The 223,213-nt window shown below is 70.0% G+C and carries 204 protein-coding genes, 1 tRNA gene, 3 pseudogenes and 1 riboswitch (2 of these 209 cut by a window edge); of the genes and pseudogenes, 92 read left to right on the forward strand and 116 right to left on the reverse strand.

The window, feature by feature from the left end; all coding sequences use genetic code 11:
• On the forward strand, positions 1-99 hold the end of the coding sequence (locus ACIPQB_RS08800; RefSeq protein WP_446484843.1) for a pseudouridine synthase. The gene continues 639 nt to the left of window position 1, outside the view; the window shows 99 of its 738 coding nt (coding positions 640-738); the start codon falls outside the window, past its left edge; it ends in the stop codon at positions 97-99.
• A complete protein-coding gene (locus tag ACIPQB_RS08805; protein WP_446484844.1) occupies positions 92-325 on the forward strand; it encodes a sulfurtransferase TusA family protein in 234 nt (77 codons plus the stop codon). The genes ACIPQB_RS08800 and ACIPQB_RS08805 overlap by 8 nt, the downstream gene beginning before the upstream one ends.
• Here ACIPQB_RS08805 and ACIPQB_RS08810 read toward each other — a convergent pair.
• Positions 297-1,247, reverse strand: a complete 951-nt coding sequence (locus tag ACIPQB_RS08810; protein ID WP_446484845.1) for a YihY/virulence factor BrkB family protein — start codon at positions 1,245-1,247, stop codon at positions 297-299. The genes ACIPQB_RS08805 and ACIPQB_RS08810 overlap by 29 nt on opposite strands.
• Before the next feature lie 234 nt (positions 1,248-1,481).
• Positions 1,482-2,609: a CaiB/BaiF CoA transferase family protein gene (locus ACIPQB_RS08815; RefSeq protein WP_446484846.1), complete on the reverse strand. Its 1,128-nt coding sequence runs from the start codon at positions 2,607-2,609 to the stop codon at positions 1,482-1,484.
• A gap of 219 nt (positions 2,610-2,828) precedes the next feature.
• On the opposite strand from ACIPQB_RS08815, the gene ACIPQB_RS08820 reads away from it, so the two are divergent.
• The gene (locus ACIPQB_RS08820; RefSeq protein WP_446484847.1) at positions 2,829-4,154 is read left to right on the forward strand and encodes a diguanylate cyclase domain-containing protein; all 1,326 of its coding nucleotides are present in this window, start codon (positions 2,829-2,831) and stop codon (positions 4,152-4,154) included.
• 89 nt (positions 4,155-4,243) lie between these two features.
• A complete protein-coding gene (locus tag ACIPQB_RS08825; RefSeq protein WP_446484848.1) occupies positions 4,244-4,888 on the forward strand; it encodes a DsbA family oxidoreductase in 645 nt (214 codons plus the stop codon).
• 30 nt (positions 4,889-4,918) lie between these two features.
• On the opposite strand, the gene hrpB is transcribed toward ACIPQB_RS08825, so the two are convergent.
• Complete coding sequence (hrpB, locus tag ACIPQB_RS08830; protein ID WP_446484849.1) at positions 4,919-7,360, reverse strand: ATP-dependent helicase HrpB; 2,442 nt, start codon at positions 7,358-7,360, stop codon at positions 4,919-4,921.
• A gap of 259 nt (positions 7,361-7,619) precedes the next feature.
• Here hrpB and ACIPQB_RS08835 point away from each other — a divergent pair, with 259 nt between their 5' ends.
• Together ACIPQB_RS08835 and ACIPQB_RS08840 are read left to right on the forward strand one after the other, a co-directional pair.
• Entirely contained in the window at positions 7,620-9,173 is a 1,554-nt protein-coding gene (locus tag ACIPQB_RS08835) for an amino acid permease (protein ID WP_446484850.1), read from the forward strand.
• A gap of 95 nt (positions 9,174-9,268) precedes the next feature.
• Positions 9,269-9,985, forward strand: a complete 717-nt coding sequence (locus ACIPQB_RS08840; protein ID WP_446484851.1) for an MBL fold metallo-hydrolase — start codon at positions 9,269-9,271, stop codon at positions 9,983-9,985.
• On the opposite strand, the gene ACIPQB_RS08845 is transcribed toward ACIPQB_RS08840, so the two are convergent.
• Positions 9,982-10,428, reverse strand: a complete 447-nt coding sequence (locus ACIPQB_RS08845) for an EF-hand domain-containing protein (RefSeq protein WP_446484852.1) — start codon at positions 10,426-10,428, stop codon at positions 9,982-9,984. The two genes, ACIPQB_RS08840 and ACIPQB_RS08845, sit on opposite strands and share 4 nt — an antisense overlap.
• A 128-nt stretch (positions 10,429-10,556) precedes the next feature.
• Here ACIPQB_RS08845 and ACIPQB_RS08850 point away from each other — a divergent pair, with 128 nt between their 5' ends.
• From ACIPQB_RS08850 to ACIPQB_RS08860, 3 genes are all read left to right on the forward strand, one after another.
• The gene (locus ACIPQB_RS08850; RefSeq protein WP_446485109.1) at positions 10,557-11,315 is read left to right on the forward strand and encodes a response regulator; all 759 of its coding nucleotides are present in this window, start codon (positions 10,557-10,559) and stop codon (positions 11,313-11,315) included.
• Positions 11,312-12,844, forward strand: coding sequence for an ATP-binding protein (locus ACIPQB_RS08855; RefSeq protein ID WP_446484853.1), 1,533 nt, complete (start codon positions 11,312-11,314; stop codon positions 12,842-12,844). The genes ACIPQB_RS08850 and ACIPQB_RS08855 overlap by 4 nt, the downstream gene beginning before the upstream one ends.
• A gap of 65 nt (positions 12,845-12,909) precedes the next feature.
• Positions 12,910-13,677: a hypothetical protein gene (locus ACIPQB_RS08860; RefSeq protein WP_446484854.1), complete on the forward strand. Its 768-nt coding sequence runs from the start codon at positions 12,910-12,912 to the stop codon at positions 13,675-13,677.
• Here ACIPQB_RS08860 and ACIPQB_RS08865 read toward each other — a convergent pair.
• Complete coding sequence (locus ACIPQB_RS08865; RefSeq protein ID WP_446484855.1) at positions 13,652-14,326, reverse strand: DUF1345 domain-containing protein; 675 nt, start codon at positions 14,324-14,326, stop codon at positions 13,652-13,654. The genes ACIPQB_RS08860 and ACIPQB_RS08865 overlap by 26 nt on opposite strands.
• A gap of 118 nt (positions 14,327-14,444) precedes the next feature.
• Here ACIPQB_RS08865 and ACIPQB_RS08870 point away from each other — a divergent pair, with 118 nt between their 5' ends.
• Both ACIPQB_RS08870 and ACIPQB_RS08875 read left to right on the forward strand, forming a co-directional pair.
• Positions 14,445-14,615: a hypothetical protein gene (locus ACIPQB_RS08870; protein ID WP_446484856.1), complete on the forward strand. Its 171-nt coding sequence runs from the start codon at positions 14,445-14,447 to the stop codon at positions 14,613-14,615.
• A gap of 9 nt (positions 14,616-14,624) precedes the next feature.
• A complete protein-coding gene (locus tag ACIPQB_RS08875) occupies positions 14,625-14,834 on the forward strand; it encodes a KGG domain-containing protein (protein ID WP_007675496.1) in 210 nt (69 codons plus the stop codon).
• Between the two features lie 66 nt (positions 14,835-14,900).
• Here the strand turns inward: ACIPQB_RS08875 and egtB are convergent, their stop codons facing one another.
• The 8 genes from egtB to ACIPQB_RS08915 all read right to left on the reverse strand — a co-directional run bounded on the left by egtB (position 14,901) and on the right by ACIPQB_RS08915 (position 22,059).
• On the reverse strand, positions 14,901-17,072 hold the full coding sequence (gene egtB, locus ACIPQB_RS08880; protein WP_446484857.1) for an ergothioneine biosynthesis protein EgtB: 2,172 nt from the start codon (positions 17,070-17,072) through the stop codon (positions 14,901-14,903).
• A gap of 149 nt (positions 17,073-17,221) precedes the next feature.
• Complete coding sequence (locus tag ACIPQB_RS08885; protein ID WP_446484858.1) at positions 17,222-17,926, reverse strand: glutathione S-transferase N-terminal domain-containing protein; 705 nt, start codon at positions 17,924-17,926, stop codon at positions 17,222-17,224.
• Positions 17,927-17,933: 7 nt separating this feature from the next.
• A complete protein-coding gene (locus ACIPQB_RS08890; protein ID WP_446484859.1) occupies positions 17,934-18,389 on the reverse strand; it encodes a hypothetical protein in 456 nt (151 codons plus the stop codon).
• Positions 18,390-18,394: 5 nt separating this feature from the next.
• Positions 18,395-19,162: an ABC transporter ATP-binding protein gene (locus tag ACIPQB_RS08895; protein ID WP_446484860.1), complete on the reverse strand. Its 768-nt coding sequence runs from the start codon at positions 19,160-19,162 to the stop codon at positions 18,395-18,397.
• Positions 19,159-19,965, reverse strand: coding sequence for an MlaE family ABC transporter permease (locus ACIPQB_RS08900; RefSeq protein ID WP_446484861.1), 807 nt, complete (start codon positions 19,963-19,965; stop codon positions 19,159-19,161). The genes ACIPQB_RS08895 and ACIPQB_RS08900 overlap by 4 nt, the downstream gene beginning before the upstream one ends.
• A gap of 1 nt (position 19,966) precedes the next feature.
• Positions 19,967-20,485 (reverse strand): outer membrane lipid asymmetry maintenance protein MlaD, encoded by a 519-nt coding sequence (mlaD, locus tag ACIPQB_RS08905; RefSeq protein WP_446484862.1) that lies wholly within the window; start codon positions 20,483-20,485, stop codon positions 19,967-19,969.
• Positions 20,486-20,530: 45 nt separating this feature from the next.
• Positions 20,531-21,184: an MlaC/ttg2D family ABC transporter substrate-binding protein gene (locus tag ACIPQB_RS08910; RefSeq protein ID WP_446484863.1), complete on the reverse strand. Its 654-nt coding sequence runs from the start codon at positions 21,182-21,184 to the stop codon at positions 20,531-20,533.
• Between the two features lie 20 nt (positions 21,185-21,204).
• Positions 21,205-22,059 carry an MlaA family lipoprotein gene (locus ACIPQB_RS08915; protein WP_446484864.1) on the reverse strand — a complete coding sequence of 285 codons (855 nt, stop codon included), beginning with the start codon at positions 22,057-22,059 and terminating at the stop codon, positions 21,205-21,207.
• A 467-nt stretch (positions 22,060-22,526) separates the two neighbouring features.
• Here ACIPQB_RS08915 and ACIPQB_RS08920 point away from each other — a divergent pair, with 467 nt between their 5' ends.
• Positions 22,527-23,987, forward strand: a complete 1,461-nt coding sequence (locus ACIPQB_RS08920; protein ID WP_446484865.1) for a mannitol dehydrogenase family protein — start codon at positions 22,527-22,529, stop codon at positions 23,985-23,987.
• Positions 23,988-24,201: 214 nt separating this feature from the next.
• On the opposite strand, the gene ACIPQB_RS08925 is transcribed toward ACIPQB_RS08920, so the two are convergent.
• From ACIPQB_RS08925 to ACIPQB_RS08955, 7 genes are all read right to left on the reverse strand, one after another.
• Positions 24,202-24,762 (reverse strand): sugar transferase, encoded by a 561-nt coding sequence (locus ACIPQB_RS08925; protein ID WP_446484866.1) that lies wholly within the window; start codon positions 24,760-24,762, stop codon positions 24,202-24,204.
• A gap of 30 nt (positions 24,763-24,792) precedes the next feature.
• Entirely contained in the window at positions 24,793-27,654 is a 2,862-nt protein-coding gene (locus ACIPQB_RS08930) for a polar localization protein TipN (RefSeq protein WP_446484867.1), read from the reverse strand.
• A 161-nt stretch (positions 27,655-27,815) separates the two neighbouring features.
• Positions 27,816-28,016 carry a hypothetical protein gene (locus ACIPQB_RS08935; RefSeq protein WP_446484868.1) on the reverse strand — a complete coding sequence of 67 codons (201 nt, stop codon included), beginning with the start codon at positions 28,014-28,016 and terminating at the stop codon, positions 27,816-27,818.
• Positions 28,017-28,106: 90 nt separating this feature from the next.
• Complete coding sequence (locus ACIPQB_RS08940; protein ID WP_446484869.1) at positions 28,107-29,273, reverse strand: MFS transporter; 1,167 nt, start codon at positions 29,271-29,273, stop codon at positions 28,107-28,109.
• A gap of 171 nt (positions 29,274-29,444) precedes the next feature.
• Complete coding sequence (gene metG / locus ACIPQB_RS08945; RefSeq protein WP_446484870.1) at positions 29,445-31,154, reverse strand: methionine--tRNA ligase; 1,710 nt, start codon at positions 31,152-31,154, stop codon at positions 29,445-29,447.
• 190 nt (positions 31,155-31,344) lie between these two features.
• Positions 31,345-31,908: a hypothetical protein gene (locus ACIPQB_RS08950; protein WP_446484871.1), complete on the reverse strand. Its 564-nt coding sequence runs from the start codon at positions 31,906-31,908 to the stop codon at positions 31,345-31,347.
• 843 nt (positions 31,909-32,751) lie between these two features.
• Positions 32,752-33,606: an NAD(P)-dependent oxidoreductase gene (locus ACIPQB_RS08955; RefSeq protein WP_446484872.1), complete on the reverse strand. Its 855-nt coding sequence runs from the start codon at positions 33,604-33,606 to the stop codon at positions 32,752-32,754.
• A gap of 128 nt (positions 33,607-33,734) precedes the next feature.
• Here ACIPQB_RS08955 and ACIPQB_RS08960 point away from each other — a divergent pair, with 128 nt between their 5' ends.
• Both ACIPQB_RS08960 and ACIPQB_RS08965 read left to right on the forward strand, forming a co-directional pair.
• Positions 33,735-34,634, forward strand: a complete 900-nt coding sequence (locus ACIPQB_RS08960) for a flagellar motor protein MotB (RefSeq protein ID WP_446484873.1) — start codon at positions 33,735-33,737, stop codon at positions 34,632-34,634.
• Positions 34,635-34,756: 122 nt separating this feature from the next.
• Entirely contained in the window at positions 34,757-35,614 is an 858-nt protein-coding gene (locus ACIPQB_RS08965) for an arginyltransferase (protein WP_446484874.1), read from the forward strand.
• A gap of 8 nt (positions 35,615-35,622) precedes the next feature.
• Here ACIPQB_RS08965 and ACIPQB_RS08970 read toward each other — a convergent pair whose 3' ends face one another.
• Positions 35,623-36,390, reverse strand: coding sequence for an SDR family oxidoreductase (locus tag ACIPQB_RS08970; RefSeq protein WP_446484875.1), 768 nt, complete (start codon positions 36,388-36,390; stop codon positions 35,623-35,625).
• Between the two features lie 30 nt (positions 36,391-36,420).
• Positions 36,421-37,737, reverse strand: coding sequence for a serine hydrolase domain-containing protein (locus tag ACIPQB_RS08975; protein WP_446484876.1), 1,317 nt, complete (start codon positions 37,735-37,737; stop codon positions 36,421-36,423).
• Positions 37,738-37,879: 142 nt separating this feature from the next.
• Between ACIPQB_RS08975 and ACIPQB_RS08980 the strand changes: the two genes are divergently transcribed.
• Positions 37,880-37,955, forward strand: a tRNA-Thr gene (locus ACIPQB_RS08980).
• A 60-nt stretch (positions 37,956-38,015) separates the two neighbouring features.
• Here the strand turns inward: ACIPQB_RS08980 and ACIPQB_RS08985 are convergent.
• The 5 genes from ACIPQB_RS08985 to ACIPQB_RS09005 form a co-directional block, all read right to left on the reverse strand.
• Positions 38,016-38,798 carry an ATP-binding cassette domain-containing protein gene (locus ACIPQB_RS08985; protein WP_446484877.1) on the reverse strand — a complete coding sequence of 261 codons (783 nt, stop codon included), beginning with the start codon at positions 38,796-38,798 and terminating at the stop codon, positions 38,016-38,018.
• 1 nt (position 38,799) lies between these two features.
• The gene (locus ACIPQB_RS08990; RefSeq protein WP_446484878.1) at positions 38,800-39,618 is read right to left on the reverse strand and encodes an ABC transporter permease; all 819 of its coding nucleotides are present in this window, start codon (positions 39,616-39,618) and stop codon (positions 38,800-38,802) included.
• 21 nt (positions 39,619-39,639) lie between these two features.
• Complete coding sequence (locus tag ACIPQB_RS08995; protein ID WP_446484879.1) at positions 39,640-40,755, reverse strand: putative urea ABC transporter substrate-binding protein; 1,116 nt, start codon at positions 40,753-40,755, stop codon at positions 39,640-39,642.
• 171 nt (positions 40,756-40,926) lie between these two features.
• Positions 40,927-41,328: a nuclear transport factor 2 family protein gene (locus ACIPQB_RS09000; protein ID WP_446484880.1), complete on the reverse strand. Its 402-nt coding sequence runs from the start codon at positions 41,326-41,328 to the stop codon at positions 40,927-40,929.
• 3 nt (positions 41,329-41,331) lie between these two features.
• Positions 41,332-42,204, reverse strand: a complete 873-nt coding sequence (locus tag ACIPQB_RS09005; RefSeq protein ID WP_446484881.1) for an MBL fold metallo-hydrolase — start codon at positions 42,202-42,204, stop codon at positions 41,332-41,334.
• Between the two features lie 97 nt (positions 42,205-42,301).
• Between ACIPQB_RS09005 and ACIPQB_RS09010 the strand changes: the two genes are divergently transcribed.
• A complete protein-coding gene (locus ACIPQB_RS09010; protein WP_446484882.1) occupies positions 42,302-43,246 on the forward strand; it encodes a LysR family transcriptional regulator in 945 nt (314 codons plus the stop codon).
• 22 nt (positions 43,247-43,268) lie between these two features.
• On the opposite strand, the gene ACIPQB_RS09015 is transcribed toward ACIPQB_RS09010, so the two are convergent.
• Both ACIPQB_RS09015 and ACIPQB_RS09020 read right to left on the reverse strand, forming a co-directional pair.
• Positions 43,269-45,317, reverse strand: coding sequence for a response regulator (locus ACIPQB_RS09015; RefSeq protein ID WP_446484883.1), 2,049 nt, complete (start codon positions 45,315-45,317; stop codon positions 43,269-43,271).
• Positions 45,314-51,142 carry a HAMP domain-containing protein gene (locus ACIPQB_RS09020; RefSeq protein WP_446484884.1) on the reverse strand — a complete coding sequence of 1,943 codons (5,829 nt, stop codon included), beginning with the start codon at positions 51,140-51,142 and terminating at the stop codon, positions 45,314-45,316. The genes ACIPQB_RS09015 and ACIPQB_RS09020 overlap by 4 nt, the downstream gene beginning before the upstream one ends.
• Positions 51,143-51,425: 283 nt before the next feature.
• On the opposite strand from ACIPQB_RS09020, the gene ACIPQB_RS09025 reads away from it, so the two are divergent.
• Both ACIPQB_RS09025 and ACIPQB_RS09030 read left to right on the forward strand, forming a co-directional pair.
• Entirely contained in the window at positions 51,426-51,734 is a 309-nt protein-coding gene (locus tag ACIPQB_RS09025) for a hypothetical protein (protein WP_446484885.1), read from the forward strand.
• A gap of 79 nt (positions 51,735-51,813) precedes the next feature.
• Positions 51,814-51,957 carry a hypothetical protein gene (locus tag ACIPQB_RS09030; RefSeq protein WP_446484886.1) on the forward strand — a complete coding sequence of 48 codons (144 nt, stop codon included), beginning with the start codon at positions 51,814-51,816 and terminating at the stop codon, positions 51,955-51,957.
• Positions 51,958-51,974: 17 nt separating this feature from the next.
• Here the strand turns inward: ACIPQB_RS09030 and ACIPQB_RS09035 are convergent, their stop codons facing one another.
• Positions 51,975-52,256, reverse strand: a complete 282-nt coding sequence (locus ACIPQB_RS09035; protein ID WP_446484887.1) for a hypothetical protein — start codon at positions 52,254-52,256, stop codon at positions 51,975-51,977.
• Between the two features lie 162 nt (positions 52,257-52,418).
• On the opposite strand from ACIPQB_RS09035, the gene ACIPQB_RS09040 reads away from it, so the two are divergent.
• Positions 52,419-53,018, forward strand: a complete 600-nt coding sequence (locus ACIPQB_RS09040) for a cation transporter (RefSeq protein WP_446484888.1) — start codon at positions 52,419-52,421, stop codon at positions 53,016-53,018.
• Positions 53,019-53,041: 23 nt separating this feature from the next.
• Here the strand turns inward: ACIPQB_RS09040 and ACIPQB_RS09045 are convergent, their stop codons facing one another.
• Positions 53,042-53,902, reverse strand: coding sequence for an SDR family oxidoreductase (locus tag ACIPQB_RS09045; RefSeq protein WP_446484889.1), 861 nt, complete (start codon positions 53,900-53,902; stop codon positions 53,042-53,044).
• 490 nt (positions 53,903-54,392) lie between these two features.
• Between ACIPQB_RS09045 and ACIPQB_RS09050 the strand changes: the two genes are divergently transcribed.
• Positions 54,393-54,794, forward strand: coding sequence for a GreA/GreB family elongation factor (locus tag ACIPQB_RS09050; protein WP_446484890.1), 402 nt, complete (start codon positions 54,393-54,395; stop codon positions 54,792-54,794).
• Between the two features lie 3 nt (positions 54,795-54,797).
• Here ACIPQB_RS09050 and ACIPQB_RS09055 read toward each other — a convergent pair whose 3' ends face one another.
• Both ACIPQB_RS09055 and ACIPQB_RS09060 read right to left on the reverse strand, forming a co-directional pair.
• The gene (locus tag ACIPQB_RS09055) at positions 54,798-55,892 is read right to left on the reverse strand and encodes a VOC family protein (RefSeq protein WP_446484891.1); all 1,095 of its coding nucleotides are present in this window, start codon (positions 55,890-55,892) and stop codon (positions 54,798-54,800) included.
• An 11-nt stretch (positions 55,893-55,903) separates the two neighbouring features.
• The gene (locus ACIPQB_RS09060; RefSeq protein ID WP_446484892.1) at positions 55,904-56,737 is read right to left on the reverse strand and encodes a helix-turn-helix domain-containing protein; all 834 of its coding nucleotides are present in this window, start codon (positions 56,735-56,737) and stop codon (positions 55,904-55,906) included.
• Between the two features lie 180 nt (positions 56,738-56,917).
• Between ACIPQB_RS09060 and ACIPQB_RS09065 the strand changes: the two genes are divergently transcribed.
• Both ACIPQB_RS09065 and ACIPQB_RS09070 read left to right on the forward strand, forming a co-directional pair.
• The gene (locus ACIPQB_RS09065) at positions 56,918-57,106 is read left to right on the forward strand and encodes a DUF3008 family protein (protein WP_446484893.1); all 189 of its coding nucleotides are present in this window, start codon (positions 56,918-56,920) and stop codon (positions 57,104-57,106) included.
• 1 nt (position 57,107) lies between these two features.
• Positions 57,108-59,513, forward strand: coding sequence for a glucose/quinate/shikimate family membrane-bound PQQ-dependent dehydrogenase (locus tag ACIPQB_RS09070; RefSeq protein WP_446484894.1), 2,406 nt, complete (start codon positions 57,108-57,110; stop codon positions 59,511-59,513).
• On the opposite strand, the gene ACIPQB_RS09075 is transcribed toward ACIPQB_RS09070, so the two are convergent.
• Genes ACIPQB_RS09075 through ACIPQB_RS09085 form a run of 3 tightly spaced genes read right to left on the reverse strand, consistent with a single transcriptional unit; the run spans position 59,510 to position 61,888 of the window.
• Positions 59,510-59,770 carry a hypothetical protein gene (locus ACIPQB_RS09075; protein WP_446484895.1) on the reverse strand — a complete coding sequence of 87 codons (261 nt, stop codon included), beginning with the start codon at positions 59,768-59,770 and terminating at the stop codon, positions 59,510-59,512. The two genes, ACIPQB_RS09070 and ACIPQB_RS09075, sit on opposite strands and share 4 nt — an antisense overlap.
• Positions 59,767-61,173, reverse strand: a complete 1,407-nt coding sequence (locus ACIPQB_RS09080; RefSeq protein ID WP_446484896.1) for a radical SAM protein — start codon at positions 61,171-61,173, stop codon at positions 59,767-59,769. Before ACIPQB_RS09080 ends, ACIPQB_RS09075 begins: the two co-directional genes overlap by 4 nt.
• Positions 61,118-61,888 carry a prolipoprotein diacylglyceryl transferase gene (locus ACIPQB_RS09085; protein WP_446484897.1) on the reverse strand — a complete coding sequence of 257 codons (771 nt, stop codon included), beginning with the start codon at positions 61,886-61,888 and terminating at the stop codon, positions 61,118-61,120. Before ACIPQB_RS09085 ends, ACIPQB_RS09080 begins: the two co-directional genes overlap by 56 nt.
• 237 nt (positions 61,889-62,125) lie before the next feature.
• Here ACIPQB_RS09085 and ACIPQB_RS09090 point away from each other — a divergent pair, with 237 nt between their 5' ends.
• Positions 62,126-65,251: a PAS domain S-box protein gene (locus ACIPQB_RS09090; protein ID WP_446484898.1), complete on the forward strand. Its 3,126-nt coding sequence runs from the start codon at positions 62,126-62,128 to the stop codon at positions 65,249-65,251.
• Positions 65,252-65,264: 13 nt separating this feature from the next.
• Here the strand turns inward: ACIPQB_RS09090 and ACIPQB_RS09095 are convergent, their stop codons facing one another.
• Together ACIPQB_RS09095 and ACIPQB_RS09100 are read right to left on the reverse strand one after the other, a co-directional pair.
• The gene (locus tag ACIPQB_RS09095) at positions 65,265-68,570 is read right to left on the reverse strand and encodes an ATP-binding protein (protein WP_446484899.1); all 3,306 of its coding nucleotides are present in this window, start codon (positions 68,568-68,570) and stop codon (positions 65,265-65,267) included.
• Positions 68,571-68,727: 157 nt separating this feature from the next.
• Positions 68,728-69,213: an Hsp20/alpha crystallin family protein gene (locus ACIPQB_RS09100; RefSeq protein ID WP_446484900.1), complete on the reverse strand. Its 486-nt coding sequence runs from the start codon at positions 69,211-69,213 to the stop codon at positions 68,728-68,730.
• A 169-nt stretch (positions 69,214-69,382) separates the two neighbouring features.
• Between ACIPQB_RS09100 and ACIPQB_RS09105 the strand changes: the two genes are divergently transcribed.
• Entirely contained in the window at positions 69,383-69,604 is a 222-nt protein-coding gene (locus tag ACIPQB_RS09105) for a hypothetical protein (RefSeq protein ID WP_446484901.1), read from the forward strand.
• 13 nt (positions 69,605-69,617) lie between these two features.
• Here ACIPQB_RS09105 and ACIPQB_RS09110 read toward each other — a convergent pair whose 3' ends face one another.
• From ACIPQB_RS09110 to ACIPQB_RS09120, 3 genes are all read right to left on the reverse strand, one after another.
• On the reverse strand, positions 69,618-69,827 hold the full coding sequence (locus ACIPQB_RS09110; RefSeq protein WP_446484902.1) for a hypothetical protein: 210 nt from the start codon (positions 69,825-69,827) through the stop codon (positions 69,618-69,620).
• A 63-nt stretch (positions 69,828-69,890) separates the two neighbouring features.
• Positions 69,891-70,280 (reverse strand): response regulator, encoded by a 390-nt coding sequence (locus ACIPQB_RS09115; RefSeq protein WP_446484903.1) that lies wholly within the window; start codon positions 70,278-70,280, stop codon positions 69,891-69,893.
• The gene (locus tag ACIPQB_RS09120) at positions 70,277-71,377 is read right to left on the reverse strand and encodes a sensor histidine kinase (RefSeq protein ID WP_446484904.1); all 1,101 of its coding nucleotides are present in this window, start codon (positions 71,375-71,377) and stop codon (positions 70,277-70,279) included. Before ACIPQB_RS09120 ends, ACIPQB_RS09115 begins: the two co-directional genes overlap by 4 nt.
• A gap of 237 nt (positions 71,378-71,614) precedes the next feature.
• Here ACIPQB_RS09120 and ACIPQB_RS09125 point away from each other — a divergent pair, with 237 nt between their 5' ends.
• Positions 71,615-72,346: a Crp/Fnr family transcriptional regulator gene (locus ACIPQB_RS09125; RefSeq protein ID WP_446484905.1), complete on the forward strand. Its 732-nt coding sequence runs from the start codon at positions 71,615-71,617 to the stop codon at positions 72,344-72,346.
• Between the two features lie 2 nt (positions 72,347-72,348).
• On the opposite strand, the gene ACIPQB_RS09130 is transcribed toward ACIPQB_RS09125, so the two are convergent.
• From ACIPQB_RS09130 to ACIPQB_RS09170, 9 genes are read right to left on the reverse strand one after another with little or no spacing between them, the layout of a single operon-like run.
• On the reverse strand, positions 72,349-72,864 hold the full coding sequence (locus ACIPQB_RS09130; RefSeq protein WP_446484906.1) for a DUF1003 domain-containing protein: 516 nt from the start codon (positions 72,862-72,864) through the stop codon (positions 72,349-72,351).
• Between the two features lie 42 nt (positions 72,865-72,906).
• Positions 72,907-73,932: a Gfo/Idh/MocA family protein gene (locus tag ACIPQB_RS09135; protein ID WP_446484907.1), complete on the reverse strand. Its 1,026-nt coding sequence runs from the start codon at positions 73,930-73,932 to the stop codon at positions 72,907-72,909.
• Between the two features lie 8 nt (positions 73,933-73,940).
• Positions 73,941-74,945, reverse strand: a complete 1,005-nt coding sequence (locus tag ACIPQB_RS09140; RefSeq protein ID WP_446484908.1) for an MDR/zinc-dependent alcohol dehydrogenase-like family protein — start codon at positions 74,943-74,945, stop codon at positions 73,941-73,943.
• Positions 74,926-76,743, reverse strand: coding sequence for a hypothetical protein (locus ACIPQB_RS09145; protein WP_446484909.1), 1,818 nt, complete (start codon positions 76,741-76,743; stop codon positions 74,926-74,928). Before ACIPQB_RS09145 ends, ACIPQB_RS09140 begins: the two co-directional genes overlap by 20 nt.
• Entirely contained in the window at positions 76,743-77,267 is a 525-nt protein-coding gene (locus ACIPQB_RS09150; protein ID WP_446484910.1) for a protein-tyrosine phosphatase family protein, read from the reverse strand. Before ACIPQB_RS09150 ends, ACIPQB_RS09145 begins: the two co-directional genes overlap by 1 nt.
• A gap of 3 nt (positions 77,268-77,270) precedes the next feature.
• On the reverse strand, positions 77,271-78,203 hold the full coding sequence (locus tag ACIPQB_RS09155) for a beta-xylosidase (RefSeq protein WP_446484911.1): 933 nt from the start codon (positions 78,201-78,203) through the stop codon (positions 77,271-77,273).
• Entirely contained in the window at positions 78,200-79,006 is an 807-nt protein-coding gene (locus ACIPQB_RS09160) for a TIGR04290 family methyltransferase (RefSeq protein WP_446484912.1), read from the reverse strand. The genes ACIPQB_RS09155 and ACIPQB_RS09160 overlap by 4 nt, the downstream gene beginning before the upstream one ends.
• Positions 79,003-79,587, reverse strand: coding sequence for a histidine phosphatase family protein (locus ACIPQB_RS09165; RefSeq protein ID WP_446484913.1), 585 nt, complete (start codon positions 79,585-79,587; stop codon positions 79,003-79,005). The genes ACIPQB_RS09160 and ACIPQB_RS09165 overlap by 4 nt, the downstream gene beginning before the upstream one ends.
• Before the next feature lie 8 nt (positions 79,588-79,595).
• On the reverse strand, positions 79,596-80,726 hold the full coding sequence (locus ACIPQB_RS09170) for an inositol-3-phosphate synthase (protein WP_446484914.1): 1,131 nt from the start codon (positions 80,724-80,726) through the stop codon (positions 79,596-79,598).
• 276 nt (positions 80,727-81,002) lie between these two features.
• Between ACIPQB_RS09170 and ACIPQB_RS09175 the strand changes: the two genes are divergently transcribed.
• From ACIPQB_RS09175 to ACIPQB_RS09225, 11 genes are all read left to right on the forward strand, one after another.
• A complete protein-coding gene (locus ACIPQB_RS09175; protein WP_446484915.1) occupies positions 81,003-81,272 on the forward strand; it encodes a hypothetical protein in 270 nt (89 codons plus the stop codon).
• Between the two features lie 9 nt (positions 81,273-81,281).
• The gene (locus ACIPQB_RS09180; protein ID WP_446484916.1) at positions 81,282-82,394 is read left to right on the forward strand and encodes an NAD-dependent epimerase/dehydratase family protein; all 1,113 of its coding nucleotides are present in this window, start codon (positions 81,282-81,284) and stop codon (positions 82,392-82,394) included.
• Entirely contained in the window at positions 82,391-83,461 is a 1,071-nt protein-coding gene (locus ACIPQB_RS09185) for an SDR family NAD(P)-dependent oxidoreductase (protein ID WP_446484917.1), read from the forward strand. Before ACIPQB_RS09180 ends, ACIPQB_RS09185 begins: the two co-directional genes overlap by 4 nt.
• Positions 83,458-84,588, forward strand: a complete 1,131-nt coding sequence (locus ACIPQB_RS09190; protein WP_446484918.1) for a glycosyltransferase family 4 protein — start codon at positions 83,458-83,460, stop codon at positions 84,586-84,588. Before ACIPQB_RS09185 ends, ACIPQB_RS09190 begins: the two co-directional genes overlap by 4 nt.
• Positions 84,585-85,709, forward strand: coding sequence for a CgeB family protein (locus ACIPQB_RS09195; RefSeq protein ID WP_446484919.1), 1,125 nt, complete (start codon positions 84,585-84,587; stop codon positions 85,707-85,709). The genes ACIPQB_RS09190 and ACIPQB_RS09195 overlap by 4 nt, the downstream gene beginning before the upstream one ends.
• Positions 85,706-86,800: a CgeB family protein gene (locus tag ACIPQB_RS09200; protein WP_446484920.1), complete on the forward strand. Its 1,095-nt coding sequence runs from the start codon at positions 85,706-85,708 to the stop codon at positions 86,798-86,800. The genes ACIPQB_RS09195 and ACIPQB_RS09200 overlap by 4 nt, the downstream gene beginning before the upstream one ends.
• Positions 86,797-87,915, forward strand: a complete 1,119-nt coding sequence (locus ACIPQB_RS09205; RefSeq protein WP_446484921.1) for a CgeB family protein — start codon at positions 86,797-86,799, stop codon at positions 87,913-87,915. Before ACIPQB_RS09200 ends, ACIPQB_RS09205 begins: the two co-directional genes overlap by 4 nt.
• 1 nt (position 87,916) lies before the next feature.
• Positions 87,917-88,924, forward strand: coding sequence for a UDP-glucuronic acid decarboxylase family protein (locus tag ACIPQB_RS09210; protein WP_446484922.1), 1,008 nt, complete (start codon positions 87,917-87,919; stop codon positions 88,922-88,924).
• A gap of 38 nt (positions 88,925-88,962) precedes the next feature.
• The gene (locus tag ACIPQB_RS09215) at positions 88,963-90,027 is read left to right on the forward strand and encodes a polysaccharide pyruvyl transferase family protein (RefSeq protein WP_446484923.1); all 1,065 of its coding nucleotides are present in this window, start codon (positions 88,963-88,965) and stop codon (positions 90,025-90,027) included.
• A 5-nt stretch (positions 90,028-90,032) separates the two neighbouring features.
• Positions 90,033-91,217 (forward strand): Coenzyme F420 hydrogenase/dehydrogenase, beta subunit C-terminal domain, encoded by a 1,185-nt coding sequence (locus tag ACIPQB_RS09220; RefSeq protein ID WP_446484924.1) that lies wholly within the window; start codon positions 90,033-90,035, stop codon positions 91,215-91,217.
• Between the two features lie 250 nt (positions 91,218-91,467).
• Complete coding sequence (locus ACIPQB_RS09225; protein WP_446484925.1) at positions 91,468-93,684, forward strand: CheR family methyltransferase; 2,217 nt, start codon at positions 91,468-91,470, stop codon at positions 93,682-93,684.
• On the opposite strand, the gene ACIPQB_RS09230 is transcribed toward ACIPQB_RS09225, so the two are convergent.
• Positions 93,681-94,688, reverse strand: a complete 1,008-nt coding sequence (locus tag ACIPQB_RS09230; protein ID WP_446484926.1) for a chemotaxis protein CheB — start codon at positions 94,686-94,688, stop codon at positions 93,681-93,683. The genes ACIPQB_RS09225 and ACIPQB_RS09230 overlap by 4 nt on opposite strands.
• A gap of 107 nt (positions 94,689-94,795) precedes the next feature.
• Here ACIPQB_RS09230 and ACIPQB_RS09235 point away from each other — a divergent pair, with 107 nt between their 5' ends.
• Together ACIPQB_RS09235 and ACIPQB_RS09240 are read left to right on the forward strand one after the other, a co-directional pair.
• Complete coding sequence (locus tag ACIPQB_RS09235) at positions 94,796-96,235, forward strand: sensor histidine kinase (RefSeq protein WP_446484927.1); 1,440 nt, start codon at positions 94,796-94,798, stop codon at positions 96,233-96,235.
• Complete coding sequence (locus ACIPQB_RS09240; RefSeq protein ID WP_446484928.1) at positions 96,228-96,611, forward strand: response regulator; 384 nt, start codon at positions 96,228-96,230, stop codon at positions 96,609-96,611. The genes ACIPQB_RS09235 and ACIPQB_RS09240 overlap by 8 nt, the downstream gene beginning before the upstream one ends.
• Positions 96,612-96,623: 12 nt before the next feature.
• Here the strand turns inward: ACIPQB_RS09240 and ACIPQB_RS09245 are convergent, their stop codons facing one another.
• The 8 genes from ACIPQB_RS09245 to ACIPQB_RS09280 are packed head-to-tail and all read right to left on the reverse strand — an operon-like array spanning position 96,624 to position 104,220.
• Positions 96,624-98,474, reverse strand: coding sequence for a PQQ-dependent dehydrogenase, methanol/ethanol family (locus ACIPQB_RS09245; RefSeq protein ID WP_446484929.1), 1,851 nt, complete (start codon positions 98,472-98,474; stop codon positions 96,624-96,626).
• Between the two features lie 5 nt (positions 98,475-98,479).
• Positions 98,480-98,887: a c-type cytochrome gene (locus tag ACIPQB_RS09250; protein ID WP_446484930.1), complete on the reverse strand. Its 408-nt coding sequence runs from the start codon at positions 98,885-98,887 to the stop codon at positions 98,480-98,482.
• Positions 98,874-99,770, reverse strand: a complete 897-nt coding sequence (locus ACIPQB_RS09255; protein ID WP_446484931.1) for a cytochrome c oxidase assembly protein — start codon at positions 99,768-99,770, stop codon at positions 98,874-98,876. The genes ACIPQB_RS09250 and ACIPQB_RS09255 overlap by 14 nt, the downstream gene beginning before the upstream one ends.
• Positions 99,767-100,126 carry a hypothetical protein gene (locus tag ACIPQB_RS09260; protein ID WP_446484932.1) on the reverse strand — a complete coding sequence of 120 codons (360 nt, stop codon included), beginning with the start codon at positions 100,124-100,126 and terminating at the stop codon, positions 99,767-99,769. Before ACIPQB_RS09260 ends, ACIPQB_RS09255 begins: the two co-directional genes overlap by 4 nt.
• Positions 100,123-100,728 carry a hypothetical protein gene (locus tag ACIPQB_RS09265; protein WP_446484933.1) on the reverse strand — a complete coding sequence of 202 codons (606 nt, stop codon included), beginning with the start codon at positions 100,726-100,728 and terminating at the stop codon, positions 100,123-100,125. Before ACIPQB_RS09265 ends, ACIPQB_RS09260 begins: the two co-directional genes overlap by 4 nt.
• The gene (gene ctaD, locus ACIPQB_RS09270) at positions 100,725-102,653 is read right to left on the reverse strand and encodes a cytochrome c oxidase subunit I (protein ID WP_446484934.1); all 1,929 of its coding nucleotides are present in this window, start codon (positions 102,651-102,653) and stop codon (positions 100,725-100,727) included. Before ctaD ends, ACIPQB_RS09265 begins: the two co-directional genes overlap by 4 nt.
• A complete protein-coding gene (gene coxB, locus ACIPQB_RS09275; RefSeq protein WP_446484935.1) occupies positions 102,650-103,666 on the reverse strand; it encodes a cytochrome c oxidase subunit II in 1,017 nt (338 codons plus the stop codon). The genes ctaD and coxB overlap by 4 nt, the downstream gene beginning before the upstream one ends.
• Positions 103,663-104,220, reverse strand: a complete 558-nt coding sequence (locus ACIPQB_RS09280) for a c-type cytochrome (RefSeq protein WP_446484936.1) — start codon at positions 104,218-104,220, stop codon at positions 103,663-103,665. The genes coxB and ACIPQB_RS09280 overlap by 4 nt, the downstream gene beginning before the upstream one ends.
• Positions 104,221-104,413: 193 nt before the next feature.
• Between ACIPQB_RS09280 and ACIPQB_RS09285 the strand changes: the two genes are divergently transcribed.
• Positions 104,414-105,982, forward strand: a complete 1,569-nt coding sequence (locus tag ACIPQB_RS09285) for a c-type cytochrome (protein ID WP_446484937.1) — start codon at positions 104,414-104,416, stop codon at positions 105,980-105,982.
• A gap of 10 nt (positions 105,983-105,992) precedes the next feature.
• On the opposite strand, the gene ACIPQB_RS09290 is transcribed toward ACIPQB_RS09285, so the two are convergent.
• A complete protein-coding gene (locus ACIPQB_RS09290) occupies positions 105,993-106,568 on the reverse strand; it encodes a YbhB/YbcL family Raf kinase inhibitor-like protein (RefSeq protein ID WP_446484938.1) in 576 nt (191 codons plus the stop codon).
• 98 nt (positions 106,569-106,666) lie between these two features.
• Positions 106,667-106,933, reverse strand: coding sequence for an usg protein (locus tag ACIPQB_RS09295; protein ID WP_446484939.1), 267 nt, complete (start codon positions 106,931-106,933; stop codon positions 106,667-106,669).
• A 323-nt stretch (positions 106,934-107,256) separates the two neighbouring features.
• Here ACIPQB_RS09295 and groES point away from each other — a divergent pair, with 323 nt between their 5' ends.
• Both groES and groL read left to right on the forward strand, forming a co-directional pair.
• Positions 107,257-107,571, forward strand: a complete 315-nt coding sequence (gene groES, locus ACIPQB_RS09300) for a co-chaperone GroES (protein WP_446484940.1) — start codon at positions 107,257-107,259, stop codon at positions 107,569-107,571.
• Positions 107,572-107,623: 52 nt separating this feature from the next.
• Positions 107,624-109,243 carry a chaperonin GroEL gene (groL, locus tag ACIPQB_RS09305; RefSeq protein WP_446484941.1) on the forward strand — a complete coding sequence of 540 codons (1,620 nt, stop codon included), beginning with the start codon at positions 107,624-107,626 and terminating at the stop codon, positions 109,241-109,243.
• 33 nt (positions 109,244-109,276) lie between these two features.
• Here groL and ACIPQB_RS09310 read toward each other — a convergent pair whose 3' ends face one another.
• The 4 genes from ACIPQB_RS09310 to ACIPQB_RS09325 form a co-directional block, all read right to left on the reverse strand.
• Positions 109,277-109,477 carry a hypothetical protein gene (locus ACIPQB_RS09310; RefSeq protein ID WP_446484942.1) on the reverse strand — a complete coding sequence of 67 codons (201 nt, stop codon included), beginning with the start codon at positions 109,475-109,477 and terminating at the stop codon, positions 109,277-109,279.
• Between the two features lie 20 nt (positions 109,478-109,497).
• Complete coding sequence (locus ACIPQB_RS09315; protein ID WP_446484943.1) at positions 109,498-109,869, reverse strand: PRC-barrel domain-containing protein; 372 nt, start codon at positions 109,867-109,869, stop codon at positions 109,498-109,500.
• 1 nt (position 109,870) lies between these two features.
• Complete coding sequence (locus ACIPQB_RS09320; protein ID WP_446484944.1) at positions 109,871-110,299, reverse strand: four-helix bundle copper-binding protein; 429 nt, start codon at positions 110,297-110,299, stop codon at positions 109,871-109,873.
• Positions 110,300-110,389: 90 nt separating this feature from the next.
• On the reverse strand, positions 110,390-110,611 hold the full coding sequence (locus ACIPQB_RS09325; RefSeq protein WP_446484945.1) for a hypothetical protein: 222 nt from the start codon (positions 110,609-110,611) through the stop codon (positions 110,390-110,392).
• Positions 110,612-111,169: 558 nt separating this feature from the next.
• Here ACIPQB_RS09325 and ACIPQB_RS09330 point away from each other — a divergent pair.
• The 3 genes from ACIPQB_RS09330 to arfB are packed head-to-tail and all read left to right on the forward strand — an operon-like array spanning position 111,170 to position 112,886.
• Entirely contained in the window at positions 111,170-111,997 is an 828-nt protein-coding gene (locus tag ACIPQB_RS09330) for an alpha/beta hydrolase (protein ID WP_446485110.1), read from the forward strand.
• Complete coding sequence (locus ACIPQB_RS09335; RefSeq protein WP_446484946.1) at positions 111,994-112,467, forward strand: YaiI/YqxD family protein; 474 nt, start codon at positions 111,994-111,996, stop codon at positions 112,465-112,467. Before ACIPQB_RS09330 ends, ACIPQB_RS09335 begins: the two co-directional genes overlap by 4 nt.
• On the forward strand, positions 112,464-112,886 hold the full coding sequence (arfB, locus tag ACIPQB_RS09340; protein WP_446484947.1) for an alternative ribosome rescue aminoacyl-tRNA hydrolase ArfB: 423 nt from the start codon (positions 112,464-112,466) through the stop codon (positions 112,884-112,886). Before ACIPQB_RS09335 ends, arfB begins: the two co-directional genes overlap by 4 nt.
• A gap of 13 nt (positions 112,887-112,899) precedes the next feature.
• On the opposite strand, the gene ACIPQB_RS09345 is transcribed toward arfB, so the two are convergent.
• Entirely contained in the window at positions 112,900-113,367 is a 468-nt protein-coding gene (locus ACIPQB_RS09345) for a surface-adhesin E family protein (RefSeq protein WP_446484948.1), read from the reverse strand.
• Between the two features lie 64 nt (positions 113,368-113,431).
• Between ACIPQB_RS09345 and ACIPQB_RS09350 the strand changes: the two are divergent.
• Positions 113,432-113,512, forward strand: a pseudogene (locus ACIPQB_RS09350) (alternative ribosome rescue aminoacyl-tRNA hydrolase ArfB); the annotation flags it as partial.
• Between the two features lie 164 nt (positions 113,513-113,676).
• Here the strand turns inward: ACIPQB_RS09350 and ACIPQB_RS09355 are convergent.
• From ACIPQB_RS09355 to ACIPQB_RS09365, 3 genes are all read right to left on the reverse strand, one after another.
• Entirely contained in the window at positions 113,677-114,201 is a 525-nt protein-coding gene (locus tag ACIPQB_RS09355) for a MarR family winged helix-turn-helix transcriptional regulator (protein WP_446484949.1), read from the reverse strand.
• 296 nt (positions 114,202-114,497) lie between these two features.
• Complete coding sequence (locus ACIPQB_RS09360) at positions 114,498-114,710, reverse strand: hypothetical protein (RefSeq protein ID WP_446484950.1); 213 nt, start codon at positions 114,708-114,710, stop codon at positions 114,498-114,500.
• A gap of 30 nt (positions 114,711-114,740) precedes the next feature.
• Positions 114,741-115,247 carry a GcrA family cell cycle regulator gene (locus ACIPQB_RS09365; protein ID WP_446484951.1) on the reverse strand — a complete coding sequence of 169 codons (507 nt, stop codon included), beginning with the start codon at positions 115,245-115,247 and terminating at the stop codon, positions 114,741-114,743.
• A gap of 276 nt (positions 115,248-115,523) precedes the next feature.
• On the opposite strand from ACIPQB_RS09365, the gene ACIPQB_RS09370 reads away from it, so the two are divergent.
• Together ACIPQB_RS09370 and ACIPQB_RS09375 are read left to right on the forward strand one after the other, a co-directional pair.
• Positions 115,524-116,021: a c-type cytochrome gene (locus tag ACIPQB_RS09370; protein WP_446484952.1), complete on the forward strand. Its 498-nt coding sequence runs from the start codon at positions 115,524-115,526 to the stop codon at positions 116,019-116,021.
• 68 nt (positions 116,022-116,089) lie between these two features.
• Entirely contained in the window at positions 116,090-116,443 is a 354-nt protein-coding gene (locus ACIPQB_RS09375) for a nuclear transport factor 2 family protein (RefSeq protein ID WP_446484953.1), read from the forward strand.
• Between the two features lie 172 nt (positions 116,444-116,615).
• On the opposite strand, the gene ACIPQB_RS09380 is transcribed toward ACIPQB_RS09375, so the two are convergent.
• From ACIPQB_RS09380 to ACIPQB_RS09400, 5 genes are all read right to left on the reverse strand, one after another.
• Positions 116,616-118,973, reverse strand: a complete 2,358-nt coding sequence (locus ACIPQB_RS09380; protein ID WP_446484954.1) for a transketolase — start codon at positions 118,971-118,973, stop codon at positions 116,616-116,618.
• 15 nt (positions 118,974-118,988) lie between these two features.
• Entirely contained in the window at positions 118,989-122,132 is a 3,144-nt protein-coding gene (locus ACIPQB_RS09385) for an efflux RND transporter permease subunit (RefSeq protein ID WP_446484955.1), read from the reverse strand.
• A 9-nt stretch (positions 122,133-122,141) separates the two neighbouring features.
• A complete protein-coding gene (locus tag ACIPQB_RS09390) occupies positions 122,142-123,269 on the reverse strand; it encodes an efflux RND transporter periplasmic adaptor subunit (RefSeq protein WP_446484956.1) in 1,128 nt (375 codons plus the stop codon).
• 118 nt (positions 123,270-123,387) lie between these two features.
• The gene (locus tag ACIPQB_RS09395) at positions 123,388-124,077 is read right to left on the reverse strand and encodes a hypothetical protein (protein ID WP_446484957.1); all 690 of its coding nucleotides are present in this window, start codon (positions 124,075-124,077) and stop codon (positions 123,388-123,390) included.
• Positions 124,078-124,184: 107 nt separating this feature from the next.
• Positions 124,185-124,961, reverse strand: coding sequence for a class II aldolase/adducin family protein (locus ACIPQB_RS09400; RefSeq protein ID WP_446484958.1), 777 nt, complete (start codon positions 124,959-124,961; stop codon positions 124,185-124,187).
• Positions 124,962-125,051: 90 nt separating this feature from the next.
• Here ACIPQB_RS09400 and ACIPQB_RS09405 point away from each other — a divergent pair, with 90 nt between their 5' ends.
• Positions 125,052-125,723 (forward strand): spermidine synthase, encoded by a 672-nt coding sequence (locus tag ACIPQB_RS09405; protein ID WP_446484959.1) that lies wholly within the window; start codon positions 125,052-125,054, stop codon positions 125,721-125,723.
• An 11-nt stretch (positions 125,724-125,734) separates the two neighbouring features.
• Positions 125,735-126,199 carry a RidA family protein gene (locus ACIPQB_RS09410; protein WP_446484960.1) on the forward strand — a complete coding sequence of 155 codons (465 nt, stop codon included), beginning with the start codon at positions 125,735-125,737 and terminating at the stop codon, positions 126,197-126,199.
• A 30-nt stretch (positions 126,200-126,229) separates the two neighbouring features.
• Here the strand turns inward: ACIPQB_RS09410 and ACIPQB_RS09415 are convergent, their stop codons facing one another.
• Together ACIPQB_RS09415 and ACIPQB_RS09420 are read right to left on the reverse strand one after the other, a co-directional pair.
• Positions 126,230-126,640 carry a VOC family protein gene (locus tag ACIPQB_RS09415; RefSeq protein WP_446484961.1) on the reverse strand — a complete coding sequence of 137 codons (411 nt, stop codon included), beginning with the start codon at positions 126,638-126,640 and terminating at the stop codon, positions 126,230-126,232.
• Between the two features lie 67 nt (positions 126,641-126,707).
• Entirely contained in the window at positions 126,708-127,502 is a 795-nt protein-coding gene (locus tag ACIPQB_RS09420; RefSeq protein WP_446484962.1) for an SDR family oxidoreductase, read from the reverse strand.
• A gap of 122 nt (positions 127,503-127,624) precedes the next feature.
• Here ACIPQB_RS09420 and ACIPQB_RS09425 point away from each other — a divergent pair, with 122 nt between their 5' ends.
• Entirely contained in the window at positions 127,625-127,798 is a 174-nt protein-coding gene (locus ACIPQB_RS09425) for a hypothetical protein (protein ID WP_446484963.1), read from the forward strand.
• Positions 127,799-128,463: 665 nt separating this feature from the next.
• Positions 128,464-131,595 (forward strand): TonB-dependent receptor, encoded by a 3,132-nt coding sequence (locus ACIPQB_RS09430; protein ID WP_446484964.1) that lies wholly within the window; start codon positions 128,464-128,466, stop codon positions 131,593-131,595.
• Positions 131,596-131,760: 165 nt separating this feature from the next.
• Here the strand turns inward: ACIPQB_RS09430 and smpB are convergent, their stop codons facing one another.
• Together smpB and dapA are read right to left on the reverse strand one after the other, a co-directional pair.
• Positions 131,761-132,219 carry an SsrA-binding protein SmpB gene (gene smpB, locus ACIPQB_RS09435; RefSeq protein ID WP_446484965.1) on the reverse strand — a complete coding sequence of 153 codons (459 nt, stop codon included), beginning with the start codon at positions 132,217-132,219 and terminating at the stop codon, positions 131,761-131,763.
• A complete protein-coding gene (dapA, locus tag ACIPQB_RS09440) occupies positions 132,219-133,103 on the reverse strand; it encodes a 4-hydroxy-tetrahydrodipicolinate synthase (protein WP_446484966.1) in 885 nt (294 codons plus the stop codon). Before dapA ends, smpB begins: the two co-directional genes overlap by 1 nt.
• 253 nt (positions 133,104-133,356) lie before the next feature.
• On the opposite strand from dapA, the gene ACIPQB_RS09445 reads away from it, so the two are divergent.
• Positions 133,357-135,516 (forward strand): transglycosylase SLT domain-containing protein, encoded by a 2,160-nt coding sequence (locus ACIPQB_RS09445; RefSeq protein ID WP_446484967.1) that lies wholly within the window; start codon positions 133,357-133,359, stop codon positions 135,514-135,516.
• A gap of 35 nt (positions 135,517-135,551) precedes the next feature.
• Here the strand turns inward: ACIPQB_RS09445 and ACIPQB_RS09450 are convergent, their stop codons facing one another.
• The 4 genes from ACIPQB_RS09450 to ACIPQB_RS09465 are packed head-to-tail and all read right to left on the reverse strand — an operon-like array spanning position 135,552 to position 138,759.
• Positions 135,552-136,322, reverse strand: coding sequence for an ABC transporter ATP-binding protein (locus ACIPQB_RS09450; RefSeq protein WP_446484968.1), 771 nt, complete (start codon positions 136,320-136,322; stop codon positions 135,552-135,554).
• The gene (locus ACIPQB_RS09455) at positions 136,319-137,362 is read right to left on the reverse strand and encodes a FecCD family ABC transporter permease (RefSeq protein WP_446485111.1); all 1,044 of its coding nucleotides are present in this window, start codon (positions 137,360-137,362) and stop codon (positions 136,319-136,321) included. The genes ACIPQB_RS09450 and ACIPQB_RS09455 overlap by 4 nt, the downstream gene beginning before the upstream one ends.
• Positions 137,302-138,120: an ABC transporter substrate-binding protein gene (locus ACIPQB_RS09460; protein WP_446484969.1), complete on the reverse strand. Its 819-nt coding sequence runs from the start codon at positions 138,118-138,120 to the stop codon at positions 137,302-137,304. Before ACIPQB_RS09460 ends, ACIPQB_RS09455 begins: the two co-directional genes overlap by 61 nt.
• 3 nt (positions 138,121-138,123) lie before the next feature.
• Positions 138,124-138,759, reverse strand: coding sequence for a TetR/AcrR family transcriptional regulator (locus tag ACIPQB_RS09465; protein WP_446484970.1), 636 nt, complete (start codon positions 138,757-138,759; stop codon positions 138,124-138,126).
• A 165-nt stretch (positions 138,760-138,924) separates the two neighbouring features.
• Here ACIPQB_RS09465 and ACIPQB_RS09470 point away from each other — a divergent pair, with 165 nt between their 5' ends.
• The 4 genes from ACIPQB_RS09470 to ACIPQB_RS09485 all read left to right on the forward strand — a co-directional run bounded on the left by ACIPQB_RS09470 (position 138,925) and on the right by ACIPQB_RS09485 (position 142,521).
• Positions 138,925-140,343, forward strand: coding sequence for a glycosyltransferase (locus ACIPQB_RS09470; protein ID WP_446484971.1), 1,419 nt, complete (start codon positions 138,925-138,927; stop codon positions 140,341-140,343).
• Positions 140,340-141,242, forward strand: a complete 903-nt coding sequence (locus tag ACIPQB_RS09475; RefSeq protein WP_446484972.1) for a class I SAM-dependent methyltransferase — start codon at positions 140,340-140,342, stop codon at positions 141,240-141,242. Before ACIPQB_RS09470 ends, ACIPQB_RS09475 begins: the two co-directional genes overlap by 4 nt.
• A 5-nt stretch (positions 141,243-141,247) precedes the next feature.
• Positions 141,248-142,039 carry a TrmH family RNA methyltransferase gene (locus ACIPQB_RS09480; RefSeq protein WP_446484973.1) on the forward strand — a complete coding sequence of 264 codons (792 nt, stop codon included), beginning with the start codon at positions 141,248-141,250 and terminating at the stop codon, positions 142,037-142,039.
• Between the two features lie 176 nt (positions 142,040-142,215).
• Positions 142,216-142,521 carry a DUF3892 domain-containing protein gene (locus tag ACIPQB_RS09485; RefSeq protein WP_446484974.1) on the forward strand — a complete coding sequence of 102 codons (306 nt, stop codon included), beginning with the start codon at positions 142,216-142,218 and terminating at the stop codon, positions 142,519-142,521.
• Between the two features lie 71 nt (positions 142,522-142,592).
• On the opposite strand, the gene ACIPQB_RS09490 is transcribed toward ACIPQB_RS09485, so the two are convergent.
• The 4 genes from ACIPQB_RS09490 to gyrA all read right to left on the reverse strand — a co-directional run bounded on the left by ACIPQB_RS09490 (position 142,593) and on the right by gyrA (position 148,660).
• On the reverse strand, positions 142,593-143,222 hold the full coding sequence (locus tag ACIPQB_RS09490) for a hypothetical protein (RefSeq protein WP_446484975.1): 630 nt from the start codon (positions 143,220-143,222) through the stop codon (positions 142,593-142,595).
• A 15-nt stretch (positions 143,223-143,237) separates the two neighbouring features.
• A complete protein-coding gene (locus ACIPQB_RS09495; protein WP_446484976.1) occupies positions 143,238-144,491 on the reverse strand; it encodes a papain-like cysteine protease family protein in 1,254 nt (417 codons plus the stop codon).
• Between the two features lie 861 nt (positions 144,492-145,352).
• On the reverse strand, positions 145,353-145,841 hold the full coding sequence (gene coaD / locus ACIPQB_RS09500; protein WP_446484977.1) for a pantetheine-phosphate adenylyltransferase: 489 nt from the start codon (positions 145,839-145,841) through the stop codon (positions 145,353-145,355).
• 50 nt (positions 145,842-145,891) lie between these two features.
• Positions 145,892-148,660, reverse strand: a complete 2,769-nt coding sequence (gyrA, locus tag ACIPQB_RS09505) for a DNA gyrase subunit A (RefSeq protein ID WP_446484978.1) — start codon at positions 148,658-148,660, stop codon at positions 145,892-145,894.
• A 104-nt stretch (positions 148,661-148,764) separates the two neighbouring features.
• Between gyrA and sodC the strand changes: the two genes are divergently transcribed.
• Positions 148,765-149,283: a superoxide dismutase[Cu-Zn] gene (gene sodC / locus ACIPQB_RS09510; RefSeq protein WP_446484979.1), complete on the forward strand. Its 519-nt coding sequence runs from the start codon at positions 148,765-148,767 to the stop codon at positions 149,281-149,283.
• Between the two features lie 148 nt (positions 149,284-149,431).
• Here the strand turns inward: sodC and ACIPQB_RS09515 are convergent, their stop codons facing one another.
• Positions 149,432-150,352 (reverse strand): DMT family transporter, encoded by a 921-nt coding sequence (locus tag ACIPQB_RS09515; RefSeq protein ID WP_446484980.1) that lies wholly within the window; start codon positions 150,350-150,352, stop codon positions 149,432-149,434.
• Positions 150,353-150,365: 13 nt separating this feature from the next.
• Positions 150,366-151,658: an adenosylmethionine--8-amino-7-oxononanoate transaminase gene (locus tag ACIPQB_RS09520; RefSeq protein WP_446484981.1), complete on the reverse strand. Its 1,293-nt coding sequence runs from the start codon at positions 151,656-151,658 to the stop codon at positions 150,366-150,368.
• Between the two features lie 73 nt (positions 151,659-151,731).
• Here ACIPQB_RS09520 and bioF point away from each other — a divergent pair, with 73 nt between their 5' ends.
• Genes bioF through ACIPQB_RS09535 form a run of 3 tightly spaced genes read left to right on the forward strand, consistent with a single transcriptional unit; the run spans position 151,732 to position 154,459 of the window.
• Positions 151,732-152,883, forward strand: coding sequence for an 8-amino-7-oxononanoate synthase (bioF, locus tag ACIPQB_RS09525; RefSeq protein WP_446484982.1), 1,152 nt, complete (start codon positions 151,732-151,734; stop codon positions 152,881-152,883).
• Positions 152,883-153,569: a dethiobiotin synthase gene (gene bioD, locus ACIPQB_RS09530; RefSeq protein WP_446484983.1), complete on the forward strand. Its 687-nt coding sequence runs from the start codon at positions 152,883-152,885 to the stop codon at positions 153,567-153,569. The genes bioF and bioD overlap by 1 nt, the downstream gene beginning before the upstream one ends.
• Positions 153,566-154,459, forward strand: a complete 894-nt coding sequence (locus tag ACIPQB_RS09535; RefSeq protein ID WP_446484984.1) for a Gfo/Idh/MocA family protein — start codon at positions 153,566-153,568, stop codon at positions 154,457-154,459. The genes bioD and ACIPQB_RS09535 overlap by 4 nt, the downstream gene beginning before the upstream one ends.
• Here ACIPQB_RS09535 and ACIPQB_RS09540 read toward each other — a convergent pair.
• Positions 154,424-155,497 (reverse strand): fatty acid desaturase family protein, encoded by a 1,074-nt coding sequence (locus tag ACIPQB_RS09540; protein ID WP_446484985.1) that lies wholly within the window; start codon positions 155,495-155,497, stop codon positions 154,424-154,426. The two genes, ACIPQB_RS09535 and ACIPQB_RS09540, sit on opposite strands and share 36 nt — an antisense overlap.
• Positions 155,498-155,663: 166 nt before the next feature.
• Complete coding sequence (locus ACIPQB_RS09545) at positions 155,664-156,287, reverse strand: TetR/AcrR family transcriptional regulator C-terminal domain-containing protein (protein ID WP_446484986.1); 624 nt, start codon at positions 156,285-156,287, stop codon at positions 155,664-155,666.
• Between the two features lie 114 nt (positions 156,288-156,401).
• Here ACIPQB_RS09545 and ACIPQB_RS09550 point away from each other — a divergent pair, with 114 nt between their 5' ends.
• The 6 genes from ACIPQB_RS09550 to ACIPQB_RS09575 all read left to right on the forward strand — a co-directional run bounded on the left by ACIPQB_RS09550 (position 156,402) and on the right by ACIPQB_RS09575 (position 165,184).
• Complete coding sequence (locus ACIPQB_RS09550; RefSeq protein ID WP_446484987.1) at positions 156,402-157,829, forward strand: efflux transporter outer membrane subunit; 1,428 nt, start codon at positions 156,402-156,404, stop codon at positions 157,827-157,829.
• Positions 157,830-157,857: 28 nt separating this feature from the next.
• Positions 157,858-159,009 (forward strand): HlyD family efflux transporter periplasmic adaptor subunit, encoded by a 1,152-nt coding sequence (locus ACIPQB_RS09555; RefSeq protein ID WP_446484988.1) that lies wholly within the window; start codon positions 157,858-157,860, stop codon positions 159,007-159,009.
• Between the two features lie 39 nt (positions 159,010-159,048).
• Positions 159,049-160,593, forward strand: a complete 1,545-nt coding sequence (locus ACIPQB_RS09560; RefSeq protein ID WP_446484989.1) for a DHA2 family efflux MFS transporter permease subunit — start codon at positions 159,049-159,051, stop codon at positions 160,591-160,593.
• A 49-nt stretch (positions 160,594-160,642) separates the two neighbouring features.
• Positions 160,643-161,251, forward strand: a complete 609-nt coding sequence (locus tag ACIPQB_RS09565) for a TetR/AcrR family transcriptional regulator (protein ID WP_446484990.1) — start codon at positions 160,643-160,645, stop codon at positions 161,249-161,251.
• A 265-nt stretch (positions 161,252-161,516) separates the two neighbouring features.
• Positions 161,517-162,764: an MFS transporter gene (locus ACIPQB_RS09570; RefSeq protein WP_446484991.1), complete on the forward strand. Its 1,248-nt coding sequence runs from the start codon at positions 161,517-161,519 to the stop codon at positions 162,762-162,764.
• Between the two features lie 2 nt (positions 162,765-162,766).
• Entirely contained in the window at positions 162,767-165,184 is a 2,418-nt protein-coding gene (locus ACIPQB_RS09575; RefSeq protein ID WP_446484992.1) for a TIM-barrel domain-containing protein, read from the forward strand.
• Between the two features lie 58 nt (positions 165,185-165,242).
• Here the strand turns inward: ACIPQB_RS09575 and ACIPQB_RS09580 are convergent, their stop codons facing one another.
• The 4 genes from ACIPQB_RS09580 to ACIPQB_RS09595 all read right to left on the reverse strand — a co-directional run bounded on the left by ACIPQB_RS09580 (position 165,243) and on the right by ACIPQB_RS09595 (position 171,770).
• Positions 165,243-166,175 carry an alpha/beta hydrolase gene (locus tag ACIPQB_RS09580; protein WP_446484993.1) on the reverse strand — a complete coding sequence of 311 codons (933 nt, stop codon included), beginning with the start codon at positions 166,173-166,175 and terminating at the stop codon, positions 165,243-165,245.
• 93 nt (positions 166,176-166,268) lie between these two features.
• A complete protein-coding gene (locus ACIPQB_RS09585) occupies positions 166,269-168,614 on the reverse strand; it encodes a TonB-dependent receptor (RefSeq protein WP_446484994.1) in 2,346 nt (781 codons plus the stop codon).
• Between the two features lie 121 nt (positions 168,615-168,735).
• Complete coding sequence (gene glpK / locus ACIPQB_RS09590) at positions 168,736-170,256, reverse strand: glycerol kinase GlpK (protein WP_446484995.1); 1,521 nt, start codon at positions 170,254-170,256, stop codon at positions 168,736-168,738.
• The gene (locus ACIPQB_RS09595; RefSeq protein ID WP_446484996.1) at positions 170,253-171,770 is read right to left on the reverse strand and encodes a glycerol-3-phosphate dehydrogenase; all 1,518 of its coding nucleotides are present in this window, start codon (positions 171,768-171,770) and stop codon (positions 170,253-170,255) included. Before ACIPQB_RS09595 ends, glpK begins: the two co-directional genes overlap by 4 nt.
• Before the next feature lie 176 nt (positions 171,771-171,946).
• Between ACIPQB_RS09595 and ACIPQB_RS09600 the strand changes: the two genes are divergently transcribed.
• Positions 171,947-172,717 (forward strand): DeoR/GlpR family DNA-binding transcription regulator, encoded by a 771-nt coding sequence (locus ACIPQB_RS09600; protein WP_446484997.1) that lies wholly within the window; start codon positions 171,947-171,949, stop codon positions 172,715-172,717.
• Positions 172,718-172,789: 72 nt separating this feature from the next.
• Here the strand turns inward: ACIPQB_RS09600 and ssb are convergent, their stop codons facing one another.
• From ssb to ACIPQB_RS09615, 3 genes are all read right to left on the reverse strand, one after another.
• Complete coding sequence (gene ssb, locus ACIPQB_RS09605) at positions 172,790-173,296, reverse strand: single-stranded DNA-binding protein (protein WP_446484998.1); 507 nt, start codon at positions 173,294-173,296, stop codon at positions 172,790-172,792.
• A 141-nt stretch (positions 173,297-173,437) separates the two neighbouring features.
• Positions 173,438-173,824, reverse strand: coding sequence for a hypothetical protein (locus ACIPQB_RS09610; RefSeq protein WP_446484999.1), 387 nt, complete (start codon positions 173,822-173,824; stop codon positions 173,438-173,440).
• Between the two features lie 15 nt (positions 173,825-173,839).
• Positions 173,840-174,505 (reverse strand): hypothetical protein, encoded by a 666-nt coding sequence (locus tag ACIPQB_RS09615; RefSeq protein ID WP_446485000.1) that lies wholly within the window; start codon positions 174,503-174,505, stop codon positions 173,840-173,842.
• A 184-nt stretch (positions 174,506-174,689) separates the two neighbouring features.
• Here ACIPQB_RS09615 and ACIPQB_RS09620 point away from each other — a divergent pair, with 184 nt between their 5' ends.
• Entirely contained in the window at positions 174,690-175,154 is a 465-nt protein-coding gene (locus ACIPQB_RS09620; protein WP_446485001.1) for a tryptophan 7-halogenase, read from the forward strand.
• 241 nt (positions 175,155-175,395) lie between these two features.
• Positions 175,396-177,672, forward strand: a complete 2,277-nt coding sequence (locus ACIPQB_RS09625; protein ID WP_446485002.1) for a DEAD/DEAH box helicase — start codon at positions 175,396-175,398, stop codon at positions 177,670-177,672.
• A 58-nt stretch (positions 177,673-177,730) separates the two neighbouring features.
• Here ACIPQB_RS09625 and ACIPQB_RS09630 read toward each other — a convergent pair whose 3' ends face one another.
• Positions 177,731-178,834, reverse strand: coding sequence for an anhydro-N-acetylmuramic acid kinase (locus ACIPQB_RS09630; protein ID WP_446485003.1), 1,104 nt, complete (start codon positions 178,832-178,834; stop codon positions 177,731-177,733).
• 270 nt (positions 178,835-179,104) lie between these two features.
• On the opposite strand from ACIPQB_RS09630, the gene tyrS reads away from it, so the two are divergent.
• On the forward strand, positions 179,105-180,364 hold the full coding sequence (gene tyrS / locus ACIPQB_RS09635) for a tyrosine--tRNA ligase (protein WP_446485004.1): 1,260 nt from the start codon (positions 179,105-179,107) through the stop codon (positions 180,362-180,364).
• A 4-nt stretch (positions 180,365-180,368) separates the two neighbouring features.
• Here the strand turns inward: tyrS and ACIPQB_RS09640 are convergent.
• A pseudogene (locus ACIPQB_RS09640) lies at positions 180,369-180,466 on the reverse strand (hypothetical protein); the annotation flags it as partial.
• An 18-nt stretch (positions 180,467-180,484) separates the two neighbouring features.
• Between ACIPQB_RS09640 and ACIPQB_RS09645 the strand changes: the two are divergent.
• The 3 genes from ACIPQB_RS09645 (at position 180,485) to ACIPQB_RS09655 (ending at position 182,804) form a co-directional block, all read left to right on the forward strand.
• On the forward strand, positions 180,485-180,952 hold the full coding sequence (locus ACIPQB_RS09645) for a peroxiredoxin (RefSeq protein ID WP_446485005.1): 468 nt from the start codon (positions 180,485-180,487) through the stop codon (positions 180,950-180,952).
• Positions 180,953-181,165: 213 nt separating this feature from the next.
• The gene (locus tag ACIPQB_RS09650) at positions 181,166-182,320 is read left to right on the forward strand and encodes a peptidoglycan DD-metalloendopeptidase family protein (RefSeq protein ID WP_446485006.1); all 1,155 of its coding nucleotides are present in this window, start codon (positions 181,166-181,168) and stop codon (positions 182,318-182,320) included.
• Entirely contained in the window at positions 182,301-182,804 is a 504-nt protein-coding gene (locus ACIPQB_RS09655; protein WP_446485007.1) for a bactofilin family protein, read from the forward strand. Before ACIPQB_RS09650 ends, ACIPQB_RS09655 begins: the two co-directional genes overlap by 20 nt.
• Before the next feature lie 248 nt (positions 182,805-183,052).
• Here the strand turns inward: ACIPQB_RS09655 and prfB are convergent.
• The 3 genes from prfB to ACIPQB_RS09670 form a co-directional block, all read right to left on the reverse strand.
• Positions 183,053-184,166 (reverse strand): peptide chain release factor 2 gene (gene prfB / locus ACIPQB_RS09660; protein ID WP_446485008.1). Its coding sequence is split into 2 segments (ribosomal slippage): positions 183,053-184,096 and positions 184,098-184,166, totalling 1,113 coding nucleotides; the frame shifts between segments, so codons are not numbered across the junction.
• Between the two features lie 104 nt (positions 184,167-184,270).
• On the reverse strand, positions 184,271-186,643 hold the full coding sequence (locus tag ACIPQB_RS09665) for a penicillin-binding protein 1A (protein WP_446485009.1): 2,373 nt from the start codon (positions 186,641-186,643) through the stop codon (positions 184,271-184,273).
• Between the two features lie 117 nt (positions 186,644-186,760).
• The gene (locus ACIPQB_RS09670; protein ID WP_446485010.1) at positions 186,761-187,960 is read right to left on the reverse strand and encodes an N-acetylmuramoyl-L-alanine amidase family protein; all 1,200 of its coding nucleotides are present in this window, start codon (positions 187,958-187,960) and stop codon (positions 186,761-186,763) included.
• A 395-nt stretch (positions 187,961-188,355) separates the two neighbouring features.
• Between ACIPQB_RS09670 and ACIPQB_RS09675 the strand changes: the two genes are divergently transcribed.
• The 4 genes from ACIPQB_RS09675 to ACIPQB_RS09690 all read left to right on the forward strand — a co-directional run bounded on the left by ACIPQB_RS09675 (position 188,356) and on the right by ACIPQB_RS09690 (position 193,653).
• Positions 188,356-188,574 (forward strand): hypothetical protein, encoded by a 219-nt coding sequence (locus tag ACIPQB_RS09675; RefSeq protein WP_446485011.1) that lies wholly within the window; start codon positions 188,356-188,358, stop codon positions 188,572-188,574.
• Positions 188,498-191,254 carry an Rne/Rng family ribonuclease gene (locus tag ACIPQB_RS09680; RefSeq protein ID WP_446485012.1) on the forward strand — a complete coding sequence of 919 codons (2,757 nt, stop codon included), beginning with the start codon at positions 188,498-188,500 and terminating at the stop codon, positions 191,252-191,254. The genes ACIPQB_RS09675 and ACIPQB_RS09680 overlap by 77 nt, the downstream gene beginning before the upstream one ends.
• A gap of 146 nt (positions 191,255-191,400) precedes the next feature.
• Positions 191,401-192,831, forward strand: coding sequence for a M48 family metalloprotease (locus ACIPQB_RS09685; protein WP_446485013.1), 1,431 nt, complete (start codon positions 191,401-191,403; stop codon positions 192,829-192,831).
• Between the two features lie 84 nt (positions 192,832-192,915).
• Positions 192,916-193,653, forward strand: a complete 738-nt coding sequence (locus ACIPQB_RS09690; RefSeq protein WP_446485014.1) for a DsbA family protein — start codon at positions 192,916-192,918, stop codon at positions 193,651-193,653.
• 606 nt (positions 193,654-194,259) lie between these two features.
• Here ACIPQB_RS09690 and ACIPQB_RS09695 read toward each other — a convergent pair.
• From ACIPQB_RS09695 to ACIPQB_RS09710, 4 genes are read right to left on the reverse strand one after another with little or no spacing between them, the layout of a single operon-like run.
• The gene (locus ACIPQB_RS09695; RefSeq protein ID WP_446485015.1) at positions 194,260-194,469 is read right to left on the reverse strand and encodes a hypothetical protein; all 210 of its coding nucleotides are present in this window, start codon (positions 194,467-194,469) and stop codon (positions 194,260-194,262) included.
• Positions 194,470-194,529: 60 nt separating this feature from the next.
• Positions 194,530-194,922, reverse strand: coding sequence for a VOC family protein (locus tag ACIPQB_RS09700; protein WP_446485016.1), 393 nt, complete (start codon positions 194,920-194,922; stop codon positions 194,530-194,532).
• Positions 194,923-194,973: 51 nt separating this feature from the next.
• Positions 194,974-195,402, reverse strand: a complete 429-nt coding sequence (locus ACIPQB_RS09705) for an SRPBCC family protein (RefSeq protein WP_446485017.1) — start codon at positions 195,400-195,402, stop codon at positions 194,974-194,976.
• Positions 195,399-195,722 (reverse strand): ArsR/SmtB family transcription factor, encoded by a 324-nt coding sequence (locus tag ACIPQB_RS09710; protein WP_446485018.1) that lies wholly within the window; start codon positions 195,720-195,722, stop codon positions 195,399-195,401. The genes ACIPQB_RS09705 and ACIPQB_RS09710 overlap by 4 nt, the downstream gene beginning before the upstream one ends.
• A gap of 224 nt (positions 195,723-195,946) precedes the next feature.
• Between ACIPQB_RS09710 and ACIPQB_RS09715 the strand changes: the two genes are divergently transcribed.
• A complete protein-coding gene (locus ACIPQB_RS09715) occupies positions 195,947-198,004 on the forward strand; it encodes a phosphocholine-specific phospholipase C (protein ID WP_446485019.1) in 2,058 nt (685 codons plus the stop codon).
• Positions 198,005-198,208: 204 nt separating this feature from the next.
• On the opposite strand, the gene ACIPQB_RS09720 is transcribed toward ACIPQB_RS09715, so the two are convergent.
• The 7 genes from ACIPQB_RS09720 to ACIPQB_RS09750 form a co-directional block, all read right to left on the reverse strand.
• A complete protein-coding gene (locus tag ACIPQB_RS09720) occupies positions 198,209-198,460 on the reverse strand; it encodes a hypothetical protein (protein WP_446485020.1) in 252 nt (83 codons plus the stop codon).
• A 126-nt stretch (positions 198,461-198,586) separates the two neighbouring features.
• Positions 198,587-199,336, reverse strand: coding sequence for a polysaccharide deacetylase family protein (locus ACIPQB_RS09725; protein ID WP_446485021.1), 750 nt, complete (start codon positions 199,334-199,336; stop codon positions 198,587-198,589).
• A gap of 11 nt (positions 199,337-199,347) precedes the next feature.
• Positions 199,348-200,193, reverse strand: a complete 846-nt coding sequence (locus ACIPQB_RS09730; protein ID WP_446485022.1) for a glycosyltransferase family 2 protein — start codon at positions 200,191-200,193, stop codon at positions 199,348-199,350.
• Positions 200,194-200,325: 132 nt separating this feature from the next.
• A complete protein-coding gene (locus ACIPQB_RS09735; RefSeq protein ID WP_446485023.1) occupies positions 200,326-202,815 on the reverse strand; it encodes a TonB-dependent receptor in 2,490 nt (829 codons plus the stop codon).
• A gap of 83 nt (positions 202,816-202,898) precedes the next feature.
• Positions 202,899-203,879, reverse strand: coding sequence for a FecR family protein (locus tag ACIPQB_RS09740; protein WP_446485024.1), 981 nt, complete (start codon positions 203,877-203,879; stop codon positions 202,899-202,901).
• 97 nt (positions 203,880-203,976) lie between these two features.
• Complete coding sequence (locus ACIPQB_RS09745) at positions 203,977-204,474, reverse strand: RNA polymerase sigma factor (RefSeq protein WP_446485025.1); 498 nt, start codon at positions 204,472-204,474, stop codon at positions 203,977-203,979.
• Positions 204,475-204,675: 201 nt separating this feature from the next.
• Complete coding sequence (locus ACIPQB_RS09750) at positions 204,676-205,461, reverse strand: TOBE domain-containing protein (RefSeq protein ID WP_446485026.1); 786 nt, start codon at positions 205,459-205,461, stop codon at positions 204,676-204,678.
• Positions 205,462-205,560: 99 nt separating this feature from the next.
• Between ACIPQB_RS09750 and modA the strand changes: the two genes are divergently transcribed.
• Both modA and modB read left to right on the forward strand, forming a co-directional pair.
• Positions 205,561-206,319 (forward strand): molybdate ABC transporter substrate-binding protein, encoded by a 759-nt coding sequence (gene modA, locus ACIPQB_RS09755; protein ID WP_446485027.1) that lies wholly within the window; start codon positions 205,561-205,563, stop codon positions 206,317-206,319.
• A gap of 3 nt (positions 206,320-206,322) precedes the next feature.
• Positions 206,323-206,991 carry a molybdate ABC transporter permease subunit gene (gene modB / locus ACIPQB_RS09760; protein WP_446485028.1) on the forward strand — a complete coding sequence of 223 codons (669 nt, stop codon included), beginning with the start codon at positions 206,323-206,325 and terminating at the stop codon, positions 206,989-206,991.
• A 15-nt stretch (positions 206,992-207,006) separates the two neighbouring features.
• Here the strand turns inward: modB and cobU are convergent, their stop codons facing one another.
• Entirely contained in the window at positions 207,007-207,522 is a 516-nt protein-coding gene (gene cobU / locus ACIPQB_RS09765; RefSeq protein ID WP_446485029.1) for a bifunctional adenosylcobinamide kinase/adenosylcobinamide-phosphate guanylyltransferase, read from the reverse strand.
• 37 nt (positions 207,523-207,559) lie between these two features.
• Positions 207,560-207,759: riboswitch (cobalamin riboswitch) on the forward strand.
• A gap of 109 nt (positions 207,760-207,868) precedes the next feature.
• Here cobU and ACIPQB_RS09770 point away from each other — a divergent pair.
• The 10 genes from ACIPQB_RS09770 to ACIPQB_RS09815 are packed head-to-tail and all read left to right on the forward strand — an operon-like array spanning position 207,869 to position 217,301.
• The gene (locus ACIPQB_RS09770) at positions 207,869-209,785 is read left to right on the forward strand and encodes a TonB-dependent receptor plug domain-containing protein (RefSeq protein ID WP_446485030.1); all 1,917 of its coding nucleotides are present in this window, start codon (positions 207,869-207,871) and stop codon (positions 209,783-209,785) included.
• A 2-nt stretch (positions 209,786-209,787) separates the two neighbouring features.
• Entirely contained in the window at positions 209,788-210,774 is a 987-nt protein-coding gene (gene cobD / locus ACIPQB_RS09775) for a threonine-phosphate decarboxylase CobD (RefSeq protein WP_446485031.1), read from the forward strand.
• Complete coding sequence (cobO, locus tag ACIPQB_RS09780) at positions 210,771-211,376, forward strand: cob(I)yrinic acid a,c-diamide adenosyltransferase (RefSeq protein ID WP_446485032.1); 606 nt, start codon at positions 210,771-210,773, stop codon at positions 211,374-211,376. The genes cobD and cobO overlap by 4 nt, the downstream gene beginning before the upstream one ends.
• On the forward strand, positions 211,373-212,227 hold the full coding sequence (locus ACIPQB_RS09785) for an ABC transporter substrate-binding protein (RefSeq protein WP_446485033.1): 855 nt from the start codon (positions 211,373-211,375) through the stop codon (positions 212,225-212,227). The genes cobO and ACIPQB_RS09785 overlap by 4 nt, the downstream gene beginning before the upstream one ends.
• On the forward strand, positions 212,224-213,204 hold the full coding sequence (locus tag ACIPQB_RS09790) for a FecCD family ABC transporter permease (RefSeq protein ID WP_446485034.1): 981 nt from the start codon (positions 212,224-212,226) through the stop codon (positions 213,202-213,204). The genes ACIPQB_RS09785 and ACIPQB_RS09790 overlap by 4 nt, the downstream gene beginning before the upstream one ends.
• On the forward strand, positions 213,201-213,995 hold the full coding sequence (locus tag ACIPQB_RS09795; protein WP_446485035.1) for an ABC transporter ATP-binding protein: 795 nt from the start codon (positions 213,201-213,203) through the stop codon (positions 213,993-213,995). Before ACIPQB_RS09790 ends, ACIPQB_RS09795 begins: the two co-directional genes overlap by 4 nt.
• Positions 213,988-214,959: an adenosylcobinamide-phosphate synthase CbiB gene (gene cbiB / locus ACIPQB_RS09800; protein ID WP_446485036.1), complete on the forward strand. Its 972-nt coding sequence runs from the start codon at positions 213,988-213,990 to the stop codon at positions 214,957-214,959. Before ACIPQB_RS09795 ends, cbiB begins: the two co-directional genes overlap by 8 nt.
• 28 nt (positions 214,960-214,987) lie before the next feature.
• Positions 214,988-216,034: a nicotinate-nucleotide--dimethylbenzimidazole phosphoribosyltransferase gene (gene cobT, locus ACIPQB_RS09805; protein WP_446485037.1), complete on the forward strand. Its 1,047-nt coding sequence runs from the start codon at positions 214,988-214,990 to the stop codon at positions 216,032-216,034.
• Positions 216,034-216,792, forward strand: a complete 759-nt coding sequence (cobS, locus tag ACIPQB_RS09810; RefSeq protein WP_446485038.1) for an adenosylcobinamide-GDP ribazoletransferase — start codon at positions 216,034-216,036, stop codon at positions 216,790-216,792. The genes cobT and cobS overlap by 1 nt, the downstream gene beginning before the upstream one ends.
• Positions 216,789-217,301 (forward strand): tyrosine phosphatase family protein, encoded by a 513-nt coding sequence (locus tag ACIPQB_RS09815; RefSeq protein ID WP_446485039.1) that lies wholly within the window; start codon positions 216,789-216,791, stop codon positions 217,299-217,301. The genes cobS and ACIPQB_RS09815 overlap by 4 nt, the downstream gene beginning before the upstream one ends.
• A 49-nt stretch (positions 217,302-217,350) precedes the next feature.
• Here ACIPQB_RS09815 and ACIPQB_RS09820 read toward each other — a convergent pair whose 3' ends face one another.
• Both ACIPQB_RS09820 and ACIPQB_RS09825 read right to left on the reverse strand, forming a co-directional pair.
• Entirely contained in the window at positions 217,351-219,693 is a 2,343-nt protein-coding gene (locus ACIPQB_RS09820; protein ID WP_446485040.1) for a glucan 1,4-alpha-glucosidase, read from the reverse strand.
• A 42-nt stretch (positions 219,694-219,735) separates the two neighbouring features.
• Entirely contained in the window at positions 219,736-221,277 is a 1,542-nt protein-coding gene (locus tag ACIPQB_RS09825; RefSeq protein ID WP_446485041.1) for an MFS transporter, read from the reverse strand.
• A gap of 348 nt (positions 221,278-221,625) precedes the next feature.
• On the opposite strand from ACIPQB_RS09825, the pseudogene ACIPQB_RS09830 reads away from it, so the two are divergent.
• Both ACIPQB_RS09830 and ACIPQB_RS09835 read left to right on the forward strand, forming a co-directional pair.
• Positions 221,626-222,674: pseudogene (locus ACIPQB_RS09830) on the forward strand (LacI family DNA-binding transcriptional regulator).
• A gap of 89 nt (positions 222,675-222,763) precedes the next feature.
• Positions 222,764-223,213: the 5' portion of a hypothetical protein gene (locus ACIPQB_RS09835; protein ID WP_446485042.1), read on the forward strand. It continues 15 nt past the right edge of the window; the window shows 450 of its 465 coding nt (coding positions 1-450); the start codon lies at positions 222,764-222,766; its stop codon lies beyond the right edge, outside the window.

The following is a 223,213-nucleotide window of genomic DNA, read 5'->3' on the forward strand; positions in this document are numbered from 1 at the left end:
CGCGAGCGGATCGGCGGTCTGGTTCTGCCCGAGGACCTGGGCCCCGGCGAGCACCGGATCCTGTCGGCGGCCCAGGCCGAGGCGGTGTTCGATGGCTGAAGACCGTCTCGTCGACGCCCGCGGCCACCGCTGCCCGGTGCCGACCCTGCGCCTGCGCCGGGCCCTGGAGGAGGCCGCGCCGGGCGCCCGCATCCGCCTGCTGGCCGACGATCCCTTGGCCCGCATCGACGTGCCGCACTTCGCCGCGGGCGTCGGGGCTTCGGTGGTCGAGATCGTCGACGCCCCGGACGGGGCGATCAGCTTCCTGGTGGCGAAGGCGCCTTGAGGGGAATGGCCCGGGGGCCTTCGAGCAGGGCCCGGGGCCGCTCGTCCAGGGCGATCTCCATCTCGGTGGCCAGGGCCCCGCCGAAGAACACGGCGTTGACGCTCCACGACAGCCAGATCAGGAAGATGATCACCGCCGAGATCGAGCCGTAGGTCGCGCCCAGATGGGCCACCTGCTCGACATAGAAGGCGCTGGCCCAGGACATGAAGACGCAGAGGATGGCCGCCGCCAGGCCGCCAGCCATCGCCGCGCGCCAGCCGACGGGGGCCCGCGACATGGCGTAGCGATAGACCAGGGTCATGCCGACCAGCAGGCCCAGGCTGGCCCAGGTCCATTCGCTCTGGATCCAAGACACCCCGGCCAGGGGCCGCAGGTCCAGGGTGCTGGACAGCAGGCGGAAGGTCAGGAACACCCCCGACATCACGAACAGCAGGCCAAACGCGCAGACCAGCACCACCAGGGCCATCAGGTTGAAACCGAAGAAGCCGCGCTGGTCCTCCTCGTCATGGATGAAGGACAGCCCCGCCAGCAGGGCCTTGAAGCCGCGGTGGGCGGCGTAGACGCCGATGACCAGGACCACGGCGCTCTGGGCCGAGATGGCCTGTTCGGGGGCGTGGGCCAGCCGCGCCATCTCGCTCTGGAAGATCGGCCGGGCGCCGGACGGCATCAGATAGGCCAGCTTGTCGGCCTGGCTCACCGCCTGTTCGGGGGTCAGCATCAGGCTGTAGAGGCCGATCAGGATCGCCAGGCCGGGAAACACCGCCAGCAGGATGAAGAACGAGACGCCGCCGACATAGAGCATGACGTCGCGGCCCCACAGCCGCTGCAGGGCCAGGCCCAGGACCCGGAGGATCTCCCGCACCCAATGGATCGGATCGAGATCCAGGTCTCGAAAGCGAATACGGTCCTGGGGCGAGGTCATGCGGCGGAAACTGCCCGCGTCGCCCCTCTGACGCAAGCCAAGGCTGGAATATCAGGGTTCCAGAGTCAAAGACGCGCCGCTTCAGGGAAAGCGGCGCGTCTCCGCAGGACGAACCTGAACCGGACGCCGCATCGAGGGACGGGTGGCGCGACGGCCGGTTACGGATCTGGTCTAGGCCTGCGCGGCTGAATGGCGGCTGAATGGAAATGGAAGCGATCCGTCAGCAATGGGACCTCAAAGCGCCCCCTCCGCCCGCAGGACCGCGATCGCCTCGGCCGAAAAGCCCCAGTCGGCTAGGGCCTGGTCGTTGTCGGCCCCGATCTTCGGCGGCGGGCCCTGGATCGCCCCGGGGGTGGCCGAAAAGCGCGGGGCCGGGGCCGGCTGGGTGAGGCCGGCCGCCTTGACGAAGGTCCCGCGGGCGAGATTGTGCGGATGGGCCGGGGCCTCGTCCATGTCCAGCACCGGGGCGAAGCAGACGTCCGTGCCGCCCAGCAGGGCGCACCAGTCGTCGCGGGTCTTCAGGGCGAACCGGGCCGCCAGCTTGTCGCGCAGCTGCGGCCAGGCGACGGGATCCATCTGGCGCTGGAACTGCGGATCGGTGATTCCTGTCTTCTCCAGCAGCAGCTGGTAGAACCGCGGCTCGATCGCGCCGATCGAGATCCACCGGCCGTCGGCGCAGCGGTAGGTGTCGTAGAAATGGGCCCCGCCGTCGAGCAGGTTGGCCGCCCGTCCCTCGCCCCACAGGCCGGCGGCCTTGAAGCCGTAGAACATCGCCATCAGCGAAGCGGCGCCGTCGCTCATCGCGCAGTCGATCACCTGACCCTGCCCGGTCGCCCGGGCGTGGATCACCCCGGCCAGCAGGCCGAACGCCAGGTACAGCGCCCCGCCGCCGAAATCGCCGACCAGGTTCAGCGGCGGCGTCGGCTTGTCGGCCGTCCCGATCGCCGCCAGGGCCCCGGTGATGGCGATATAGTTGATGTCGTGGCCGGCGGCCTGGGCGTAGGGACCGGTCTGGCCCCAGCCGGTCATGCGGCCGTAGACCAGGCGGGGATTGCGGGCCAGGGCCAGGTCCGGACCCAGGCCCAGCCGCTCCATGACCCCCGGCCGGAAGCCCTCGATCAGGCCGTCGGCGCCTTCCATCAGTTTCAGGCAGGCCTCGACCGCAGCCGGCGACTTCAGGTCCAGCGCCACCGAGCGCCGCCCGCGACCGGTGACCAGGTCCGACGCGCCGTCGTCGCCGCCCTTGCGGTCGATGCGCACCACCTCGGCCCCCAGGTCCGACAGCAGCATGCCGCAGAACGGCGCGGGGCCGAGCCCGGCGAACTCCAGCACCTTCAGGCCGGACAGCGGTCCCTGGGCCATAAGCTCCTCCCGGCCGACTCCGCGGCGCTGACCCTGAGTAGAACCGCCCTGCCCCTCGGTCACGCAAGCCGGAATTCGCCTCACGCCGACAAGCGCGGCTGTTTGCGACCTGCGGCGATGCGCACCTATGAGCGCCCCCGGCCTCTGCTATGTTGCCCTGTCGAATCTCGACGGCGCCGCGTCGTCGGGCGACGGCTGGTACGGGGCGGAGGCTTTGAGTTGGCGGTGAACGCCCGAATCCTGATCGTGGCGCGCGACGATTCCCGCGCTGGACCGCTGTCCGAAGGGCTCGACAAGCTCGGCTGGCGGACCATCACCGCGCGCGGTCCCTACGCCGCCCTCGCCGCCCTGGGCGATCTCAATATCGAGGCGGTGATCGTCGACCTGGAGAGCGCCGGTCCCGACGCCCAGTCCCTGGCCCGCCGCCTGAAGGCGGCGGTGGCCCCGCGCCGCCTGCCGGTGATCGCCATCGGCGAGCCGGGCGGCGAGCCCGACACCCAGGCCTTCGACCTGACCCTGTCGCCGCCGCTGCATCCGTCCCAGGCGGTGCTGCGGCTGGAATCCCTGGTCCGCACCGCCATCGCCGAGGAGGAGTTCGAGCTTCGCCTGGCCACCTTCGGCGATCGCGGCCGGCGCCTGGACCTGCCCGCGCCGCACGCCGAACCGTTCCGCGTCCTGGCCATCGGCGAGCCCGCCCCGCAGTTCCTGGCCCTGTCCAACGCCCTGACCCGCAGCGGCGCCGACGTGGTCGGGGCCTTCACCGCCTATACCGCCTTCGACTATCTGCACGAGCGGGCCTTCGACGCCGTGGTGCTGTGGGCCGGCGACAACCAGCAGGAGGCGCTGTCGATCGCCGCCGGCATGCGGCGCAACACTCGCCTGTTCCACATCCCGGCCCTGCTCTATCTGAAGGCCGAGAGCTATGTGACCATGTCGGAGGCCTTCCATCGCGGGGTGTCCGACGTCGCTTCCCCGGAAACCGCCGAGATCGAGACCGCCAAGCGGGTCATCGAGCTGGCCCGCAACTACCGCCGCGGCGAGTCGATCCGCGGGGCCCTGGAAAAGGCCCGCAGCTCGGGCCTGATGGACGCCGCCACCGGCCTGTTCACCCGCGACCTGTTCGCGGCCCACCTGGTGCGGCTGGCCGGCGCCGCCCGCGAGCGGGCCCGGCCGCTGTCGATCTGCGTGCTGCGGGTCGCCGACAAGCCCGACACCGTCTGGGCCCGCCAGAACGGCTGGCTGGACCGGGCCATCCCGCAGATCGGCTCGATGGTCGGCCGCCTGGTGCGGGTCGAGGACACCGCCGCCCGCCTGGCCCCCGAGGTCTTCGCCCTGGCCCTGCCGGCCACCAACCAGACCGCTGGCCGCGCCGCCGCCGAGCGCATCGCCGCGGTGATCGGCTGCACGGCCTTCGACGCCGGCGAGGACCGGGCGCCCTTCGTCTGCGAGTTCGACATCGGCGTGGCCCAGATCGAGGCCGGCGAGAGCGCCGTCCACGCCCTGGAACGGGCCGCCGCCCGGGCCCTGCAACGCGACAGCGCCTGACGGCGGCGCGGCTTTCGGCCAGGGCCACGCTTGTCCAAAAGCCCTGGTGGTTCTAAGTGCGCCTGGAACTTTCAGCTTAGGACTTCGCCATGGGCCAGCCCCTGCTCATCGATCTCGTCGCCGACGTGGTCTGCCCCTGGTGCTATCTGGGTTGGCGACGGGTGAAGTCGGCCGTGGCCCTTCGACCCGACCTCGAACCGCTGATCGTCTGGCGGCCCTACCAGCTGGACCCGAACCTTCCCGAGCAAGGCGTTGACCGCAAAGCCTATATGGCCGGCAAGTTCAAGGACCCGGCCAGGCTGAAGGCCGTGCATACGGCCCTGGTCGAGGCCGGGGCCGAGGAAGGCATCGTCTTCGATTTCGACGCCATCGCCCTGGCCCCCAACACCAGCGCCGCCCACCGGCTGATCCGCTGGGCCCACGGCCAGGGCCGGCAGGACGCGGTGATCGAGGGCCTGTTCGCCGCCTATTTCACCGACGGCCGCGACATCGGCGATCCTGAGGTGCTGGCCGAGATCGGAGCGGCGGCGGGCCTGGACCCATCGATGATCCGGCGGCGGCTGGCCGAGGGCCTGGACCGGGAGACCATCGCCCGCGAGCACGCCATGGCCGTCCAGGGCGGGATCACCGGCGTGCCGTTCGCGATCTTCGGCGGCAAGCTGGCGGTGGTCGGGGCCGAGAGCCGCGAAAACATCGTCCAGGCCATCGACCAGGCCCTGGCGGCGGCGGCCTGATCCCGGACGCGACCTTTCCGCCGCCCCGGATCAGGTCCCCCGCGGCTTGGCCCGGGTCGTCGGGGCGGCCGCAGCGGGATCGTCGGGCCAGACGTGGCGCGGATAGCGGCCCTTCATCTCCGACTTCACCTCGCGCCATGACCCGCGCCAGAAGCCCGGCAGGTCGCGGGTGATCTGGATCGGCTTGTGGCCCGGCGACAGCAGGGCCAGGACCAGCGGGACGCCGGCCACGGCCGGGTGGGCGGTGAGGCCGAACAGCTCCTGCACCCGCACGTCGACCCGCGGACCGCCGTCGGCGCCGTAGTCGATGGCGAAGCTGGAGCCGGTCGGGGCGGTGAACCGGGCCGGGGCCAGGGCGTCGAGGCGGCGGTGCAGGTCCCAGGGCAGCAGGGCGCGGATCGCCTCGGTCAGGGCCCCGTCGGCCAGCTGGCTGAGGGCCGAGCGGCCGGCCAGCAGCGGCTCCAGCCACTCGGGCAGTCGCGCCAGCAGGGCCGCGTCCGACAGGTCGGGCCAGGTCTCGGGGCCGAGACCGCGCAGGAAGGCCACGCGGCGGCGCAGGGCCTGAGCCCCCTCTCCGAGCGGCACGGCGGACAGGCCCTCGCGGCCGACCTGGTCGAGCAGCGCCCGGGTCACCAAGCCCGGATCGACGTGGTCGAGCAGCCGCTCCTCGACCACCAGCTTGCCCAGGCGCAGCAGCCGCCGGGCTCGAACCTTGCCGCGGGCGTCGGGCTCCAGCCGGTCCTCGGCGACCAGCCGATCGGCGAACGCCTCGCGCAGGCCGGCCTCGTCCAGCGGCGCGGCCAGCAGGATGCGGTCGCGGGCCTCGCCGCCGCCCAGCTCGCCGACCGCCAGCCAGATCTCGCGGGCCAGGGCGTCGGTCGGCTCCAGATAGACGCCGCGGCCGCTGGCCAGCTGGTACTCGCCCGGCTTGCCGCGGGCCCGGGCCACCCGCTCGGGATAGGCCTCGGCCAGCAGCAGGGCGTCGTCGAGCGGCGCGGCCCCGGACGGGCGGCCAGCGCTACGGGCCCAGCGCTCGGCCAGGGTGCGGGCGTCGCGGGCCCGGGGCGAGCGGTCTCGGCCGAAGCTCTCCAGCCGGTGGCGCAGATCGACGTCGCGGCCGCCCAGGCCCTGCTCACTGAGCACGGCGGCGATCTCGGCCCCGCGTCGGCCCTGGCCGGCGGCGGCGGCGCGGACCACCATGTGGGCCAGGCGCGGGGCCAGGGGCATGTCGGCCAGGGCCCGGCCGTGGGCGGTCAGGCCGCCCTGGCCGTCCAGGGCCTGCAGACGATTGAGCAGGGTCCGGGCCTCGGCGAAGGCGGCGGCCGGCGGCGCGTCGAGGAAGGCCAGGTTGGCCGCGTCCCGCGCCCCCCAGCGGGCCAGGTCCAGGGCCAGGCGCGACAGGTCGGCCTCGAGGATCTCAGGCCGGGCGAAGGCCGGCAGGGCCCGGGTCTCCGGCTCGTCCCACAGGCGGTAGCAGACGCCGGGCCCGGTGCGGCCGGCCCGGCCGCGGCGCTGGTCGGCGGCGGCGCGGCTGACGCGCACCGTCTCCAGCCGGGTCAGGCCGCTGGACGGGTCGAAGCGCGGCACGCGGGAGAGTCCGCCGTCGATCACCACCCGCACCCCCTCGATGGTCAGACTGGTCTCGGCGATCGAAGTGGCCAGGACCACCTTGCGCCGGCCCGGCGCGGCGGGGGCGACGGCCCGGTCCTGCTCGGCCGGCTCCAGCGCACCATAGAGCGGCGCGACGTCGACCTCGGGCCGCCGCAGCCGTTCGCGCAGCAGGGTCTCGACCCGACGGATCTCGCCCTGGCCGGGCAGGAAGACCAGCAGGCCGCCGTCCTCCTCGGCCAGGCCGCGCTCGATCGCGCGGACCACCCGCTCCTCGAAGCGCTGCCGGTCGTCGCGGCCCAGATAGCGGGTGTCGACCTCGAACATCCGCCCCTGGCTCTCGACCACCGGCGCGTCGCCCAGCAGGGCCGAGATCCGGGCGCCGTCGAGCGTGGCCGACATCACCAGGATCTTCAGGTCCTCGCGCACCAGCCCCTGGGCGTCCCGGGCCAGGGCCAGACCGAGGTCGGCGTCGAGGCTGCGCTCGTGGAACTCGTCGAAGATCACCGCCGCCACGCCGTCCAGGCCCGGATCGTCGAGAATCATCCGGGTGAAGACGCCCTCGGTCACCACCTCGATCCGGGTCCGGGCCGAGACCTTGGACTGCAATCTGACCCGGAAGCCGACCGTGTCGCCGACGGATTCGCCCAGGCTCTGGGCCATCCGCCCCGCCGCCGCTCGCGCCGCCAGCCGCCGGGGCTCGAGCATGACGATCTTGCCGCCGCCGACCCAGGGCTGGTCCAGCAGGGCCAGGGGCACGACCGTGGTCTTGCCCGCCCCGGGCGGGGCGACCAGCACCGCGGCCTCGCGCCCAGACAGGGCGGACCTCAAGGCCGGCAAGGCGTCGTGGATGGGCAGCTGCACGCGGTGGGTTTAGCGGCGACCGGCCCAATCGCCAAGCGGCGGCCCCATCCTCGGTCCGCTCAACTCCAGGGCGCCGACGCTCAGAGAGCGTGCTGCGACGCAACATCCGCCCGGCAGGTCATGGCGCGTATTGCGCACAGAGGGGCGAACAATTACGCACGCCCTCCGCTTTACCTTGACCGCGTCCCGATAACCGGGTCACGGTCCGCAAAATTTATCTACGCGGCCCCCGGGGGAGCCGCGGGTCTCTGGAGGAAATATGTGGCGCGTTAAGTCACTGGATGCGATTCTCGCCACGGCCGAGAAGAAGTCGCTGCACCGGTCGCTCGGCCCGGTCCAGCTCACCCTGCTGGGCATCGGCGGCATCATCGGCACCGGGATCTTCGTCCTGACGGCGGAAGCCGCCCAGAAGGCCGGTCCGAGCATGATGCTGTCGTTCGTCATCGCCGGCGCGGTCTGCGCCGTGGCCGCCCTGTGCTATGCCGAACTGGCCTCGATGGTGCCGGTCGCCGGTTCGGCCTACACCTATTCCTACGCCGTGCTGGGCGAGTTCTTCGCCTGGCTGGTCGGCTGGGCCCTGATCCTCGAATACGCCGTGGCGGCCAGCGCCGTGGCCGTCGGCTGGTCCGGCTACGTGGTCGGGCTGATCGAGCACCTGCTGCACATCAACATCCCCGACGCCCTGGTGGCCGGTCCCTATGCCGGCGGGATCATCAACCTGCCGGCAGTGCTGATCTCGCTGCTGGTCACCTGGCTGCTGGTGCTGGGCACCAAGGAAAGCGCCACCGTCAACGGCGTGTTGGTGGCCATCAAGATCACCGCCCTCAGCGCCTTCGTGATCCTGGCCCTTCCGGTCATGAAGATGGAGAACTTCCATCCCTTCGCGCCCCTGGCGACCACCGGGATCATCGGGGCGGGGGCCTCGATCTTCTTCGCCTATGTCGGCTTCGACGCGGTGTCGACGGCGGCCGAAGAGACCCGCAATCCCCAGGTCAACGTGCCGATCGGCCTGATCGGTTCGCTGGTCATCTGCACCATCTTCTACCTGCTGGTGGCCGGCGGCGCGGTCGGCGCCTATGGCGCCCAGCCGGTGTTCGGCCTGCACGGCGAAGTCCTGAGCCCCGGCTCGCTGGAACTCACCGCCCGCTGCAAGGACATCACCGCCGCCGGCCCGATGCCCCTGGTCTGCTCGCGCGAAGCCCTGGCCCATGTGCTGCGCCAGATCGGCCACCCGGCCGTCGGCAACCTGCTCGGCCTGGCCGCCGGCCTGGCCCTGCCCTCGGTCATCCTGATGATGATCTACGGCCAGACCCGGATCTTCTTCGTGATGTCGCGCGACGGCCTGCTGCCCGGCGTGCTCAGCAAGGTCCACCCCAAGTTCAAGACCCCGCACATCGTGACCATGGTCACCGGCGGCCTGGTGCTGGTGGCCGCGGCCTTCTTCCCGGTCGGCCAGCTGGCCGACATCTCCAACTCCGGCACCCTGTTCGCCTTCCTGATGGTGGCCGTGGCGGTGATGATGCTGCGGATCAAGGATCCGGACCGCCGTCGCCCGTTCAGGACCCCGCTGGTGTGGATCATCGCCCCGCTGGCCATCGCCGGCTGCCTGGTGCTGTTCTTCTACCTGCCGATGAAAGCCAAGCTGCTGCTGCCGATCTGGGCCGCCATCGGCCTGGTGTTCTACTTCGCCTACGGCTACCGCAAGAGCCACGTCGGCCGCGGCCTGCGCGGCGAGGTCCACGAGCTGGACGAGGACGCGCCGCTGATCGCCGCGCCGCCGACTCCGACCGGCAAGCTGCCGGGCGAGGACTAAATCCCTTGATCCTGAGCCGATAACGCTTAGGTCGGACGGGCGGGAACCTCGGTTCCCGCCCGTCTTCGTTAGAGCCGTCCGTCGAGGTCCTGGGCATGAGCGCCGAAACGCCGATCCGCGCCGTCATCGCGCCGGTCACTCCGCTGCAGCAGAACTGCACGATCGTCTGGTGCGCCAAGACCCTGAAGGCGGCGGTGATCGATCCGGGCGGCGAGGTCCCTCGCCTGCTCAAGGCCGTCGCCGACCAGGGCCTGACCCTGGAGAAGATCTGGATCACCCACGGCCACATGGACCACGCCGGCGGCGCGGCCGAGCTCAAGCGCCTGACCGGGGTCCCGATCGAGGGTCCGCACCAGGACGACCAGTTCTGGATCGACCGCATCCAGCAGAGCGGCGAGATGTACGGCGTGCCCGAGGCCCGGGCCTTCGTCACCGACCGCTGGCTGGACGACGGCGACGTGGTCACCCTGGGCGAAACGGAGTTCGAGGTGCTGCACTGCCCCGGCCACACCCCGGGCCACGTGGTCTTCTTCCACCGCCAGGCGCGGTTCGCCCAGGTCGGGGACGTGCTGTTCCAGGGCTCGATCGGCCGCACCGACTTCCCGCGCGGCAACCACCAGGACCTGCTGGACGCCATCACCGGCAAGCTGTGGCCGCTGGGCGACGACGTGCGCTTCGTGCCCGGCCACGGCCCGATGTCGAGCTTCGGGGCCGAGCGCCGCTCCAACCCCTTCGTCGGCGACCGGGCGATCGCGGCGATGCAGGCCGCAGGCGCGGACTACGCGGCGCCGGTCAATCGGTCGCCCGGTTAGTTCCCCCCGCCCGGGCGGCCCGTCCACAGGCCCTGCTGCTCGGTCGCGTCGAGCTTGCCGTCATGATTGGCGTCGAGCTTGGCGAAGCGGGCCCGGCTGGCGGTCAGGGCCTCGGCCTCGGTGATCCGGCCGTCCTTGTCGGCGTCCATCTCGGCCAGCCTGTCGGCGCGTCCGCCAGGACGGTCGCCGCCGCGCGCCTCCATCCGGGCCTTGAGCGCGGCCAGCTCGCCGGCGTCGACCACGCCGTCGTGGTTGGCGTCCATGCGCTGGAAGCGCTGCAGGGCCGAGGCGTCGAATTCCGAGGCGCTGACCGCGCCGTCGCCGTCGGCGTCGAGATTGGGCCGCATGCCGCCGCCCGGACCGGGGCTGGTCTGGGCGTGGGCGAGACCGGTGGAGGCGGCGGCGAGAAGGGCGACAAGGGTCGCGGGGAGGACGCGGGACATGCTGGGCTCCAGCTGAAGACTGTGGCGATAATTCGCATGGCCGGGTTGCGCCCCTGTTTCAGCCGTGAAATCTGCTGGAGACGGGGGCATGGAAAGAGCCAGTCATGGAAAGTTCGCAAGATCCGGCGATGTCGCCCGCGCCCGCCGCCGTCGCCCAGTCCGGTTCCGACCCGGCGCGCGGCGCCCGCATCCTGATCGTCGACGACGATCCGGGCATCCGCGACGTGGTGGCCGACTTCCTGGGCCGGCACGGCTACGCCATCGACACCGCCTCGGACTCCCGGACCATGGAGCAGGCCCTGGCCCGCGGTCCCGTCGACCTGATCGTGCTCGACGTCATGCTGCCGGGCGAGGACGGCCTGGCCATCTGCCGGCGGCTGTCGGCCCAGGAGGGCCCGGCGATCATCATGCTGTCGGCCATGGGCGAGGAGACCGACCGCATCGTCGGCCTGGAGCTGGGCGCCGACGACTATCTGCCCAAGCCCTGCAACCCGCGCGAGCTGCTGGCCCGGGTCCGGGCCGTGCTGCGCCGCCGCACCGAGCCGCGGGCCGCCGACGACGGCATGGGCGCGGCCTGCGAGTTCGCCGGCTGGCGGCTGGACCTAGTCCGCCGCGAACTGCGCTCGCCGCAGTCGGTGGTGGTCAACCTGTCGAGCGGCGAGTTCTCGCTGCTGCGGGCCTTCGTCGAGCGCCCCCAGCGGGTGCTGACCCGCGACCAACTGCTGGACATGGCCCGCGGCCGCGAAAGCGACGCCTATGACCGGGCCATCGACGTCCAGATCAGCCGCCTGCGCCGCAAGCTCGACGACGGCGGCGGCGGCGAGCTGATCCGCACGATCCGCAGCGAAGGCTACATGTTCACGTCCAAGGTCACCCGCACCCCATGACTCCAGAGCCAAGGCCCCCGGCCTTCCGGTTCTGGAGCCCGGGCAGCGCGTCGCTGTTCGCGCAGGCCCTGGCCCTGGTCATCGTGACCCTGGTGGCCGCCCAGCTGATCGCCATCGCCGTGGTCTTCACCCTGCCGCCGCCGCCGCCCGAATTCTACCGGCTGAGCGAGATCACCCGGGCCCTGAAGACCGGCCAGAACGTGCAGCCCCGCGACGGCCGCCAGCTGATCGTCCGGTCCAACGTCAGGGCGTTCCGGGGCCTGGTCGACAATCGCCGGCGGGCCGAGTTCAAGACCGCGGTCGGACGGGTCCTGGGCGTCGATCCCCAGCGGATCGAGATCATCACCGACAATGGTCCGCGCTTCTTCGTCCGGACCCAGAGGCTGAACCACGTCCGGGTCGGGCCGGGTCCGGATGGTCCAGGCGGTCCGGACGGACCGGGCGCTCCCGGCGGACCCGACCGGTTCGGCGGTCCCGACGGACCTGGCGGCCCTGGGGGGCCCGACGGCCCCGGTCGCCGCATCGTCGGAGTCGACGGCCTGCCGCCGAGCTTCGCGCCGCGGATGCACCTGCCCTTTCCGAGCGAGGAACCCTTCCTGTTCGGCGATTTCAAGCTTGGCGTCGAGCAGAGCGACGGCCGCTGGACGATGGTCGAGCCCAAGCCGGCCCTGCGCTTCGACAGCTGGCAGCAGCGCATCCTGCTGATCCTGGGCCTGTCGGTGCTGTGCGTCGCGCCCCTGGCCTGGCTGTTCGCACGGCGGCTGTCGGGGCCGATCAGCGCCTTCGCCGGGGCGGCCGAGCGACTGGGCCGCGACCCGCGCGCGGCGCCGCTGGCCCTGTCCGGCTCGGCCGAGGTGGTCGCCGCCTCCAACGCCTTCAACATGATGCAGGAGCGCCTGCGCCGCTATGTCGAGGACCGCACCGCCATGATCGGCGCGGTGGCCCACGACCTGCGCACGCCCCTGACCCGCCTGCGCTTCCGCATCGAGGCCACGCCCGACGACATCCGCCCCAAGCTGGCTTCGGACATCGACCAGATGGAGGCGATGATCGCCGCCACCATGGCCTTCGTCCGCGACACCACCCGCCCGGCCGAGCGCACCAAGCTGGAGCTGGCCTCGCTGCTGGAGAGCGTCATCGACGAGGCGGCCGAGACCGGCGGTCAGGCGGCGGTCGAGCGCGGCGAGAAGATCATCATCGACGGCGACCCGATCGCCCTGCGCCGCCTGCTGACCAACCTGGTCGAGAACGGGCTCAAATACGGCGGCTCGGTGCAGGGTCGGGTCCATGCCGAGGGCCGCCTGGCGGTGATCGAGATCGACGACGACGGACCCGGCATTCCGCCCTCCGAGCTGGACAGGGTGTTCGAGCCGTTCTTCCGCGGCGAGCCGTCGCGCAACCGCGAGACCGGGGGGATCGGCCTGGGCCTGGCCGTGGTGCGCTCGGTGGCCCGGGCTCACGGCGGCGACGCCACCCTGCACAACCGCCCCGAAGGCGGCCTGCGCGCCCGGGTCGAGCTGCCGTTCTGATGATTATTACGAGCCCGCAAAAGCTGCGCCATACGCCGGACATCTGGACGCGGTTGATCGGGAGCATGGAAATCCTGCCCCGCCTTCGCGCCGCCTGCGTCCTGATGTTCGCCGCCCTCTGCGTGGCCGCCTGCGCCTCCGGCCCGCCCGAGGACGGTCCGAGGGGCGACTGGGGCAAGGCGCCGCGCCGGCCGCCGAGCGACGATGAGGGCCCCCGCGGGCCGCACCGCCAGCTGTTCATCAGCCCGGCCGGCGAGCCGTTCCGCGCCGACGCCGGCGCGCCCTACCCCGTCGCCGCCTGGTTCGCCGGGGCCGACGCCGACCACGACGGCGCCCTGACCCGCGACGAGTTCGTCGCCGACGCCCTGCGGTTCTTCGCGGTGATCGACAGCGACCACGACGGCGTCGTCGACGGTTTCGAGGTCTCGAACTACGAGACCCACATCGCGCCCGAGATCCTGCAAGGCTTCCAGGCGCCGCGCGGCGCCGAAACCCGTCGCAGCGCCCCGGGCGACGGTCCCGACGGCGACGGCCCGCCCGGCGGCGGCCGTAGGCGCGGCGGCGGCCTGATGGGCGGCATGCTGCAAGGCGCCACCCCCTACAGCCTGCTGGCCGAGCCCGAGCCGGTGATGGGCGCCGATTCCGACTTCAACCGCCGCATCACCCGCGACGAGGCCGCCAAGGCCGCCAGGGCCCGCTTCGCCTTGCTCGACACCGACGGCGACGGCCGCCTTCGCCTGGCCGACCTGCCCCATACGCCCGCCCAGCGGCGCTTCGAGGCGCGGCCGGACGGCGGCGGCCCGCCGCCTAGGACCCGACCAGACCGGCGATGATGTTGATTCCCAGGGCCAGGATGGCGGTGTTGTAGAAATAGGCGCTGACCGCCTGGGCGGTGACTAGGTTGCGCAGCCTGGCGGTCAGGACATTGTTGTCCGAGACCTGGAACGTCGCCCCGATGCTGAAGGCCAGGTAGACGAAGTCGCGATAGGTGCGGGCCGGCTCGCCCGGAAACAGGAAGCCGGGCTTGCCCGTCCCGTCCCCGAAGTGGCGGTGGGCGTAGTGCAGCACGAACACCGAGTGCAGCACGATCCAGGACAGCACCAGCGTCACCCCGGCGCAGGCGGCGGTGATCGTCCGGGCGTCGAAGCCGGCCCCGCGGGCGTGGACCATGGCCGACACCACCGCGGCCAGGCTGGCCAGGATCGCGACCAGCACGATGGCGAGGATCAGCGGCGGCCCTTCGTCCTCCAGGGCGGCGCGGCGGCGCACCTCGGCCTCGTCCGCGGTCAGGAACAAGCGCCAGGTCAGCACGATATAGGTCAGGGCGCAGGCGTCCCAGCCGATCAGCAGGTGGGTGCTGACCGGCGCGTTGAGCCGGCGGGCGAGCAACCACCCCAGGAGACCGACCGCCGCCGCCGCCCACAGTCGCCAATGCCGTGTCATTTGATAGCGGCTCGCCTCGCTCATCTTGGCCTTGCGCATCGCATATCCTTGTTCTTCGAGCAGGTTAACACCGGCTTCTCCACAATTGTCTTGGCCGTGGCGTGAAACCGAACGCGACTTCACTGGTTACTTCACTGGAAGACCCGGAAGGCAAGTGATGACCGACCCCGACGCCCCGCCACCGACGGAGCCTGCGCAACCCGACTATGAGCCGGGCGCTGTGCCCGACGAAGAGCCGATGCGACAGCCGCCGGTGCAACCGGGCGACGACCGGCCCTATGACGCGCCCGCCGCGCCGTTTTCTCCTCCCCTGACCAGTCCCGATTAGGAGCAAATTATGGACCTCGACAGCGAACGGCCCCGGGGCCGCCGAGGCTTCGCCGCCATGGACCCAGAACGTCGCCGTGAAATCGCGCGCAAGGGCGGGGCCAGCGTGCCCAGCGAAAAGCGCAGTTTCGCCAAGGATCGCGATCTGGCGGCGAACGCCGGCCGCAAGGGCGGTTCCTCGTCGCGCGGCGGCGGGCGTCTTTCCGGCCGCGACGCCTAGCGTCAACGCCAGCGCGCCGCGGCCCGAAGGCCGCGGCCGCCCCTTGCTCGCGTAAAACCGCCCGCCTCAGCCGGCCAGGGCGAAGACGCCGAAGCTTGGGCTGTCGCTGATCCAGCGCGCCGCCACCGTCCAGCCTGCCCGACGGGCCAGGTCCACGAACGCGTCCGGCGCGTACTTGTATGAGTTCTCGGTGTGGATGGTCTCGCCCGCCGTGAACCGGATTTCCCGTCCCGCCAGATGGGCCACCTGGTCGAGCTTGCTGACCAGGTGCATTTCCATGCGGCTTTCGTCGGCGTTCCATACCGCGCGGTGATCGAAGGCGGCGAGGTTGAAGTCGCCGCCGAGTTCGGCGTTTATCCGCGCCAGGACGTTCTTGTTGAAGGCGGCGGTCACGCCCTGTGCGTCGTCATAGGCCGGGACCAACACCGACGGGCTCTTGGCGATGTCGACGCCGATCACGAACATCGCCCCCTCGCCCAGTAGGCCGTGGGCGCCGCGCAGGAAGACCTCGGCCTCGTCCGGCGCGAAATTGCCGATCGTCGAACCGGGGAAGAAACCCGTCACCGGCCGGCCCCGCGCCGAGGCGGGCAGCCGCAGGGCGCGGGTGAAGTCCTCGGCCAGCGGGGCGACGGTCAGGTTGGGATAGTCCCGGCGGATCGCCGCGCTGGCCTCGTCCAGGGCGCTCTGGCTGATGTCGATCGGGGCGTAGACCGCCAGCTGCGGCATGGCGTCGAGCAGGATCCGGGTCTTGGTGCTGGCCCCGCTGCCGAACTCGACCAGGGCCGCGCCCTCGCAGATTCGGGCGGCGATCTCCGGCGCGATCCGCCGCAGCAGCGCCGTCTCGGTGCGGGTGGGATAATATTCCGGCAGTTCGCAGATCGCCTCGAACAGGCGCGAGCCTTCTGCGTCATAGAAGTACTTGGCCGGCAGGGTCTTGCGGGCGGCCGACAGGCCCGCCAGGGCGTCGTCCAGGAAGGTCGAGGGGGCGATTGTCGCCTCGCGCTCGACCGGGCTCACGTCGTCGGCCAGGCGGACGCCGGTGAACGCCCAGCGCTGCCGGGGATGAAAGAAGTTGCGATAGGACGCCCGCGCATGGCCGGCCGGCGTCTCCGCCGCCCCGCCGCGCAGCACCATCTGGTTGATCATGAACTTGCCATTGTACTCGCCCAGCGCCCCCGCCCCCGGCTTGAAGCCGGGATAGGCGACATAGGGGCTGGCGGTCCATTGCCAGGCCTCGTCGGCTGTCTGGCGCAGCGCCCGTCCCTCCGGGGCGCGGACGGCGGCCTCCCATTCGGCCTCGGTCGGCAGGCGGCGTCCGGCCCAGGCGGCGAAGGCGGCGGCCTCATAATAGCTGACATGGCCGACCGGGGCGGCGGGATCGACCGGGCGGCGGCCGTGCAGGGTCATCACCGACCAGCTTCCGCCCTCCTCCCGCCGCCAGTAAAGCGGCGCGTCCCAGCCTTCCTCGGCCACGGTCGCCCAGCCGTCGGACAGCCACAGCTCGGCCCGGCGATAGCCGCCGTCCTCGATGAAGGCCAGCCACTCGCCGTTGGTGACCAAGCGATCGGCCAGGCGGTACGGCGGCAGAAAGACCCGATGGCGGGGCCGCTCGTTGTCGAAGGCGAAGCCGGGGCCGTCGTCGCCGATCTCGACCAGCCCGCCCTCGAAGGCCACGAACGCCGCCTCTGCGGCGGGCGGGCGCTCGGCCGGCGGATCCCGGCGATAGGCCGGCTGCAGCGGCGACTGGGCGAAGAGATGCAGCAGGTCCATCAGGATCAGCTCCTGGTGCTGCTCCTCATGGGCCAGGCCCAGGTCGAGCCGGGCCAGGACCTCGGCGGTCGGCGAAGCGGTCAAAAGCCGGGCCATGGCCGCGTCGACATGGGCGCGATAGACGCCCACCTCGCCGGCCGACGGCCGGGTGAGCAGGCCGCGCTGGGGGCGAGGCTGCCGGGGCCCGACCGCCTCGTAATAGGAATTGAACAGGTAGGCGAAGCTGGGGTCGAACACCCGGTAGCCGGGCAGGAACGGCGTCAGCAGGAAGGTCTCGAAGAACCACGAGGTGTGGGCGCGGTGCCATTTGACCGGGCTGGCGTCCGGCATCGACTGGACGACCTGGTCCTCGGGCGACAGCGGCTCGGCGAGCGCTTCAGTGCGCCGCCGCACCGCCAGATAGCGGTCGACCAGGGCGATGGCGCGGGCGTCGGAGACGTCCCTGGCGGGGGTGTCGTCGGGACTCATGCGCTCTCCTGGCGGCCTCGCTCGGGGCGTTCGACACCCTTATGAGCTCAACGAACCAGGAACTTGAGTGTTCCTGCTCCCCCATTCAAGCGGGGCCGCGGAATAAAAAGTGAACAGCTAAGGTCGACGCCCTCGCGGGACGCTCCCTGCTAAGGCCGCTTGGGGATTTCCAGCCCGCGCTGGACGGCCGGGCGGGCCAGGCCGCGCTCCAGCCAGGCCGGCACGTGCCTGAGGCTGGCATAGTCGACCAGGTCGCCCGCGCCATAGAATCCGACCAGGTTGCGCACCCAGCCCAGGCAGGCGATGTCGGCGATGGTGTAGTCCTGGCCCATGATCCAGTCGCGGCCCGCCAGCCGCGTCTCCAGCACGCCCAGCAGGCGCTTGGATTCGGCGACATAGCGCTCGAGCGGCCGTTTGTCCTCGTACTCGCGGCCGGCGAACTTGTGGAAGAAGCCGACTTGGCCGAACATCGGCCCGATCGACGCCATCTGGAAGAACACCCATTCCAGCGTCTCGTAGCGGGCCGCCGGGGCCGTCGGCAGCAGCTTGCCGGTCTTTTCGGCCAGATAGACCAGGATCGCGCCGGATTCGAACAGGCCCAGCGGCCGCCCGCCCGGGCCGTCCGGATCGATGATGGCGGGGATCTTGCCGTTGGGGTTCAGCGACAGGAATTCCGGCGTCCAGGTCTCGTTCTGGCCGATGTCGATGGCGTGCGGCTCGTACGGCAGGCCGATCTCCTCCAGCATGATCGACACCTTCACCCCGTTCGGCGTCGGCAGCGAATAGAGCTGCAGCCGGTCAGGATGGTGGGCGGGCCAGCGCTTGGTGATCGGAAAGGCGGAGAGATCGGTCATGATAAGCCTACCTTGCTAGCTTGGTCCGGGCCGAGGCCTCGACCTGTTCGACGCCGCGCAGGGCGTCGCCGGACTTTTCGAGCACGCCCTTGAAGGCGTGCAGGTCGGCGGTGTCGATGCGCCGAACTTTCTTGTCGCGCGACCATTCCAGGCCGATCAGCTGGCCCAGGCGACAGGCCTTGGGCAGCAGGACCGCCGTTTCGGTCGGACCGCCGCGCTTGACCAGCTTGTCGACGATGTCGTTCCAGTTAGGCGAGCCGGGCAGGCAGAACGGCAGGTGGTCGCAATCGCCCGTCCAGAAGCGCTTGTACCAGCGCACATGTTCCGGAGTGTCGAAGCGCAGGGCCGCCGGCGTCACCTGGCCGCGGCAGTCGGCGCGCACATAGTCCTGGGCCTGGGCCGCGCCGGCCAGGCCGGCGACCAGGGCCGCCAGGAGCGCGGCTTTACGCAGAGCTTGCGCCATCCAGACTAGACCGCGCTCGTCATCGGTCCCTCGGACCGGGCGTCGACGAACTGGCGCACATAGGGATTGTCGGTGCTGTCGAGTTCGCTGGGCGCGCCGCGCCAGACGATCTTGCCGTTGTGCAGCATGGCGATCTCGTCGCCGATCGTCCGGGCCGAGGCCAGGTCGTGGGTGATCGACACCGCCGTGCAGCCCAGGCCGCGCACCTGGTCGACGATCAGCTCGTTGATCGCCGCCGAGGTGATCGGGTCCAGGCCCGTGGTCGGCTCGTCGAAGAACAGGATCTCGGGATTGGCGACCACGGCGCGCGCCAGGCCGACCCGCTTCTGCATGCCGCCGGACAGCTCGGAGGGATGGGAGTCGGCGACGCTGGGCGGCAGCCGGACCCGGCCGAGCGCCTCGATCGCCCGGGCCTTGCCCTCCTTGCGCGACACGCCGTCGGCGTTGATCAGGCGGAAGGCGACGTTCTCCCAGACAGTCAGGCTGTCGAACAGGGCCGCGCCCTGGAACAGCACGCCCATGCGCGAGAACAGCGCCCGCCGCGAACGCCCCCCCACCCCGATCAGGTTCTCGCCGTCGATCAGCACCTGGCCGGCGTCGGGACGCACCAGGCCCATCGCCACCTTGATGGTCACCGACTTGCCCTGGCCGGAGCCGCCGATGATCACCAGCGACCGGCCGGCGGCGACGCTGAGGTCCAGCCCGTCCAGCACCGCGCCCTTGTCGAAGCGCTTGCGGACGGCTTTCCACTCGAGTTTGGCGGTGTCGGTCATGCGCGCGTGAACAGCGTTGTGAGGAAATAGTCGGACGCGAAGATCAGGATCGCCGACGACACCACCGCATGGGTGGTCGCCCGGCCGACTCCGCGGGCCCCGCCCTTGGCGTTGTAGCCGTGGTAGCAGCCCATCAGGGCGACGATGAAGCCGAAGACCGCCGCCTTGATCAGGCCCGAGCCGACGTCCCAGGCCTGGACGAAGCTGGCGGTGTTGCGGATGTAGACGGTCGAATTGAAGTCCAGGATCCGCACCGCCACCAGCCAGCCGCCGGCCACGCCGATGATGTCGGCGATCAGGGTCAGCAGCGGCAGCACCAGCACGGCCGCCAGCAGCCGCGGCGCGACCAGGTAGCGGAAGGGATCGGTCGACAGCGTGCGCATGGCGTCGATCTGCTCGGTCGCCCGCATGGCCCCGATCTCGGCGGCGATGGCGGCGGACACCCGTCCGGCCAGCATCAGGGCCGCCAGCACCGGCCCCAGTTCGCGGGTGATGCCCAGGGCGACGATCTGCGGCATCACCTGCTCGGCGTTGAAGCGCCCGCCACCGGTGTAGATGTTCAGGCCCAGGGCCGCGCCGGTGAAGATCGCCGTCAGCCCGACCACCGGCAGCGAGAAGAAGCCGATGGCGCTCAGCTGGCGCAGCAGCTGGGCCGGGAACCACGGCGGGGTGAACACCGAGGCCACGCCGCGCGCGGCGAAGACGCCGACCGAGCCCACCATGCGCAGCGCGCCGAGCGTCGAGCGTCCGATGACGCGCAGGGGTTTGAAGACGGCGGGGAGCGCCGCGTCGGCCGCGGCCATGTCAGTAGCTTTCCGGGGCCGTGGCGGCGGGGTTGGCGGACGGCGCCGGGGTCGTCGCCGCGGCCCCGGCGTCGCCCTGGGGCCGCATCACCGAGCCGATCAGGCCGAACAGATCGACCGCGCCCTGGGTGTTCTCGATCTCGCCGCCCGGCTTGATGTCGTCGGTCGCCCCGCCCGGGGCGATGGCCACATGGACCCCGCCCAGCAGGCTGTCGCTGGTGATCTTGGCCGTGGAGTCCGAGGGCAGCTTGACGGTCGGATCGAGGCTCAGCTTGGTCACCGCCAGATAGGTCTTGGGATCCAGGGTGATCTGCGAGACCGTGCCGACCTTGACGCCGGCCACGCTGACGCTGGCGCCGGGCGCCAGGGAGCCGACCTGGCCGAACTTGGCCGTGAGCTCATAGCCGCCGGCCTTGCCGCCGACATCGCCGACGCTCAGCGAGTAGACCAGAAACCCCGCCGCGAGGACGAGGACGAGGAGACCCATCAGGGTCTCGGCCCATTGTTCGCGCAACCCCATATCCTTTCGAACGGCCGGGGACGATCGCCCCCGGCTCTCCTTGCGTTATTGACGCGCCACGACGGGACGCTGGGCGTCGCGCTGCAGCTGCGAGATCAGCACGTTGACGTTGCCGCCGGCGTTGTCGATCGTCGAGACGAAGTCCTGCTGCTGGGTGATCGCCAGCCAGACCCCCTTGAACTGCACATCGACCACCTTCCATGAGGCCCCGCCGCCGAGCACGCGCCAGGACACCGCCACCGGCTGGCCGACCTGGCCGCCGGAGATCACCGTGTTGACGATCACGTCGCCCGGCTTGCGGACGGTCGAGCCGGTCACCTTCAGCGTTTCGCCGTGATAGTCGTCGATGCGATTCTGGTACACGTTTTCCGCATAGACCCGGAACGCCGAGGCGAAGCGCTGGCGTTGTTCCGGAGTGATCGTCCGGGCGTACTTGCCCAGCACGAAATTGGTGATCCTGGGCACGTCGGCCAGTTCGTCGATCGCCTGGTGGAAGGTGGCCTTCTTCTGGGCGATGCTCTGGTTGCGGTCGGCCAGGACGGCGATGACCCGCTGGGCCTTGGTCTGCACGAACTGCTCGGCCTGCGGGTCGCGGGCGGCCTGGGCCAGGGCGGGACGGGCCTGCGACAGGGCGCCGAGGCCGAGGGCGGCGACCAGCGCCAGTTGCACCAGGCGGCGAGTGGGTTGGGCGTTCATCATGGTTCAGTCCTGGGTCGTCATCATTGGGTGGCGCTGGGCGTCGTCGTGGCCGACGTCGGCGCCGGATCGAGGGAGGTCGGGTCGTCGAAGTCCGGCAGGTCCTGGGTCTTGCCGGTCGCCTCGCGCACCAGGGCCGCCCGGTGCTGGCCATAGGCCGAGCGGACGGTCACATAGGGATCGGTGGCGTCGTCCAGAGCGCGGAAGGCGCCGTCGGCGTTGGCGCGGGTGTCGACCGTGCCGACCGCCAGGCGCGTGGCCCCGAAGGTCGTCGTATAGCCGCCGCCGGCGATGCCGACCGGGTCGGTGGCGAAGTCCAGCGCCCGGCCGAGGCCGTCGCGGAAGTTCAGCGGCCCGATGACCGGCACATAGAGATAGGGCCCGGGCTTGACGCCGTAGCGCCCGAAGGTCTGGCCGAAGTCGCCGTCGTGCGAGGGCAGGCCCCACTTGGCGGCGACGTCGAACAGGCCCAGCAGGCCGACCGTCGAATTGATCAGGAAGCGCGAGGTGGTCACCCCCGCCCGCTTGGGCCGGCCCTGCAGCACGTCGTTCAGCGCCGTGCTCGGCTCGCCGAGATTGTAGACCACCGAACTGACCCGATGGCGGACCGGGGTCGGGGTCACCTTCATGTAGCCATGGGCGATCGGACCGATCAGCACGCGGTCCAGCCCCATGCTGAACCCGTAGCTGGCCCGATTGAACCCGTGCAGGGGGTCCTGGACGGTCCCGTCCTGGTCGGTCGGCGTCGCCGTGCTGGGCGGCGCGGCCACCGTGGGGACCGGTTCGGCGACCTGGGCGCTGGCGATCGAGGCGATCGACGCCGCGCCGCCAACCGTGATCAGGCCCAGTGCGATCGCCGCCAGCCGGGGTCGACGCACGCGCCGGGCTTGGGACGAGAACACTTGCGAATTTTGCTCTGGCGACACGCCGACCATTCCAGCCTCCTGCCGGGACCCGGCAGGAGGCATGTAGGCGCCGAACCTAGCTAAGCAAGTGCACCACCCCGTCGCAAACGTCATCAGGGTACGGAAAGCGACACCGCGATCCCAATCGAGGCGCCTCGCGCGGCGCCTCAACGTCCGCGCGAACACTTGGGCCGGCGGCGGATGTTCGGCGGCGGCGGCGTCCCGCGCGGCCGGTTGTCTTCGCGGCGCCGAAGCGATAGCGGTAGCGCTGCGATCGACGTCGCGGACGCTGGCGGCGAGGAATTGCCACCGGTGTCGAAGTCGACGATCAAGGGCCCGCCCCCTGGCGGCGGCCGCCTGATTTCGCATCGGGCGCGACATGTTTTTTGATGGTTACGGCGCATGATGATCGACACGTCCCTAGTCCAAGGCCCCGCCCTGTGAGCGCCGAGACCCTTTCGCGGCCGCTGCGCCTCAACGCCGTCAGCCTTGCCGCCGCCCTCCCCGGCGTCGCCCTGCCCGCCTATGACCGCGACCGGATCACGGTCGGCGTGGTGCATTTCGGCCCCGGCGCCTTTCACCGCGCCCACCAGGCCTTCTATTTCGACCGGCTGCTGGCCCAGGACCCGCGCTGGGGGATCTGCGCCGTCTCGCTGAAGAGTCCCGGCGTGCGCGACGCCCTGCTGCCGCAGGACGGCCTCTACACCCTGGCCCAGCTCGACGCCGAGACCCGCTTCCAGGTCGTCGGCTCGATCGTGGAGGTGCTGGTCGCCCCGGAGGACCCTCCCGCCGTCTTCGCCCGCCTGGCCGCGCCGATGACCCGGATGGTCACGCTGACGGTCACCGAGAAAGGCTACTGCCTGACCGGCGACGGCCAGCTCGACGTCGCCCATCCCGACATTGTCCATGACCTGGCCAACCCGCGCGAGCCGGTCAGCGCGGTCGGCTACATCGTCGAGGGCCTGCGCCGGCGGTTCATGGCCGGCCTCGCCCCCTACGCCGTCGTCGCCTGCGACAACCTCGCGGACAACGGCTGGCGGCTGAAGGCGGCGGTCACGGCCTTCGCCCAGTCCGTCGACCCGGCCCTGGCGGCCTGGATCGAGGCGCAGGCCCGCTTCCCCCGCACCATGGTCGACAGCATCACCCCGGCCACCGACGACGCCCTGCGCGCCCGGGTCGAGGCCGCCACCGGCCTGGCCGACGCCTGGCCGATCCAGCGCGAGGCCTTCACCCAGTGGGTGGTCGAGGACGTGCTGGGCCCTCCTTCAGCAAATGGCGACGCCCCGGACCTGGCCAGCGTCGGCGTCACCCTGACCGACGACGTGCGCGGCTTCGAGCGGGCCAAGCTGCGGCTGCTCAACGGCGTCCACTCGACCATCGCCTATGCCGGCCTGCTCAAGGGCCACGAGACGGTGTTCGAGGCGATCAGCGACCCGGACCTGGCGCGTCTGGCCGAGGACCTGATGGTCCAAGACATCATCCCCACCCTGACCGCGCCGCGCGGCCTGGACCTGGCCGCCTACGGCCAGGCGATCCTGGGCCGGTTCCGCAATCCCGAGATCCGCCACCTGCTGGCCCAGATCGCCTGGGACGGCTCGCAGAAGCTGCCGTTCCGCATCCTGGGCACGGTCGCCGACGCATTGGCCGCCGGCCGGCCCGTCGACCGCCTGGCCCTGCCCCTGGCCGCCTGGATGCATTTCGTCCGCCGCCGCGCCGCCGAGGGCGTGACCATCGTCGACCCCCTGGCCGAACGCCTGGTCGCCACGGCCGCCGCCTGCACCGGCGACGCCGCCGCCGACGTCGCCCAGTTCCTGAAGCTGGAGCCGGTGTTCAGCCGCGAGCTGGCGGGCGATGCGGTGTTGGTGGCGGCGCTGGTGAAGGCGTACGGCGAGCTGGGCTGACACCAGAGCCTCGAGTTCGGCTCCTCGCTTTCCCCTTCTCTCGTCATCCCGGGCCTTGTGCCCGGGACCCATCTGTCCGCCGCAGATGCAGGAGGGTGGCGCGCTGGCGCGCCAGTTCGCTTCACCGTCAGCTGAACCATGGGTCCCGGGCACAAGGCCCGGGATGACGAGCTTTGAGGGTCGGAATGACCAGATCAAAGATCGCTAAAAACCCCTACCGCCTCACGCCCCGCCCCGTGGCCACCGGGGCCACGGTGGCCAACAGGATCTGCAGGTCGAACAGCAGGCCCTGCCGCCGCAGGTATTCGGCGTCGAGCGCCACCTTCTGGGCGATGGCGATCTCGTCGCGACCGTTGATCTGGGCCCAGCCGGTGACGCCGGGCCGCAGGGCGTCGACCCCGGCCTCGGTGCGCAGGGCCACTAGGTCGTGCTGGTTGAACAGGGCCGGCCGCGGCCCCACCAGGCTCATGTCGCCGACCAGCACGCTCCACAGCTGCGGCAGCTCGTCGAGGCTGGTCTTGCGCAGGAAGGCGCCCGGCGGGGTCAGCCAGCGGTCCGGATCGTCGAGCAGGTGGGTGGCGACCTCGGGCGCGTCGGTGCGCATGGTGCGGAACTTGGGCATGGCGAACAGCCGGTTGCCCCGCCCCACCCGCTGCGACCAGTAGAGGGCCGGGCCTGGCGAGGTCAGCCGCACCACGGCGGCCACCGCTAGCAGCGGAACGGCCAGCAGCAGCAGGGCCGCGCCGGAGGCCACCACGTCGAAAAGCCGCTTCACGCCCGACGCATCGCTCTACGACGCATCGCTCTAGGCCAGGTCGCCGGAGGCCGCGTCGAGCAGCAGATAGGCCCGGCCGGCTTCCGACGACAGCAGGGCCGCCAGCAGGAAGCCCTCGCGGTCCTGTTCCGAGGCCTGCTCGATCATTCCCGAATAGCGGCGCAGAAACCGCTCGGCGTCGGCACGCAGCGGCGCGTCGGAGAACAGGCGGCGGACCAGGCGACGGATGGCGGCCGGGGCCAGGGTCTTGACCACCTCGCGGGCGCCCGCGCCGTCGCGGGTCTGGATGACCGCGGCGATCTCGTCGATGCGGCTGCGCGGCAGCAGGGCCGTGGCGTCGATGCCCATGGCCAGGATCTCGGCGGCCATCTTCTCGCCGAGGGCGGCGTCGCCCGGCGAGGCGTTTTCCAGGCCCGACAGAAGGTTGCGCCACGACCAGCCGCCCAGCGGCTCGGCCCGCTCGCTCGGCGGGGCCGCCGCGGGCGTCGGCGCGGTCGGCGGCGCGTGGCGACCGCCGGCGGCGTCGAACATGGTGCGGAACTCGTCGTCGGTGGCCGTGGGGGTCAGCCGCAGGCGCGGGCGCAGGCCGATCTCCTCGGCGCTGGGGGCGTTGGCGGCCGGGGCCGGCGGCGGGGCGACCGGGGCGGGAGCGACGGGCGGCGGGCTCTGCGGCGGCCGGGGCGCGGGGGTCGGGGCGGCGCGCGGCGCTGCCTGAGCCGGGGCGGCGGCGCCGAGCGCGCCCATCCGGCTGACCGCCTCGCTGAGCATGTCGTAGTTGCGGCGCACCCGCTCCTGGAACGCCTGGTCGATGGCCGCCGTCTCCTCGGCGGTGCGGCGGGCCGAGAGCCGCAGGTCCTCGATGCCCTTGTCGATCTGGGACCGGACCTCGTTGGCCTGGGCTAGGGCCTCGGCCGGCAGGTCGGCGGTGCGGCGGCCGACATCGGCCAGCATCGCCTCCATCTCGGCAATGGTGGCGCGGGCGGTCTCGACGCTTTCGGCCAGCTTCTGGGCCGTCCGGGCCCCGGCCTGCTCGACCACCTGGGCCGACTGCTCGATCAGGTCGCGCGCCTCGTCCATCCGCGATTCGAACACCGTGTCGGCCTTCTGGCCGGCGGCGAAGGCGATCTCGTTGAGCTGGTCGACCCGGCCGCGCGCGGTCTCGACCCGGCGCTCTACCCCTTCGCTGGCCCGGTGGGCGGCGGCGGCCATGGCGTCCAGGGCCTGGGCCAGGGCGGTCTCCAGATCGCTGCGCTGGCCGTGGGCGGCGCTGGCCAGGGCGGCGATGGCGCTGGAGGTCTCGGCCGCCAGGGCCTCGCGCTCGGCCCGGGCCGCCTCGGCGACCTCGCGCAGCTGCTGGGCCGCCGCGCCGATCAGGCCGCGCAGCACCTCGGCCCCCATGGCCGCCATGTCGCCCATCTCGGTGGCGCCGGCCCGGGTATGGCCGATGAACTCGGTCAGCTGGGCGGTGCGGGTCTCGGTCTCGGCGGCGAAGTCCTCCTGGTCGGCGCGCAGCGACTGGCTGGCGGCGACCAGGGCGGCGCGCTGCTGGGCCAGGGTGCGCTCGACCGCGCCCATCTGGTCGCCGACCCCCTGGCCGGCGGTCTCCAGCCGGGCGACCTGCCGCGACAGGTCCTCGGCCCCGATCCGGGCGGCGTCGGAGGCCTCGGCGGCGGCCGCGGCCAGGTCGGCGGCGCGGGCGGCCAGGGCGGCCTCGGCCTCGCGCAGCTGGGTCTCGGCCAGGTCAGAGGCCTCGGCCACCATCCGGGCCTGACTGCCGATGGCGTCGACCACGGCGGTGGACTGGGCGTCCAGGGTGGTGGCCAGGGCGTGCATGGCCTGGCGCTCGTGGCCCAGGCCCTCCGACAGCTGCTGGGCCATGCGGGCGGACTCGCCGGTGGCCTGGGCCAGGGCCAGGGTCTCCTCGGCCAGGGCCTCGCGCAGCGCCAGGATGCGGGCGCGCGCCTCGTCGGCGGCGGCGTTGGCCGCCTCGATCTCGGCCCGGATGCCGTCCACTGCGCCGGTGACCCCGGCCGCGGCCAGGGTCGCGGGGGTCAGCAGCCGGTCGGTCATCACCCGGTTGCGCTTGAGCTCGGCCGACACGCCCATGGCCTGGCGCAGCATGTAGGCGCCCAGCAGGGTGAAGACGGCGGGACCCACGGCCATGGCGGCGAACACCGCCAAGGCGAAGCGGTCGACCTTCAGCGACGGCACGCCGGCCCCATAGCCCAGGGCGAAGGCGATCGGCGCCAGGGTCCAGAGCGCGGCGGCGGCGAGGGCCAGGCTCCAGAACAGCGGGGCCGGCATGGGTTTCTTGTCTTCGTAGGTCGACAATGGCGTGGCCGGCGAGGTGTCACGCGGCGGGGACACCGCGGCTTCGGAACGCCTGGACGGGGCCGGCGGTTCGGGTTCGGCCGCCGGGGCCGGCGGCTGGGCGGCGGGCGCGGTCAGGAACGACGGCAGCGGCGCCAGGGATTCGGCCTCGACCGGCGCGGCCCGCTTGCTCCGCGGCGTGTAGGGAACGAAGGGCTCGGGAGTCTTGACCTCGGGCGCGGGCGGCGGCTCGGCCTCCGCCTCGGCCGCGGGGGGCGGCGGCTCCACGGGTTCGGGCTCGGGGACCGGTTCCGGCTTGGGGGTCGCGGCGAAAAAGCCCCGCCGGACGCTGGCGCGAGCGGGCTCCGCGACGGGTTCCGGGGCGGGATCGGCGCCGAGCGCCAGCGGACCCCGGTCGAGAGTCGGCGGCGGCGCCTCGGGCACGGCGGCGATGTCGAGATCCGTGTCCGGTTCGCTGACAGGCGCGTCCGCATCAGGCTCGGCCCGACGGCCGACGTCCTCGACCGGCGGCTCCACGGGAATGCCGGAGAAATCAAGCGGTTGGCGCTTCTTAGGCTTCATACGCAGCCATAGTCCCAGGGCGAACGGCTTGGGGCCGGATGAACATCGCCGCGCGGACGCCCCACCCTCGCGCAACGAACAAACCTAACGGCGAAAAGCCCGCGCGCATAGCGGGTTCCGCCGGTTTTCGGCTGGCGGCAAGCGGTTGACGCGTTAAGGGCCTAGGCGCTGACCGCCACGGTCTGCCGATGCGGGCAGGTGGAGGTGCTTTCGACGGCTTCCTGGCGGGGCGAACGGGCGACGGTGCGCTCGACCTTGTGCGGCGCCTTGACTTGGCACTCGAAGGCCACGCCGAACTGGCACAGGGCCATGGCCGAGAGCCAGAGCATGATCGCAGCGAAGAATTCAGCCAGGGCGGACATCGGCGAACCCATATTCCGATAGCGACGTTATGCGATAGTTCGCGGCCGAGCTCGAATGAACTTTTGGTCATGAAAGGCCGACGAGGGCCGCTAGGCCGCCGAGGCCGGCGGCCGACGCGCCAGCTTCAACGCCCCAGCGAGACCCAGCCCGGCCATCGCCGCCATGGCCAGGTAGCCGCGCGTCCCCAGGGCGTCGAACAGCGGCCCCGAGGCCAGGGTGCCCACGCCCAGCATGAAGCCGGCCGACAGGGCCGAGTTGATCGCCTGGGCGGCCGAGGCGCTGGCGGGCGGGGCCAGGCGCTCGATCAGCCGCAGCGAGGCCATGAAACTGGCCGCGAAGGTTAGGGCATGCAGAGCCTGCAGCGGAAACAGCAGCCATAGCGGCGGGGCGAAGGCGTAGGCGGTCCAGCGCAGCAGGGCGGCCGCTCCGCCCAGCACCAGCAGCTTCTCGGGCCCGACCTTGCGCCGCCAGGGCTCGGCGAACCACATGAAGCCGACCTCGACGGCGACCCCGACGCCCCACAGCACCCCGATCATCGGGGCCGGAATCCCTTGCTGTCGCCACAGCAGGGCCGAGAAACCGTAATAGAAGGCGTGGGCGCCCTGGATCAGGCCGGTGGCGGCCACGGCCAGCAGGAAGGTCCGGTCGCGCAGCAGGCCGCCCAGGCCCGCCCAGCGCGCCTGGCGGTCGGGCTTGGCCCCGGCCGCATGCACCCGCTCGGGCGGCAGGACCGCGACCGAGACCACGGCCACGCCGACCAGGGCGGCGGTGATCCAGGCGACGATGACGCTGGGCGCGGCCACGGTCAGCACCGCCCCCATGGCCAGGTTGGCGACGATGAAGGCCGCCGAGCCGGCCCCGCGCGGCAGGCCGTAGTTGAAGCCGTCCAGCCGCGCCCGGCGCAGGGTCAGGACGTCGATCAGCGGCGTCAGGGTGGTCATGAAGGTCATGCCGACCAGCCAGCAGGCCAGCAGCCCCCAGAAGCCCGGCGCGGCCAGCATGGCGGCGTAGCCGGCCGCCCCGCCGACCGCCAGCAGGGCCAGGGGCGTGCGCCGCAGCGCAAAACCGTCGGCCCACACCGCCAGCACCGGTCCGGTCAGCGGCCGGATCAGCAGCGGCGCGGCCAGGATCAGGCCGATCTGCGCGCCGCTCAGGCCGCGGGCGTGGAAATAGGTGGCGATGAACGGCAGGCTGACGCCGGTCCCCAGATAGGAGACCACATAGAACAGGCCCAGCCGGACAGGCGCGGACGACATGGCTGAACCCTCCTGATCCCTTCTCCCCTTGCGGGAGAAGGTGGCGGCCGAAGGCCGACGGATGAGGGGTCGCGCCGCCCTACCCGCCGCACGCAGCGGAAACCGCCATCGACCCCTCATCCGACCTCGCTCCGCGAGGCCACCCTCTCCCGCAAGGGGAGAAGGAAAGTGCTACTCCGCCCCGCCGAACCGGGCCGTCCATTCGGCGATCTGTTCGTCCTCGATCTTCTTGAACAGCACCTCGGGCGCGCGGACCGGCAGGCCGATCGGCAGGCTCGACAGTTCGGCGGCGGCGTCGGTGGTCGGCCAGGCCGGCGGCCAGGCCAGTTGGAAAGCCTCGCCGATCGTCTCGGCCGCGAACGGGATGAACGGGGCGGAGACGCGGGCGTAGAGCGCCGCCAGGTTCAGGGCCGTGCGGACGATGACCGCGGCGCGGTCGCGGTCGGTCTTGATCGCCGTCCACGGGGCGGCTTCCTGCAGATATTCGTTGCCGACCACCCACAGGGCCCGCAGGGCCTGGGCGCTCTTGCGCACCTCGATGGCCTCCATCTGCTCGGCGAGATCCGCCAGGCGGGCGGCGACGTCGGCGTAGAGCTTCTCCTCCAGCGGCCCCGGCGCGCCGCCGTCCGGGATCACCCCGTCGAACTTGCTCTCGGTGAACTTCAGGATGCGGTTGACGAAATTGCCCAGCACGTCGGCCAGGTCGCGGTTCACGGCGCTGGCGAACTGCTCCCAGGTGAAGGCGGTGTCGCTGCTCTCGGGCGAATTGGAGGTCAGGTACCAGCGCCACAGGTCCGGCGGCAGCAGCTCCAGCGCCGCGTCCATGAACACCCCGCGCCGGCCGCTGGTCGAGAACTTGCCGCCGTACCAGTTGAGCCAGTTGAAGGCCTTGAGCATGTCGACGCTCTTCCACGGCTCTTCCGAGCCGAGGATGGTGGCGGGGAAGCTGACGGTGTGGAAGGCGACGTTGTCCTTGCCCATGAACTGCACGTAGCGGACGTCGGCCGCGCCCTCGTCGGTGCGCCACCACGACTTCCAGTCGCGGCCGGGCCCGGCCTCGGCCCACTCCTGGGTGGCGGCGATGTACTCGATGGGCGCATCGAACCAGACGTAGAACACCTTGTCCTCGAAGCCCGGGCGCGGGAACTCGCCCTTGGTCACCGGGATGCCCCAGGAAAGGTCGCGGGTGATGCCGCGGTCGATCAGGCCCTCGTCCAGGTGCTTGTAGGCGATCGACTTGGCCAGCAGCTGCCAGTCGGGATGGCTGTCGATCCAGGCCCGGATGCGTTCGGCCATCTTGGTCTGCAACAAATAGAGGTGGCGGGTGTCGCGCACCTCCAGGTTCCGCGATCCGGAGATCACCGAATAGGGATCCTTCAGGTCGATGGGGTCCAGCAGGTTGCCGCAGTTGTCGCACTGGTCGCCGCGCGCCTTCTCGAAGCCGCAGTGCGGGCAGGTGCCCTCGATGTAGCGGTCGGGCAGGAAGCGCTTGTCGTCGATGGAATAGACCATCTGGTCGACGCGTTCCTCGATCAGGCCGCGGTCCTCCAGCACCTGGGCGAAATGCTGGGTCAGGCGATGGTTCTGCGGCGAGGACGAGCGGCCGAAGTGGTCCCAGGACAGGCCGAAGGCGCGGCCGACGTCGTGCTGCAGCACGTGCTGCTCGGCGCAATAGCTGGCCACGTCCTGGCCGGCGGCGGCGGCGGCCAGCTCGGCCGGGGTGCCGTGCTCGTCGGTGGCGCAGATATAGAGGGTGTCATGCCCCCTCGCCCGCTGGAACCGCGCATAGACGTCGGCCGGCAGCATCGATCCCGCCAGATTGCCCAGGTGCTTGATCCCGTTGATGTACGGCAGGGCGGAGGTGATCAGGATGCGGGCCATGAGGCGATCGGTCTTTCGGGAGTCGCGGGGAGCGGTTGGATATAGAAGCTGGGGCGACGAAACGAAAGCTTCGGCGCGCGGGGCGGCGGTAACGATGGAAGATCGGTCGGTGCGCGGCGGAGGGGGTTCGGGCCGCCGGTTGATCGCCGCTTTCGACCGGCGCGGACATCGCCACACGCGAATTAGGTGCTCAGCGCCGGGTGTCGACGGCGATCCAGTTCACTTCCCAGCTGATCCCGCCGTCGTCGGAAAACGCCTGCTCGAAACGAGCGGAGTTGGCGGTCACCTCAGAGATGATGAAGCGCACCAGGATGGCCCGGCCGCCCAGCGTGTCCTGTCCGTAGAATACGCCGCGACCGTTCCTGAACTCGCCATATACCGGCCGGGACAGCACCCCGCCGCCGGCGAAGTTGAGGCTCCACTGCCGGGCGTCCGGATCGTACAGGCGCAAGGACAGGCCCTCGATCCGTCCGGCCGGTCCTTCGACCTTCAGTTCGACGAGATTGGCGCGGCCGTCCAGCACAGGACGCACGATCGTCACGCCCTCGTACTTGACCCAGGTGCTCGAGCCGCTCAGGGGGTGCTGGAGACGAGACAGGCGCGTCGTCCATTCGCCGATCTCCCAGTCAAAGTCCCGCTGACCGTCTCGACTCTCGGGGACGGCGGCGGGGGATGGCTGCGCAGCGGCGGCCAACGGCGGACCGCCGAGCAAAAGCGTCGCCGCAGCGATGGCTGCGCTCAAACCGCAGATCATGCCGCCCTCCAAACGTCCCGCTATGAACGGCAATAAAGCGCATCCGGGCGGCGGAGTCTCTGGGGAGAAGGCGCCCCCTTTCCTACCTTCCCTCCCCATTTCGGGGAGGGTGGGCCCGAAGGGGTCGGGTGGGGAGCGGTGCAGGGTGGTGGACGGGGGCGATCGGCCGACTCAGCAGGCCCCACCCGACCCTGGCTCCGCCAGGGCCACCCTCCCCGAAATGGGGAGGGAAGGGATTTCGCGGGGATCGACGCCGCTCCATCCCCGCCGCCCGCGCCAAGAACCCCAGCAACTTCAACGCCCTGAAAAATAACCAGCGTCCCCAACCCGCCAGGGCTCAAACCTCCCGCACAATCACGGCTGTCTCCGTCGCGGAGGAGGGCGCTTGGTACCGACCCGAAGCGGCGATGGAGATGGAACCGAGCGGGGCCGCCTGGGCCTGGCGATCGGATCGCGGCGGGCGGCGGGGCTCAGAAGGCTCCAAGGCCCTTCGCGGACGGTGGCGGGACAGGCGGGTCGACGGGGCCGGGAGGTTCAAACCGGCCTGTTCCAGGATCTGTCGGAGTCGCTGACGGCCCCTTCCGGGCGACTTTGATCCTGCCCGTCCGAGGGGGAACGTCGATCGGGATGAAACAGGCCCTCAGTCGCCGTCCCTCGAGAAAAACGGTTCCGCGGAGCGGTCTGTCCAAGCCGAAACGCAAACACACTACCCACGGTCTCCGGGCCTGGCCCGGCCGCTCCGCACCTCCTCACCCAACTCGTCGCGAAAGCCCGAGGCCGAAGAACCGTGTCCGCGCCGCACCGGCCGGCGGCGCGGCTCCAGGAGCGCCGATGCCCCCTGCCCTAGTTTTCCAGCCGCGCCACCAGGCTGGAGGTGTCCCAGCGGTTTCCGCCCATGGCCTGGACCTGCGCATAGAAGCCGTCGATCAGCGCCGTGGCCTCCAGCCGGGCCCCGTTGACGCCCGCCTCGGCCAGGGCGATGCCGAGGTCCTTACGCATCCAGTCGACCGCGAAGCCGAAGTCGAACCGTCCTTCGGCCATGGTCTTCCAGCGGTTCTCCATCTGCCAGGACTGGGCCGAGCCCTTGGAGATCGCCGCCAGCACGTCGTCGGTCGGCAGGCCGGCCCGCTTGGCGAAATGCAGGGCCTCGGCCACGCCCTGGACGACGCCGGCGATGGCGATCTGGTTGCACATCTTGGTCAGCTGGCCCGCGCCCGACGGCCCCATCCGGCGCAGGGCCTTGGCGTAGGCGTTCAGCGCCGGCTCGGCCCGGGCGTAGGCGGCTTCGTCGCCGCCGGCCATGATCGTCAGCTGGCCGGCCTCGGCCCCGGCCTGGCCGCCCGACACCGGGGCGTCGACGAAGGCCCGGCCCGCAGCCTGGGCGGCGGCGTCCATCTCGCGCGCCACCGTCGCCGAGGTCGTGGTGTGGTCGACGATCACCCCGCCCGCCGCCAGGGCCGGCAGGGCCTGCGCCACGACGTCGCGCACGTCGTCGTCATTGCCCACGCACAGCATCACCAGCTCGGCCCCGGCCGCCGCCTCGGCGATGGTCGGCTTGGCGACGCCGCCGTGCCTTTCGACCCAGCGGGCGGCCTTGCCCGGACTGCGGTTGAACACGGTCACGTCGTGACCGGCGGCCTTCAGGTGGCCGGCCATCGGAAAGCCCATCACGCCCAGGCCGATAAACGCCGTCTTCATCCCGCGAACTCCCGAAAGCCCAAGCTGTGGAAAGGGTCCGACATCGCCCGCCGCGGCGGCGATCGCAACGGCATTTTAACGTCCAGGCCTCAGCTTCCGAGAAACAGCGTTAAACGGGCTTAAGCACAATGGCCGTCAGCGGCGAACAGCCGATCGTCATCAAGAAGGTCAAGAAGGTCATCGGGGGCGGCCACCATGGCGGCGCCTGGAAGGTGGCCTATGCCGACTTCGTGACCGCGATGATGGCCTTCTTCCTGCTGATGTGGCTGCTGAACGTCACCAGCCCCGAGCAGAAACAGGGCATCGCCGACTATTTCGCCCCTGCCTCGGTCTCGTCGACCACCAGCGGCTCGGGCGGCATCCTGGGCGGCACCTCGCTGGGCGACGACGGCGCCAAGGCCGACGGCAAGATGTCGGTGATCCAGCAGATGGCGCCCGAGGCGCCGACCCAGACCGACAAGCAGGGCCAGAGCTCGACCACCGCCAGCCTCGACTCGGCCAGCGAGCAGGCCCTGCGCGACGCCTTGGCCAAGAAGGAGCAGGACAGCTTCGCCTCGGCCGCCCAGTCGCTGCGCCAGTCGCTGCAGGAGATGCCGGAACTGGCGGAGCTGTCCAAGCAGATCATGATCGACCAGACCCCCGAGGGCCTGCGCATCCAGCTGATCGACCAGGACGGCCGCTCGATGTTCAAGGAAAACTCGCGCGAGCCGAACGACCGGGCCCGCATCCTGCTGCGGGCGGTGGCCAAGATCATCAACCAGCTGCCCAACCGCATCACCATTTCGGGCCACACCAGCGCCAGCCCCGCCGGCAAGCGCTCCGACAGCGACTGGTCGCTGTCGGCCGAGCGCGCCGACGCCTCGCGCCAGGTGCTGAGCGGGGCCGGAGTCGACGAGGACCGCATCTACCAGGTGTCGGGCAAGGCCAATTCCGAGCCGCTCTACGCCGACGACCCGACCCTGGCCGGCAACCGCCGGATCTCGATCGTGCTGCTGCGCGAGAAGCCGGTGCTGCCCGATGGCCTCTGAGCGCGGCGCCTGTGACCCGATGCCGCTGTCCCCGCTAGCGCCGCTTGCGCAAGCCGCGCGGATACCGCCTAATCGCTCATCCGCCGCAGGTCGGCATCCCTAGAGGAAACAGGCGCTTTTCCGTGACGCAGCATTTCCCGACCCGACAGCTGCGGTTCTTCCTGACGGCGCCCACGCCTTGCCCCTACCTGCCCGGCCGCGAGGAACGCAAGGTCTTCGCCCACCTGCCGCTGTCCGACGGCCCGACCGTCAATGACAGCCTGACCCAGGTCGGCTTCCGCCGCTCGCAGAACATCGCCTACCGCCCCGCCTGCGAGACCTGCCGCGCCTGCCAGTCGGCCCGGGCCCCGGCCGCCGACTACGTGTTCTCGCGCTCGGAACGCAAGGTCCTGGCCCGCAACACCGACCTGGAGCGTCACCTGGTCGAGGCCGAGGCGACGCTGGAGCAGTTCGAGCTGCTGCGCCGCTACCTGCTGACCCGACACGCCGACGGCGGCATGGCCGAGATGACCTGGCCCGACTATGTGGCCATGGTCGAGGACACCGCGGTCCGCACCCACCTGATCGAGTACCGCCTGCGCTCGCTGGACCGCGGGCCCGGCGACCTGATCGCCTGCGTGCTGGTCGACGTCCTCGCCGACGGCCTGTCGCTGGTCTACAGCTTCTACGACCCGACCCTGGTCAAGCGCAGCCTGGGCTCGTTCATCATCCTCGACCACATCGTCCAGGCCCAGGCCAACAGCTTGCCCTATGTCTATCTGGGCTACTGGGTCCCGGGCAGCGAGAAAATGGCCTACAAGGCCCGCTACTCGCCGCTGGAGATTCTCAAGCCCGGCGGCTGGGCCCTGATGTCGGCCCGCGAGCGCGGGGCGCGGCCGCCCAAGCCGGTCGGCGGCGCCAGTCCGGACAACGCCGGCCTGGAGCTCAGCGACGCGGAACCCGCCGAGATCGGCGGCTTCCCCTCGCCGGGCAAGCCCTGAGCGGGCCCCTACCGCGCGAAGCTGACCCCGCCGTCCACGGTGACGGCCGAACCCACCACATAGTCGCCGGCCCGCGAGGCCAGGTAGATCGCCGCCCCGGCCATGTCCTCGATCGTGCCGATGCGGCCGGCCGGGATGCGGCCGGACACCTCGTCGGCATGGTCGCGGGCGACCTTGTTCATGTCAGAGGCGAAGGCCCCGGGGGCGATGCAGCTGACGGCGATGTTCTCCGGCGCCAGGCGCAGGGCCATGCGCTTGGTCATGTGCAGCAACCCAGCCTTGCTGGCCCCGTACGGATAGGTCTCGTCGGTGGTCACCGACTGGCCGTCGATCGAGGCGATGTTGATCACCTTGGCGACATGGTCCTTGGCCGCGGCCCGCAGGTGGCCGATCAGGGCCTGGGTCAGGAAGAACGGCGTCTTCATGTTGAGGTCGACGACCTTGTCCCAGCCGCTCTCGGGGAAGTCGTCGAAGGGCGCGCCCCAGGCGGCCCCGGCGTTGTTGACCAGGATGTCGAGCTTGTCCTCGCGCTCGGAGATCCGCGCCACCAGGCCCTGGACGCCTTCCAGGGTCGAGACGTCGGCCGGCAGCGATACGCACTCGCCCAGAGCCGACAGTTCCTCCGCGGTCGCGTCGCAGGCGGCGGCCTTGCGGGCCGAGACATAGACCCGGCGGGCGCCGTAGGTCAGGAAGCCCTCGGCGATCATCCTGCCGATGCCGCGCGAGCCGCCGGTGACCAGGGCGACGCGGCCCTTCAGGGAGAACAGATTCTGCATGGGTCGATCCTTCACGGGGGTTGCGGGCGGTTACTGCGCCGGGTCGACCAGGGCCTGGTAGACCAGGGTCGCGGCGGTTTCGTCGATATGGGCCAGGGCCGGGTCGGCCTCCTTGCCCAGGATGTGGATCATGCCCAGCATCAGCAGGTCGTTCTTGGGATCGACCCAGAACCAGGTGCCGGCCGCCCCGCCCCAACTGAAGGTCCCCTGCCCTTGCAGCGTGCCGGCCCGGGCCGGATCGGCGACCACCGCAAGGTCGAGGCCGAACCCTCGGCCCCTGGCCGGCGAGAACAGCGCGCCTGGGGCGGCCATCACGGCGTCGGACAGGTGGTTGGAGGCCATCAGCCTGACCGTCGCCGGGGCCAGGATTCGCGCGCCGTCGAGCTCGCCGCCGTTCAGCAGCATCTGGGCGAAGCGGGCGTAGTCGGCGGTGGTCGAGACCAGGCCGCCCCCGCCGGAGGCCACGGTCGGCGGCTTGCTGACGTCCAGCACCATGAAATTGTCGGCGACCACCCGCTTTCCCGACTTCGGGTCGATGGCGTAGAGCGTCGCCAGGCGGTCCTGCTTGGCCGGAGGGAGCCAGAAGCCGGTGTCGGTCATCTTCAGGGGGCCGAAGATCCGGGCCTGCATGAAGTCGGCCAGGCTCTGGCCCGACAGTTTCTCGACGATGTAGCCCTGCACGTCGACCGAGGCGCTGTAGCGCCATTCCACGCCCGGCTGGCTGGCCAGGGGCAGCTTGGCCAGGGTGTCGATGAAGGCCTGGGGCGTCTTGGAGGCGAGCAGGCCGCTGTCGCGATAGGCCTTCTCGACCGGCTGATCCGTGCGCAGGCCGTAGGCGAAGCCGCCGGCGTGGGTCATGATCTCGCGCATGGTCGGCGGGCGGGAAGCCGGCTCGGTGACGAAGGTCCCGTCCGGGTTCTGGCCCTTATAGACCCGCAGATTGGCGAACTCGGGGACGTACTTGCTGACCGGATCGTCCAGTCGCCAGCGGCCCTCCTCGAACAGGATCATCATCGCCACGCCGGTCACCGGCTTGGTCTGGGAATAGATCCGGAACACCGTGTCCCTGGTCATCGGCGGGCCGTCGAGGGCTTTTCGGCCATAGGCCTCGAACGCCACGATCTTGCCGTGGCGGGCCAGCAGGACGGTCGCGCCGGGCACATGGCCCTGGTCGACCAGCCCTCGCATATAGGCCTCCAGGCGTCTGAGCCGTTCGGGCGAGAAGCCGACGCTGTCGGGCGCGGCTGGAGCCAGGGCCGCGCTTTGCGTCCTGGACGCGCTCCAGGCCGGAGCGGCCGTCAAGCTCAAGGCGGCGAGCGCCGCCGCCATCACCCGCCGAATCCGCATCCTCCGCCCCGAACAGTTGTTTTAAGGCACCTTAGCTCGCTTTGACGAAGCGGCAATGACCCTTTGCTGCGATCGCCTAGGCCATTGCCCGCCCCCCGCTGTTGCGGCTAAGGAGAACCCCCCGCTCGGCGTAGCGGTCCTGGCCGGTTTAGCTCAGCTGGTAGAGCAGCGGTTTTGTAAACCGAAGGTCGCGGGTTCGAGTCCTGCAACCGGCACCATCATGACCGAGGCGCGACGGCCCACCGGTCTTCGCCGGCGAGACGGACTGGAAGAGGATTTCAGCCCTCAACCATCCCGCGCTCGCCGCCCAGTCGCGCCAGCGCCTCCGGCCCCGCCGCCCCGGGCTTGTCGAGCGGGAAATCGTAGACCGCCGTGGCGCCATAGCGGTGCGGGGCCTGGGGATCGCGGCGGCGCTTGTCGAAGGCCAGGACCCGGGTGCCCAGCTTAAAGGCCTCCTTGATGTCGTGGGTGACCATCATGATGGTCAGGCCGTGCTCCCGCCACAGGCCGGTGATCAGGGCGTGCATGTCCAGCCGCACGCCGGGGTCCAGCGCCCCGAACGGCTCGTCGAGCAGCAGGATGCGCGGCTTCTTGATCAGGGCCTGGGCGATGGCCAGGCGCTGCTGCATGCCGCCCGACAGCTGGGCCGGATGGACGTCGCCGCTGTCGCCCAGGCCAACGGCGGCCAACATCAGGTCGGCCTGTTCCAAGGCCGCGCGGCGCCGGCCCCCCGACAGCCGTCCGCGCAGGGGCGAGCCCTCGCAGTCCAGGCCGAACACCACGTTGTCGCGGGCGTTGAGGTGCGGGAACACCGAATATTTCTGGAACACCACGCCGCGGTCCGGCCCCGGCTCGGCCCGCAGCCGGCGGCCGTCGAGGTCGATGGCGCCGCGGCTGGGCGCCTCCTGGCCCAGGGCCAGGCGCAGGAAGGTGCTCTTGCCCGCCCCCGACGGCCCGACGATCGAGACGAAGCTGCCCTGGGTGATCCCCAGGTCGACGTTCTCGAGCACGACCTTGTCGCCGTACTCCACCCAGACGTTGCGGAAGGTCAGCAGGTCCATCTCAGCGCCCCCGTACGGGATGGGCCCAGGGATAGGCGCGGCGGCTGATCATCCGCAGGCCGGCGTCCATCAGCACCGCCAGCACCGAGATCCAGACGACATAGGGCAGGATGATGTCCATCGACAGGTAGCGGCGGACCAGGAAGATCCGGTAGCCCAGGCCGACATCGGCGGCGATCGCCTCGGCCGAGATCAGATAGACCCAGGCCGGGCACAGCGACAGCCGCAGGCTGTCGATCAACCGCGGCATGGCCTGGGGCAGCGCCACCCGCAGGGCCAGCTGCCAGGTGCTGGCCCCCAGGGTCTGGGCCTTGACCAGCTGCTCTTCGGGGATGGCGGCGACCTGGGCGGCCAGGTCGCGGACCATCACCGGGGTGATGCCGATGACGATCAGGGCGATCTTGGCGGTCTCGCCCAGGCCGAAGACGATGAACAGGATCGGCAGCACCGCGATCGGCGGCACCACGGCGATCACCGCCACCAGCGGTCCGAACTTGGCCCGCAGCAGCGGCAGCAGGCCCAGGCCCAGGCCCAGCACCAGGGCGGTCCCGGTCGCGATGACCAGGGCGATCCCGATCCGCCTGAGGCTGGCGGCCGTGTCGACCACCAGGGGCGCCGCGCCGGTCAGGGGATCGACCCGGGCCATCAGCTGCACCGCCTCGACCATGGCGGCCGGGGTCGGCAGCAGCTTGTCGCGCGGGTTTTCGGCGTGGCGGGCCTGGGAGGCCATCAGATAGACCAGCGCCACCGCCAGCAGCGGCAGCAGACCCAGCAGCACGCGAAGGCCGCCCCTGGGTCTGACGTTCAACAAGCGGCGCATGGGTTCGGGTCCTGCAGGGCGCTACAGCTTGCCCTCGGCCGCCTGCTGAACATAGCTCGGATCGAAGCGCAGCTTCACATTGGCCGGATCGCCCAGGGTCTTGCCGCCCGGGAAGCTGATGCCGATGTCGTCCACCGACTTCGCGCCCTGGCCGAACAGGCCCATGCTGAAGCTGAACTTGCGCACCCGGTCGTTGGCGGTGACCAGGTCGGGGCTGACCGTAGCGGCCAGGGCGGCCTTGGGATCGGCATAGAGATAGGTGGTCTTCAGCTGGCTCTCGAACCCGGCCAGGTCCGAGCCCGACAGCTTGGCCATCGCCTCGCGGGCCGCCTTGCCCTCGGGGGTCTGGGCGACGGTCAGGGCCAGGGTCTCGTACCAGATGCCGGTCAGGGCCTTGCCCAGATTGGGATTGGCCTTCAGGGCCTCGGTGCTGACCATCAGGCCGTCGAGGATCTCGCCGGGGATCTTGGAGCTGTCGAACACCTCGGTCGCGCCGGGCATCTTCTTCACTTCCGACAGCTGCGGGTTCCAGGTCACCAGGGCCTTGGTGTCGGCGGCGCTGTAGGCGGCGACGATGTCGGCGTCGGAGGTGTTGACCGTCTTGACGTCGGCCATCTTCAGCCCGGCCTTCTCGAGGGCGCGGGCCAGCAGGTAGTGCGACACCGACAGCTCGACCAGGTTGACCGGCCGGCCCTTGATCTCGGCCAGGCTCTTGCCGTTCTTCAGGATCACTCCGTCATTGCCGTTGGAATAGTCGCCGATCATCAGGACCGTGGTGTCCTTGCCGGCGGCGGCCGGCACGGTCAGGGCGTCCATATTGGTGGCGGTGACGCCGTCCAGCTTGCCGGCCGAGAACTGGTTGAGGGATTCGACATAGTCGTTGATCTGCACCAGCTCGATCTGCACGCCGTACTTGTCGGCCCACTTCTTCACGATGCCCGACTGCTGGGCGTAGGCCCAGGGCATCCAGCCGGCATAGATGGTCCAGCCGATCTTGTAGCTGCTCTTGGCCGCCGTCGCCGCCGGCGCGGCCGCGGTCGCCGCCTTGTCGGCGGGTTTGGGTCCGCACGAGGCCAGCGCCAGGCAGGACATGGCCATGGCCGCAATGAAACGCTTGCGGGTGAACAAGACACTCATGAGCGGGCTCCCTTGAAATCGCTGAGCCCAAGGTTTCGCATATTACGAGTTTGCGCAATCGTAATACTGAAGGCGGCGGATTCCGCGCTCCGTCACCGCGGAACCTGCATCAAAAACAAGCCGCCCGCCCTGGCGGCGCCGCTTCATGCGCCGTTCCGGCCCGCCGGAGGGTCAGACGGCCTCGTCCTCCAAGGCCCGGCGCACCAGGGCGCTGTCGACATATTGCTCCATGCTGACGATCTTGCCGTCCCTGAGCCGGTAGAGGTGAGCGAAGGTGGCGGTCATCGCCCTGCCCGTCGCCCGGTATGTCCCCGAATAGACGCCGAAGGCGGCGACGCGGTCACCGTCCTCCAGATAGGTGTGGGCCTCCGCCCGATAGTCGATCCATTCGGTCGCCAGACGATGAAAGACCCCGGCCAGGATCGCCTCGGGACCGACATAGGTCCCCGCATAGGGAAAGCCGGCGGCCTCGGTCCAGGCCGCGTCGGGCGCCAGGGCGGTCAGCAGGCGCTCGCCCTTCTCGGCGGGCGAGGCCTCATAGGTGGCGCGGATGATGTCCTTGTTCGAGGCCATGGCTCAGCCCCATTTCATTTCGCCGGTGGCGACCTTGGCGCCTATCTGCAGCGCCACCCCCATGCCGGCGTCCGGATAGCGGGCGGTCATGGCGGCGATCAGGGCGGCGCTGTCCTTGGCCTTGGCCAGTTCCTGCTCGAAGGCCAGCAGATAGTCGCGGGTATAGGCCAGCGCCGCCGGACCCGTCGTCGCCGCGGGCGTCATGTGCCCCGGGACGACCACGGCCGGCGCGCGGGCCAGCATGGCCTCAAGTTCCCGGACCCAGGCCGCGCGGGCCTCGGCGCCGGCGGTGTCGGCGGTCCAGACGTGGACGCCGGAAAACACCAGCACGCCGCCGAAGATCGCCGACAGCGACGGGGCCCACAGATAGCGGCGATTGGCCAGGCCCTGGGCGGGAACGATCTGGATCGCCTGGCCGTCGACGGTCAGGTGGTCGCCGTCGAACGGCTCGGGCATGACGATGTCAGCCAGCGTCTTGGGGCCGTTGTCGGCCAGTTGCGGCCCCCAGGTGGCGAGCTTCTTCTCGACGCTGGCCTGGATCGCCGCGATCGTATCGGAGGCGGCGATCACCCGCGCCTCGGGAAACGCGGCCTTGATCGGCCCCAGGCTGAAATAATAGTCGGGATCGCTCTGGCTGACATAGATCGTGGTCAGTCGGCGACCGGCGGCCTTGATCGCCTCGACCACGGCCCGGCCGTCGGGCAGCGTGAAGCCGCCGTCGATCAGCACGGCCTCGCTTGGGCCCCAGATCAGGACCGGGGCGCGGAAGAAGCCGTTCTCGCCGGCGGGAAAGGCCTTCCATTCGAGGGTTGCGGCGGCCTGGGCCCCGGTCTGGCCGGCCAGGGCGGCGACGCCGCCTGCGATCGTGGTCTTCATCATCCGTCTCCTGGTGGGCATGGCTGCGTTCCCCGTGTGCGAAGAACCCTACGCCTTCAGGATTGCCATTCGAAGATCGAGAAAATACACAGTCTGTATGTCACAAGCATACAATCCGCGCGAAAGCACGGCGCGCGACATCAACAATCTCAAGCGCCTGGCCTATTTCGCCGAGGTGGTGGAAGCCGGCTCGTTCACCGCCGCGGCGGCGCGGCTGGGCATCACCAAGGCCGTGGTCAGCCAGCAGGTCGCCAAGCTGGAGCGCGAGTTCGAGACCACGCTGCTGGTGCGCACCACCCGCAGCGTCCGGCCGACCGAGGCGGGCCGCGCCTTCTACGAACGCTGCGCCCGCATCCTCTCCGAGGCCCAGGAGGCGTTCGACGGCCTGGAGGGCGACCACGGGGCCCCGACCGGGATCCTGCGGCTGACGGCGCCGTTCGACTACGGGATCGCCGTCGTCGTTCCGGCGATCGCCGAGTTCCGCCGCCGCTTTCCGGCCTGCGGCGCCGATCTCGTCATCAGCGACCGGACCCTCGACCCGGTCGAGAAGGACATCGAACTGGCCATTCGGGTCGGCTGGCTGACCGACAGCGGCCTGCGGGCCCGGCGGATCGGGTCGTTCGAGCAGGTCCTGGTCGGCGATCCGGCCTTGGCCGCCGATCTGGGCGAGGCGGCCGGGCCCGACCGCATCGCCGGCCTGCCGTTCGTCGCCAACAGCATCCTGCGCGACCCGCTCGGCTGGACCTTTTCCCGCGGCGCCGCCGAGCAACAGGCCGTGAAGCTGTCGGCCGTGCTCCGCATCGACGCGACTTTGGGGGTCCTCGAGGCGGTGCGCGCCGGGGCTGGCGTATCGATCCTGCCCGACTTCGCGGTCCAGCAGGACCTGGCCGGCGGCCGGCTGGCCCGGCTGCTGCCCCACTGGAGCCTGGACGCTGGCGGGATCTATGCCGTCACCCCGGCGACGCGCTTTCGACCGGCCAGGGTCGCGGCCTTCCTGAACGTGCTTGTCGAATGGGAACGGCGCCGGACCCACGCGCCCTGACGCGGCGCGCTCCGGTTCGGCGTCAGGCCGCCCCGCCGCGCCGCGCCTTGGCCGCCGGCGCGGCCGACTCGTCCAGGTCGAGCACGGCGCGGATCTGGTCGATCAGGGCCTGGCGAGCATAGGGCTTGTCGATCATCGGAAAGGCGTTCGCCCAGGATAGGGCCTCGTCGCCGACATAGCCCGAGGTCAGCAGCACCTTGAGGTCCGGATGGGCGCCGCGGGCCTGGCGAGCCAGTTCGACGCCGTTCATGCCCCCCGGCATCACCACGTCGGAGAACAGCAGGTCGAACCGCTTGCGGCCCTTCAGCCGCTTGAGGGCGGCGGCGGCGGTGGTGGCGGTCGCCACCTGGTAGCCCTCGCTTTCCAGCGTCTCTACGGCCATGGCCAGCACAGCCGGATCGTCCTCGACCACGAGCACCCGTTCGCTGCCGCCGGTCGACTTCATCCGCACCTCGTCGACGGCGCGGATGACCGGGACCGCCGCGCTCAGCGGCAGCAGGATCTCGAACACCGCGCCCTGCCCCGGCGCGCTGCTGACCGACACCTCGCCGCCCGACTGCTGCACGAAGCCGTAGACCTGGGACAGGCCCAGGCCCGATCCCTTGCCCACCTCCTTGGTGGTGAAGAACGGCTCGAAGATCCGCGAGGCCACCTGCGGGTCCATGCCTTCGCCGGTGTCGCGCACGGCCACCAGGATCCTGGAATTGTCCGGACCGGTCAGGCGGGTTTCGATCGACAGGGCGCCGCCGCCCTGCATGGCGTCGCGGGCGTTGACCGCCAGGTTCAGCAGCGCGCTCTCGAACTGGGCGGCGTCGAGATAGGCCGGCAGAGGGGTCTTGCCGAGGTTGAGGGCGATGGTCACACCGTCGCCGACCGCTTGGCGCAGCAGCGGCGAGAAGTCTTCGATCAGGCGGTTGAGATCGACCGTCACCGGGTTCAGGTGCTGGCGGCGGGCGAAGGCCAGGAGCTGGCGGGTCAGGGCCCCGCCCCGCTCGGCGGCCTGCAGCACGGCGCCGATCTGCCGGGCCAGCTCATGGTCCTGGCCGGTGCGGCGGCGGATCAGCTCCATATTGCCCAGAATGACGGTCAGCAGATTGTTGAAGTCGTGGGCGACGCCGCCGGTCAGTTGGCCGACCGCCTCCATCTTGCGGGCGTGTCCCAGTTGCTCCTCCAGCACCCGGCGATCGGTGTTGTCGAGCAGGGTGCCGAACACCACCTGGCGGCCGCCGTCCTCGTCGGGGGCCAGGACCCCCTGGTCGATCAGCGAGCGATAGCTGCCGTCGGCGCAGCGCCAGCGGTACTCGCAGGTGTAGGACCCGGTCCGGCGCGCCTCGGCCTGGGCGCGCACGACGATCTCGACGTCGTCGGGATGGACCCGGCCGATGCCGAAATCGGCCTTGGCCAGGAATTCCTCGGCGGTGAAGCCGGTCAGGCCCAGCACGCTGTCGCTGACGAACAGCGGCTGAAAGGGCGGCTCGGCCGTGCGCGAATGGAAGACCACCGGCAGGGCGCGCAGGATCGCCTGCTGGCGTTCCTGGGTCTGGCGCAAGGCCCGCTCGGCGGCCAGCTTCTCGGCGTGGACGCGGGCGTTCTCCTCCAGCAGCAGGCGCCGGCTCTCCGACTGGCGCTCCAGCTCCAGGGTCTTGACGTGCAGGTCGACCAGGACCTGCACCTTGGAGCGCAGGATGAACGGATCGACCGGCTTGAACACCACGTCGACCGCCCCGGCCGAATAGGCTTTAAAGATATGGGCCTCGTCGCGGAACACCGCCGTCAGGAAGACGATGGGCACGTCGCGATTGCGGCGCCGCTGGCGGATCAGCTCCGCCGTCTCGTAGCCGTCCATGCCCGGCATGTGCAGGTCGAGCAGGATCACCGCATATTCGTCGGTGAGCAGCCGGCGCAGGGCCTCCTCGCCCGAGCGGGCGACCACCAGTTCCTGGCCCAGGGTCTCCAGCGCCTGGGTCGCGGCGAAGGCGTTGCGCTCGTCGTCGTCGACGATCAGGATCCGCGTCCGGGGCCGATCCGGAGCCGGCGGGATCGGCTGGCGCTGCACCGCAGGGAAGCTCATTGGGCGGCGCTATGCAGGGCGATGATGTTGTCCCCGGCCAGACGCTGGGCGTCGGTGCGCTGCACCGAAACCCGCAGGACCGAGATCAACTGGTCGATGTCGACCGGTTTGGAAACATAGTCGGAGGCGCCGGCCTGGATGCACTTCTGCCGGTCGCCCTTCATCGCCTTGGCGGTGACGGCGATCACCGGCAGGTCCGAGAACTGTGAGCGGGCGCGGATCTCACGCATGGTCTCGTAGCCGTCCATGTCGGGCATCATGATGTCGACCAGAACCATATCGACCGACGGCAGGCTGTCGAGCAGCTCCAGCCCGGCCCGGCCGCTTTCGGCGTAGCGCAGCTCGATTCCGTACTCTTCCAGGGCGCTGGCGAGGGAGAAGATGTTGCGGATGTCGTCATCGATGACCACGGCCGTCAGGCCGCTGAGCACGGCATCGGCGTGGCGGCTTTGGGCGATCATCGCCCGGGCCGGGCTCGACAAGCGATCCAGCGGCGCGTGCAGCAGCATGGTGACGTGGTCGATCAATTGCTCGGGCGAGCGCGCCAGCCGCGCCAGGCCGGAGAACACCGCCAGCCGCAGCCGACGCTCGTCCTCCAGTTCGAGCGTCTGCGGCGCATAGGCGACCACCACGCCTGACGGCGTGTCGCGGTGCTTCAAGGCGTCGACCAGCGGGCCGACCGGTCCCGCGCCGACGTCGATGACCAGGCAACCGCCGTCGGCGACGAACGCCTCGGCCGGCAGGTCCGACAGGGCGGACACGGTCTTCAGGCCGCCGAAGGCCGCGCGCAGGGTGTCGGCGGCCTCGCCCTCCCCGCCGACCAGAATCGGGGCGCGGCCGGTCTCGGCCACCAGGCGCTTGACCTTCTCCAGGGTCGAGGCCACCGCCTCGCGCTCCACCGGCTTGCTGGTGAAGCCGAAGGCCCCCATCGACAGGCCCAGCCCGCCGTGGTCGTCGGCCGAGATCACCTGCACCGGAATGTGGCGGGTGTCGGGGGTGCGCTTGAGCAGGTCCAGCAGGGCTAGGCCGTCCATGTCGGGCAGGCCGATGTCCAGCATGATCGCCTGGGGCGCAAAGCGCCGAGCCAGGGCCGGCACGGCCGATCCCTCGCCGGTGACCACGCCCTTGAAGCCGCTGTCACGGACCAAGGACAGCAGGATCGAGGCGAAGCGGGTGTCGTCCTCGACGATCAGCACCACGGAGTCGCCGGGATCGATCGACTCGCGGTCGTCGACCACCGTCTCGGCCGGCTCGGCCGAGCCGGCCTCGGCAGTCGACAGCCGGAAGGTCTGCACCGGCGCGGTGGCCGGCCGCGGCTGCAGCGACTGCGAGGGCTGGGCCGCCGGGCTGAAGTTGAGCGGCAGATAAAGGGTGAAGGTGCTGCCCTGCCCCGGCGTCGAGACGACCCGCAGCTCGCCGCCCAGCAGCCGGGTGATCTCGCGGCTGATCGACAGGCCCAGGCCGGTGCCGCCGTACTTGCGGCTGGTGGTGCCGTCGGCCTGCTGGAACGCCTCGAAGATGATCCGCTGCTTGTCCTCGGGGATGCCGATGCCGGTGTCCTCGACCGAGAAGGCCAGCACCTGGCCGGCCTTGTTGAGGTGGTCGTTGCCGCTGGCCCAGCCGTCGTCGGCCCGGGCGATGGTCAGGCGCACCGAACCGGCTTGGGTGAACTTGAAGGCGTTGGACAGCAGGTTCTTGATCACCTGCTGCAGGCGCTTGTCGTCGGTGTACATCGAGCGCGGCAGGGCCGGGTCGATGTTGATGAAGAAGTCCAGCTTCTTGTCCTGGGCCAGTTGGGCGAAGGTGCGGTCGGTCTGGTCGCGCAGGGACGCGAACGACATCTCGCCGATGTCCAGGGTGACGGTGCCGCTCTCGATCTTCGACAGGTCGAGGATGTCGTTGATCAGGCCCAGCAGGTCGGCGCCGGCGCTGTGGATGTTGCGGGCGAACTCGACCTGCTTTTCGCTCAGATTGCCCTGCGAGTTCTCGCTGAGCATCTTGGACAGGATCAGCAGGCTGTTGAGCGGCGTGCGCAGCTCGTGGCTCATATTGGCCAGGAACTCGGACTTGTACTTGGAGGTCAGGGCCAGCTGTTCGGCCTTTTCCTCCAGCGCCGCCTTGGCCTGCTCGACCTCGGTGTTCTTGGCCTCGACCTGCTTGTTCTGGGCCGACAGCAGGACGGCCTTGTCCTCCAGCTCGGCGTTGGTCTGCTGCAGTTCGTCCTGCTTGGAGCGCAGCAGTTCCTCGGACTGACGCAGCGACGCGGCCTGCAGTTCCAGGCGGTCGTTGGTCTTCTTCAGCTCCTCCTGCTGGGCCTGCAGCTCGGCGGTCAGCAGTTGCGACTGTTCGAGCAGCCCCTCGGTGCGCATGTTGGCGGCGATGGTCGACAGCACGATGCCGATGGATTCCATCAGCTGGTCGAGGAAGGCCTGCTGGGTCTCGTTGAACGTGCCGAAGGTGGCCAGCTCGATCACCGCCTTCAGCTCGCCTTCGAACAGGGCCGGCAGGACAATGATGTTCTGCGGGGCGGCCTCGCCCAGGCCCGAGCTGATCTTGACGTAGTCGGACGGCACGTTGGTCAGCAGGATGCGCTGGCGCTCGGCGGCGCACTGGCCGATCAGGCCCTCGCGCTGGCGCAGCCGGGCCGGCGGCCGGTCGCCGGGATTGGAGGCGTAGCTGGCCGCCAGGTTCAGAACCGGCTCGCCGTTGACGTCGTGGTCGGAGACGTAGAACACCCCGTGCTGGGCGTTGATCAGCGGGGCCAGCTCCGACAGCACCAGGTTCGACACCGTCGACAGGTCGCGCTCGCCCTGCAGCATGCGGCTGAACCGGGCCAGGTTGGTCTTCAGCCAGTCCTGCTCGGTGTTCTTCAACGTCTGATCCTTCAGGTTGCGGATCATCTCGTTGATGTTGTCCTTCAGGGCCGCGACCTCGCCCGAGGCCTCGACGGTGATCGAGCGGGTCAGGTCGCCCTTGGTCACGGCCGTCGACACCTCGGCGATGGCGCGAACCTGGGTGGTCAGGTTGGCGGCCAGTTCGTTGACGTTGTCGGTCAGGTCGCGCCACAGGCCCGCGGCGCCGGGCACCCGGGCCTGGCCGCCCAGCTTGCCTTCCGAACCCACCTCGCGGGCGACGTTGGTCACCTGGTCGGCGAAGGTGGCCAGGGTCTCGATCATGCCGTTGATGGTGTCGGCCAGCGAGGCGATCTCGCCCTTGGCGTCCAGGGTCAGCTTGCGCTTGAGATTGCCCTGGGCGACGGCGGTGACGACGTCGGCGATGTTGCGGACCTGGCCGGTCAGGTTGGCGGCCATCATGTTGACGTTGTCGGTGAGGTCTTTCCAGGTCCCGGCCACGCCCGGCACCTGGGCCTGACCACCCAGCTTGCCCTCGGTGCCAACTTCCCGCGCCACCCGGGTCACTTCCGAGGCGAAGCCGTTCAGCTGATCGACCATGACGTTGATCGTCGATTTCAACTCTAGGATCTCGCCCTTCACGTCGACAGTGATCTTCTTGCTGAGGTCGCCCTTGGCGACGGCGGTGGTGACGTCGGCGATGTTGCGGACCTGGCCGGTCAGGTTGGCGGCCATGAAGTTGACGTTGTCGGTCAGGTCCTTCCAGGTCCCGGCCACGCCCTTGACCTGCGCCTGGCCGCCGAGCTTGCCCTCGGTGCCGACTTCCCGCGCCACCCGGGTGACTTCCGACGAGAACGAATTGAGCTGGTCGACCATGACGTTGATGGTGTTCTTCAGCTCCAGCACCTCGCCCTTGACATCGACGGTGATCTTCTTGGAGAGGTCGCCCATGGCCACGGCGGTGGTGACCTCGGCGATGTTGCGCACCTGGCCGGTCAGGTTGCCGGCCATCAGGTTGACGTTGTCGGTCAGGTCCTTCCAGGTCCCGGCCACGCCTTCCACCCGCGCCTGGCCGCCCAGCTTGCCTTCGGTGCCGACTTCGCGGGCCACCCGCGTCACTTCCGAGGCGAAGCCGTTCAGCTGATCAACCATGACGTTGATGGTGTTCTTCAGCTCCAGGATCTCGCCGCGCACGTCGACGGTGATCTTCTTGGAAAGGTCGCCATTGGCGACGGCGGTGGTCACCTCGGCGATGTTGCGGACCTGGCCGGTCAGGTTGCCGGCCATGAAGTTGACGTTGTCGGTCAGGTCCTTCCAGGTCCCCGCCACGCCCTTGACCTGGGCCTGGCCGCCGAGCTTGCCCTCGGTGCCCACTTCCCGCGCCACCCGGGTCACTTCCGAGCTGAACGAGTTCAGCTGGTCGACCATGGTGTTGATGGTGTTCTTCAGCTCCAGGATCTCGCCGCGTACGTCGACGGTGATCTTCTTGGAGAGGTCGCCCATGGCCACGGCGGTGGTCACCTCGGCGATGTTCCGCACCTGACCGGTCAGGTTGCCGGCCATCAGGTTGACGTTGTCGGTCAGCTCCTTCCAGGTGCCGCCGACCCCGGTGACATTGGCCTGGCCGCCCAGCTTGCCCTCGGTGCCCACCTCCCGCGCCACCCGGGTGACTTCCGAGGCGAAGGCGTTGAGCTGGTCCACCATGACGTTGATGGTGTTCTTCAGCTCCAGCACCTCGCCCTTGACGTCGACGGTGATCTTCTTGCTGAGGTCGCCCATGGCCACGGCGGTGGTCACCTCGGCGATGTTCCGCACCTGGCCGGTCAGGTTGCCGGCCATCAGGTTGACGTTGTCGGTCAGCTCCTTCCAGGTGCCCGCCACCCCTTCCACCCGGGCCTGACCGCCCAGCTTGCCCTCGGTGCCGACTTCGCGCGCTACCCGGGTCACTTCCGAGGCGAAGCTGTTGAGCTGGTCCACCATGGTGTTGATGGTGTTCTTCAGCTCCAGCACCTCGCCCTTCACGTCGACGGTGATCTTGCGGCTCAGGTCGCCCCGGGCCACGGCGGTGGTGACCTCGGCGATGTTCCGCACCTGACCGGTCAGGTTGCCGGCCATCAGGTTGACGTTGTCGGTCAGGTCCTTCCAGGTGCCCGCCACGCCGCGGACGTTGGCCTGGCCGCCGAGCTTGCCTTCCGTACCCACTTCGCGCGCCACCCGCGTCACTTCCGAGGCGAAGCTGTTGAGCTGGTCCACCATGGTGTTGATGGTGTTCTTCAGCTCCAGCACCTCGCCCTTCACATCGACGGTGATCTTGCGCGACAGGTCGCCGTTGGCGACGGCGGTGGTCACCTCGGCGATGTTGCGGACCTGACCGGTCAGGTTGGCGGCCATCAGGTTGACGTTGTCGGTCAGGTCCTTCCAGGTGCCCGCCACGCCCTTGACCTGGGCCTGGCCGCCGAGCTTGCCCTCCGTACCCACCTCCCGCGCCACCCGGGTCACTTCCGAGGCGAACGAGCCCAGCTGCCCGACCATGGTGTTGACCACCTTGCCGATGCGCAGGAACTCGCCGCGCAGGGGCCGCTCCTCGTTCTCCAGGTCCATGGTCTGGCTGAGGTCGCCTTTGGCGGTGGCGCCGATCACCCGGGCCATTTCGGCGGTCGGGTGGACCATGTCGGTGATCAGGGTGTTGACCGCCTCGACGCTGTCGGCCCACGAGCCGGTGGCGCCCGGCAGCCGGGCCCGGTGGTTGATCTTGCCCTGCTTGCCGACCACGTCGCCGAGCCGCTCGAACTCCTTGGAGATCCGGTCGTTCAGATCGACGGCGTCGTTGAAGGCCTCGGCCAGTTCGCCATCCAGCCCCGACAGGTCGGTCGGCAGCCGGACGGAAAAGTCCCCGCGCCGGAACGCCCGCAGGGCGGCGAGCAGCTGGTGATTGTCCAGGCTGCGTTTGGCGATGGTCTGGGCGGCCGGCATACGCTTCTCCACGTCGACACGAATTGTCACGTGGGGGTCGGCCAGAGCGAAACCGCCGCCCAAAGCTCCGCTTCCCCCAACAGCCCACCAACGCGGCCCAAATTCATTGGTTCCCGCCGTTGCCGGACTTGGCTGTTCTTCGGCGACGCCGTCCAGCGCAGGCTCGTCATCCGGCCGGCCGGCAATGTCATTTGATCAAGAGACGATCGATCTGGAACTTCGCCTCGGATCTGGCGTCAATAGGGCGAGCAACCGAAGATCGCGGTCGAGCTTGAGCGTCGGAATGAACCAGATCGCCGTCATCAAGGACATGAGAAAGGCCCTCGCCCGCATCATTACTGCCCGCGCGCCGGTTCGCCTGCACACCGATCAGGACGGCGTCGCGGTCGAAACCTCCTGGGGTCTGACCCTGGGCCTTCGCCCCCTGCGGGCGGTCGTCACCTGGGAGGCGCTGGCCCAGACGCCCAAGCCGCTGATCAAGCCCCTGGTCGACGAACTGATCTATTTCATCGAGCGCGGCGGGCCGCCGCCGGCGAGCTTCCGCGGCTCGTCGGTCGTCTGGCCAGAGGCCGAAAGACGTCACCTCCATTGAGCGGCCGAGCTACGTCTGGTTCGGCTGAGGAACGACCGCCCGCGTCGGCCGCTTCTCACCCCATGAATGGGAGCCTCCGATGACCGAAGACGCCGCCAACCCGTCCCAGCCCGCCCCCAAGACCAACGAGCCCGCCCCGAGTCGCGACGACAAGGTCCCGCCCTCGCCGAACGAAGGCCGGCTGGGCCCCGCCGCCGATCCGGCCGAGGGCAAGCGCGACTAGATCGGACGTCGAAACCCTCACGACGCCGCCTGTCCATCCAGTCGCCAGAGGGCGTCTAGAATCTCATCGACCGGAACCGGCGCTTCTGTGCCCAGCAGCCAGCGCAGGGTCGGATGATCCTCGACCGCCGAGGCGTCGGAGGCCCAGGACGACAGGATCGCCCGCTTCTGCGCGGTGTCGAGCAGCGGGTCCTTGAGAACCTCGCGGGGATGTCGAAAGCCCACGGCGGGCCTCAGCAGTTTTTCCAGAACCGGACCCAGGCCCCGAACCGGGGCGGAATGCTCGATATTCGCCAGCATGGCTGTCTCCAGCAGATGTCCCATCCTCCAGGCGGCGATCCTCGCCGCGTTCCACGCCCTGAATTTTGAACCGGTTTTTGCCGCTTTCAAGCCCGTCGGCGCCGTCGCCAGAGGGGATCCAATCGTCTATCGAGCTGATGCGCAGCGACAGGAGCCCGCCTGATGACCGTCGATGAAGGCCCCCGCCGCGCCGTGCGCCTGGTTGCGCTGCTGAACCTGGCCTATTTCGGCGTCGAGTTCGCCGTGGCGCTGCACATCGGTTCGGTGTCGCTGCTGGCCGACAGCGTCGACTTCCTGGAGGACGCGGCGGTCAACTTCCTGATCTTCGCGGCGCTGGACTGGAGCCTGCGGCGGCGGGCCCAGGTGGGCATGGCGCTGGCGGGAATCCTGCTGCTGCCCGCGCTCGCCTTCCTCTGGGCGCTGTGGCGCAAATACGCCGACCCGACCCCGCCGGAAGCGGTCCCGCTGACCCTGACCGGCGGCGGGGCCCTGGTCGTCAACCTGTTCTGCGCCTTCACCCTGGCCCGGTTCCGGCATCACGCCGGCAGCCTGATGAAGGCCGCATTCCTGTCGGCGCGCAACGACGCCCTGGCCAATATCGCGATCATGGCCGCCGGCGGCGCCACCCTGCTGACGCGCTCGCCCTGGCCCGACGTTGTGGTCGGGCTCGGCATCGCCGCGATGAACATCGACGCCGCCAAGGAGGTGTGGGAGGCCGCCCGCGCCGAGCGGCACGCCGCGCGGAAGGCGCCGCACGCCTAGCCGCGACGTGCGCTCTGGCGGCCTCAGATGACGGGCTTGCCGCCGGTGACCGCCACCGTCGCGCCGGAGACGTAACTGGCCGTCGGCTCGGCCAGCATCACGTAGACCGGCGCCAGTTCCTTCGGCTGGCCGGGTCGCTTCATCGGAACCTGCTCGCCGAACGCCTTCACCTTCTCGGCCGGCAGGGTCGAGGGGATCAACGGCGTCCAGATCGGTCCCGGCGCCACGCAGTTGGCCCGGATGCCCTTCTCGGCCAGGAGCTGGGCCAAGCCGCCGGTGAAGTTCTGGATCGCGCCCTTGGTGGTCGCATAGGCCAACAGCTGAGGCCCGGGCGAGTCGGCGTTCACCGAGGTGGTGTTGATGATCGCCGAGCCCGGCGGCATGTGGGCCACCGCCGCCTTGGTCAGGTAGAACATCGCGTGGATGTTCACCGCGAAGGTCCGCTCCCATTCGGCGTCGGGGATCTTCTCGATGGCGTCGAAGCTGGCCTGGTGCGCGGCGTTGTTGACCAGGATGTCGATCCGGCCGAAGGCGCCGACCGCCTGGTCGACGATGGCCCGACAATGGGACGGGTCGGCGATGTCGCCGGCGACGACGACCGCGCGCCGGCCCGCCGCCTCGACCAGCCGCTGCGTCTCGGCCGCGTCGTCATGGGAGTCCAGATAGCTGATCAGCACATCCGCGCCCTCGCGGGCATAGGCCAGGGCCACGGCCCGGCCGATGCCGCTGTCGGCGCCGGTGATCACCGCCTTCAGGCCCTGGAGCCGTCCGGAGCCCCTGTAGCTGTCCTCGCCGTGATCGGGGCGCGGGTTCATCGCCTCGGTCTTGCCGGGCGGCTGTTGTTGGGGCGTGTCGAAGGGGGGGCGGGGCAGGTCGTCGGCCATGGTCTGATCTCCTCTGGCGGGGTCAAACCAGCGGCGGCCGTCTTCGTTTCAGCTTGAGCGGCGAACTTTATCAAAGGATAGGACTCGATGGCGGCTTCTCCGCAGACGACGCTTCCGACCAAATGATCGGCGGCGATTTGACATCGGCCGCCTGAACGCCCATATGCCGCCAAGCGTTGGTCCAAGACCGCGCTGAACGCCTGATTGCAGGCCTCTGCCGCCCGCCTCCGCGCCATCCTGGTTTCCGCCAGACGCGCAGCAGGGTTCGGGACGGTCCAGAAGTTCCACACGGCCCAGCCTTGGAGAGCGACCGCCCAGCGGTCGGCGTCGGTTCACGACCCGCGCCTCCATTCGCAAGGGCCGCGGCCCCTTCTTAGAGATCCGCGTCGGACCAGACGCTCGCGCCATTGCGGCGCGTTCCTTTTCGAGTCCCTCCGCCCCGCCCATCGAAGGCGCCGGGCCAGGCTCAAGCAAACTCCCGAAAGACACTATGACGACTTCTATCAACCCTACCCAGAACCTGGCCCCGATCTATGTGACCGAGGCCGATTTCGAGATCCTTTCCAACCTCGCGGAAGCCACCGCCCACCGCTCTCCCGGCGGCCGCGTCCTGGCCGAAGAGATGGCCCGCGCCCGGATCGTCGAGCCCGGCGAGGCCCCGCGCCCGTTCGCTCGGATCGGCTCGACCGTGGAATACGAAGACCTGACCAGCGGCCAGATTCGCCAGGTCCGCCTGACCCTGCCGCGCGACGCCAGCATCGACGACCACCGCATCTCGGTGGTCACCCCGGTCGGCGCCGCCCTGATCGGCATGATGGCCGGCGAAAGCTTCCAATGGACCGATCCCGAAGGCCGCGCCCGCGGCGTGCGGGTCCTGGACCTCCAGGCCTAGGAATCACAAACGATCGCCGCAGGCCGCCGGCGTTCCAGCTTCGACGTGGAACTCGATGAGCATGCCCAGATCGCTTCGCGTCGGGGCCAGGAACGATTTTCCCAGGACTCCTGCATAGCTCGTCAGCGATCGTTCGTAGCCGCGCTCCACCCGGCGACGGGCGGTCTCCAGGTCGGCGACGCCGAGGCTGACGCCCAGCACCTGCGAACCACCCTCGCGCAGGGCGTCGGCGGCGATCCCCGCCCCGTCGGGCTGCAACGCCAGCACGCCGCCGGAGCCGACCGGGATGCAGTAGCCGCGGGCGGCGACCTGCGGCAGGCGGACCGGCCGCGCGCCGCCAAAGCCCATTTTCTCCAGTTGCCGGCGATCGGCGTCGGCGTCGGCTGACAGCAGCCAGAACGCCGACAGCTCACGCGCCCCGTTGGGATGCTCGCGCGCCAGCCTGTCGTCCAGAACACTGGCTGGGTCGGTCTTGGCCGGCGCGTAGTCGATGAAAAACACCGTGCTCGACAGCGGCGGGCGCTCGAAGGCGAACAGGCGCCAGCGCGGCGGCCGGGTCGGCCCGCCGCCGTCGGGGTCGTTAGGCGAGGCGGTGAAGACCGGCGTCAGCCCGAACCCCTTGTCACGCAGCATGGCGTAGACCCGATCGAGCGCCCCGGCGCGGATGCCGACCGAGCGCGCGCCGGGGCCGCCCTTCAGCGAGGCCTGGTCGGCCAGCATGCCCGGATCCATGTCGGCGTCCGGCCGGGTGATCCCCAGCAGTTCGAGATAGCCGCGATCGGCCAGTCGCACATAGCGGTTGGCGACGCCGCCGGGATTGCGCCCTGGCCGGACCTGGAACCCCAGCTTCACCGCCATGATCGCGCTGACCTGGTCGATGTCGCGCCCCCAAAGCAGGACATGGTCGAGGCTGTCCTTCTGAGCCAAGGGTTCGGCGGCCAGCGCAGCGGGCTGGCTCGCACCCAGGCTGAGGACCAGCGCCGACAGCAGGACGAATGAACGCACGGTGTTGCCCTCCATGGGTCCGCGGACGAAAGCCCGCGGGTCGACGGCAATCTCGTCCGGCCACGGTTCGCTGGCCATGACCTCGGAGGTCATGGCGCGCGGCTTCAGACGGCGTCGGCTCTGGCCAGGCGCGCGCAGACCTTCGCGGTGTGGTCGTCGGCCGGAAAGGCGCACTCGATCCGCAGCTCGTCGAGCGTCACGTCGCGCGGCGTCGAAAAGGTGGTGATCGTCTCGAAGAAGCGCAGCTCGCCCTCATCGCTGCGGAACACCAGCGTCAGCACCGGCGAGGCCTCGACCTCGACGTCTCGGAACCGCCAGCGCGCCGGCACGCCGGGATAGCGCAGCACCTCGTCCAGCAGCTGTCGCGCGGTCTGGTCGGACGGCACCGCCGCCAGATCCTCGTGCAGATGACGGATGAACTTTTCCGCCACCTCCGGCCAGTTGACGATGACCGAGCGGAAGTCGTCCGGATCGAACACCTGGCGCAGCAGATTGGCATGCGGGCTCCGGCGGCCCTTCATCAGCAGGGCGTTGACGCGGACCGCCGCGTCATTGGCCATCAGCACGTCGAAGCGGCGATTGATCACGAAGGCCGGATAGGGCTCCTGATGACGGATGATCAGCTCGATCGCCTGGCGCATTCGCTCCAGGGCCGGGGTGACCAGCGTGTTCTCCGCATATCGCGGCGCGTAGCCGGCGGCGAGCAGCAGGGCGTTGCGCTCGCGCAGCGGCAGGTCCAGCGCCTCGGCCAGGCGAGCGATCGTCTCGCGGCTCGCCTGGGCCTTGCCCGTCTCGATGCAGCTGAGGTGGCGGGTCGACAACTCGGCGTCCAGCGCCAGATCCATCTGGCTCATCCGCCGGGCCGCCCGCCATTGGCGCAGCAACGCCCCGATCGGCGGGCGGCTCCCGCCGACCTCCGCCACGCTCGAAGAGCCCATGCTCGCACCCAGAATTGAAGACGTCGCAGCCTAGCTCAGGCGTCGAGATTCAAGTGTGTCTTTTGATTAATCCGTCCACGCCGGGGAACCCTTCGGGCCGCGGCTCGTCTTGCCAGACGCGGCCCGCCGGCGCGCCCGCGCAGGTCCGTGGAAGCCGGCCCCATCCGAAAGGAAGACGCCATGCCCGCCAAATCCAAAGCTCAGCAGAAGGCCGCGGGAGCCGCCTTGTCGGCCAAGCGCGGGGACGCCAAGGTCGGGGACCTGAAAGGCGCCTCCAAGTCGATGTATCGCTCGATGAGCGAGAAGGAACTCGACGAATTGGCGTCGACCAAGCGTACGGGCAAGCCTGAGCACGCTGTAAAGAGCTGACGTGACCGCCCCGCTCCGCGCCTGGGCGCCCTGCGCCACCGCCGGCGTCCTCCTCGCGATCGGCTTGGCTTGCATTGGCGCGGGCGGGTACCTGATCAGCCTGGGCGGCTCCTGGTACTACCTGCTCGCCGGGCTGGCCTTCGCCGCCAGCGGCGTCCTGCTGTGGCGGCGATCGCCCCTCGCCCTCTGGATCTATGCGGCCCTGGTCGTCGGCACCCTGGCCTGGGCCGTGGCCGAGGTGGGGCTGGACTGGTGGCGGCTGACACCGCGCGGCGGCGTGGTGTTCCTGCTGGGGGCCTTGCTGCTGACGCCTTGGATCGCCGGAGGGCTGGAGCGTGACAGGGCTTCGGCCGCCGCCCGGCGCGGCGGATGGGCGCTGGGCCTGTCGCTGGTCCTGGCCGCCCTGGTCGGGATCGCCTCGCTGTTCTGCGACTATCACACCGTGGACGGTCGGCTGCCGGGCCCGCGCGCGGCGGTCGGACGCGACTATGGCGGCGTGGCCGACGCCGACTGGACCGCCTATTCCCGGACCTGGCTGGGCGACAAGTGGTCGCCGCTGCGCCAGGTCACGCCGGACAATGTCGGCCAGTTGAAGGTGGCCTGGCGGATCCGCACCGGCGACCTCAAGCGCCCGGGTGATCCGCCCGAGACCACCTACGAGGTCACGCCGCTGAAGGTCGGCGACACGGTCTATCTGTGCACGCCGCACAATATCGTCCTGGCCCTCGACGCCGAGACCGGCGCCCAGAAATGGCGCTTTGATCCCCACATCGCCGTGTCGAAGAACCTGCAGCACCTGAGCTGCCGGGGGGTGTCCTACCATGACGCGCCGGGCGCGGCCGGGCCCTGCGCGCATCGCCTCTTCCTGGCCACCAACGACGCTCGCCTGTTCGCCCTCGACGCCGCGACCGGAACCCCCTGCCCCGCCTTCGGACGCGGCGGCCAGATCAATCTGTGGCCCGGCATGCCCGCCTATCAGGACGGCTGGTACCAGTTCACCTCCGCCCCGCTGGTGACCCGCGGCCTGGTCGTGCTCGGCGGGGCCATCTACGACAACGCCGCCACCCGCATGCCCTCGGGCGTGATCCGCGCCTTCGACGTCGACACCGGGCGCCTCGTCTGGAACTTCGATCCGGGAAACCCGGACGACACCGCGCCCCTGCCGACCGGCCGGCGCTATTCCTGGTCCTCGCCCAACAGCTGGAGCACCTCGGCCGCCGACGAGGCCCTGGGCCTGATCTATGTGCCGATGGGGATGGGCGCGATCGACCAGTGGGGCGGCAAGCGCCCGGCGACCACCGAGCGGTTCGCCACCTCGATCCTGGCGCTCGACGCCGCCACCGGCAAGCCGCGCTGGGTCTACCAGACCGTCCACCACGACCTCTGGGACATGGACGTGCCGGCCCAGCCGGCCCTGCTCGACCTGACCCTGGACGGCGGACGGCGCGTCCCGGCCCTGGTGCAATCGACCAAGACCGGCAACATCTTCGTGCTCGACCGCCGCACCGGCAAGCCGCTGCTGCCGACTGTGGAACGGCCGGTTCCCGGGGGCGCCGCGCCCGGCGACTGGACCGCCCCGACCCAGCCGTTCTCCAGCCTTTCCCTGATGGCCCAGCGCCGGATCCGCGAGTCGGACATGTGGGGCGCGACGATGTTCGACCAGTTGGCCTGTCGCATCCGCTTCCGCCGGCTGCGCTATGAGGGGCCGTTCACGCCGCCGTCGCTGCAGGGGTCGCTGGTGTTTCCAGGCAATTTCGGGGTGATGGACTGGGGCGGCATGGCCATCGATCCGACCCGCCAGATCGCCTTCGCCCATCCGAACTACATGGCCTTTGTCGACCGCCTGGTCCCGCGAAGCGGCAGCGGCCCGACCCCGTCCGCCTCCAACGGTTCAGGCCCGGCGGGCGGCTCGGACCGGCATGGCTCCGACGAGCGCGGCCTGAACCCCAACGCCGGCGCGCCCTTCGCCGTCGAACTCAACCCGTTCCTGTCGCCGCTGGGCCTGCCCTGCCAGGCGCCGCCGTGGGGCTATATCGCCGGCCTCGACCTGGTCAGCGGCAAGGTCGTCTACCAGCGCAAGAACGGCACCATCCGCGACGAGACCCCGCTGCCCCTGCCCTTCAAGATGGGCGTGCCCTCGCTGGGCGGACCGATGGTCACGGCCGGCGACCTGGCCTTCATGAGCTCGACGCTCGACTACTATCTGCGGGCCTACAACCTGACGACGGGCAAGGAGATCTGGCGCGCCCGCCTGCCGGCCGGCGCCCAGGCCACGCCGATGACCTATTGGTCCTCGGCCTCGAACCGGCAGTTCGTCATCGCCGTGGCCGGCGGGCACGGCTCGCTCGGCACCAAGCTCGGCGACCACGTGATCGCCTACGCCCTGCCGAGATCGGGTGGCGGTTAGCGTTCAGCGGCGGGAGGCGGCGGCTTTTTCGCGCGCAGTCGACGTCCTGCATAGAAGATCAGCAGCCCCAGGCCCATCGGAAGGCCGCCCAGGACCAGGGCCATGACGAGCGTGCTCGCCATCGCCTCCAAGCCGCCACCCGAAACCACCGCGCCCATGATGAAGGTGAGCGAACAGAGACCGCAGAGCGCCGCCATCAGCCCGCCGACCGCCATCAGAAACGCCCCGAACAGTCTTACGATGGGATCGGAACTCATAGCGCCATCCCCCGTCCTCGCTTGAGCGCCTGCGCGCCCGCCGCGCCAGGCCGGTAGAAGGTGTTGTAGGTGTCGAACGGAATGATCCCTCCATCCGGCTCGACGAAATGCACGCAAGAGCGCTTCACCGTGCCGAGGTCGAAATTGTACCGGTCCAGGAACTGCGAGATCACGACGCGGAAGGTGTGCTCATAGGCGAGGCTCTGGGGGACCACCGCCTCGGGCAGGCAGCACAGCAGAGCCGCCAGCTTGTCCGAGGTGTCGGCCTGGGCGGTGGAAAGCGACAGAAGATCGAAGACCTTCTGTTGCAGCTCGGGATAGGCCTCGAAGGTCACGGTGTTGGGCGCGGCGGCGACGAACAGCTCGCGCGGCAGCAGCGACGTCACCGGCGAGACGCCGGCGCTGGTGCGTAGCCCGTAACCGATGCAGATCTGGTCGGGATTGCATGGCAGCGGGATCAGATCCTCCAGCGCGAACACGCCGGCCTCGGCGATCCGTCGACGCACTTCGGTCAGGACCATGCGATGGTTCTTGGCCTCGAAGCCGTCATTGCGACCAGCGTCCTGGATCGGCTGGAACGTCACGCCGCGTACGCAGCGCCAGGTCAGGGCGAAGCGGACGATATCGGCGATCTCGTCGTCATTGACGCCCTTCTTCAGGGTCACCACCAGGGTGGTCGGAATGTTGTTGCGCTCCAACGCCTCCAGCGCCTGGAGGCGAACCTTGACCAGGTCGGCGCCGCGCAGTTGCATCAGTGCGTCGCGCCGGAGGCTGTCGAACTGCAGATAGACCTCGAACCTTGGCATGTAGCGCGCCAGGCGCTCGGCGAAACCGGCCTCTCGGGCGATGCGCAGGCCGTTGGTGTTGATCATCAGATGTCGGATGGGCCGGGCCCGGGCGGCGGACAGGATCTCGAAGAACTGCGGATGGAGCGTCGGCTCGCCGCCCGACAGCTGGACAAGGTCGGGCTCGCCCTCGGAGGCGACGACGGCGTCCAGCATGCGCTCCACCTCGGCGAGCGGCCGGTGGGCCTCATGGCTGGTCGACGAACCGGCGAAGCATACCGGACAGGTCAGGTTGCAGGCCTCATTGATCTCCAGGATGGCCAGGCACGAATGCTGCTCATGGTCGGGGCACAGGCCGCAGTCATAGGGACAGCCGTGCTCGGTGCGGGCCTGGACGGCCAACGGCCGGTCGCCCGGCTTGAGCCAGTCCTTCTGGGCCTTCCAATAGGCGAGGTCGTCGGAGATCAGGGTCTTCTGGATCCCGTGCTCCCGACAGCGCTTGAGGTAGAAGACCCGCTCGCCCTCGGCGATGATCTTGGCCGGAACCAGCGCCAGGCAGGTTTCACAGAGGCTGGTGGTCTGGCCGAGGAATAGATAGGGCGCGACCTTGCGCGACACGCTCGCGTCGCCGGTCAGCGCGGTAATAGACCCATCCATAGACCACCAGCCCCAGACACAGCAGATGGAAGACGTTAAACGGGCCGATCAACCGGGGATAGGGCTTTAGAAACTCCCAGCTAAATCGCTGCAGGCCGTACCATCCGCACATGACATAGAAGCCTCGGCGCATGGCCCAGGGCTGGCGACGCGCCAATCCGAGCAGGTAGACGGCCAGAAAGAGCGCCATGCTGGCGGACTCATAGAGCTGCACGGGGTGACGCCCGACGCCGTCGCCCAGATCGACCGCCCAGGGCAGCCGGGTGGGGGCGCCGAACGTGTCATCCGGCAGTCCGGCGAAGAAGCACCCAAGCCTGCCGATCACTACGCCAAGGCTGAACGACCCGACGAACACCCCGCCGGTCGAGCCCTTCACGCCGCGCAGCGCCTTGTAGATCTCGACGCCAAGGATAGCGCCGGCCAAGGCGCCGGCCACGCTGTGGGAAAGGACCGGCGCGTGTTCGCGCAGCGAGTTGAACGACCCGGCCAGCCAGGCTCCAGGAATCGCACCGAGCGCCAGGAACAGGAAATAGCCGCCATCGACCTTGGTCGCCACCGATCGGGCGACGTCGTGCAGACGCCAGCGATAGATCGCCACCGTCGAAGCGATCCCGGCGCCCCAGGCCAGCAGATCGAAAGGCAGGTGCGCGCTTGGGGCGGTTGCGACGTGGATCATGCGGCCGAACAGCCTCAACCGACCGCGTTTCGCAAGGCTTTGCCGGGCCAAAGTCACACCCTCCCAACCCGCCTGCGCCTGATTGTCGCAGTTATGATTAACCTCTCAAGCAAGCGCCGCAGTGCAAGATGGCGCAAACGGGGACGGTGGATCATGCGGGGAGCGGAGGCGCGGCGGCTTGAAGCGCTTCGAATCGTCAGGGCTCTGAACAGGCCGCTCGAGGAGCGGTTTGGCCTCGTGACGGCCCTGGCGGCTGACCTTTTCAAGACCCCGCTCGCCCTGGTGTCGCTGACGGAGGCGGGGCGTTCCGCGCCCAGATCCCAGTCCGCTCCTGCGGCCGACGCCCCACCGCAGGTCTGGACCTTCGCCGCCGCGGCCCTCGATATGGGTCCCCACGCCCTGATGGTGGTGGAAGACGCCACGACCGATCCGCGCTTCGCCGAAGATCCCCTGGTCACCGGCCCGGCTCACATCCGCTTCTATGCCGGGGTCGTACTGGCGGCGCGCGGCGGAGAGAAGCTCGGCACCCTGTGCATCATCGACACCAAGCCCCGCCGCCAGCCGACGGTCGCCAAGCTCGACCGCCTGAAGCTGCTGGCCAAGATCGTCGTCGACGAACTGGAGCTGGCGCGCGCCCATCGGCTGGCCAATGAAAAGCACCGGCTGCTGGAACTGACCGAAAGCGTGTCCGGAGTCGGTCACTGGCGGGCGGACTTCACCAACGGCCAGGTTCGCTGGTCGGACATGGTCTATGCGATCCATGGGGTGAGCCGCGAAGACTTTGAGCCCGACTTCCAGAACTTCCTGAACCTCTATCACGCCGATGACCGCGCCGAACTCTCGGCCTGTCTCAAGCAGGCCATCGCCAACAAGGGCGGCTTCGAATTCCAGCTTCGCGCCCATCGGCCCGATGGCGAGGTGCGCGAGGTGCTGTCGCGCGGCGTCTGCGAACTCGACGCCGACGGCGCCGTGACGGCGATCTTCGGCGTTTTCCAGGACATCACCGAACAGGCCCAGGCCCTGGACGCCGCCAGGCGCAGCGAGCGCCGCTACAGGCTGCTCGCCGACAACATGGGCGACGTCATCACCCGCATGCGCCTGGATGGCGGCAGCGGCTATATTTCGCCGGCGATCGAACGGCTGCTGGGTTACCGCCCCGAGGAGATGGCCGGTCGTCCGGCCCAGGCCTTCGTCCATGAGGATGACCAGCCGCTGGTGCTGGCGGTGTTCGGCCAGATGGCCAAGGGCCTGCAGCAGAAGACCCTGCAACACCGGGCGGTCCACAAGGACGGGCGGACCGTCTGGGTGGAGACCAGCTTCCGGCTGGTGCGGGACGACGAGGGTCGGCCGATCGAGATCGTGGCGGTGATCCGCGACGCGACCGATCGCAAGCGGTTGGAAGACGCCACCGTGGCCGCGGGTGACAAGGCGCGCGAACAGGCCCAGCGAGCCGGCATGGCCGAGCGCATGGCCGGGCTGGGGCACTGGCGGCTTGAGGTGGCGACACAGGCGTTGACCTGGTCCGAACAGATGTACCAGATCTACGGGCTCGATCCGGCCATGCCGTTGGACATGGCCGTCCTGATGGCCATGAGCCACCCGGATGATCAGAACGACGCCCGGCAACGACTGCGGACCGCCGTCGCCCGGGGCGAAGCGAACGAGGAAGTCATGTCCCGCATCGTCCGGGCGGACGGCCAGGTGCGGCACATCGTCAGCAACATCGCGGCGGAAAAGGATGCGCAAGGCGAGGTCGTGGCCGTCATCGGCACGATGATGGACGTCACGGAAAGGCGCCATTCGGAAGCCGCCCTGGCCGAAAGCGAAGCCCGCTACCGACTTCTGGCCGAAAACGCCAGCGACCTGATCATGCACAGCGATGTCGAGGGGCGGGTCACCTATATCTCGCCCTCGGTGCGGGCCGCCACCGGCTTTGCGCCCGAGGAGATCGTCGGCACCAATATCCTCGGCTGGGTCGATCCCGAAGACGTGTCCGATGTGCGGGCCGCCGTCACCCGGCAGTTTGAGTCGCGCGGCGCCGAGCCGCCGGTCGTCGTGGAATTCCGCGTCCGCCACAAGGACGGCCGCGATCTCTGGCTGGAGGGGCGGCCGACCTTGGCCTTCGATCCGCAGACCGGCGCCATCACCGGGATCACCGACGTGGTGCGCGACATTTCCGTGCGCCGGGCCCTGGACGCGGAACTGCGCGCCGCCCGCGCCGAGGCCGAGACCGCCGCTGCCGTGAAGTCGGAATTCCTGGCCAATATGAGCCACGAACTGCGGACGCCGCTGACCGCGGTGCTCGGGTTCACCCGCCTGGCCCAGGAGCAATCGGACCTGTCGGACGCTACCCGCAGCTATCTGTCCCGCGCGTCGAGCGCGGGGCAGGCCCTGCTGCTGACCGTCAACGACATCCTCGACTTCTCCCGGCTCGAAGCCGGCCAGGTCGACATCCGGCCCCGACCGATGTCGCCCGCCGATCTGGCGGCGGAAACCCTTGAACTGTTCGCGGCCCAGGCGGGCGAAAAAGGCATCGAGCTGCGCCTCGGCGACCTGGAGGACCTGCCGCCGAACGTGCAGGCCGATCCGGATCGCCTGCGCCAGGTCCTGCTCAACCTCCTCGGCAATGCGGTGAAATTCACGACGGCCGGCAGCGTCGGTCTCGACGTGGACTTCGAGCCGTCGACCGGCCTGCTGACCTTTGCGGTGTCGGACACCGGTCCGGGCATCGCCGACGCCCATGCCGATCGCCTGTTCCAGAGGTTCTCTCAAGTGGACGCCTCCTCCACCCGTCGCCACGGCGGCACGGGCCTGGGCCTGGCGATCTGCAAGGGCTTGGCCGAGGCGATGGGCGGCGCGGTGGGTCTGCGAAGCAAGCTAGGCGAAGGCTCCTGCTTCTGGGTCCAGATCCCCGCCCGCGAACTGGCGGTGATCGCGCCCGTCCCGGCCGAGCCTTGCGACCCTGTGACGCCGCCTACCGGCTGCCGCATCCTGCTGGCCGACGACAATCGGACCAATCGCGAACTCGTCCGGGCCATGCTGTCGCCGTTCGACATCGAACTCACCGAGGTCGCCGACGGACTTGGCGCGGTGGCGGCGGCCAGCGCCGCGTCGTTCGATATTATCCTAATGGACCTTCGCATGCCGGGCCTGGACGGGGCCGGAGCGGCCCGGCGCATCCGCACGGAGAACGGCCCCAACGCCGCCATTCCGATCTTCGCCTTCTCGGCGGACGTCGACAAAATCCAGATGAACGGCCTGTTCGACGGCCTGGTCAGCAAGCCGCTGGCCGGGGCCGGCCTGCTGGCGGCGATCAATAAGGCGCTGGCCTGGTCGGAAGAGTCGCTCGACGACGTGGCCTGAACCGGGTGATCCGCTACACCGCCAGCGCCACCTTGGACGACAGCGGCAGGCGTATCGTGCAGGTCGCGCCGCCCGGCGGATACTGAAGAACGGATTCCGCGCCGAGTTCGTGCGCCAGGCCCTGCTCGACCAACCGGGCGCCGAAGCCGCGATGTGACGGCGCCGCCACGCTTGGTCCATCGGATTCTCGCCAATCGATGTTGATGGCCCGCTCGCCCGCCTCCAACGTCCAGACCAGGTCCACCCGGCCCGAGGCTGTCGACAGGGCGCCGTACTTTGCGGCGTTGGCGACCAGCTCATGGATCGCCAGGTTGAGGGTCACGGCAGCGTTGGGACCCAGCCGAATCCCGGGCCCGGAGACCGCGACGCGATCCGCTTGGCCGGCGTCCAGGTCGGCGTCCAAGGTGCGATGAATCACATCGCCCAGCGACACGCCCTGCCAGGACGTCTCTGTCAGCAGCTCATGCGCCCGCCCCAGGGCGTGGATGCGGGCGATGAAGGTCTCGGCGAAGACAGCCGGATCCGCGCCGCGTTTCAAGGTCTGGGCGGCAATCGACTGCACGCCGGCGAGGGTGTTCTTGACCCGATGGCTGAGTTCGTCGAGCAGCAGCCGCTGTTGCGCTTCGGCCTGCTTGCGATCGGTGACATCGAGGCTGACGCCCGCAATGCGGACCGGGCGCCCATCTTCATAGAGCGCCCGCCCTCGAGCCAGCACCCAGCCGACCCCGCCCTCGGGCCGCAGAGTGCGGTACTCGACGTCGAGATCCTCGCCGGCGGCCACGGCGTGATCAACGGCCCGTTGGCGGCGCAGCAGATCCTCCGGATGAACCCGGGCCAGAAGATCGTCGTAGTGACTAAACCGATCTTCCGGGCCCAGGCCGAACAGCGTCCGGCAAAATTCCGACGTCGTGATCCGGCCCGAGGCCAGGTCCAGTTCCCAGCTGCCCAGCCGCCCGGCCTGCAGCGCAAATTCCAGCTGCTGTTGGCTCTGGCGCAGGGCCGCCCTGCCCTGCTCGGCCACGACCTCGGTCCGCAGGTCCTGTTCGCGTTGCGCGGCCTCCCGCCGCTGGCGCGACAGGCTGACGGCGCTGTCGACCCGGGCCCGCAGTTCCCGGGCCCCGAACGGCTTGACCAGGTAGTCGTCGGCGCCGGCGGCCAGGCCCTCGACCCGCGCCTCCTCGCCGGCCCGGGCCGAGAGCAGGATGACCACCAGGCCCTCCAGGCTGGGTTCGGCGCGCAGGGCGGCCAGCAGGCCAAAGCCATCCAGGTCGGGCATCATCACGTCGCTGAGCACCAGGTCGGGCGGCGATCCGCGCCGGGCGGCGGCCAGGGCGGCCCGGCCGCTGGCCACCGCCTCGACCCTGTAGCCGCCGGCCTCCAGCAATCGTCTGACGTAGTCGCGCATGTCGGCGTTGTCGTCGGCCAGGATCACCCGGGGGCGATCATCGCCGTCGAGGTCGCCCTCGTCCTCGTCCTCGCGCGGAGCGACCTCGTCATCGGCCAGCCACCGCAAAGCCTCGGCGACATAGGCGTCGGCCAGCGAGCCGGTCTCGGCCAAGGCCGGCCCGGCGGCCACATGATCGCGGGGGAGATGGGCCGTTCCCAGCGGGATCGTCACCCGGAAGGCCGTCCCCTCGCCCAGCTGGCTGCGCACCTCCACCCGGCCGCCGTGCAGCTTCGCCAGTTCCTCGACCAGGGCCAGGCCGATGCCCGTGCCCTCGTGGGTGCGTCCGCCCTGCCCCTCGATCCGGTGGAAGCGTTCGAAAACCCGGGGCAGCTCGGGCTCGGCGATCCCCAGGCCGGTGTCCTCCACGACCAGCTCGACCGCGCCGTCCACCTTGCGCAGCGACACGCTGATCCGCCCCTCCAGCGTGAACTTGAAGGCGTTGGAGACCAGGTTGAGGACGATCTTTTCCCACATCTCCCGATCGACATTGATCGGCTCTGGCAGCGGCGGGCAGTCGACGACCAGATCCAGCCCAGCCCGCTGGCAAGCCGACCGAAAATTGCTGGCCAGCTCGGCGGTGAGTCCGGCTAGGTCGGTGGGTTGGAACCGAGCCTGAACCCGGCTGGCCTCGACCCGGGAAAATTCGAGCAGGGAATTGACCAGTTTCAGCAGGCGAAGGGCGTTGCGGCGGGCCACCTCCAGGCGTTCCCGCTGGACCGGCGCCAGGCCGTCGGCCTCGTCCAGCGCGTCGGTGATCGGTCCCAGCATCAGGGTCAGCGGGGTGCGGAACTCGTGACTGACATTGGAAAAGAACGCCGTCTTGGCCTGGTCGAGGGCGGCCAGCGCCTCGGCCCGCTGCCGGGCCTCCTCATAGGTCTTGGCGCCGGCCAGTCCGGCGGAGAGCGCCGCCGCCAGCAGGCTGAGGAAACCTTGATAAGACTCGTCGAGCGGCAGGCGCGGACTGAGCCCGGCGATCAGCAGCGCGGCGGGGCGCACCGCGCCGAGGGCGCTGATCGGAAAGGCCATAGCCGTGTTCGGCGGCTCCTCATAAGGCCCGCGCGGTCGGTTGATTTGAGGTTCGGAAAGCAGCGCGACCTCAATCGGCTCGCGCGCCTCGCACAACCGCCCCACGGGCCAGGGCTGCGCCGCGTCGAGCGACAGAACCGCCGGCGCCGCCTGGTCGCCATCGGTCAAGCCGACCTTGCCGGCCAGGCGGTAACCGTCGGCTTCGGGCGCCAGTTCGTAGAGCAGGACGAACGGCAGATCGAATCCATGATCGCCCATCGTCCGCAGGGCGCGCTCGAACACCTCGCGGGTGGTGCGGACCTCGCCCAGCCCTGCATTCAGGTCGCGCAGCAGGCGCGTGCGCCGCTCGGCCAGCATGCTGGTCGTGGTCTCGGTGACCGGATGGAACAGGCCGCCGATTTCGCCGCTCTCGTCACGGATCGGGCTGAGCGAGAAGGTGAAGAAGGTCTCCTCCAGATAGCCGTTGCGGAACAGGAACATCCGCTGGTTCTCAAGGAACGAGGTCTCCCCGGCCAGGGCCCGGTGAAAGGGTTCGCCGATCGCCGGCCAAGCCGAAGCCCAGGTCTTGGTGTAAGGCTCGCCCAGGGCCTGGGGGTGGGCGGCCCCGCAGACCACGCGATAGCCGTCGTTATAGATCTGGCAGTGCTCGGGGCCCCAGATGATGTTGATCGGGAAGTTCGAGGCCAGGCACAGGCTGACCGTGGTGCGCAGGCTCTGCGGCCAGCCGCCGATCGGTCCCAGCGGCGTCCTGGACCAGTCGGTGCGGCCGATCAGCGCCGCCATCTCGCCGCCGTTCGACAGGAAGGCGGAACGGTCTGGAGCGGAGCGGTCGACCCGGCGGTTCATGAGGCGGTCCATCGCCGGCCGGTCGCCCGGAACAAGGGTTCAGCGACGGCCGGCCGCCGGAACGGTACGCAGAGTTGCGTTCGCGCGCAACACTCTCCCCAATGCTGTGGATGGGAGATCGCCAGCTCGATCCGGACCTCCTCGAAGCTCCGGAGCCCTACTGGGTCTGGATCTCGATGCGGCGGGTCTTGTCGCGCGCGCTCGGGTTCTTGAGGGCCTCGACAGTCAAGACGCCGTTCTTGAAGCTGGCCTTGACCTTGTCGCCGTCGACTTCCGCAGCCAGCGGAATGGTCCTTTCGAAGCGGCCGAAGGTTCGTTCGGTGTAGGTGCGGCCGGCGTCGGCCTCGGCCCGCTCCTCACGCTTCTCGCCGCTGATCGTCAGAGCGTTGTCGCTCAGCTTCACCTCGACGTCCTTCTGCTCGAGGCCCGGCAGCTCGGCGGTCACGCGATAGGCCTGGTCGGTCTCATGGACGTCGACGCTCGGCCACGGCGTGGTCGCGGCGGTCGCGAAGCTGCGGGTCTCGGGCGCGAAGAAATCGTCGAACAGCCGGTCCACCTGGCGGCGAAACGAGGCGAACGGATCGCGCTCGAACGGCGCCAGGCCTCGAGACCCGGTCCAGGGTGTAAGGTCGCGGTTTGGCATGATTTCCTCCTGTGAACGGGGCGCCGACCACCCGATCGACGCTGAGCAAATAACGATCATGGCCATCGGGGCGTTTCCGCGTCGGGCGTCAAAATCGCGGACTCCTCAGGGCGGAACGGGCCCGGTCGGCGCACGTTCGAAGCGGACCTGAAACCCTTCGGAGGCCGCCATGACGACGTCCAAGCACCGGCCCTCGGGCCACACGCCGACCACCCTTCCCCGCGACGACCTCAAGGACAATCCCGGCATCGGGGCGTCCAAGGGCACGACCATTTCCGGTGAGGACCCCCATAGTCTCGAAGGCGAGAACACCTATGAGGGCGACGTCGAGAACGACACCGACGCCACCGGCGCGGTCACACCGCAGGAGCGCCACCGCACCAACCGGTGACGCCTGTCGGGGATCAGCCGCTGTTGCCCGCGGGCGCGGGCCGAGTGCTCCCTTCCGGACCACTGAGATTGCCGCCCATGCCAGCGCCCGGCTTGTTGGCGTTGAACACCAGGAAGCCGATGATCACCGCGATCGCCACAGCCAGCAGGATCCAGCCCAGGCTGACCTTGCGCCGTTGCTCACGGGACGGCGGAGCGTTGGGTTCGTTGCTGGGGTCGGCCATGACGCATCTCGCAAAGACGATGAGCTAGGGAACGTCCCTGGCGACCGTCGGTTCGGGCGGCGTTCACCGTCGTGGCGCATCCGGTCGTCCGCAGGCGCGCGCGACAGCGCTGATCAGTCGGTGGGTTTCCACCGGCTTCTCGAGAACCTCGACCCCGACGAGATCGGCCGGAATGGCCTCCGGTCCGTAGCCGGTCAGGAACACGAACGGCACCTGCCGCCGCTTCAGCGCCCGCGCGGCGACGAAGGATGGTCCTTCGCCCAGGTTCACGTCTAGGACGCCGCAATCGATCGGCTCCTGGACCAACCGCGACAGGCCCTCCTCGAAACGGGCATAGGGGCCAGCCACCCGCGCGCCCGCCGCCGCAAGCGCCCGTTGGGCGTCATCGGCCTGGTAGTAGTCATCCTCCACGACCAGGATCGCCAGGCCTTGCAAGCGCGCCTTGGGGCTCATCGGCGATCCTCCTGTTTGTTCTTCGCTGGGGCGGCGTCCGAGGTCAGCGGAAAGGTCATTTCGCACACAAGGCCGCCCGGCCGAAAATCCATCCGGGCCTGTCCGCCCAGTTCATAGGGCAGCCGATAGTTCAGCAAGGCCGCGCCGAACCCCTCCCGCCGGGGCGCGCCGGCCGCGACCCGGACGCCGGTTTCGGCCCAGGTCAGTTCAAGCCAGTCGTGGCGCTCGCCCGGCCCCACGCGCCAGCTGATCTCAAGCTGTCCGTCCGGCTGGGACAGCGCGCCATATTTCATGGCGTTGGTCGCCAGTTCGTGGGCCGCCAGGGTCATGACCTCGGCGGCTTTCGGCGCCAGGCTCACTTCCGGCCCCTTGATGACCAGCCGCCGTTCGTCGGCGTTCTGGGCGAGCAGCTCTTCGCGGACCAACCCTTCCAGATCGACGCCCGCGCTGGGATTGCGGACCAGGATCGCCTGGACGCGCGCCAGGGCGGCGATCCTGCCGTCCAGGTGGGCGGCCAGGTCCTCGACCGTCTCGCTGGTTTCGGCGCTGCGGGCGATCAGCGACCTGACGACCGCCAGGATGTTGCGCACCCGATGCTGCAGCTCGCTGAGCAACGCGCGTCGGTCGTCGTCCGCCGACGCGGCCCGCTCGGTCGCCACCACGACCAGGGACATGCCGGCGACATCGCCCTGTTCGTCGCGGAACGGCGAGTAATAGAGACTGAAGCGCCCATCGGGGGCCCCGCCCCGCGGGAGGTGGACCTGGCCATGCAGCGCCAGGCTGCGGCCCGCGAACACTTCGGCGGCGGCGGCGGCCAACGGCCCCGCCGGGTCGAAGTCTCCGACCGATCGGCCCAGGTCCTGCGCCGCCTCGGCTGTATGGCCGTAGAGCCGGCCATAGGCTCGATTGTGCATCTGGGTCAGCTGGGGACCGACGAACAGGGCGCTCGGGAGACCACTGCCGAGCATCAGCTCCACAGCGGTGCGCAGGCTCTGCGGCCAGGTCTCGGATGCGCCGACGGGCGTGTCGTCCCAGGCGAAGTCGAGGACCTGCCGCATCGCGGTCCCGTCGCTGACGGCGGCATGGACGGCGCTCACCATGGCTCCTCGCGCGATCGTCTGGCGCCAGCATAGACCATTGTGCGTTGAGAAGAAAAACCCCCGATCATCGGCCTGCCGCATCTCGACGCCAGCGCGAGCTTGGTCAAAGATAGGCCTAGGGTTGGGGCTCGCCAATCTGGAGCGGGCGATGCGAAACGGCGCCTTTCGACCTGGCCTGGGCGGCGCCTGGCCAGGACTCTCTTTCGGAGCGACGGCGAGACCGGAGCGTCCGGCATGCTGACCACTGCGCTCAGGGCGACGCCGTCCGCGACGTCGAGCAAGAGCTTCGTGCGGCGGCTGGAGGCTTGCGGCGGCGTCGCGGCCGCCGAAATCGCGATCCTGGAAGCGGCCCTGCACGCGCCGGAGACCTATCGCGCCGGCGAACTGCTGCACCCGCCGCGTCCCGGCGCGCCGCCGTTCTTCATGGTTTCGGGCTGGGCCTGCCTGGCCCGTCTGCTCGACGACGGACGCCGGCAGGTGCTGGCGTTTCTGCTGCCGGGCGACGGCGTGGGTTTCGACCTCCTGACCCAGTCGCGGGAAAGCACCAGCGTGCTGGCCCTGACGCCGGTGAAGGTCCAGCGCGTTCGCCAATCGCTGCTGGGGGAAATCACCGGCTGCCCGGGGGTCAACCGCGCCCTGGCGGTGGCGTCGGACCAGCAGCAGACCCGCCTGATCGATCAGGTGGTGCGGCTGGGCCGGCAGACCGCCTATGAGCGCTGCGCCCACCTGCTGCTCGAACTGCATGGCCGGCTGGCCGAGATCGGCGAGACCCAGGGCGACGCCTTCCGCCTGCCGGTCAAGCAGGAGGTGCTGGCCGACGCCCTGGGCCTGAGCCTGGTCCACGTCAACCGCACCCTGCAGCAGCTGCGCCGCGACCAACTGGTCGAGGTGCACGGAGGCGCGGCGATCCTGAAGGACCGTCAGGCCCTGGCGGCGACCTGCGAGTATCGTTCCGGTTCCACCTGAACCTAGTCTGACTGGTCCTCGTCCAGTTCGTCGAGCACGGCTTCGGGCGCCACGTCGCGCCGGAGTTCGGCGAGTTCGGGATCATTGGCCTCGGTGACCTCGAGCTTGACCGCTATGGCCTGCAGCAGGCTGATCAGGCGGGTGATCTCGTGCTCGGACAGCAGCCCGATCTGCAGGTCCAGGTCGGCCCGGCCGGCGGCGATCCTGGCCGCGCGGTTCTGGCTGATCAGCACGAAGGTCGACAGGAAGATCGCCTCGACTGAGGCCCAGGTCGCCAGGATCACGAAGGTGCGGTCGAAGCGCGGGATCCCCGGTAGCCAGCCGAGATTGATCGCCACCCAGCCGGCGACCAGGACGAGGTGCAGATAGACGAAAGCCATGCTGCCCGAAAACCGGGTCACGGCGTCAGCGATGCGTTCCTCCGCGCTGGCGGCCTCGGCCTGGCGACGACGGCGTTCGCGCAGGGCCTGGATATTGCGCTCCAGCACCGAGGCCAGGTCCGGTCTCGAAGTCGTCACCGGAGGTTCGTGGGGCGGCTCAGACGACATGGCCGCGCCGCCTCAGCGCCCATAGATGCGGTCGAGCACGGCGGCGACCTCGACCAGGCGCTCGGCCTGGGGGTCGAACCCCGCGCCGGCCCCCAGGCGCCGCGCCCAATCGACGGCGGCCCGACCGCCCCAGTCGTCCGGCGGAACCGCCAACGGCCGCCGGGCGGGGCCCTCCAGCCGGTCGGCGGCGAAGTCATAGAACGAGCCGCCGACATTGCGCAGCACCGCACCGCCCTGCGGCCCATGGAATGCGGCCGAGATCACCGCCGGCTCGCCCGCCTGCAATCGCCAGGAACAGGCCAGCCGGACCACGGCGCCGGTGTCCAGGGTCAGGGTGGAGACGGCGTAGTCCTCCACTGCCCCGGCGTCCGCGGCCAGCGGCCGCCCTTGGGAGAACAGCGCGCTCGAAACCGTGCTCACCGACGGAAAGTCCAGGCCCCAGAGCGCCAGGTCGACCAGGTGGACGCCCAGGTCCATCACGCAGCCGCCGCCCGACAGCACCGGATCGTAGAACCACGGCTTGTCAGGTCCATAGGCGTTGTGAAACACTAGGTCGGCCGCGAAGATCGGGCCCAGCGTCCCGGAACGCAGTTGCTCGCGCACCTGCCGCATGCCCTCGGTGAACCGATAGGACAAGTCCACCGCCAGCAGCCGGTCGGCCCGGCGCGCCGCCGCGACCACCGCCGCCACCTCCGCCGCCGTCCGCCCCAGCGGCTTCTGGCAGAAGACGGCCACGCCGCGCTCCAGGGCCGCGATCGCCTGGTCGGCGTGCAGGGCGCTGGGGGTGGCGATGACCAGGCCGTCGAGGTCCAGGTCGAGCAAGGCCTCCAGGTCGTCGACGGCCGCCGCGTCCGGGGCCAGCCGCAGGGCCTCGGCGGTCATGGCGTCGGAGGGATCGGCCACCCCCACCGGCTCCACGACGCCGGCGGCCAGGATCGCCTCCATGCGGTGGCGGCCGATCCAGCCGACGCCGAGGAAGCCGATGCGCGGCCGGTCGGTCGCCCGTCGCGCTGCGGGCTTGGCGAGCAGGTCGGTCATCAAGCCGCTCATGGGAAGGTCACCAGCGCCTTGACGAAACCGTCCGGACGATCCCGCGTGGCGTTCAAGGCCTCGTCCAGCCGTTCCAGCGGATAGGCGTGGGTATAGAGCGGGGTCGGGTCCAGCCGCCCTGAACTCACCGCTTCGATCGCCGCCCGCAGCCCCTGGACATAGACCTTGGGATCGCGTTCGTGGGCGTTGATCACGTCGATCCCGCGCCAGTTCCACAGCTGCATATTGACCTGCCGGGGCCCGTCCTGGTGATAGCCGGCAACGATCAGCTTGCCGCGCTCGCCGGTCAGCTCGCCGGCCAGGTCCAGCGGCCAGGCCTTGCCGACCGCCTCGATCACCCGTTCGCAGAACCGGCCGCCGGTCAGCGCCTCGACCCTGGCGATGATCGCCTGGTGGTCGTCCATGGGGACGGTCTCGGCCGCGCCCATCCGGCGGGCCAGCTCCAGGGAGAACGGCCGCCGCGAAATGGCGATCACCCGTGCGCCGGCGTCGGTCGCCAGCCGGGTCAGGATCGCGCCCAGGAAGCCGACGCCGACGATGGCCACCGTCTGGCCGGCGTGGATGTCGGCGCGGGCGAAGATGTTCATCGCGCAGCCCAGCGGCTCGCCCGGGAAGGGTTTGCCCCCCAAGGCCGGCGGCAGCTTCGCGGCCGCCTCGGCCTCGACCAGGTCGTACTGGGCGTAGCTCCGGTACGACAGCGCCGCGACCCGATCGCCGATCGCCAGATCGTCCACCCCCTCCCCCACGGCGTCGACCACGCCCCAGCCCTCGTGGCCCAGGTCGCCGGGCGCGGTGGGAAATTTCATCCAGTCCGGCCCCGCCCAGGGCGTCAGGTTCGAGGCGCAGACGCCGCAGCCCTCCAGCCTGACCCGCACCTGGCCCGGCCCCGGCTGCGGCAAGGGCGCCGCCTCGATCCGGATCCGGCCCGGCCCGGGGATCACCGCCGCCCGCATGGTCGCGACGCTGGCGCGCGGCTCGGCCCTAAGCATGTCCAAGGTCATGTTGCTCTCCCGGATGGATGCGGGCCCGTGGCCCGGACGGATCGGCGCGCCCGGGCTCGTCCGGCTGGACGAACCGCAGCAGGGCGCGACGATAGCGAAGGGCGTGGGCGGAGATCTTTCCCTGCTCGGCCGGATCGAGCCCGTCGCCAAGGCTCCACAGGCCGATCTGGAAGGCGGCGTAGCAGGCGCGGTGCAGGGCCAGACGAGCCGGGGCGACGTGACCGCCGCCCAGCCGTTCGATGGCGCGCGCCAGCCAGGCGGCCTCGTCGTCGGACAGGTCCAGCTCGATCTGCGCACCCGCCACGTCCCAGCCGACGTCCTGGCAGCCGACCAGATCATGGCCCCGGGCGTGGTCGACGGCGTCGGTCTTCAGCAGGCGGCCTTGTGGCGTCACACGCCACTCCCAGGCGTGCAGCCGGCCGTCAATGGCGATCGGCGCGCCCGCCGGGGTTCTGGCCAGAACACGCAGGCGCTCGTGCAGGGCCTCGGCCGCGGGCTCGCCTAGCGCCTCTGCCGTATTCACACGGGCCATGTCGAGCAGTTCGCTCGTGCCGGCGCCATCCTGGACGGAGGCCGGAAAATGCCGGGCCCGGAAGGCGAGGTAGCGGGCCAGATGGTCCAGCAGCCGCCCCCGATCGTAGCGCCCTGGCTCCAGCGCCCGCGCATCCTCTAGCCAGGTTTCGACCAGGAAGCCGTGCCGCAGCCCGGCCGGCCGAGGAGTAAAGCCCGCGGCCGCCAACCCCCCGGCTTGCGCCGTCTTGCGGACCCCCTCCCCGCCCAGGCCCGCGAACTTGGCCAGCCAGGATCCCGAGGCGGCACGAAACAGGAACTTGCGCCGCTCCAGCGCCGGAAGCACCGGGGCGGCGACGTCGCTGACCTCCCGCCAGCGTCCCGCCGACAGGTCGCGCCGCGGTTCGGTCAGCGGACCAACGAGCTCCGACACCCAGTCGTCCAGCCGCCGGCTCGGCGTCACGCCGTCGCGGCCTGCGCCCTCGAAATCGCCGATCAGGCGACGAGCTCGGCGCCAACGCTCGCGGTGCGCCGGGCTGGCGTGGGGTCCCGGCTCACCGGCATGGCTGGGCAGATAGGTCACCCGCGGCGACGACACGCCCGCCTCCTCCAGGAGATCGCCGACCGCGCCGAACGAGCTGCCCGACAGGCCCGGGCCTTCATCGACGACGGCGTACGGCTCCTCGCCGTCGCCCAGGATGCTCGCGTACAGGGCCGGCGAAAGCCGCAGCCGCCGGGCGAAGGGCGGGCCGACCGGCCGCACCGTCACCGGCCGCCGTCGCGCGCCCGCCCCGACTGCGACCATCGCCGCCAGGCCCGTCCCGATGCTGCGCAGGCCCAGCACAACGGGCGGCGCGCTCCGCTCGGCGGCGGCGGCGGCCTCGAGATAGGCCTCGGGATAGAGCGCATAGTGGGCGTACCCCTCCGCCAGCTTGCAGGTGATCTCCGAAGGCGGGTCCAGGTCGCGCCAACGGGCCAGGGCCTGGCGCCATCCGGACGGGACTTCGGTCGTTCCATCGCGCCAGGACCGTGCGACGGCGCCGGCCAATCCGAGCAGCATGTCCATGCCCGCCGCCTGGACCGGCGTCTCCGCGTCGTGGCCGGCGAGCGCCATCTCCGCGTCGGCGACGCCCTGCAGCAGTTGCGCCGCTTCAATGAAGCCGCCCACCAGGGCCGCATGCCGCTCCAGGCCAGCCGGCCGGACCTCGACCGTTCCCAAGGTCTCCTCCAGGCGGCCGATCGCCTGTCCGACCGGTTCGCTCCAGGCTCTGTCGCCATAGACCCGCATCAGAGCGCCGGACCCGCGCCATAGGCGACGGCGGCGAAGGCGGCATAGGGCGGCGGGACCGCGCCCGGCAGGTCGGCACGATGGCCGAGCCACGCCACCCAACCCTCGTACTGCGCCGGACTGGGCGAGACCCGAGCCCGCCGCTGCTTGACCAGTCGCAGGGCCGCCATCGGCTCCAGGCCGCGCGCCGACAGGATGCACAGGGCCAGCATCGCCGAGCGGCCGACCCCGTGTTCGCAGTGCACCAGCAGGCGCCGTCCGGCCGCCTGGGCCTGGGCCGCGAACGCCACCCCGTCGTCCAGCATGGCCAGGCTGACGGCGGCATTGTCCTCGGTGGGCAGGTGCAGGAACAGCAGCCCGCAGCGGCTCCAGACGGCCGGATCGTCGCGTTTTTCGGACCGCAGGTCGACGACCGCGCCGATCCCGTGCTCGCGCGCCAGGACTTCGGCCCCGTCCATGCTGCAGCGGCCGCCGACCGCCAGATCGTCGGTGATCCAGTCGAAATCGCAGGCCGCGCAGCCCATGGCTCAGCCGACCGCCAGCGCCGCGGGACGGGTCACGACCGGCGCCGTCGCGGGGGCGTAGCGCCGCACCATCGCCGCGCAGAACTCGGCGAACTCCTCGACCGCCTGGGGCGGGCTGGTGTGGTGCGGCTCGATGCCGCGATGTTCCGGGGTGAAGCAGAAAGTGACGGTGACGTCGAAGTCCTCGAGCGCCTGCATCTGCCGGTCGAACCAGGCCAGGGCGTCGGGCCGGAAGCTGTCGGCCCAGGACAGGCCGGTGCGCAGGTGCCGCACGCCCAGCCGCTTGAGCCAGCCCACCGCCTCGTCCAGGCGGTGATCCTGATAGTGGAACCACTGGCAAAGCCCCATGCGATCAGCGTAGTCGGCATAGACCTCCAGGCCCGGCTTCGGGGTTCCGTCCTCGCGCAGCAGCCCCATGTGGAAGTGCCGGTAATAGGACGAGCCCTCGGCTTCCTTGTGACGGGTGGTGGCCTCCCAGGTCCGCGGCAGATCGTAGAGGCTGTACCAGTGGATCCGCGGGGCCTTGCCGACCAGCAGGTCGGCGGTGCGCCGGACGCCCCAGGCCTGCACCTCCTCCGAGCCGAAGCTGGAGACGCCGACCTCGGTCACCCAGACGGGCTTGTCGGTCACCGCCTGGATCTCGGCCAGCTTGGCGGGCCAGTCGTCGATCGACCACAGGTTCCAGTCCAGCGGGAAACCATGCACCGCCACCGCGTCGACGGCGTCGAGCACGCCCTTGGCCTCCAGGCGGCCCAGGAAGGCCGGATCGATCGGCGACATGCCGCCCAACACCCGCACCAGGGCGCCGTTCTCGGCGGCGATCGCCTGGCCGGCCAGGCGGGTCATGCTGGCGAAGATGTCCCATTCCGGATCGAGGTTGGGGTCCCAATGCGACTTGTTGTTGGGCTCGTTCCAGATCTTCACCGCCTCGATCATCCGTGCTCTCCCTCGTCGCGCCCGTTGGCGCCGTGTGACTTGCCGTTGGTCCGCGACCGGGCGGGATAGACGGCGCCCGCCTCGGTGGGCCGCTCGGTCCGGCGGCAGATGAAGACCTCGTCCTCGGGACGATCGAGGATCTCGAAACCGGCGCTGCGCAGCATGGCGGCCGAGCCGGCGGCGTTGGGCGTCCACCAGTTGGTCCAGTCGCCGGCGTAGCGATGCTCGATGAAGTGCATCTTCGGATAGGCCGGATCGTCGAAATGCTTGTCCTCGAAGAAGTCGTAGTCGGCGCGCACCGGGACGATGTCGTTGGAGCCGCGCTGCATCGACTGGAACACCATCAGGTCGTCGGCGACGTGGTCGTGGATCAGGTCCAGGGCCAGCAGCGGATGGCGCAGGTGGTAGAACACGCCCATGAACAGGACGATGTCGAAGCGCTCCCGCAGCTCGGCCACGTCGTAGACCGACAGCTTGCGGAACTCGATGTCGGCGCCCTTCACCTCGGCGGCGAAGCGGGCCTGCTCCAGGTAGCGGTCGTCGAAATCGACCCCCAGCACCCGGTCGGCGCCGCGCCGCTTCATCTCGATCGAGTAGAAGCCGGCGTTGCAGCCGATATCGAGCACGCTCTTGCCGCTCAGGTCCTCGGGAATGGCGTGCTGGAAGCGCCGCCATTTGACGTTGGGATAGTCGTTGAGGAAGTGGTTGGGCGCGGTCTGCACCCCGTCCAGGTCGATGTTGTGGAACCAGTCGCCCAGGGCGGCGGCGCGGGCGCGGATCTGTTCGCCGGTCAAAAGGCTCATGCGGGCGCCTCGTTGATGCTGTGGACTTTCAGCCCCCAGGCGGCGGCGACGACGGTGCTGATCGAGCCGGGCGCGACCTCGATGCGCCCGTGATGATCCAGGCACAGGCCCAGGGCGTGGCAGAGGGCGGCCTTGGTGACGTCGGCGTGCGACACCGCGACGATGGCCTGGTCGGCGTGGCGGCGGCGCGCGGCCTCCATCCAGTTGGCCACCCGAAGTTGCACTTCGAGCATGGACTCGCCGCCGGGCGCCCGGTGCTGGCCGCGCGAAGCGTTCCACCAGCCCCATTCGGGCGCGTGGTCGAGGTCCTCGAACACCGCCCCGGTCCAGACGCCCAGGTCGATCTCGTTCAGGGCCTCGTCGGTCCGGGGCTGCAGGCCATGCGCCGCGGCGATCGGGCGGGCGGTCTCGGCGGCGCGCGTCATCGGGCTGACATAGACGGCGGCGATTGGCTCATCGCGCAGCCGGCGGGCCGCGGCGTCGGCCTGGGCCAGCCCATGCTCGCTGACGCTCACCGCCTCCATGCGCCCGCACAGCACCCGGCCGAGCCGATCGTGAGCGCCATGTCGGACAAAGAACACCGTCGTGCTCATGAGGCCAGGCGCGCGCGCGGCCGCGCGTCGCGTCGATCGTCCCCCGCCTCGTCGAGGCCGGCGATGAACCGCTCGGTGCGGATCCGCGCCTCGTCGTCGGTGTACTGCTCGGGCGGCGACTTCATGAAGTAGCTCGACGGCGCCAGCAGCGGCCCGGCCAGCTTGCGGTCCAGGGCCAGCTTGGCGCAGCGCACGGCGTCGATGACCACTCCGGCCGAGTTGGGGCTGTCCCAGACCTCCAGCTTCAGCTCCAGGTTCAGCGGGACGCCGCCGAAGGTCGTGCCCTCCAGGCGGATGTGGGCCCATTTGCGGTCGCTCAGCCACGGCACGAAGTCGCTGGGTCCGACATGGACGTCGTCGGCGTCGAGCGGCACGTCGAACTGGCTGGTCACCGCCTGGGTCTTGGAGATCTTCTTCGAGGTCAGGCGCTCGCGTTCGAGCATGTTCTTGAAGTCGGTGTTGCCGCCGAAGTTCAGCTGGTAGGTGCGGTCGATCCGCACGCCGCGGTCGCGAAACAGGTTGGCCAGCACGCGGTGGACGATGGTGGCGCCGACCTGGCTCTTGATGTCGTCGCCGATGATCGGCAGGCCGCGCTGCTCGAACCGCCGGGCCCAGGACGGGTTGGAGGCGATGAACACCGGGATGCAATTGACGAAGGCGCAGCCCGCGGCCAGCGCCTGCTGGGCGTAGTATTCGGTCGCCGCCTGCGATCCGACCGGCAGGTAGGAGACCAGGATCTCAGCGCCGCTGCGGCGCAGCTCCTCGGCGACGTCGACGGGCGGCTCGGCCGATTCCTCGATGTCGCCGGTCAGGTACTGGCCGACGCCGTCCAGGGTCGGGCCCCGGCGCACCCGCACGCCGGTGGCGCCGGGGCGGGCGAACTGCACGGTGTTGTTGGGGGCGACGGTGATCGCCTCGCCCAGGTCGCGCCCGACCTTGCCGGCATGGATGTCGAAGGCCGCGGCCAGTTCGATGTCGCCGACGTGGTAGCCGCCCAGGTCGACATGCATCAGTCCCGGCGGCGGCGCATTGGCCGTGGCTTCGGCGTAATGCGTCAGTCCCTGGACGAAGGACGAGGCGCAATTGCCGACCCCGACCAGTCCTACACGAAGTTTCCTGCGAGCCATGGCGTCCCTTCAACATGGCGCTGGAGGCGGCCAGACCCGCGCCAGCTTTGTAGCTGGTCAAGCGATCGACCCCAGCTTTGTTCCTGCCGACACTGCTCCCTATCAAATGTTAAACGCGGCAATTCTTCGCTTTTGCCATTTGCCAAAATATAACTTCGCCAAATGAACTCCTGTTTCAGGATAACAATTGATAAAATCAGGCCAATACTCTCGATCCAGGGAACTTAGATCAAGATGATCGGTTAGCCTCGCCGTGCACCGAAGGGACGGACGGCGATGAGCAAAGCCAAAACGATCACCGACCATGACGAAATCCGGCGCTGGGCGGAAACGCGCGGCGGCAGACCTGCGCGGGTCAAGACCACCGCCGGCAAGGGCGGCGGCGGCGTTCTACGCTTCGATTTCGGCGACAAGGACGACGAACTCGAAGAGATCGGCTGGGACGAATTCTTCGAGATCTTCGAGGAAAACGGCCTGGCCTTGCTCGAACAGGAAGAGACCGCGAGCGGCGGGAAAAGCCGTTTCTCCAAGTTCATCAATCGCTGAGGCCCGCCGATGTCGAAGACTGTTCTGATCACCGGCGGCGCCGGCTTTATTGGTCGGCATCTTGCCCACGCCCTGCTCGCGGAGGGCAAGAAGGTCCGCGTTCTCGACAGCCTGATCGAGCAGGTGCACCCCACCCGCGAACGGCCGGGCGAGCTTGACGGCGAGGTCGAGTTGATCGTCGGCGACGTGCGCGACGAAGGCGCGGTGCTGCGCGCCCTCAGCGGGGTCGACCAGGTCGTGCACTTGGCGGCCGAGGTCGGCGTCGGCCAGAGCATGTACGCGGTCGACCGCTACACCTCGGTCAACGACTACGGCACGGCGGTGCTGTTCCAGCAACTGATCGACAATCCGGTCGAGCGGGTCGTGGTCGCCTCGTCGATGAGCGTCTATGGCGAGGGCCTCTACCGCACCCAGGACGGGGCCCTGGTCGAGGACGTCGACCGAACCGGCCGCAATCCGGATGGATCGTGGGACCCGCTGGACGACCAGGGCCGGCCGCTGCTGCCCGCCCCGACTCCCGAGACCAAGGCCAACGCGCTCAAGTCGGTCTACGCCATCGGCAAGTTCGTGCAGGAACGCCTGACCCTGACGCTGACGCGGCAATACGGCATGCAAGGCGCGGCCCTGCGGCTGTGGAACGTCTACGGACCGGGCCAGGCGCTCTCCAATCCCTATACCGGCGTGCTGGCGATCTTCGCCTCGCGGATCGCCAACGGCCAGGCCCCGATGATCTTCGAGGACGGCCGCCAGCGCCGCGACTTCGTCCATGTCCGCGACGTGGCCGGCGCCTTCGCCCTGGCCCTCGAGCACCCCGGGGCGGTCGGCGAAGTGTTCAACATCGCCAGCGGCGAGGACCGCACGATCGAGGCGGTGGCCCGACTGCAGGCCCAGTCCATGGGCCAGGCCGACCTGACGCCGGAGATCACCGGCAAGAGCCGGGCCGGCGACATCCGCCACTGCATCCCCGACCTGACCAAGGCCCAGGCCCGCCTGGGCTACGCCGCCCGGGAGGATTTCGCCCAGGGCCTGGCCGAGCTGGCCGAATGGGTCGCGCGCCAGGAGAGCGAGGACCGTGTCGTCGAGGCCCGAAAGGAACTAGAAATGCGCGGGCTGGTGGCATGAGCGGCGGATCCGGACCGGTGCTAGTGACCGGCGGGGCCGGCTTCATCGGCGCCAACCTGGCCGACCGGCTGGCCGCAGACGGCCATGACGTGGTGGTCTTCGACGCCCTGGCCCGCCCCGGGGTCGAGCGCAATCTCGCCTGGCTGGAGGCGCGGCATCCTCGACGCGTCAGCACCGTGATCGGCGACATCCGCGACGAAAAGGCCGTGGGCAAGGTCGTCCGCGACGCGACGGCGGTGTTCCACCTGGCGGCCCAGGTGGCGGTGACCACCAGCCTGGTCGATCCGGTCGGCGACTTCGAGGTCAATGTCCGCGGGACGGTCAACCTGCTCGAGGCCCTGCGCCGTCAGGGCCGCCGCACGCCGCTGGTCTTCGCCAGCACCAACAAGGTTTATGGCGACCTCGCCGACGTGCCGCTGGAGATCGTCGACGACTGCCACCTGCCCCGCGATCCGTCGATCCGGCTGAACGGCGTCGACGAGCGCCGGCCGCTCGACTTCCATACGCCCTATGGCTGCTCGAAGGGCGCGGCCGACCAGTATGTGCTCGACTACGCCCGCAGCTTCGACCTGCCGACCTGCGTGCTGCGGATGAGCTGCATCTATGGTCCGCGCCAGATGGGCACCGAGGACCAGGGCTGGGTTGCGCACTTCCTGATCCGCGCCCTGGCCGGCCAGCCGATCACTATCTATGGCGACGGCCGCCAGGTGCGCGACATCCTCTATGTGGCCGATGCGGTCGAGGCCTATGTCTCGGCCTGGCGGCGAATCGAGACGGTCAAGGGTCGGGCCTTCAACCTGGGCGGCGGCCGCGCCAACGCCGTCAGCCTGCGCCTGCTGCTGGGCCACATCGAACAGCTGATCGGCCGCGGCGTCGCCCTGAGGTTCGAGGACTGGCGACCGGGCGACCAGCGCTACTACGTCTCGGACGCCGGCGCCGCGCGGCGGGCCCTGCACCTGGATGAACCGGTGGCCTGGCGCGACGGCGTCGCGCGGCTGGCGGCCTGGCTGCGCGAGGAAGCCGCCGCGCCCCTGCCGGCCGCCGCCCTGGCGGAGGCGGTGTCTTGAGGGCGGCGATGATGGGCGGCCCGGCCCGCCATGTGCTGATGACCACCGACGCCGTGGGCGGCGTCTGGACCTACGCCGTGGACCTGGTCGAGGGCTTCGCCGAGCGCGGGATCTCCACCACCCTGGCGGTGCTGGGCCCCAGGCCAAGCGTCGACCAGCGCCAGCAGGTCGCCGCGATCCCGGGACTGACCCTGGTCGAGACCGACCTGCCCCTCGACTGGCTGGCGGACGCGCCCAACGCCCTGGCTCCGGCCGCCGACCGGTTGCGGGCCTTGGCCGAGGACAGCGGCGCCGACCTGATCCACCTCAACACGCCGACCCTGGCGGCGGGCCAGACCTTCGACCAGCCGGTGATCAGCGTCGCCCACTCCTGCCTGGCCACCTGGTGGAGCGCGGTCCGCGATCAGCCGATGCCCGACGATTTCCGCTGGCGCTGCCAACGCCACTGGCAGGGTCTGCTGGCTTCGGACGCCATCATCGCCCCGAGTTCGGCCTTCGCCGAGGACACCGCCAGGACCTACGAAACCCCGCGACCGTTTGTGGTCCACAACGGCCGGCGCGACGCCGCCCCCCAGGCGGCTCCGAAACAGCGGCTGGTCTGCACGGCCGGACGCCTGTGGGACGACGGCAAGAATGTCGCCGTGCTCGACGCCGCCGCCCGGTGGATCGATGCGCCGCTGCTGGCCGCCGGGCCCCTCGATGGCCCCACTGGCGAGCGCCGGCGGCTTGTCCACGCCCAAGCCCGGGGCCCGATGTCGACGGCGGCGATCCGCCGGACCTTCGCCGAGGCCCAGGTCTTCGCCTCGGCTGCCCTCTATGAGCCGTTCGGCCTGGCGGTCCTGGAGGCGGCCCAGGCGGGCTGCGCCCTGGTGCTGTCGGACATTCCGACCTTCCGGGAGCTTTGGGACGGCGCGGCGCTGTTCGCCCCCGCCCGCGATCCCAAGGCCCTCGCCCAGGCGATCCAACGGCTGCTGGACGATCCGGAGGCGCGCCAGCGCCTGGCCGGGGCCGCCACCGAACGGGCGCGCCGCTACAGCGTCGCGGCCATGGTCGAGGGGGTTCTAGGCGTCTACCGCGCCCTGTGGACCGGGACCGGCGCCATCGCCGACCAGGAGGCGGCGGCATGAGAATCCTCTATTTCACCCACTCTCTCGCCTCCTGCTGGAACCACGGCAACGCCCATTTCCTACGCGGGGTGCTGCGCGACCTGACCTGGCGTGGCCATGCGGTCACCGCCTTCGAACCGCAGGACGCCTGGAGCCTGGCCAGCCTGTTGGCCGACCATGGCCCCGCCGGCCTTTCGGCCTTTCGCGACGCCTATCCCGACCTGGACTCGCGGACCTACGCCCGCATCGGCCAGGCGCTCGAAGCCTGTCACGACGCCGACCTGGTGATCGTCCACGAATGGAGCGATCCGGCCCTGGTCGCCGCCTTGGGCCGAGCCCGTCGCAACGGCGGCCGCTTCCTGCTGCTGTTCCACGACACTCATCACCGCGCCGTCAGCGATCCCGACGCCATCCGGGCCTTCGATCTCGACGGCTATGACGGGGTGCTGGCGTTCGGCGAGACCCTGGCCGCCGTCTACCGGCGGTGGGGTTGGGGCGATCGGGTGTTCGTCTGGCATGAGGCCGCCGACATCACCCTGTTCCACCCGCCGAAGATCGAGGGCCAGCGCCAGGGACTGGTGTGGATCGGCAACTGGGGCGACGGCGAGCGGACGGCCCAGATCGAGGACTTCCTGCTGCGGCCGGCCGCTCAGGCGGGCCTGCCCCTCGACGTCCACGGCGTGCGCTATCCCGCCCCCGCCAAGACCCTGCTGGCCCGCTACGGCGCCCGTTACCGCGGCTGGCTAGCCAATCCCAAGGCGCCGGAGGTGTTCGCGCGACACCTGGCCACCATCCACGTGCCGCGTCGCTTCTATGTCGAGCGCCTGCCGGGAATTCCCACCATCCGGGTCTTCGAGGCCCTGGCCTGCGGCATACCTCTGGTCTGCGCGCCATGGCGGGACGTCGAGGGCCTGTTCCGGCCGGGCGTCGACTATCTGGTGGCGCCGGACGGCGCCGCCATGACCGTCCATCTGCGCGCCCTGAGCTGCGATCTCGAACTGCGCGCCAGCCTCGCCGCCGCCGGTCTGGAGACCATCCGCGCCCGCCACACCTGCGCCCACCGGGTCGACGAACTGCTCGCCATCGTCTCGGCCATGGCCGCGCCCGCCATGAAGTCCATCGCATGGGAGTCCGTCGCATGAAGATCGCCTTCTATGGCTCCAGCCTGCTGTCCACCTATTGGAACGGCGCGGCGACCTACTACCGCGGACTGCTGCGCGAGCTGGCCGGCCGGGGCCACCAGGTCGTGTTCTACGAACCCGACGCCTTCGACCGCCAGAAGCACCGCGACATCGACCCGCCCGACTGGGCCGAGGTGGTGGTCTACGACGCGACGCCGGACGCGCTGGCCTATGTCGTCGGCGAGGCGGCCTATGCCGACGTCGTGGTCAAGGCCAGCGGCGTGGGCGTGTTCGACGACCTGCTGCTGGCCGGAACCATGGCCGCGGCCGCGCCCCGGGCGGTGAAGATCTTCTGGGACGTCGACGCGCCGGCGACCCTGGCCGAGATCACCCCCGCGCCCGACCATCCGTTGCGCCGCGCCCTGCCCGACCTTGACCTCGTCCTGACCTATGGCGGCGGCCCGCCGGTGATCGCCGCCTATGAGGCCGTCGGCGCGCGGGTCTGCCGGCCGATCTACAACGGCCTGGACCCGACCACCCATCACCCGGTCGCCCCGGCGGCGCGCTACGCCTGCGACCTCAACTTCCTGGCCAACCGCCTGCCCGACCGCGAGCGGCGGGTGGAGCAGTTCTTCATCGAGGCCGCCGCCCGCCTGCCCGACCACCGCTTCCTGCTGGGCGGCTCCGGCTGGGACGACAAGCCGCTGCCGGCCAACATCGCCCGGCTCGGCCACATCGGGGCCGACCAGCACAACGCCTTCAACGGCTCGCCGCGGGCGGTGCTCAACGTGGCGCGAGACTCCATGGCCCAGGTCGGGTTCTCGCCCGCCACCCGGGTGTTCGAGGCGGCCGGCGCCGGCGGCTGCCTGATCACCGACGCCTGGGAGGGTCTGGAGCTGTTCCTGGCCCCAGGCGAGGAGGTGCTGGTCGCCCGCGACGGCCAGGACGTCGCCGAGCACCTGGCCAGCCTGTCCGTCGAAAGGGCCCACCAGATCGGGGAAGCGGCGCGCCGCCGCATCCTGGCCGAGCACACCTACGCCCGGCGCGGGGCCGAGGTCGACACGCTGCTGCGCCGCGCCTTCGATCTGAAACGCGAGAGGAGCCTGACATGAGCGCGCCGCTCAAGATCGTCGTCCTGGGCCTGAGCCTCTCCTCCTCCTGGGGCAACGGCCACGCCACCACCTATCGGGCCCTGCTGAGCGCCTTCGTCGCGCGGGGCCACGACGTCCTGTTTCTCGAACGCGACAGGCCCTGGTATGCGGCCCATCGCGACCTGGATCCGACCTTCTGCCGCTTCGCGCTCTACCAGCAGGTCGCCGACCTGGAGGCCTGGCGCGCGGACATCGTCGCCGCCGACGCGGTGATCGTCGGCTCCTTCGTGCCCGACGGGATCGCGGTCGGACGGTGGGTGCAGGAGATCGCCGGCGGCCTGGCGGTGTTCTACGACATCGACACGCCGGTCACCCTGGCGCGGCTGGAGGACGGCGACGCCGAGTACCTGTCGCCCGACCTGATCCCCGGCTACGAGCTCTATCTGTCGTTCACCGGCGGGCCGGCCCTGCGCCGCCTGGAGCAGGTCTATGGCTCGCCCGCGGCGCGGCCGCTGTTCTGTTCCGTGGACGCCGAGACCTATCGCCCGCTCGACCGGCCCAAGCGCTGGGATCTCAGCTATCTGGGCACCTATAGCGAGGATCGCCAGCCGACGCTGGAGACGCTGCTGCTGGAGACCGCCCGCCAGGCGCCGCACCTGCGGTTCTGCGTGGCGGGGCCGCAATATCCCGACAGCATCGCCTGGCCGGCCAATGTCGAGCGGCTGGACCACGTGCCGCCCGCCGAGCATCCGGCCTTCTACAGCGCTAGCCGCTTCACCCTGAACGTCACCCGCGCCGACATGATCGCCGCCGGCCACAGCCCCAGCGTCCGGCTGTTCGAGGCGGCCGCCTGCGGGACGCCGATCATCTCCGACGTCTGGCCCGGCCTGGACGAGTTGTTCATTCCCGGCGAGGAGATCGCCCTGGCGACGGACGCCCAGGCGGTGCTCGACCTGCTCAATGCGCCGCCCGAGGTCGGCGAACGCATCGGGACGGCCGGACGGGCCCGCATCCTTGGTCAGCACACCGCCCGCCATCGCGCGCTCAAGCTGGAAAGCTACCTTCGCCAGGCCCTGGCGACGAGCGCCGTCCCCCTGTCCGCGCCCAGCGAGGTTTCCGCCTATGCCGAGATCTGACATGCCCAAAGCCCGCCCCCTCTCGATCCTGGTCGCCGGCGGTTCGGGGTTCGTCGGCTCGCACCTGTGCGAACGCCTGATCGACGACGGCGCCGTCGTCTGCTGCGTCGACAACCTGCAGACCGGCTCGCGCGACAACCTGCGTCGCATCGAGACCCATTCGCGGTTCAGCTTCGTGCAGGCCGACATCGTCGCCCCCCTGCCCGCCAAGGTGACCAGGACCCGCTACGACCGCATCTACAACCTGGCCTGCGCCGCCTCGCCGCCGCTGTACCAGTCCGATCCCGAGCACACCCTGCTGACCAGCGTCGTCGGCACCGACCAGCTTCTGAAGCTGGCCGAACGCGACGGGGGCCGCCTGCTGCAGGCCTCGACCAGCGAAGTCTATGGCGACCCCGTCGCCCACCCGCAGCCGGAGTCCTACTGGGGCAATGTCAACTGCACCGGGCCGCGGGCCTGCTATGACGAAGGCAAGCGCGCGGCCGAGGCCCTGTGCTTCGACTTCGAGCGGTTGGGACGGGCCGAGGTCCGCGTGGCGCGGATCTTCAACACCTACGGACCAAGGCTTTCGGCCCATGACGGCCGGGTGGTGTCCAACCTGGTCAGCCAGGCCCTGGCCGGCGACGACATCACCGTGTTCGGCGACGGGTCTCAGACCCGGTCGTTCTGCTACGTGGCCGATCTGGTCGACGGCCTGGTCAAGCTGATGGAGCACGAGGGCTCGCCAGGCGGGCCGGTCAATCTTGGCAATCCGACCGAGCTGACGATCTGCGAATTGGTCGATCTCGTGCTGGACCTGACCGGATCCTCATCCCAGGTCAGCTATCGCCGGCTGCCGGTCGACGACCCCCGCCGGCGCAGGCCCGACATCACCCGCGCCGCCGCCCTGCTGGGCTGGTCGCCAACCACCTCGCTGGAGAACGGCCTGCGCAAGACCATCGCCTGGTTCGACGCCCAACGGCGGCTGGCCCCGCCTGGACCCGATGTCGAGGACCGCATCCGCGCCTGACGCGTTTCGCCGCCAGATCCAAGCTTGAAGTCCACGCCATGCCTGCACAGAAGATCGGCGTCCTGACCTTCCATCGCTGCATCAACTACGGCTCCTACTGGCAGGCGCGGCGGCTGGTCGAAGGCCTGCGCGAGGCCGGCCACGACGCGGTGCTGCTCGACCACGCCTCGCCGCGGGTCGACCGGGCCGAGTGGCGCTGCGCCCTGGCCCCGCACCTGCCGGCCCCGACCGCCAAGCCGGAGCGGCGGCTCTATCGCGCCAAGATCGACCGCTTCCGGGCCGCCTTCGACGCCCTGCCGCTTTCGCAGCCGTTCGACCTGGACGATCCGGCCGGCATGGAGGCCTATGACCTGGTCATCGTCGGCAGCGACGAGGTCTGGAACCTGCGCCATCCCTGGTACGGCCGCCATCGGCTGTTCTTCGGCGAGGGACTGAACGCCCGGCGGCTGGCCTCCTACGCCGCCAGCTTCGGCAACCACGACATCCGGGACGGCCTCGACGGCCAGCTGGCGCGGGACCTGGACGACTTCGCCCACATCTCGGTGCGCGACGCCAATTCCCGCGCGCTGGTCGAGCATTCCGTCGGCCGTGCGCCCGAACTGGTCCTGGATCCTTGCCTGCAGTTCCCGCCGCCCGCGCGGGCGGCGCCCGGCGAGGTCGACGACGCCGTGGTCGTCTACGGCCACAGCTTTCCGGCCTGGTTCCAGCGCGCCATCCAGCGCTGGGCAACCGAGCGCGGCCGGCGGCTGGTCAGCGTCGGCTATCACAACGCCTGGGCCGACGAGCAGCGGATCGACGTCGATCCCGACAGCTTCGCCGGACTGATGGCCGGCGCGGCCGCCGTCGCCACGACCTTCTTCCATGGCTGCGTGTTCGCCCTGGTCAACGCCAAGCCGTTCATCTGCGCCACCAGCCCCTATCGCGCCAACAAGATCACCGCCCTGGCCGCCACGCTCGGCGCCGAGCGCCACCTGGTCGACGAGGCCACGCCGCCGGCGACCTACCACACGCTGCTGGAGACGCCGCTCGAGACCGGCATCCATCAGCGCCTGACGCGCATGCGGACCCGCTCGCAACGCTATCTCGACGCCGTCCTGGCTTGAGCGGCGTGGACCGGCCAGACCAACTCAGCCCGCACGACATCGTCCGGTCGAACCTGTGCATCGGCTGCGGCGGGTGCGCGGCCGGCCTGACCGGGGCGCGGATGCAGCTCGATCGCTACGGCCAGTTCAAACCTGAAGGCCCGGCCGACTGGCGCCGCGCGCCTTCGGCCGCCTTCGCCGCGACCTGTCCGTTCTCGCCCGCCGCCGCCAACGAGGACCAGATCGCCGCCGAGCGCTTCGCCCAGGCCCCCGCGCGGGACGCCTATCTGGGCCGCTTTGAGGCAACCTATGTCGGGGCGGCGGCCGACGCCGAACTCCGGACCCACGGCAGTTCCGGCGGCATGGTCACCTGGACGGCCGCCGAGCTGCTGGACCGCGGCCTGGTCGACGCGGTCGCCCACGTGGTTCCGACGCCCGCGCCGGGTTTCGCCTACACCGTTTCCCGGTCGGTCGAGGCGGTCCGGGCCGGGGCGAAGTCGCGCTACTATCCCGTCGAGATGTCCGGGGTGATCGACACGATCCGCCGCACGCCCGGCCGCTACGCCGTCGTCGGCATACCCTGCTTCATCAAGGCGATCCACCTGCTGCGAGCCCGCGAGCCGCTGCTGCGCGAACGGATCGTCTTCACCCTGGGCCTGTTCTGCGGCCACATGAAGAGCGCCCGCATGGCCGAGAGCTTCGCCTGGCAGATGGGCGTGAGGCTCGACGCGGTCGCGGCCCTCGACTACCGCCTCAAGGACCCTGCTCGCCCCGCCAACTGGTACACCGCCCAGCTCGTCCTCAAGGACGGGTCACGGCGCAACCGGGACTGGTGGCATCTGGCCGACGGCGACTGGGGCGCGGGGTTCTTCCAGAACCCGGCCTGCGACGCCTGCGACGACGTGGCGGCCGAGACCGCCGACATCGCCTTCGGCGACGCCTGGGTCGAGCCCTACGCCAGCGACGGCCGCGGCACGAACGTGATCGTGGTCCGCTCGCCGGTCCTGCGCCAGTTGGTCGAGGCGGCGATCGGCGACGGCCGGCTGGACCTGCAACCGGTCGATCCGGCCGTGGTGGTCGAGACCCAGGCGGCCGGGTTCCGCCACCGCCGCGAGGGTCTGGCCTATCGCCTGACCTGGCCCCGCCGCGGCGTCCGTCCCCGCAAGCGGGTGACCCCGAGCGCCGGGGGCTGCCCCTGCGGCGCAGGCTGATCTATCGCCTGCGGACCCAGGTCAGGACCTGGAGCCATCGCATCTTCCTGCTGGCCAGGCTGCTGAAGCGCCCCGCGATCTACATTGTCTGGGCGCGGTTGACGCTGAGGACCTATCAGGCCCTGACCTATTCGCGCGGACCTCTGGGCCGAGCCTTCGACCGGCTGTTCCCGGGCGAGCGTCGGCCGGGTGGACATGGCTCACCGAAGGGTTAGGAAAGGACCAGCGTCAACGCGGAGTCGCCAGGGACATGGCCGAAAAAGCGCAGGTCGATCCCGAGTTCGAGGCCCTGTTACGCCACATCCAGGAGAGCCGCGGCCTGGATTTCCGCGGCTACAAGCGCACCAGCCTGCGGCGACGGATCACCCTGCGCATGGAGGCGCTCGGGGTCGAGGACTTCGCGGGCTACCAGGCCTATCTGGAGGTTCATCCCGGCGAGTTCGGCGACCTGCTCAACACCGTGCTGATCAACGTCACCTCGTTCTTTCGCGACGAGGAGGCCTGGGATGTCCTGCGCGCCCGGGTGATCCCGCAGGTGGTGGCCAACGCCAAGGACGACCGCCCGATCCGGGTGTGGAGCGTCGGCTGCGCCTCGGGCGAGGAACCCTATTCGCTGGCCATGCTGTTCGCCGAGGAAATGGGCGTGGCGGCGTTCTGTCGGCGGGTGAAGATCTACGCCACCGACCTGGACGAGGACGCTCTGAAGGCCGCCCGCCTGGCGACCTACCAGACCCGCAACGTCGAGAACATTCCCCCCGACTATCTCGATCGCTATTTCGAGCGGATCAACAACCACTACGTCTTCCAGCGCGACCTGCGCAAATGCGTGATCTTCGGTCGGCACAATGTCGTCACCGACGCGCCGATCTCGCGCATCGACCTGCTGGTCTGCCGCAACCTGCTGATCTACCTGGAAAGCGAGACCCAGGACCTGGTGCTGCCCCGCCTGCACTACGCCCTGGCGCGCGACGGCTACCTGTTCCTGGGCAAGGCCGAGACTCAGCTGGCCCGCTCGGCGCTGTTCAATCCGGTCGACATGAAGCATCGTCTCTTCACCAAGGTCCCGCAGGAGTGGCGTCGTCCGCTGAACGGGCCGTTCGGACCGAACATGGGCCACCCGGTGGAACCGTCGCCGACCCATCCGCGCCTCTTCGAAGCGGTGCTGAACGAGGCCTCCACCGCCTATCTGGTGGTCGACGACACCGGCATGGTGTCGCTGGTCAACGCCGCCGCCCACCGCCTGCTCGGGGTGGGCGAGCCCGACGTCGGCCGGCCCTTCCAGGACCTGCCGGTGTCCTACCGTCCCCTGGAACTGCGCGGTCCGATCGAGGAGGCGTTCCGCCAGCGCCGGTCGCAGCGCCTGGACGACCAGGAATATCGCCTCAGCGCGTCCGAAACGATCCGACTGACGATCGACGTGCGGCCGCTCTGCGCCCCCGACGGCTCGCCTTACGCCGTGCTGCTGGCCTTTACCGACACCACCCGCGGCCACGCCCTGCAGCGCGAACTGAAGACCACCCAGGAAAGCCTGGAAAACTCGATCGAAGAGCTGCAGTCGGCCAACGAGGAGCTGGAGACCACCAACGAGGAGCTCCAGTCGACCAACGAGGAGCTGGAGACCACCAACGAGGAGCTGCAGTCCACCAACGAGGAACTGGAGACGCTGAACGAGGAGGCCCGCTCCAGCAACGAGGAGATGGAGTCGGTCAACGAGGAGCTGCGCATCCAGGCCGAGCAGGCCTCCGCCTACCGCTCGCACCTGGAGTCGGTGCTGCGGGCGATGAACGGCGGCGTCATCGTCATCGATCAGAACCACCTGGTCCAGGGCTGGAACCGCTGGAGCGAGAACACCTGGGGCCTACGGACCGAGGAGGTGATGGGGACGAGCTTCGACGCGCTCGACATCGGCCTGCCCGTGCACCAGCTGCGCGAACGCCTGGCCAGCGTGCAGGGCGGCCGCGAGGAACAGACCGAGCAGGTGCTAGAAGGGGTCGACCGCCGCGGGCGGCCGATCATCTGCCGCGTGCGGATCTCGCCGCTGCTCGACGAGAGCGGCGCGCGCCTGGGACTGGTCATGGTGTTCCAGGACCTCACCGGCGAGCGGCGCAGCGAGGACTATCGCGGCTATCTGGGCCGGGTCATGGACGCGGCGCTGGGCGAGACCTATTTCGTCGACCCGGACACCCTGGCCTTCAAGCAGGCCAATGAGATCGGCCTGCGCGAACTAGGCTGCAGCCAGGCTCAGCTGGCCAAGATGACCCTGCTCGACCTGATCACCGAGACTAAGCCCGAGGCGATCCGGGCGAAGCTCGCGCCCCTGATCGACGGCCGGACCGACGAGGCCGTCCTGGCCGCCACACTGCGCTCGGCGGAGGGGGAGCGCTCGGTCGAGTTGCGGCTCAGGCGTTTCCCGCAGGAGGTCCCGCCGATCCTGATGGTCACCGTACGCAACCTGGCCGGAGTCTAACCTTCTCCGTCGCCGGGCGGCTTCTTGAGCTGGACGATTGCCTGTTCGAGCACCGAGACGAAACCCTCGGCTTCGACCGAGGCGAGTTCCCACCGGGCCTCGGCATGGGCCAGGCCGCGATCCCTGGCGTTGTCCTTCATCTGGCCGAACAGCCGGATGCGGTCGCGATGCGTGCGGGCGGCCACCGCCAGCGCCCGCTCCAGCTCGTCGGCCTGGGCGGCCGCCAGGCCCAGGGGCGAGAAGGCGTGACCGATCTGACAGCGGAACCGCACCTCCTTGTCGGCCTCGATCTGGTTCAGCACCCCGCCGCAGTCGGGACAGGCGATGGGACTGGCTCGGCCGGGCGGCGGCAGGTTCAGCTCCATGGCGGCGAAGTCCTGGGCGGCGATGCGGTCCTCGGCCATGTAGTCCTCCGATACGGGAAGGTTGGGTCCCGCCGGCTCGCGCGCCAGGCGCGACAGCAGGGATCCCAGGTCGCTCAGCGGCGCCGCGTGGTCGACATGGTCGCGGGCGAGCGCATTGCGCGGCATCGACGGCCACTCGGCGTCCTTGGGATCCTGCACCACCGAGGTGCCGCCCGCCGCCTTGATGGCGATCAGGCCATCGGTGCCGTCGTCCAGCAGCCCGGTCAGCACCACGCCGATCACCCGGCCGCCATAGGCCACGGCGGCGGACCGAAACAGCGCATTGACGGCCGGCCGGGTGCGGTTTTCATAGGGACCGCGGCGCATCAGGACATGTCCGGGACGCAACAGCAGATGGTGGTCAGGGCCGGCGACATAGATCCTTCCCATCGCCAGGCGCTCGCCGTCGGCCGGCGTGGCGGCCGGCAGGCGACCGGCCTTGGCCAGCAGCTGCGGCAGCACGCTGCGCCCCGAGGGCGACAGGTGCTGGACCACCAGCACCGCGGCCGGCAGGTCGCCGGGCAAGGTCGCGCAGAGCCGACGCAGCGCCTCCACGCCGCCGGCGGAAGCGCCGATGACGATGATGTCCTTGGTCGCCATCGCAGGCTCCTTCACCGATTTAACGCGACGAAGGCCGGAAAGTGCGCGCCGGGACCGTCGCAATGCGACTTTTTCGGCTTTGCCGCATTAGGTCGCTGGGAGCAGCGATGAACGGACACCCAAGCCTGGAGTCCCCGGCGGACGAAACCGCGCGGCTGCGCGACGAGATGGAACAGCTGCGCACCGCCCTGGAAGGGGCCGTCGAGGACAATATCCGGCTGGTCGAGGACCGGGACCGGCTGCGGGGCCGCGTCACGATGCTGGCGCGCGAACTGCAGGCGGCCAACGCCGCCTATGCCGCGGCGGCCGCCCCTGACGATGCGCATCCGCCCGAGGTTCTGGCCAGGTCCGAAGCGCTCAGCCAGAGCGAGGAAGAACTGCGCGTCGCCTTCGAGGAGCTGCAGGTCCTGACCGAGGAGCTGGAGGCGACCAACGCCACATTGCACAGCGCCAATCGCGACCTCGACGCCAAGGTCGCCGAACGCACCCGCGAAATCGCCAGCGCCAACGCCGCCCTGCGCGTCAGCGAGACCTCCTTCCGCGCCATCGCCGATGTCGTGCCCGACCTGTTGTGGCGCGCGGACAATGTCGGCCAGGTCACCTGGTGCAACAGCCGCTGGTATGACTACACCGGCCAGGATCTGCAGGCGGCGCTAGGCGCGGGGTGGATCGACGCCCTTCATCCGGACGACCGGGACCCGACCCGGGAGGCCTGGACGGCCGCCGTCAATTCCGGCGAGACCTTCCAGCGTCAGTATCGCGTCCGCCACCGCAGCGGCGACTATCGCTGGTTCCTGGCCCGGGCCGAGCCGCTGCATGACGGTCGGGGACGGGTCAGCCAGTGGTTCGGCGCGGTCACCGACGTTCACGAGCTCATCCAGTTGCAGGACCGCCAGGCGGTGCTGGTGGCCGAACTTCAACACCGCACCCGCAACCTGATGGCGGTGGTCGAGACGGTGATCCGCAAGACCCTGGCCAGCAGCAAGGACGTCGCCGAGGCCCGCGGCCGCATCGAGGAGCGGTTCGGATCGCTGGCCCGCGTCCAGGGCCTGCTGTCGCGCCGGCCGACGGGCGGGCGCGTCAGCTTCGATGCGCTGCTCTCTGACGAACTGGCCGCCCATGTTCCGCTGGCCGACGATCAGGCGACCTCCCAGGTCAGCCTTGAGGGTCCGACGGGGGTCGAGCTGCGCTCCACCCACGTCCAGACCCTGGCCCTGGCCCTGCACGAACTGACCACCAACGCCGTCAAGTACGGCGCCCTGGCCCATCCCGGGGGTCGGCTGACGGTGGGCTGGGCGGTTCGAGAGGTCTCGGCCGACGAGCGGCGCCTGGTGGTCGACTGGCGGGAGACCGGGGTGCCCGGCATGCCGCCTCCCAACCCCGACGCGGCCCGGGGCGGCGGTTATGGCCGCCAGCTGATCGAGCGCGCCCTGCCCTATCAGCTAGGCGCGACGACCGCCTTCGGCTTCGCCGACGACGGCGTCCATTGCACCATCGAACTGCCCCTGCCCACGCCCGATCGCACGGGAGGGTCGCCCCATGTCTGATCCCGCCCAGACCGCGCGAATCCTGATCGTCGAGGACGAGTACCTGCTGGCTGAGGACTTGGCCGAAACCCTGGCCGGGCTCGGGGTCTGCGTGCTCGGGCCGGTCGGCGCCCTGGACGAGGCCCTGGAGCTTCTCGACATGCTGCTGACCACCGACGGCGGGCTCGACGGGGCGGTGCTGGACGTCAACCTGCGCGGGGAAATGGTCTTTCCCCTGGCCGACGCCCTGGCGGCCCAGAAGGTTCCCTACGTCTTCGCCACCGGCTACGGCCCGGAGGTTCTGCCCGAGCGCTATCGCAGCGCGCCGCTGCTGCAGAAGCCGATCCAGCCGCGCCTTTTACTGTCGCTGCTGGTCGGCGACCATGTCCTCCAGTAGCCGGGAGCGCGATCAGGTCGGCGGCAGGGCGAAGACATAGAGCATGCCGCTCGGCTGGGTGATGGTCTTCAGCGCCCCGGTCATGTTGGCGAAGCCCTTCTGGGCGGTGGGGTCGCGGGGATCGAGATTGTTGGTGACGATCGAGCCGACCCAGCCGCCGACCCCGGACAGGATGGCGACATACTGGCGTCCGTCCGGACCGCGGAAGGTGGTCGGCTGGCCGATGATCCCCGAGCCGGTCTTGAACTTCCACAGCTCACGCCCGGTGTCGGCGTCGACCGCCTTGAACCAGCCCTCCAGGGTTCCGTAGAACACCACGCCGCCGGCCGTCGCCGCCGCGCCGCTCCACACCGGCCAGCGCTCCGCGATCGTCCAGACCTTGCGCCGGCCGACCGGATCCCAGGCCATGAACTCGCCGGCGTTGCCGCCCTGTCCCGGATGGAAGCGCGGATTGACGCCGATATAGGGCGTGCCGGGAATGTAGTTCACCGGCTTGGTCTCCCAGTCCATGCAGAGGTTGTTGTGCGGCACATAGATCAGCCCGGTGGCCTTGCTGAAGGCCGAAGGGCTCCAGTCCTTGGCGCCGGGGGAATTGGGGCAGACGCCGCGCAGCACCTTGCCCGCCTGGGGGATCATGTCGGGATTGAACTTCAGCCGGCCGGTCTTCAGGTCGACGCCCTGCGAGGCGGTGATGTGGATGAACGGGTCGGCGGCCAGCACCTCGCCGCTCGTGCGGTCGAGCACATAGATGTAGCCGTTGCGCTCGGGGCGGATGATCACCTTGCGGGTGCGGCCCTGCCAGGGCAGATCCAGGACGATGTTCTCGTTGACGCCCGAATGGTCCCACAGGTCATGCGGGCTGTAGGCGTAGAACCAGTGCGCCAGGCCGGTCTTGGGCTCGCGGGCGAAGACGCCGTTGGTCCAGTGGTTGTCGCCCGGCCTCTGAAGGTGGTTCCAGGGCGCGGGATTGGACGTGCCGTGGAAGATCAGGTCCTGCTCGGGGTCATAGGAGATCCAGCCCCACACCGTGCCGCCGCCGATCTTCCAGGCGTCGGCCGGCCACTGGCTGACCCCCAGGTCCTTGCCCCTGTACTGCGGATAGAAGGGCTTGAAGACCTTGGGGTCGATCTTCACGTCGACGTCGGGGCCGGTGGAATAGGCCCGCCAGGCAATCGAGCCGTCGGCGGCGTTCAGGGCGGCGATCCAACCGCGCGCGCCGAACTCCGCGCCCGAATTGCCGACGATGACTTTGTCGCCGACCACGAACGGGGCCATGGTCATGGTGTCGCCGCGCCGGTAGTCGCCCAGCCGGGTCTCCCACTTCAGCTTGCCGGTCGCGGCGTCGACGGCGACGGTGCGGGTGTCGGGGGTGTTCAGATAGACCACGCCGTTGGCATAGGTCGGGCCGCGGTTGACCGGCTCGCAGCACATCTCGCCCTGGACGGCGGCCGGCGGCTTGGTCTCGTAGCGCCATTTGACCGGTCCGCCGGGCTGGGCCAGGTCGATCGCATAGAGCGTCGTCGGGTAGTGCGAGACGAAATAGAGGGTGTTCTGGGCGACGATCGGGGCGGATTCCTGGCCGCCGGACGCGCCGACCGACACGGTGAAGGCCACCTGCAGCTTGCCGACCGTCTGCTTGTTGATCTGGTTCAGTTCGCTGTAGCGGGTGTTGGCGAAGTCCTTGGCCGGCATGATCCATTGGCCGTCGTCCCTAGGCGACGCGGCGGCGGGCGGCGCGGCGCGGCCGGCGGCCTGGGCGGCGGGCGCGGCCGGATCATTGGCCGCCGGCTTGCGGTCGCACCCGCCCAGCAGGGCCAGCAGCACGGAAAGAACCATCACGATCGGCGGACGAGCGAAGATCATGGGGATCACCTGAGCGTATAGAGATAGGCGGCGATGTCGCGGGCGTCGGCCGGCGTGACGCCGAGCTCCGGCATCGCCGTCTGCGGGTCGATCCGTCGCGGATGGCTGACCCAGGCCTCGACGTTGCCCGGACTGTTGCTGAGCCGTCCGGCGACATAGGTGCGGCCGGCGAAACCCTTCAGCGACGGTCCCACTTGCCCGGTCGCGCCGGCGACGCCGGGGATCTGGTGGCAGGCGCCGCAACCATAGGCGGCGACCTTGCCCTGGCCCAAGGCCGGGTCGCCGAGCGTCAAGGCCGCGGCGCGGGCGGCCTGCCGTTCCCGCAACTGGACGCCGTCGGCGACCAGCATGGCGCCGGTCGCCACGACCGCCAGGCTCGCCACTCCGAGAAAGGCGCGGCTAGGCCGGACCATGGACCGCCTCCGTCGACGGACGATCGCGCAGGGCCCGGGCGATCAGGGCCAGGGCCGCGGCCACATGCACCAGGCCGCCCGGCGCCCACATCAGCAGCCCGGCCAGCTGCTGGTCCTCGACCGCCGAAAGGCCGAACGGGGCCATGCCCATTTCGGCGTAGCGCGCGTACCAGGGGCTCTGCGAGAAGGCCATCAGCGCGCCCAGCGCGCCGGACACCACCGAGGTGGCGAACAGGCACAGCACCGGTCCGCCCAGGCGCCCGGCTCTGCGTCGCGGCGAGACCATCGCCGTCCAGAACAGCAGGGCCGAGACCAGGAAAGACAGGTGCTGGGCCACGTGCCAGCCGGCGCTGGCCAGGGCCCGGTCGAACAGCATCGGCAGGTGCCACAGCCACAGCGCCGCCGCCTGCAGCGCCGTGGCGGTCCAGGGTTCGACGAGCCCGCGCCACGGCCCGCGCATCGCGAGCGCCGCCCCGCCCAGGGCCCTGCGGCCGCCGGACGGCAGCGCCCAGATCATCGTCGACAGCGGCCGCGACAGCACCAGCAGCGGCGCAGCGATCAGCATCAGCAGCTCGTGCTCGACCATGTGGGCGGTGAACGAGCGCTCGCCCAACTCGTGCAACGGCGAGACCACCGCCAGGGCCAGGCACAGCCAGCCCCAACCGAACAGCCGCGCCAGCCGATCGCGGGTCGTCCTTCCCCGATCGCGGCTTCTTTGCCGCAGCCGCGCGAACCCTATCGCGTAGAGCGCCAGCGACAGCAGCAGCGGAACGACCACCGCCGGCTCGAAGGTCCAGGTCGGCGCGTGGTGCGGCGGGCCGACGCCGTGGGCGGCGGCCGGACCGGCGAAGGCCAGGGCCAGGATGAAAGCCAGCCGCCTCATCGCCAGCACGCCGGAACGATCAGGCCGGCGGCCATCTGGGTCAGGACCGCCAGCAGGAACAGGGCCGCGGCCATCATCGACACCGCAGGCAGGAAGCGGCCGTCGGGCTCGTGGCTGGCCGCGCCGGCTCCACCGCCACGCCGCCAGGCGGTCCAGGACAGCCAGCCGCTCGCTACGACGATGGCGCAGGCCAGCAGGCCCACGCCCAGGTCCAGCCAGCCATTGGCCGTCGGACAGCGCGCGAAATTGCTGGTCGAGCCGATCTGGTGATGCAGCGCCCAGCCGGCCGCTCCGCCGAACAGTCCGGCCCAGGCGCGCCACCGTGGCGAGGTGATGGGCGGCGACGGGCGGGTCATAGCAGCCGCGGCCCCAGATAGACCAGGGGGCCGATCGGCAGCCAGGTCAGCACCACGAAGCGCCAGTACAGGCAGTTGTCGGACACCCCGGAGAAGTGGTCGCCGTCGATCGGATGGGTGAACGACACCACGGTGATGAACAGGGTGTCGCCCAGGTCGGTGACGATGTGCACGGTGTGCAGGAACATCAGCGCCCAGATGATCGAACCGTAGGGATCGGCGTCCCAGCGGGTGTTCAGCCCCCCGAACTCGAACGCCCGGACCGCCAGCAGCATCAGGCCGACGATGCTCATCATGACCAGGCCAAGGCGGGTCGGGCCGTCGCGATACGCGCGGGCCTGGGCCTTGGTCCAGATGTTGGGGATCTCGCTGAGCAGCACCAGCACCGTAAAGGTCGCGCCCCAGGTCGGGCTGGGGGGAACCTGGCCCGGCGGCCAGGGCTGGACATGGCCAACCAGGAAGAAATAGGCCCCACCGGCCAGCAGGAAGCCCGTGCCCTCGATCAGCATGAAGCCGAGCACGCCCCACCACATCAGGCTGCGCGAACCGAAGGCGTGGTCGGGCAGGTCCGACAGGTCGCCGACGAGACGATGGCCGGTCATGCGACCTCCTCCCGAGCGGCGGCGCGGGCGACCTGGCCCCGGGTCGGGCCTGACGGCCAGAACCAGCCGACCAGGGCCGCGGCCAGCGGGATCGCCCCCCAGACCACCGCCCATTCATGGAAGATCGAGCCGATGAACAGCGCCGTGGTGGCGAGGGCGGCGAGCAGCGGCCAGATCGTCGGCCCCGCTGAAGTCTGGCGGATGTCCGGCTCGGCCTCAATGATCGTCGTGCACAGGGCCTCGCGTCGGTCGACACCGACCCCGCCCATCACCGGCAGGCTCCCTTCGGCCTCCCACAGCGGTTCGCGGCCGGTGACCACCGGCGTGTAGAGGAAGTTGTAGGTGGGCGGCGGCGACGTGGTCGCCCATTCCAGCCCCGAAGCCTCCCACGGATTGTCGCCGGCGATACGGCCACGCCGGAGGCTGACGACCACATTGACCAGGAAGATCACCATGCTGACGAAGATCACCACCGCACCCAGCGACGCGATCAGGTTCCACAGGTCCCAGCCCAGCCCGGCCTTGTAGGTGTAGATCCGCCGCGGCATGCCGATCAGCCCGAGCAGATGCATCGGGAAGAAGGTGACGTTGAAGCCGACGAAGAAGGTCCAGAAGTTCCAGACCCCGAGGCGCTCGTCGAGCATCCGGCCGGTGGCCTTGGGAAACCAGAAATAGAGCGCCCCGAACAACGGGAACACCGCCCCGCCGATCAGCACATAGTGGAAGTGGGCGACCACGAAATAGGTGTCGTGGACCTGCAGGTCGAGCGGCACCGAGGCCAGCATCACTCCGGTCAGGCCGCCGAGCACGAAGATGACGATGAAGCCGATCACGAACAGCAGCGGCGTCCGGAAGCGCGGCTTGCCGTCCCAGATCGTCGCGATCCAGGCGAAGATCTGCAGTCCCGACGGGATGGCGATCATCATGCTGGCCGAGGTGTAGAAGCTGTCGCCCAGCCGCGGCAGGCCGGTGGCGAACATGTGGTGGACCCACAGGCCGAAGGCGAGAAAGCCGTTGGCCAGCAAGGCCAGAACCATGGCCGGATAGGCCAGGATCGTCCGCCGGGAGAAGGTGGTGACGATGTGCGAGACCATGCCCAGGGCCGGCAGGAAGATGATGTAGACCTCGGGGTGGCCGAAGAACCAGAACAGGTGCTGCCACAGCAGCGGGTCGCCGCCTTCGGCCGGGTTGAAGAACTGGGTTCCGATCAGCCGGTCGGAGATCAGGAAGCTGGAGGCCAGCATCACCGCCGGCATGGCGAAGATCACCATGAAGCTGGTCACCAGCATCGCCCACAGGAACAGCGGCATCCGCGACAGGGTCATGCCCGGCGGCCGCTGCTTGAGGATCATCGTCACCAGCTGCACGGCCACCGCCAGGGCCGCCACCTCGGTGAAGGTGATCATCTGGGCCCAGAAGTCAGTACGCTTGCCCGGCGAGAACTCCGGCCCGGCCAGGGGCACATAGGAGAACCAGCCGGTCTCGGGCCCGACGTTCATCAAGAAGGCGATCCAGATCATCGCCCCGCCGAACAGATAGACCCAGTAGCCGTAGGCGTTCAGGCGCGGAAAGCTGATGTTGCGCGCCCCGCACATCAGCGGGACGAGATAGACCGCCATCGCCTCCATGATCGGCACGGCGAACAGGAACATCATCGTCGTGCCGTGCATCGAGAAGATCTGGTTGTAGCGGTCGGGGCCGATCAGGCCGTTCTCCGGCCGGGACAGCTGGGCGCGCATCAGCGCCGCCAGGATCCCGCCCAGGAAGAAGAACACCATGCCGGTGATCACGTAGCGGCGGCCGATGACCTTGTGGTCGACGGCGGTCAGCACGCCCCGCAGGCCGGGCGGATGGGCCCAGGTCGCCTCCAGCCGCGTCCGCAGCGCCGCCTCCTGCTCCGGCGTGGCGAGCTCTCCGGCCGTCACTTGAGGCTGTCCAGGTAGTCGACCAGCGCGTTCAGCTCGTCGGGGGTGGTGGCGACATAGGGCATGTGGTTGCCGGGCTTGAGGCTCTGGGGATCGGCGATCCAGCCGGCCAGCGCGCCGCGGCTGTAGGGACGGGCCCCGGCGGCGAGGCTCGGTCGGCTGGCCAAGTGGGTCAGGTTCGGCCCTGTCTCGCCGAAGGCGGCCTCGCCGCCGATCTGGTGGCAGTTGGCGCAGGTCGCACCGATGAAGACGTCGCGGCCGTGAACGAGGCGCGGATCCGTGGGCGGGGGGGCCGGTTGGCGCTGATGCTCGGCCCAGGCAGCGAAGGCCTGCGGGCTCTCGACGGTGACGTCCAGGGCCATGTTGGCGTGCTGCAGGCCGCAGAACTCGGCGCATTGGCCGCGAAACTGGCCGATGCGGCGCGGCGTCAGGGTCAGGCGGTTGGTGCGGCCGGGGATCAGGTCCTGCTTGCCGCCGAGATTGGGAACCCAGAACGAGTGAATGACATCGCCGGCCTCCAGCTCGATCCGCGCCGGCCGGTCGACCGGCAGGTGCAGCTCGTTGGCGGTGACGATGCTCCGGCTGGGCGTCGGGTCTTCGTATTCGACCTTCCACCACCACTGATTGGCGGTGATCCTGATCTTCAGCGCGTCGCCGGCCTCGGCCAGGGCCAGCTGGCGGTCGACGAAGAAGCTGCCGATCGTCAGCACCAGCAGCCCGGCCACGGTCAGTCCGACCCAGCCGTTCAGGGCCCGCAGCAGCGGTTGCTCGTAGTCGCTCTTCTGGCCCTGGGCCAGCGGCGGCCCGGCCAGGCGGCGGCGCGCCTTCCAGATCGCCGCGGCCAGGAACGCCAGGACCAGCAGGTACATGATCCCGCAGATCCACAGCATCAGCGTCCAGATCGTCTCGATGCGGGCGGCCTGGTCGGCGGCGGGATCGAGCGCCGACTGGACGCCGGCGCATCCGGTCAGCAGCAGCAACAGGGCTGGCGGACCCAGGACGCGACGGCTCACCGCCTGGCCCTCCGCGCGGCGGCGACATCGACCTGGTCGGGTCCCGGCTTGGCCTGGTTGCTGGGCGGCGTCGAGCGCATGTGGTCGTCGCGCGAAGAGGTCGCCAGCTTGTCGGCCCGGCCGCTCATCGACCGCACATAGGCGGCCAGCTGCCACAGCTGCTCGTCCGGAATCCTGCCGCTGAAGGCCGGCATGCCGTTGGGGCGGCCGTCGGCGATGCTGGCGCGGATCTGCTCGATCCCCCCGCCATAGCGCCACTCGTCGTCCATCAGGGCCGGGCCGGCGTCGCCGCCGCCATGGGCGTGGCAGCCCGAGCAGTTGAACCACTCGTAATAGCGCTGGCCTTCGCTGATCTGGTAGGCCGAGCCCTCGTACATCGCGCCGCGCGGATCGACCGGCGGCGGCCGCTCGCCGCCCGCCTGCAGCGGCGTGGTCGAGACTGGAACGGCGACGCTGTCGGCGGCGGTGGGCGATCGCACCGCCCGCGTCTCCCGGTCGCAACCGGCCGCGAGCAGGCCCAAAGCCACGGCGATGAAAGCAGCCACCTTCGACACGCTGTCCCTCCGGCAGTGCAATTCTTCCGAGACCCTGAGGTTCCGCAGGCTCGGTCACGGCGAATGCGCGCCTCGATGCTGGGGAACAGGGGAGCCGGCGGAGGTGTTTCGTGGCGGAACCGGAGACGGTGCGGCGCCGTCGAGCGGCGCGGCCCGACCGGACGCCGCCCTCTCCGCGTGAGACCTCTTCGCCATGTGCCGGCTGAAGCCAAAAACCCTGGTGCTCGGCGGGCTAGCGCTGGCGGCGATCGTCATCCTGGCCAGCGCCTGCGGGCGGCGCACGCCCGACCTGGCCCCGGCGACGGCCTCGCCTGAACAGGTCGCGCGCGGCCGCTATCTGGCCGTCGCCGGCGATTGCGCCGCCTGCCACACCCGTCCCGGCGGCGCGCCCTTCGCCGGCGGCCGCGCGGTCCTGACCCCGTTCGGCGCGGTGTTCTCCACCAACCTGACGCCCGATGCGACCGGCCTGCGCGACTGGACGGCGGGCCAGTTCCATCGCGCCCTCCACCAAGGCGTCGGCGCCCGAGGCCGTCCGCTCTATCCGGCGTTTCCCTATCTCTACTACACCCGGATCAGTCGCGCCGATTCCGACGCCCTGTTCGCCTATCTGCGCACGCTGTCGGCGGCCCCCGAACCGCCGATCCGCAACCAGCTGGCCTTTCCGTTCAACATCCGGCGGCTGCTGATCGTCTGGAATCGGCTGTTCCTGCGCCCCGGCCCCTTCCGGCCCGATCCGGCCCGGTCTCCGGCCTGGAATCGCGGCGCCTATCTGGTCGAAGGTCCCGGCCATTGCGGCGCCTGCCACACGCCCATCAACCTCTTCGGCGCCCCGAAGCGGGACCGGGCCCTGCAGGGCGGAAGCACCGGCCTGTGGACCGCACCTGACCTGACCCCCAATCCCCGCACCGGGCTCGGGGCCTGGCGGACCGACGAGATCGCCGCCTTCCTGAAGACCGGCCGCTCGCCCCACGGCGCGGCGTTCGGCGACATGAGGGACGTGGTTGCCTCCTCGACCGCGAAGATGGCCGACGCCGACCTCGCGGCGATCGCGGTCTATCTCAAGACCCTGCCGCCCGCGCCGGACCGGCCCGCCACGCCCAGGGCCGCGGTCCTCGACGAGGGCCGGACGGTGTGGCTGAACACCTGCGCCGCCTGCCACGGAGCCCAGGCCCAGGGCGCGCCGGGCCTGGCGCCGGCGTTGGGAGGGTCTTCGCTGATCGACCAGGACCAGGCGACCAGCCTGCTGCATGTGGTCCTGAACGGAACCCGGTCGGCCCCGGCCGACCTGCCGATGCCGGCCTTTCGTGACCGGCTCGACGACCGTCAGATCGCCGCCCTGGTCACCTATGTCCGCCAGGTCTGGGGCGGCCGCGCCTCAGCAGTCGGGGCCGGCGAGGTCGCCCGGCTGCGTCACCGGCTCCCGCCCGGCCAGAGAGCCGAGCTTGGCCGACCAAAGCCCACGCCGGGCCTGACGTCGGAGATCGACCGCGGCGAACGGCTCTACCAGCTGTTCAACTGCGACGGCTGCCATGCCCGCGGCGGCGGCGACATTGGCCCGGCCCTGATGGACGACGCCTGGCGCTATGGCGGCGACCCGACGTCGATCCGCGCCTCGATCGCCCGGGGACGTCCCAACGGAATGCCGGCCTTCGCCGGGATCATCCCCGAGCGCCAGATCGCGCAGATCGCCGCCTATGTCGGATCGCTCTCCGCCGCGACCTCCACGCCGGCGCCGGCGAAGCCAGGCCATGGTCCAGGATGACGGAACTGCTCTACGCCCGCTCGTAGGTCGCGATCAGCATGCCCTTGGCGAGCACATGGCCCTCGATCGCGTCGAGAAACGCGCCGCGAGCCGGATGGCCGTCGAACGCCAGCGGGGCGTCGAGCGCGAACAGCTGGAAGACATAGAGGTGCGGGCCATGGCCGGTCGGCGGATCGGGCGGCAGCCAGGCGGCCTTCAGATAGGAGTTGCGACCCAGCACCTCGTCGAGGCCGGCATGGCCCGGACTGGCGAACTGGCCCTCGGGCAGGGTGTTCAGGTGCGGCGGCAGGTCCCAGGCCAGCAGGTGGACCAGGGGCCTGGGCGTCGGGGCGTCGGGATCCTCGACCAGCAGCGCCAGGGCCTGGGTGCCGGGCGGGACCTCGGCCCAGGCCAGGGGCGGCGACAGGCCTTCACCGTCGGCGGTGTGGCGCGGCGGCAGCGACCCGCCGTCCTCGAAGGCCGGGCTTCGTAGGTCGATCACGTCGGGCACATCGACGAAGCTTCGCCGCTCGCTGGCGACCTTTTCAAAGCCGGCCCGCAGCCCCCTCAGGGCCTTGCCGACGCCATGGGGAATCTTCTCCAGCATCGCTTCGCCTCTGGTCCGGTCGATCGGCCGCCAGGACCGACGTTGCTGTCTTAACGCGCGAACCGGCGATGACGATCACGCCGTGGGGCTCGTCGCCCTCAATGAAGCGAGATGACGCCGTCGACGGCCCGCCATTCGGTCGGCCCGATCAGATGTTGATGCGCCACGCTGACCGAGTGCAGCGCCGCCTCGATCTCGCGCCGCCAATGGTCGAGAAAACCGTGCAGCGCCGGGAACCGCGGCGCCAGGTCATAGTCCTGCCAGACATAGAGCTGCAGCACCGTGGGATAGTCGAGCCGGTAATAGTGGATCTCAGCGGTGGTCAGGCCGTAGCCGTCCAGCTGCATCAGGAGGTCGCGGTTCATGGGGCGGCTCCTTCAGGGCCGCGCGGCGACGCCATGACGGCGACGGATCGCGGGATCGGGGAAACAGGCGCGGGACACGACGGCCTCCTTGCTGAAAACCTCTGATGGCCAACGGCCAGAGCCGCATTCGGCTCCGGAAAATTTTCGCCGATCCGCCCTCTCGGTCAAGGGGGTCCGGCGTAGTCCTCGGCCGGGTTCCCAAACCTGCAAAATTTTTTTGCGGGCCCCTCTTGAAGCGTCCCGGGCCCTGCCTAGCTTGGCGCTGTCTGCCGGTTCTGAGGCCGGCAGCCCATCACATCAAGTTCTGCATCTGGAGGTTATGCATGCATTTCCGCCCCTTGCACGACCGTGTGGTCGTCCGCCGCATCGAGGCCGAGGAAAAGACCTCGGGCGGCATCATCATCCCCGACACCGCCAAGGAAAAACCGCAGCAGGGCGAGGTCGTCGCCGTCGGTCCCGGCGCACGCGACGACAACGGCAAGCTGGTCGAGCTGTCGCTGAAGGCCGGCGACCGGATCCTGTTCGGCAAATGGTCCGGAACCGAGGTCAAGATCGACGGCGAGGAGCTGCTGATCATGAAGGAAAGCGACGTCCTGGGCGTGATCGAGACCGATGCGGCGCTGAAGAAGGCCGCCTGATCTCCCATCCAGAATCCACCCACTGACAGCCCAACCGAGAGGAGTAGGAACCATGGCTGCCAAGGAAGTGAAGTTCTCGTCCGACGCGCGCGACCGCATGCTGCGCGGCGTCGACATCCTGGCCGACGCGGTGAAGGTCACCCTCGGCCCCAAGGGCCGCAACGTCGTCATCGACAAGAGCTTCGGCGCGCCCCGCATCACCAAGGACGGCGTCACCGTCGCCAAGGAGATCGAACTGAAGGACAAGTTCGAGAACATGGGCGCGCAGATGCTGCGCGAAGTGGCCTCCAAGACCAACGACCTGGCCGGCGACGGCACCACCACCGCCACGGTCCTGGCCCAGGCCATCGTCCGCGAGGGCTCCAAGGCCGTGGCCGCGGGCATGAACCCGATGGACCTCAAGCGCGGCATCGACGAAGCCGTCCGCGCCGTGGTCGAGGATCTGAAGGGCCACGCCCGTAAGATCAGCGCCAACACCGAGATCGCCCAGGTCGGCACCATCTCGGCGAACGGCGACCAGGAGATCGGCCGCATCCTGGCCGAGGCCATGGAGAAGGTCGGCAACGAGGGGGTGATCACCGTCGAGGAGGCCAGGAGCCTGGCCACCGAGCTGGAGGTGGTCGAGGGCATGCAGTTCGACCGCGGCTATATCAGCCCCTATTTCGTCACCAACAACGACAAGCTCCGCGTCGAACTGGACGACCCCTACATCCTGATCCACGAAAAGAAGCTGTCGAACCTGCAGGCCCTGGTGCCGCTGCTGGAGAAGGTCATCCAGGCGGGCCGGCCGCTGCTGATCATCGCCGAGGACGTCGAGGGCGAAGCCCTGGCCACCCTGGTGGTCAACAAGCTGCGCGGCGGGCTGAAGGTGGCGGCGGTCAAGGCGCCGGGCTTCGGCGATCGCCGCAAGGCCATGCTCGAGGACATCGCGGTGCTGACTGGCGGCAACGTGGTGTCCGAAGACCTCGGGACCAAGCTGGAAAACATCACCGTCGAAATGCTCGGCCGCGCCAAGAAGGTGACGATCGACAAGGACAACACCACGATCGTCGACGGGGCAGGCCAGCGCAGCGAGATCGACAGCCGCGTCGCCCAGATCCGCCGCCAGATCGAGGACACCACCTCCGACTATGATCGCGAGAAGCTGCAGGAGCGGCTGGCCAAGCTGGCCGGCGGCGTGGCCGTGGTCCGGGTCGGCGGGGCGACCGAGGTCGAGGTCAAGGAAAAGAAGGACCGGGTCGACGACGCCCTGCACGCCACCCGCGCGGCGGTCGAGGAAGGCATACTGCCGGGCGGCGGCGTGGCCCTGCTGCGCGCGCTCAAGGCGCTGGAGGCCGTCAAGCCGGTCAATGACGACCAGAAGGCCGGGGTCGACATCGTGCGCCGGGCCCTGCAGGCCCCGGCCCGGCAGATCGTCGCCAACGCCGGCGAGGACGCCTCCTACGTGGTCGGCAAGCTGCTGGAGAAGGCCGACTACGGCTGGGGCTTCAACGCCGCCACCGGCGAATATCAGGACCTCGTCCAGGCGGGGGTGATCGACCCGGCCAAGGTGGTGCGCACCGCCCTGCAGGACGCCGCCTCCGTGGCCTCCCTGCTGATCACCACCGAGGCCCTGATCGCCGAGGCCCCGAAGGACGAGAAGGCCGCGCCGGTTCCGGCGATGGACTACTAGGGCCCTAAGGCGCCGACGGGCGCCGCAGCGGGCTTACGACGGCCGGACCTCCTTCTCCAGGTCCGGCCGTTTCCGGTCATAGGCTTCGGGATTGTCGTAGAACCGTTCGGCGGCCTTTTCGGTGACCCGGTCATTGGCGCGGTTGCGGCTCTTGTACTGGATCATGCCCCAGATCAGGACCGCCAGCAGCAGCGCCCCGCCCAGCCCGAAGAACACTTCCGGGGGGAAATTCATCACGGTCTCCTTCCGCGAGATCAGAACGGCGGCGCGCCGACCCCGCCGTAATAGTTGACGACGCTGTCGCGCCAGTCGGCCCCGGCGCCCAGGTCCTCGAGATCCTCGCGGGTCAGGGCCGGCGCGGCCTCCAACTGGTCCTTGCTGAGCGGCACGACATAGCCGCCCTTGGCCGGGTCGTATTCCAGCCGGTCCCAGGGCAGCGGGTGCAGCTTGTCGCCCACGCCCAGGAAGCCGCCGAACGACAGCAGGGCGTAGAGGACCTGGCCGGAGACCTTGTCGATCGACAGGTTGTCGATGCGGCCGATCTTCTCGCCGGCCCGGTTATAGACCGGCGTGTCGGTGACCCGGTCGGCCATGATCAGGTCGTGGGGGGAAATCGAAGCGTCCATTTCAAGCTCCTCCTCGATTGCGGGCGGCGTCGGCCGCCGAGGGATAGACGTCGCGGCAGGCCTGGGCGCAGACGCGGCAGCGCTTGGCGCAGGCCAGGCAGTGGGGATGCTGGCCGGCGTGGCGTTCGCATTCGTCGGCGCACAGCTCGCAGGCCTGGGCGCAGGCGGTCAGCAGTTCCGGCAGCGCCGTGGTTCCCATCTCGGTGAAGCGGGAGGCGACGCAGCCGGTGGCGAAGCAGACGTCGGCGCAGTCCTGGTTCAGCCGGATGCAGCGGCGCAGCAGGTCGACCATCGCCTCGCCCAGGCAGGCGTCGGCGCAGGCCGCGCAGGCCTGGGCGCAGTCGAAACAAGCCTGGGCGCAGCGCTCCAGCAGATCGGCCCCGTCGTCGGGCCGGGTCGGATGGTCGGACAGGATCGCGTTCAGGCCCATCGGGGTCGCGCCTTCGCTAGACCCCTAAATAACCGACGCGATCGTGCGAGGTTCAGAGCTCGGCCGCGACTTTGTGCGCGGCGCGCCGCCTCAGGCGCCGAGCAGCGCCTCGTAGCGGGCGACGTTCTCGGTCAGCCAGCGCTCCAACCGCTCCAGCTCGCTGATGTGGGTCGGGGTCTCGTCGCGCACCTCGTCACCCTGCTTGGCCGCGACCTGCAGGTCGCCGCTGCGCAGCGCGCCCAGGCGCTCGGCCAGGGCCTCGCGCTCCTGCCGGTGGCGCTCGACGATGCGCGCGAGTTCGGCCTTGTCCATGCTCGGTCTCCACTGCGGTCGCCGGGCCTGGGCGCGACGACCTGTCCTGCAAGACCCGAGTTTACGGCCGCCCGCGCCCCGCGTCGATCAAAGCCCGAGGTCGCCCCGGGTCGCGGCCAAAAAAAAGCCCGGCGCTGAGGCCGGGCAGTCATTAGGGAGGAAACGCCCAGGAAGGGCAGGAGCGCCAGAGGCGGCTCCACGGGTTGATATCTAATGACCGCTGTGGCCGGATCAAGGCGCAAGCTGGGCCTTTTTCGCGTTCATCGCCCGGGCGGTCGACTTCGCCGCCAAAGCCGGCAAGCTTTGCCATTGTGCTCAAATCCTGGGCACGGAAGCGCGTTGGGCGGCTTCAACTCACGTCCTTTGGTCCGGATCGGAGTTCGCTCGATTCCCAGGCCGGCTTGCAGAAGGCCGACGATCATGGACATTCGCAGCCTGTCGGTGTAAGCATTCACTCACAACCTCCAGATCGAGACCGATGAACGCCCCCTGAGCAGCGTTTTCGCCGAACGGGTGTCCAGCGCCCACCGCTTCGGCCTCGATCGCGCTCGCCGCGCCGTGCGCTTTGCGATCGCCCATCGCGACCGCAAACTTCCCCGCCTCGCCCAAATTCGCGATCTAGACTATCCGGCCGCCAGCGGGCCGCGCCCGGCAAGGCTTTATGTTCCGATCGGCGCGGCCGCGACGGGCCCCGCCGTGCTGTTCTTTCATGGCGGGGGCTTTGTCATCTCCGACATCGAGACCCATGACGCCCTGTGCCAGCGCCTGGCTCAGGCCTCGGGCGTGCGCGTAATCTCGGCGGGCTATGGCCTTGCGCCGGAGCATCCCTTTCCATCGCAGATCAGCGACGCCAAATGCGCCTTCGCCTGGCTGATCCGGGAGGCGGCCAAGCTGGGAATCGACCCCGAACGCCTGGCGGTGGCCGGCGATTCGGCCGGAGCCTATCTCGCCGCCACCGTAGCCGCCGATGCCAACACCGCTCGGCCGGGCGCCGTGCGGGTCCAGGCCTTCTTCTACCCGCTGCTGCACTTGGACGACGCCCTATGGGCCAAGACGCTGCTGCGCGACGCCCGCCTGATCGGCCGTCTGGCCGTGGCCTACATCAACGCCCAGTTGGCCGGCGCGGCGGCGCCGTCGCTGCTGGACGCGGTCGGCCCGGCCACGCCGCCGACCTTTCTGGTCTGCGGCACGGGGCTGGACCCCGTCCACCCTGACGCCGTCCTCTATGCGGAACGCCTGAAGGCGGCGGGAATCCCGGCCGATCTGACCACCTATCGCAATCAGGCGCACGGCTTCGTCAACTTCACCCACGTCTCGCCGATCGCCGTCGAAGCGGTCGCGGCGCTTGGCGAACGCCTGGGGAAGGCGCTACGAGACGGGGCATGACCGCCGCCTCGCCCAAGACCGTCCTCTATATCGACGCCGACGCCTGCCCGGTGAAGGACGAGGTCTACAAGGTCGCCGCCCGCTATGGGCTGAAGACCTTCGTGGTCTCCAACAGCTGGATCCGCACGCCCCTGACCTCGGCCATCGAGCAGGTCGTGGTCGACGCCGGGCCCGACATCGCCGACGACTGGATCGCCGAGCGGGCCGGGCCGGGCGACGTGGTGATCACCAACGACATCCCGCTGGCCGATCGGGTGCTGAAGGCCGGCGGCGCGGCCCTGGGGACCACCGGCCGGCTGTTCACCGTCGACACCATCGGCTCGGCCCTCGCATCAAGGGCGATAGGGGAGCACCTGCGGTCGATGGGCGAGGTCACCAGCGGCCCCAAGGCCTTCGGCCCGGCCGACCGCAGCAAGTTCCTGCAGGCGCTGGACACCGCCGTGGTCAAGGCCCAGCGGGTCCGACGATGATCGAGATCACCGCCTGGCTGCGGATCGACGACGACGAGATCGTCGAGAAGGCGGCCCGCGCCTCGGGTCCGGGCGGCCAGCACGTCAACAAGACCTCGACGGCGATCGAACTGCGCTTCGACGTGCGCGGCTCCCCCACCCTGCCCGAGGACGTCAAGACCCGGCTGGAGGCCCTGGCCGGCAGCCGCCTGACCCAGGACGGCGTCCTGGTGCTGTTCGCCCAAGGCAGCCGCTCGCAGGAAATGAACCGCCAGGAGGCGCGCGAACGGCTGGTCGAGCTGATCAAGCGGGCGACCGAGAAGCCCAAGCCCCGCCGGCCGACCAAGCCGACCTATTCCAGCAAGCTCAAGCGGTTGGAGACGAAGGGGAAAAGGGCGGGGATCAAGTCGTTGCGCGGAAAACCTCAAGGGGATGACTAGGCGGGAACGGGCCCTAGTTCTTTTGCAGAACCGCGTACCACTCAGCTTGCGCAACATTGATGTCGGTATAGTGGCCGACCGCTTGATCCGTGGGAACGCCGTCACAGGCAATCTTGACCATCTTGTCGCCGATGGTTCCGGATACGGCGTGGCTCCAATCAGTCTTCACGTCGTTCGGCGACAGCACCTCGCCGGTCCCGCTGACCAGATCAAACCCGACGTGCTGATAGCTCCGGGTCTGACAATCGATCATCCAGCGGATGTTCTGGCGCCGTATCATCCGACCGCCATAGAACGACTGCGGGGCGTTCAGGATGGTGACCGTAGTCAGGGACTTCAGTTCACCGACTGTCTTTATGCTGTCCGCGTCCGCCAACTCCGGCCCCTTCTTGCCGCCGCCAATCACCCAAAAGTCCCCGGCCAACGCCGAGATGGGTATGGCCGCGATCATGGCTGCGACTGCGATTGAAACGACCTTCATAACCCTTGCCCCAAGCTTCTAACTACACCGTTTGCGATAGCCGCCAGGCTTTAGCAACTGGTCACCGAAGCCGAAGGTGACCAAGCCGACGTACAGCAGCAAGCTCAAGCGGCTGGAGACCAAGGGTAAGTGGGCGGGCATCAAGATTTTGCGGGACGGCTGCGGGGGAGGATTGATCCTCTATTCTTCCGCTCATCCCGGCGAATGCCGGGACCCAGGTCAGAGAGCGCGGCGGCGCCAAAATTCTGAAAGCTGAAGCTGGATCTGGGTCCCGGCATTCGCCGGGATGAGCGGTTGTTAAAGAGACCCCTACTCCCGCTCCCAAGCCGCCCCGGTCGGGGCCGAGCCGTAGGACAGCACCTCGTGTTTCCAGTCCGGTTCGGGGATCAGGCCGCCGAGCATCTTGCGCAGGTAGCCGGCGAGGTTGACCTGTTCCTCCTCGGTGAGGCCGGCGCAGACCTCGCGGTGGATCGGCTGGATGTCGGCGCCGACCCGGGCCAGGAGTTCGTGGCCGGTCGGGGTCAGGCGGACCACCACCTTGCGGCGGTCCGAGGCCTGGGTTCCGCGCTCGACCAGGCCGTCGCGGATCAGGCCGTCGATCGAGCGGGTCAGGGTGGTGCGGTCGGCGGCCGACAGCTTGGCCAGGCGGGTCATCGAGCATTCGCCGAACCGGGCCAGCGAGGCCAGGGCGATCCACTTGCCGAAGTTCAGCCCGTGCTGGGCGATGCAGTCCGCCGCCCGGGCGCGGCGATGCTGCTCGGTCTGGTACATCAGATAGCTGACATAGGTCGGCAACGGCAAACCGCGCCCCCTCCCGTGGTCATGATCTGACATGGTTCCCCCCATGCCGCCGGGCGTCTTCATGTCACAGGCTCGGCCGCCGCACAATCAGGGCGCGCGCATCGCGGCGCTTTCACGCCCGAATGCTTCATTTGAACCCGCCTCATGCCGTTCCCCTGGCGCGCGCGCAGCCTCCGGGCGCCGCGCCGGGAAGGTTAACGGCGGGCGGACGGCGTGGGTTCCGGGGCGTGAAAAACCCCGCGAACCGGGTTCGCGGGGTGTTCGGGGCGGTCGCCCGCCGTCTTCGGCTGCCAGGGAACGCCGCAGAGCGCCCCGGGGAGAGCCGGTCGTCAGTTCTGGCCGACCGCCTTGCGGGCCCGGGCCCGGCTCAGCCAATCGTCGGGATAGGTCTCGCGCACCACGATCGATTTGAACTGGCCCACGGGGATGCGGGTGTTCTCGCCCGGATTGAGGTCGCGCGACACCGAGTGGCCGGCGAACTCCTCGATGATGGTGATCACCTGGCTGCTGCCGGCGGTGTTTTCGATCAGAACCATGTTCATTGTCGTCGTCCCGGAGCTTTGGTGCAGCGATCAGGCGGAGTGCAGTTCGATCCGGGCGGAGGCCGCGGGACGGGCCCAGGCCTTCGGCTCGGAGGGCGAGGCCAGCTTGCGGAAGGCGCCGCGGGCGTGGTCTTCGCAGTAGGATCCGCGGGCGGTCTTCTCACGGCCGCAGAAGCCGAAGTCGTGCGAGCCGGGGTGGCCGATCGGCCAGCGGCAGGAATGGGTGGAGAGGCCCAGGATGCTGGCGGTCGGGGCCAGCTCGGCCAGTTCGGCCAGGCGCAGGGCCGGACGCGGCGCGGCGGTCGCCTCGCGGGCCGGACGGCTGCGGGGCATGGCCCGGCTGGCGGTGCGCACGACATGCTGCCGGGCGGGGACGTCGCGGACGGTGATGCCCAGGCGGTGCACCTTGCCGATCACCGCGCTGCGGCTGATGCCGCCCAATTGCCGCGCGACCTGGCTCGCGCTCATGCCCTCAAGCCACAGCTTACGAAGCGTGGCGGTGCGCTCTTCGTTCCAGTCCATGATCTTGTCGTCCATCCCAGCCCCGAGGCAGCCCCCTCGGTGCTCTATGGGTATGATTATGGTTAATTACGGTCAATTTGATATGTGCATATCCACGGTTTGTGATCGCGCATTTCTTGTTTGCATTCTGTGAGATATCGCTCGTTGTCGCAGGGGCGGACTCGAACTGTGGCGAGACATGGGCAGGCGAACATCGTTATATATTGGCGGTCGGGCCCATAGACGGGCAAAAAAAGGAATGCGGCGGCGCGCCGCACAGCTTGCGACATAGTGTCGTTCGAGGACCTGTTGATGCGTCTGGAACACCTCGCCGCGACGGCGGCTTTTTGCGCCCTTCTGGCCGGCTGCTCGAAGGCACCGGAGAGCTCGGCCGGCAAGGACGCGGCGACGCCGGCTCCGGCCGCGGCGCCGAGCGACGCCGAAAAGCAGGCCCTGCTCGCCGCCCTGCCTGCCCCTTACAACACCGGCGACCTGCTGAATGGCCAGAGCAAGTTCGCCCTCTGCCGCTCGTGCCACACCATCGCCGAGGGCGGACCCAACATGACCGGGCCCAACCTCTATGGCGTGTTCGGCCGCAAGGCGGGCAGCAAGCCCGACTACAAGTACTCGCCCGCGATCGTCGCGGCCGGCTTCACCTGGGACGCCGAGCACCTGGACAAGTGGCTGACCGACCCGCGCGGCTACCTGCCCGGCACCAAGATGACCTTCGCCGGCCTGCACGACCCCAAGGACCGCATCGACCTGATCGCCTATCTGAAGGTCGAGTCCGGATACAAGCCCGGGAGCTGATCGGATGACCAAGCCGCCCCTTTCGTCCGCCGCGGCCCTGGGCGCCCAGGGCGGGACGGCCTAGTCCGATGCCCGACCGCCGCGCCCTGCTGGTCGAGGTCTATGACGCCTTCAACGGGCGGGACCTCGACGGCATGGGCCGGGCCTTCCACCCTGAGGTGGAATGGCCCGACCTGCTGGAGGGCGGCGCGCTGCACGGCCGCCAGGCCGTGGTCGACTATTTCCGCCGCCAGTTCGCCCTGATGCAGCCCGAGGCCGAGATCATCGACATCACCCTGGTGGGCGAGGACCAGGCGATCGTCCACGTGCAATATGCGGTCCGCGACGTCCAGGGCGGCCTGTGGTCCGACACCCGGGCCCGCCTGCGCTTCACCTTCGAGGACGGCCTGATCCGCCGCATGGCGGTCGTGCACGGGCTGTAGAGCGCGTTGATTTTAGATCGGCGCGCTCTCCCCTTCATCCGTCTTCCCGGCGAAGGCCGGGATCCAGATTCATCTGGAGCGGCTCGTGGGTTTCATCTGGGCCCCGGCCTTCGCCGGGGAGACGGGATTTTGAGATGCGCGATTCAGCTTAAAGAAAACGGGCTGTAGCCCGCTACATCAGCAGGTCGGCGCAAGCATCGAGAATCGCTTCGGAATCCAGGCGATATTTTGCATAGAGGTCCGGCAGGTCGCCCGACTGGCCGAAGGTCTCCAGGCCCAGGGCCCGCAGCCGCTGGCCGCGCACCGAGCCCAGCCACGACAGGGTCGAGGGCGCGCCGTCGATCACCGTCACCAGGCCGGCGTCGCGCGACAGCGGGGCCAGCAGCGCCTCGATGGTCGAGGTCCGCGCCGCGCCGCCCGTCCAGCGCGCGCGGCCGGCGGCGGTCCAGTCGCGGTGCAGCAGGTCGGCCGAGGTGACGGCCAGCAGGCCCGCGCCGGGCTCGTCCTCCAGCACCGCCTCGAAGGCGGCCAGGGCCTCGGGAGCCAGCGCCCCGGCATAGGCGATGGCCAGCCGCGCGCCGGGCGCCGGCGGCCGCAGCCAGTAGGCGCCCTCGACCACGCCCCTGCGCCAGGCGTCGTCGGTTCGCTCGGGCTGGGCGATCACCCGGGTCGACAGCCGCAGATAGGTCGAGGCCCCGTCGGCGGCCTGGATCTGCTCGAAGGCCCGGGCCATCAGCACCGCCGTCTCGTCGGCGAAGGCGGGCTCGTAGGCGTCCAGCCCCGGCTGGCTCATGCCGATCAGCGGCGAGCCGATCGACTGGTGCGCGCCCCCTTCAGGGGCCAGCGTCAGCCCTGAAGGCGTCGCCACCAGCAGGAAGCGCGCGTCCTGGTAGCAGGCGTAGTTCAGGGCGTCCAAGCCGCGGGCGATGAACGGGTCGTAGAGCGTGCCGACCGGAAACAGGCGCTCGCCGAACAGCGGCGCGGTCAGGCCCAGGGCGGCCAGGGCGATGAACAGGTTGTTCTCGGCGATGCCCAGCTCGACGTGCTGGCCGGTCTCGCCCTTGGACCAGACCTGGGCCGAGGGGATGCGCCGGCGCTTGAAGACGTCGTCATGGGCCCGGCGCTGGAACACGCCCCGGCGATTGACGAAGCCGCCGAGATTGGTCGAGACCGTGACGTCGGGCGAGGTGGTCACCACCCGGCCGGCGAACTCGTCGTCGCGGCGGGCGATCTCGAACATCACCTTGCCGAACGCCGCCTGGGTCGACTGCTCGCCGCCGCCGGCCACTGCGGCCAGCAGGGCGTCGGCGGTGGGGGTGGGCACGGCCGGGGCGACATGCCGGCGCTCGACCTGGGCGGCGAACGGGGCGCGGGCGATCAGGCCCTTGAGAGCGGCGTGCTCGGCGCTGGACAGGCCGGAGAAGGCGTCCCACTCCTCGCCCTCGGCCACGCCCAGCCGGCCGCGCAGCTCGGCCACCTGGGTCTCGGTCATCAAGCCGGCGTGGTTGTCCTTGTGGCCCTGGAACGGCAGGCGCAGGCCCTTGACGGTGTAGGCGATGAACAGTCGGGGCGCGTCGTCCTGGCCGGCCCGCTCGAAGGCCTCCAGGATGGTCTCCATGCAGTGGCCGCCCAGCTCGGTCATCAGCTCGCCGAGGTCGGCGTCGTCCTTGTAGGAGGCGACCAGGGCCAAGGCTTCCGGCTGGCCGGCGAGGTCGGCGGTCAGCCGCTCGCGCCAGGCCGCCCCGCCCTGGTAGCTGAGGGCGGCGTAGAGGTCGTTGGGGGCGGTCTCGATCCAGTGGCGCAGGGCGACGCCCCCCGGCCTGGCGAAGGCCTGCCGCTGGCGGCGCGACCATTTCAGGGTCTCGACGGTCCAGCCGGCGGCCTCGAAGATCTCGCCATAGCGGGTGAACATCCGGTCCTGGGTGGTGGCGTCCAGGCTCTGGCGATTGTAGTCGACGATCCACCAGGTGTTGCGGATGTCGTGCTTGCAGGCCTCGATCAGGGCCTCGTAGATGTTGCCCTCGTCCAGCTCGGCGTCGCCCAGCAGCGAGATCATCCGCCCCATCCGCTCGGGCTTCACCGCCCCGCGCGCGGCCAGATAGTCCTGGGTCAGGGAGGCGAAGGCGGTCATGGCCACGCCCAGCCCGACCGAACCGGTCGAGAAGTCGACGTCGTCGACGTCCTTGGTCCGCGACGGATAGGACTGCGCCCCGCCCAGGGCGCGGAAGGCCTTCAGCTTGTCGAGGCTCTGGCGGCCGAACAGGTGCTGGATGGCGTGGAACACCGGGCTGGCGTGCGGCTTGACGGCGACGCGGTCCTGCGGCCGCAACGCCTTCATGTAGAGCGCGGTCATCAGGGTGGTCATCGAGGCGCAGGAGGCCTGGTGGCCGCCGACCTTCAGCCCGTCGCGGCTTTCGCGCAGGTGGTTGGCGTTGTGGATGGTCCACGAGGCCAGCCAGAGGATGCGTTCCTCGATGCGCCGCAGAAGCGCAAGCTCCTGCCGCTTCGCCGCCAATACGGCTTCAGCCATGCTTCCTCACCCGGTTCAGACGGGTGAGGCATGCCCTTCCCCGCTCTTCTCGCGGGCTTCATAGTCCTCGATCTGCCGCGCCGTCCACTCCGGAGATTTCGTGAACCGGGCGAGCAGGTTGTAGAACACCGGCACCACGAACAGCGTCAGCAGGGTGGCGAAGATCGCGCCGGTGAAGATCACCGCCCCGATGGTCTTGCGGCTGCCCGCCCCGGCCCCGGCCCACAGCATCAGCGGCAGGGCCCCCATGGCGGCCGAGATCGAGGTCATGATGATCGGCCGCAGGCGCAGGGCGGCGGCCTCGATCACCGCCTCGCGCACCTTCAGCCCCTCGTCGCGCAGCTGGTTGGCGAACTCGACGATCAGGATGCCGTTCTTGGCGGCGATGCCGACCAGGATGATCAGGCCGATCTGGCTGTAGGTGTTGATGGTCGAGCCGGCGATCAGCAGGCCGAACAGCCCGCCCAGCGCCGCCAGGGGCACGGTCAGCATGATCACCGCCGGATGGATCCAGCTCTCGAACTGGGCCGCCAGCACCAGGAACACCAGCAGCAGGGCCAGGCCAAAGGCCAGGCCGACCGCGCCGGAGGCCTCCAGATAGTCCTTGGCCTGGCCGCCCCACTTGACGCTGACGCCGGGGGTCGGGTGCTGGCCGGCCTGGTCCTGGAAGAACTTCACCGCGTCGGCCACGGTGTAGCCGGGGTTCAGCTGGGTGGTCAGGGTCACGGCCCGCAGGCGGTCGACGCGGGGCCGGTCGGGGGTGTCGCCCCGCAGCGCCGTGGTCACCACCGTCGACAGCGGGGCCAGGGCGCCCGAGGCGGTGCGCACCTGCAGGCGGTTGAGGTCCTCGACGCTGCGGCGCTGGTCCAGGCCGGTCTGCAGGATGACGTCGTATTCCTGGCCGTTCTTGATGTAGGTGGTCACCTGGCGCGAGCCGAACATGGTCTCCAGGGCCCGGCCGATCGACTGGGCCGAGACGCCCAGGCTGGCGGCCTTGTCGCGGTCGATCTGCACCGACAGGCGCGGCGCCGTCGGCTCGTAGTCCAGGCGCGGGCGCGACAGGCCCGGATTGTCCTGCGACGCCTGCAGGATCGGCTTCATCCAGTCGGCCAGCTGCACATAGTCGTTGCCGACGGCGATCAGGTCGACATTGGTGCCGCCCCCGCCGCCCCCGCCGCCGCCGCGCTGGAAGGCGCCGCGCACCGAGGCCACGGCCCGTACGCTGGTGATCTTCGACAGGCTCTTGTTGAGCTCGGCCGCCACCTGGTCGGCGCTCTTGCTGCGCTCGCCCCAGGGCTTGAGGGCGATCACGGCGTTGCCGGTGTTGAACTGGTTCTGGCCAAAGCGCGGCACGGTCAGGATGGTCCGCTCGGCCACGCCGTCGGCGCGGTACTTCTCAAGGATCTTCTCGACCCGGTCGGCGACCTTGACGGTGGCGTCGAAGCCGCTCCCCTCGGGGCCGTTGATCGACACGTCGACGCGGCCGCGGTCCTCGGCGGGCACCAGCTCCTGCGGCAGCAGGGCGAACAGCCCGCCGGCGCACAGCGCCAGGAACAGCACCGTCAGGCCGGTGACCAAAGTGGCCGAGCCCTTGCCCAGCAGGCCTTCCAGCGAGTGGCGGTAGCTGTTCTTCAGGGCGTCCATGGCCCGGTCGACCCGGCTCGACAGCCAGTTGCTGCTGGCCGGCCGCAGCAGCCTGGAGGCCATCATCGGCGACAGGCTCAGCGCCAGCAGGGCCGAGAAGCCGACGGCGGCGGCGATGGCCACGGCCAGCTCGACGAACAGGCGGCCGATATAGCCGGGCAGGAACATCAGCGGCGCGAACACCGAGATCAGCACGATGGTGGTGGCCACCACCGCGAAGAACACCTGGCGGGTGCCGCGCAGGGCCGCCACCGGCGCCGGCTCGCCCTCGTCGACCCGGCGCTGGATGTTCTCGACCACGACGATGGCGTCGTCGACCACCAGCCCGACCGCCAGCACCAGGGCCAGCAGGGTCAGCAGGTTCAGTGAAAAGCCCAGCGGGGCCAGGACGATGAAGGTCGACAGGATGCAGATCGGCGCGACGATCGACGGGATCAGGGCCGAGCGCCAGCTGCCCAGGAACAGCAGATTGACCAGGGCCACCAGGGCGATCGAGATGCCCATGGTGATCCAGACCTCGTGGATCGCCTCGGCGGTGAACACCGAGTTGTCGATGGCCACGATCATCTTGGTGCCGGCCGGCAGGGTCTGGTTGATCGTCTCGACTTCCTGGCGCACCGCGGCGGAAATGGCGACGTCATTGGCCTGGGACTGGCGGGTCAGGGCGATGCCGACCTGCGGCACGCTGTTGCCGCGGAACAGCTTGCGGCGCTCGTCCGGCCCCTCCTCCACCCGCGCCACGTCGCCCAGCCGCAGGACGAAGCCGTTGGCGTCGGCCGAGCGCAGGGGGAGCTTCAGGAAGTCCTCGGGCTTGGAATAGGCCCGGCTGACGCGGATGGTGAAGTCCTTGGCGGTGCTCTCCAGGGCCCCGGCCGGCAGCTCGACGTTCTGGGCGTTGAGGGCGGTCTCGACGTCGTCGACCGTCACCCCGCGCGCGGCCATGGCGTCGGCGTCCAGCCAGATCCGCATGGCGTAGAGCGGCGCGCCGTAGAGATTGGCCTGGGCCACGCCGGGGATCGTCGACATCCGCTCGACCAGGTAGCGGTCGGCGTAGTCGGCCAGCTCCAGGGTGCTGAGGCTGGTCGAGGTCAGGTTCAGGACGATGATCGGCGAAGAGTCGGCGTTGGCCTTGGCGATCTGCGGCGGATCGGCCTGGTCGGGCAGGTTGGCGGCCACCCGGCTGACCGCGTCGCGCACGTCGTTGGCGGCCGCATCGAGGTCGCGGTCGAGGGTGAAGGTGATGGTGATCTGCGAGCGGCCGTCGCGCGAGCTGCTGTTGACGCGGTCGATGCCCTGGATGCCGGCGACCTGGCGCTCGATGATCTGGGTGATCCGCTCCTCGATGACCTCGGCCGAGGCGCCGCGATAGGCCGTCGAGATCGACACCACGGGCGGATCGACGCTGGGCAGTTCGCGGATCGGCAGGCTCTTGAACGCAGCCAGGCCGACGACGCAGAGGATGATGGCGGCGACCGCGGCGAAGACCGGTCGGCGGACGGAAAGGTCGGAAAGCATCGGCCGGCCCTAACCCTGCCGCCCGGGAGCCTTGCGGCCGGCCTTGTCGCCGCCGGCGCCCGGCTTGCCGCCGCCGCTGACCGGCGCGCCGTCCTGCACGCGGTTGAGGCCGTCGGCGACGATCCGGTCGCCGGGCTTCAGGCCGCCGGTGATTTCGACGAAGCCGCCGGCCGTGAGGCCGGTCTGCACCGCGGTGCGGCGGGCGACCAGACCTTTCGGGCCTTTGGCGATCAGGAACACCGAGGCCTGGCTGCCCTCGAACTGGATGGCGGCCTCGGGCACCGCGGGAGCCTGGCGCTGGGCCTGGTCGATGCCGACCTTGATCAGCATGCCGGGCTTGAGGCGGCCGTCGGGATTGGGGAACTCGGCCCGGGCCTTGAGGGCGCGGGTGGCCGGGTCGATGCGGGTGTCGATCTCGGCGACGCGGCCGACGAACGTCTCGCCCGGCAAGGCGTCCGGCGCGGCGGTGATCGCCAGGCCCTGGCGCAGGATCGGCAGGTAGCGGTCGGGCACCGGAAAGTCGACGCGGATCACCGAGACGTCGTCGAGGCTGACGATGGCCGTGCCGGGGCTGATCAGGGCGCCGGGGGCGATGTCGGAAATGCCCACCCGGCCGGAGAACGGCGCGCGGATCACCCGGTCCAGCTTCTGGGCCTGGGCGGAGTTGAGAGCGGCGCGGGCGGTGTCGCGGGCGGCCAGATACTGCTCGGCGGTGGCGCGCGGCGCGATCCCCCGGTCGGCCAGGGTCTTCCAGCGGGCGTATTCGCGGTCGGCCTGGGCCAACTGGGCCTGGGCCTCAGCGATGCCGGCGTTCTCCTGGTCGGCTTTCAGCTCGACCAGCACCTGGCCCTTGGACACCGTCTCGCCGTCGCGGAAATGCACGGCGGTGATCAGCTCGGCGGTGTTGGAGGTGATGGTCACCGACTGGCGGCCCTTGGCCACGCCCAGCACCTCGATCCGGTCGGTGAAGGCCCGCGGGGCCACCACGGTCTGCGACACCGCCGTCGCCCGCCCGCCGCCGCCCGGGCCGCCCTTGCTCTCGGCCTTGCCGCCGAACGCCAGCTTCAAACCGCCGACCACCAGCATCAGCAGGACCGCGACGACGGCCGCGAAGAGGAAGAAGTGTCTGCGGATCACGAAACGCTCCGGGCGCCGGCTAAACGTCGGTCAAGCTGTCCGACCTGCGGCTGATATGACGCCTGCTAACCCGCGTCCAGTGACACACGGATGACCAGATGTTTCAGTTTTGAAACAGTCAGAACCGCCGCCAGATCGCCAGCACGGCGCCGCGGTCGGCCGGAGTCTCGCGTCCGGCCGCGGCCTGGCGCCAGCCGGCCTGCAGACTCCACGGCCCCAGGTCGCGCACGACCGAGACCTCGGTCTTCAGCCAGCGCGATCGCACCGGCCGGGAATCGGCCTGGCCGGCATAGGCCTGGGCCATGAACAGCCACGGTTTGGCGGGGCGCAGGCCGATCGTGGCGTCCAGGCGGGTCTCGTCGGCCAGGCCGCTGCGCTTGAGCCGCGCGACCTGGATCTCGCCGAACAGCGGCCGCCCCCGCCAGGCCCGCGACGACCCCGCCAGCAGCCGCGCCTCCAGGTCGGCGTCGCCGGCCCCGGGGGCGGCGTAGCCCGCATTGCGCCCGACCCCGGCCTGGGCGGCGCCCAGATAAAGGCTGACGACTGATCGTTCCGTATGCAGGACGGCGTAGCGCAGCCCCAGCTCAAGCGGTCCGCGGCCGTCATAAGCGACGAAGCGGTCGTGGCCGCGAGTCACCCCGGCCTTGGCCTGCAGGGTCAGGCGGCCGGTCAGGCCGTATTCGCCATAGAGCGACAGCGACTGGTCGCGGCGCGGATCGATGGCCACCTGCACGCCGTCCGGATCGAAGCCCTGGTCGGCCTTCTGGTCCTCGTATTTCAAGATGGCCAGGCCTTCGCCGTCCGGCATCGGCCAGGCGCCGGCCCAGGCGGGCCGAGGCGAAACCGTCGCGGCGAAAAGCAGGGTCGCCGCGACCGCGAGGATCGCGACGGCCCTGGGTTTTCGCCGTCTCGGCGTCAATCGGCGTAACCGGGGGATTCCCGGTCGAGTTTGCGCAGGCAGCCGGGCCAGGCCAGGCCGCCGATCATGCCCATGCCCATGGCGGTCTGGCTGCGCACCTCGGCCTGGGCGGCCGGCGGGGCCTCCAGCACCTGGTCGCGACCGGCGCTGAGGGCCATCACCTGCTGGGCGCAGGCCCGCTCCAGGAAGAACATCCCCAGCCAGCACTCGGCCGCGCTCGCCCCGGCCGACAGGGTGCCGTGGTTGCGCAGCATCATCAGCTTTTTCTCGCCGAGGTCGGCCACCAGCCGGTCTCTTTCGTCAAGGTTGAGCGCAATGCCTTCATAGTCGTGATAGGCGAGCTGTGGCAAGACAATTAACGCGTGCTGCGACAGCGGCAGCAGGCCTTCGCGATTGGCCGACACCGCCACGCCCGCATCGGTGTGCAGGTGCATGACGAAATGGGCGTCCTCACGGGCGGCGTGGACCGCCGAATGGATCGTGAAGCCGGCCGGATTGATGAAGTACGGCCCCGGGTCGATCATATTGCCGTCCAGATCGACCTTGACCAGGCTGGAGGCGGTGATCTCGCCGAAGAACAGGCCGTAGGGATTGATCAGGAAATGGTGCTCGGGCCCGGGAATGCGGGCCGAAATGTGGGTGAAGATCATGTCGTCCCAGCCGTGCACGGCGACCAGGCGATAGAGCGCGGCCAGATCGACGCGGGCCTTCCACTCGGCCTCGCTGACCTTGCCCTTGAGCGACGTGGCGATGGTTGTCGAGCCGTCGGCCATCGGCGGATCCTCCCTAGGTTATCATTGTTCCGTTGAACGTCGCGCCGGCAGGGCCTTGCGTCAAGCGGGCGATGGGTGTGAGGAACGCCCATGATCCCCTGGCAACACCTGGACACCGCGCAGGTCCCCGGCGACGGCGGCGCGCTGAAGCTGATGCGGCGCGGCGACGAATATTCGATCATGGCCGGGCCGATCGAGCTGATGAACAGCCGGCTCAGCGGCTCGGAGGAGGCGATGGCCGCCCTCGCCTTCCAGCGCATCGGCGACCGTCCGGGCGCGCGGGTGCTGATCGGCGGCCTGGGCATGGGCTTCACCCTGCGCGCCGCCCTGGCCGCCTTCGGGCCCGACGCGCGGATCGTCGTCGCCGAACTGGTCCCCGCCGTGGTCGCCTGGGCCCGGGGGCCGCTCACCGGGCTGCACGGCGACAGCCTCGACGATCCCCGCGTCAGCCTGCACCTGGGCGACGTCGGCGAGGCGATCGGCGCCGGCGAGGCGGCCTTCGACGCCATCCTGCTCGACGTCGACAACGGCCCTGGCGGCCTCAGCCGCAAGGAGAACGACGGCCTGTACAGCCCTGCCGGCTTGGCGACCGCCCGGCGCGCCCTGCGCCCCGGCGGCGTGCTGGAGGTCTGGTCCTCGACCCGCGACCACGCCTTCACCAAGCGCCTGCAGCGGGCCGGCTATGCGGTCGAGGAGATCGGCGTCCGCGCCCACCGGGGCCGCGGAGCCCGGCATGTGATCTGGATGGCGGTGCGGCCTTGAGGGAGACGATGATGAAGACGATCCTGACGATCCTGGCCGGCGCGACGGCGCTGGCGAGCGGCCCGGCGATGGCCCAGACCGCCGTCGTCCGCGACAACCCGCCGGGCCTGTTCACCAGCCCGCGCTTCACCAATGTGGTCGAGGTCCCGGCCGGGACCCGCCTGGTCTTCGTCTCGGGCCTGACCGCCCAGGGGCCCGACGGCGCGGCGCCGAAGGAGCCTCAGGCCCAGGCCGACGCCGTGTTCGGCAACCTGCGCACCGCCCTGGCCGCGCGCGGCCTGACGCCGGCCGACGTGATCCAGGTCCGCGCCTTCCTGGTCGACATCGCCACCACCCTGCCTGCCTACCGCAAGGCGTATGGCGACTTCATCGGCAAGGCTCCGCCGCCGGCCAGCACCGCGGTCGGCGTCGCCGGCCTGGTGCGCCCCGACCTGCTGCTGGAAGTGGAACTGGTCGCGGCCAAGCCGGGGCGATAGGCGCGGCCGTCTCCCCTACCCGCCAGCCCCCTAGTCCCACCTGATCACCACGCTGTCGGCCGACCGCTCGGCGGGGCCGTGGAACACCGCCTCGATATTGTTGCCGTCGGGGTCGTAGGCGAAGGCGGCGTAGTAGCCGGGGTGGTAGGACCGCTCGCCCGGCCCGCCGTTGTCGCGGCCGCCGTTGGCCAGGGCCGCCGCGTGGAAGCGCCTGACCGTCTCCTGGTCGCGGGCCTGGAAGGCCAGGTGCACGTGGCTGGCCGGCTCGCCGCCATCGACCCACAGCTCGTCGGCGGAGAAATAGTCGCCGCCGGGGTGGCTGCCCTCGACGACGGGCACGCCGACAGCCTCGAGCACGGCCTTGTAGAACCGTTTCATGGCCGGCAGATCCTGAGTGCGCAGGTGGATGTGGTCGACCAGCCGACCGCGATGAAGTTCCATGGGAGGCTCCCGCCGTTGTTGCGGGATCAAACGTGGCGGGTCCCGTCCGGTTTCCGGCGGTGTCCCCTCAGAACAGGCTCTTGGTGTAGCCGCCGTCGATGCGGATCGTCTCGCCGGTCAGGAAGCCCGCCCGGGTCGAGCAGAGAAAGGCGACCAGGGCGCCCATCTCCTCGGGACGCCCCCAGCGGCCGACCGGCAGCATGGTCCTGTACCATTCGGCGGTCTTCACCCCCGTGCCCGAGGCGCGGTATTCCCGCGACAGCTCGCTGTCGAACGGGCCGGTGGCGATGGTGTTGGCGGTGATCCCGTCCGGCCCGAACTCCTGGGCCAGGCTCTTCATCAGGGCGGCGACGGCGACCCGGGTATTGACCGCCGGCATCGGGTCCTCCAGGTGCGGCGTCTTCATGGCGATCGAGCCGATATTGACCAGCCGCCCCCAGCCCGCGCCCCGCATGGCCGGGATCACCGCCCGGGCCAGCCAGACCTGGCTCATGACGAAATTGGTGTGGGTCTCGGCGAACACGTCGTCGGCGCAGTTGTCGAAGCCGCGGCCGCGCTGGGTGACGGGATCTGGAAACGGTCCTGGCGAATTGACCACCAGCACCTGGCAGTCGCCATAGGCCCTTTGCGCCGCCTCGACGATCGTCGCGCAGCCGGCCGCGTTGGTCATGTCCGCAGTCACGCCGGTCGCCTCGCCGCCGGCCGCGCGGATCGCCGCGACCGCCTCGTCGACCTTGGCGGCCAACCGGCCCGACAGCACCACGCGCGCGCCCTCGCGGGCCAGCTCCTCGGCCACGCCGCGCCCGCAGCCGCGACTGCCGCCGGCGACGATGGCGACCTTTCCGCTCAAGCCCAGGTCCATCACGCGCTCCGTTGACGAGCGCCCATTCTGTCGAAGCGCGGCGGGATGGCGACGCCCCGGCCTAACCGATCGCAAGCGCGATCCTCGTGGCTATCCCACTGAAACCACCCCAGACATCAAAGATGCACGCTCACTTCCCGACGCGTCTGGTGACTGAAAAAGCTGAAAAAGAGTGTGTGTCCCTCCTTCGTGTCCCTCCTTCGAAGACCGTTCGAAATGTCGACGCCAAGGCGTACTCGAAGAAGGCGCTGGTGATCCGCGAGGACGCCGCGTCGAAACGCGCCAGCGCCCGGTGAAGCGGCCGCTCGGCGTTGAGACTGACGGACGGCAGGTCGCCGATCCCGGCGCGGCGCCGGCTCGGCCTCACAGGGTCAACTTGATCCGCGGGGCGACCGTCCTCGGCGCGCCCGGCGTGATCCAGACGTTGCTGTAGGAGCTTTCTAGGTAATCGGCGTCCAGCAGGTTCTCGGCGTCCAGGCGTCTGGTAGCCCAGGTTCAGCCGGCCGCGACGAGCGCTTGGAACGTCCACGTTCAGGCGATCGGCCGGTTCGTCGGCCTGGTCGCGATCCGAACGGGGTTGACGGTCGGGCTTTCAGACACGCGCCGCGCGTTCGAGAGTCGCTGCGCGGATGCCCTGACCCGGGCGGTTCGAACAAGTCATCAGATGACCTCCTTCCTTTGGTAAGGCCAATATGGCGCGTCCTGGACGTCATTCAGGGTAAACTTTGTCATTTTGGGACGGGCGGCGCCTCTGACTCCAAGCCCCTCTCCCTCGACGTGCAAAACTTGGTACCGGTATCTTGACGGGTGGTCAGGCCGCGTGACAATGATATCAGACCATAGAGTCGACGAGGTCTGATCTCTGTCGTCCAGGGTTCCCAACCCCAAAGGGGTCGGGATGGTCGCAGGACCCAAGAAGCAAATTAGGCGCGCCGAAGCGTGCGCTTTGGGAGGGATCATCATGACGAACACGACGCCCGTAGTGGGTCGCAGGCGGACGCTGAAGGGCGCGCTGATCGGCGCCACGATCCTGGCGGGGCTGAACGCCTTGCCGGCGGGAGCTCGGGCGCAGGAGGCCGCCGCCAATCCGCCCCGGAAGGCCGCGGAGGAGTCTTCGGTCGTCGAGGCGGTCGTCGTCACCGGCTACCGCCAGTCGCTCGAGAATTCCGCCAACGCCAAGAAGAACACCACCAACTTCATCGACTCGATCTTCGCCGAGGACATCGGCAAGTTCCCCGACCTGAACCTGACGGAGTCGCTGCAACGCCTGCCTGGCGTCCAGATCGACCGCGACACCTCCGGCGAGGGAACCTACATCAACGTGCGCGGCCTGAGCGCGGGCTTCACCGTCCTGACGGTCAACGGTTTCGCCATCAGCACCTCGGCCAACGGCTTCAACGAGGGGCGCGGATCCAGCCTCGACATTCTGCCCTCGGAACTGTTCCGGCAGCTGACCCTCAGCAAGTCCCCGGTCGCCAGCACCGTCGAAGGCGGCACGGCGGGCTCGGTGGACATGCAGCCGGTCCACGCCTTCGATCGCAAGGGCTTCCACCTGAACCTGCAGGCCCAGGGCTCCTACCAGGACGTCAACAAGACGGCGACGCCCCGCGTCGCCGGCATCGTGAGCAACACCTGGGAAGGCACCCGGATCGGCGACTTCGGCATCCTGCTGGCGGGCGCCTACGCCCAGAAGGACTATCGCAGCGAGATCTTCAACACGGTCGGCTATACGACCATGAACCTGGGCGCGGCGTGCCGCAGCACCACGTTCGGCTGCAACTCGCTGATCCTGGACCCGTCGAGCGCGCCCGCGACGAACCGCACGGCCGGATACGGCGGCGGCGCGGGCGCGACCCTGACGACGATCCCCCGAAACGTCCCGCCCGAGCTGGGCCTGGGCGCGTTCGGCTCGCCCCTGGTCCAATGCGGCAATGGCGCGCCGGGCGGGACCTCGGGCCTGTCGTGCCAGGACCTCAGCTACGTGATCGTGCCGCGCCTGGTGCGGGCCGAGCAGGTGGTCGGCAGCCGCGACCGGACCACCGGCATGCTGAACCTGGAATGGCGACCGACCAAAAAGCTGCGGTTCAAGTTCGACTCGATCCTGTCGGAGTCCAACAACGACTTCCAGCAGCACGACGTGATGCTGACGGTCCGCAGCTACAACAACAACATCCCGATCAAGTTCGCGACCGACCAGAACCACGTCCTGACCTCGGGCACGTTCGGCAACGCCTATTTCCTGAACCAGAGCACCGACGCCCAGACCCACACCAAGCTGTTCTACCGCTCGCTGTCGGCCGAGTGGGACATCGCCAGGAACCTCAAATTCTCCATGGCGGGCATGATCAACACCGGCAAGTTCAGCAACTATTCGCTCCAGACGACCCTGCAGTCGGCGGCCGGGCAGGTCCAGCCGACCGTCTACGCGCCCGGCGTCACCGCGCCGGCGGGGGGCGGGCCGTCCTCGAATCTGACGCCGCTGAACACCGGGCAGTACGCCGTCTACAGCTACACGCCCGGCGACCTGACGCCGCGCCTGTCGTCCAGCATCGACCTGCCGACCTATACCGGCTGGAACTGGAACAGCATCCAGATCGCGCCGAACAAGCAGGACCTGGAGCAGAAGTCGTTCCGCGCCGACCTGGTCTGGGGCGACGCGCGCTGGGTCGCCGTCTCGGCCGGCGTCATGAGGTCGAAGTTCGACCGCCATATCGCCACCTGGAACACGTCCGAATGCGCGTTCCGCAACAACTGCACCTCGGCCTTCACCTCGACGGAGACCTCGTTGCTGGGCGCCGTGCCGAACACGGCGATCGCGCAGTACCTGACCGACCTGCCGTCCATGAACCTGTTCAAGGGCGCGCCGATCGACCCCGGCTTCAATAATGGCTGGAAGGTCATCGACTTCGACAAGCTGCGCAAGGCGGTCAATTTCGACTACTACATGAAACAGACCAACCCGGGCGATCAGCCGGCCAACTACCTGAACACCTATTCGCCGCGGATCCTCACCGAGGAGACCACGTCGGCCTATCTGATGGCGGAAGGCCGCCGCGAGATTTTCGGCCGCGACCTGCGCTTCAACACCGGCGTGCGCTATACCGAGACCGAGCAATCGGTGGCCGGCATTGTCAACGACTTCCTGGTCGGCGGCGGCAACCGCACCTCGCCGTCCACGAGAAGCGACAGCCACAACTGGCTGCCCAGCCTGAACCTGGCCTATTTCCTCACCGACACCCTGGTCGTGCGCGGCGCGGCGGCCCGCACCGTCACACGGCCCAATCCCCAGGACCTGGCGCCGAGCTTCGGCCTCAGCCTGGACGGCGACGTCTTCACCAAGGGCAATCCGGGGCTATCGCCGTTCTACGCCAACAACTACGACTTCGGCCTGGAATGGTATCCGCGGTCGCGCACGGTGGTGACCTTCAACATCTGGGGCAAGGAGATCTTCGACTATCCCGCCACCCTCGACGTCAGCACCCCCTTCGCCGAGACCGGACTGCAGTTCGACCGGCTCAGCGACCGCCAGAAGACCGGCATCACCAACCTCGGCGGCGGCGATCCCAACAACGCCCGGGTCACCGTGCGGCAGAAGCTGAACTCCGACGTCGTGGTCAAGCTGCTCGGCCAGGAGGTGCAGTGGAACCAGCCCCTGGACTTCATCCGCAAGGGGCTGGGCTTCAGCGCCAACCTCACCCACATCTCGCAGTCGCTATCGGGCCAGGTGCCCGCCAGCTTCAATCCCAAGTCGCTGATCTCGGGCCTGGCGCCCTGGACCTATAACGGCACGCTCTATTACGAGCTGAACAACGGCTTCTCGGCCCGCCTGTCCTACACCCACCGCGACGCCAACCTGCAGACGGTCTGCCCCTGCAACAACGTGCCGGGCGATCTCTACTCGACCGCCACCAACTACATGGACGCCCAGGTCAGCTTCCGCGTGCCGGGCTACAAGCAGGCCCAGGTTACGCTCCAGGCGCAGAACCTGCTCAAGCAGGTGCAGCTCAACCGGTACGAAAACCGCGACTCCATGCCCGACGGCGCGACCTATGCAGGCCGCACCTTCGTGGTGGGCGTGCGAGCCAACTTCTAGGGCGGCCCCCCGCTCGCCCAGGACCGCGATCGCCGCCGCCGCTTACTCCTCCGTAAAAAGGGGACACGCACTTTCCCTGCGGCTTGGGTCATGGTGCCTGAGCTGGAGGGATTAGCTCTGGAGAGGGACGCACACTCAATCCCCCCGCTGGAGACGCCCGCCCCCTCAGTCCCCCCGGTCGCCCTTCATCAGCCGGGCCTTGTCGCGCTGCCAGTCGCGGGCGGCTTCGGTTTCGCGCTTGTCGTGGTTCTTCTTGCCCTTGGCCAGGCCGATCTCCAGCTTGGCCAGGCCCTTCTCGTTCCAATAGAGCTTGAGCGGGATCAGGGTGCGGCCGTCGCGCTGCACCGCGCCGATCAGCTTGTCGATCTGCTTGCGGTGCAGCAGCAGCTTGCGGTGCCGGCGCGGCTCGTGGTTGAAGCGGTTGGCGTGGCCGTAAGGCGGGATGTCGGCGTTGATCAGCTTGATCTCACGCCCTTCCACCGAGGCGTAGGACTCGGCGATATTGGCCCGGCCGACGCGCAACGACTTCACCTCGGTGCCGGTCAGCATGATGCCGGCCTCCATGGTCTCCTCGATGAAATAGTCGTACCGCGCGCGGCGGTTCTCGGCGATCGGCTTGGTCATCAGACCAGACCCGCCTCGTGCATGGCCTCGAGGATGGCGGGCTTGACCGCGTCGTCGCAGGGCGCGATCGGCAGCCGCGTGTCGGGCTCGCACAGGCCAAGATGGGCCATGGCGAACTTGGTCGGCGACGGCGAGGCGTCGAGGAACAGGGCCTTGTGCAGCCGCACCAGCCGGTCCTGCCAGTAGAGCGCGGTCTCCCACTGGCCGCCCAGGCAGGCGTTGATGAAGGTGGCGCAGGCGTCGGGGGCGACGTTGGAGGTCACCGAGATCACCCCGTGGCCGCCATGGGCGATGTAGCCGAGCGCGGTCGGGTCGTCGCCGGTCAGCATCACCCAGTCGGGACCGCACATCAGCCGCTGCAGGCTGGCGCGGGCCAGGTCGCCGGTGGCGTCCTTGATCCCGATGATGTTGGGCAGCTGGGCCAGGCGGGCCAGGGTCTCGTTGCTGATGTCGGTCCCGGTGCGGCCGGGCACGTTGTAGACGAACACAGGCAGCTGGACGGCGTCGTTGATCGCCCGGAAGTGCGCATACAGGCCCTCCTGGCTGGGACGCACATAGTAGGGCGTCACCACCAGGGCCGCGTCGGCGCCGACCGCCTTGGCGTGGGCGACCAGCTCGATCGCCTCGGCGGTCGAGTTGGAGCCGGCCCCGGCGATCACCGGCAGCCGGCCGCGAGCGGTGTTGACGCACAGCTCGACCACGCGCCGGTGCTCGTCGTGCGACAGGGTGGCGGTCTCGCCGGTGGTGCCCACCGGCACTAGGCCATGCACGCCGCCGGCGATCTGGCGCTCGACCAGGGCCACGAACGCTTTCTCGTCCACCGCGCCGTCGCGGAAAGGCGTGACCAGCGCCGGGAGGACGCCCTTGAACGGAGAATGGACCATGACTTGCAATTTGCCGTGACAACGCGCCGCGACGATCGCGGCCTGAGGATGGGGGCGGACAATATGTCCCGCTCCCCCGGTCCCGCAACCGGTCCATCATGATGGAAGTGCGATTTGCGACCGTTCGGAGGGGGTCAAACGCCCGCGAAGCGGTCTATACCCGATCAAACGGCGCCGAGCCGCCGCAAATCGGCCGTTCCTGTCCCGCAAAGACAGGAAATAAGCGGCAGCATGAATCAAAGGAGGCCGCGTCTTGGCGTCAGGATTGCGTAAAGTCTTGCTCGGCGGCGCCGGCGTGGTCACGGCCTTCGGGGTCGCGGCCGCCCACCAGGCGCTGGGGCAGGACTCCGCCGACCTGCCCAGCGCGCCCCAGCCCTATACTGGCTCGGCCACGCCGCGCGGCCTGATCACCACCCCGCCGACCGCGGTCTACGCCACCCCGGCCGAGGCCGACGCGGCCAATCTGCGCCTGGCGGTGACCAGCCGCGACCCGGCGACCATCCGCGCGGCGATGAGCGGCATCCAGGATCCGCTGTCGCGCAAGATCGCCCTGTGGGCCCTGGTCGACGCCGGCGCCGAGACCCTGAGCTTCTTCGAGCTGGACCAGGCCCGGCGCGACCTTGCCGGCTGGCCGCGCGCCGCGCGCCGCGACATCGCCGCCGAGAAGGCCCTGGCCATGTCGGGCCTCGACGCCCAGCGGATGATCGCCTGGTTCGGCGGCCGCGATCCCAAGACCCCCGAAGGCGCCATGACCCTGGCGGCCGCCTACCAGGCCGCCAGCCAGACCTCGAACGCCTCCAACCTGATTCGGCGGTTCTGGCGCGAATCGGTGTTCGAGGCCGACGCCCAGCGGGCCATGCTGGCGCGGTTCGGCCCGCTGCTGACCGCCGACGACCACGCCCGCCGCGCCGATATCCTGCTCTACGGCGCCCAGGGCCCGGCCGCCCGCGACATGGTCGCCCTGCTGCCCTACGACCAGCAGGCCCCGGCCCTGGCCCGCATCGCCCTGCGTTCCAACGCCGCCAACGCCAGCGCCCTGTTCTCGGCCCTGACCCCGACCCAGCAGCAGTCGCCGGGCGTGGCGTTCGAGCGCGCCGCCTATCTGCGCCGTTCGGGCCTGGACACCCTGGCCCTGCCGCTCGTGGCCCTGTTCCCCGCCCCGCCGCCGACCGCCGACGCGGCCTCGGCCGTCTGGCGCGAGCGCCGCGCGCTGGTGGTTTCGGCCCTGAAGAACGGCGACAGCGCCGGCGCCTACGCCGCCGCCAACGCCCACCTGAAGGACGGAGCCGACGCGGCCGAGTCCGAGTTCTACGCCGGCTGGATCGCCCTGACCCGCCTGAAGAACGCCGACGCCGCCGCCGACCACTTCGGCCGCATCGCCGAGATCGGGGCCTCGCCGATCACCCGCGGCCGCGCCCTCTACTGGCAGGGCCGGGCCGCCGAGGCCCAGGGCGATCCCATCGCCGCCCAGGCCTTCTATGCCGAGGGCGCGCGCTACATCACCACCTTCTACGGCCAGCTGGCCGCCGAGAAGGCCGGGATCAAGGAGATCCGGCTGGACAAGGATCCGGTGATCACCACCGCCGACCGCACCCGCTTCGAGGGCCGCGAGCTGGTGCGCGCCGCCCGCACCCTGGCCACCGTCGGGGCCCGCGACGCCTTCCGGGCCTTCGTGCTCTATATCGACGACCAGCTGCCCTCGGCCGAGGAGGAGGCGCTGCTGGTCGACCTGGCCCGCGCCTATGGCGACCAGGACCTGGCCATGCGGGCGGTGCGCACCGCCGCCCAGCGCGGCTTCATCCTGGCCGAGCGCGGCTATCCGCTGCTGGACCAGCACTTCACCCCCGGGCCGGGCGCGGCCGAGACCGCCTTCGTCTATTCGATCTCGCGCCAGGAGAGCAATTTCGACCCCAACGCCCGCTCGGCGCCGGGGGCGCGCGGCATGATGCAGCTGATGCCGGCCACCGCCGCCATCGTCGCTCGCCAGCTGGGCGAGGCCCACAGCGTCGATCGCCTGTCCGACCCCGTCTACAACATGCGCCTGGGCTCGACCTATCTGGGCAGCATGGTCAACAATTTCAGCGGCTCCTACATCATGGCCGCCGCCGCCTACAACGCCGGCCCCGGCCGCCCGGCCCAGTGGGCGACGCTGTGCGGCGATCCGCGCGGCGCCGCCACCGACCCGCTCGACTTCATCGAGTGCATCCCGTTCTCCGAGACCCGCAACTACGTGATGCGCACCCTGGAGACGACCATGGTCTATCGGGCCCGCCTGAACGGCAATGTCGCGCCCCTGACCCTGTCGAGCGACCTCAAGCGCGGCGGCTACAGCTACGCGACCTCGGCCCCGATCGGCGGCTCGACCCCGTCGACCACGGCGATCCCGCAGGGCGGCTACGTGCCGGGGACTTAACCGCGTTCCTTCTCCCGCAAGGAGAGAAGGAAGGGTCAGGAAGGAGCCGGAGTCCGCCGCTTCGCCGCCACCACCAGCCCCGCCGGGGTCTCGACCAGCGCGCCATCGAGCTTGAACACCTTCGCCAGCACCACCGGCGACAGCGCTTCAAGCGGCGTCCCGCAGGCGGCGACCCGGCCGTGGTCGAGCACCAGCACCCGGTCGCAGGCTCGCGCCGCCAGGCCCAGGTCGTGCAGGGTGACGACCACCGCCGTCCCGGACTGGGCCTGGGCCCGCAGCAGGTCGAGGGTCAGCAGCTGGGCGTCGGGATCCAGACCCGCCACCGGCTCGTCGGCGACCAGCAGCGGCGCGCGGGTCGCCAGCAGCCGGGCCAGCAGCACCCGGGCCCGCTCGCCGCCCGACATGTCGAGCACGCCGCGCTCGGCCAGGTCGGCGATTCCGACCCGGCCCAGGCGCTCGCGGGCGACGGCGACGGCCTCGGCCGGCGGCAGGTCGGGCGCGCCCAGGGCGGCGACGTCGACGGCCGGCAGGTTCCAGGCCAGGCGGCGTTCCTGGGGCAGATAGCCGACCCGCCGGGCCCGCTCGACCGGGTTTAGTTCGCCGACCGGCCGGCCGGCCAGCAGGGCCCGGCCCGCCTCCAGCGGCATCAGGCCCAGGCCGGCCCGCAGCAGGCTGGTCTTGCCCGCGCCGTTGGGGCCGACCACGCCCAGCACCTGGCCGGGCGCGACCTCTAGGGACGCGCCGTCCAGCACCAGGGCGTTGCCGCGCCGGGCCCTGGCGGCCTCGATGGTCCAGGCGGCGGTCACGACCGCCAGCTCCGCGCCGCGCGCCAGGCCAGCAGGGCGAAGACCGGCGCGCCGAACAGGGCGGTGACCACGCCCAGCTTCAGCTCCTGCTCGGTGGGGATGACCCGGGCGGCCAGGTCGGCGGCGACCAGCAGCAGGGCCCCGGCCAGGGCGGCCGGCCGCAGGATCCGGCCCGGATCGTCGCGCGCCGCCGCCCGCACCAGGTGCGGCGCGGCCAGGCCGACGAAGCCGATCACCCCCGCCGCCGCCACCGCCGCCCCGGCCAGCAAGGCCGAGCCGGCCACCGCCGCCACCCGCAGCCGGGCCATCGGCAGGCCCGACATCTGGGCCGCCTCCTCGCCGAGGGTCAGCATCCGCAAGCCGCGGGCCGAATAGGCGCACAGCCCCGCCCCCACCGCCATCGGCGGCAGGGCGCGCAGGATGTCGGTCAGGTCGCGGTTCTCGACCGAGCCCATCAGCCAGGCCAGCACCTCGGCCACCGCCACCGGCGAGGGCGACAGGTTGAAGACCAGGGCGGTCAGGGCCCCGGCGAAGGCCGACAGCGCCACGCCGAACAGGATCAGCACCTCAGGCTCGCGGAACCGCGCCGCCAGTCCGACCACCACCGCCCCCGCCAGCAGGGCCCCGGCCAGGGCGCAGGCCTCGACCGCCCCCGGCAGGGCCGCCAGGCCGCCGGCGATGGCCAGGGACGCGCCCAGGCCGGCGGTGGCCGAGACCCCCAGCACCCCGGGCTCGGCCAACGGATTGCGCAGCAGGCCCTGCATCGCCGCCCCGGCCAGGCCCAGGCCCGCGCCGATCAGGGCGGCCATGGCCACGCGCGGCAGCCGGATGGTCCACAGCACCTCGCCCGGCGGCGAGCCGGGGTCGGTCAGGGCCTGGTGATACTGGGCCGCGCTCAGCGGGCTCTCGCCCAGGCTCACGGCCACCGCGGCGATCGTCAGCAGGGCCAGCAGCAGCAACAGTTCGAGATGCCTCACGCTCATCGCCGCGTCGCCTCCGCCAGGCGTTCGGCCCCGTCGGCGGCGAACCAGGCCGAGCAGCCCAGCATCGCCCCCGGCAGCGAGGCCACGACCCGGCCCTGGGTCGCCTTGCGCAAGGCCGCATGCCGTCCCGGCCCCCAGCGGTCGGCCCCGGCCCGGGTCAGGTCGAAGAAGCCCAGCACCACCGCCTGCGGTGGGGCCAGCACCAGCCGCTCCAGCGGCGCGGGGGCGAAATAGGGTCCAGTGGCGGCGTTGGCGAAGCCGGCGGCCTTGAACATCGCATCGATCATCGTGCCGGACCCCGCCGTATAGCCGCCCGGCGTCAGGTAGAAGGCCCGCCGTCCCCGCCCCGCCCCGGCCGCCCGGGCCAGCTTGCCGTCCATCCGCGCCAGCAGCGCCTCGCCGGCCGCCGGACGGTTCAGGGCCGCAGCCACGCGGCGGACATTGGCGCGGACGCCATCAAAGTCGGAAACGTCGTCGAGGCTGACGGTGCGGATCCCCCGCCGCGCCATCGCCGCCACCAGCCGCGGATCGCCGCCCCACTGGCGGACCACGATGTCGGGCTGCGCGCCCAGCACCGCCTCGATCGTCGTCCGCCGGCGCGGCAGGCCCCTGGCCTCGGCCCGCAGGAACGAGTCCGGAGCCTGGGCGCGGGGCGACAGGCCGACCACCGCCTCGCGCGGGGCCAAGGCCAGCACGTACTGGTCGGCGCAGGAATCCAGCGACATCACCCGCTGGGCGGCCGCGGGGCTGGCGCCCACGGCGCAGGCCAGGGCGATCGCGCCGCCGGCGAACAGGGCGGCCAGGGGCGCGCGCATGGCTCAGTCCGTGACCAGGCCGTACAGCAGTCCGTCGAGGGTGACCTTGATCAGCTCCTCGGGCGCGGCCCAGTGGCGGTCGGGCATGGTGATCAGCAGCGACACCATGCCGTGGCAGGCCGCCCACAGCACCTGGGCGGCGCTTTCGGCTGAACCCGTGCGCAGGCGGCCGGCGGCGGCGATCTCGCGGATCGGGCCGCTGAACTCCTCGAAGCAGCGGTCGCCCAACTCGGCGGTCGCGGCCTGCTTTTCCTTGGAGATCGCATCGCGCGAGCCGCAGAACACCAGCTGGTAGGTGTTGGGATTGTCCAGGGCGAAGCGCATATAGGCTTCCAGCATCAGCCGCACGCGCGCGACAGCGTCGATCGGCCGGTGGGCGATGTCGAGATTGACCGCCAGCAACTGGCCGATCGCCCCGTCGCCGATCTCCAGCAGGATCTGGTCCTTGTCGCGAAAGTGCATGTACAGCGCCGTCGACGACACCCCCACGGCGTCGGCAATCTTGCGGATCGTCGCCCCGGCATAGCCCTCGGCGATGAAGATCTTCTCGGCCGCGGCCAGGATCTCGCCGCGCCGCAGATGGCCGTCTCCCTTGGGCTTGCGCGCCGACTTGTGCGGCTTCTTCAACGCGATCGTCACGATCCGGCGTTCCCCATGATGTCCCCGGCCGATACTAAACGGGAATCACCCATTCGCCGCAACTCCGGCTGAAAATCCGCAAAACGCTAGTTTTTATATTTGACACGTTTGGGTTGAAGATTCGCAATCTGCTCGCTGGACCTGGACAGGCGCGGCGGGGGAGCGATGGCGCGGGAAGAACGAGACCAGCGGCCGGTGGCGGCGCGCGCGACGGTGGCCGCGGGAGCGGACAGGCCCGCCCCGCCCCTGCCGGACGGCGCCCACCGGCGGCTGTCGCCCGCCCAGGGCCTGCTGCTGATCGGCCTGGCCATCGCCGTGGCGATCCTGGCGGCGACCCGTCCCGCCCTGCTGGCCGGCCTGTTGCACGGGACCTTCCTGATCGGCTTCTCGCTCAGCGCCGTGGTCAAGCTGGTCGCAGCCTGCACGCCGCGCGCGACGCGGACGCCGCCGTCGCCGGACGAGGCCGCCCTGCCCATCTACACCGTGATCGTGCCGCTCTATCGCGAGGCCTCGGTGGCGGCCGAGCTGGTCGAGAACCTGTCGCGCCTGGACTATCCGCGCGACCGCCTGCAGGTGCTGGTCGCCCTGGAGGCCAAGGACCACGAGACCCAGGCCGCCTTCCGCGCCCTGCCCCTGCCGACCTTCATCCAGGTGCTGATCGTGCCGCCCGGCTCGCCCCAGACCAAGCCGCGAGCCTGCAACCACGCCCTGGAGCGGGCCCGCGGCGCCTTGGTGGTGATCTATGACGCCGAGGACGCGCCGCATCCGGGCCAGCTGCGCGAGGCCGCCGCCCGCTTCGCCGCCGAGGGCCCGGACCTGGCCTGCCTGCAGGCCCCGCTGCGCATCGAGGCCGACCGGCGGTTCATCGGCGACCAGTTCGCCCTCGAATACGCCGTGCAGTTCGAGGTGCTGCAGCCGGCCCTGGCCCGCTGGGGCCTGCCCTTCCCGCTGGGCGGCACCAGCAACCACTTCCGGGCCGAGGCCCTGCGCGCCATCGGCGGCTGGGATCCCTACAATGTCACCGAGGATGCCGACATCGGCTTTCGCCTGGCCGCCGCCGGCCTGCGGCTGGGGGTCATCGCCTCGCCGACCCACGAGACGCCGCCGACCCTGCGGCCCTGGTTCCCGCAGCGCGCCCGCTGGGTGAAGGGCCATATCCAGACCCTGGCCGTGCACCTGCGCGGCCCCGCCGCCCGCAGCCCGCGCGGTCTGGCCGCCCTGGCCCTGACCCTGGCGCTGTCGGTGGCCTCCTCGCACCTGCATGGGCCGCTGTTCTTCTGGCTGCTGGCCAAGCTGGTCGGGGCCGCGCTCGGCCTCCACGCCCACGTCGCCGGCCAGGACCTGGTCGTCCTGGCCTTCGGCTGGGCCTGCGCCTCGATCGCCGGGGTGCGCGGCCTGGAGCGGGCCGGGCTCAAGCCGCGCTTCCTGCCGCTGTTCGGGGCGGTGCTGTACTGGCCGCTGCAGAGCCTGGCGGCCGGCAAGGCCGCGGTGCAGTTCGTGGTCGCGCCGTTCCACTGGGACAAGACCCCGCATACGCCCCGGACTGGACGGGCCTTGCCCGGAGCGCGTATTGGCGGGGCATGACTCCGACCGTCGCCGCCGCTCCCATCGTCATGCGCACCACCGGCTGGGCCGACTACGCCCTGCTCGACAGCGGCCATGGCAGGAAGCTGGAGCGCTATGGCCGCTACACCGTGGTGCGCCCCGAGCCGCAATGCTTCTGGGCCCCGCGCCTGGCCGCCCAGGCCTGGGACGCCGCCGACGCCGTCTTCGACCCCAGCGACGAGGACGAGGCCGGCCGCTGGCGCTTCAAGGGCAAGCCGCTGGAGAAGTTCCCGCTCGCCTGGGGCGAGGCCAGATTCCACGGCCAGTTCACCCCGTTCCGCCACCTGGCCTTCTTCCCTGAACAGGCCGCCAACTGGGCCTGGCAGGACGCGCGGGTGCGGGCGATCAAGAACCGCCAGCCCAAGGTTCTGAACCTGTTCGGCTATACCGGCGTGGCCAGCCTGGTCTGCGCCGCCGCCGGCGCGGCCGTCACCCATGTCGACGCCAGCAAGAAGTCGGTCGGCTTCGCCCGCGACAACGCCGCCTTCGCGGGCCTGGCGGACAAGCCGATTCGCTGGATCGTCGAGGACGCCCGCCGCTTCGTGGCCCGCGAGGTGCGGCGGGGCTCGCACTATGACGGGATCATCCTGGACCCGCCGAAGTTCGGCCGCGGGGCCGACGGCGAGGTCTGGCGGCTGTTCGAGGACCTGGCCGAGCTGACCCATAACTGCGCCCAGATCCTCAGCCCCGACGCCTCGTTCCTGCTGATGAACGCCTATGCCGCCCGCGTCTCGGGCGCGGCGATGTCGGGCCTGCTGGCCCAGGAGCTGCAAGGGCGCGGCGGGGTGATCGACTGGGGCGAGCTGTCGCTGGTCGAGGAAAAGGGCGACCGTCAGATCGGCCTGTCGTTCTTCGCGCGCTGGGCTTCGGAAGGGTGACTGCGATGACCGCCAAGACCGTCACCTCGCTGAGCAACGCCACCGTCAAGGCCGTCCGCGCCCTGCACATGCGCAAGGAGCGCGAGGACAGCGGCCTGTTCCTGGCCGAGGGCCTGAAGATCGTGATCGAGGCGATCGACTGCGGCCACGCCCCCAAGATCCTGATGTACGGCCGCGACGCCGCCGACCATCCGATGCTGCAGAAGGCCTCGCAGGCCTGCTTGAAGTCTGGCGGAGAAGTCATTGAGGTCAATCGCGAAATCCTCGAGAAGGTCTCGCGCCGCGACAATCCCCAGGCCGTGGTCGGGGTGTTCCGCCAGGTCTATGCCCCGCTCAGCGCCATCGTCCCGGAAAGCGCGCCGTGCTGGGTGGCGATGCAGGCCGTGCGCGATCCCGGCAACCTCGGCACGGTGATCCGCACCGCCGACGCGGCCGGCTGCGGCGGGGTGATCCTGGTCGGCGACTGCGTCGATCCCTATTCGGTCGAGGCGGTGCGGGCGACCATGGGCTCGATCTTCGCGGTCAAGATCGCCAAGGCGACGATCAGCGAGTTCCTGGCCTGGCGCGAAACCTGGCCCGGCTCGGTGATCGGCACCCTGCTGACCGCCACCGTCGACCACAAGAGCGCCGACTATGTAAAGCCGTCGCTGATCCTGATGGGCAACGAACAGCAGGGCCTGCCGCCGGAACTGGCCGCCGCCTGCGACGTCAACGTCAAGATCCCAATGCGCGGCCGGGCCGACAGCCTCAACCTGTCGGTGGCGACCGGGATCATGATCTATACGGTGACGGGATAGGCCATCGTCCCGGCGGCGACCCGCCCCGATACATCGGCGCCAAAACCTGCTAGGGTGGCGGCGCGCTGACGTCAGCGCCATTCCCCCAGAGGAACAGCTCTCCCCTGCGTTCCCGGCCTGGCGCCTCGCCGAGCCGGGCCGCCGATGCGCACGTCGCGCGAACTGAAGAAGACACCATGGTCAAAGCCAAACGCGCCGAAATCACTTGCGCCGCCCAGAACGGACGGCACAGCCCCTATGACCGGATCACCCATGTCGGCGGCGGCGTCGCCAAGCCGTGGAAGCTGTCGATCAAGGCGGCGATCAAGCTGGTCGACAGCGGCGCCTGGCAGTTCTACGTGACCCGTGACGGCGGACCGGTGAAGGTCGAGGCCCAGACCAGCCGCACCGGCAGCCGCTACCTGAAGACCGCCAACGACCGCAATGAGCCTTTCGACCTGCTGGCGCTTCCGGACTGCCCGGTCGACGAGGTCGTTTCCTAGAGCTCGGTCGTGCGCCAGACAGAACGCGCACCGCCGCGCGTACGTCCCCGTCTGGCGCCGGACCGTTCCCCCTACCCGCCCTTGTCCGGATCGGTCTCCCGCAGCATGCGGTCGGCGGCCGGCCTCAGGGCGGCGTTGAATTCGTCGAGCGTATAGCGCTTGCCCGCGGTCAGCGGCGACATCGGGCTCTCCTCGGGGATGACGACGTCCGGTTCGCCGTCGCGGCCCTTGAGCCACAGGGCCGACAGGCTGAGCGCCGGCACCCGGATCATCGCCAGGTCGAAGTTCTTCGGCGAGGCCCGGCTTTCGGTCTCCACCGCCCGGATCCGCTTGCCCAGGGCGGCGATGTGGGCCCCCTCGGTGACGGCCGAGAAGGTCTGGCTGTGGGCGTCGATGTCGGCCAGCGCCACTGGCGCGTCGTCATCCTCGTCGTGCAGCATGTGGGTCCACAGCCGGACCGGCGTTTTCCGGATGTCGTGATGGGCGACGATCTGGTCCAGGCCCAGGACATGCACCGGGGCGGCGATCGGTTCGGGCGCGGCGGGCGGCGGCGCGCCCGGCCGTCGCCGCAGGTGCAGGTCGACCGCCGCGCTGATCCGCGAGGCGTGGGTGGCGACCGAGGCCCGGTTGGCGATCCGCGGCAGGGCCGCGTCGAGGGCCTGGGTCGAGGCGGGGGGCGGCTGAAGGAAATGGAGGGGCATGGGGCTCTCCCGCGCTCAAGGCTTGCTGAAGTAGGAGGTGGTCCAGCTGCCGGACCCGTTATAGCTGTTGACCAGCGTATTGTAGTCGACCAGCGAGGTCGTTCCCGAGCCGCAGTCGGACACCCAGACCAGGCTGTTGTCCTCGGTGCCGGTGGCGCAGATGAAGTGGGCGCCGCCGCCGCTCCAGGCGACCCGGATGCCCAGCGGCCGGCCCTGCAGCACCTGGGCCTCGATATTGGCGAAGCTGGTCGTGCCGCCGCTTGAACTGGCCAGGTGGCCGGTGCGCTGGAAGGCGTCCGACAGCGAGCCGTAGACGTTGCACGGCCCCGAAGCGCCCGCCCCGCAGCAGTCGGTGCGGCTGAGCTGGCCGTTGGCGATCAGGCACTGGGTCCAGGTGCTGGCCGGATTATAGAACTTGGCGACGCTGGCGCCGGTGGCGGCCCAGCACCAGTTGGCCTGGGTCTGCTTCTGCATCGAGAAGCGCAGCACCACGTCGACCGGGTCCTCGCCCGCCCAGCCGGTCACAAACCGCGGCTGGAAGCCCTGGCCGGTCAGCTGGTCGAACTTCAGCTGGTAGGTCGGGCCGGTCATGCCGTGATGGGCGATCGAGGCCACGGCCTGCTTCTGCCAGAGGCCGGCATAGATGTCCTTGCCGCCGACCGCCGCGGCGCCGCCGCAGACCAGGTCATAGCCCTGAGCGGCCAGGTCGTGGCTGGTGGCGCGGAAGGCCTGTTCGCTCTGGTGATGGCGCGCCACCCAGGGCGGCCCAGGCGACTTCTCCCAGATGGCGGCGTAGCGGTCCTGGCCGCCGGCCGCATAGATGCTGATCCAGGTCAGGCGGTAGCCCTGGCCGAAAAACTCGTCGAAGGCCTTCTGGTAGTCGGCCGAGCTCAGCCCGTGGCGGGCGATCCAGGCCGGGCCGTCGATCTTTTCCCAATAGGCGGCGTAGCGGTCCTGGCCGCCGACGCCGTAGCCGTTGACGAACCGCAGCCGATAACCCTTGTGCGAGAAATCGTCGAACGCGTGCTGGTAGTCGCCCGACGACAGGCCGTGCCGCGCCGCCCAGGGCCCGCCGTCGCGCTTGTCCCAGATCGCCGCATAACGGTCCTGTCCGCCGGACTCGTAGCCGCTGATCGACCGCAGGCGAAAACCCTGGGCGGTGAAGTCGTCGAAGGCGTGCTGGTAGTCGCCGGACGACAGTCCGTGGCGCGCCACCCACGGCGTCGCCGGCCCCTTGTCCCAAGAGGCTACGAAGAGATCCCTGGCCATTGTCGCGTTTCCTCACAATCCCTCTTGGCGTCAGGCGTGCAATCGCCCGCGCCCGTTTTGGGGCGCTTTTGTAAAGCTTGACTGTGGAAAGCTCATCGGAGCGCAAAGACGCCCCCGGTACGGGACGGGTCGCCGCGCTTCGGGAACAATAAACTGAACCGCCGGCGAATTTACCCATCGCGGTTGAAAAGTATACTGCTAATTCCCGCCATGGTAGTTAATGGCGGTGATTTGAACTTATCAGTGCGATGGGTGCGACGTCCCCCGCCGGGCCCCATCTCTCCTTCTCCCCTTGCGGGAGAAGGAAAAGGCGCTCCATCCCCGCGGTTTGCGGGGATCGACGCTGGTCGAGCCCAACAATTTCAACGCCCTGCGATTTTCTCGCTTTTTTCCATCCTCACCCTCTCAGGTCGGCCCGATAATGCTCGCACCCAAGAGCACGGGGAGGGCGCACGTACGGCGACCGATGCGGCTCCTGGGGGTGGTCGAGCGGGGCGTGTCCGTCGGCCGGTTGCGCGGAGCCCTTCGGGCCGGCGCGGGAGGGTGGAGGATCCGGATGGACCTTCAATTTCCCGGTCGGACGGCGGGAACACCTCCGCGGATCCGAAAGACGATCGCTACAGGCGCGGGCTGAAATCGCCCGCGCGGTCCGGAAGGTCAGCCAGCCTTCCGCCCGTCGGGGGCCTCCATCGGAGCGGGTTAAAAATCCGCGGCCCGAAGGCTTCCGGATAACGGTTCCACGCGAAGCGCCTGCACTTCGTCGAAACGGTAACAAACATCAAAGCTACTCCGGGCGGAGCCCGGGCGCTTCGCACCCTCCCCATCCCATCGCAGCTTCGGCGCGTGAGCGCAGAGCCGCGCCTATTTCCGCAACTTGACCAGCAGCTGGTCGGCCACGCCCGGCGGCACGAACTTGTGGACGTCGCCGCCCAGGGCCGCGATCTCCTTGACCAGGCGCGAGGCGATGGCCTGGTGGCGGGGGTCGGCCATCAGGAACACCGTCTCGATCTCGCGGTCGAGCTGCTGGTTCATCGCCGTCATCTGGAACTCGTATTCGAAGTCGGCCACGGCCCGCAGGCCGCGGACGATCATCTGAGCCTCGACCTCGCGGGCGAAATGCATCAGCAGGCTGTCGAACGGCCGCACCTCGATCTGGGCGATCCTGGTCAGGTGCGCCGTCTCGCGCTGCAGGATCTCGACCCGCTCGTCCAGCGTGAACAGCGGGCCCTTGCCGATGTTGACCGCCACCCCGATCACCAGCTTGTCGACCAGCTTGACCGCCCGACCGATGATGTCGAGGTGGCCGTTGGTGACCGGGTCGAAGGTCCCCGGATAGAGCCCGATCCGCATGCAATCCCCCTCACCCGGGCTTGCGCCCGCTGGCCCTTGCTCTGGGTCGCTTACGAGGTCTCGTCCGCCTCGTTTTCGTCGCCCGTGGTGTCGTCGCCGCCGGTTTCGGCGAGACGCTCGACGCTGACGACATGTTCGTCGGCGGCCGTGCGGAAGATGGTTACGCCCTGAGTATTCCGCGCCGCAACACGAATTTGCGAGACCGGCACCCGGATCAGCTGTCCGGCGTCGGTGACCAGCAGGATCTGGTCGCTGTCCTCGACCGGGAACGAGCCGACCAGCTTGCCGCCGCGCTTGCTGAGGTCCTGGGCGGTGAGGCCCTGGCCGCCGCGGCCGGTGCGGCGATAGTCATAGGCGCTGGTGCGCTTGCCGAAGCCCTCGGACGACACCGTCAGCAGGATTTCCTCGGCCGCGCCCAGTTCGGCGATCCGTTCGGGGGTCAGGCTGGCTTCGCCGCCGTCCTCCTCGCCCTCCTCCGGAGCCGCCGGCGCCTCGTCGCCCTCCTCGCCCATCGCCCGGGCCATGGCCCGCTGGTGCTTCAGATAGGCGGCGCGTTCGGCCGGGGTGGCGTCGACATTGCGCAGTACGCTCATCGAGATGACGCTGTCGCCCGGCGCCAGGCGCACGCCGCGCACGCCGGTGGAGTCGCGGCTAGCGAACACCCGCACCTCGTCGGTCGAGAAGCGGATGCAGCGGCCCGAGGCGGTGTTGAGCAGGATGTCCTTGCTGCTGTCGCAGACGGCGACGCCGACGATGCCGTCGCCTTCATCGAGCTTCATGGCGATCTTGCCGTTGCGGCGGACGTCGACGAAGTCCGACAGCTTGTTGCGGCGTACGCTCCCCGAGCGGGTGGCGAACATCACGTCCAGGCCGTCCCAGGTGGCCTCGTCCTCGGGCAGGGTCAGGATCGAGGTGATGGTCTCGCCCGGCTCGATCGGCAGCAGGTTAACGAAGGCCTTGCCGCGGCTGTTGGCGACGCCTTGCGGCAGGCGCCAGACCTTCATCTTGTAGACCTTGCCGCCCGAGGTGAAGAACAGCAGCGGCGCGTGGGTCGAGGCCGAGAACACCCGGGTGACGGCGTCCTCGGTCTTGGTGGCCATGCCCGACTTGCCCTTGCCGCCCCGGTGCTGGGTGCGGTAGGCGGCCAGCGGCGTGCGCTTGACGTAGCCGCCGAGGGTGACGGTGATGACCATGTCCTCGCGGACGATCAGGTCCTCGTCCTCGACGTCGGCGTCGCCGTCGACGATGGCGCAGCGGCGCGGGATGGCGAACCTGTCGCGCACCTCGACCAGCTCGGCGCGGACCACGGCCATGATGTGGGCGCGGTCCGACAGCAGGTCCAGATAGCCGCGGATGGCTTCCGACAGGGTGGCGGCCTCGTTGCCGATCTCGTCGCGGCCCAGGCCCGTCAAGCGCGACAGGGTCAGGGCCAGGATGGCGCGGGCCTGCTCGTCGGTCAGGCGGATCAGGCCGCCCTCTTCCTGCACGGTGCGCGGGTCGGCGATCAGCTCGACCAGCGGCAGCATGTCGCCGGCCGGCCACGACTTGGCCACCAGCCGCTCGCGGGCCTCGGTCGGGTCCTTGGACGAGCGGATGATGTGGATGAACTCGTCGATATTGGCCACGGCGATGGTCAGGCCGACCAGCACGTGGCCGCGGTCGCGGGCCTTGCCGAGCTCGAACTTGGTCCGCCGGACCACGACCTCTTCGCGGAACTTGACGAAGACCTCGATCAGTTGCTTGAGGCCCATCTGCTCGGGCCGCCCGCGGTTCAGGGCCAGCATGTTGACGCCGAACGAACTCTGCAGCGCCGTGAAGCGGTAGAGCTGGTTCAGGATCACCTCGCCCGAGGCGTCGCGCTTCAGCTCGACGACGATGCGCATGCCGTCGCGGTTGCTCTCGTCGCGGATGTCCGACACGCCCTCGATGCGTTTGTCGCGGACCATCTCGGCGATGTACTCGACCAGGTTGGCCTTGTTCACCTGGTAGGGGATGGCGGTGATGATGATGGCCTCGCGGCCGGTGCGGATCTCCTCCACCGTGGCCAGGCCGCGCATGATCACCGAGCCGCGGCCGGTCAGCAGCGCCTGGCGCGGGCCGGCCCGGCCGATGATCTCGCCGCCGGTCGGGAAGTCGGGGCCCGGCACCAGGTCCAGCAGCTGGTCGGCGGTGACGTCCGGCTGGTCGATCATCAGCAGGCAGGCGTCGATGATCTCGCCCAGGTTATGCGGCGGGATGTTGGTGGCCATGCCGACGGCGATGCCGCCGGCCCCGTTGACCAGCAGGTTGGGAATCCGCGACGGCAGGACGACCGGTTCCTGCTCCTTGCCGTCGTAATTGTCCTGGAAGTCGACCGTGTCCTTGTCGAGGTCGGCCAGCAGCGACATGGCCGGCGGGGCCATGCGGCACTCGGTGTAGCGCATGGCCGCGGGCATGTCGCCGTCGACCGAGCCGAAGTTCCCCTGCCCGTCGATCAGCACCAGGCCCATCGAGAACGACTGGGTCATCCGCACCAGGGTGAAGTAGATCGAGGCGTCGCCGTGCGGGTGGTACTTACCCATCACGTCGCCGACCACGCGGGCCGACTTGACGTAGGGCCGCTCGGGCGTCTGGCCCTGTTCGTGCATCGAGAACAGCACCCGGCGGTGCACCGGCTTGAGACCGTCGCGCGCATCGGGCAGAGCGCGGCTGACGATCACGCTCATCGCATAGTCGAGATAGGAGCGGCGCAGCTCGTCCTCGATATTGATGGGGGTGACGTCCCCGCGGGGCCCCGGTCCGGAGGGGGACCCAGGGATAGTGTTTTGATCGTCGTTCAAGGGGATTTTTCGCCGTCAGAATCGAACACGGAACCGTGGGAAACTGTTAGCATTCGCTTAGCGCCTGCGCCACCTTCGCCTCCCCAAACGCCGGAGTCCTTCCCATGCGCCTTTCTGTCCTTGTCCTGACCGTCGGCCTGCTCACGGCCGCCCATGCCTCGGCTGCGACCTCCTCGGCGACCGCCGAGCTCAAGGGCGCCGACGGCAAGGCCCTGGGGACCGCCGTCCTCACCGAGGCCCCGCACGGGGTGCTGCTGCGCATCGAGGCCAAGGGCCTGACCCCGGGCTGGCACGGCCTGCACTTCCACGAGAAGGGCGACTGCGGCGCTCCGGACTTCAAGTCGGCCGGGGCCCACGTCCACACCACCAGCGCCGTGGTCCACGGCCTGCTGAACCCGGACGGCAACGACAACGGCGACCTGCCCAACCTGTTCGTCGCCGCCGACGGCGCGGCCAGCGTCGAGCTGTTCTCGCCGCTGGTGTCGCTGGACGGGGCCGGCGGCCGCCCGGCCCTGCTCGACGCCGACGGCTCGGCCATCGTCGTCCACGCCAGCCCCGACGACTACAAGACCCAGCCGATCGGCGGCGCCGGGGCGCGGGTGGCGTGCGGGGTGGTGAAGTAGATGGGTATCCCTTCCCTCCCCATTTTGGGGAGGGTGGCCCCGAAGGAGTCGGGTGGGGTTCGGTGCAGAGCGCTTGTGGGGCGGTGAAGCCCTACCCACCAGCTTCGCTGGTCCCCCCTCCCCAAATTGGGGAGGGACAAGCAAAGAACTAAATCGCCTCCCCCGCCGCCGGCCCCGCCTTCTTCCCCGTCAGCGCCACCAGCGCCACGCCGGCCAGGGTGGCGCTGGCGCCGATCGCCAGCTGCGGCGACAGCACGTCGCCCATGAAGACCACCCCGATGGTGCAGGAGACCAGCGGCGTCAGCAGGAAATAGGGCGTCACCCGGCCCGCCTCGCGGCGCTGGACCAGCCAGAACAGCAGGGCGCTGGCCCCGATGGTCGAGACCACGCCGGCGAAGGCCACGCAGGCCCAGGCCAGGGGCGAGGCTGTGGCGACCCGCCGACCGATGTCGGGCTCGAAGCCGAACGACATCGCCAGCAGCGCCGGGGCGGCGACGACCGCGGTCATCGCCTGGACCTTCAGCGGCTTGACGCCGGGCGTGCGGCGCACCAGCACCGTGGCCAGGGCCCAGCAGGCCGAGGCGATCACCGCCAGCACAATGGCCGGCAGGTCGGCCGCCCCGTGCGGGTCCAGGCTCATCCAGGCCACGCCGGCGAAGGCTGTGACTAGGCCGGCGACCGCCAGGGGCTTCATGGTTTCGCCCAGCAGCCGCCAGGCCAGCAGGGCCGTGAATGGGATCCACAGCTGGCTGGCCACCACCAGCGGGCTCAGCGACCTGGCCATGCCGAAGGCGACATAGATGATCCCGAAATGGATCGGTCCCGACAGCAGGCAGATGGCCAGCATCCGCCCGCGCGACGGGAACGGCGGCTTCAGGAACGGGAACAGAAAGGCCAGGGCCAGGCCGAAACGCAGCGCCCCGACCAGCATCGGCGGTAGCTCCGCCGTTGCCACCTTGGCCGCGGCGTTGTTCAGGCCCCAGACCAGGATGACGGCGGCGATGGCCAGGCGCTCGAGGCCGGAGAGCGGCCCGCTCTGGGGGCCGCCTTGAAGGCTGGGGGTAGACATGGTCCCGCTTGGATCAGACCCCGCCCGATCCTTCAACCCCGCCGGCGCCGATCACTTTGCGAATGGCGGCGGTGAGGATCGCCAGGTCGGCGTCGGGGGTGGTGAAGGCCGGGGTCAGGTAGACGACCTTGCCCATCGGCCGGATCCAGGCCCCTTCGGCGGCGAAGGCCTCGCACAGGGCGCCGACCGCCACCGGCGCGGCGAACTCCACCACCCCGATCGCCCCCAGCACCCGCACGTCGATCACCCCCGGCGCTGACCGGCAGGGCTCCAGCCCCGCCGACAGGGCCGCCGAGACCCGCGCCACCTCGGCCCGCCAGGTCCCGTCCTCGAACAGGTCCAGCGAGGCGTTGGCGGCGGCGCAGGCCAGGGCGTTGCCCATATAGGTCGGGCCGTGCATCAGGGCCGCGCCGGCCTCGTCCGACCAGAAGGCCTCGAACACCCGGGTCGAGGCCACGGCGACCGACAGCGGCAGGGTTCCGCCGGTCAGGGCCTTGGACAGGGTGACGATGTCGGGCTCGACCCCCGCCGCCTGCATGGCGAAGAGCCGGCCGGTGCGGCCGAAGCCGGTGAAAATCTCGTCAAAGATCAGCAGCACCCCGTGCTGGTCGGCCAGGCGGCGCAAGGTTCTCAGAACTTCGGGACCATGGAACAGCATGCCGCCCGCCCCTTGGACCAGCGGCTCGACCATGATGGCGGCGATCTGTCCGCCCCGCTCCGCCAGCAGGGCGTCGAGGGCGGCTTCGGAGGCCGCGTCGACCGGCAGGTCGGCGATCACCTGGCTGGGCAGGACGCCAGCGAACAGGCTGTGCATGCCCTCCTCCGGGTCGCAGACCGTCATGGTCGCCAGGGTGTCGCCGTGATAGCCGCCGCGGAACGACAGGAACCGCGTACGCCCGATCCGGCGCTGGTTGATGTGGAACTGCAGCGCCATCTTCATGGCGATCTCGACCGACACCGAGCCGGACTCGGCGAAGAAGGCGTGGTTCAGGTCGCCGGGCAGCAGCTCGGCCAGCCGCCGGGCCAGCCGATAGGCCGGCTCGTGGGCCAGGCCGCCGAACATCACGTGCGGCAGGCGGTCCAGTTGGTCGCGTATCGCGTTGGCGATATGCGGATGGTTATAGCCGTGGCAGGCGGTCCACCACGAGGCCAGGCCGTCGACCAGCTCGCGTCCGTCGGCCAGGACCAGCCGCGCCCCTTGCGTGGCCACGACCGGCAGCGGCGGTCGGGCGGTCTTCATCTGGCAATAGGGCCGCCAGACATGGGGCGCGCCCTGCATCAGCCAGGCGGGGCTTTCAGCGGTCATCGGGCGATCCTTCATTGCGCCGGCGGGGCGCCTTGCCTATGCCCTCCGGCGTCGCGCCGCAAACGGAACCCTGATGAACAGTCTCGACGCCTTCGCCGGCGACAAGCTTTCGGCCCTGGAGGCCGCCAGCCTGCTGCGCCGCCTCAAGCCCACCCGCCGCCTGGCCGGGGCCTGGGTCGAGCGCGACGGCCGGCGGCTGCTGTCCTTCTCCTGCAACGACTATTTGGGTCTGTCGCACCATCCGGCGGTGATCGCCGCCGCCCAGGCCGCGGCGGCCGAGCACGGGGCCGGTTCGGGGGCCTCGCGGCTGATCACCGGCGACAATCCGCTGTTCTCGCAGCTGGAGGCTCGCCTCGCCGAGCTGAAGGGAACGCAGGCCGCCTGCCTGTTCGGGTCGGGCTACCTGGCCAACGCCGGGGTGATCCCCACCTTCGCCGGCCCCAGGGACATCGTCCTGGTCGACGAACTGGCCCATGCCTGCATCTGGGCCGGGGCCCAGCTGTCGGGCGCCCGGATCCTGACCTTCCGCCACAACGACGTCGACCACCTGCAAGCCCTGCTGACCGAGCACCGGGCGAGCGCCCGCCACGCCCTGGTCGCCACCGACGGGGTGTTCTCGATGGACGGCGACATCGCCCCGCTCGACGCCCTGTCGCAGGCCTGCAAGGCCCACGACGCCTGGCTGCTGTCGGACGACGCCCACGGCGTCGGGGTGCTCGCCCAAGGTAAAGGCTCGGCCGCCCTGTTCCCCGGCGTCGACATCCCGCTGCAGGTGGGCACCCTGTCCAAGGCCCTGGGCTCGTACGGCGGCTATGTCTGCGGCTCGCAGGCGGTGATCGACCTGCTGAAGACCCGGGCCCGGACGGTGATCTACACCACCGGCCTGCCGCCGGCCTCGGCCGCCGCCGCCCTGGCGGCCCTGGACGTCATCGCCGCCGATCCGGCCCTGACCGCCCTGCCCCTGGCCAAGGCCCGGGCCTTCACCGCCGCCGCCGGCCTGCCGCCGGCCGCCAGCCCGATCGTGCCGGTGATCATCGGCGAGGCCCAGGCCGCCCTGGACGCCTCGCGCGCCCTGGAGGCCGAAGGCTTCCTGGTCGTCGCCATCCGTCCGCCGACCGTGCCGGCCGGCGCGGCCCGGCTGCGCATCGCCTTCAGCGCCGAACATCCCGACGCCGAGATCGCCCGCCTGGCCGCCCTGGTCCGGCCCTACGTCCAGGCGCCCTGATGCCGGCCCTGTTCGTCACCGGCACCGGCACCGACATCGGCAAGACCTATGTCAGCTGCGCCCTGATCCGGGCGCTGAAGGCCCGCGGCGCGGCCGTGGACGCCTTCAAGCCGGTGGTCAGCGGCTTCGATCCGCGCGACGCGGCCGGCAGCGATCCGGCCCGGCTGGCGGCCGCCCTCGGCGACCCGGCCGGCCTGTTCCGCATCGCCCCCCGCCGCTACCGCGCGCCCCTGGCCCCCAATATCGCCGCCCGGCTGGAGGGCCAGACCCTGGTCCTCGACGATCTGGTGATCGACGCGGTGGCCCGCACCGCCGAGCTGCGCGACGGCCTGCTGCTGGTCGAGGGGGCGGGCGGGGTGATGTCGCCCCTGACCGACACGGCCACCAATCTCGACATGATCACCGCCCTGGGCGCGCCGGCCCTGCTGGTCGCCGGGTCGTATCTGGGCACGATCAGCCACGTCCTGACCGCCCTGGTCGCCCTGCGCGCCGCCCGGGTCCGGGTGGCGGCGGTGGTGCTCAGCGAGAGCCTGGACGCCCCCGACCTGGCCCAGACCGCCGGGGCCCTGGCCCCATTCCTGGGCGATGCAGCCTTGTTCACCGCCCCGCGCCGTGAAACCTGGGACGCCGGCCCCCTCGCCGACCACTTGGCCGACCACCTGCTCGCCCATCTCGGACAGCCATGACCCTGCGCGTCGCCATGATCGGCCTGGGCGACATCGCCCGCAAAGCCTACCTGCCCGTCCTGGGCCCCCGCCCGGACCTGGAGCTGGTCCTGGTCACTCGTGACGCCGCCACCCTGGCCGAGCTGGGCGCGGCCTGGCGGGTCGAACGCCTGCACGCCGAGCTCGACGCGGCCCTGGCCGAGGGCCTGGACGCGGCCTTCGTCCACGCCGCCACCGCCGCCCACCCGGCCCTGGTGCGGCGGCTGCTGGAGGCCGGGGTGCCGACCCTGGTCGACAAGCCGATTGCCGACAACGCCGCCGACTACGAGGCCCTGGTCGACCTGGCCGAGGCCCGCGGCGTCTCGCTGATGGCCGGCTTCAACCGCCGCCACGCCCCGGTCTATCGCGACGCCGCCGCCCTGAACCTGCCGCTGGCGGTGATGCAGAAGAACCGCGCCGACCAGGCCGACGACCCGCGCCGGGTGGTGTTCGACGACTTTATCCATGTGGTCGACACCCTGCGGTTCCTGGCCCCAGACGCCGACCAGGCCCGGGTCCAGGGCCGCCTCGTCGGCGGCTTGCTGGAGCATGTGGTGCTGTCGCTGTCGGGCGGCGGCCGCGACGCCCTGGGGATCATGAACCGCGTCAGCGGGGCCAATGAGGAGACGCTGGAGGTTTCGGGCCGCGGCGCCAAGCGGCGGATCGTCGACATGGCCCAGGTCATCGACCAGGCCGCCGAGGACCGCCTGACCCGCCGCGGCGACTGGGCCTCGGTGGCCCGCCAGCGCGGCTTCGAGGACCTGTGCGCGGCGTTCCTGGACGCGGTGCGCGACGGCCGGCGGCTGTCGGCGCTGGACGCGCTGCAGACCCACCGCCTATGCGAGCGGATCCTGGCGGACCTCGGCGCCTGACCGCGGCAGGCGGTTGAGCCGCACGCGGCCGAACAGCTTGCCAAGGGCCGCGACCAGTCCCCTCTCCTCGACCCGGTGATAGGGCGAGGTCGCCGCCAGCTGGGCCGACAGCCGCGCATGGGCCTTGCCCAGGTTGTGGTACGGCAGGCGCGGCAGCAGGTGGTGCAGGGCGTGGTAGCGCAGGCCGACTGGGGCCCACAGGAACGGCAGCAGGGCCGGCGGCGGCACATTGACCGAGTCCAGGAACTGTTCCTCGAAGCTCATCCGCTCGCCGTCGTTATGCCAGTAGTGGGCGACCAGGGTCCGCAGCTGGTTGACGAAGGTCGCCAACGAGAACACCACGAACCAGGTCGCCACCAGCCGCAGCGGGACCCAGCCGGCCGCCGTCGCCGCGGCCACGCCCCAGCACCATAGCCAGCAGCCGATCTCCTGGGCCAGCCAGTCGGGGCGGCTGTTGTCGTTGTCCTCGCGCACGAAGTCGGGATTGATCACCAGGGCCGACAGCTTGGTCTTGACCAGCCGGCGGACGGCGGGAACGGCGAAGGACAGCGGGATCAGGATGCCCGAGCGCAGGATCACTCCCAGCGGGGCGAGCAGCGACAGCAGGGCGAAGCCGGCCAGGCCGGCCGGCGAAAAGCGGCCCAGCGGCAGGTATTCGGGGTCGCGGGCGGTGCCGAAGCGGTCCTTGGCGTGGTGCAGATTGTGCACCCCTTCGTACATCATCGACGGCGTCATCAGCGGCACGCCGACCAGAAGGTTCCAGCCCAGGCGGAAGCCGGGCACGTCCCTGGGCCGCAGGTGGCTGATCTCATGGATGAAGCTCAGGGCGCGATAGACGGCCAGCAGGCTGACCAGCCCTGCGCCGGCCACAACGACGGGATCGTGCGCGCCGGCCGCCAGCCCCAGGCCGCCCCAGGCGACGAGCGTGGTCAGGGCCAGGTCGAGCCAGTAGATCGCCCGGCGGGGCGTCGCCAGGTCCGCCGTCAGCTTGAAGGCCTGCCGGACCAGACCAACCTCGTCTTCAGTGGTCGATCCCACGCCGCCCTCACGCCTTCTTCGCCTCGCCGCGTCGACTTGGCGCCGCGAAGCTTGAAATTCAATCCGCGCCGGGAGAGAACCGGCGAAATATCCGTGATCGCCCTATAGCAAGACCGCCGAGGTGGAAACGCCGACATTGTCGCATCACGACGCCGGCGCGCCGGACTCAGGCGTCCGACGCCGTCTCGCCGGTCAATCCATAGGCGCGAATGAAGACCTCGACCGCCGCGCCGGCCGCCTCGACCAGGTCCGCCTCGGCGACCGACGCCACCGCCCCCTCCATCAGCCTTTGCACCGGCCCGGCCTCGCACAGGGCGAAAAAGTGCCCCACCGCCCGCCACGGATCGGCCCGGCGCATGCGCCCCTCGTCCATGGCGCGGCTGAAATCCGCCGCCATGCGCGTCCAGCCCCGCTTGGGACCGTTCTCGAAGAACAGCTTGCCCAGATTGGACTTGGCGCCCTCGGCATAGATGATCCGGCGGAAGGCGGCGATCTCCGGATCGGCGATGAAGCGCAGGAACTGGATCGCGAACTCGCCCAGGCCGGTGGGAAGGTCGCGATGGTCGTGGAAGCGGTCGAACAGCGGATCGATCATCCGCGCGCCCTTCTCCAGCATCACCGCGACGAACAGCTCCTCCTTGGAGGCGAAGTAGCTGTAGAGCGTCTGCTTGGAGCCCCCGACCCGCGCCGCGACCTCGGACATGCTGGCGGCCACGTAGCCGCGCTCCAGGAATACGCCCTTGGCGGCCTCCAGGATGGCCAGTCGTTTTTCCTCGGTCTTGACCCGCATACGGCGTCTCTCGGCTTTCGATCTTTTCTGGACCAACCCGTACACTTTCCGCTTGACGTCGTCACGCGGAAATATAAATGGACCGCACGGTACGGTTTGAGAAAGACCCCTCACATGTTTCCCCTCGCCTCCCGACGCGCCCTGACGGCGTGCCTCCTGTCGGCCAGCTGCCTTTGCGCCTGCGCCGCCGTCCCGAAACTTCCGCCAGCCCAGGCGATCAAGGCGCCGGAGACCTACGCCGCCACGGCCAGCCTGGCCGCGCCGGCCGCCGACTGGCCTTCAGACCGCTGGTGGACCGCCTATGGCGACCCGCAGCTGGACGCCCTGATCGACGAAGCCCTGAGCGGCTCGCCCGACCTGGCCGCCGCCGAGGCGCGCGTCGCCAAGGCCCAGGCGCTGGCCGGCCAGGCCCGGGCCGCCACCCTGCCCAGCGTCACGGCCAACGGCTCCTACGCCTCGGTCAAGCAGAGCTACAACAACGGCGTCCCGCCCGCCTTCGTGCCGCAGGGCTATAACGACAGCGGCCGCGTCAGCCTCGACTTCGCCTACGAACTCGACTTCTTCGGCAAGAACCGCGCGGCCCTGGCGGCGGCGACCTCGGAGGCGCAGGCCTCGAAGGCCGAGGCGGCGCAGGCCCGCCTGACCCTGTCGACCAGCGTGGCGGCCGCCTATGCCGACCTCGCCCAGCAGTTCTCCGACCGTGACGCCGCCCAGGACGCCGTCCGCACCCGCGAGCAGACCGCCCAGCTGACCGCCGACCGGCGCGAAAACGGCCTGGAGAACCAGGGCGCCTCCGAGCAGGCCAAGGCCAATCTGGCCGCGGCCCGCGCCAGCCTGGCGGCGGCCGACGAGGCCCTGGGCCTGACCCGCAACCGCCTGGCGGCGCTGCTCGGCGCCGGACCCGACCGGGGCCTGGCGATCGAGCGTCCGAAGGTCGGGACCCTGAAGGCCTTCGGTCTTCCCGCCAACCTCCAGGCCGACCTGATCGGCCGCCGCCCGGACGTCATCGCCGCCCGCCTGCGCGCCGAGGCCGGCGCCCAACGCATCCGCCAGGCCAAGGCCCAGTTCTATCCGGACATCGACCTGTCGGCCTATCTGGGCCAGCAGTCGCTGGGCCTGGACCTGCTGACCAAGGCCGGCTCGCGCATCGGATCGATCGGCCCGGCCGTGAGCCTGCCGATCTTCCAGGGCGGCGCCCTGCGCGCCAACTATCGCGGCGCGGCGGCCGACTACGACGCCGCCGTGGCCAGCTACAACGGGACCCTGATCCAGGCGCTGCAGGATGTGGCCGACGCCGCCGTCAGCGCCCGCGCCCTGGACGCCCGCCTGTCGGAAAGCCGCAACGCCTTCGAGGCCTCCCGCAACGCCCACGACATCGCCCTGCAGCGCTATCGCGGCGGCCTGTCGACCTATCTCGACGTGCTGACCGCCGAGGACGCGATGATCACCAACCAGCGGACGGTCGCCGACCTCGAAGCCCGCGCCTTCACTCTCGACGTGGCGCTGGTGCGCGCGCTCGGCGGCGGCTTCCACGCCGTCTGATCCTCATTCCCCTCCCGGAGCCCCTCCCATGTTCGACTCTCAAGACACGCCCGAGGCCGAAGCCCTGACCGCGCCTGCGCCCGAGGCCAAGACCAACGGCAAGCGCAAGGCCCTGTTCGCCGGCCTCGGCGCCGTGGTCCTGCTCGGCGCGGCGGCTTTCGGCGGCTATTACGTCCTGGTCGGCTCGCACCACGTCGAGACCGACAACGCCTATGTCGGCGCCTATGTCGCCCAGGTCACGCCGCTGATCGGCGGCCCCGTGCGCAGCGTCGCGGTCAACGACACCCAGGTCGTCAGGCAGGGCCAGGTGCTGGTCGTGCTCGACGACACCGACGCCCGCATCGCCCTGGCCTCGGCCCAGGCCGACCTGGCCACCGCCCGGCGCAAGGTCCGCGGCTACCTGGCCACCGACCAGAGCCTGTCGGCCCAGATCGCCGCCCGCGACGCCGACCAGGCCCGCGCCGCCGCGACCGTGACCTCGGCCCGCTCCGACCTCGACCGCGCCCGAGTCGACCTCGATCGCCGCAAGGCCCTGGCCGTCACCGGCGCGGTGTCCGGCGACGAGCTGACCCGCGCCCAGAACGCCCTGGCCAACGCCCAGGCCGCCTATGACTCCGCCAAGGCGGCCCAGGTCCAGGCCGCCGCCAACCGCGCCGCCGCCGTCGGCTCGCTGGCCGCCAACACCACCCTGACCGACGGGACCAGCGTCGACACCAACCCCGAAGTCGCCGCCGCGCGCGCCCGGCTCGACCAGGCCGCGGTGGATCTGGCCCGGACCGTCATCCGCGCCCCGATCGACGGCGTGGTGACGCGCCGCAACGTCCAGGTCGGCCAGAGGGTCGCCGCCGGCGCGGTCCTGATGCAGGTCGTTCCCGTGCAGCAGGCCTATGTCGACGCCAACTTCAAGGAGGCCCAGCTGCGCAAGGTCCGGATCGGCCAGCCGGTCGAGCTGGAGGCCGATCTCTACGGCGGCTCGGTCAAGTATCGCGGCACCGTCGTCGGACTGTCGGGCGGCACCGGTTCGGCCTTCGCCCTGATCCCCGCCCAGAACGCCACCGGCAACTGGATCAAGGTCGTCCAGCGCCTGCCGGTGCGCGTCGCCATCGCGCCGGCCGACCTCAAGGCCCATCCGCTGCGCGTGGGCCTGTCGATGAAGGCCACCATCGACACCGCCGCCTGATCCGCTTCCCCGCCCCTCGCATAGCCAAGGACCGCCGTCATGGCCAAGGCCCCCGCCGCTTCGGCGGCACTCCCCCCGCCCCTCACCGGACCGGCGATGATCTTCGCCGGCCTGGTCCTGGCGGCCGCCAACTTCCTGGTGGTGCTCGACACCACCATCGCCAACGTCTCGGTGTCGAACATCTCCGGCGCCCTGGCCGTCTCGCCCAGCCAGGGCACCTGGGTGATCACCTCCTACGCCGTGGCCGAGGCCGTTGTCGTGCCGCTGACCGGCTGGCTGTCGGCCCGCTTCGGCGCAGTGAAGGTCTTCGTGCTCGGCATGGTCGGGTTCGGCTTCTTCTCGTTTCTCTGCGGCCTAGCCCCCTCGCTGAGCCTGCTGGTGCTGTTCCGGGTGCTGCAAGGCGCCTGCGGCGGCCCGCTGATGCCGCTGTCCCAGACCCTGCTGCTGCGCGTCTTTCCCAAGAAGTACGCCGCAGCGGCCACGGGGCTATGGGCCATGACCACCCTGATCGCACCCATCCTCGGACCGATCCTGGGCGGCACGCTCTGCGACAATGTCGGTTGGGCCTTCATCTTCTGGATCAACGTGCCGGTGGCGGCGATCTGCAGCTGGTTCGCCTGGCGACTGCTGCGCAGCCATGAGACGCCCCTGGCCAGGGCCCGGGTCGACCTGGTGGGCCTCGGCCTGCTGGTCGTCTGGGTCGGCGCCCTGCAGATCATGCTCGACCTGGGCAAGGAGCACGACTGGTTCGCCTCGCCGATGATCGCGGGCCTAGCCATCGTCGCGGCGCTCGGCTTCATGGCGTTCCTGATCTGGGAGCTGACCGACGCCAATCCGATCGTCGACCTGCGCGTGTTCCGCCACCGCGGCTTCACCGCCAGCGTCATCACCCTCAGCGCCGCCTTCGGGGCCTTCTTCGGCATCAACGTCCTGACCCCGCTGTGGCTGCAGCAGAACATGGGCTACACGGCCACCTGGGCCGGCTACGTCTCGGCGCTGCTGGGCGTGACGGCCGTCCTGGTCGCGCCGCTGGCGGCGGGCCTGTCGACCAAGGTCGATCCCCGGCGGCTGGTGTTCCTGGGCGTGATCTGGCTGGGGGCGATCACCTTCATGCGTAGCCAGGCCAATTCCGACATGGGCTATTTCGACATCGCCCATTGGCTGCTGCTGCAGGGGTTCGGCATGCCGTTCTTCTTCGTGCCGGTCACCGCCCTGGCCCTGGCCAGCGTCACCGAACCGGAGACCGCCAGCGCCGCGGGCCTGATGAACTTCTGCCGCACCCTCTCGGGCGCCGTCGCCACCTCGATGGTCAGCACCGTCTGGGCCGACAACGCCAGCCGCAACCGCAGCGACCTCTCGGGCCTGCTGAACGGCGCCCAGGACACCATGGATCGGATGACGGCCAGCGGCCTGTCGCCCGACCAGGCGCGCGGCAATCTCGAACAGATGGTGCAAGGCCAGGGCGTGATGCTGGCCACCAACCAGGTGTTCCTGGCCATGGCGGCGCTGTTCGTCGTCGCCGCCTTCATCATCTGGCTGGCGCCGCGTCCCACCCGCGTGGCCGACACCTCGGCAGTCCACTAGGTCCTCCGACGTCCGCCTCCCCAAAGGTCTTCGCACAAGGATTCCGATTGTGAAAACCAAGCCCCAGACATCCGACCTGGCCCATCGATCGGCGCCCGACCGCCTGATCGATGCGGCGACGGAACTCTTCTACCAGCACGGCTTTCGGGCGATCGGCGTCGACGACATCGCCGCCCGGAGCGGCGTCACCAAGACGACCCTCTACCGGTACTTCGACTCCAAGGACGACCTGGCCGCCGCCTGTCTGACCAGGCTGGCCCTGGAGGATCTCGACGAGCTGATGATCATCGCCAAGCGGTTTCCCGACGCGCCCCTGGCGCAGATCCGCGCGATCGTGACGGCCGCCGCCGCCAAGGTCGCCCATCCCGACTATCGCGGCTGGCTGCTTTCCAATCTCGAGGTCGAAATCAGCGACCCGGACCATCCGATCCGCCGGGTCTGCAAGCTCTACAAGACCCGATTGCGCGACCACCTGGTCGAGACGGCCAGGCAGGCCGACTTCGCCGCGCCCGCCGCGCTCGCCGACGGCCTGCTGCTCCTGATCGAGGGAGCCGGGGCCAGTTGGCACAGCCTGGGCGCGGCCGGCCCGGCGGCCAATCTGACGCTGAACTTCACCCTGCTGCTGCAAGGGCATCGCACCGGAATGGGCGCCGCCTAGAGCTGGAGCCTGTTTCGGTTGATGAGCACGGCGGCCCTCGGCAGCTCCGCCGAATTGGTCAGGACAATTTGTTGGAATTGACAGGCCAATCCCAATTGGTCATGGATGGAACGCGCCATAACTCGACCGCTCCCAAACCGGGCCTCTGCGACCCATAATCCGCCGCTAAGTGAAAATGTGATCGTCCTGGAGGGGCGGCATGGTCGCCGAGTTCCGCGGAGATGGAGCTCTCCGCTCAAAAAAGAACGATAGGGGGAAGAAAAGAGTGACTTGGCGTTCGGCGCGATTGCGCATTCTCTTGCTGGTGATCGTCGGCACGATCATCAATTACATCGCGCGGAATTCACTCGGCGTGCTGGCGCCGCAGCTGAAGCACGACCTGGCGATCAGCACCGAACAGTACAGCTATATCGTCGGGGCCTTCCAGTTGGCCTATACGATCATGCAGCCGGTCGCCGGTCTGCTGATCGACAAAATTGGCCTGACAGCGGGTTTCGCGCTGTTCGCCCTCGCCTGGAGCTTGGCCAACATGGCCCATGGCGCGGCCCGTGGCTGGCTGTCCCTGGCGGCGTTTCGCGGCATGCTGGGCATGGCCGAGGCCGCCGCGATCCCGGCCGGCATGAAGTCGATCGGCGAGTGGTTCCCTGATCGCGAGCGCTCCGTCGCCGTCGGCTGGTTCAATGCGGGGACCTCTCTCGGCGCGGTGATCGCCCCGGTCCTGGTCGTCCTGGTCGCCAAGATCTGGGGCTGGCAGGGGGCGTTCTTCGTCACGGGCCTGTTCGGTGTGGTCTTCGCCGGCGTCTGGTTCCGCCTCTACCGCTCGCCGGCCAAGGCGGCTTACGTCTCGCCGGCCGAACTGGCCGAGATCCAGGCGGGCCAGCGCCCGGTGGCGGCCAGCGCCACCACCCTGAAGGCGATCATCGTCACGCCCCGGTTCTGGGCCATCGCCGTTCCGCGGTTCCTGGCCGAGCCGGCCTGGCAGACCTTCTCGTTCTGGATCCCGCTGTACCTTGCCAAGGAGCGGGGCATGGATCTGGCCCACATCGCCCTGTTCGCCTGGATGCCCTTCCTGGCCGCCGATGCGGGCGGCGTACTTGGCGGCTACCTCGCGCCGTTCCTGCAGAAGTGGCGCGGCCTGAGCCTGGAGTCCTCCCGCATCGCCGGCGTCGCCCTCGGCGCGGTTCTGATGATCGCGCCGGGCTTTGTCGGGCTGGTGGGCCATCCGATGGCGGCGATCGCCCTCCTGGCCATCGGCGGCTTCGCCCACCAGGTAATCTCGGTGCTGATCAACACCCTGTCGGCGGACGTGTTCGCCAAGGGCGACATCGCCAAGGCCAACGGCCTGGTCGGCATGGCCGGCTGGACCGGCGGACTGCTGTTCTCGCTGGCGATCGGCCAGTTGGCCGACAAGATCGGCTTCGCGCCGCTGTTCGCCTGCCTCGGCGTCTTCGACCTGCTGGGCGCCCTGTGGCTGTTCGCCATGCGCCGTCATCTCGTCGTGAAGGAGGCCTGACGATGCGAAAAGCCACACTGGCCCAGCCGCCCCTCTTCACCCTGGCCGAGCGGGTCGGCCCCCGGGTGACCCTGCGCGCCGACACCGGCGCGGTCGCCCACGTCTTCGTCCTGGAGGAGGACGTCGTCCGGGTCCTGCTGCTGGCCGGCGGCGTCTCGACCTCGCCGCCCAGTTGGGCGATCGCACCCGGACAGACGGATATCGCCGAGCCCGGTCGCGACCGGATGGACGTTTCCGGTTTCGCGGCCCCCGGCTTCACCCTCGATGAAGCGGAAGGCGTCCTGGTGCTGACCACCGCGCGCCTGCGCCTGGAGATCACCCTGGCGGGCTTCTTCTGCCGCTGGTCGCAGGCTGCGCCCGACGGCTGGCGGGTCATCGCCGAGGACCGGCCGACCCAGGCCTATAATTTCGGCTGGTGGGACGGCGGCGTCTATCACTATGTCAAGCGGCGGCCGGGCGAGCGCTATTACGGCCTGGGCGAGCGGGCCGGCGGTATGGACCGGGCCGGACGTCGGTTCCGCCTGACCAACCTGGATCCCATGGGCTACGACGCCTCCGCCGACGATCCGCTCTACAAGTCGATCCCGTACGTGCTGGTCGTCGACGCCGAGAGCGCGGCGCATGGCGTCTTCTATGACACGACCGCCGACCCGGTTTTCGACTTCGGCTACGAGCACGACAACTACCACCCGCATTACCGCTACATGCGGGCCGAAAGCGGCGACCTCGACTACTACATGATCGCCGGACCCGACGCCCGGGCCGTCACCCGCCGCTACACCTGGCTGACCGGCCGGCCGGCGTTGATGCCCCGTTGGGCGGTGGGCTATTCCGGCTCGACCATGACCTATACCGACGCGCCGAACGCCCAGGCGCGCATGGGCGAGTTCATCGCGGGCGTCAGCCGCCATGACATCCCGTGCCAGTCCTTTCACCTGTCGTCGGGCTACACCTCGATCGGCGACAAGCGCTACGTCTTCCATTGGAACCGGGACAAGTTCCCCGATGTGGAGGGCTTCGTGCGCGGCTATGCCGACGCCGGCGTCGAGCTGGTCCCGAACATCAAGCCGGCGCTGCTGGTCAGCCATCCGCTCTACGCCGAACTGGCTGAAAACGGCTGGTTCGTCAGCGACGCCGACGGGGATCCGGTGGTCTGCCAGTTCTGGGACGAGGTCGGCAGCTATGTCGACTTCACCCACCCGGAGGCCGCCGCCTGGTGGCGCCGGCAGGTGACCGAACAACTTCTGGCCTACGGCATAAGATCGACCTGGAACGACAACAACGAATACGAGATCTGGGACACGCGGGCCCGCATCGCCGGCTTTGGCGACGCGCGTCCCGCAGCGGGCGAGCGTCCGGTCCAGACCCTGCTGATGATGCGGGCCAGCCGCGCGGCCCAGATCGCGTGCCGGCCCGGCGAGCGGCCCTATGTCGTCACCCGCAGCGGCATGGCCGGCATGCAGCGCTACGCCCAGACCTGGTCGGGCGACAACTACACCGCCTGGAAGACGTTGCGCTTCAATCAGAAGATGGGCCTGGGCATGGCGCTGTCGGGCGTCTCCAACACCGGCCACGACATCGGCGGCTTCGCCGGCCCCGCGCCCGAACCCGAGCTTCTGCTGCGCTGGGTGCAGGCGGGCGTCCTGATGCCACGCTTCTCGATCCACAGTTGGAATACCGACCGCACGGTCAACGAACCCTGGATGTATCCCGAGGCGACCCCGGCGATCATCGGCATGATGCAGCTGCGCCGGACCTTGCAGCCGCTGCTGCACGACCTGCTCTGGCGCCACCACGCAGACTATGAGCCGGTGACGCGGCCGCTGTGGCTGGACTTCCCCGACGATCCTCGGGCCTGGGAGGACGGCGACGCCTATCTGCTGGGACCGGACCTGCTGGTCGCCCCGGTGCTCGACCCGGGCGTCGAGACGGTGCGCGCCTATCTGCCGGCCGGGACGACCTGGCGCGACGTGCGCGACGACCAGGTCTATGCCGGGGGCGCGGAGTACGATCTCGCCGCGCCGCTCAGCGGACTGCCGCCGATGCTGGCGCGCGAAGGCTCCGGCCTGTTCGTCGACCTGGCGCCTGCCGGCTTCGCCGCCTCCGCCCCCCTCCCCGGCGTCCTGCTCTATCCGCCGGGGAGCGCAGGACGAATGACCTGGAGCGGCTTCGACGAAAGCGACGCCGCGCCGCGTGATCCGGCCGCGCCGCAGGGCTGGACCCTCGAGGTCGAGGCCGACGCCGGGACCCTGGCGGTCAGGGCGGGCTGGAGGGGGGCGACGCCGCCGACGGCCGACGCCTTGCAGATCATCCTGCCGCGGACCGAGGCCCGCCGGGTCACTCTAAACGGCGCGGCGGCGGCCTTGCGGGCGACGCAGGTGCTCGGGATCGAGCGCCTCGCCCTAACCTGGGTGGTTTGAAAGAAAACGGCCGGCGCGATCTTCGCGCCGGCCGGGGAACTCAGAGGTCGGGAGCGGATCATCGCGTCAGCTTCATCGCCTTCAGCCACAGGGCGTACTGGTCGAACCAGGCGTCGCTGGTCGTGCCGTGCGGCCGAGAGGCGAAGCCATGGCCGCCAGCGCTGTACAGGTGGAACTCCACCGACGCGCCCGACGCCCGCCAGTTCTGGATCAGGCTCAGGTCCTGCGACCGGAAGAAGCGATCGTCGGCGGCGAGGGCGGCGAACAGCGGCGGCGCATTGGGCGGGACCACGCTGGACTGGGTCGGCCCATAGATCATGCCGGCGAAGTCGGGCCGCGCGTCCGGCGCATTGGCCTGCAGAGCGCCCAGCACCGTCATCGCGCCGGCGGAAAAGCCCAGGACCCCCACCCGCTGGGGATCGACGCCCCATTCGCGGGCGTGGGCGCGGACGGCGCGCACGGCCGCTTGAGCATCGGCGATGGCGTAGGGCGCTTGGCGGGTCCGCGCCTCGGCGCCTTCACCGCGCTGGAAGGTCGCGGCGAGCGCGGCTTTGAAGCCGTCGAAACCGTCCGGAAGCGGCGTGGTGCGATACTTCAGGATGAAGACCCGCACGCCCAGGGGCGCCAGCCGCTTGGCGACCTCGTAGCCTTCGTTGTCCATGGCCAGGAACTGGAAGCCGCCGCCGGGGACCAGGATCACCGCCGGGGCGGTCTTGTCGGCGGCCGGACCGCCGGGCATCAGGGTCAGGGTCGGGCGCGAGACGTTGTAGACGAGGCGCTGGCTGGCGTCCTGCCGCGCCCAGGCCTCGGGCGCGGGATTGGCCAGTTCGGTCGCCACCGGCAGGGCGATGGAGGGCGGCTCCTTGGGCGCCGCCGCGGGCGTCACGCCCTTGACCCAGTCGCCGGGGGCGGCGTGGGCGCCCTGCCCGGCCAGGCAAACCGCTAAGCCGGCGAGAAAGCCGATCAGGTGGCGGGATAGTGCTTTAAGCATGGTGAGATCCCTTCGTGTCGCTGCGCGGATCAAAAAAAGGGGAGCAGGCCAGGCCCGCTCCCCATCGCAGGGTTCGTCCGGGGAGGGCGAAGCCTAGAACTTGGTGTCCACCTTCAGGCCGAAGTAGCGATCGCTGTCGCGCGACAGCACCTGCGTCACGTAGTGGACGCCGTACGAGCCGAAGCCGTCGCCGATACCCGACACGAAGTGCTCGTCGAGCAGGTTGTTGACGAAGACGGTGGCCTTGACGTTGCCGTGCTCGATCGCCGCCGAGGCGTTGAGCAGGCCATAGGCCTTCTGCTCGGCCAGCGGATTGCCCAGCAGGTCGAAATTGACCTTGCTCTGGTACTGATAGTTCAGGCCGAACACGCCCTTCATGTCGCCGCCCAGGTCGCGCGTGACCAGGGCCCCGAGATTGATCTTGAACTTCGGGCTGTTGGGCAGCTGGGTGTTGGAGCGGTCCTGGACGTTGCCCAGGCCTGTCGGGTTGGTCGAGGGCGCGCAGCCCGTGCCCGTCTGGGCCTGACCGGGATAGCAGGCGGCGTTCGGGAACGAGCGCACCTGGGCGTCCGTATAGGCGGCCGAGGCGTCCAGCCGCAGCCACTCGACCGGCATGGCCTGGGCTTCGACTTCGAGGCCCTTGGTGCGCAGCTTGCCGACATTATTCAGCTTCTGCTGCAGGGCTCCGTTGATGTATTGCGACGACTGGGCCTGGAAGTTGTCGTAGTCGGTGAAGAAGGCCGCGATGTTCAACTGCACCCGATTGTCGAAGAAGCGGCTCTTCAGGCCGGTTTCGTAGGACGTCGAGGTCTCGGACTGCACCGGGTTCTGGGTGCGCAGCGGCGTGTAGCCCGACGAGATGTCGTAGGCGTAGCCCTTATAACCGGTGGCCGCGCTGGCATAGGCCGAGACGCGCGGCGCGAGTTCCTGGTTCACCGACAGCTTCCAGGTGGTGACGGTGTCCTCGTTGCTGCCGGCGCACAGCTGGCTGCCGGCGCCGCAGGTGCCGATGCTGGTCGGCGACACGTACACCGTGGCGGTCGGCAGGCGGTTGACGAAGAAGTCCTTGATCCGCTCGTTGTTGATACGCACCGCGCCGCTGACGGTGGTCCTGGTCGGGAACTTGTAGTCGACGCCGGCGAAGGCGGCGACGCTGCGCGTGCTCTGCTCGCCGTACCAGCTGGCCAGGATCAGGGCCGGGCCGCGCTGGAACGAGCGGTTGGTCTTGGCGTCCGCGTAGAAGGCGCCGACCACATAGGACAGCGGGCCCTCGCCCTTCGACGTCAGGCGGACTTCCTGGGTGAATGACTTGGAATGGTACGGGCCCGAATTGCTGACGCCCAGGCCCGGCGCGATCGGATTGGTGACGTTCGGCGCTGCGCCGTTGACGGCCAGGTCGGTGCCGTCGACATCGGCCGAGAAGTTGTACTTCCAGTCCTGGTACGAGGTGACGGAGATCAGGCTGGCGAAGCCGAGGTCATAATTCAGCTTGCCGCTGAAGCTGGCCTGCTTGTTCTCGGTGAAGCCGTCGTTGTCGACTCGCGTGCGGCGGTTGTCGGCGCCAGGCTGGATGTCGGCCAGGGCCGGCAGGATCGAGACGCCGTTGTAGCGCGGGATCACTGGCGTGGTCGCGCCGGCCGGCCGGTAGTTCAGGTCGACGTAGCGCAGCGTGGCGGCCGTGCCGTCGGACTTGGACTTGGCGTACGACCCGCTGAGGGAAAGCACCAGCCTGTCGGTCAGCTCGGACCGCAGCTTGCCGTGCACGCCGTACGAGGTGTTGTCGTTCAGGCGGTGCCCGTTGTGCAGGTTGCGGACGTTGCCGTCCCACTGGTTGTAATAGACGCCGAGGCGATAGCCGGTGGCGTCCGAGATTGGCCCCGAGATGGCGCCGTCGGCCTTGTAGCCGCGGTCCGTGGTGGCGGTCGCCGAGGCGTGGCCGCTGAAGACCACCGATGGATCGCGGGTGACGATGTTGATCGCGCCGGCGCTGGCGTTCTTGCCAAACAGCGTGCCTTGCGGGCCACGCAGGACCTCGATGCGCTCGACGTCGGACAGGTTGTCGAAGGCCTGGGCCTGCTGGACCACCGGCACGTCGTCGATGATCACCGCCACCGACGGCTCCACCCCGATCGAGAAGGCGTAGGTGCCGATGCCCCGCAGGATGATGGCGTTGTTCGGCGAGGCCGTGCTCTGGGTCAGGGTCAGCGACGCGGCGGCGCGGGTGAGGTCGCCGAACTCGTTGATACGCTGGTTCTCGATCGTCTCGCCGGTGAGGGCCGTCACGGCGACGGGGACGCTCTGCAGATTGACCGAACGCTTGGTGGCCGTGACGACGATCTCGGCCAGGCCGGTGCTTTCGCCCTTTTCCTGAGCCGCCGCCAGGCTTGGCATCGCCAGCACGCCGGCGGCCGCACTCGCCAGCAGGATCAACTTACGCATTGGTACCCTCCCTAACCTGTTGTTTTAATTTTATTCGAGATTGGCTAGTCCACTTTTTACTATTGGTCAAGCCAATCTCGAAAAGTGGCTGAACAGTTCACGAAGGCGGGGCCAAGCGGCCTCATGATCCGGACGCTTCGGCGCGGGACTCTGGCCGGTAGAGGGTGCGGGCGACGGCGTCGCGCCAGCCCTCCAGGCACTGCTTGCGCGCCTGCGGCGTCATGTCCGGATCGAAGCGTCGATCCAGGCGCCAGCCTTCGGCGATCGCGCCCAGGCTGGACCAGACGCCCGCCCCCAACCCGGCGAGGAAGGCCGCACCCAGGGCGGTGGTCTCGATATTGACCGGGCGTTCGACCGGCGCGTCGATGACGCCGGACAGGAAGGCGCACAACCATTCGTTGGCGGCCATGCCGCCGTCCACGCGCAAGGCGCTGGGCCGCGCCGCGCCGTCGGCGAACATCGCCGCGATCAGGTCGTGGGTCTGGAAGGCCACTGACTCCAGGGCGGCCCTGGCGATGTGGGCGGCCGAGGTGTCCAGCGTCAAACCGTGGATCAGGCCCCTGGCCTGCGGATCCCAATAGGGCGCTCCCAGGCCGACAAAGGCGGGAACCATGTAGACGCCATGCCCGTCGGGGACGCTGGTCGCCAGGCTTGAGGTGTCGGACGCCCGCACGATCAGCCCCAGTTGGTCGCGCAACCACTTGATCGCCGCGCCGGCCACGAAGATCGAGCCTTCGAGGGCGTAGGTGGGCTGGCCGCCAAGGCGGTGGGCGACCGTGGTCAGCAGGCGCGCGTGCGAGGTCACCGGCCGCGCGCCGGTGTTCATCAGCATGAAGCAGCCCGTCCCGTAGGTGGCCTTGATCATGCCTTCGTCGAAACACGCCTGCCCGATCAGGGCCGCCTGCTGGTCGCCGGCCATGCCGCGGATGGGAATGGGGGCGCCGAAGAGATCGGCTTGCGTCTCGCCGAAGTCGGCGCAATTGTCGCGCACCTCCGGAAGCAGCGCGGCGGGGATATCGAAGAGCCGCAGCAGGTCCTCGTCCCAGGCCTGGCGGTGGATGTCGAACAGCAGGGTTCGCGAGGCGTTGGTCGCGTCGGTCGCATGCGCGCGACCGCCGGTCAGGCGCCAGAGGAGGAAGCTGTCGATGGTGCCGAACGCCAGCTCGCCGCGCTGGGCGGCCTCGCGCGCGCCAGGGACCTGGTCGAGAATCCAGGCCAGCTTGCTGGCCGAGAAATAGGGATCCAGGCGAAGACCGGTCCGCGCCTGGACCAGGGGTTCGTGGCCGGCCTGCCGCAGCGCCTCGCATCGATCGGCTGTCCGACGGTCCTGCCAGACGATGGCCGGATGAAGCGCGCGTCCAGTTGTTCGCTCCCAGACGACGACGGTCTCGCGCTGATTGGCGATGCCGATGGCGGCGACCGCACTTGCAGCGACGCCCGCGCTGGCGAGGGCCGCACGCGCGGTGTCCACGACGTCCCGCCAGATGGTCTCAGGGTCATGTTCGACCCAGCCCAACTCCGGATAGCTCTGAGCGAACTCGCGCTGGTCGAGGCCGGCGACGCCGCCCTTTTCGTCAAAGACGATGCTGCGGGTGCTGGTCGTGCCCTGGTCGATGGCCAGGATATAGCGGGCGTCGGTCATGCTTCCTGCGCCCTGGCCGGCGACGGCGCGGTTTTCCGCTCCAGATGGGCTTCCAGGCGGCCGACCGCTTCGGACGGCAGATGCAAGCCCAGCTTGCTCCGACGATAGAGGATATCCTCCGCGGTGCGCGCCCATTCCTCGGCGACGAGATAGTCGACCTCGGCGGCATGCAGCCCCGCGCCGAGGTCCTCGCCCAGGTCGGCCAAACTCTTCGCGTTGGCCAGGATGCGCCGGGCTCGTGTTCCGTAGGACCGCGCCAGGCGGACGGCCAGATCGTCGGGAAGGAACGGAAACTCGGCGCGGAGCGCACGGGCGAAGGCGGCGCGGTCCAGGTCGGGCAGGTCGCCGCCCGGCAGCACGGCGCCGCGCGTCCAGGATGGGCGGGCCTGCGGGAAGAACCCGGCCAGGCGGTCCATCGCCTGATCGGCCAGGCGGCGATAGGTCGTGATCTTGCCGCCGAACACCGACAGCACCGGCGCCCTCCCCTCCGGCGCATCGACCTCCAGCACGTAGTCGCGGGTCACGGCGGAGGCGCTGTCGGCGTGGTCGTCGAACAGCGGCCGGACGCCGGCATAGCTCCACGCCACGTCTTGCGCGGCGACCTGCGGGACGAAGTAGCGGTTGACGCTCTCACAGAGGTAATCGACCTCCTCCGGGCTGATCCGCGCCGGCCCGGGCGGCGCGTCCCAGGCCACGTCGGTGGTGCCCACCAGGGTGAAGCGGCCCTCGTATGGGATGGCGAACACGATCCGGCGGTCGGGGTTTTGCAGCATGTAGGCGTGCTCGCCCTCGAACAGGCGTGGCACGACGATGTGGCTGCCCTTGATCAAGCGGGTCCCACTGCCCGTCGTCACGCTCAGGGCGCCGCTCAGGACCTCGGCGACCCAGGGGCCGGCGGCGTTGACGATCGCGCGCGCGCGGACCTGGCGCTCGGGGCCGTCCGCCGGTTGCAGGCGCGCTTCCCAGACCGCGCCCACGCGATGGGCGGAGACCAGCTTGGTGCGGGTTTCGATCACCGCGCCGCGCTCGCGCGCGTCCATGGCGTTCAGCGTCACGAGGCGGGCGTCGTCCACCCGGCAGTCCGAATAGACGAAGGCCTTTTGGTAGTCAGGGCGCAGCGCCGCGCCCTCCGGCGCGCCCTTCAGGCTGAGCCCGCGCGACCCCGGCAAGCGGCGGCGACCGCCGATGTGGTCGTACAGAAACAGGCCCAGCCGGACCATCCAGGCGGGACGCGTGGCGTTGGCGTGCGGCAGGACGAACCGCAGCGGCGAGATGATGTGCGGGGCCATGGCCAGCAACGTCTCCCGCTCCTCGAGCGCTTCGCGGACCAGCCTGAATTCGTAATATTCCAGATAGCGCAGGCCGCCATGCACCAGCTTGGTGCTGGCCGACGAGGTCGCGCTCGCCAGATCGTTCTGCTCGACCAGCAGGACCGACAGTCCGCGGCCGGCGGCGTCCCGGGCCACGCCCGCGCCGTTCACGCCGCCGCCGACCACCAGAAGGTCGAACTCCATCCCTGCCGCTCCTCCTGCTTTTGAGTCAGCGCTTAGCGTATTGTGGCATAAATCGCAAATTCGCAATTCAAAAACGAAAATCTTTACCGAAATCGCGCGTGAATTCGAAAGCGTCCAGCACGGCGCTCTGGCCAACAGCGACGCCGACGCGCTAAGCCGGACTTGGAGGTGCGTTGATGGCTATCGAGCAGCGTCACGAGGCGATCCTTGCGCTCGCCCGCAAAAGCGGACGGGTGACGGTCGAGGCCTTGTCCGATCAACTCCAGGTCTCGCGTCAGACGATCCGCAAGGACCTCAACGACCTTTGCGACCAGGGACAGCTCAACCGCGTGCACGGCGGCGCGGTGATCGCCGCCGGCGGAGTCGACAACCTGGAATACGAGGCGCGGCGGGTTCTGGCGCGCGAGGCCAAGGAGGCCATCGGCGTCGCGGCGGCGGCTCTGATCCCTGAAAAGGCCTCGCTGTTCATCAATATCGGCACGACCACCGAAGAGGTCGCCAGGGCCCTGCAGGGGCGGACCGGCCTTCTGGTGATCACCAACAATCTCAACGTCGTCGACATCCTGGCGTCTTCGCCCGGCATCGAGGTGATCGTGGTCGGAGGGCGGGTGCGCAGCGCCGATCGCGCTTCCGTCGGCGCCTTCGCGGTCGACTTCATCCGCAACTTCAAGGTGGATTACGCCATCATCGGCGCCTCGGCGATGGACGAAGACGGCTCTCTGCTCGACTTCGACATCAACGAGGTGCAGGTGTCGCAGACGATCATCCAGAGTTCGCGGCGGGTGATCCTGGTCGCCGACAGCCAGAAGCTTGGCCGCCCGGCGCCGGTGCGGATCGGGCACATCGGCGACGTCCACGTCTTCGTCACCGACCGGCTGGACAGCCCGGACCTGGCGGCGAAATGCGAAGCGCGCGGCGTGCGCGTCATCGAAACGGCGATCAAGTAGGCGGCCGCGCAAGCAGACGACCGGTTCCAGAGAAAACCGGCCGTCTATTCACAGTCCGAACCTTGGTAGGCTTTAGAACGGGATCTCGTCGTCGAGATCGGCCGAGAAGCTTTCGCGGGGGCCGCTGGGCTGGCTGCGGGGGGCGCCGCCGCCGAAGCTTCCGCCGCCGCCGCTGTAGCCATTGTCATAGCCGGCGTCGCCGCCCGCCGAGGCGCCGGCGCTGTCGCCGCGACCGCCCAGCATGGTCAGTTCGCCGCGGAACTTCTGCAGCACGATCTCGGTGGAGTACTTCTCCACGCCGCTCTGGTCGGCCCATTTGCGGGTCTGGATGGCGCCTTCGATATAGACTGTCGAGCCCTTGCGCAGATAGCTTTCGGCCACCTTCACCAAGTTGTCGTTGAAGATCACCACCCGGTGCCATTCGGTCTTTTCCTTGCGCTCGCCCGAGGTGCGGTCGCGCCAGGTTTCCGAGGTGGCCAGCCGCAGGTTGGCGACGCGGTCGCCCGAGCTGAGAGTGCGGATTTCCGGGTCGGCCCCGAGATTGCCGACCAGAATGACCTTGTTGACGCTGCCCGCCATGGGGAAGATTCCTGTTCACGCCCGGCGACCCAAATGCGCCGGCATCTGGGTCGGACGTTAACGGGTTCTTAAAAGCGAAATCAAGCTTTGTTCCACAATTGTTCCTGTGGACCGTCCGGGGTTATCCCCGGCTTTGCGCCGCTACTGCACCTGGCGGATCGCCCCGGGCACCGCCAGCCGCCCGTCGCCGGTGCGGACCAGCGACATGAAGCGCGCGCCCTCATAGGTGTCGCCCAGATAGATGCCTTCCTTCTCGACGAAGATGAACTTGCCCTGGTAGGCGCCGGTCAGCTCCCGGGTCGGGCTTCCCAGGCGCATGAAGCGGATCCGCATGCCTTCCAGCGAGGCGGCGCACAGCTCCATCGACGGCACGTTGCGCTCGACCGGATTGAACTTCAGCGTGCCGTCCGGCTGCTCGATGACATGCATACAGACGCCGGCTTCGAAGGGGGCCCGGGTCTGCTTCTCGCAACCGGCCAGGGCGGTGGCGGCGAGGACGGAGGCGGCGAGGATCGGGAACAGGCGCATGGGTCTTACGTCTTTCTAGGCCGACGGAATGGAGCAGCTGGGCCCCTGTTCGATGATCGAATGGAAACTGCGGTTGTCGGAGGAGGATTCCACCCGGCCGGGGACCAGGCGCAGGGTCTCGTCGCCCCAGCGGCCGTAGGTCGCGCCGCCGGGGCGCTCGCACTTGCCGTCGTACAGCTGCTGGGCGCAGGCGTTGCGGGTGATCTCGCCCGGCTGTTTGCGCCATTCGCCGCCGGCGTAGCGCCAGCAGACCGCCAGGGGCGCGCTGTCGACGGTCGGCGTGGTGGCCGGAGCGGCCGGAGCGGCGACCGTCACCGCGTCGGCGGGCGGCGGCAGCGGGGTCAGCACCAGGCCGGCTTGGTCGGCGGCGGCCAGGGCCCCGGTCTCGTCGACCCCGACATCGAGCGCGCCGGTCGCCACGCCGTTCTTCTTGGCGCATTCGGCCAGGGTGGTCTCGCCGACGAACTGGCCGCTGACGAAGCAGCGCAGCGGGCGGGCGGCGTCGAGCTTGGTGTCGTCGGCGCGGCCGGTCTCGACGACCAGGCCGCCATGCGAGGCCGGCGGGGCCTCGGCCGGCGGCCTGGCGCCGTGCATCAGGACGAGCGCGACGCCGAGCCCGGCGGCCAGGGCCAGGGCGGCGCCGCCGGCCAGCAACACGCGTCGATCTTTGAGAAGTTCCATGACCCCTGGCTACGACGCGTCGATGACGCTTTCAAGTCCAGTGGCCGCCGAAGCGGCGGGGATTGCGCGGGACCCGCCAGGGCGCGGCGACGCCGAGTCCCAGGATTTCTCGCCTGGAGCTGAATTGCGTGGGGAGCGTCTTTCAACAAAACCGCGCAACGTCCGGGACGATGCGCGGTGAAGCTTGAAGATCGTAGAGATGCGGCCGGCGGCGACGTCGGGATCGGTCGCCGACAGCGTGTTCCAGCAGCCCGACATCGACCGCTACAACCGGGTCATGCAGTTCGAATACGAGAAGATCCGCAACTTCCTGATCCTGCACTTCAAGGCCACCCGCCGCACAGACACCGCCCATTGGGACTATCTGCGGGAGATGCCGATCCCCGACTACCTGGCCGACAAGATCGTTGTCTTCGAAAGCCGCGGCCGGGTGTTCCGCGAGAACGAGGAGCTGTTCAACGACACCAGCTGGTTCGCGGTGATGATCGGCCAGGGCCTGACGCCGCGGGGCCACGACCCGATGGCCGACGTGATGTCCGACAACGAGCTGCGGGCCAAGATGCGCGACATCCGCGCCGTGATCGCCCGGTCGGCCGAGGTCATGCCCGACCACATGGCCTTCATCGCCGCCAACTGCGCGGCGGCGTGAGGCCATTTCGCCGCACCGCAGCGATCTTTGCCCCACGCCCTTGCTTTTCGGACGGTTTTAGCCTCCTTAGGCCGCCCATCAGACCCATTTCGCCGCCGCCCTGATCGGCATACCGGTGAAAACGGTCTATTCTCTGAAGATATTGACCAAGAACACGGTCCGTTTGGGGGTCGTATTTGGTCGTGGTGCGGGCCGCGTGCGTTTGTGTGTGCGCCGTCCGCTTGAACCGAATTGGACCTGTATGCCCTTCCCCGCCTCCCACCCCGCTCTTGAGCGGGCTCTTGCCGCTCAAGGCTATCTCGAGCCCACCCCCGTCCAGGCCGCCGTGCTGGAAGCCGACGCCGAGGGCCGCGACCTGCTGGTCAGCGCCCAGACCGGCTCGGGCAAGACCGTCGCCTTCGGCCTGGCCGCCGCCACCACCCTGATCGGCGACGCCGACAAACTGGGCAAGGCCGGCCTGCCGATGTGCCTGGTCATCGCCCCGACCCGCGAACTGGCCATCCAGGTCAATCGCGAGCTGACCTGGCTCTATGCCGAGGCCGGCGCCGTGGTCGTCAACTGCGTCGGCGGCATGGACGCCCGCCGCGAGCAGCGGGCCCTGAACTTCGGCGCCCACATCGTGGTCGGCACCCCCGGCCGCCTGCGCGACCACATCGAGCGCGGCCACCTGGACCTGTCGGAGCTGAAGGTCGCCGTCCTCGACGAGGCCGACGAGATGCTCGACATGGGCTTCCGCGAGGACCTCGAATTCATCCTCGACGCCGCCCCCAAGGAACGCCGGACCCTGCTGTTCTCGGCCACCCTGGCGCGCGAGATCGTGCAGCTGGCCAAGAGCTACCAGAACGACGCCGTCCGCATCGACACCATCGGCCGCAACGAGCCGCACCGCGACATCGAGTATCGCGCGGTCCGCGTCGCGCCCAACGAGACCGAGCACGCGATCGTCAACCTGCTGCGCTATTTCGAAAGCCCCGGCGCCCTGGTGTTCTGCAACACCCGCGAAAGCGTCCGCGCTCTGCACAGCAAGCTGCGCGAGCGCGGCTTCGCCGTGGTCGGCCTGTCGGGCGAGCTGTCGCAGCGCGAGCGGGCCGACGCCCTGCAGGCCCTGCGCGACGGCCATGCCCGCGTCTGCGTCGCCACCGACGTTGCGGCGAGAGGTCTGGACCTGCCCGATTTGGGCCTGGTGATCCACGCCGAGCTGCCGGTCAACAAGGCCACCCTGCTGCACCGTTCGGGCCGCACCGGCCGGGCCGGCAAGAAGGGCGTCAGCGCCCTGGTCGTGCCCTACACCCGCCGCCGCAAGGCCGAGCAGCTGCTGATGGCGGCCGGCGTCGAAGGCCAGTGGGGCGGCGCCCCGACCGCCGACGAGATCCGCATCAAGGACACCGAGCGCCTGCTCGATGATCCGATCTTCGAGGAGCCGGCGGTGGAGGAAGACACCGCCCTGGCCGAGGCCATGCTGGCCAAGCGCACGCCGCTGGAGATCACCGCCGCCCTGATCCGCACCCGCCGCGCCAAGCTGCCGGCCCCGGAAGAGATCTATGACGACCCGCGCCACGGCGCTGATCCCGGTCCCCGTAGCCGGGATATGGGTTCGCGCGACGCCGGCCCGCGCAGCAATGACAGCGGCGACCGCTTCGCCGACCGCGGTCCGCGCGACTTCGGTGGTCGCGACGACCGTCCCGAGCGCGAACCGCGAGCCGACATGAGCAATTCGGCCTGGTTCCGCCTCAACACCGGCCGCCGCAACAACGCCGACCCCAAGTGGCTGATCCCGCTGATCTGCCGCCTGGGCCACATCACCAAGAAGGACATCGGCTCGATCCGGATCTTCGACTACGACACCAAGTTCGAGATCTCGGCCGAGGCGGAAGTGAAGTTCGGTGCAGCGGTGCAGGCCACCGTGCGCGACGACGTCACCATCACCCCGACCACGGCTCCGGCCGCCCGGGACGCCGGCCCCAAGCGCGAATACGCCCCCCGGCCGCCCCGTGACGACAACGACGCCCCGCGCCGCGAGTTCACGCCGCGTCCGCCCCGCGACGACGCCGCCCCGCGCAGCCCGCGCGCCAACGCCCCCGGCTCGCGCGATCATACCCCGCGCCCTTCCAGCTACGGCGCCGACGGCGTCAGCAACGCCAAGCCCTATGCGCGCAACGAAGAGCCCAAGCGCGACTACAAGCCGCGCGACCGCGACGAAGCCCCCAAGCGGGACTTCAAGCCGCGCGCCGCCCCTCCGTCTGGCGGTCCCAAGCGCGAGTTCAAGCCGCGCGACGAAGCCCCGCGCGCCTACGCCGAGGCCGCCCCGCGTCGCGCACCGCGCACCGATCGCGAGAGCGTGCCCTATGATCCGGCCGCCGCGCCGGACAAGCCGTTCCGCAAGCCCCGCGCCGAGGTCGGCGCCGCTCCCGCCAAGCCGTTCAAGGGCCCCAAGCCCTTCAAGGCCAAGGGCGACTTCGGCGGCAAGCCGGCGTTCGGCAAGAAGCCGGCCGGCAAGGCTCCGTACAAGAAGAAGTAGGCTCCTTCCTGCTCGGCGACAGGGCTGGCGGGGGCCTCAGGCCCGCCGCAGCGCAGGCCTAAGGTTCGACGATCCGCCCGCCGGTCATCGGGGCGGCGACGCCGGTGGTGCCGGGGAAGCTGATCGGCAGGCCGCGGGCCGTGCGGGCGGCCAGGAAGGCGAAGGCCTCGGCCTCGATGGCGTCGCCGCGCCAGCCGACCGCCTCGGCGGTGCGGACCGGCACCGGGGCCCGGTCGGCCAGGGCCCGCATGATCTGCGGATTGTGGCGGCCGCCGCCGCAGACGATCAGGGCGTCGGGATGCTGGCCGTGCTCGAACGCCTTGACCACCGCCTCGGCGGTGAAGGCCACCAGAGTCGCGGCGGCGTCCTCGGCCGACAGGTGGTCGACCAGGTGCAGCGGAAAATCGTAGCGATCCAGCGACTTGGGCGCCGGTCCGGAGAAATAGTCGCTGGCCAGGAAGGTCGCCAGCACGGCCTCGTCGACCCGGCCCGCCGCCGCCAGCCGGCCGTTGTCGTCGAAGCGGCCCAGGCCCCGGGCCTGCAGCATCAGGTCGATCATGCCGTTGCCGGGGCCGGTGTCGAAAGCCAGCAGGTCGTCGTCGGGCCCGATCAGGGTGATGTTGGCCACCCCGCCGATGTTCAGCGCCGCCACCGGCGCGGCCAGGCCCGAGGCCCGGGCCCGGGCGGCGTGATAGACCGGGGCCAGCGGCGCCCCCTGCCCGCCCGCCGCCACGTCGGCGGCCCGGAAGTCGAACGCCACCGGCCGCCCGCAGGCCCTGGCCAGGCGCGGGGCGTCGAGCAGCTGCACGGTGCGGCCGATCCGCCCCGGATGCGGCCGCTCGTGCAGCACCGTCTGGCCATGCACGCCGAGCAGGTCGAATTCCGCCCAGGTCAGGCCGTGCTCGGCCAGGAAGCTTTCGGCGGCGTGGAAATGCTCGTCGGCCACGGCCTGGGCGGCCTCTTCGAAGATCTCCGGCGGCGGCCGGTCGCGGGGCCAGCCGCGGGCGACCTCGGTGGCGACCAGCAGCAGGTCGCGGGTCTCCTCGCGCAGCTTGCGCTCGCCGGCCGGGCCGAAGGCCTGGATGTCCTCGCCGTCGGTCTCGAGCACCGCCATGTCGACCGCGTCGAGCGAAGTGCCGGTCATGAATCCCAGAATGCGCATGGTCCGGTTGACTGCCACGGGTCGGGCCGGCTAGCTAGACCCCATGATCGCCCCGCGCCCCCTCGCCTGCGCCTATTACCGCCCGCTGTCCTAGCGGGAGGCCGACCGATCACGTCGACGCGCCCGCCCCTCCCGGCGACGCGCCAGACCCGCGACCGTCTCCGGATCACGCCCCAGGAGACCTCCACGATGAAACCCTCGCCACATCCCGGCCCGCCCGTGCTAGACGCCCGGACGCCGAAATCGCCGTTTGAACCAGAGAGTCGATCCATGTCCGCCGCCACGCCCTTCAAGTCGGAATTCCTCCAGACCCTGCAGGCGCGCGGCTATATCCACCAGATCACCCATGCGGACGAGCTGGACGCGGCGGCCGCCGGCGGGATCGTCACCGCCTATATCGGCTTTGACGCCACCGCCCCGTCGCTGCATGTCGGCTCGCTGATCCAGATCATGCTGCTGCGCCGCCTGCAGCAGGCCGGCCACAAGCCGATCGTGCTGATGGGCGGCGGCACCACCAAGGTCGGCGACCCGACCGGCAAGGACGAAAGCCGCAAGCTGCTGTCGGACGCCGACATCGCCGCCAACATCGCCGGCATCAAGCAGGTGTTCGCCAAGTTCCTGACCTTCGGCGACGGGCCGACCGACGCCATCATGGTCGACAACGACGCCTGGCTGAGCAAGTTCGGCTACGTGCAGTTCCTGCGCGACTACGGCGTGCACTTCACGGTCAACCGCATGCTGGCCTTCGACTCGGTCAAGCTGCGGCTCGAGCGCGAGCAGCCGATGACCTTCCTCGAGTTCAACTACATGCTGATGCAGGCGGTCGACTTCCTGGAGCTGAACCGCGCCCACGGCTGCGTGCTGCAGATGGGCGGCTCGGACCAGTGGGGCAACATCCTCAACGGGGTGGAGCTGACCCGGCGGGTGGACCAGAAGGCCGCCTTCGGCCTGACCACCCCGCTGCTGGCCACCGCCTCGGGCGCCAAGATGGGCAAGACCATGTCGGGCGCGGTGTGGCTGAACGCCGACGCCCTGAGCCCCTACGACTACTGGCAGTTCTGGCGCAACACCGAGGACGCCGACGTCGGCCGGTTCCTGAAGCTGTTCACCGACCTGCCGCTGGCGCGCATCGCCGAGCTGGAGGCCCTGCCCGGCGCCCAGATCAACGACGCCAAGAAGGTGCTGGCCGACGAGGCGACGCGGATGGCGCATGGCGAGGACGAGGCCCGCAAGGCCCGCGACGCCGCCGAGAAGGCCTTCGAGCAGGGCGCGCTGTCGGCCGACCTGCCGACCTTCGAGGTTGCGGCTGCGGACCTGAAGGCCGGGATCGTGCTGGCCAACCTGTTCGCCGACGCCGGCCTGGCCGCCTCGCGCGGCGAGGCCCGGCGCCTGGCCCAGGGCGGCGGGGTCAAGGTCAACGACAAGGCCGAGCCGGACGCCAACCGCGTGGTGACCGAGGCGGATCTCGTCGACGGCGTCGTCAAGCTGGCGGCGGGCAAGAAGAAGATCGTGCTGGTCAAGCCGGTCTAGGCTACCGCCCTCGTCCTTCGACAAGCTCAGGACGAGGGCGACTGAGACGACCGTGTGATCCTCACCCTGAGCCTGTCGAAGGGCGAGGATCACACCCACCAAACTGGAAGGATGAGCGCCATGAGCGACCTGCAACCCGGCGACAAGGCCCCCGATTTCGACCTGGCCACCGACACCGGCCGCGTCAGTCTTTCGGGCCTGAAGGGCAAGACCGTCGTGCTCTATTTCTATCCGAAGGACGACACCACCGGCTGCACTTCCGAAGCCCTGCAGTTCTCGTCCGAGGTCGAGGAGTTCGCCAAGGCCGGGGCGGTGATCGTCGGGGTGTCCAAGGACAGCGCCGCCTCGCACGCCAAGTTCCGCAAGAAGCACGACCTGACCGTCGAGCTCGGCGCCGACCCGACCGGCGAGACCGTCGAGGCCTATGGCGCCTGGGTGGAAAAGAGCATGTACGGCCGCAAGTACATGGGCATCGAGCGCGCCACCTTCCTGATCGACGGCGAGGGCGTGGTCCGCCAGGTCTGGCGCAAGGTGAAGGTGCCCAACCACGTCAAGGCGGTGCTGACGGCGGCGCGGGCCCTGAAATAGGCGCCACGCAGGTGTGTCCCGCGCGCCTCAGCCCTGCAACTTTCGCGATCTGGCCCGGCGGCGGCGATGGCGGGCCAACCCCAAACACGCTACCGATCAGGCCGCATGATCAAAGCTTGGCCACGGCCCTGCGCCGGGCGCGAAGCATCTTGCGTGTTTCCGCTTTCTCGTTGCATATCGCCGGGACCTTGAAAACGGGGGTTTCCTAGGCCGATGGCGATCAAGCGCTTCAAGCGACTACAGCAATCCCTGGAAGAGCTGTTCCCTGAACGCCACCTCTACGTCCGCTCCGGCGGCGAAATGCGCGGCTACGTCTTCTCCCCCGGCAAGCAGCTGATGTGCGCCACGGCGGTGGCCGGCGCGGCGCTGTGGATGGGAGTCTGCACCGCGGCCATGCTGGTCAGCTTCCTGTCGGTCAGCTCGACCGACCAGGTGGTCATCAAGCAGAAGGCCTATTACGAGCGCCTCAACGCCGACCGCCAGGCCCGCCTGAACAGCGCCGTGGCCCAGCTGTCGGCCAGCAGCGGCTCGCTCGACGAACTGGCCAGCTCGGTCGAGAAGCGCCACGCGGCCCTGGCCCTGCTGGTCAGCGATTTCCGCGGCGTGCCCGGCGCGGCCCAGGCCCTGCAGACCGCAAAGCCCCGCCTGCCCGGCGCCTCGCCGGTCGAGCGCATCCAGGCCACGCGGATGGACCAGGAGCGGCTGATCGACGCCGCCGAGACCTTCGCCAAGAGCCGGGCCGAGCGCCTGCGCCTGGCCATGCGGATGGCCGGCCTCGACGCCGGCGACTTCATCAGCCGCGACGGCGGCGCGCTGGGCGGCCCGCTGATCGAGGCCAAGGATCCCCGCGCCCTGGCCGCCGTACTCGACGTCGACGAGGACTTCGCCGGCCGCATCCAGCACGCGGCCACCGACATGTCGGACATGCGCCAGCTGAGCGCCGCCTCGCAGCGCCTGCCCTTCTACCGGCCGACCAACAATCCGGCCCTGAGCAGCAGCTACGGGGTGCGGTTCGACCCCTTCACCCATCGCCCCGCCTTCCATTCGGGCCTGGACTTCCCCGGCGCCTTCTACACCCCGATCATGGCCACCGCCCCGGGCGTGGTCTCGTTCACCGGCGTGCGCTCGGGTTACGGCAATGTCGTCGAAATCGACCATGGCAACGGCTTCAAGACGCGCTACGCTCACCTGCAAGCCACGTCGGTGCGGGTCGGCCAGCGAGTGGCGATCGGCCAGCGCATCGCCGCCATGGGCTCGACCGGCCGCTCGACCGGTCCGCATCTGCACTACGAAGTATGGGTCAACGGCCGGGCTCAGAACCCGAACCGTTTCTTGAAGGCTGGTGAGTATGTTCAGCAAGCAAGCTAAGACGTCCAAGGGGCCGACGCCGATCGAGCCCCTTCCCCTGCCTTCCCCCGGCGCCGGGCCCGAGGGCGCTCGCAAGGCCCCGCCGCGGGTGGCGTCGCTGATCTCCCCGGACATCACCGTCGAGGGCGGCGTCACCGGCGAGGCCGAGCTGCAGATCGACGGCGTGGTGCGCGGCGACGTCCGCGTCGCCCGCCTGACCATCGGCGAGACCGGCCATGTCGAAGGCTCGATCTTCGCCGAGGCGGTCGAGGTGCGCGGCCGGGTGGTCGGCGCCATCACCGCCAAGCAGGTGCGGCTCTACGGCACCGCCTATATCGACGGCGACATCACCCACGAGCAGCTGGCCATGGAGACCGGAGCCTTCTTCCAGGGCCGCAGCCTGAAGTTCCAGCGTCCCGCCGCGCCGCCGCAACCGCAGCCGGCCCCCGCCCCGCAGCAGGCCCTGGCGGCCCCCGCGGTGCTGGAAGCCAAGCCGGTCGGCTGAGACGCAACGGCTTTGAGCTCGGCTCCTCGCTTCCCTCTCAATCCGTCATCCCGGGCCTTGTGCCCGGGACCCATTTGTCCGCCGCAGGTGCGGTGGGGTGGCGCGCCGGCGCGCCATTTCGCTTCACCGTCAACTTAACTATGGGTCCCGGGCACAAGGCCCGGGATGACGGGTTTTGGTGAGAACGGTCGAGATCAAAGGCGGTTGGTGCAAGACAAAGACGCCCCGGATCGCTCCGGGGCGTTTGACTAGGCGTCCCGCGTCGCTCCGACCCGCTGGGCCAGGGAGGCGCCCATGAATTCGTCGAGGTCGCCGTCGAGCACGCCCTGGGTGTCGGAGGTCTCGACATTGGTCCGCAGGTCCTTGACCATCTGGTAGGGCTGCAGGACGTAGCTGCGGATCTGGTGGCCCCAGCCGATGTCGGTCTTCTGGTCCTCCAGCGCCTGCTGCGCCGCCTCGCGGCGTTGCAGCTCGGCCTCGTACAGCCGGGCCCGCAGCATCTTCCAGGCTTCCTCGCGGTTCTGGTGCTGCGACCGTCCCGCCTGGCAGGCCACGGCGATGCCGGTCGGGATGTGGGTCAGGCGCACCGCCGAGTCAGTCTTGTTGATGTGCTGGCCGCCGGCGCCGCTGGCCCGATAGGTGTCGGTGCGCACGTCGGAGGGGTTGATCTCGATCTCGATGGTGTCGTCGACCACCGGATAGACCCAGACCGAGGCGAACGAGGTGTGGCGCTTGGCGGCGGCGTCATAGGGGCTGATGCGCACCAGGCGGTGGACGCCGGCCTCGGTCTTCAGCCAGCCATAGGCGTTGGTCCCCTTGACCAGCAGGGTCGCCGACTTGATGCCGACCTGGTCGCCGGAGGTTTCTTCGACCAGCTCGACGCTCATCTTGTGGGCGTTGGCCCAGCGGCTGTACATCCGCAGCAGCATGCCGGCCCAGTCGCAGGACTCGGTGCCGCCGGCCCCGGAGTTGATTTCGACATAGCAGTCGTTGCCGTCAGCCTCGCCCGACAGCAGGGCCTCAAGCTCGGCGCGGCCGGCCGTGTCCTTCAGGGCCTTGAGCTGGGCGCGGGCGTCCTCCAGCAGGGCTTCGTCGCCCTCCATGTCGGCCAGCTCGGCATATTCCAGGGCGTCCTTGAGCCCCGTCTCCAGGACCTGCACGGCCTCGACCCGCCCGGCCAGGGCGGCGCGTTCGCGCGACACGGCCTGGGCCTCGGACGGCCGGTCCCACAGGGTCGGGTCCTCGACCCGGGCGTTCAGCTCATCCAGTTTGCGTAGGGCGACATCCCAGTCAAAGACGCCTCCTGAGCAGTCCTACGGACTGCTCGATGTCAGCCGCGGCGGCCTCGACATCCGGTCTCATCACGTTGCTCCGTGACAGTGTTGAAGGGCGCGGGACATAGCCCGCGCCCGGAGTCGGCGCAATGACCGATGACGGCCAGGGCGCTTTGGCGTGAACAAACCGGCCTAATAGAGCCCGCTGATGTCGGGAACCTTGGTCGGCGGCTTCTCGGCGTTGGTGGGCGGCGCGCCGATCTGGCCGCCGGGCCAGGCCTCGTCATAGCCCTGCGGGCCGGTGGGAATGGTCGGGACCACGACCTTGGGCTCGGTGCCGGGGCGGAAGGCCTCGCGGATGCCGCGGACCATGGCGTACTTGGCGTTCGCCGGGGCCTTGAACTCGGTCTTCGGCTGGCCCTTCAGCGCCTCGCGCATGAAGTCGATGAAGATTGGCACCGGACCGGCCGCCCCGGTCTCGCCCTCGCCGAGCGAGCGGTTGTCGTCAAAGCCGATGAACACCCCGACCACCAGGCTGGGCGAATAGCCCACGAACCAGGCGCTGCGGTACTCGTTGGTGGTGCCGGTCTTGCCGGCCAGCGGATAGCCCAGCGAGCTGGCCTGGGCGGCGGTGCCGCGCTGGACCACGCCCTGCAGCATCGAGGTGATCTGGTAGGCGGTGATCGGGTCCATCACCTGCTCGCCCAGGGCGGGGATGCGCGGGCTTTCGTCGCCGTTGAAGCCGGCGTTGCAGCGCACGCAGTCGCGCTTGTCGGCGCGGAAGATCACCTTGCCCTCACGGTCCTGCACCAGTTCGATCAGGTGCGGCTCGACCCGCCGGCCGCCGTTGACGAAGGGCGTGTAGGCGGTGGTCAGCTTGAACGGCGTGGTCTCGCCCGCGCCCAGGGCCATGGCCAGCACCGGGGCCATGTCGCGGGTCACCCCGGTTCGCTTGGCCATGTCGATGATCTTCTTCATGCCCACGCCCTGGGCCAGGCGCACGGTCATGGCGTTGATCGACAGCTCCAGGCCCTTGCGCAGCGGCAGGGCCCCGTAGAACTTCTTGTGATAGTTCTCCGGGCTCCAGTCCTGGCCGTTGGCCCCTTTCAGGGTGATGGCGCTGTCGACCACGACGCTGGCCGGCGTGTAGCCGTTCTCCAGGGCGGTGGCGTAGACGAAGGGCTTGAAGGCCGAGCCCGGCTGGCGCATCGCCTGGGTGGCGCGATTGAAGTTCGACAGCGAATAGCTGTAGCCGCCGACCAGGGCCACGACCCGGCCGCTATAGGGCTCCATGGCCACCAGGGCGCCGTTGACGATCGGCACCTGGCGCAGGCGATAGCCGCCTGAGGTCGCCGACTTCTCGACGAACACCAGGTCGCCGACCTTCAGCCCCTTGGTCGCGTTGGCCCAGGCCATGTCCTCGCCGACGATGTTCCCCTCGCCTTCGCCCTTGACCAGCCGGACCTCGCCCGAGGCCGCGGTGACCACGGCCGGACGCCAGGCCCGGCGCTCGGCCGGCGGCGTCTTGGCGGCGGCGGCCTTTTCCCAGTCGGCGTCGAGCGTCTCGATATGGCCCCAGGCCCCGCGCCAGCCGTGGCGGCGGTCGTATTTCTCCAGGCCTTCCATCAGCGCCACCCGGGCCTCGGTCTGCAGCTTGGGATCCAGGGTGGTGCGCATGTAGTAGCCGCCCTCGTTCAGGCGCGGTCCCAGCGTGGCCATGCCGCGCTGGCGGACTTCCTCGACGAAGTAGTCGGCGTCGCGATAGGCCGCGCGCTTGGGTCCCGGCTGCACCACCAGGTCCTGGGCGATCGCCTTGCGGGCGTCCTCGCGGCTGACCCAGCCGAGATCGGCCATCTGACCCAGGATCCAGTCGCGCCGGGCCTTGGCCTTGGCCTTGTTGCGGATCGGATGATAGTTGTCCGGCCCCTTGGGCAGGGCCGCCAGGAAGGCGCACTCGGCCAGGCTCAGCTCCGGCAGCGACTTGCCGAAATAGTTGTAGGCCGCCGCCCCGACCCCGAACGAGCGATAACCCAGCCAGATTTCGTTGAGATAGAGTTCAAGGATCTGCTGCTTGGACAGCGACTGCTCCAGGCGGTGGGCCAGGATCGCTTCCTTGAACTTGCGGCCGACCGTCGCGTCGCTGGTCAGCAGCACGTTCTTGGCCACCTGCTGGGTGATGGTCGAGCCGCCCTCCAGGCGCCGCCCGCGCATGGCGTTGCCGACATTGTTCAGCATGGCCCGCGAGAAGCCGCCGACGTCGACGCCGCCGTGCTTGAAGAAATTGTGGTCCTCGGCCGCCAGGAAGGCCTGGGCCAGCTGCGGCGGGATCTGGTCGTAGGGCACGAAGATCCGGCGCTCTTTGGAGTATTCGCCGATCAGCGTGCCGTCCCAGGCATAGACCCGGGTGGCGGTCGGCGGCCGATAGTCCTGCAGCTCGCCGGCGTCCGGCATGTCGTGGAACAGCCAGGCCGCATAGATGGCGATGGCGAAGCCGGCTACGGCGATCGCCGACAGCACCGTGACGCCGGCGATGGCGATCCATCGGTCTCTAGGCTTCACGTCCACGCCACCTCCGTCGGGGGAGCGCCGTCGCCCGCTCCGTTCGAATCCTCTAGAGCGCGATCGGCAAAAACGTAAGCGGTTTTGTGACCCTGGCGCGCATCGGCCGGGGCGTCGACGAGGCTAACGCGCCGCCAGCTGGGTCTGGGCGGTGAAATAGGAGTCGATCGAGCCGGCGACCGCGTCCATCAGCCGCCCGCGGCCGGCCGCCGTCTTCAGCAGTTGCTCGTCGTCGACATTGGTGATGAAGCCCATCTCCAGCAGCACGGCCGGAACGTCGGGGGCCAGCAGCACGATGAAGCCGGCGTCGCGGTGGCTGCGGCGCAGCAGCACGGTCTCCTCGCCCACCGACTGCAGCAGGGTTTCGGCGAAGGCGGCCGAGCGATTCTTGGTGGCGCGTTGCGACAGGTCGAGCAGGATCTGGCTGACCGCCCGGTCGCGGCCGGGCAGATTGGCCTTCATCAGCCAGTCGTCCTTCTCCAGCACCCGCGCCACGCGGCCGGTGCCCTTTTCGGACAGGGTGTAGACGCTGGCCCCGCGGGTCCCGGCGTCAGGCCCCGAATCAGCGTGCAGTGAAATGAACAGGTCGGCGTCGGCGCGGCGGGCGACCTGCACCCGCGCCTCCAGCGGCACGAAGGTGTCGGATTGCCGGGTCATGACCACGGTGTAGCGGCCCGACTTCTCCAGCCGCGCCTTCAGCGCCTTGGCTGCGGCCAGGGTGACGTCCTTCTCGGCGGTGTTGGCGCCGGACGAGCCGGGGTCCTTGCCGCCATGGCCGGCGTCGATGACGATGACCTTCTTCAGCCGCAGGCCCGAGGGCCGCACCGGAACCGAGATCGTCGTCGGGGCCAGGGAGGCGGTCTGGACGGTCGGCGGCGCCTCGACCGCCTTCAGGTCGATGACATAGCGATAGGCCGCGGCGCCGTCGCCCGGCGGCAGCAGGAAGCGCCGGCGCACCTGGGCGTTGGCCTTCAGGTCCAGCCGCAGCCGCGCGCCGCCGGCGGCCTCGTCGATCGCCCAGCGCTCGACCAGCCCCTGCCCTGTTCCTTGCAGGTCGCCGGCCACGGTGACGTTGGGCAGGCCGATGACGACACGGCGGTCGAGCGCGCCGTCGGCCACCAGCTTGCCCGAGGCGGCGCGGTCGAGGTCGATGACGATGCGGGTTTCGGCGCGGTCGCCGCCGAACCGGACCTTCTGCACCCCGGCGGCCGGGGCCGGTCCCTGGACCGTGGCCACGGCCACGCCGGCCAGGGCCAGGCCGCCGACGATCATCGCCGCCCGCGCCCATCCGGTCCTGGTCGCCGAGATCAGAGCCCTAACCATTCCGTCCATCCGCCCCCGAGGCGCTCAAACTCAAAAACCGATATTCGCATTTCCGGGTAGAGAAACCATTAACCCCAACTGCGACATGGCCCCGCAGCGCGGCGCCGTCGAGCGCTTTTCTTTTGCGATACGATGTTGCTACACTATGCTCCGCGCGCTGAGCGCCGTGATCGTCATGGCGGTAAGCGTGAGCGGCTCCTATCTCGCGGACGCATCCTGCGTTCGTGGCCGGGGCCGCCGGACTGAAATGAGTTTGGGCGCGATTTACGGCGTGAGGCGCGAGGCCTTCGCCAGGATCGTCCCGCAGGGCCCGCGTCGGACCCTTAAGCCGTTCCGGCGTCGATGCTCCATCCGATCCGCGCCCCCCGGCGCGTTTAAGGAACACAGAAACCACAATGGGCTGCGCCGCACCCGACCGCCTTTGGCGACCGACCTTCCGCAACCGCTTCGGCGGAGCGACGGGCGGTGACGCGCGCGCCTTTCATTCATATCGGCGCCCGGGCTCAAACCCCGCCGCGCGCCGTGGAGATATCCTTTATGTCGAAGAAGATGTTGATCGACGCCGCCCACGCCGAAGAGACGCGTGTGGTGGTCGTGGACGGTACGCGGGTTGAAGAATTCGATTTCGAGAGCCAGACCCGCAAGCAACTCCGAGGAAATATCTATCTCGCCAAGGTGACCCGCGTTGAGCCCAGCCTGCAGGCTGCGTTCATCGAATATGGCGGCAACCGCCACGGCTTCCTCGCCTTCAACGAGATCCACCCGGACTATTACCAGATCCCGGTCGCCGACCGCGAAGCGCTGATGCGCGACGACTCGCACGACGACGAGGACGACCATCACCACGCCCGCGACGGCGAGAACGACGGCGACGCGGTCGACGACGAGGAAGACGCCGTCGAGGAAGAACTGGCGCGCCGCAAGCGCCGGCTGATGCGCAAGTACAAGATCCAGGAAGTGATCCGCCGCCGGCAGATCATGCTGGTCCAGGTCGTCAAGGAAGAGCGCGGCAACAAGGGCGCGGCCCTGACCACCTACCTGTCGCTGGCCGGCCGCTACGGCGTCCTGATGCCCAACACCGCCCGCGGCGGCGGCATCAGCCGCAAGATCACCACGGTCACCGACCGCAAGCGCCTCAAGAGCGTCGTCCAGGGCCTGGACGTGCCGCAGGGCATGGGCCTGATCGTCCGCACGGCCGGCGCCAAGCGCACCAAGGCCGAGATCAAGCGCGACTACGAGTACCTGCTGCGCCTGTGGGAGAACATCCGCGACAACACCCTGCACTCGATCGCGCCGGCGCTGATCTACGAGGAGGAAGACCTCGTCAAGCGCGCCATCCGCGACATGTACGACAAGGACCTGGAAGGCATCTGGGTCGAGGGCGAGGCCGGCTACAAGGAAGCGCGCGACTTCATGCGCATGCTGATGCCGAGCCAGGCCAAGAAGGTCTTCCCGTACCGCGAGCCGGCGCCGCTGTTCGTCAAGCACAAGATCGAGGACCATCTGGCCCAGATCTATTCGCCGGTCGTGCCGCTGCGCTCCGGCGGCTATCTGGTGATCAACCAGACCGAGGCCCTGGTCGCCATCGACGTCAACTCGGGCAAGGCGACGCGCGAGCGCAACATCGAGGCCACCGCGCTGAAGACCAACCTGGAGGCGGCCGAGGAGGCCGCCCGCCAGCTGCGCCTGCGCGACCTGGCCGGCCTGATCGTCATCGACTTCATCGACATGGATGAAGGCAAGAACAATCGCGCCGTCGAGAAGGTCCTCAAGGACTCGCTGAAGGACGATCGCGCCCGCATCCAGATGGGCAAGATCAGCGGTTTCGGCCTGATGGAGATCAGCCGCCAGCGTCGCCGCACCGGCGTGCTGGAAGGCACCACCCACGTCTGCGAGCACTGCGACGGCACCGGCCGGGTCCGCTCGGTCGAGTCCAGCGCCCTGGCGGCCCTGCGCGCGGTCGAGGTCGAGGCCCTGAAGGGCGGCGGCGCCGTCACCCTGAAGGTCAGCCGCCCGGTGGGGATCTATATCCTCAACGAAAAGCGCGCCTATCTGCTGCGCCTGCAGCAGACCCACGCCCTGTTCATCACCGTGCTGGTCGACGACGCCCTGCACCAGGCCGAGCACGAGATCGAGCGCACGGAGCTGGGCGAACGCCCCGCCCCGCAGATCTTCGCCCCGATCGAACCCGAGCCCGTCTATGACGACGAGGCGTACGAGGACGAGGACGAGGACGAGGACGAGGACGAGGACGAAGCCATCGAGGTCGAGGACGAAGCCGCCGACGAGGAGGACGCCGACCCCCGCGCCGCCCGTCCGCCGCGCGCCGAGCCGGCCGAGGACGACGCCAACGGCCGCCGCGGCCGCAAGCGCCGCCGTCGCGGCGGTCGCCGCGACGAACGCGACGAGGCTCCGGCCGAAGCCGAAGCCGCCGGCGACGAGGATGAGGACGAGGCCGACGGCGCCGAGCGCGTCGAGGGCGATATCGACGGCGAGGACGAGGAAGCGCGTCGCCGTCGCCGTCGCCGGGGCCGTCGCGGCGGCCGTCGCGGCGGTCGCGAGGACGGCGATCGTCCGGCCGACGTCTTCGCCTGGACCCGTCCGCGGGTGCCGTTCGGCGAGAATGCCTTCGTCTGGCACGATCCCGAGGCCCTCGACAGCCGCAACGGCGAACGCCGCCCGGCCAACGACCGGCCCGAGCGGACCGAGCGCGCGCAGCCGGCCGAGGCGCCGGTCGCCGAACGGGCGGAACGTCCCGAGCGCCCGGAACGCTCCGAGCGGAGCGGCCGTCGCGGTCGTGGCCGCGGCGAGCGCGGTGAAGGCGTCCGGACCGAGACGGCCGAGGCCGCCGAGGCGCCGCGCGCCGAACGCGTTCCCGCCCTGCGCGTCGACGCCGCCGACCTGGAGCCGGCGCCCCTGGCCCCGGCCGTGATCGAAGGCCCGCCGGCTGACATCTGGGTCGAGCTGCCGCCGTCGGAAGACGCGCCGAAGAAGGCCCGCCGCCCTCGCAGCCGCGGCCGCAAGGCGACCGAGGCGGAGGCTCCGGCCGAAGCCGAGGCCGCCGTGGTCGAGACGGCCGCTGAACCGGCTATTGTCGAACCGGTCGAGGAAACGCCGCTGGTCGCCGCCGACGTCGAGGTCGAGGCCCCCGCCCCGGTCGCCGTGTCTGCGGAACCTGTCGCCGCGCCGGTCGAACCGGAACCCGTCGCCGCGCCCGTGGCGGCCGAGCCCGACCCGGCCGAGATCTCGGCCCCGCCCGCCAAGCCCAAGCGCGGCTGGTGGCGTCGCGGCTGATCGGGAACAGAAGGTTGGCGGGGCCCTGGTCCCGCCAACCTTTGGACCTATATCCGCCAGACCGCTCCATCGACCCTGTTCCCAGGTCGTCGAGAACCGCGCTAGACTGCTTACTTGAGCGCGGGGGCGCGACCAGGAGAGCTTCGATGACCTCCCGTAGTTGGGCGGCTTCCAGGAGGTTTGGCGGCAAGGCGGGATCGGCGCTCTCGGCGCTGGCCCTGCTGGCGGCCACCTTGGTCCCCACGGCTTCGGCGCATGCCCAGGACGGCGCCCCCTTGATCCGCGACACCGAGATCGAGGAAATCCTGCATCGCGACGCCGACCCGATCTACGCGGCGGCCGGGCTGGATCCCAAGACCGTGCGCATCCTGCTGTTCGGCGACAAGGAGCTCAACGCCTTCGCCACCCAGGGCCTGATGATGGGCATCAACACCGGCCTGATCCTGCAGACCGAGACCCCCGACCAGCTGAAGGGCGTCATCGCCCACGAAACCGGACACCTGGCCGGCGCCCACCCCCTGCGGTCGGGCGAGATGATGAAGGCCGGCCTCAAGCCGATGATCCTGACCATGGGCCTGGGGGTCCTGGCCGCCCTGGCCGGGGCGCCGGACGCCGGGGCGGTGCTGATGGGCAACGCCTCCTATTTCGGCCAGCTGGGCGCCCTCGGCTACAGCCGCGATCAGGAATCCCGCGCCGACCAGGCCGGGGCCGGCTTCCTGGAGGCCACCGGCCAGTCGGGCCGCGGCCTGGTCGAGTTCTTCGACAACTTCCGCTACCAGGAGGTCTTCGACCAGTCGCGGCGCTTCGCCTATTTCCGCAGCCACCCGCTGTCGGGCGACCGGATCGACGCCCTGCGCAGCCGGGTCGAGAAGCTGCCGCACTACAATACCGTCGACAGCCCCGAAGACCTGGCCGAGCACGAAATCATGAAGGCCAAGCTGGAGGGCTTCATCAATCCCGGCGTGGCGATCGTGAAGTACAAGGAGACCGACAAGGGTTTCCCGGCCCGCTACGCCCGCGCCATCGCCTATTACCAGCTCAAGGAGCCCGACCGGGCCCTGAAGATCCTCGACGGCCTGATCGCCGAGAATGAGGACAATCCCTATCTGTGGGAGCTGAAGGGCCAGATCCTGTTCGAGTTCAACCGCGTCAAGGAGGCCGAAGAGCCCCAGCGCCGCTCGGTGGCGCTCAAGCCCGACGCGGCCCTGCTGCGGGTCAATCTGGGCCAGACCCTGATCGGCCAGAGCGATCCCAAGAAGGTCGAGGAAGGCATAGCCGAGCTGAAGCGGTCGCTGATCGACGAGAGCGACAATGCGGTCGCCTGGCGCCTGCTGGCCCAGGCCTATGACCAGCGCGGCGAGGACGGCCAGGCCCGGCTGGCCACCGCCGAGCAGTATTTCAACATGGGCGCCGTCCAGGAGGCCCGGGTCTTCGCCATGCGGGCCCGCGAACTGCTCAAGAAGGACAGCGTCGAATGGCGGCGCGCCACCGACATCGTCCTGACCTCCAACCCCTCCAACCAGGACCTCAAGGACCTGGCCAAGGAGGGCGCGGTCACCTCCGGCCTGCGGCGTTAAAGCCTTTCCGCGCCAGGCGATTTCTGGGGCATGATCGATCCGATACGACCGCGCCCGCCCGTTCCGTTCCCCGCAGAGACCCCTATGCCCCTGACTTCCCGTCCGCTGGCCCTGGCCGCCGCGGCCCTCGCCGCCCTCTCCCTGATCGGCTGCGGGCCGGCCAAGCCCGACAAGGCCTTCGGCGAGAAGGTGCGGGCCTATCTGCTCGAGAACCCCGAGGTGCTGGTCGAGGTCAGCGCCAAGCTGCAGGCCAGGCAGGCCCAGCAGGCCGCCGACAAGGCCCGCGGCTCGATCGGCCGCTACCGCCAGGCCCTGGAGCGCGATCCGCGCGACTTCGTGGCCAATCCGGACGGCGCGGTCACCGTGGTCGAGTTCTTCGATTACCGCTGCAGCTTCTGCAAGCTGGCCGCCCCCGAGGTCGTCGCCCTGATCCAGCAGAACCCGGACGTGCGCTTCGTGTTCAAGGACTTCGTGATCTTCGGCCACGATTCCGAGGCCGCCGCCCGCCTGGTCCTGGGGGCCAAGGACCAGGGCAAGACCCTCGCCCTGCACAAGCGCCTGATGGCCGAGAAGAGCCTGGATGAGGCTGGGGCGGTGCGGATCGCCCAGGAAATGGGGATCGACGTCGACAAGGCCCGCGCCGCCGGCGCCGCCCCGGCCGTCAGCCAGCACCTGGCCGACACCCACGGCCTGGCCCAGGCCCTGGCCATCGAGGGCACCCCGGCCTTCTTCGTCGGCAACCGGATGATCCCCGGCGCCGACATGCGGGCCCTGAAGCTGGCGATCGATGAGGCGCGTGCGGCGCAGGCCAAGAAGACCTGAACCGGCGGACACGGCTTTGCCGCCTCACGCGGAACGCCGCTGAAGGGTTGGGAGGGTGCGAAGCGCCCGGGCCTCGCCCGGAATAGCTTTGATGTTTGTTACCGTTTCGACGAAGTGCAGGCGCTTCGCGTGGAACCGTTATCCGGAAGCCTTCGGGTCGCGGATTCTTAACCCGCTCCGATGGAGGCCCCCGACGGGCGGAAGGCTGGCTGACCTTCCGGACCGCGCGGGCGATTTCAGCCCGCGCCTGCTGCGTTCGCCGGTCCCTCGCCGCCAGGGCTGCGTCCCATGGTTAGGGAGCCGACCCCAGGACCGCCGCGAGGCGTCACTGAAGACCACCGAAGAGCGCTTCCCGCTCGACCACCCCCAAGCGCCGCATCGGTCGCCGTACGTGCGCCCTCCCCGTGCTCTTGGGTGGGAGCATTATCGGGCCGGCCTGGGAGGGTGAGGACGGAAAAAAGTGAGAAAATCGCAGGGCGTTGATTTCGTTGGGCCTGACCAGCGCCTATCCCCGCAAACCGCGGGGATGGAGCGCAACTTTCCTTCTCCCCTTGCGGGAGAAGGAAAGCGCAGGCGGAAACCAAGCCGAGCCCGGCCCTCGGTTTCTCAGGCGCTTTGCGCTTCGCGCCCCTTGGCGAGGTAGGGCCGCACGAACATGTACAGGCCCGTGAACATCAGCAGGAACAGGGGCGGCAGCGGCGCGTAGGTCACCCACGGCGGCGGCTCGCCCAGCGCCCTGACGACGAAATTGGCGACGACGGTGGCCGTGAAGGCGATCGACAGCCAGCGGTGAACTTGACGGATCCAGGGGCTCAACGACAACTCCTTTGAAAAGATCGCGCGCCGCCTGGCGGCGCCCGCAGATGAAGGTCCGGCCTACCAGCGCGCCAGCTGGGTGATCTGGAGGAGGTTGCCGCAGGTGTCGTCCAGCTGGGCGATGGTCGAGCCCGTCACCGCGGTCGGCGGCATGGCGAAGTCGCCGCCGCGCGCCTTGATGCGCTCGTAGTCGCCCTGGACGTCGTCGGTCTGGAAATTGACCGCGGGCTGGCGGCGCTGGAACCTGGCTTGCTGGTAGGCCTTGCTCTCCGGACTGTCGTTGAGCGCCAACTGCAGTTCGGTTCCCTCCGGGTCCTCGGGCGAGACCACCGTCAGCCAGCGGAACGGGCCGTTGCTGAAATCGGCCTTCTTCGTGAAGCCCAGGATCTCGGTATAGAAGCCCAGGGCCTTGTCCTGGTCGTCCACATGGACGCTGGTCAGTTTGATCTTCATTGGTATTTCTCCGTGTATTTCGTTCTGAAGGCAGGACGGCCCCGACCGGCTTCAGTCCGCCGCCAGGACCTGGTCCAGCTTGTCGAAGAACTGCGCCCAGCCGGCCTTGGCGCCCCCGAAGGCCTGCTTCTGGGTCGGCCGGAAGCCCGACTGCTCCACCCGCAGGCGCGTGCCGGCGGCGGTCGGGGTGAGGGTGAAGGTCACCACGCTGCGCAGGTCGTAGGCCGCGTCGTCGTGGGCGAAGTTCCAGGTGTAGGCCAGCCGTTCGTTCGGCTCGACGACCAGGACCTCGCAGTCCAGCACCCCGCCCCACTCGCCGCGCAGATTGAAGCTGTGGCCGACCACCGGCTGGAAGTCGTTCTTCATCAGCCAGGCCTCGATCAGGTGCGGCTGGGTGAGCGCGCGCCAGAGCTTTTCGGCCGGATGCGAAAGCTCCCGCTCGACGACGACGGAGCGGGTTTCGGTGGCGGCGAGGGTCATTGGTCCATCCTGTTGAGCAGGTCTTCGAGATTGTCGAACCGCGCTTCCCAGAACCCCGCCATCTGGCGGGTCCAGTCGGTCAGCGGGGCCAGGGCGTCGATCTGGGCGCTGTAGTGGGTCTGCCGGCCGGCATGGCGGTCGTGCACCAGCCCGGCCTGTTTCAGGACCCCCAGGTGCTTGGAGACCGCCGGCTGCGAGACCCCGGCCCGCGCCGTCAACGCCCCGACCGTCTGTTCGCCATCGCGGCACAGCTGCTCGAAGATCCCCCGGCGGGTGGGATCGGCGAGGGTTCGGAAGAGGACGTCGTGAGCGACCGGCATGGGAAATCGATAACTCGTTGGCTATGGGTTTATTCATAATCACCGAGTTATGGGTCCGTCAAGACGACCATTGCCACTGGCCGGGCGTCCATCCCCTGATCGTCGACCGCGACACGGCGACGATTCCGCGCCTAATCTCGTCCGGTCGCACCACTTTCACATCGACGGCCTAAGAGCGTCCGAGTCCCTCCCTTTTCCGCCAGGCGCCCAAGCCGGAGCACCCCATGCCGTTCACCCGCCGCCGCTTCATGGTGACCGCTTCGCTGGCGGCGTTGAGCGCGGCGGCGGGAGGCTCGGCCCAGGCCGCCAAGCCTGGACGAGGGTCGATCCGCGATGTCGAGCACGTGGTCATCCTGATGCAGGAGAACCGCTCGTTCGATCACTATTTCGGGGCGCTGCGCGGGGTGCGCGGTTTCGACGATCCCCATCCGGCCCTCAAGCCGAACGGCGAGCCGGTGTGGATACAGAAGCAGCTGGACAAGGACGGCGGCGAGACGATCATGCCGTTCCGGTTGAACGCCGGCGCCAGCGCCGCCCAGTGCTTCTCGGGGCTCGACCACAGCTGGAAAGGCAGCCACGACCGCTGGAAGAACTACGACGTCTGGATGCCCGAGAAGGGCCCGATGAGCATGGGCCACTTCACCCGCGAGGACATCCCCTACTATTACGCCCTGGCCGACGCCTTCACGATCTGCGACGCCTATCACGCCTCGGTGCATGGGCCGACCGGCCCCAACCGCCTGTTCCTGTTTTCGGGCACCAACGGCCTCAGCGTCGGACAGGTCACGGTCTCGGCCGTCACCAACGACGGCTCGGATGACAACGGCTGCGCCGACATGGCCAAGGACGATCCGGCCTTCGCCGGCTATCGCTGGACGCCCTACGCCGCGCGCCTGGAGGCGGCCGGGATCAGCTGGAAGGTCTACCAGGAGTACGACAATTACAGCGACAATTCGCTGGCCTATTTCCCGATGTATCGCAACGTCGACCGAGGCTCACAGGCCTACCAGCGGGCCCGGGCCTGGGTGGCGGGCTCGACCCAGGAGAACGTCCCGCAGACGACGGGCCAGCACCTGGTCGACGCCTTCGCCGCCGACGTCGCCGCCGACGCCCTGCCCGCCGTGTCGTGGATCGTCGCCCCGTTCAAGCTGTGCGAGCACCCCGACGCGCCGCCGGCCTATGGCGAGACCCTGACCGCCCGGCTGATCGCAGCGCTGGGCGCCCATCCGGAGGTCTGGAAGAAGACGGTCTTCATCCTGAACTATGACGAGAACGACGGCTTCTTCGACCATGTGCCGCCGCCGATCCCGGCGATCCGGCCCGACCTCGGGGCCAGCACCGTCGACCTGCGCGGCGAGGACTATCAGGGCCAGCCGCTGGGCCTGGGCTTCCGGGTGCCGATGCTGATCGTCTCGCCCTGGACCCGCGGCGGCTGGGTCAATTCCCAGGTCTTCGACCACACCTCGGTGCTGCGCTTCCTGGAGCAGCGGTTCGGGGTGGCCGAGCCCAATATCGGCCCCTGGCGGCGGGCCGTGTGCGGCGACCTGACCTCGGCCTTCGACTTCGACATCTCGGAGGCGCAGCGGCGCGACACCTCGTGGCTGCGGGCGCTGCCCGACACCAGCGGCTACAAGGCGCTCAGCGACGAGTCCTGCAAGCTGCCCAAGGCCACCTACGCCCAGCCGCCGAGGATGCCGCGCCAGGAACCCGGCGTCCGGCCGGCCCGCCCCCTGCCCTACGATCTGGAGGTGACGGAGCATTGGGCGGACGGCGAACTGACCCTGCGGTTCGTCAATCGCGGCGGCGCCGGGGCGGTGTTCACGGCCTATCGCGACGGCGACGCCTCGGGCCCGCGCTACTACACCGTCGAGGCCGGCAAGACGCTGTCGGGCGCCTGGCCGGTGGCGCGGTCGGACAAGGCCTACGGCTTCACCGTCCACGGCCCGGACGGCTTCTATCGGGCGTTCCGCGGCGATCCGGCGGTCGCCGCGGCCCTTGAAATCGAGCTGCGGCCTGATCCGGCTGGGGGCCGGGTGCAGACCTTGCTGCGCAATCGCGGCGAGGCCCCGCTGGAGGCGGTTCTCACCGCCGGAACGGCCTCCCGGCGCAGCGCGGTCCCGGCCGGCGGATCGCACGCCGTCGTCCACGAGCTTTCGACGGCCGGGGGCCGGTACGACGTCTACGTCACCATGCCGGGATACGAGCGACGCCTGGCGGGACGGTTCGCCCCGACGCCGGCCGCAACGGCGTCGCATGGCGGGGCTAATACCAACGGCTCTTGAGTTCGACCGTTCTGGCCCTAACGGCTCGTCATCCCGGGCCTTGTGCCCGGGACCCATGGTTCAGCTGACGGTGAAGCGAAATGGCGTGCTTGCGCGCCACACCACCGCCCTTGCTGCGGACAGATGGGTCCCGGGCACAAGGCCCGGGATGACGGTGAAAAGGAGAAGCGCGCGGAGTCCAAATCGAAGGCCGTTGGTATAAGGCTAGACCCTCGCCATGATCCCCTGGATCAGCTGCGCCTTGGCGACGCTGTCCTCGTGGAGACGGCGGGCGAGGTCGCGCACGCCCGGGGGATAGGCGTCGCCGCCCTGGGCGATTTCGTCGGCGATCCGCTCGGTCTGCAGCAGATTGGCCCTGAGGATTTCGATGTGCTCGCCGGCGAGGCGCTTGGCCTCAGCCTGCAGCTGGCGAACCTGATCGCTCAGCCGGGCCGGCGCGCCAGCTTCGGTTTCCATCCGCCGGCTCGCCGTCACTACGCGAAGAGGTGCAGACATCACCGTGACTCCATTCCGCGCCGTGAACCTTCACGGCCATGGCGTCCTTCTTGCGGGACGGCGGCTGAACGCGCTGTGAGGCGTCGGTTAGCTGGCGTTCAGAAACCGCGGCCGATCGAGACGGCGGATCGGCGTCACCGTGGACAGGAACGCCTCCAGAAACCGCCAGCTGTCGGCGTCATGGTCCAGATGGTGGGTGAGCAGGCCCAGCGGCTCGTCCCACAGGCCCGCGCGCCGGCGCTCGGCCAGCAGGCGGCGGGCGCGGAGCAGGAAGCGCGCCGCGCCGCGGAACCGGGGCCGGGGCTTCCACCGCATCAGGTCAAGGTGGACGTCGACGCGGGCCGGCGCGTCCAGGCTGCGCCGTTCGCCGTAACCGGACAGCCCCAGGCCGTGAAGCGCCAGCGCCTTCTTCAGCGTCGGATGGACATTGTTCCAGGGCGGCACGAACAGGGTGGCGACCACCCCTGCCCGCCGGAAGACGTCGAGCGCGACGCCCAGTTCCAGCACGACGTCGGCGACCTCGTCGTGGTCATTGACCTCGCCGGCCGGCTTGCCCGACGGAGCGCGGTTTTCGTGGCGAAAGCCATGGATGGCCAGCTCGACGCCGCGGACCTGGCGGCAGGTCTTGGCCAGGGCCGCGATGTCGCCGTCCGGCACCGCGGCCAGGGTGAGCGGCGCGTCGAACCGGTTCGACAGCGTCAGCAGCCGGTCCAGCGCCGGGGTCGGCTGGCGCGCGTCGTCGTCCCGCCACCACAGCGCCGGCCAATGGCCGGCCGCCTTCCAGCGGGCCAGTTCGGGGCCGACGATGGCTTTGATCAGCAGGCGGTTGAGCAGCATGGGATCGAGGCCTAGGCCGGACGCCCCAGCCGCGCGTCCTCGGCGTCGAGATTGACAACGCTGTTTCCGCCGCCTCGGATCGTCTGGACGTCCTGGCTGTTCAGGAACCGGATTTCGCGGGCCTTCAGGTTCGACAGCAGCGGATAGAGCCCAGCCATGATCGCGATCAGGAAGCCCAGGTCGCCTTCCTTATAGCCCTGGCGGGACACATAGCACTTGTAGAACCGGCGCACGCCGCGGAACAGGTCGTCCCACAGGCTCTTGATCGCGCCGCGATCGGCCAGGTCCTGGCCGCGCAGGGCGGTGTAGCGGTTGAGCCGCTGGACCATGTCGGCGATGTCGTCGTCGACCTTGTGCAGGATCGCGTGGCTCAGCCGCCCGCCATAGACGCCGGTGAAGGTGGTGCCGGGATGGACGCGCTCGCTCTTCCAGCTTTTCACGCCCTTGCGGAACAGCCGGGCCACCGACGAGGCCCCGAACGAGCCGCCCCACCCGCGGCGCACCAGCCGTTCGCCGACGAAGTTGTCGACGGGAACCTGGTACCAGTCGCCGGCGTCTTCACGGGCGACGGTCTGGCGGATCTCTTGAGCCAGGGCCGGCGGCACGATCTCGTCGGCGTCCAGTTCGACGATCCATCGGCCCTGGCAGGCGGCCACTCCGGCCTCCTTGCGCAGGCCCTCGACGGGAAAGATCCCCGACACCACGCGCGCGCCCATCTGGCGGGCTATGGATTCAGTACGATCCGTGCAGCGGTCGGCGACCACGACGATTTCGTCGCAGAACGCCAGGCGCTCCAGGCACTGCGCAAGGCGCGCCTCTTCATTGTGGGCGCAGACCAGCCCCGACAACACAATCATGTAGACCCCCGACTTTGACCGCGCCTTTCGAGCACGGTCCCGTCATCAGGTAGACGGCGCCGAACGGATGAAACCTCAGAAGATTTCCACGTCGTTTTCACGCGCCCAAGGTGTGCGGTGCAGCAAAAAAGCTCAGAACGTCCGCAGGATATCGATGGTCCAGGTGCGCGGGCGCAGCGGCGTGACCTGACGCACCTGGCCGAAGCTGAACGGATTGCCGTAGGCGAAGGTGTCGCTCGACTCGTTGGCGGGATTGGTCACCGCCAGCGTCAGGTTCCAGCGCGGGCTTTCGAGGCGGGCTGACATCCGCCCGGTGACATAGCCGCCCATGGACGGGGAATACCGGCTGTCGAACGTCAGGCGCGACCGGCCGATATAGGCCAGCTCCGCGGTGGTCACCAGCCGCCGCTCATGCGCCAAGGCCCGCTGGTAGCGGCCCGTCAGGCCAGCGGAGACGTCGGGAACGCCCGGCAGGTCGCTCTGGGCCTGCGAGGCGAAATTGCTGTCCACCCTGGTCAGGCGCGGCCGGCTGAAGAGGGCGTTGGCCTCGAACGACAGGTTCGGATTGACCCGCGCGGCGCCCTCGATCTCCAGCCCCGTATTGCGGCCGTCGCCGACATTGGCGGTGTAGGACAGTCCCGACGGCAGGTACTGGTCGGTCTGGATGTCGGTCCAGATGTCGTGGAACAGCGCCGCGCGCAGGACGAGGCGGCCGTCCATCGGACTGACGCTGGCGCCGATCTCGTAGTTGCGCAGGTGATCGGGCTTGAACGATCCGCGCAGGGTCGACGGCGTCGTGACGCCGCCGGAGTTGAACCCGCCCGAGCGATAGCCCTCGGAGGTGAGCAGATAGACCAGGCCTCCGGCGCCCCAGGCGTGCTGCAGCGAGAGCTTTGGGGAAACCCCGGTGAAGCGGGCCTTTCGGTCCAGCGTCCGCGACTGGCCCGGCGCCGGCGCCTCGACCCGGGAGATCGTATGGATCGCGGATCGAAAGGCCCGGCCGCCCATGCTGGCGGTCCAGCCGCCGCCCAGATCGTAGGAAGCCTCGCCATAGACGGCCATTTCCCGACGCCGGTCGCGCCGGTTCTCCAGATAGATCAGGCGGGAGGGGTCGAAATAGGTGCGGATCCGCAACTCGCCTTCGCCGTCCTCCGTGCTCGCCAGGCCGTACAATCCGAGCAGGCCGCGAAAGCGGCCGCCGTCGGGCGAGGACAGCACCGCGTCCTCGACCAGGAGCCTGACCTTGCTGATCTCGTCGAAAAAGCCCAGGTCGACGCCGGTCGCGCTGAACCTGTCCAAGGTCGTAGTGGCTAGGGCCGTAGTGGCCAAAGCCGCGGTGGCGTCGTACCGGCTGGCGAAATGGTGGCGGACATAGCCGGTCGACGACTCGAACCGGCCCCAGTCGCCCGTTCCGGTGATCGTGACCGCCCCCTGCTGCAGGACGTTGTCATGGGTTTCGCGAACCTGGTTGGCGCGTCTTTGGCCGCCCAGGTTGGGTGTGGTGTACTGGCTGTCGGTGGCGTGAAGGTCCTGGCGCGCGGCCGACACCGTCACCGACCAGTTGTCGTCGATCAGGGTCGATATCGCCGCCCGGCCGCCGGAGCGGGTGGTGCGATCGACATTGGACAGGCGCAGGTTCACGTCGTCGACATAGCCGCCGTCCCGGTCGCTATAGACCGCCAGCCGGGCGGCGGCGCGTCCCGCGACCATCGGCAGATTGGCCACGGTCTCCAGCCGGCTGCTGGGCGAGCCCGATTCCGTCACCGCCCCGCCGACCAACACCGATCCGGACACCTCGTCCAGGACCGGCCGGCGCGACACGATGCGATAGACCCCGCTGAGCGATCCGCCGCCATACAGCGCGCCCTGGGGGCCGCGCAGGATCTCCACCCGGTCAACGTCGATCAGCCGCAGGTCCGGATCCGGGGCGTTGTAGGTCAGCGGGACGTTGTCGAGATAGGTGCCGACGGTCTGCTGGGTGCGGCCGGTGAAGGCCCCGTCCGACAGGCCGCGCAGCATGATCTTGTTGCGGGCCGCGCCGAGGTTGGTGGTGATGAAGCCGGCCGTCTGCTGGGAAATGTCGGTGGTGTCGACCGCGCCGATGTCGCGCAGACGTCCCGCCCGGATCACGCTGAGGCCGCCGGGCGCCGAACCCAGGCGGGTGGGTCGCTTGGTGGCGGTGACGATCACGCTGTCGATCGAAACCTCGAGCGTCGCGGTCGAAGCCAGCGGTGGCGCCGACGCGTGCGGCGCGGCCTTGACCGCCACGATGTTGACAGTGGCGTTGTCGAGGATCTCGTACCGGCACGGCGCGCCGGCGGTGACGGCGTCGAGCGCCTGGCGCAGGGTCAGGGACCCGAACACGGCGGGACTGCGGCCCGGGCAGGCCGAGGCGCCGCCGAGCGTCACGCGGGCCTGGACGCCAAGGTCGATCAGCGCCTCGGACCGAGCCTTGGCGGGGATGCTGAAATGGTGCTGCGCCGGCCCGGCCACCGCGACGCCCGCCAGGGCGAAGCTCGAGGCCAGCGTCAGGGCGAAGACCGGGCGGCGTCCGCGCAGGCCGAGCGTGATCGCCCCGAGCCAGCCGGGGTCGTCAGATCGATGTCGAAACGGGAGGCCCACGTCCGAAATGATCGCGCTCCAGCTCCAGGATGGCAGAGCTCAAGCTTCGCGCTTCGGACGATTCCGTTCTCGTCAGCAAGGCCCTAACGCGCCCGGATCACGATGGCGTCCTTGGTCTTCGTCGTCCGGACGGGAAGCAGATGTGACAGTCGATCGACCATCGCATCCTGATCATCGACGATCAACACGCCGGAAAGTCGCAGATTGGCGGTCCGCGCGTCGGCCAGCTTCACCGGACGCTGGAAAAGCCGGTTCAGGTCGCCGACGATCTGCGAAAGCGGCTGGTCGCGATAGATCAGCCGGCCTTGCCGCCAGCCCGCGACCTCGTCGGCCGCCACTGGCGCGACCCGCGTGTCCTCGGCCTGCCCCTCCCGGTGAGCGACCCCCTGCCCTGGCTTCAGGCGCAGCGGCGCGGCGTCAGGCGCGCCTGCACGCACCTCCACCAGGCCGCGCTGGACGCCCACGGCGACCAGGCCGTCGCGGCGGCGGACGTCGAACTGGGTGCCGACCACCCGCACCTGGGTGTCGCCTGCCTCGATCAGGAAGGGACGGCGGGGGTCCTTGGCGACGTCGAAGAAGGCCTGGGCGTCGTCCAGCCGGACGCGCCGGACATTACGCTCGAACCGTACGCTGAGGCGTGAGGCCGCGTTCAGCTCGATCCGCGTGCCGTCTTCCAGCGACACGATCTTCCGTTCGCCGACGCCGGTGGCGTAGGTGGTTTCCCGGCCGCCGAACAGGTCTGCGCCGTTCAGCAGGATGGCGCCGGCGACCAGGGTGGCGGCGATCGCCCCGCCCGCGGACCAGATCCAGGTACGCCGGGACGGCCGTCGCAGCGGAACCACCGTCGCGAGCGGCTTGTCGGGCGCGGCCTGGCGCTCGGCCATCCGGGCGTCCAGGTCCAGACGCTGGTCGAAGGCCAGGGCCGCGTCATAGGCGTCGGCGTTGGCCGGCGACGCCGTCAGCCAGGCGTCGAACTCGCGCCAGTCGCTCTCGGTGACCGCATCGCCCTGCAGGCGGACCAGCCAGTCGATCGCGATCTCGATATCCGTCTGGGACCGCGTCATGTCGCTCCGCCCGGGCGTCGCGCGACGCCCTCACAAGGATATGACGTCGCCGAGGGTCGGAAACCTCCGCATCTCCGGGTCCTGGCGACGAGATTCTTCATGACAATTTGGTCATCAACGCCTTGATGGCGGCGCTTACGTGCTTCTCCACCGAGCTTCGGCTGACGCCCATGGCGGCGGCGGTCTCGGCATGGCTGAGGCCGTCGAGCTTGTGCAGGGTGAAGGCCCGCGCAACCTGCGGCGGCAGGGTCTGCAAGGTGGCCATCATCACGCCCAGCCGCTGTCGGGCGGCGACCACGTCCTCGGCGGAAGGGATGTCGGCGACCTGATCCTCGCCCAGGGTGACGCCCTGCAGGCTGCGCCAGCTTTCGTCCCGGGCGCCGGTGCGCGCCTGGCTGCGCAGTCGGTCCAGCATCAGGTTGTTGGCCATACGAAACAGCAACGCCGAACCGTCGCCCGCGACGTCCAGGTCGTCCAGCGCCTGGATCTTGAGGAAGAGGTCCTGGATCAGGTCCTCGGCCTCGGCCACCGATCTGAGCCGAGCGGCGAAGACGCGCACCAGATTGGCCCGCTTCTCGCCGTACAGCCGGATCATCGGCGTGATCGATCGAGGGGAAGCGGACAGAAGACAGCCTCTCGGCGCGGCGGGGTTGCGAAGGCTGCAACCTACAGCATCGCGCGGAAAAGTGGACACCGGTTTTGCGCAAAAACGATGCGAAAGCAGAAACCTAGAGCAAGTCGCGCGAGTCCTCCACCGCCAAGCTTGCTCTAGGTTGCGTGCAAGCAATGGCCCAGCCTACTCCACAGCCAGCAGCACGTCGGAGGGGTCGATGACGGCGACGACCCGATCGCCGACCGCCGGCGTCGCCGGGGTCCGTGGAACGGTGGCGACCAGGGTCTTGCCCGCGCCCAGGGCCAGGCTGATCTCGCTGGCGGCCGCGCCGTCCTCGCGGTCGGCGACCACGCCGGCCAGGCGGTTACGATCGTCCGACCCCGCCGGTTCCACGGACGCCAGGCTGATGAAGCTGGACTTGATCAGGGCGACGGCCGGCTTGCCGACCACCAGTCCCAGGTCCTGGCGACTGCGGCGGGTGATCACCGAGACGATCTCCACCCCGTCGCCCAGCGCCAGGACGACCCTGGCGGTCACCGGGTCGTCGACGATGCGGGCGACCACGCCCCGCAAGGCGTTGCGGGCGCTGGTGCGCAGTCCCAGGCTCCAGATGAGGTCGCCCCAATCCTCGCCCGCCAGTCCCGCTTCCAGCCGGGAGAGCGCCGCGCCGATCTCGCGCTCCACCTCGCGAAACGCCCGGATCACCGCCAAGCCGCGCGGCGTCACCACCGCCGCCCCGCCGGCCCGTCCGCCGGAACTGGCCACGACCAGCGGCGCGTCGAACAGGTTGTTCAGCGCCTGCACGCCGTCCCAGGCCCCCTTGTAGCTGAGGCCCAGGCGCTTGGCGGCGGCGCTGATTGAGCCCAGCGCGTCGACCGCCTCGATCAGCGCGATCCGCTCCAGCCCGACCCGGGCCAGGGCGCCGCGCCGCAGGGTCAGGGAGGCGCTCAGGTCGCCATCGATCGGCATCAACACCCTCGCAAGGCGCGAACGGCGAATCGTGACGCCGCCCGCAAAGCTCGTTATGTAGGAACACTACATAACCCAACGCCCGCCGAGAACCCAACCATGCTGAACCGCCGCCCGTTGCTGGCCGCCGTGCTCGCCGTCGCGATGTCGCTGTCGACAGGCGCCGCCGCCCGGGCCGCCGAGGCCAAGGTCGCGGTCGCCGCCAACTTCACCGAACCGGCCAAGGCGATCGCGGCCCGTTTCGAGGCGGCGACCGGCCACAAGCTCGTGCTCAGCTTCGGATCCTCGGGCCAGTTCTACACCCAGATCGCCAACGGCGCGCCGTACGACGCCTTCCTGTCGGCCGACAGCGAGCGGCCGGCCAAGGCCGAAGCCGACGGCCTGGCGGTCCCGGGCACGCGCTTCACCTACGCTGTCGGCCGCCTGGTGCTGTTCAGCAAGACCCCCGGCCTGGTCGACGCCAAGGGGACGGTGCTGGCCAAGGGCGGCTTCGACAAGCTGGCGATCGCCGACCCCAAGGCCGCGCCCTACGGCCAGGCGGCCGTCGAGACCCTGACCAAGCTCAGGCTCTACGAGCCGCTGAAGCCGAAGATCGTCACCGGCGCCTCGATCACCCAGGCCTATCAATATGTCCAGACCGGCGCGGCCGAGCTGGGCTTCGTGGCGCTGTCGCAGGTGATCGACGAGAAGGGCGGCTCGCGCTGGCTGGTCCCGGCCGCCGACCACAGCGCGATCGACCAGCAGGCCGTGCTGCTCAAGACCGGCGCCGACAACGAGGCCGCCAAGGCCTTCCTGAAGTTCCTGAACGGCAAGGAGGCCCGCGCCATCATCAAGCGCTACGGCTACGAGGTGCGCTGAACCATGCTTTCGGTGCTGTGGCTGACGGTCAAGCTGGCGGGGATCACCACCGCCCTGCTGCTGGTCCTGGCCACGCCCCTGGCCTGGTGGCTGGCCCGCGGCCGGTCGCGATGGAAGGCCGCGGTCGGGGCCCTGGTCGCCCTGCCGATCGTGCTGCCCCCGACCGTGCTGGGCTTCTACCTGCTGATCGTCCTGGGCCCGCACAGCCCGTTGATGGTCCTGCTGCACCCGTTCGGCGTCCGCACCCTGGCCTTCACCTTCGAAGGGCTGGTGATCGGATCGCTGATCTATTCCCTGCCCTTCGCCGTCCAGCCGCTGCGCAACGCCTTCCTGGCGATCGGCGACGAGCCGCTGGAGGCGGCGGCCACGCTGGGGGCCTCGGGCTGGAGCGCCTTTCGCCGCGTCGCCCTGCCCCTGGCCCTGCCCGGCTACGCCGTCGCCGCCATCCTGGCCTTCGCCCACACGGTCGGCGAGTTCGGGGTGGTGATGATGCTGGGCGGCGGGATCCCCGGCGAGACCGAGGTGCTGTCGATCGAGATCTACCGCCTGGTCGAGGCCCTGGAATGGGACAAGGCCCATGTGCTGGCGGGTCTGCTGCTGGCCTTCGCCTTCCTGGTCATGCTCGGCCTGCTGATGATCGAGCGTCGGGCGACCAAGCCGTCGCGGGTTTGAGCCGGGCCGAGCGCCTCACTTCAGTCGCAGCGTCAGCCCGGCCATCACCAGGACCACCGCATCGGCCGCCTGGGCCAGGGCCTGGTGCAGCCGCCCGGCCTCGTCGCGGAACCGGCGGGCCAGGGCGTTGTCCGGCACGATGCCGAAGCCGACCTCGTTGGACACCAGCCATAGGGTCCCCTCGAAACGCCCCGCCGCCGCGACCAGCTCGGCGGCCGCCGCGGCCAGGTCACAGTCGTCCAGCATCAGGTTCGACAGCCACAGGGTCAGGCAGTCGACGACCACGACGTCGTCCGCGCCCAGTCCCTGCAACGCGCCTGCGATATCGCGCGGCGCCTCCAGCGTCGTCCAGGCGGAGCCGCGGTCCTGGCGGTGGCGGGCGATGCGCTCGGCCATCTCGGCGTCGAAGGCCTGGGCCGTGGCGATCATCACCAGCCGGCCGCCGGTTTCGCCGGCCCTGGCCTCGGCGGCGGCCTGGGCGAAGGCGCTCTTGCCGGATCGGGCTCCGCCCAGGACGAGGGTGAACGGCAAGGCGTGCTCCTGATTGACGGTGTGCGGCGCAACATATAGTGCAGCTGCCGCGACAGGTTCCTCGAAAGAGGATGAAAAGGGAACTCGGGTGCGAAACCCGGGCTGCCCCCGCAACTGTAAGCGGCGAGCCCGCGCGTCATAAGCCACTGACTGCTGTCTTCGGAGAGCGGCTGGGAAGGCGACGCGCACCGGCATTGACCCGCGAGCCAGGAGACCTGCCCGTCGCAGTCGTCCTTCGTCCGGCCGGGGTGCGCCGTACGATGGGGTTGTTTTCCCCCGAGGCGACATCGTCAGGCCGGTCCGATCTTCGGGCCAGCCTTCGTTGCTGCGCACGGAGGATTTGAAAATGCGCTCGATTTCCGTTCTGGCCCTGGTGGCCGCCCTTCCCGCCCTCGCCCTGCCCGCCCATGCGCTCGCGGCGGACGTCGACGCGCCGACCGAAGTCGATCAGATCGTGATCACCGCCGGCCGCACGGCCGACAAGCTGTCGGAGGTGCCGGTCGCCATGACGATCATCACCGCCGAGACGCTGCGCCAACGCCAGGTCGTCGTCGTATCCGACATCCTGTCGCGCACGCCGGGCGTCAGCGTCACCCGCAATGGCGGCGTCGGCGGTTCGACCCAGGTGCGCATCCGCGGCGCCGAGAGCGAGCAGACGGCGGTGCTGATCGACGGCGTCAAGCTTAACGATCCCTCCTCAACGGGCGGCGGCTACAACTTCGCCACCCTGCTGGCGGGTGACGTCAGTCGTATCGAGGTGTTGCGCGGTCCTCAGTCCACCCTGTGGGGCAGCCAGGCCATCGGCGGCGTGGTCAGCATGATCACCAAGACGCCCGACGGCCCGCTGTCGGGCGACGCCACGGTCGAGGGCGGCTCGCGCGCCACCGCCTACGGCCGCGCGGGAGTCGGGGCGGGCGGCGACTGGGGCGGCTGGCGACTGGCGGCTGGTTCCTACACCACCGCCGGTATCTCCAACTTCGACCAAGCCATGGGCGGCAAGGAGAAGGACGGCTACCACAACACCTCGGTCAGCGGCCGCCTCGACGTCAACGTCACCCGTGACATCGCCCTGGACGCGCGCGCCTCCTACGCCGCCAGCCGCAACGAGTTCGACGGCTCCTCGCCCGCTCCCCCCTATGGCCCGAGCGACAGCAGCGAGTATGGCAAGACCAAGGAATTGGTGAGCTATCTGGGCGGCCGTCTGTCCAGCTTCGACGGCGCGCTGAAGAGCCGCCTGGGCTTCAGCTACACCCAGACCGATCGCGACAACTACGACCCCACCCTGACGCCCGCCAAGACGTTCGACGCCCGCGGCACGGACAGCAATCTGGAATACCAGGGCACCTGGACGATCAACCCGACCTGGCGTGCGGTGTTCGGCGCCGCCACCGACCGTTCATGGTTCCGCACGGCCTCGTTCCCCTACGACCCGACGGGCAGCCGTCACGCGGTCAGCATGGACAGCGTCTATGGCCAACTCCAGGCCAAGCCGGCCGAAGGCCTGACCCTGACGGGCGGCGTGCGCCATGACGACCACGACACCTTCGGGGGCGCCACGACCTATCAGGCCGGCGCCACCTGGACGCCGAACGGCGGCGCCACGGTGTTCCGCGCCAACTATGGCGAGGGCTTCAAGGCGCCGTCGCTGTATCAGGTCTACAGCCCCTACGGTGATCCCAATCTCAAGCCCGAGGAGGCCAAGAGCTGGGACGTCAGCGTCGAGCACAGCCTGCTGGACCGTCGCCTGCGGGGTTCGATCACCTATTTCAGCCGCGACACCAAGAACCAGATCGACTTCCTGTCCAACAACACCCCGCCCAACTACGGCGGCTACGCCAACACCGCCAAGACCAAGGCCGACGGCGTCGAGATCGAGGGCAGCTTCGAGGTCAATGCGCTGCTGACCCTGTCGGCCAACTACACCAACATGGATGCGATCAATAAGTCGGCCGGCCCCAACTACGGCAAGGACCTGGCGCGCCGGGCTGGAGAATCCGCCGCCGCCAACGCCGACCTGTCCCTACCGAACGGCCTGACCGGCGGCATCAGCCTGCAGTACGTCGGCCATAGCTTCAACAACGCCTCCAATAGTCAGCGATTGAAGAGCTATGTCCTGACGGACGTGCGGATCGCCTATCCCATCAACGACACGTTCGAACTCTACGGTCGGATCGAAAACCTGTTCGATCAGCAATATGAGACGATCCGCACCTACGGGACCCTGGGTCGCGGCGCCTTCGCCGGCGTTCGAGCCAAGTTCTAGCCATGGCGACGCCGGCGGCCCTTCTCGGCCACGGCGGTCGCCTCGGCGCGGCGCGGACGGCCTGGCCGACCGCGCCGACGCCCTGGCTGGACCTGTCGACCGGGATCAATCCCCGTCCCATTCCGCTTCCGGACCTCGGGCCGCAGGCCTGGTCGCGCCTGCCCGATCCCCAGGCCCTTCGCGCCCTGGAACAGGCCGCCGCGACGGCGTTCGGGGTCGATGATCCCGCGCGGGTCGTGGCGGCGGGCGGCAGCGAGACGCTGATCCGCCTGCTGCCCCGCCTGCTGACCGCCCGGCGGGTCGCCATCGGGGCGCGCACCTATGGCGGCCATGCCGAGGCCTGGCGAGCGGCCGGCGCCGAGCTGGTCCCAGTCGACGATCCGGCCGCCGACCTGCGCGTGCTGGTCAATCCGAACAATCCCGACGGCAGCGCGCTGTCGGCGGACCAGGTCGTCGGCCTGACCGACGGCCCGCTGCTGGTCGACGAGGCCTTCGTCGAGACCGATCCGGGCCTGTCGGTCGCCTCCCTGGCCGGCGCGGCGGGCCACCGGCGGCTGATGGTCCTGCGCTCGTTCGGCAAGTTCTACGGCCTGGCCGGCGTCCGCCTGGGCTTCCTGGTGGCCGAACCGGCGCTGGCGGCGCGGGCCCGCCAGGCGATCGGCGACTGGCCGGTGTCAGGACCGGCCATCGCCGCGGGCCTGGCGGCCTATGCCGACCCGGCCTGGGCGGACGACACCCGCCGGCGCCTGGTCGCGGACGCCGCGCGCCTGGACGCCCTGCTGGGCCGATCCGGCTTCGAGATCGTCGGCGGAACCTCGCTGTTTCGCCTGGCGCGGGCGGCCGACGCGCCGCGCCGCTTCGAGATCCTGGCCCAGGCCGGGATTCTCACCCGCCCCTTCGCCTGGGACGAGACGCTGCTCCGCTTCGGCCTTCCCGGACCGCAAGCCGACTGGCTCCGCCTCGCCGACGCCCTGGAGAGATTTCGATGAGCGATGATCAAAACGCCAAGCACGCCGAAGCGATGCGCGCCCTCAAGGCCGAGCGCGATGCGCTGATGGAGACCAAGACCCTCGAAAAGGGCCTGCTGCTGGTCCACACCGGCGACGGCAAGGGCAAGTCCTCGGCCGGCTTCGGCATGGTCGCGCGCCATCTCGGCTGGGGCCTGAAGGTCGGGGTGGTGCAGTACATCAAGGGCAAGTGGAAGACCGGCGAGCGCCTGTTCTTCAGCAAGTTCCCCGACCAGGTCCGCTACGAGGTGATGGGCGAGGGCTTCACCTGGGACACCCAGGACCGCCAGCGCGACATCGCCGCCGCCCAGGCCGCCTGGTTGGTGTCCCAGCAGATGATCGCCGATCCCAAGCTGGATTTCGTGCTGCTGGACGAGATCAACATCGCCCTGCGCTACGACTATCTCGACATCGACGAGGTGGTCGAGGTTCTCAAGGCCCGTCCCGACGACAAGCACGTCTGCCTGACCGGCCGCAACGCCAAGCCGCAACTGCTGGAGATCGCCGACCTGGTCACCGAGATGACCCTGGTCAAGCATCCGTTCGAACAGGGCTTCAAGGCCCAGCGCGGGGTCGAGTTTTGACCGACCTGACCCGGCGGGCCGCGGTCGGCGCGGGGCTGGCCGCCGGCCTTTCTGCGGGACCCGCCGCCGCCCGCGCCCTGCCCCGCGTGGTCTCGCTCAACCCCTGCCTGGACGCGGTGCTGGTCCATGTGGCCGACCGGGCCCAGATTCTGGCCCTCAGCCACTACGCCCGCGACCCGCAGCAGTCGACCATCGCCGCCGTCGCCCGCACCTTTCCGATCACCTACGAAAGCGCCGAGGAGGTGATCGCCCTGCGGCCCGACCTGGTGCTGACCGCCGCCCATTCGTCCCTGGCCACCCGAGCGGCGCTGACGCGGCTGAACATCCGCACCGAGCTGTTCAAGGTGCCCAACAGCTGGGTCGAGAACCAGGCCCAGATCCGCCGCATCGCCGCGGCGGTCGGCCATCCCGACCGCGGCGAGGCGCTGATCGCCCGGGTCGAGGCGGCGATGACCGCGGGCGCGCCGCGTCCCGGCGCGCGGCCCGTCACCGCCCTGGTGTTCCAGCCCAACGGCTTCGCCGCCGGCCACGGCACCCTGGTCGACGAGATGATGCGCCGGGCCGGGTTCGTGAACGTCGCCGCCCGTTATGGCCTGAAGAAATGGGGCAATGTCTCGCTGGAGCGCCTGCTGGGCGATCCGCCCGAAGTGCTGCTGGCCGGCCAGGCCGCCCCCGGCGCGGCGACCTGGGCCGAGCACATCCTCAACCATCCGGCCCTGGCCAGCCTTGGCCCGCGCATGACCCGGGCGGTTTTTCCCGAACGGCTGCTCTATTGCGGCGGGCCGGTGCTGATCGACACCGCCGCGGTCCTGGCCACGGCCCGCCGGCAGATTCTCGGAGCGGCGGCATGACCGGCAAGCGTTTCGCGCAGCTGGGCGGTCTGGCCGTCCTCGTCCTGCTGCTGGCCGGCCTGTCGCTGATGGCCGGCCGGGTCTGGGCCCCGTGGAGCGCCTGGACCGACCACAGCGACCCGCGCTGGGCGATCATCTTTTCGCTGCGCCTGCCCCGCACCCTGCTGGCCATCGCGGTCGGCGCGGCCCTGGGCCTCTCGGGGGCGGCGATGCAGGGCTATACGCGCAACCCCCTGGCCGATCCCGGCGTGCTGGGGGTGTCTTCGACGGCCGCCTTCGGGGCGGTGATGACCATGTATCTGAGCGTCGGGACGAGCGCGCCGTGGATGCTGTTCGCGGCGGCCATGGCCGGGGCCGGCCTGGGCGTGGCGGTGATGCTGCTGATGGCCGGTCAGGTCGGCGGGACCGTCACCTTCATCCTCGCCGGCATGATCCTCAATTCGGTGGCCAGCGCCGGCGTCGCCCTCGGGCTGAGCCTGGCCCCCAGCCCCTGGGCGGCCCAGGAGATCATCAACTGGCTGCTGGGCTCCCTGGCCGACCGCAGCGTCGAGGACCTCTGGCGGGCCCTGCCGTTCATCGTCGTCGGCTGCGGCCTGCTGCTGCCGCTCGGCCGGTCCCTGGACGCCCTGACCCTGGGTGAGACCGGGGCCCGGGCCCTGGGGATCAACCTGAATCGGACGCGGGTCCTGCTGGCGGTCGGGGTCGGCATGGCCACCGGCGCCAGCGTGGCGGTGACCGGCATGATCGGCTTCGTCGGCCTGATCGTGCCGCACCTGGTGCGGCCGCTGGTCGGCCACCGGCCCGGCGCGCTGCTGGCCCCCAGCGCCGTCGCCGGCGCCGCCCTGGTCCTGGCCGCCGACATCGTCGTGCGGCTGACGCCCTCGGCCGCCGAGGTCCGGCTGGGCGTGGCCATGGCCGCCATCGGCGGGCCGTTCTTCCTGGCCATGCTGGTCGCGATGCGCCGGAGGCTGGCGTGAGCGCGGCGAGCGACGGCGCGCTGGTCGCCGACAACCTCGTCGTGGCGTTCGGGGGCCGGACGGTGCTGGACGGCGTCTCGGCCCGCTTCCGACCGGGCGAGGTCACCGCCATCGTCGGCCCCAACGGCGCGGGCAAGTCGACCCTGCTGGCCTGCCTGGCGGGTCTGCGCACGCCCGACGCCGGGCGGACCCTGCTGGACGCCGCGCCGGTCCTGTCGATGCCGCATCGCCAGCGCGCCCGGCGCATCGGCTTCCTGCCGCAGACGCCCGAGATCGCCTGGGCGGTGGACGTCGAGACCCTGGTCGGCCTGGGCCGCACGCCGCACAGCGGGGCGCGTGGCCTGAGCCGGGCCGACCATCTGGCCGTCGACGCCGCCCTGGCGCGGACCCGCATGACGGCCATGGCCCGCCGCGACGTCACCACCCTCTCAGGCGGCGAGCGGGCCCGCGCCCTGCTGGCCCGGGTGCTGGCCGGAGACCCCGCCTGGCTGCTGGCCGACGAGCCCCTGGCGGGACTGGATCCCGGCCACCAGCTCGACGCCGTCGACCTGCTGCGGGCCTTCGCCGCCGAGCACGGCCGGGGCGTGGTCATGACCCTGCACGACCTCGGCGTCGCCCTGCGCCTGGCCGATCGGGTGGTGGTGCTGCAGGGCGGGCGGCTGATCGCCGACGCCGCGCCGCTGGAGGCCCTGACCCCCGCGGTCCTGGCCCAGGCCTATGAGGTCGAGGCGGCGATCGTGCCGGGCTCGGCCGGACCGCTGATCGAACTGATCGGCCGCCGGCATGGCTGAGCCGCCGCCCTGGCCCTGGCCTGGGATCGTGGTCCTGGCCCTGGGGCTGGAGGCGGCCTTCGGCTATCCGGCCTGGCTGCAGCGCCGCCTGCCGCATCCGGTCGCCTGGCCCGCGGCCTTGATCGAGGGGCTGGAAAAGCGCTGGAACCGTCCGGACTGGACGGACGGCGCGCGCCGCGGACTGGGCGTCGTGCTCGTGCTTCTGGTCGTCGGCCTCGCGGTCGGGCTCGGCCTGGGCCTGCATCGCCTGCTGGGACACGGATTGGGTCTCGCCGCGATCGCCCTGGTCGCCACGGTCGGCCTGGCCCAGCGCAGCCTGCACCAGCATGTCGCCGCCGTCCTGGCCCCGCTGCGGGCCGGCGACCTGCCGGCCGCCCGGACGGCGGTGGCGATGATCGTCGGGCGCGACACCGCCGACCTCGACGCCGAACAGGTCGCCGCCGCCGCCTTGGAAAGCCTGGCCGAGAGCTTCAACGACGGGGTCGTCGCCCCGGCCGTCTGGCTGCTGGCCGGCGGCGTGCCGGGCCTGTTCGCCTACAAGGCCGTCAACACCGCCGACAGCCTGATCGGCCACCGGGAGCCGCGCTGGCGGATGTTCGGCTGGGCGGCGGCCCGCACCGACGACCTCCTGAACCTGATCCCCGCCCGGCTGGCCTGCCTGCTGATCGTGCTGGCCGCCGGACGCCGGGGCGGCGGCGCCTGGCGGATCCTGCGCCGCGACGCCCGACTTCACGCCTCGCCCAACGCCGGCTGGCCCGAGGCGGCCATGGCCGGCGCCCTGGGCGTACGGCTGGGCGGCGAGGCCTGCTATGACGGCGTTCCCGCCGCCCGCCCGACCTTCGGCGACGGCCGTCCTCCCACCGTCCAGGACCTGGACGCCGGCCTGGCGCTCTACCGCCGCGCCTGCGGCCTGCTGTGGTCGATCCCGCTGCTGATCGGCCTGGCCCAGGCGCTGGTCCGATGATCCCGATCCCGCCCGCAAGGACCTCGTCATGACCTTTCTTTCCACCGCCATGGCCGCCATCACCCCCGTCGACGCCGCGCTCGAGCCGCAGCTGCGCGCCCGCCTGAACGCCAAGGCCAAACCGCCCGGTTCGCTGGGCCGGATCGAGGACCTGGCGGTGCGGATCGGACTGATCCAGAACCGCCTCGATCCGCGCATCGCCCGCACCGACCTCTATGTGTTCGCCGGCGACCACGGCCTGACCCAGGAAGGCGTCTCGGCCTATCCAGCCAGCGTCACCGCCGCCATGGTCGGGCTGTTCCTGTCCGGCCGATCCAGCGTCAGCGCCTTCGCCAAGGCGTCCGGCGTGCGGGTGCGGGTGGTCGACGCCGGGGTCGACGCCGACCTGCTCAGCCATCCCGACCTGGTCGCCGCCAAGATCCGCCGTGGCACCCGCAACGCCGCCCGCGAGCCGGCCCTGACCGCGGACGAGGTCCTGAAGGCCCTGTCCACGGGCTTCGACATCGCCCAGGCCGCGGCGGCCGACGGGGCCGATGTCATCGCATTGGGCGAGATGGGCATCGGCAACACGGCGTCGGCGGCCCTGCTCATGCATCGCCTCGCCCTCGCGCCGCTGGACGACTGCGTGGGCCAGGGCGCGGGCCACGACGCCGAGGGCCTGGCCCGCAAGCGCGCCGGGATCGCCCGCGCCGCCGCCCGGTCCGACGCCAGCGCCCCCCTGGCGGTGCTGGCCGAATTCGGCGGCTGCGAGATCGCCATGATGGCCGGAGCGGTGCTCGGCGCGGCGGCGGCGCGGCGAGTGGCGCTGATCGACGGCTTCATCAGCACGGCGGCGGCCCTGGCGGCGGTGCGGCTGGTCCCGGCCGCCCGCGACTATTGCGTGTTCGCCCACGGCTCGGCCGAGCGCGGCCACCCGCTGATGCTGCAGGCCCTCGGCGCGCGGCCGTTGCTGGATCTCGACCTGCGGCTGGGCGAAGGCACCGGCGCGGCCCTGGCCGCCCCGCTGCTGGTCGCCGCCGCCCATCTGCTCACCGATGTGGCGACCCTGGCCGACGTGCTGGCGGAGCCGGGCTGATGCCGCGCCAACTGAAGCTGTTCTTCTGCGCGGTGCAGTTCCTGACCCGCCTGCCGACGCCGGCCCTGGCCGATTTCGAGCCGGGCTGGATCACCCGCTCGGCGCGCTATTTCCCGCTGGTCGGCCTGCTGGTCGGCGCGGCCTGCGCCGGGGTGCTGCTGGCGGCCGGACAGTTGTGGAGCGGCCCGCTTCCGGCCCTGCTGGCGGTAGCGGCGGGGGTGCTGATCACCGGCGGCTTCCATGAGGACGGCCTGGCCGACACCGCCGACGGCCTGGGCGGCGGCCAGACGCCCGACCGGCGCCTGGAGATCATGAAGGACAGCCGGATCGGAACCTATGGGGCCCTGGGCCTGGGCCTGGCGCTGGCGATCAAGGTCGCCGTCCTGGCCGCCCTGCCCCCGGCCACGGCCGCCCTCGCCCTGGTCGCCGCCCATGGCGCCGGCCGCGCGGCGGCGGTGGCGGTGATGGTGGCCGGACGCCATGTCAGCGACCCGGCCACGGCCAAGTACAAGCCGGCCCCCGACGGCGTCCGGCCGGCGGAACTGCTGGTCGCGGCCCTCCTGGGCCTGTGGCCGCTGGCCTTGCTGGGCTGGCCCGGCCTGACCGGCGCGGCGGTCGGGGCGACCCTGGCGGCGGTTGTGGCCCTGACAGCCAAGCGCTTGATCGGCGGCTATACCGGCGACGTGCTGGGCGCGGTCGAGCAGGTCTGCGAACTGGGCGTGCTGCTGGGCGTCGCGGCGACGGCGTCGGCCCGATGACCCTGCTGGTCTGCCCGCTCAGCCAGGTCGAGACGGTCCGGGCCGCGCACCGGCCTTCGCACCTGGTCAGCCTGCTGTCGCCGACCTCGACGGACGAGACCTGGCCGGCCTGCGACCCGGGCGACGCGCATCTGAAACTGGCCTTCCACGACATCGCCGCGCCGCGCCCCGACCTGGTCGCCCCCAGCGCCGAGATGGTCGCCCGCCTGCTGGACTTCGCGGCCGGCTGGGACCCGGCCCGGCCGATGCTGGTCCATTGCTGGGCCGGGGTCAGCCGCTCCACGGCGGCGGCCTTCATCATCGCCTGCCAGCGCGCCCCCGGGCGGTCGGCGCGCGACATCGCCCAGGCCCTGCGCGCCGCCGCGCCCTACGCCACCCCGAACCCGCTGATGGTCGCCCTGGCCGACGCGGCGCTGGGCGCCGGCGGCCGGATGTCGGCGGCGATCGCCGAGATCGGCCGCGGCGCCGACACCTTCGAAGGCGCCGTGTTCGAGCTGCCCCTAAGGTAAAGCTTTCATCCGCGCCGTTTTCCTTCGGCGCGGATGAAGCTTAGCCGTTCTACTTCGCGTATCGCGCCGCCACCGGGGCGTAGCGATCCCAGACCTGGCCGTCGCTGACCGAGCGCAGCAGCTTGACGTATTCGGCGTGCGACCAGGCCAGGGGCGTGGCCGAATCCGTGCCCTCGCCGCGGACATAGCTGCGGGGATTGGCGCCGACCCCGTCGAAGACCTGTTCGGGGATCAGCAGGCCGTCATTGGCGAACAGCTCCATGGCCTTCACATAGCGGTCGCGGATCGCCTGGATCGCCGCGGCGCTCGGCTTGCCCTTCAGTCCGGCCAGGGCCAGTTCGTAATGGCCGCGCTCGCCGGTGAAGATCGGCCAGACCCGGCCGCGCTGGCCCGCCGCCATCCGGCCGCCGATGCCGTAATTGGCCCCGGTCCGGGCGTCCTCGCCATAGCCGTCGACGTCGTAGCGCCGCCAGCCCGGGAAGGTCCCCGCCACGCCCGGGAAGCTGAAGTCGTAGCGGACGCGGTAGAGGTCGGGCCGGCCGGCGTCGTCGAGCTCCGGCAGGCTGGCGACGATGTGGGCGTCGTCGGCCCGGCGCACGCCATAGCGCACCAGCTCCAGGAAGCCGCCGTCGACCACCTGGTCCTCGGGCGGGGCGACCTGGCCGTTGGCGGCGTCGATCAGGCCGTGGTCGTTGGGATCCTCGTTCTTGTTCAGGCGCAGGAAGTAGCGGCCGTCGCCGAACGGGCCCTTGGTGGTGAACATCCGCGCCTCGACCTTGGCCGAATAGGCGTCGGCGGTCTTGCGGTAGCGGGCCGCCCCGGCCGCGTCGCCTGCAAGTTCGGCGATGTCGCCCGCCGTCACCAGGCCGGCGATCGTCGCCGCCGTGGTCGAGGGCGAGTAGCCGCCCTGCTCTTCCCAGCGCTCCTGCTGGGTGAAGGGCGGCCGGATGGTCTCGTGGTTCCAGCCGACCCCGACCTTGCCGCCGTCGACCAGGAAATCGGCGGCCGGCTTGATCATCCGGCCGTAATAGGCCTTCAGGTCGGCCTCCGGCAGCCAGCCCAGCTTCCACAGCTTCCAGCCCAGCATGATTGGCATGGCGGTCTGGTCGAGCTGGACGCCGACCCATTCGGTCGTGCCGTCCACCCAGGTCTTCTGCAGGAACCAGCCGCCGACGCCGGTGTTGCCCGGAGTCGTCGCCTTGACCTGGACCTGCGGCAGGTAGCGGAAGGCGGCCAGCGGCGTCTGGCGATCGCCCAGCGCCGCCAAGGCCATGGCGCACTGGTAGAAGTCGCGCGGCCAGACGGCCTTGTAGCCGGTCGAGGGCTTGCTGGCGTCGACCGTGTCGCCCCAGGGGTTGGACAGCGAGGCGATCAGGGCCCCGGCATAGGTGCGGTCCTCCTGCACCTTCAGCATCAGGGCGCTGGCCTGGACCAGCTTGCCGCCGTCCTCCGAGGCCTCGCGCAGGCGCGGCAGCTCGGTCAACGAGGCCAGATAGTCCTCCCAGCCGACCCGGTCGCCCTCGCCGTTATAGCGGGCCAGGACCTCGTCATAGCCGGTCTTCAGGGTGGCCGAGGCGGCCCGCTCGGCGGCGGCGCCGTCGCCGCCGAAGCCGATGGCGAAGTCGTAGGTCGCCTCGCCGGACGCCTGATCCGGCAGCTGGGCGGCCAGGACGATCGCGCCCCGCCGCTGGCCCGTGCTCGCCTGGCCGGCCAGCCCGCCGTCCTTCAGGGGCCTCAGGGCGTCGTTGTCGACCAGGTCCGAAACTGTCGCCGCCACAAACGGGTGCGCGCCCTTCAGGCTCAGGAAGGCCTTGGCCTCGTTGGCGGTCAGGGCGGCGGGACCGGCGCTGCCGGCGTCGCCGCCGCCGGTGTTGGCCATGTGCGGCTCCAGCACCAGGAACGGCGTCACCGGCCCCTTCAGGGCGCGGACCGTGACCCGCAGGAACAGGGCGTTGCGGTCCGGATCGGTGAAGATCCGCTTCTCGATCTCGAACCGGCCCTTCTTGTCAGTGGTGGTGACCTTGTAGGCCGGCGACAGCGGCCGGCCGGCGGCGTCGAGGTGCAGGTACTCGGTCCGGGGCGTGGTGTCGGCGCCCTCGACCGCCAGGCCGCTCGCCGTGCGCACCGCCACCCGCAGCTGCTTGATCTGGGCCTCGTGGATCAGGCCATACATGGTCTCGGTCAGGGTTCCGTCGGCGATCGAGAACCACACCTTGGACACCGCTCCCGTCGGGCCGCCGTCCTTGTAGGCCCCATTGACATAGGCCTCGTAGGACGCGCCGACCCCGGTCTTGGCGGCATAGGCCCAGGTGGTCGGGCTTTCGGCCCGGGCGGCGGGGGCCAGGACGATCGCGGCGACCGACGACAAGGCGAGCATCTTCAGACAACGCATGGATAAGCCTCATGAAAATAGCAGCGTCCTCGCGGACGAAGTTCAGGTCTTGCAAAGCGCCTTGGGCTCGCCCGGATCGCTGACGGCGAACACGCAGAGGGCGGCGACGAACATCGAGGCCCCGCCCAGCCCCAGGGCCCAGATCGCCGCCCCGCCGAAGAAGGTCTTCAGCAGCAGGCCCAGCACCGTGGCGGCCAGCAGCTGCGGGATGACGATGAAGAAGTTGAAGATGCCCATATAGACGCCCATCTTCCGGGCCGGCAGCGCCCCCGACAGGATCGAATAGGGCACCGACAGGATCGCCGACCAGGCGAAGCCGACGCCGATCATCGGAATCCACAGCAGGGCCGGGTCGCGGATCAACGGGATCGACACCAGGCCCAGGCTCCCCAGGCAGAGGCAGATCACATGGCTCAGCCGGCGGCTGGTGGCCCGGGCGATCCGCGGGATCATCAGGGCCGCGACCGCCGCCACCCCGTTATAGGCGGCGAACAGCACGCCCACCCAGTCGGCGCCGTCGTTATAGGCCTGCGAGGCGGTGTCGATGGCGTGGTAATGGTGCGCGGTCACCGCCGCGGTGGTGTAGATCCACATGGCGAACAGGCCGAACCACGAGAAGAACTGCACCACCGCCAGTTGCTTCATGGTCGCCGGCATGCGGAACAGGTCCTCGATGACCTCGGCGAAGCCGCCGGCCAGGCCCTCGCCGGCCCCTCCGCCCCGCTTCAACGCCGCGGCCGCCAGCTGGGCCAGGCCGAAGCCGGCGATCAGGGCGGCCAGGACGTAGAGCTCCTTTTCGAGCCTCAGGCCCGCAATGACCGCGGTCAGCGCCAGGCCGGCGACGGTCCAGACCGCGCCGCCCTGGACATAGGCCCTGACGGTGCGGTCCGGCCCGCCGTCCGTCGCCGGATCGGCGGAGCCCTTGCGGGCCCGGTCGGCCGCCTCGAAGGCCTCGAGTTGCTCGGGGCTGTATTCGCGGGTGGTGAACACCGTCCACAGCACCGACAGCAGCAGGCCCGCGCCGCCGACATAGAAGGCCAGGTGCACCGAGGGCGGGACGCCGCCGGCCGGGGCGACATTGCTGATCGCGAACCCATGGCTCAGGATCCACGGCAGGGCCGAGGCCAGCACCGCGCCCAGGCCGATGAAGAAGCTCTGCATGGCGTAGCCGGTGGTGCGCTGGGCGTCGGGCAGGTTGTCGCCGACGAAGGCCCGGAACGGCTCCATGGTGACATTGATCGAGGCGTCCATCACCCACAGCGCGCAGGCGGCGACCCACAAGTCCGGCGCATTCGGCATGACCAGCAGCGCCGCCGTCGTCGCCAGGGCGCCCCACAGGAAATAGGGCCGCCGCCGACCCAGCGGCCCCCAGGTGCGGTCGCTCAGATAGCCGATGATCGGCTGGACCAGCAGGCCGGTGGCCGGCGCGGCGATCCACAGGATGGCCAGGTCGTCGACCTTGGCCCCGAGCGTCTGGAAGATGCGGCTGGTGTTGGCGTTCTGCAGGCCAAAGCCGATCTGGATCCCGAAGAACCCGAAGCACATGTTCCAGATCTGCCAGAAACTCAGCCGCGGCCTGGTCATCGCTCCCCCTTGCCATAACTCCGTTGAACCGGAGCGCTTGCGCAAATTTTTTCAGCGCCTTTTCACAGGACATTTGCACATGGGGCGCGGGCATGCGCAACGACATTTTCCAGCATTACATGGATATATCGCCATATTCTCCGGCAACGAGGATCGCCAGGGCCGAACAGCATCGGGCTGAAACACTCCGAAGGGCCAATAGTTTGCATTAGTTTTCAAGCCGCTTCCGCTGCAGGCTTCCCGCGCGGCGTCGAACGCCTTGGCGCCCGGGCGTTCGCAACGACCGCCATCCTGGCGAGCCGGGCTTGCCAACCGCCGATCGCGATGCCTTAACGGTGATCTGAAAAGATTTGCGGCAAGTTTTGCATTAAGGCGGGAACCAGGTGAGCAAGGGCGCGACGCGGCTGGAAGACCTGGCCAAGCTGGCCGGGGTTTCGATCTCCACGGCCTCGCGCGCCCTCAATGACAGTCCGGCCGTCAACACCCGCACCAAGCAGCTGATCTGGAAGCTGGCCCGGGAGCTGGACTATCCGTTCCGCCGCTACATGCCGGCCGGCCCGATCGGGGCCGAGGGCACCATCGCCATCGTCGTGCCGCGGCCGCAGGGCCGCGAGGGCCGCCTGTCCGATCCGTTCTTCCTGGAGCTGTTCGCCGGGGTCGGCGAGGCGGCCCGCGAGCGCGGCTGCGACATCCTGGTCAGCCACGTGGCCCCGACCAGCTTCGAGGACATTTCGGTGGCCATGACCACCAGCCGGGCCGACGGGGTGATCTTCCTGGGCCAGAGCTGGCTGCACGCCGCCTTCAACCGCCTGGCCGAGACCGAGGGCCGTTTCGTGGTCTGGGGCGCCCAGCTGCCGGACCAGGCCTATTGCTCGGTCGGGTCCGACAACCCGCAGGGCGCCAGGCGGGCGACGCTGCACCTGGCGCGCCTGGGCCGCCGGCGCATCGTCTTCCTCGGCGACACCGAGGCCCCCGAAGCCATGCAGCGCCACCGGGGCTATCTCGACGCCGTCGAGCAGTTCGGCCTCGGCGTCGACCCCGACCTGATCGTCCCGGCCCATTTCGAGGTCGAGTCGGCGGAGGCCAGCGTCGACTCGCTGATCCAGCGCGGGGTGGCGTTCGACGGCGTGGTCGCCGCCTCCGACCTGATCGCCCTGGGCGCCATCCGCGCCCTGCAGCGCGCCGGCCTGTCGGTGCCCGGCGACGTCTCGGTGGTGGGCTACGACAACGTGCCGTTCAGCCGCTATTCCACCCCGGCCCTGAGCACCATCTCGCAGGACACCGCCAAGGCCGGCCGACTGATGGTCTCCAAGCTGCTGGACGCCAGCGGCCAGGGCGCCAGCCGCTCGGAGCGGGTGCCGACGGACCTGATCATCCGCGAGTCCTGCGGGGGGTAGAGGCGGTCGGCGTCGGTGGAGGACCGTTTTCGCCCCTTCAGCAACCTTCGAAAGATCTGCTATAGGTTGTGGAAGTTCGGAGGACACGGATGAAAACTCGGATCACGATGCTGGCCATGGCCATCCTGGTTTCAACGGCTCTTTCTGCGCCAAGCCAGGCGGCCGAGGAACAAACGACAGCGCGCGGACGCACGGCCGCTACTCAGCTGGAGGGCGTTACGCGGCAAGCGGCCGAGGACCTGATCGGCAAGCTGGAAACGGCGCAGAAGGATCTGAGGCAAAGGAACGACCTCACCTTTGCACTCCTGTCCGGCGCGCCCGCTTTCTACAAGCAGGCGCGATTGTCCCCGCGAGATGCGTTCCTGGACATCTCGTTCGCTCGTCCATTTTCGCTCAAGAAGCTGCCTGCGGACAACGCGAACTGGATGCCTTATCGAATTGAAATTCTTCCGGATGGCCCAGGGCGGATCGTTTGTGACGTCGATGTGATTCTTGGCTTCAACGGGCAAATCGAACGTGTCCAGTTGTATTACCGCCAA

The organism is Caulobacter sp. LARHSG274 (assembly GCF_052871235.1).

Excerpts from the sequence above, each read along its gene's own strand:
- ACIPQB_RS08805 (WP_446484844.1), top strand. The coding sequence starts at position 92 with ATGGCTGAAGACCGTCTCGTCGACGCCCGCGGCCACCGCTGCCCGGTG.
- ACIPQB_RS08810 (WP_446484845.1), bottom strand. The coding sequence starts at position 1,247 with ATGACCTCGCCCCAGGACCGTATTCGCTTTCGAGACCTGGATCTCGAT.
- ACIPQB_RS08815 (WP_446484846.1), bottom strand. The coding sequence starts at position 2,609 with ATGGCCCAGGGACCGCTGTCCGGCCTGAAGGTGCTGGAGTTCGCCGGG.
- ACIPQB_RS08825 (WP_446484848.1), top strand. The coding sequence starts at position 4,244 with ATGGGCCAGCCCCTGCTCATCGATCTCGTCGCCGACGTGGTCTGCCCC.
- ACIPQB_RS08835 (WP_446484850.1), top strand. The coding sequence starts at position 7,620 with ATGTGGCGCGTTAAGTCACTGGATGCGATTCTCGCCACGGCCGAGAAG.
- ACIPQB_RS08840 (WP_446484851.1), top strand. The coding sequence starts at position 9,269 with ATGAGCGCCGAAACGCCGATCCGCGCCGTCATCGCGCCGGTCACTCCG.
- ACIPQB_RS08845 (WP_446484852.1), bottom strand. The coding sequence starts at position 10,428 with ATGTCCCGCGTCCTCCCCGCGACCCTTGTCGCCCTTCTCGCCGCCGCC.
- ACIPQB_RS08850 (WP_446485109.1), top strand. The coding sequence starts at position 10,557 with ATGTCGCCCGCGCCCGCCGCCGTCGCCCAGTCCGGTTCCGACCCGGCG.
- ACIPQB_RS08855 (WP_446484853.1), top strand. The coding sequence starts at position 11,312 with ATGACTCCAGAGCCAAGGCCCCCGGCCTTCCGGTTCTGGAGCCCGGGC.
- ACIPQB_RS08860 (WP_446484854.1), top strand. The coding sequence starts at position 12,910 with ATGGAAATCCTGCCCCGCCTTCGCGCCGCCTGCGTCCTGATGTTCGCC.
- ACIPQB_RS08865 (WP_446484855.1), bottom strand. The coding sequence starts at position 14,326 with ATGCGCAAGGCCAAGATGAGCGAGGCGAGCCGCTATCAAATGACACGG.
- ACIPQB_RS08870 (WP_446484856.1), top strand. The coding sequence starts at position 14,445 with ATGACCGACCCCGACGCCCCGCCACCGACGGAGCCTGCGCAACCCGAC.
- ACIPQB_RS08875 (WP_007675496.1), top strand. The coding sequence starts at position 14,625 with ATGGACCTCGACAGCGAACGGCCCCGGGGCCGCCGAGGCTTCGCCGCC.
- egtB (WP_446484857.1), bottom strand. The coding sequence starts at position 17,072 with ATGAGTCCCGACGACACCCCCGCCAGGGACGTCTCCGACGCCCGCGCC.
- ACIPQB_RS08885 (WP_446484858.1), bottom strand. The coding sequence starts at position 17,926 with ATGACCGATCTCTCCGCCTTTCCGATCACCAAGCGCTGGCCCGCCCAC.
- ACIPQB_RS08890 (WP_446484859.1), bottom strand. The coding sequence starts at position 18,389 with ATGGCGCAAGCTCTGCGTAAAGCCGCGCTCCTGGCGGCCCTGGTCGCC.
- ACIPQB_RS08895 (WP_446484860.1), bottom strand. The coding sequence starts at position 19,162 with ATGACCGACACCGCCAAACTCGAGTGGAAAGCCGTCCGCAAGCGCTTC.
- ACIPQB_RS08900 (WP_446484861.1), bottom strand. The coding sequence starts at position 19,965 with ATGGCCGCGGCCGACGCGGCGCTCCCCGCCGTCTTCAAACCCCTGCGC.
- mlaD (WP_446484862.1), bottom strand. The coding sequence starts at position 20,485 with ATGGGGTTGCGCGAACAATGGGCCGAGACCCTGATGGGTCTCCTCGTC.
- ACIPQB_RS08910 (WP_446484863.1), bottom strand. The coding sequence starts at position 21,184 with ATGATGAACGCCCAACCCACTCGCCGCCTGGTGCAACTGGCGCTGGTC.
- ACIPQB_RS08930 (WP_446484867.1), bottom strand. The coding sequence starts at position 27,654 with ATGAAGCCTAAGAAGCGCCAACCGCTTGATTTCTCCGGCATTCCCGTG.
- ACIPQB_RS08935 (WP_446484868.1), bottom strand. The coding sequence starts at position 28,016 with ATGTCCGCCCTGGCTGAATTCTTCGCTGCGATCATGCTCTGGCTCTCG.
- ACIPQB_RS08940 (WP_446484869.1), bottom strand. The coding sequence starts at position 29,273 with ATGTCGTCCGCGCCTGTCCGGCTGGGCCTGTTCTATGTGGTCTCCTAT.
- metG (WP_446484870.1), bottom strand. The coding sequence starts at position 31,154 with ATGGCCCGCATCCTGATCACCTCCGCCCTGCCGTACATCAACGGGATC.
- ACIPQB_RS08950 (WP_446484871.1), bottom strand. The coding sequence starts at position 31,908 with ATGATCTGCGGTTTGAGCGCAGCCATCGCTGCGGCGACGCTTTTGCTC.
- ACIPQB_RS08955 (WP_446484872.1), bottom strand. The coding sequence starts at position 33,606 with ATGAAGACGGCGTTTATCGGCCTGGGCGTGATGGGCTTTCCGATGGCC.
- ACIPQB_RS08960 (WP_446484873.1), top strand. The coding sequence starts at position 33,735 with ATGGCCGTCAGCGGCGAACAGCCGATCGTCATCAAGAAGGTCAAGAAG.
- ACIPQB_RS08970 (WP_446484875.1), bottom strand. The coding sequence starts at position 36,390 with ATGCAGAATCTGTTCTCCCTGAAGGGCCGCGTCGCCCTGGTCACCGGC.
- ACIPQB_RS08975 (WP_446484876.1), bottom strand. The coding sequence starts at position 37,737 with ATGCGGATTCGGCGGGTGATGGCGGCGGCGCTCGCCGCCTTGAGCTTG.
- ACIPQB_RS08985 (WP_446484877.1), bottom strand. The coding sequence starts at position 38,798 with ATGGACCTGCTGACCTTCCGCAACGTCTGGGTGGAGTACGGCGACAAG.
- ACIPQB_RS08990 (WP_446484878.1), bottom strand. The coding sequence starts at position 39,618 with ATGCGCCGCTTGTTGAACGTCAGACCCAGGGGCGGCCTTCGCGTGCTG.
- ACIPQB_RS08995 (WP_446484879.1), bottom strand. The coding sequence starts at position 40,755 with ATGAGTGTCTTGTTCACCCGCAAGCGTTTCATTGCGGCCATGGCCATG.
- ACIPQB_RS09000 (WP_446484880.1), bottom strand. The coding sequence starts at position 41,328 with ATGGCCTCGAACAAGGACATCATCCGCGCCACCTATGAGGCCTCGCCC.
- ACIPQB_RS09005 (WP_446484881.1), bottom strand. The coding sequence starts at position 42,204 with ATGAAGACCACGATCGCAGGCGGCGTCGCCGCCCTGGCCGGCCAGACC.
- ACIPQB_RS09010 (WP_446484882.1), top strand. The coding sequence starts at position 42,302 with ATGTCACAAGCATACAATCCGCGCGAAAGCACGGCGCGCGACATCAAC.
- ACIPQB_RS09015 (WP_446484883.1), bottom strand. The coding sequence starts at position 45,317 with ATGAGCTTCCCTGCGGTGCAGCGCCAGCCGATCCCGCCGGCTCCGGAT.
- ACIPQB_RS09020 (WP_446484884.1), bottom strand. The coding sequence starts at position 51,142 with ATGCCGGCCGCCCAGACCATCGCCAAACGCAGCCTGGACAATCACCAG.
- ACIPQB_RS09025 (WP_446484885.1), top strand. The coding sequence starts at position 51,426 with ATGAACCAGATCGCCGTCATCAAGGACATGAGAAAGGCCCTCGCCCGC.
- ACIPQB_RS09030 (WP_446484886.1), top strand. The coding sequence starts at position 51,814 with ATGACCGAAGACGCCGCCAACCCGTCCCAGCCCGCCCCCAAGACCAAC.
- ACIPQB_RS09035 (WP_446484887.1), bottom strand. The coding sequence starts at position 52,256 with ATGCTGGCGAATATCGAGCATTCCGCCCCGGTTCGGGGCCTGGGTCCG.
- ACIPQB_RS09040 (WP_446484888.1), top strand. The coding sequence starts at position 52,419 with ATGACCGTCGATGAAGGCCCCCGCCGCGCCGTGCGCCTGGTTGCGCTG.
- ACIPQB_RS09045 (WP_446484889.1), bottom strand. The coding sequence starts at position 53,902 with ATGGCCGACGACCTGCCCCGCCCCCCCTTCGACACGCCCCAACAACAG.
- ACIPQB_RS09050 (WP_446484890.1), top strand. The coding sequence starts at position 54,393 with ATGACGACTTCTATCAACCCTACCCAGAACCTGGCCCCGATCTATGTG.
- ACIPQB_RS09055 (WP_446484891.1), bottom strand. The coding sequence starts at position 55,892 with ATGACCTCCGAGGTCATGGCCAGCGAACCGTGGCCGGACGAGATTGCC.
- ACIPQB_RS09060 (WP_446484892.1), bottom strand. The coding sequence starts at position 56,737 with ATGGGCTCTTCGAGCGTGGCGGAGGTCGGCGGGAGCCGCCCGCCGATC.
- ACIPQB_RS09065 (WP_446484893.1), top strand. The coding sequence starts at position 56,918 with ATGCCCGCCAAATCCAAAGCTCAGCAGAAGGCCGCGGGAGCCGCCTTG.
- ACIPQB_RS09075 (WP_446484895.1), bottom strand. The coding sequence starts at position 59,770 with ATGAGTTCCGATCCCATCGTAAGACTGTTCGGGGCGTTTCTGATGGCG.
- ACIPQB_RS09085 (WP_446484897.1), bottom strand. The coding sequence starts at position 61,888 with ATGATCCACGTCGCAACCGCCCCAAGCGCGCACCTGCCTTTCGATCTG.
- ACIPQB_RS09095 (WP_446484899.1), bottom strand. The coding sequence starts at position 68,570 with ATGAACCGCCGGGTCGACCGCTCCGCTCCAGACCGTTCCGCCTTCCTG.
- ACIPQB_RS09100 (WP_446484900.1), bottom strand. The coding sequence starts at position 69,213 with ATGCCAAACCGCGACCTTACACCCTGGACCGGGTCTCGAGGCCTGGCG.
- ACIPQB_RS09105 (WP_446484901.1), top strand. The coding sequence starts at position 69,383 with ATGACGACGTCCAAGCACCGGCCCTCGGGCCACACGCCGACCACCCTT.
- ACIPQB_RS09110 (WP_446484902.1), bottom strand. The coding sequence starts at position 69,827 with ATGGCCGACCCCAGCAACGAACCCAACGCTCCGCCGTCCCGTGAGCAA.
- ACIPQB_RS09115 (WP_446484903.1), bottom strand. The coding sequence starts at position 70,280 with ATGAGCCCCAAGGCGCGCTTGCAAGGCCTGGCGATCCTGGTCGTGGAG.
- ACIPQB_RS09125 (WP_446484905.1), top strand. The coding sequence starts at position 71,615 with ATGCTGACCACTGCGCTCAGGGCGACGCCGTCCGCGACGTCGAGCAAG.
- ACIPQB_RS09135 (WP_446484907.1), bottom strand. The coding sequence starts at position 73,932 with ATGACCGACCTGCTCGCCAAGCCCGCAGCGCGACGGGCGACCGACCGG.
- ACIPQB_RS09140 (WP_446484908.1), bottom strand. The coding sequence starts at position 74,945 with ATGACCTTGGACATGCTTAGGGCCGAGCCGCGCGCCAGCGTCGCGACC.
- ACIPQB_RS09145 (WP_446484909.1), bottom strand. The coding sequence starts at position 76,743 with ATGCGGGTCTATGGCGACAGAGCCTGGAGCGAACCGGTCGGACAGGCG.
- ACIPQB_RS09150 (WP_446484910.1), bottom strand. The coding sequence starts at position 77,267 with ATGGGCTGCGCGGCCTGCGATTTCGACTGGATCACCGACGATCTGGCG.
- ACIPQB_RS09155 (WP_446484911.1), bottom strand. The coding sequence starts at position 78,203 with ATGATCGAGGCGGTGAAGATCTGGAACGAGCCCAACAACAAGTCGCAT.
- ACIPQB_RS09160 (WP_446484912.1), bottom strand. The coding sequence starts at position 79,006 with ATGAGCCTTTTGACCGGCGAACAGATCCGCGCCCGCGCCGCCGCCCTG.
- ACIPQB_RS09170 (WP_446484914.1), bottom strand. The coding sequence starts at position 80,726 with ATGGCTCGCAGGAAACTTCGTGTAGGACTGGTCGGGGTCGGCAATTGC.
- ACIPQB_RS09175 (WP_446484915.1), top strand. The coding sequence starts at position 81,003 with ATGAGCAAAGCCAAAACGATCACCGACCATGACGAAATCCGGCGCTGG.
- ACIPQB_RS09180 (WP_446484916.1), top strand. The coding sequence starts at position 81,282 with ATGTCGAAGACTGTTCTGATCACCGGCGGCGCCGGCTTTATTGGTCGG.
- ACIPQB_RS09185 (WP_446484917.1), top strand. The coding sequence starts at position 82,391 with ATGAGCGGCGGATCCGGACCGGTGCTAGTGACCGGCGGGGCCGGCTTC.
- ACIPQB_RS09195 (WP_446484919.1), top strand. The coding sequence starts at position 84,585 with ATGAGAATCCTCTATTTCACCCACTCTCTCGCCTCCTGCTGGAACCAC.
- ACIPQB_RS09200 (WP_446484920.1), top strand. The coding sequence starts at position 85,706 with ATGAAGATCGCCTTCTATGGCTCCAGCCTGCTGTCCACCTATTGGAAC.
- ACIPQB_RS09205 (WP_446484921.1), top strand. The coding sequence starts at position 86,797 with ATGAGCGCGCCGCTCAAGATCGTCGTCCTGGGCCTGAGCCTCTCCTCC.
- ACIPQB_RS09210 (WP_446484922.1), top strand. The coding sequence starts at position 87,917 with ATGCCCAAAGCCCGCCCCCTCTCGATCCTGGTCGCCGGCGGTTCGGGG.
- ACIPQB_RS09215 (WP_446484923.1), top strand. The coding sequence starts at position 88,963 with ATGCCTGCACAGAAGATCGGCGTCCTGACCTTCCATCGCTGCATCAAC.
- ACIPQB_RS09225 (WP_446484925.1), top strand. The coding sequence starts at position 91,468 with ATGGCCGAAAAAGCGCAGGTCGATCCCGAGTTCGAGGCCCTGTTACGC.
- ACIPQB_RS09230 (WP_446484926.1), bottom strand. The coding sequence starts at position 94,688 with ATGGCGACCAAGGACATCATCGTCATCGGCGCTTCCGCCGGCGGCGTG.
- ACIPQB_RS09235 (WP_446484927.1), top strand. The coding sequence starts at position 94,796 with ATGAACGGACACCCAAGCCTGGAGTCCCCGGCGGACGAAACCGCGCGG.
- ACIPQB_RS09240 (WP_446484928.1), top strand. The coding sequence starts at position 96,228 with ATGTCTGATCCCGCCCAGACCGCGCGAATCCTGATCGTCGAGGACGAG.
- ACIPQB_RS09245 (WP_446484929.1), bottom strand. The coding sequence starts at position 98,474 with ATGATCTTCGCTCGTCCGCCGATCGTGATGGTTCTTTCCGTGCTGCTG.
- ACIPQB_RS09250 (WP_446484930.1), bottom strand. The coding sequence starts at position 98,887 with ATGGTCCGGCCTAGCCGCGCCTTTCTCGGAGTGGCGAGCCTGGCGGTC.
- ACIPQB_RS09255 (WP_446484931.1), bottom strand. The coding sequence starts at position 99,770 with ATGAGGCGGCTGGCTTTCATCCTGGCCCTGGCCTTCGCCGGTCCGGCC.
- ACIPQB_RS09260 (WP_446484932.1), bottom strand. The coding sequence starts at position 100,126 with ATGACCCGCCCGTCGCCGCCCATCACCTCGCCACGGTGGCGCGCCTGG.
- ACIPQB_RS09265 (WP_446484933.1), bottom strand. The coding sequence starts at position 100,728 with ATGACCGGCCATCGTCTCGTCGGCGACCTGTCGGACCTGCCCGACCAC.
- ACIPQB_RS09285 (WP_446484937.1), top strand. The coding sequence starts at position 104,414 with ATGTGCCGGCTGAAGCCAAAAACCCTGGTGCTCGGCGGGCTAGCGCTG.
- ACIPQB_RS09290 (WP_446484938.1), bottom strand. The coding sequence starts at position 106,568 with ATGCTGGAGAAGATTCCCCATGGCGTCGGCAAGGCCCTGAGGGGGCTG.
- ACIPQB_RS09295 (WP_446484939.1), bottom strand. The coding sequence starts at position 106,933 with ATGAACCGCGACCTCCTGATGCAGCTGGACGGCTACGGCCTGACCACC.
- groES (WP_446484940.1), top strand. The coding sequence starts at position 107,257 with ATGCATTTCCGCCCCTTGCACGACCGTGTGGTCGTCCGCCGCATCGAG.
- groL (WP_446484941.1), top strand. The coding sequence starts at position 107,624 with ATGGCTGCCAAGGAAGTGAAGTTCTCGTCCGACGCGCGCGACCGCATG.
- ACIPQB_RS09310 (WP_446484942.1), bottom strand. The coding sequence starts at position 109,477 with ATGAATTTCCCCCCGGAAGTGTTCTTCGGGCTGGGCGGGGCGCTGCTG.
- ACIPQB_RS09315 (WP_446484943.1), bottom strand. The coding sequence starts at position 109,869 with ATGGACGCTTCGATTTCCCCCCACGACCTGATCATGGCCGACCGGGTC.
- ACIPQB_RS09320 (WP_446484944.1), bottom strand. The coding sequence starts at position 110,299 with ATGGGCCTGAACGCGATCCTGTCCGACCATCCGACCCGGCCCGACGAC.
- ACIPQB_RS09325 (WP_446484945.1), bottom strand. The coding sequence starts at position 110,611 with ATGGACAAGGCCGAACTCGCGCGCATCGTCGAGCGCCACCGGCAGGAG.
- ACIPQB_RS09335 (WP_446484946.1), top strand. The coding sequence starts at position 111,994 with ATGACCGCCGCCTCGCCCAAGACCGTCCTCTATATCGACGCCGACGCC.
- arfB (WP_446484947.1), top strand. The coding sequence starts at position 112,464 with ATGATCGAGATCACCGCCTGGCTGCGGATCGACGACGACGAGATCGTC.
- ACIPQB_RS09345 (WP_446484948.1), bottom strand. The coding sequence starts at position 113,367 with ATGAAGGTCGTTTCAATCGCAGTCGCAGCCATGATCGCGGCCATACCC.
- ACIPQB_RS09355 (WP_446484949.1), bottom strand. The coding sequence starts at position 114,201 with ATGTCAGATCATGACCACGGGAGGGGGCGCGGTTTGCCGTTGCCGACC.
- ACIPQB_RS09360 (WP_446484950.1), bottom strand. The coding sequence starts at position 114,710 with ATGAACATGGTTCTGATCGAAAACACCGCCGGCAGCAGCCAGGTGATC.
- ACIPQB_RS09365 (WP_446484951.1), bottom strand. The coding sequence starts at position 115,247 with ATGGACGACAAGATCATGGACTGGAACGAAGAGCGCACCGCCACGCTT.
- ACIPQB_RS09370 (WP_446484952.1), top strand. The coding sequence starts at position 115,524 with ATGCGTCTGGAACACCTCGCCGCGACGGCGGCTTTTTGCGCCCTTCTG.
- ACIPQB_RS09375 (WP_446484953.1), top strand. The coding sequence starts at position 116,090 with ATGCCCGACCGCCGCGCCCTGCTGGTCGAGGTCTATGACGCCTTCAAC.
- ACIPQB_RS09380 (WP_446484954.1), bottom strand. The coding sequence starts at position 118,973 with ATGGCTGAAGCCGTATTGGCGGCGAAGCGGCAGGAGCTTGCGCTTCTG.
- ACIPQB_RS09385 (WP_446484955.1), bottom strand. The coding sequence starts at position 122,132 with ATGCTTTCCGACCTTTCCGTCCGCCGACCGGTCTTCGCCGCGGTCGCC.
- ACIPQB_RS09395 (WP_446484957.1), bottom strand. The coding sequence starts at position 124,077 with ATGCCGGACGGCGAAGGCCTGGCCATCTTGAAATACGAGGACCAGAAG.
- ACIPQB_RS09400 (WP_446484958.1), bottom strand. The coding sequence starts at position 124,961 with ATGGCCGACGGCTCGACAACCATCGCCACGTCGCTCAAGGGCAAGGTC.
- ACIPQB_RS09405 (WP_446484959.1), top strand. The coding sequence starts at position 125,052 with ATGATCCCCTGGCAACACCTGGACACCGCGCAGGTCCCCGGCGACGGC.
- ACIPQB_RS09410 (WP_446484960.1), top strand. The coding sequence starts at position 125,735 with ATGAAGACGATCCTGACGATCCTGGCCGGCGCGACGGCGCTGGCGAGC.
- ACIPQB_RS09415 (WP_446484961.1), bottom strand. The coding sequence starts at position 126,640 with ATGGAACTTCATCGCGGTCGGCTGGTCGACCACATCCACCTGCGCACT.
- ACIPQB_RS09420 (WP_446484962.1), bottom strand. The coding sequence starts at position 127,502 with ATGGACCTGGGCTTGAGCGGAAAGGTCGCCATCGTCGCCGGCGGCAGT.
- ACIPQB_RS09425 (WP_446484963.1), top strand. The coding sequence starts at position 127,625 with ATGCACGCTCACTTCCCGACGCGTCTGGTGACTGAAAAAGCTGAAAAA.
- ACIPQB_RS09430 (WP_446484964.1), top strand. The coding sequence starts at position 128,464 with ATGACGAACACGACGCCCGTAGTGGGTCGCAGGCGGACGCTGAAGGGC.
- smpB (WP_446484965.1), bottom strand. The coding sequence starts at position 132,219 with ATGACCAAGCCGATCGCCGAGAACCGCCGCGCGCGGTACGACTATTTC.
- dapA (WP_446484966.1), bottom strand. The coding sequence starts at position 133,103 with ATGGTCCATTCTCCGTTCAAGGGCGTCCTCCCGGCGCTGGTCACGCCT.
- ACIPQB_RS09460 (WP_446484969.1), bottom strand. The coding sequence starts at position 138,120 with ATGCGCGCGCCCCTGGCCGCCCTGTTCGCCGGCGGCGCGATCGCCCTG.
- ACIPQB_RS09470 (WP_446484971.1), top strand. The coding sequence starts at position 138,925 with ATGGCGCGGGAAGAACGAGACCAGCGGCCGGTGGCGGCGCGCGCGACG.
- ACIPQB_RS09475 (WP_446484972.1), top strand. The coding sequence starts at position 140,340 with ATGACTCCGACCGTCGCCGCCGCTCCCATCGTCATGCGCACCACCGGC.
- ACIPQB_RS09480 (WP_446484973.1), top strand. The coding sequence starts at position 141,248 with ATGACCGCCAAGACCGTCACCTCGCTGAGCAACGCCACCGTCAAGGCC.
- ACIPQB_RS09485 (WP_446484974.1), top strand. The coding sequence starts at position 142,216 with ATGGTCAAAGCCAAACGCGCCGAAATCACTTGCGCCGCCCAGAACGGA.
- ACIPQB_RS09490 (WP_446484975.1), bottom strand. The coding sequence starts at position 143,222 with ATGCCCCTCCATTTCCTTCAGCCGCCCCCCGCCTCGACCCAGGCCCTC.
- ACIPQB_RS09495 (WP_446484976.1), bottom strand. The coding sequence starts at position 144,491 with ATGGCCAGGGATCTCTTCGTAGCCTCTTGGGACAAGGGGCCGGCGACG.
- coaD (WP_446484977.1), bottom strand. The coding sequence starts at position 145,841 with ATGCGGATCGGGCTCTATCCGGGGACCTTCGACCCGGTCACCAACGGC.
- sodC (WP_446484979.1), top strand. The coding sequence starts at position 148,765 with ATGCGCCTTTCTGTCCTTGTCCTGACCGTCGGCCTGCTCACGGCCGCC.
- ACIPQB_RS09515 (WP_446484980.1), bottom strand. The coding sequence starts at position 150,352 with ATGTCTACCCCCAGCCTTCAAGGCGGCCCCCAGAGCGGGCCGCTCTCC.
- ACIPQB_RS09520 (WP_446484981.1), bottom strand. The coding sequence starts at position 151,658 with ATGACCGCTGAAAGCCCCGCCTGGCTGATGCAGGGCGCGCCCCATGTC.
- bioF (WP_446484982.1), top strand. The coding sequence starts at position 151,732 with ATGAACAGTCTCGACGCCTTCGCCGGCGACAAGCTTTCGGCCCTGGAG.
- bioD (WP_446484983.1), top strand. The coding sequence starts at position 152,883 with ATGCCGGCCCTGTTCGTCACCGGCACCGGCACCGACATCGGCAAGACC.
- ACIPQB_RS09535 (WP_446484984.1), top strand. The coding sequence starts at position 153,566 with ATGACCCTGCGCGTCGCCATGATCGGCCTGGGCGACATCGCCCGCAAA.
- ACIPQB_RS09545 (WP_446484986.1), bottom strand. The coding sequence starts at position 156,287 with ATGCGGGTCAAGACCGAGGAAAAACGACTGGCCATCCTGGAGGCCGCC.
- ACIPQB_RS09550 (WP_446484987.1), top strand. The coding sequence starts at position 156,402 with ATGTTTCCCCTCGCCTCCCGACGCGCCCTGACGGCGTGCCTCCTGTCG.
- ACIPQB_RS09555 (WP_446484988.1), top strand. The coding sequence starts at position 157,858 with ATGTTCGACTCTCAAGACACGCCCGAGGCCGAAGCCCTGACCGCGCCT.
- ACIPQB_RS09560 (WP_446484989.1), top strand. The coding sequence starts at position 159,049 with ATGGCCAAGGCCCCCGCCGCTTCGGCGGCACTCCCCCCGCCCCTCACC.
- ACIPQB_RS09575 (WP_446484992.1), top strand. The coding sequence starts at position 162,767 with ATGCGAAAAGCCACACTGGCCCAGCCGCCCCTCTTCACCCTGGCCGAG.
- ACIPQB_RS09580 (WP_446484993.1), bottom strand. The coding sequence starts at position 166,175 with ATGCTTAAAGCACTATCCCGCCACCTGATCGGCTTTCTCGCCGGCTTA.
- ACIPQB_RS09585 (WP_446484994.1), bottom strand. The coding sequence starts at position 168,614 with ATGCGTAAGTTGATCCTGCTGGCGAGTGCGGCCGCCGGCGTGCTGGCG.
- glpK (WP_446484995.1), bottom strand. The coding sequence starts at position 170,256 with ATGACCGACGCCCGCTATATCCTGGCCATCGACCAGGGCACGACCAGC.
- ACIPQB_RS09595 (WP_446484996.1), bottom strand. The coding sequence starts at position 171,770 with ATGGAGTTCGACCTTCTGGTGGTCGGCGGCGGCGTGAACGGCGCGGGC.
- ACIPQB_RS09600 (WP_446484997.1), top strand. The coding sequence starts at position 171,947 with ATGGCTATCGAGCAGCGTCACGAGGCGATCCTTGCGCTCGCCCGCAAA.
- ssb (WP_446484998.1), bottom strand. The coding sequence starts at position 173,296 with ATGGCGGGCAGCGTCAACAAGGTCATTCTGGTCGGCAATCTCGGGGCC.
- ACIPQB_RS09610 (WP_446484999.1), bottom strand. The coding sequence starts at position 173,824 with ATGCGCCTGTTCCCGATCCTCGCCGCCTCCGTCCTCGCCGCCACCGCC.
- ACIPQB_RS09615 (WP_446485000.1), bottom strand. The coding sequence starts at position 174,505 with ATGGAACTTCTCAAAGATCGACGCGTGTTGCTGGCCGGCGGCGCCGCC.
- ACIPQB_RS09625 (WP_446485002.1), top strand. The coding sequence starts at position 175,396 with ATGCCCTTCCCCGCCTCCCACCCCGCTCTTGAGCGGGCTCTTGCCGCT.
- ACIPQB_RS09630 (WP_446485003.1), bottom strand. The coding sequence starts at position 178,834 with ATGCGCATTCTGGGATTCATGACCGGCACTTCGCTCGACGCGGTCGAC.
- tyrS (WP_446485004.1), top strand. The coding sequence starts at position 179,105 with ATGTCCGCCGCCACGCCCTTCAAGTCGGAATTCCTCCAGACCCTGCAG.
- ACIPQB_RS09645 (WP_446485005.1), top strand. The coding sequence starts at position 180,485 with ATGAGCGACCTGCAACCCGGCGACAAGGCCCCCGATTTCGACCTGGCC.
- ACIPQB_RS09650 (WP_446485006.1), top strand. The coding sequence starts at position 181,166 with ATGGCGATCAAGCGCTTCAAGCGACTACAGCAATCCCTGGAAGAGCTG.
- ACIPQB_RS09655 (WP_446485007.1), top strand. The coding sequence starts at position 182,301 with ATGTTCAGCAAGCAAGCTAAGACGTCCAAGGGGCCGACGCCGATCGAG.
- ACIPQB_RS09670 (WP_446485010.1), bottom strand. The coding sequence starts at position 187,960 with ATGGTTAGGGCTCTGATCTCGGCGACCAGGACCGGATGGGCGCGGGCG.
- ACIPQB_RS09675 (WP_446485011.1), top strand. The coding sequence starts at position 188,356 with ATGGGCTGCGCCGCACCCGACCGCCTTTGGCGACCGACCTTCCGCAAC.
- ACIPQB_RS09680 (WP_446485012.1), top strand. The coding sequence starts at position 188,498 with ATGTCGAAGAAGATGTTGATCGACGCCGCCCACGCCGAAGAGACGCGT.
- ACIPQB_RS09685 (WP_446485013.1), top strand. The coding sequence starts at position 191,401 with ATGACCTCCCGTAGTTGGGCGGCTTCCAGGAGGTTTGGCGGCAAGGCG.
- ACIPQB_RS09690 (WP_446485014.1), top strand. The coding sequence starts at position 192,916 with ATGCCCCTGACTTCCCGTCCGCTGGCCCTGGCCGCCGCGGCCCTCGCC.
- ACIPQB_RS09700 (WP_446485016.1), bottom strand. The coding sequence starts at position 194,922 with ATGAAGATCAAACTGACCAGCGTCCATGTGGACGACCAGGACAAGGCC.
- ACIPQB_RS09705 (WP_446485017.1), bottom strand. The coding sequence starts at position 195,402 with ATGACCCTCGCCGCCACCGAAACCCGCTCCGTCGTCGTCGAGCGGGAG.
- ACIPQB_RS09710 (WP_446485018.1), bottom strand. The coding sequence starts at position 195,722 with ATGCCGGTCGCTCACGACGTCCTCTTCCGAACCCTCGCCGATCCCACC.
- ACIPQB_RS09715 (WP_446485019.1), top strand. The coding sequence starts at position 195,947 with ATGCCGTTCACCCGCCGCCGCTTCATGGTGACCGCTTCGCTGGCGGCG.
- ACIPQB_RS09720 (WP_446485020.1), bottom strand. The coding sequence starts at position 198,460 with ATGGAAACCGAAGCTGGCGCGCCGGCCCGGCTGAGCGATCAGGTTCGC.
- ACIPQB_RS09725 (WP_446485021.1), bottom strand. The coding sequence starts at position 199,336 with ATGCTGCTCAACCGCCTGCTGATCAAAGCCATCGTCGGCCCCGAACTG.
- ACIPQB_RS09730 (WP_446485022.1), bottom strand. The coding sequence starts at position 200,193 with ATGATTGTGTTGTCGGGGCTGGTCTGCGCCCACAATGAAGAGGCGCGC.
- ACIPQB_RS09740 (WP_446485024.1), bottom strand. The coding sequence starts at position 203,879 with ATGACGCGGTCCCAGACGGATATCGAGATCGCGATCGACTGGCTGGTC.
- ACIPQB_RS09745 (WP_446485025.1), bottom strand. The coding sequence starts at position 204,474 with ATGATCCGGCTGTACGGCGAGAAGCGGGCCAATCTGGTGCGCGTCTTC.
- ACIPQB_RS09750 (WP_446485026.1), bottom strand. The coding sequence starts at position 205,461 with ATGCCGATCGATGGCGACCTGAGCGCCTCCCTGACCCTGCGGCGCGGC.
- modA (WP_446485027.1), top strand. The coding sequence starts at position 205,561 with ATGCTGAACCGCCGCCCGTTGCTGGCCGCCGTGCTCGCCGTCGCGATG.
- modB (WP_446485028.1), top strand. The coding sequence starts at position 206,323 with ATGCTTTCGGTGCTGTGGCTGACGGTCAAGCTGGCGGGGATCACCACC.
- ACIPQB_RS09770 (WP_446485030.1), top strand. The coding sequence starts at position 207,869 with ATGCGCTCGATTTCCGTTCTGGCCCTGGTGGCCGCCCTTCCCGCCCTC.
- cobD (WP_446485031.1), top strand. The coding sequence starts at position 209,788 with ATGGCGACGCCGGCGGCCCTTCTCGGCCACGGCGGTCGCCTCGGCGCG.
- cobO (WP_446485032.1), top strand. The coding sequence starts at position 210,771 with ATGAGCGATGATCAAAACGCCAAGCACGCCGAAGCGATGCGCGCCCTC.
- ACIPQB_RS09790 (WP_446485034.1), top strand. The coding sequence starts at position 212,224 with ATGACCGGCAAGCGTTTCGCGCAGCTGGGCGGTCTGGCCGTCCTCGTC.
- cbiB (WP_446485036.1), top strand. The coding sequence starts at position 213,988 with ATGGCTGAGCCGCCGCCCTGGCCCTGGCCTGGGATCGTGGTCCTGGCC.
- cobT (WP_446485037.1), top strand. The coding sequence starts at position 214,988 with ATGACCTTTCTTTCCACCGCCATGGCCGCCATCACCCCCGTCGACGCC.
- cobS (WP_446485038.1), top strand. The coding sequence starts at position 216,034 with ATGCCGCGCCAACTGAAGCTGTTCTTCTGCGCGGTGCAGTTCCTGACC.
- ACIPQB_RS09815 (WP_446485039.1), top strand. The coding sequence starts at position 216,789 with ATGACCCTGCTGGTCTGCCCGCTCAGCCAGGTCGAGACGGTCCGGGCC.
- ACIPQB_RS09820 (WP_446485040.1), bottom strand. The coding sequence starts at position 219,693 with ATGCGTTGTCTGAAGATGCTCGCCTTGTCGTCGGTCGCCGCGATCGTC.
- ACIPQB_RS09825 (WP_446485041.1), bottom strand. The coding sequence starts at position 221,277 with ATGACCAGGCCGCGGCTGAGTTTCTGGCAGATCTGGAACATGTGCTTC.